This window comes from Flavobacterium sp. N2038 (genome assembly GCF_025947185.1).
Classification (GTDB): domain Bacteria; phylum Bacteroidota; class Bacteroidia; order Flavobacteriales; family Flavobacteriaceae; genus Flavobacterium.
In genome coordinates, this window is the sequence record NZ_CP110001.1 from 1,038,086 (window position 1) to 1,268,771 (window position 230,686).

192 protein-coding genes, 8 tRNA genes, 6 rRNA genes and 1 pseudogene (2 of these 207 cut by a window edge) are annotated in these 230,686 nt (G+C 33.6%); 115 read left to right on the plus strand and 92 right to left on the minus strand.

Features of this window, described 5'->3' with window-relative positions; all coding sequences use genetic code 11:
* Both OLM51_RS04600 and OLM51_RS04605 read left to right on the plus strand, forming a co-directional pair.
* On the plus strand, positions 1-324 hold the final stretch of the coding sequence (locus OLM51_RS04600) for a LytR/AlgR family response regulator transcription factor (RefSeq protein ID WP_264553222.1). It extends 396 nt beyond the left edge of the window; the window shows 324 of its 720 coding nt (coding positions 397-720); the start codon falls outside the window, past its left edge; it ends in the stop codon at positions 322-324.
* 113 nt (positions 325-437) lie between these two features.
* Complete coding sequence (locus OLM51_RS04605; protein ID WP_264553223.1) at positions 438-2,708, plus strand: cation:proton antiporter; 2,271 nt, start codon at positions 438-440, stop codon at positions 2,706-2,708.
* Positions 2,709-2,807: 99 nt separating this feature from the next.
* Here the strand turns inward: OLM51_RS04605 and OLM51_RS04610 are convergent, their stop codons facing one another.
* The 3 genes from OLM51_RS04610 to pyrH all read right to left on the minus strand — a co-directional run bounded on the left by OLM51_RS04610 (position 2,808) and on the right by pyrH (position 6,841).
* Positions 2,808-5,303: a DUF5686 and carboxypeptidase regulatory-like domain-containing protein gene (locus OLM51_RS04610; protein ID WP_264553224.1), complete on the minus strand. Its 2,496-nt coding sequence runs from the start codon at positions 5,301-5,303 to the stop codon at positions 2,808-2,810.
* Positions 5,304-5,421: 118 nt separating this feature from the next.
* Positions 5,422-5,985, minus strand: coding sequence for a ribosome recycling factor (frr, locus tag OLM51_RS04615; protein ID WP_264553225.1), 564 nt, complete (start codon positions 5,983-5,985; stop codon positions 5,422-5,424).
* A gap of 148 nt (positions 5,986-6,133) precedes the next feature.
* Positions 6,134-6,841 (minus strand): UMP kinase, encoded by a 708-nt coding sequence (gene pyrH, locus OLM51_RS04620; protein WP_264553226.1) that lies wholly within the window; start codon positions 6,839-6,841, stop codon positions 6,134-6,136.
* A gap of 190 nt (positions 6,842-7,031) precedes the next feature.
* On the opposite strand from pyrH, the gene OLM51_RS04625 reads away from it, so the two are divergent.
* Entirely contained in the window at positions 7,032-7,649 is a 618-nt protein-coding gene (locus OLM51_RS04625) for a thioredoxin family protein (RefSeq protein ID WP_264553227.1), read from the plus strand.
* Positions 7,650-8,010: 361 nt separating this feature from the next.
* On the opposite strand, the gene truB is transcribed toward OLM51_RS04625, so the two are convergent.
* The 5 genes from truB to OLM51_RS04650 form a co-directional block, all read right to left on the minus strand.
* Positions 8,011-8,700: a tRNA pseudouridine(55) synthase TruB gene (truB, locus tag OLM51_RS04630; RefSeq protein WP_264553228.1), complete on the minus strand. Its 690-nt coding sequence runs from the start codon at positions 8,698-8,700 to the stop codon at positions 8,011-8,013.
* Positions 8,700-9,497, minus strand: coding sequence for an undecaprenyl-diphosphate phosphatase (locus OLM51_RS04635; RefSeq protein ID WP_264553229.1), 798 nt, complete (start codon positions 9,495-9,497; stop codon positions 8,700-8,702). The genes truB and OLM51_RS04635 overlap by 1 nt, the downstream gene beginning before the upstream one ends.
* Before the next feature lie 103 nt (positions 9,498-9,600).
* On the minus strand, positions 9,601-9,846 hold the full coding sequence (locus OLM51_RS04640) for a DUF3098 domain-containing protein (protein ID WP_264553230.1): 246 nt from the start codon (positions 9,844-9,846) through the stop codon (positions 9,601-9,603).
* 98 nt (positions 9,847-9,944) lie between these two features.
* On the minus strand, positions 9,945-10,820 hold the full coding sequence (locus tag OLM51_RS04645; protein WP_264553231.1) for a cell division protein FtsX: 876 nt from the start codon (positions 10,818-10,820) through the stop codon (positions 9,945-9,947).
* Positions 10,821-11,349: 529 nt separating this feature from the next.
* A complete protein-coding gene (locus OLM51_RS04650; protein ID WP_264553232.1) occupies positions 11,350-11,946 on the minus strand; it encodes a hypothetical protein in 597 nt (198 codons plus the stop codon).
* A 559-nt stretch (positions 11,947-12,505) separates the two neighbouring features.
* On the opposite strand from OLM51_RS04650, the pseudogene leuS reads away from it, so the two are divergent.
* The 5 genes and pseudogenes from leuS (at position 12,506) to OLM51_RS04685 (ending at position 18,502) form a co-directional block, all read left to right on the plus strand.
* A pseudogene (gene leuS, locus OLM51_RS20430) lies at positions 12,506-15,369 on the plus strand (leucine--tRNA ligase).
* Positions 15,370-15,735: 366 nt separating this feature from the next.
* Entirely contained in the window at positions 15,736-16,584 is an 849-nt protein-coding gene (locus OLM51_RS04670; RefSeq protein WP_264553234.1) for an alpha/beta fold hydrolase, read from the plus strand.
* Between the two features lie 2 nt (positions 16,585-16,586).
* Positions 16,587-17,060 carry an RNA polymerase sigma factor gene (locus OLM51_RS04675; RefSeq protein ID WP_264553235.1) on the plus strand — a complete coding sequence of 158 codons (474 nt, stop codon included), beginning with the start codon at positions 16,587-16,589 and terminating at the stop codon, positions 17,058-17,060.
* Entirely contained in the window at positions 17,047-17,640 is a 594-nt protein-coding gene (locus OLM51_RS04680; RefSeq protein ID WP_264553236.1) for a hypothetical protein, read from the plus strand. The genes OLM51_RS04675 and OLM51_RS04680 overlap by 14 nt, the downstream gene beginning before the upstream one ends.
* A 175-nt stretch (positions 17,641-17,815) precedes the next feature.
* Entirely contained in the window at positions 17,816-18,502 is a 687-nt protein-coding gene (locus OLM51_RS04685; RefSeq protein ID WP_264553237.1) for a zinc metallopeptidase, read from the plus strand.
* 693 nt (positions 18,503-19,195) lie between these two features.
* On the opposite strand, the gene OLM51_RS04690 is transcribed toward OLM51_RS04685, so the two are convergent.
* From OLM51_RS04690 to OLM51_RS04700, 3 genes are all read right to left on the minus strand, one after another.
* Positions 19,196-19,666, minus strand: coding sequence for an Lrp/AsnC family transcriptional regulator (locus OLM51_RS04690; RefSeq protein ID WP_264553238.1), 471 nt, complete (start codon positions 19,664-19,666; stop codon positions 19,196-19,198).
* A 277-nt stretch (positions 19,667-19,943) separates the two neighbouring features.
* Positions 19,944-20,693, minus strand: coding sequence for a uroporphyrinogen-III synthase (locus tag OLM51_RS04695; RefSeq protein ID WP_264553239.1), 750 nt, complete (start codon positions 20,691-20,693; stop codon positions 19,944-19,946).
* A 14-nt stretch (positions 20,694-20,707) separates the two neighbouring features.
* Complete coding sequence (locus OLM51_RS04700) at positions 20,708-21,376, minus strand: DUF4271 domain-containing protein (RefSeq protein ID WP_264553240.1); 669 nt, start codon at positions 21,374-21,376, stop codon at positions 20,708-20,710.
* A 105-nt stretch (positions 21,377-21,481) separates the two neighbouring features.
* Here OLM51_RS04700 and OLM51_RS04705 point away from each other — a divergent pair, with 105 nt between their 5' ends.
* From OLM51_RS04705 to OLM51_RS04715, 3 genes are read left to right on the plus strand one after another with little or no spacing between them, the layout of a single operon-like run.
* Positions 21,482-22,207, plus strand: coding sequence for a polyprenol monophosphomannose synthase (locus OLM51_RS04705; protein ID WP_264553241.1), 726 nt, complete (start codon positions 21,482-21,484; stop codon positions 22,205-22,207).
* A 10-nt stretch (positions 22,208-22,217) separates the two neighbouring features.
* Positions 22,218-23,558, plus strand: a complete 1,341-nt coding sequence (locus OLM51_RS04710) for a dihydroorotase (RefSeq protein WP_264553242.1) — start codon at positions 22,218-22,220, stop codon at positions 23,556-23,558.
* Between the two features lie 9 nt (positions 23,559-23,567).
* Positions 23,568-24,041: a DUF4296 domain-containing protein gene (locus OLM51_RS04715; RefSeq protein ID WP_264553243.1), complete on the plus strand. Its 474-nt coding sequence runs from the start codon at positions 23,568-23,570 to the stop codon at positions 24,039-24,041.
* A 2-nt stretch (positions 24,042-24,043) separates the two neighbouring features.
* On the opposite strand, the gene OLM51_RS04720 is transcribed toward OLM51_RS04715, so the two are convergent.
* A complete protein-coding gene (locus tag OLM51_RS04720; protein ID WP_264553244.1) occupies positions 24,044-25,045 on the minus strand; it encodes an NAD-dependent epimerase/dehydratase family protein in 1,002 nt (333 codons plus the stop codon).
* A 194-nt stretch (positions 25,046-25,239) separates the two neighbouring features.
* Between OLM51_RS04720 and tyrS the strand changes: the two genes are divergently transcribed.
* The gene (tyrS, locus tag OLM51_RS04725; RefSeq protein WP_264553245.1) at positions 25,240-26,535 is read left to right on the plus strand and encodes a tyrosine--tRNA ligase; all 1,296 of its coding nucleotides are present in this window, start codon (positions 25,240-25,242) and stop codon (positions 26,533-26,535) included.
* 164 nt (positions 26,536-26,699) lie between these two features.
* Here the strand turns inward: tyrS and OLM51_RS04730 are convergent, their stop codons facing one another.
* The 4 genes from OLM51_RS04730 to OLM51_RS04745 all read right to left on the minus strand — a co-directional run bounded on the left by OLM51_RS04730 (position 26,700) and on the right by OLM51_RS04745 (position 32,516).
* Positions 26,700-27,680, minus strand: a complete 981-nt coding sequence (locus tag OLM51_RS04730; RefSeq protein ID WP_264554274.1) for an acyl transferase — start codon at positions 27,678-27,680, stop codon at positions 26,700-26,702.
* A 156-nt stretch (positions 27,681-27,836) separates the two neighbouring features.
* Complete coding sequence (locus OLM51_RS04735) at positions 27,837-28,175, minus strand: T9SS type A sorting domain-containing protein (protein ID WP_264553246.1); 339 nt, start codon at positions 28,173-28,175, stop codon at positions 27,837-27,839.
* 229 nt (positions 28,176-28,404) lie between these two features.
* On the minus strand, positions 28,405-29,535 hold the full coding sequence (locus OLM51_RS04740) for a hypothetical protein (RefSeq protein WP_264553247.1): 1,131 nt from the start codon (positions 29,533-29,535) through the stop codon (positions 28,405-28,407).
* 206 nt (positions 29,536-29,741) lie between these two features.
* The gene (locus OLM51_RS04745; RefSeq protein ID WP_264553248.1) at positions 29,742-32,516 is read right to left on the minus strand and encodes a TonB-dependent receptor; all 2,775 of its coding nucleotides are present in this window, start codon (positions 32,514-32,516) and stop codon (positions 29,742-29,744) included.
* Between the two features lie 233 nt (positions 32,517-32,749).
* Here OLM51_RS04745 and OLM51_RS04750 point away from each other — a divergent pair, with 233 nt between their 5' ends.
* The 3 genes from OLM51_RS04750 to OLM51_RS04760 all read left to right on the plus strand — a co-directional run bounded on the left by OLM51_RS04750 (position 32,750) and on the right by OLM51_RS04760 (position 36,197).
* The gene (locus OLM51_RS04750; RefSeq protein ID WP_264553249.1) at positions 32,750-33,433 is read left to right on the plus strand and encodes a response regulator transcription factor; all 684 of its coding nucleotides are present in this window, start codon (positions 32,750-32,752) and stop codon (positions 33,431-33,433) included.
* A gap of 223 nt (positions 33,434-33,656) precedes the next feature.
* Positions 33,657-34,742, plus strand: coding sequence for a sensor histidine kinase (locus OLM51_RS04755; protein ID WP_264553250.1), 1,086 nt, complete (start codon positions 33,657-33,659; stop codon positions 34,740-34,742).
* A 159-nt stretch (positions 34,743-34,901) separates the two neighbouring features.
* Positions 34,902-36,197, plus strand: a complete 1,296-nt coding sequence (locus tag OLM51_RS04760) for a porin (protein ID WP_319799971.1) — start codon at positions 34,902-34,904, stop codon at positions 36,195-36,197.
* Between the two features lie 3 nt (positions 36,198-36,200).
* Here OLM51_RS04760 and OLM51_RS04765 read toward each other — a convergent pair whose 3' ends face one another.
* The 4 genes from OLM51_RS04765 to OLM51_RS04780 all read right to left on the minus strand — a co-directional run bounded on the left by OLM51_RS04765 (position 36,201) and on the right by OLM51_RS04780 (position 41,983).
* A complete protein-coding gene (locus tag OLM51_RS04765) occupies positions 36,201-37,271 on the minus strand; it encodes a glycosyltransferase (RefSeq protein WP_264553252.1) in 1,071 nt (356 codons plus the stop codon).
* A gap of 254 nt (positions 37,272-37,525) precedes the next feature.
* Positions 37,526-38,158, minus strand: coding sequence for a hypothetical protein (locus OLM51_RS04770; RefSeq protein ID WP_264553253.1), 633 nt, complete (start codon positions 38,156-38,158; stop codon positions 37,526-37,528).
* 63 nt (positions 38,159-38,221) lie between these two features.
* Positions 38,222-41,653, minus strand: a complete 3,432-nt coding sequence (locus OLM51_RS04775) for a hypothetical protein (RefSeq protein ID WP_264553254.1) — start codon at positions 41,651-41,653, stop codon at positions 38,222-38,224.
* A 96-nt stretch (positions 41,654-41,749) separates the two neighbouring features.
* A complete protein-coding gene (locus OLM51_RS04780) occupies positions 41,750-41,983 on the minus strand; it encodes a hypothetical protein (RefSeq protein WP_264553255.1) in 234 nt (77 codons plus the stop codon).
* 205 nt (positions 41,984-42,188) lie between these two features.
* Between OLM51_RS04780 and OLM51_RS04785 the strand changes: the two genes are divergently transcribed.
* On the plus strand, positions 42,189-43,250 hold the full coding sequence (locus tag OLM51_RS04785) for a helix-turn-helix domain-containing protein (RefSeq protein ID WP_264553256.1): 1,062 nt from the start codon (positions 42,189-42,191) through the stop codon (positions 43,248-43,250).
* A gap of 114 nt (positions 43,251-43,364) precedes the next feature.
* Positions 43,365-45,755 carry a TonB-dependent receptor domain-containing protein gene (locus OLM51_RS04790; protein ID WP_264553257.1) on the plus strand — a complete coding sequence of 797 codons (2,391 nt, stop codon included), beginning with the start codon at positions 43,365-43,367 and terminating at the stop codon, positions 45,753-45,755.
* Positions 45,756-45,797: 42 nt separating this feature from the next.
* Here OLM51_RS04790 and OLM51_RS04795 read toward each other — a convergent pair whose 3' ends face one another.
* The 7 genes from OLM51_RS04795 to OLM51_RS04825 all read right to left on the minus strand — a co-directional run bounded on the left by OLM51_RS04795 (position 45,798) and on the right by OLM51_RS04825 (position 51,335).
* Positions 45,798-46,034 carry a DUF2007 domain-containing protein gene (locus tag OLM51_RS04795; protein ID WP_264553258.1) on the minus strand — a complete coding sequence of 79 codons (237 nt, stop codon included), beginning with the start codon at positions 46,032-46,034 and terminating at the stop codon, positions 45,798-45,800.
* Between the two features lie 189 nt (positions 46,035-46,223).
* Complete coding sequence (locus OLM51_RS04800; protein WP_264553259.1) at positions 46,224-47,078, minus strand: carboxypeptidase-like regulatory domain-containing protein; 855 nt, start codon at positions 47,076-47,078, stop codon at positions 46,224-46,226.
* 108 nt (positions 47,079-47,186) lie between these two features.
* Positions 47,187-49,349 carry a peptidase domain-containing ABC transporter gene (locus OLM51_RS04805; RefSeq protein WP_264553260.1) on the minus strand — a complete coding sequence of 721 codons (2,163 nt, stop codon included), beginning with the start codon at positions 49,347-49,349 and terminating at the stop codon, positions 47,187-47,189.
* Positions 49,350-49,871 (minus strand): TlpA family protein disulfide reductase, encoded by a 522-nt coding sequence (locus tag OLM51_RS04810; RefSeq protein ID WP_264553261.1) that lies wholly within the window; start codon positions 49,869-49,871, stop codon positions 49,350-49,352.
* A gap of 165 nt (positions 49,872-50,036) precedes the next feature.
* Complete coding sequence (locus OLM51_RS04815; protein ID WP_264553262.1) at positions 50,037-50,678, minus strand: hypothetical protein; 642 nt, start codon at positions 50,676-50,678, stop codon at positions 50,037-50,039.
* Between the two features lie 142 nt (positions 50,679-50,820).
* Positions 50,821-51,027 carry a hypothetical protein gene (locus tag OLM51_RS04820; protein ID WP_264553263.1) on the minus strand — a complete coding sequence of 69 codons (207 nt, stop codon included), beginning with the start codon at positions 51,025-51,027 and terminating at the stop codon, positions 50,821-50,823.
* A gap of 80 nt (positions 51,028-51,107) precedes the next feature.
* Positions 51,108-51,335 carry a hypothetical protein gene (locus tag OLM51_RS04825; protein ID WP_264553264.1) on the minus strand — a complete coding sequence of 76 codons (228 nt, stop codon included), beginning with the start codon at positions 51,333-51,335 and terminating at the stop codon, positions 51,108-51,110.
* A 444-nt stretch (positions 51,336-51,779) separates the two neighbouring features.
* On the opposite strand from OLM51_RS04825, the gene OLM51_RS04830 reads away from it, so the two are divergent.
* Complete coding sequence (locus OLM51_RS04830; protein ID WP_264553265.1) at positions 51,780-52,133, plus strand: helix-turn-helix domain-containing protein; 354 nt, start codon at positions 51,780-51,782, stop codon at positions 52,131-52,133.
* 70 nt (positions 52,134-52,203) lie between these two features.
* Here OLM51_RS04830 and OLM51_RS04835 read toward each other — a convergent pair whose 3' ends face one another.
* Positions 52,204-53,463: an aspartate kinase gene (locus OLM51_RS04835; protein WP_264553266.1), complete on the minus strand. Its 1,260-nt coding sequence runs from the start codon at positions 53,461-53,463 to the stop codon at positions 52,204-52,206.
* A 238-nt stretch (positions 53,464-53,701) separates the two neighbouring features.
* Complete coding sequence (locus OLM51_RS04840) at positions 53,702-54,187, minus strand: GNAT family N-acetyltransferase (protein WP_264553267.1); 486 nt, start codon at positions 54,185-54,187, stop codon at positions 53,702-53,704.
* A gap of 171 nt (positions 54,188-54,358) precedes the next feature.
* Here OLM51_RS04840 and fbp point away from each other — a divergent pair, with 171 nt between their 5' ends.
* The gene (fbp, locus tag OLM51_RS04845) at positions 54,359-55,363 is read left to right on the plus strand and encodes a class 1 fructose-bisphosphatase (protein ID WP_264553268.1); all 1,005 of its coding nucleotides are present in this window, start codon (positions 54,359-54,361) and stop codon (positions 55,361-55,363) included.
* Between the two features lie 125 nt (positions 55,364-55,488).
* Here the strand turns inward: fbp and OLM51_RS04850 are convergent, their stop codons facing one another.
* Positions 55,489-55,920, minus strand: a complete 432-nt coding sequence (locus tag OLM51_RS04850) for a TerB family tellurite resistance protein (RefSeq protein WP_264553269.1) — start codon at positions 55,918-55,920, stop codon at positions 55,489-55,491.
* Positions 55,921-56,090: 170 nt separating this feature from the next.
* On the opposite strand from OLM51_RS04850, the gene OLM51_RS04855 reads away from it, so the two are divergent.
* From OLM51_RS04855 to OLM51_RS04875, 5 genes are all read left to right on the plus strand, one after another.
* Positions 56,091-56,684: a HupE/UreJ family protein gene (locus tag OLM51_RS04855; RefSeq protein ID WP_264553270.1), complete on the plus strand. Its 594-nt coding sequence runs from the start codon at positions 56,091-56,093 to the stop codon at positions 56,682-56,684.
* Positions 56,685-56,689: 5 nt separating this feature from the next.
* Positions 56,690-57,121, plus strand: coding sequence for a deoxycytidylate deaminase (locus OLM51_RS04860; protein ID WP_264553271.1), 432 nt, complete (start codon positions 56,690-56,692; stop codon positions 57,119-57,121).
* A complete protein-coding gene (locus tag OLM51_RS04865; RefSeq protein ID WP_264553272.1) occupies positions 57,122-58,699 on the plus strand; it encodes a S41 family peptidase in 1,578 nt (525 codons plus the stop codon). It begins immediately after the preceding gene.
* 16 nt (positions 58,700-58,715) lie between these two features.
* Complete coding sequence (locus tag OLM51_RS04870) at positions 58,716-59,081, plus strand: nuclear transport factor 2 family protein (RefSeq protein WP_264553273.1); 366 nt, start codon at positions 58,716-58,718, stop codon at positions 59,079-59,081.
* A gap of 87 nt (positions 59,082-59,168) precedes the next feature.
* On the plus strand, positions 59,169-59,483 hold the full coding sequence (locus tag OLM51_RS04875) for a hypothetical protein (RefSeq protein WP_264553274.1): 315 nt from the start codon (positions 59,169-59,171) through the stop codon (positions 59,481-59,483).
* Between the two features lie 115 nt (positions 59,484-59,598).
* Here the strand turns inward: OLM51_RS04875 and OLM51_RS04880 are convergent, their stop codons facing one another.
* The 3 genes from OLM51_RS04880 to OLM51_RS04890 all read right to left on the minus strand — a co-directional run bounded on the left by OLM51_RS04880 (position 59,599) and on the right by OLM51_RS04890 (position 61,089).
* The gene (locus tag OLM51_RS04880; RefSeq protein ID WP_264553275.1) at positions 59,599-60,204 is read right to left on the minus strand and encodes an FAD-dependent oxidoreductase; all 606 of its coding nucleotides are present in this window, start codon (positions 60,202-60,204) and stop codon (positions 59,599-59,601) included.
* Positions 60,205-60,405 (minus strand): hypothetical protein, encoded by a 201-nt coding sequence (locus tag OLM51_RS04885; protein ID WP_035653375.1) that lies wholly within the window; start codon positions 60,403-60,405, stop codon positions 60,205-60,207.
* Positions 60,406-60,510: 105 nt separating this feature from the next.
* Positions 60,511-61,089: a MarC family protein gene (locus OLM51_RS04890; protein WP_264553276.1), complete on the minus strand. Its 579-nt coding sequence runs from the start codon at positions 61,087-61,089 to the stop codon at positions 60,511-60,513.
* Positions 61,090-61,376: 287 nt separating this feature from the next.
* On the opposite strand from OLM51_RS04890, the gene OLM51_RS04895 reads away from it, so the two are divergent.
* The 19 genes from OLM51_RS04895 to OLM51_RS04985 all read left to right on the plus strand — a co-directional run bounded on the left by OLM51_RS04895 (position 61,377) and on the right by OLM51_RS04985 (position 83,792).
* Complete coding sequence (locus OLM51_RS04895) at positions 61,377-62,165, plus strand: DUF4412 domain-containing protein (protein ID WP_264553277.1); 789 nt, start codon at positions 61,377-61,379, stop codon at positions 62,163-62,165.
* Positions 62,166-62,255: 90 nt separating this feature from the next.
* Positions 62,256-62,825, plus strand: coding sequence for a DUF3109 family protein (locus tag OLM51_RS04900; protein WP_264553278.1), 570 nt, complete (start codon positions 62,256-62,258; stop codon positions 62,823-62,825).
* 337 nt (positions 62,826-63,162) lie between these two features.
* On the plus strand, positions 63,163-64,140 hold the full coding sequence (locus OLM51_RS04905) for a ribonucleotide-diphosphate reductase subunit beta (RefSeq protein WP_089054274.1): 978 nt from the start codon (positions 63,163-63,165) through the stop codon (positions 64,138-64,140).
* A 263-nt stretch (positions 64,141-64,403) separates the two neighbouring features.
* A complete protein-coding gene (locus OLM51_RS04910) occupies positions 64,404-66,797 on the plus strand; it encodes a ribonucleoside-diphosphate reductase subunit alpha (RefSeq protein ID WP_264553279.1) in 2,394 nt (797 codons plus the stop codon).
* Positions 66,798-67,073: 276 nt separating this feature from the next.
* Positions 67,074-67,280 carry an addiction module protein gene (locus tag OLM51_RS04915; RefSeq protein WP_264553280.1) on the plus strand — a complete coding sequence of 69 codons (207 nt, stop codon included), beginning with the start codon at positions 67,074-67,076 and terminating at the stop codon, positions 67,278-67,280.
* Complete coding sequence (locus OLM51_RS04920) at positions 67,280-67,450, plus strand: hypothetical protein (protein WP_264553281.1); 171 nt, start codon at positions 67,280-67,282, stop codon at positions 67,448-67,450. Before OLM51_RS04915 ends, OLM51_RS04920 begins: the two co-directional genes overlap by 1 nt.
* Before the next feature lie 490 nt (positions 67,451-67,940).
* Positions 67,941-68,768 (plus strand): prephenate dehydratase, encoded by an 828-nt coding sequence (locus OLM51_RS04925; protein WP_264553282.1) that lies wholly within the window; start codon positions 67,941-67,943, stop codon positions 68,766-68,768.
* Between the two features lie 185 nt (positions 68,769-68,953).
* Positions 68,954-70,099 (plus strand): pyridoxal phosphate-dependent aminotransferase, encoded by a 1,146-nt coding sequence (locus tag OLM51_RS04930; protein ID WP_264553283.1) that lies wholly within the window; start codon positions 68,954-68,956, stop codon positions 70,097-70,099.
* Positions 70,100-70,218: 119 nt separating this feature from the next.
* Entirely contained in the window at positions 70,219-71,076 is an 858-nt protein-coding gene (locus OLM51_RS04935; RefSeq protein ID WP_264553284.1) for a prephenate dehydrogenase, read from the plus strand.
* A 12-nt stretch (positions 71,077-71,088) separates the two neighbouring features.
* Positions 71,089-72,171, plus strand: a complete 1,083-nt coding sequence (locus OLM51_RS04940; protein ID WP_264553285.1) for a bifunctional 3-deoxy-7-phosphoheptulonate synthase/chorismate mutase type II — start codon at positions 71,089-71,091, stop codon at positions 72,169-72,171.
* A 262-nt stretch (positions 72,172-72,433) separates the two neighbouring features.
* Complete coding sequence (rsgA, locus tag OLM51_RS04945; protein ID WP_264553286.1) at positions 72,434-73,411, plus strand: ribosome small subunit-dependent GTPase A; 978 nt, start codon at positions 72,434-72,436, stop codon at positions 73,409-73,411.
* Between the two features lie 159 nt (positions 73,412-73,570).
* Entirely contained in the window at positions 73,571-74,023 is a 453-nt protein-coding gene (dtd, locus tag OLM51_RS04950) for a D-aminoacyl-tRNA deacylase (protein WP_264553287.1), read from the plus strand.
* Between the two features lie 63 nt (positions 74,024-74,086).
* Positions 74,087-75,997 (plus strand): DUF3857 domain-containing protein, encoded by a 1,911-nt coding sequence (locus tag OLM51_RS04955; protein WP_264553288.1) that lies wholly within the window; start codon positions 74,087-74,089, stop codon positions 75,995-75,997.
* A gap of 12 nt (positions 75,998-76,009) precedes the next feature.
* The gene (locus OLM51_RS04960) at positions 76,010-78,025 is read left to right on the plus strand and encodes a DUF3857 domain-containing protein (protein ID WP_264553289.1); all 2,016 of its coding nucleotides are present in this window, start codon (positions 76,010-76,012) and stop codon (positions 78,023-78,025) included.
* A 42-nt stretch (positions 78,026-78,067) separates the two neighbouring features.
* The gene (locus tag OLM51_RS04965; protein WP_012022600.1) at positions 78,068-78,394 is read left to right on the plus strand and encodes a nucleotide pyrophosphohydrolase; all 327 of its coding nucleotides are present in this window, start codon (positions 78,068-78,070) and stop codon (positions 78,392-78,394) included.
* A 98-nt stretch (positions 78,395-78,492) separates the two neighbouring features.
* Positions 78,493-79,722 carry a 3-phosphoshikimate 1-carboxyvinyltransferase gene (locus OLM51_RS04970; protein WP_264553290.1) on the plus strand — a complete coding sequence of 410 codons (1,230 nt, stop codon included), beginning with the start codon at positions 78,493-78,495 and terminating at the stop codon, positions 79,720-79,722.
* Positions 79,723-80,131: 409 nt separating this feature from the next.
* A complete protein-coding gene (gene queA, locus OLM51_RS04975) occupies positions 80,132-81,181 on the plus strand; it encodes a tRNA preQ1(34) S-adenosylmethionine ribosyltransferase-isomerase QueA (protein ID WP_264553291.1) in 1,050 nt (349 codons plus the stop codon).
* A 333-nt stretch (positions 81,182-81,514) separates the two neighbouring features.
* Positions 81,515-82,792: a kynureninase gene (kynU, locus tag OLM51_RS04980; protein ID WP_264553292.1), complete on the plus strand. Its 1,278-nt coding sequence runs from the start codon at positions 81,515-81,517 to the stop codon at positions 82,790-82,792.
* 571 nt (positions 82,793-83,363) lie between these two features.
* Positions 83,364-83,792 (plus strand): YMGG-like glycine zipper-containing protein, encoded by a 429-nt coding sequence (locus tag OLM51_RS04985; RefSeq protein ID WP_264553293.1) that lies wholly within the window; start codon positions 83,364-83,366, stop codon positions 83,790-83,792.
* Between the two features lie 54 nt (positions 83,793-83,846).
* On the opposite strand, the gene OLM51_RS04990 is transcribed toward OLM51_RS04985, so the two are convergent.
* Together OLM51_RS04990 and OLM51_RS04995 are read right to left on the minus strand one after the other, a co-directional pair.
* Positions 83,847-85,658: a hypothetical protein gene (locus tag OLM51_RS04990; protein WP_264553294.1), complete on the minus strand. Its 1,812-nt coding sequence runs from the start codon at positions 85,656-85,658 to the stop codon at positions 83,847-83,849.
* Positions 85,659-85,993: 335 nt separating this feature from the next.
* Positions 85,994-87,550, minus strand: coding sequence for a hypothetical protein (locus tag OLM51_RS04995; protein ID WP_264553295.1), 1,557 nt, complete (start codon positions 87,548-87,550; stop codon positions 85,994-85,996).
* Between the two features lie 118 nt (positions 87,551-87,668).
* Here OLM51_RS04995 and OLM51_RS05000 point away from each other — a divergent pair, with 118 nt between their 5' ends.
* Positions 87,669-90,056, plus strand: coding sequence for a penicillin acylase family protein (locus OLM51_RS05000; protein WP_264553296.1), 2,388 nt, complete (start codon positions 87,669-87,671; stop codon positions 90,054-90,056).
* Positions 90,057-90,181: 125 nt separating this feature from the next.
* On the opposite strand, the gene OLM51_RS05005 is transcribed toward OLM51_RS05000, so the two are convergent.
* The 4 genes from OLM51_RS05005 to OLM51_RS05020 form a co-directional block, all read right to left on the minus strand.
* A complete protein-coding gene (locus OLM51_RS05005; protein ID WP_264553297.1) occupies positions 90,182-90,628 on the minus strand; it encodes a hypothetical protein in 447 nt (148 codons plus the stop codon).
* A 148-nt stretch (positions 90,629-90,776) separates the two neighbouring features.
* Positions 90,777-92,228 (minus strand): serine hydrolase, encoded by a 1,452-nt coding sequence (locus OLM51_RS05010; protein ID WP_264553298.1) that lies wholly within the window; start codon positions 92,226-92,228, stop codon positions 90,777-90,779.
* A gap of 134 nt (positions 92,229-92,362) precedes the next feature.
* On the minus strand, positions 92,363-93,898 hold the full coding sequence (locus OLM51_RS05015) for a class A beta-lactamase-related serine hydrolase (protein WP_264553299.1): 1,536 nt from the start codon (positions 93,896-93,898) through the stop codon (positions 92,363-92,365).
* Between the two features lie 77 nt (positions 93,899-93,975).
* The gene (locus OLM51_RS05020) at positions 93,976-94,770 is read right to left on the minus strand and encodes a helix-turn-helix domain-containing protein (protein ID WP_264553300.1); all 795 of its coding nucleotides are present in this window, start codon (positions 94,768-94,770) and stop codon (positions 93,976-93,978) included.
* Positions 94,771-94,979: 209 nt separating this feature from the next.
* Between OLM51_RS05020 and OLM51_RS05025 the strand changes: the two genes are divergently transcribed.
* Together OLM51_RS05025 and OLM51_RS05030 are read left to right on the plus strand one after the other, a co-directional pair.
* A complete protein-coding gene (locus OLM51_RS05025) occupies positions 94,980-95,504 on the plus strand; it encodes a DUF1254 domain-containing protein (protein ID WP_264553301.1) in 525 nt (174 codons plus the stop codon).
* Complete coding sequence (locus OLM51_RS05030; protein WP_264553302.1) at positions 95,504-96,427, plus strand: DUF1214 domain-containing protein; 924 nt, start codon at positions 95,504-95,506, stop codon at positions 96,425-96,427. The genes OLM51_RS05025 and OLM51_RS05030 overlap by 1 nt, the downstream gene beginning before the upstream one ends.
* Positions 96,428-96,672: 245 nt before the next feature.
* On the opposite strand, the gene OLM51_RS05035 is transcribed toward OLM51_RS05030, so the two are convergent.
* Together OLM51_RS05035 and OLM51_RS05040 are read right to left on the minus strand one after the other, a co-directional pair.
* Positions 96,673-97,212 carry a hypothetical protein gene (locus OLM51_RS05035; RefSeq protein WP_264553303.1) on the minus strand — a complete coding sequence of 180 codons (540 nt, stop codon included), beginning with the start codon at positions 97,210-97,212 and terminating at the stop codon, positions 96,673-96,675.
* 61 nt (positions 97,213-97,273) lie between these two features.
* Positions 97,274-97,867, minus strand: coding sequence for a GNAT family N-acetyltransferase (locus tag OLM51_RS05040; protein ID WP_264553304.1), 594 nt, complete (start codon positions 97,865-97,867; stop codon positions 97,274-97,276).
* Between the two features lie 222 nt (positions 97,868-98,089).
* Here OLM51_RS05040 and OLM51_RS05045 point away from each other — a divergent pair, with 222 nt between their 5' ends.
* Entirely contained in the window at positions 98,090-99,433 is a 1,344-nt protein-coding gene (locus OLM51_RS05045; RefSeq protein WP_264553305.1) for an FAD-dependent oxidoreductase, read from the plus strand.
* A gap of 155 nt (positions 99,434-99,588) precedes the next feature.
* On the opposite strand, the gene OLM51_RS05050 is transcribed toward OLM51_RS05045, so the two are convergent.
* On the minus strand, positions 99,589-101,106 hold the full coding sequence (locus tag OLM51_RS05050; RefSeq protein WP_264553306.1) for a DUF853 domain-containing protein: 1,518 nt from the start codon (positions 101,104-101,106) through the stop codon (positions 99,589-99,591).
* A 380-nt stretch (positions 101,107-101,486) separates the two neighbouring features.
* Between OLM51_RS05050 and OLM51_RS05055 the strand changes: the two genes are divergently transcribed.
* The 8 genes from OLM51_RS05055 (at position 101,487) to OLM51_RS05090 (ending at position 107,984) form a co-directional block, all read left to right on the plus strand.
* The gene (locus OLM51_RS05055; protein ID WP_264553307.1) at positions 101,487-102,311 is read left to right on the plus strand and encodes a MotA/TolQ/ExbB proton channel family protein; all 825 of its coding nucleotides are present in this window, start codon (positions 101,487-101,489) and stop codon (positions 102,309-102,311) included.
* 57 nt (positions 102,312-102,368) lie between these two features.
* Positions 102,369-102,995 carry an ExbD/TolR family protein gene (locus OLM51_RS05060; protein WP_264553308.1) on the plus strand — a complete coding sequence of 209 codons (627 nt, stop codon included), beginning with the start codon at positions 102,369-102,371 and terminating at the stop codon, positions 102,993-102,995.
* A gap of 19 nt (positions 102,996-103,014) precedes the next feature.
* Positions 103,015-103,575: an ExbD/TolR family protein gene (locus tag OLM51_RS05065; RefSeq protein ID WP_264553309.1), complete on the plus strand. Its 561-nt coding sequence runs from the start codon at positions 103,015-103,017 to the stop codon at positions 103,573-103,575.
* 39 nt (positions 103,576-103,614) lie between these two features.
* Positions 103,615-104,415: an energy transducer TonB gene (locus OLM51_RS05070; RefSeq protein ID WP_264553310.1), complete on the plus strand. Its 801-nt coding sequence runs from the start codon at positions 103,615-103,617 to the stop codon at positions 104,413-104,415.
* Positions 104,415-104,645: a hypothetical protein gene (locus OLM51_RS05075; protein WP_246522463.1), complete on the plus strand. Its 231-nt coding sequence runs from the start codon at positions 104,415-104,417 to the stop codon at positions 104,643-104,645. The genes OLM51_RS05070 and OLM51_RS05075 overlap by 1 nt, the downstream gene beginning before the upstream one ends.
* Positions 104,646-104,648: 3 nt before the next feature.
* Positions 104,649-105,569: a PstS family phosphate ABC transporter substrate-binding protein gene (locus tag OLM51_RS05080; protein WP_264553311.1), complete on the plus strand. Its 921-nt coding sequence runs from the start codon at positions 104,649-104,651 to the stop codon at positions 105,567-105,569.
* Positions 105,570-105,585: 16 nt separating this feature from the next.
* Positions 105,586-107,253 carry a tetratricopeptide repeat protein gene (locus tag OLM51_RS05085; protein WP_264553312.1) on the plus strand — a complete coding sequence of 556 codons (1,668 nt, stop codon included), beginning with the start codon at positions 105,586-105,588 and terminating at the stop codon, positions 107,251-107,253.
* Between the two features lie 98 nt (positions 107,254-107,351).
* Complete coding sequence (locus OLM51_RS05090; RefSeq protein ID WP_264553313.1) at positions 107,352-107,984, plus strand: 7-carboxy-7-deazaguanine synthase QueE; 633 nt, start codon at positions 107,352-107,354, stop codon at positions 107,982-107,984.
* A gap of 57 nt (positions 107,985-108,041) precedes the next feature.
* Here the strand turns inward: OLM51_RS05090 and OLM51_RS05095 are convergent, their stop codons facing one another.
* Positions 108,042-108,587 (minus strand): YfiT family bacillithiol transferase, encoded by a 546-nt coding sequence (locus OLM51_RS05095; RefSeq protein ID WP_264553314.1) that lies wholly within the window; start codon positions 108,585-108,587, stop codon positions 108,042-108,044.
* 10 nt (positions 108,588-108,597) lie between these two features.
* Positions 108,598-109,311, minus strand: a complete 714-nt coding sequence (locus OLM51_RS05100; RefSeq protein ID WP_264553315.1) for a class I SAM-dependent methyltransferase — start codon at positions 109,309-109,311, stop codon at positions 108,598-108,600.
* A 74-nt stretch (positions 109,312-109,385) separates the two neighbouring features.
* On the opposite strand from OLM51_RS05100, the gene OLM51_RS05105 reads away from it, so the two are divergent.
* From OLM51_RS05105 to lpxA, 16 genes are all read left to right on the plus strand, one after another.
* A complete protein-coding gene (locus tag OLM51_RS05105) occupies positions 109,386-109,880 on the plus strand; it encodes a YkgJ family cysteine cluster protein (protein ID WP_264553316.1) in 495 nt (164 codons plus the stop codon).
* 106 nt (positions 109,881-109,986) lie between these two features.
* On the plus strand, positions 109,987-111,222 hold the full coding sequence (locus OLM51_RS05110) for an ABC transporter permease (RefSeq protein WP_264553317.1): 1,236 nt from the start codon (positions 109,987-109,989) through the stop codon (positions 111,220-111,222).
* Positions 111,223-112,126: 904 nt separating this feature from the next.
* Positions 112,127-113,640 (plus strand): 16S ribosomal RNA (locus OLM51_RS05115).
* Between the two features lie 125 nt (positions 113,641-113,765).
* Positions 113,766-113,839 (plus strand) — tRNA-Ile (locus tag OLM51_RS05120).
* A 92-nt stretch (positions 113,840-113,931) separates the two neighbouring features.
* Positions 113,932-114,005 (plus strand) — tRNA-Ala (locus OLM51_RS05125).
* A gap of 203 nt (positions 114,006-114,208) precedes the next feature.
* A 23S ribosomal RNA gene (locus OLM51_RS05130) occupies positions 114,209-117,089 on the plus strand.
* A gap of 169 nt (positions 117,090-117,258) precedes the next feature.
* Positions 117,259-117,368 (plus strand): 5S ribosomal RNA (gene rrf / locus OLM51_RS05135).
* The 16S, 23S and 5S rRNA genes sit together here with 2 tRNA genes alongside, the layout of an rRNA operon.
* Before the next feature lie 2,105 nt (positions 117,369-119,473).
* Positions 119,474-120,987 (plus strand): 16S ribosomal RNA (locus OLM51_RS05140).
* A 125-nt stretch (positions 120,988-121,112) separates the two neighbouring features.
* Positions 121,113-121,186 (plus strand) — tRNA-Ile (locus tag OLM51_RS05145).
* Between the two features lie 92 nt (positions 121,187-121,278).
* A tRNA-Ala gene (locus OLM51_RS05150) sits at positions 121,279-121,352 on the plus strand.
* 203 nt (positions 121,353-121,555) lie between these two features.
* Positions 121,556-124,436: ribosomal RNA gene (locus tag OLM51_RS05155) — 23S ribosomal RNA — on the plus strand.
* A gap of 169 nt (positions 124,437-124,605) precedes the next feature.
* Positions 124,606-124,715 (plus strand): 5S ribosomal RNA (gene rrf / locus OLM51_RS05160).
* A gap of 74 nt (positions 124,716-124,789) precedes the next feature.
* Positions 124,790-124,862, plus strand: a tRNA-Phe gene (locus OLM51_RS05165).
* A gap of 6 nt (positions 124,863-124,868) precedes the next feature.
* Positions 124,869-124,954: transfer RNA gene (locus OLM51_RS05170), tRNA-Leu, on the plus strand.
* A gap of 188 nt (positions 124,955-125,142) precedes the next feature.
* Positions 125,143-125,706, plus strand: coding sequence for a Crp/Fnr family transcriptional regulator (locus OLM51_RS05175; protein WP_264553318.1), 564 nt, complete (start codon positions 125,143-125,145; stop codon positions 125,704-125,706).
* 64 nt (positions 125,707-125,770) lie between these two features.
* Positions 125,771-126,538, plus strand: coding sequence for an acyl-ACP--UDP-N-acetylglucosamine O-acyltransferase (lpxA, locus tag OLM51_RS05180; RefSeq protein WP_264553319.1), 768 nt, complete (start codon positions 125,771-125,773; stop codon positions 126,536-126,538).
* 87 nt (positions 126,539-126,625) lie between these two features.
* Here lpxA and OLM51_RS05185 read toward each other — a convergent pair whose 3' ends face one another.
* The 4 genes from OLM51_RS05185 to OLM51_RS05200 are packed head-to-tail and all read right to left on the minus strand — an operon-like array spanning position 126,626 to position 134,596.
* The gene (locus OLM51_RS05185) at positions 126,626-129,049 is read right to left on the minus strand and encodes an ABC transporter permease (RefSeq protein WP_264553320.1); all 2,424 of its coding nucleotides are present in this window, start codon (positions 129,047-129,049) and stop codon (positions 126,626-126,628) included.
* Between the two features lies 1 nt (position 129,050).
* Positions 129,051-131,468 (minus strand): ABC transporter permease, encoded by a 2,418-nt coding sequence (locus tag OLM51_RS05190; protein ID WP_264553321.1) that lies wholly within the window; start codon positions 131,466-131,468, stop codon positions 129,051-129,053.
* Position 131,469: 1 nt separating this feature from the next.
* Complete coding sequence (locus OLM51_RS05195; protein ID WP_264553322.1) at positions 131,470-133,881, minus strand: ABC transporter permease; 2,412 nt, start codon at positions 133,879-133,881, stop codon at positions 131,470-131,472.
* Positions 133,882-133,885: 4 nt separating this feature from the next.
* The gene (locus tag OLM51_RS05200; protein WP_264553323.1) at positions 133,886-134,596 is read right to left on the minus strand and encodes an ABC transporter ATP-binding protein; all 711 of its coding nucleotides are present in this window, start codon (positions 134,594-134,596) and stop codon (positions 133,886-133,888) included.
* 273 nt (positions 134,597-134,869) lie between these two features.
* Here OLM51_RS05200 and OLM51_RS05205 point away from each other — a divergent pair, with 273 nt between their 5' ends.
* From OLM51_RS05205 to OLM51_RS05250, 10 genes are all read left to right on the plus strand, one after another.
* Entirely contained in the window at positions 134,870-136,216 is a 1,347-nt protein-coding gene (locus tag OLM51_RS05205) for a sigma-54-dependent transcriptional regulator (RefSeq protein WP_264553324.1), read from the plus strand.
* A gap of 1 nt (position 136,217) precedes the next feature.
* Positions 136,218-137,546, plus strand: coding sequence for a sensor histidine kinase (locus tag OLM51_RS05210; protein WP_264553325.1), 1,329 nt, complete (start codon positions 136,218-136,220; stop codon positions 137,544-137,546).
* A gap of 66 nt (positions 137,547-137,612) precedes the next feature.
* Complete coding sequence (locus OLM51_RS05215; RefSeq protein ID WP_264553326.1) at positions 137,613-138,671, plus strand: hypothetical protein; 1,059 nt, start codon at positions 137,613-137,615, stop codon at positions 138,669-138,671.
* A 32-nt stretch (positions 138,672-138,703) separates the two neighbouring features.
* Positions 138,704-139,207 carry an endonuclease V gene (locus tag OLM51_RS05220; RefSeq protein WP_264553327.1) on the plus strand — a complete coding sequence of 168 codons (504 nt, stop codon included), beginning with the start codon at positions 138,704-138,706 and terminating at the stop codon, positions 139,205-139,207.
* Between the two features lie 7 nt (positions 139,208-139,214).
* Positions 139,215-140,597: a DUF1399 domain-containing protein gene (locus OLM51_RS05225; RefSeq protein WP_264553328.1), complete on the plus strand. Its 1,383-nt coding sequence runs from the start codon at positions 139,215-139,217 to the stop codon at positions 140,595-140,597.
* 23 nt (positions 140,598-140,620) lie between these two features.
* On the plus strand, positions 140,621-141,388 hold the full coding sequence (locus tag OLM51_RS05230; protein ID WP_264553329.1) for a helix-turn-helix domain-containing protein: 768 nt from the start codon (positions 140,621-140,623) through the stop codon (positions 141,386-141,388).
* A 63-nt stretch (positions 141,389-141,451) separates the two neighbouring features.
* Positions 141,452-142,582, plus strand: a complete 1,131-nt coding sequence (locus OLM51_RS05235) for an FAD-dependent oxidoreductase (RefSeq protein ID WP_264553330.1) — start codon at positions 141,452-141,454, stop codon at positions 142,580-142,582.
* A gap of 94 nt (positions 142,583-142,676) precedes the next feature.
* Positions 142,677-144,053, plus strand: a complete 1,377-nt coding sequence (locus OLM51_RS05240; RefSeq protein WP_264553331.1) for a hypothetical protein — start codon at positions 142,677-142,679, stop codon at positions 144,051-144,053.
* A gap of 80 nt (positions 144,054-144,133) precedes the next feature.
* On the plus strand, positions 144,134-145,075 hold the full coding sequence (locus OLM51_RS05245; protein WP_264553332.1) for an AraC family transcriptional regulator: 942 nt from the start codon (positions 144,134-144,136) through the stop codon (positions 145,073-145,075).
* A gap of 260 nt (positions 145,076-145,335) precedes the next feature.
* On the plus strand, positions 145,336-146,754 hold the full coding sequence (locus OLM51_RS05250; protein WP_264554275.1) for an FAD-dependent oxidoreductase: 1,419 nt from the start codon (positions 145,336-145,338) through the stop codon (positions 146,752-146,754).
* Positions 146,755-146,808: 54 nt separating this feature from the next.
* Here OLM51_RS05250 and OLM51_RS05255 read toward each other — a convergent pair whose 3' ends face one another.
* On the minus strand, positions 146,809-147,213 hold the full coding sequence (locus OLM51_RS05255) for a helix-turn-helix domain-containing protein (RefSeq protein WP_264553333.1): 405 nt from the start codon (positions 147,211-147,213) through the stop codon (positions 146,809-146,811).
* 355 nt (positions 147,214-147,568) lie between these two features.
* On the opposite strand from OLM51_RS05255, the gene OLM51_RS05260 reads away from it, so the two are divergent.
* The 5 genes from OLM51_RS05260 (at position 147,569) to OLM51_RS05280 (ending at position 152,948) form a co-directional block, all read left to right on the plus strand.
* Complete coding sequence (locus OLM51_RS05260) at positions 147,569-148,627, plus strand: serine hydrolase domain-containing protein (protein WP_264553334.1); 1,059 nt, start codon at positions 147,569-147,571, stop codon at positions 148,625-148,627.
* 225 nt (positions 148,628-148,852) lie between these two features.
* Positions 148,853-149,416: a Crp/Fnr family transcriptional regulator gene (locus OLM51_RS05265; protein ID WP_264553335.1), complete on the plus strand. Its 564-nt coding sequence runs from the start codon at positions 148,853-148,855 to the stop codon at positions 149,414-149,416.
* Between the two features lie 74 nt (positions 149,417-149,490).
* Entirely contained in the window at positions 149,491-150,291 is an 801-nt protein-coding gene (locus OLM51_RS05270; protein ID WP_264553336.1) for an MBL fold metallo-hydrolase, read from the plus strand.
* Between the two features lie 211 nt (positions 150,292-150,502).
* The gene (locus OLM51_RS05275; RefSeq protein ID WP_264553337.1) at positions 150,503-152,365 is read left to right on the plus strand and encodes a hypothetical protein; all 1,863 of its coding nucleotides are present in this window, start codon (positions 150,503-150,505) and stop codon (positions 152,363-152,365) included.
* A 223-nt stretch (positions 152,366-152,588) separates the two neighbouring features.
* A complete protein-coding gene (locus OLM51_RS05280) occupies positions 152,589-152,948 on the plus strand; it encodes a MerR family transcriptional regulator (RefSeq protein WP_264553338.1) in 360 nt (119 codons plus the stop codon).
* Positions 152,949-153,086: 138 nt separating this feature from the next.
* On the opposite strand, the gene OLM51_RS05285 is transcribed toward OLM51_RS05280, so the two are convergent.
* Positions 153,087-153,665 (minus strand): HD domain-containing protein, encoded by a 579-nt coding sequence (locus OLM51_RS05285; RefSeq protein WP_264553339.1) that lies wholly within the window; start codon positions 153,663-153,665, stop codon positions 153,087-153,089.
* A gap of 177 nt (positions 153,666-153,842) precedes the next feature.
* Here OLM51_RS05285 and OLM51_RS05290 point away from each other — a divergent pair, with 177 nt between their 5' ends.
* Complete coding sequence (locus tag OLM51_RS05290) at positions 153,843-154,394, plus strand: hypothetical protein (protein ID WP_264553340.1); 552 nt, start codon at positions 153,843-153,845, stop codon at positions 154,392-154,394.
* A gap of 196 nt (positions 154,395-154,590) precedes the next feature.
* Here OLM51_RS05290 and OLM51_RS05295 read toward each other — a convergent pair whose 3' ends face one another.
* The 5 genes from OLM51_RS05295 to OLM51_RS05315 all read right to left on the minus strand — a co-directional run bounded on the left by OLM51_RS05295 (position 154,591) and on the right by OLM51_RS05315 (position 157,861).
* Positions 154,591-154,992 carry a DUF5958 family protein gene (locus OLM51_RS05295; protein ID WP_264553341.1) on the minus strand — a complete coding sequence of 134 codons (402 nt, stop codon included), beginning with the start codon at positions 154,990-154,992 and terminating at the stop codon, positions 154,591-154,593.
* 331 nt (positions 154,993-155,323) lie between these two features.
* Positions 155,324-155,404 (minus strand) — tRNA-Tyr (locus OLM51_RS05300).
* Between the two features lie 81 nt (positions 155,405-155,485).
* Positions 155,486-155,560, minus strand: a tRNA-Val gene (locus OLM51_RS05305).
* Positions 155,561-155,720: 160 nt separating this feature from the next.
* A complete protein-coding gene (locus OLM51_RS05310) occupies positions 155,721-156,518 on the minus strand; it encodes a hypothetical protein (protein ID WP_264553342.1) in 798 nt (265 codons plus the stop codon).
* A gap of 107 nt (positions 156,519-156,625) precedes the next feature.
* Positions 156,626-157,861, minus strand: coding sequence for a bifunctional folylpolyglutamate synthase/dihydrofolate synthase (locus OLM51_RS05315; RefSeq protein ID WP_264553343.1), 1,236 nt, complete (start codon positions 157,859-157,861; stop codon positions 156,626-156,628).
* Between the two features lie 130 nt (positions 157,862-157,991).
* On the opposite strand from OLM51_RS05315, the gene OLM51_RS05320 reads away from it, so the two are divergent.
* Positions 157,992-158,687: a MotA/TolQ/ExbB proton channel family protein gene (locus tag OLM51_RS05320; protein WP_264553344.1), complete on the plus strand. Its 696-nt coding sequence runs from the start codon at positions 157,992-157,994 to the stop codon at positions 158,685-158,687.
* Between the two features lie 3 nt (positions 158,688-158,690).
* Positions 158,691-159,086: an ExbD/TolR family protein gene (locus tag OLM51_RS05325; RefSeq protein ID WP_026728937.1), complete on the plus strand. Its 396-nt coding sequence runs from the start codon at positions 158,691-158,693 to the stop codon at positions 159,084-159,086.
* A gap of 406 nt (positions 159,087-159,492) precedes the next feature.
* On the opposite strand, the gene OLM51_RS05330 is transcribed toward OLM51_RS05325, so the two are convergent.
* The 3 genes from OLM51_RS05330 to OLM51_RS05340 all read right to left on the minus strand — a co-directional run bounded on the left by OLM51_RS05330 (position 159,493) and on the right by OLM51_RS05340 (position 162,660).
* On the minus strand, positions 159,493-160,395 hold the full coding sequence (locus OLM51_RS05330) for an energy transducer TonB (protein ID WP_264553345.1): 903 nt from the start codon (positions 160,393-160,395) through the stop codon (positions 159,493-159,495).
* A gap of 311 nt (positions 160,396-160,706) precedes the next feature.
* Complete coding sequence (locus tag OLM51_RS05335) at positions 160,707-161,933, minus strand: Glu/Leu/Phe/Val dehydrogenase dimerization domain-containing protein (protein WP_264553346.1); 1,227 nt, start codon at positions 161,931-161,933, stop codon at positions 160,707-160,709.
* Positions 161,934-162,084: 151 nt separating this feature from the next.
* Entirely contained in the window at positions 162,085-162,660 is a 576-nt protein-coding gene (locus OLM51_RS05340; protein WP_264553347.1) for a chalcone isomerase family protein, read from the minus strand.
* Between the two features lie 480 nt (positions 162,661-163,140).
* Here OLM51_RS05340 and OLM51_RS05345 point away from each other — a divergent pair, with 480 nt between their 5' ends.
* The 5 genes from OLM51_RS05345 to OLM51_RS05365 all read left to right on the plus strand — a co-directional run bounded on the left by OLM51_RS05345 (position 163,141) and on the right by OLM51_RS05365 (position 167,121).
* A complete protein-coding gene (locus tag OLM51_RS05345; RefSeq protein ID WP_213258801.1) occupies positions 163,141-164,283 on the plus strand; it encodes an acyl-CoA dehydrogenase in 1,143 nt (380 codons plus the stop codon).
* A gap of 141 nt (positions 164,284-164,424) precedes the next feature.
* A complete protein-coding gene (locus OLM51_RS05350) occupies positions 164,425-165,402 on the plus strand; it encodes a M20/M25/M40 family metallo-hydrolase (RefSeq protein WP_264553348.1) in 978 nt (325 codons plus the stop codon).
* A 36-nt stretch (positions 165,403-165,438) separates the two neighbouring features.
* A complete protein-coding gene (locus OLM51_RS05355) occupies positions 165,439-166,116 on the plus strand; it encodes an SDR family NAD(P)-dependent oxidoreductase (RefSeq protein WP_264553349.1) in 678 nt (225 codons plus the stop codon).
* 27 nt (positions 166,117-166,143) lie between these two features.
* Complete coding sequence (locus OLM51_RS05360) at positions 166,144-166,497, plus strand: four helix bundle protein (protein ID WP_264553350.1); 354 nt, start codon at positions 166,144-166,146, stop codon at positions 166,495-166,497.
* Between the two features lie 12 nt (positions 166,498-166,509).
* Entirely contained in the window at positions 166,510-167,121 is a 612-nt protein-coding gene (locus OLM51_RS05365; RefSeq protein ID WP_264553351.1) for a SprT-like domain-containing protein, read from the plus strand.
* Positions 167,122-167,264: 143 nt separating this feature from the next.
* Here OLM51_RS05365 and OLM51_RS05370 read toward each other — a convergent pair whose 3' ends face one another.
* From OLM51_RS05370 to gcvP, 8 genes are all read right to left on the minus strand, one after another.
* A complete protein-coding gene (locus OLM51_RS05370; RefSeq protein ID WP_264553352.1) occupies positions 167,265-168,026 on the minus strand; it encodes an ABC transporter ATP-binding protein in 762 nt (253 codons plus the stop codon).
* A complete protein-coding gene (locus tag OLM51_RS05375; protein ID WP_264553353.1) occupies positions 168,026-168,772 on the minus strand; it encodes an MlaE family ABC transporter permease in 747 nt (248 codons plus the stop codon). The genes OLM51_RS05370 and OLM51_RS05375 overlap by 1 nt, the downstream gene beginning before the upstream one ends.
* An 81-nt stretch (positions 168,773-168,853) precedes the next feature.
* Positions 168,854-169,702, minus strand: a complete 849-nt coding sequence (locus tag OLM51_RS05380) for a glycosyltransferase family 2 protein (protein WP_264553354.1) — start codon at positions 169,700-169,702, stop codon at positions 168,854-168,856.
* 102 nt (positions 169,703-169,804) lie between these two features.
* Positions 169,805-170,326 (minus strand): methyltransferase, encoded by a 522-nt coding sequence (locus tag OLM51_RS05385; protein ID WP_264553355.1) that lies wholly within the window; start codon positions 170,324-170,326, stop codon positions 169,805-169,807.
* 139 nt (positions 170,327-170,465) lie between these two features.
* On the minus strand, positions 170,466-171,524 hold the full coding sequence (locus OLM51_RS05390) for a 3-oxoacyl-ACP synthase III family protein (protein WP_264553356.1): 1,059 nt from the start codon (positions 171,522-171,524) through the stop codon (positions 170,466-170,468).
* A 230-nt stretch (positions 171,525-171,754) separates the two neighbouring features.
* Positions 171,755-173,284 (minus strand): DUF6770 family protein, encoded by a 1,530-nt coding sequence (locus tag OLM51_RS05395; protein ID WP_264553357.1) that lies wholly within the window; start codon positions 173,282-173,284, stop codon positions 171,755-171,757.
* Between the two features lie 13 nt (positions 173,285-173,297).
* A complete protein-coding gene (locus tag OLM51_RS05400; RefSeq protein WP_264553358.1) occupies positions 173,298-174,641 on the minus strand; it encodes a M48 family metallopeptidase in 1,344 nt (447 codons plus the stop codon).
* A 92-nt stretch (positions 174,642-174,733) separates the two neighbouring features.
* Positions 174,734-177,583 carry an aminomethyl-transferring glycine dehydrogenase gene (gene gcvP / locus OLM51_RS05405; RefSeq protein WP_264553359.1) on the minus strand — a complete coding sequence of 950 codons (2,850 nt, stop codon included), beginning with the start codon at positions 177,581-177,583 and terminating at the stop codon, positions 174,734-174,736.
* A gap of 135 nt (positions 177,584-177,718) precedes the next feature.
* Here gcvP and OLM51_RS05410 point away from each other — a divergent pair, with 135 nt between their 5' ends.
* On the plus strand, positions 177,719-178,531 hold the full coding sequence (locus tag OLM51_RS05410) for a hypothetical protein (RefSeq protein WP_264553360.1): 813 nt from the start codon (positions 177,719-177,721) through the stop codon (positions 178,529-178,531).
* Between the two features lie 376 nt (positions 178,532-178,907).
* Here OLM51_RS05410 and OLM51_RS05415 read toward each other — a convergent pair whose 3' ends face one another.
* Positions 178,908-179,306, minus strand: coding sequence for a DUF1090 domain-containing protein (locus OLM51_RS05415; protein ID WP_264553361.1), 399 nt, complete (start codon positions 179,304-179,306; stop codon positions 178,908-178,910).
* A gap of 156 nt (positions 179,307-179,462) precedes the next feature.
* Between OLM51_RS05415 and OLM51_RS05420 the strand changes: the two genes are divergently transcribed.
* Complete coding sequence (locus OLM51_RS05420) at positions 179,463-179,897, plus strand: hypothetical protein (protein WP_264553362.1); 435 nt, start codon at positions 179,463-179,465, stop codon at positions 179,895-179,897.
* On the opposite strand, the gene OLM51_RS05425 is transcribed toward OLM51_RS05420, so the two are convergent.
* Genes OLM51_RS05425 through OLM51_RS05455 form a run of 7 tightly spaced genes read right to left on the minus strand, consistent with a single transcriptional unit; the run spans position 179,849 to position 183,724 of the window.
* Entirely contained in the window at positions 179,849-180,358 is a 510-nt protein-coding gene (locus OLM51_RS05425) for an SRPBCC family protein (protein WP_264553363.1), read from the minus strand. The two genes, OLM51_RS05420 and OLM51_RS05425, sit on opposite strands and share 49 nt — an antisense overlap.
* Positions 180,359-180,407: 49 nt before the next feature.
* Complete coding sequence (locus tag OLM51_RS05430) at positions 180,408-181,316, minus strand: TIGR01777 family oxidoreductase (protein ID WP_264553364.1); 909 nt, start codon at positions 181,314-181,316, stop codon at positions 180,408-180,410.
* A gap of 60 nt (positions 181,317-181,376) precedes the next feature.
* Positions 181,377-181,763, minus strand: a complete 387-nt coding sequence (locus OLM51_RS05435; RefSeq protein WP_008464224.1) for a hypothetical protein — start codon at positions 181,761-181,763, stop codon at positions 181,377-181,379.
* Between the two features lie 12 nt (positions 181,764-181,775).
* On the minus strand, positions 181,776-182,129 hold the full coding sequence (locus OLM51_RS05440; protein WP_264553365.1) for a hypothetical protein: 354 nt from the start codon (positions 182,127-182,129) through the stop codon (positions 181,776-181,778).
* Positions 182,130-182,148: 19 nt separating this feature from the next.
* Positions 182,149-182,886, minus strand: a complete 738-nt coding sequence (locus OLM51_RS05445; RefSeq protein ID WP_264553366.1) for a YqjF family protein — start codon at positions 182,884-182,886, stop codon at positions 182,149-182,151.
* Complete coding sequence (locus tag OLM51_RS05450) at positions 182,883-183,164, minus strand: hypothetical protein (protein WP_264553367.1); 282 nt, start codon at positions 183,162-183,164, stop codon at positions 182,883-182,885. The genes OLM51_RS05445 and OLM51_RS05450 overlap by 4 nt, the downstream gene beginning before the upstream one ends.
* Positions 183,165-183,220: 56 nt before the next feature.
* On the minus strand, positions 183,221-183,724 hold the full coding sequence (locus OLM51_RS05455) for a GbsR/MarR family transcriptional regulator (RefSeq protein ID WP_264553368.1): 504 nt from the start codon (positions 183,722-183,724) through the stop codon (positions 183,221-183,223).
* Positions 183,725-183,862: 138 nt separating this feature from the next.
* Between OLM51_RS05455 and OLM51_RS05460 the strand changes: the two genes are divergently transcribed.
* The 3 genes from OLM51_RS05460 to OLM51_RS05470 all read left to right on the plus strand — a co-directional run bounded on the left by OLM51_RS05460 (position 183,863) and on the right by OLM51_RS05470 (position 185,941).
* The gene (locus OLM51_RS05460; protein WP_264553369.1) at positions 183,863-185,125 is read left to right on the plus strand and encodes a cation:proton antiporter; all 1,263 of its coding nucleotides are present in this window, start codon (positions 183,863-183,865) and stop codon (positions 185,123-185,125) included.
* A gap of 221 nt (positions 185,126-185,346) precedes the next feature.
* Positions 185,347-185,589: a type II toxin-antitoxin system HicA family toxin gene (locus tag OLM51_RS05465; RefSeq protein WP_264553370.1), complete on the plus strand. Its 243-nt coding sequence runs from the start codon at positions 185,347-185,349 to the stop codon at positions 185,587-185,589.
* A 1-nt stretch (position 185,590) separates the two neighbouring features.
* Complete coding sequence (locus OLM51_RS05470) at positions 185,591-185,941, plus strand: type II toxin-antitoxin system HicB family antitoxin (protein WP_264553371.1); 351 nt, start codon at positions 185,591-185,593, stop codon at positions 185,939-185,941.
* A gap of 32 nt (positions 185,942-185,973) precedes the next feature.
* Here OLM51_RS05470 and OLM51_RS05475 read toward each other — a convergent pair whose 3' ends face one another.
* From OLM51_RS05475 to OLM51_RS05495, 5 genes are all read right to left on the minus strand, one after another.
* Entirely contained in the window at positions 185,974-186,633 is a 660-nt protein-coding gene (locus tag OLM51_RS05475) for a vancomycin high temperature exclusion protein (RefSeq protein WP_264553372.1), read from the minus strand.
* Positions 186,634-186,789: 156 nt separating this feature from the next.
* Complete coding sequence (locus OLM51_RS05480) at positions 186,790-188,817, minus strand: M3 family metallopeptidase (protein ID WP_264553373.1); 2,028 nt, start codon at positions 188,815-188,817, stop codon at positions 186,790-186,792.
* Positions 188,818-188,938: 121 nt separating this feature from the next.
* Positions 188,939-189,424 (minus strand): 5-(carboxyamino)imidazole ribonucleotide mutase, encoded by a 486-nt coding sequence (purE, locus tag OLM51_RS05485; protein ID WP_012022518.1) that lies wholly within the window; start codon positions 189,422-189,424, stop codon positions 188,939-188,941.
* A gap of 392 nt (positions 189,425-189,816) precedes the next feature.
* Entirely contained in the window at positions 189,817-190,971 is a 1,155-nt protein-coding gene (locus OLM51_RS05490) for a 5-(carboxyamino)imidazole ribonucleotide synthase (RefSeq protein ID WP_264553374.1), read from the minus strand.
* Between the two features lie 181 nt (positions 190,972-191,152).
* Positions 191,153-191,707, minus strand: a complete 555-nt coding sequence (locus OLM51_RS05495; protein ID WP_264553375.1) for a hypothetical protein — start codon at positions 191,705-191,707, stop codon at positions 191,153-191,155.
* Positions 191,708-191,805: 98 nt separating this feature from the next.
* Between OLM51_RS05495 and hpt the strand changes: the two genes are divergently transcribed.
* The 4 genes from hpt (at position 191,806) to obgE (ending at position 195,573) form a co-directional block, all read left to right on the plus strand.
* Positions 191,806-192,336: a hypoxanthine phosphoribosyltransferase gene (hpt, locus tag OLM51_RS05500; protein ID WP_264553376.1), complete on the plus strand. Its 531-nt coding sequence runs from the start codon at positions 191,806-191,808 to the stop codon at positions 192,334-192,336.
* A 74-nt stretch (positions 192,337-192,410) separates the two neighbouring features.
* The gene (locus OLM51_RS05505; protein ID WP_264553377.1) at positions 192,411-192,983 is read left to right on the plus strand and encodes an adenylate kinase; all 573 of its coding nucleotides are present in this window, start codon (positions 192,411-192,413) and stop codon (positions 192,981-192,983) included.
* Between the two features lie 257 nt (positions 192,984-193,240).
* Positions 193,241-194,464 (plus strand): hemolysin family protein, encoded by a 1,224-nt coding sequence (locus OLM51_RS05510; protein ID WP_264553378.1) that lies wholly within the window; start codon positions 193,241-193,243, stop codon positions 194,462-194,464.
* Between the two features lie 107 nt (positions 194,465-194,571).
* On the plus strand, positions 194,572-195,573 hold the full coding sequence (gene obgE, locus OLM51_RS05515) for a GTPase ObgE (RefSeq protein WP_264553379.1): 1,002 nt from the start codon (positions 194,572-194,574) through the stop codon (positions 195,571-195,573).
* A gap of 123 nt (positions 195,574-195,696) precedes the next feature.
* Here obgE and OLM51_RS05520 read toward each other — a convergent pair whose 3' ends face one another.
* Positions 195,697-196,200, minus strand: coding sequence for a porin family protein (locus OLM51_RS05520; RefSeq protein WP_264553380.1), 504 nt, complete (start codon positions 196,198-196,200; stop codon positions 195,697-195,699).
* 314 nt (positions 196,201-196,514) lie between these two features.
* Here OLM51_RS05520 and OLM51_RS05525 point away from each other — a divergent pair, with 314 nt between their 5' ends.
* Positions 196,515-198,659, plus strand: coding sequence for a S46 family peptidase (locus OLM51_RS05525; RefSeq protein WP_264553381.1), 2,145 nt, complete (start codon positions 196,515-196,517; stop codon positions 198,657-198,659).
* 167 nt (positions 198,660-198,826) lie between these two features.
* On the opposite strand, the gene OLM51_RS05530 is transcribed toward OLM51_RS05525, so the two are convergent.
* Together OLM51_RS05530 and OLM51_RS05535 are read right to left on the minus strand one after the other, a co-directional pair.
* Positions 198,827-203,992, minus strand: a complete 5,166-nt coding sequence (locus tag OLM51_RS05530; protein WP_264553382.1) for an alpha-2-macroglobulin family protein — start codon at positions 203,990-203,992, stop codon at positions 198,827-198,829.
* A 415-nt stretch (positions 203,993-204,407) separates the two neighbouring features.
* A complete protein-coding gene (locus tag OLM51_RS05535; protein ID WP_264553383.1) occupies positions 204,408-205,247 on the minus strand; it encodes a hypothetical protein in 840 nt (279 codons plus the stop codon).
* Positions 205,248-205,378: 131 nt separating this feature from the next.
* Here OLM51_RS05535 and OLM51_RS05540 point away from each other — a divergent pair, with 131 nt between their 5' ends.
* From OLM51_RS05540 to OLM51_RS05560, 5 genes are all read left to right on the plus strand, one after another.
* Positions 205,379-206,065 carry a tetratricopeptide repeat protein gene (locus OLM51_RS05540; protein ID WP_264553384.1) on the plus strand — a complete coding sequence of 229 codons (687 nt, stop codon included), beginning with the start codon at positions 205,379-205,381 and terminating at the stop codon, positions 206,063-206,065.
* A gap of 67 nt (positions 206,066-206,132) precedes the next feature.
* Complete coding sequence (locus OLM51_RS05545) at positions 206,133-207,488, plus strand: UDP-N-acetylmuramate--L-alanine ligase (protein WP_264553385.1); 1,356 nt, start codon at positions 206,133-206,135, stop codon at positions 207,486-207,488.
* Between the two features lie 138 nt (positions 207,489-207,626).
* Positions 207,627-208,316 (plus strand): RadC family protein, encoded by a 690-nt coding sequence (radC, locus tag OLM51_RS05550; RefSeq protein WP_264553386.1) that lies wholly within the window; start codon positions 207,627-207,629, stop codon positions 208,314-208,316.
* Positions 208,317-208,319: 3 nt separating this feature from the next.
* On the plus strand, positions 208,320-209,006 hold the full coding sequence (locus tag OLM51_RS05555; protein WP_264553387.1) for a YjjG family noncanonical pyrimidine nucleotidase: 687 nt from the start codon (positions 208,320-208,322) through the stop codon (positions 209,004-209,006).
* Positions 209,007-209,008: 2 nt separating this feature from the next.
* The gene (locus OLM51_RS05560) at positions 209,009-209,758 is read left to right on the plus strand and encodes a hypothetical protein (RefSeq protein ID WP_264553388.1); all 750 of its coding nucleotides are present in this window, start codon (positions 209,009-209,011) and stop codon (positions 209,756-209,758) included.
* Between the two features lie 15 nt (positions 209,759-209,773).
* Here OLM51_RS05560 and OLM51_RS05565 read toward each other — a convergent pair whose 3' ends face one another.
* Positions 209,774-211,051 (minus strand): replication-associated recombination protein A, encoded by a 1,278-nt coding sequence (locus tag OLM51_RS05565; protein ID WP_264553389.1) that lies wholly within the window; start codon positions 211,049-211,051, stop codon positions 209,774-209,776.
* 128 nt (positions 211,052-211,179) lie between these two features.
* Between OLM51_RS05565 and OLM51_RS05570 the strand changes: the two genes are divergently transcribed.
* Both OLM51_RS05570 and OLM51_RS05575 read left to right on the plus strand, forming a co-directional pair.
* Positions 211,180-211,947: a rhomboid family intramembrane serine protease gene (locus OLM51_RS05570; protein WP_264553390.1), complete on the plus strand. Its 768-nt coding sequence runs from the start codon at positions 211,180-211,182 to the stop codon at positions 211,945-211,947.
* A 69-nt stretch (positions 211,948-212,016) separates the two neighbouring features.
* Positions 212,017-212,523, plus strand: coding sequence for a hypothetical protein (locus OLM51_RS05575; protein ID WP_264553391.1), 507 nt, complete (start codon positions 212,017-212,019; stop codon positions 212,521-212,523).
* 3 nt (positions 212,524-212,526) lie between these two features.
* On the opposite strand, the gene OLM51_RS05580 is transcribed toward OLM51_RS05575, so the two are convergent.
* The 9 genes from OLM51_RS05580 to OLM51_RS05620 all read right to left on the minus strand — a co-directional run bounded on the left by OLM51_RS05580 (position 212,527) and on the right by OLM51_RS05620 (position 227,202).
* Positions 212,527-213,327: a DUF2490 domain-containing protein gene (locus OLM51_RS05580; protein ID WP_264553392.1), complete on the minus strand. Its 801-nt coding sequence runs from the start codon at positions 213,325-213,327 to the stop codon at positions 212,527-212,529.
* A 37-nt stretch (positions 213,328-213,364) separates the two neighbouring features.
* Entirely contained in the window at positions 213,365-214,099 is a 735-nt protein-coding gene (gene rlmB, locus OLM51_RS05585) for a 23S rRNA (guanosine(2251)-2'-O)-methyltransferase RlmB (protein ID WP_264553393.1), read from the minus strand.
* A gap of 87 nt (positions 214,100-214,186) precedes the next feature.
* Positions 214,187-214,723, minus strand: coding sequence for a lipid-binding protein (locus tag OLM51_RS05590; protein WP_264553394.1), 537 nt, complete (start codon positions 214,721-214,723; stop codon positions 214,187-214,189).
* 15 nt (positions 214,724-214,738) lie between these two features.
* A complete protein-coding gene (locus tag OLM51_RS05595; RefSeq protein WP_264553395.1) occupies positions 214,739-215,377 on the minus strand; it encodes a DUF5011 domain-containing protein in 639 nt (212 codons plus the stop codon).
* A gap of 12 nt (positions 215,378-215,389) precedes the next feature.
* On the minus strand, positions 215,390-216,874 hold the full coding sequence (locus OLM51_RS05600; RefSeq protein WP_264553396.1) for a SusD/RagB family nutrient-binding outer membrane lipoprotein: 1,485 nt from the start codon (positions 216,872-216,874) through the stop codon (positions 215,390-215,392).
* 16 nt (positions 216,875-216,890) lie between these two features.
* On the minus strand, positions 216,891-220,088 hold the full coding sequence (locus OLM51_RS05605; RefSeq protein WP_264553397.1) for a SusC/RagA family TonB-linked outer membrane protein: 3,198 nt from the start codon (positions 220,086-220,088) through the stop codon (positions 216,891-216,893).
* Positions 220,089-220,660: 572 nt separating this feature from the next.
* The gene (locus OLM51_RS05610) at positions 220,661-222,121 is read right to left on the minus strand and encodes a SusD/RagB family nutrient-binding outer membrane lipoprotein (RefSeq protein ID WP_264553398.1); all 1,461 of its coding nucleotides are present in this window, start codon (positions 222,119-222,121) and stop codon (positions 220,661-220,663) included.
* 11 nt (positions 222,122-222,132) lie between these two features.
* A complete protein-coding gene (locus tag OLM51_RS05615; RefSeq protein WP_264553399.1) occupies positions 222,133-225,411 on the minus strand; it encodes a SusC/RagA family TonB-linked outer membrane protein in 3,279 nt (1,092 codons plus the stop codon).
* An 87-nt stretch (positions 225,412-225,498) separates the two neighbouring features.
* Positions 225,499-227,202 (minus strand): ShlB/FhaC/HecB family hemolysin secretion/activation protein, encoded by a 1,704-nt coding sequence (locus tag OLM51_RS05620; protein WP_319799973.1) that lies wholly within the window; start codon positions 227,200-227,202, stop codon positions 225,499-225,501.
* Between the two features lie 182 nt (positions 227,203-227,384).
* Here OLM51_RS05620 and rpsL point away from each other — a divergent pair, with 182 nt between their 5' ends.
* The 4 genes in view from rpsL to rpsJ are tightly spaced (at most 24 nt apart) and all read left to right on the plus strand, a layout consistent with a single transcriptional unit that may run on beyond the window.
* Positions 227,385-227,768, plus strand: a complete 384-nt coding sequence (rpsL, locus tag OLM51_RS05625) for a 30S ribosomal protein S12 (protein WP_007136570.1) — start codon at positions 227,385-227,387, stop codon at positions 227,766-227,768.
* A gap of 24 nt (positions 227,769-227,792) precedes the next feature.
* Complete coding sequence (gene rpsG / locus OLM51_RS05630) at positions 227,793-228,269, plus strand: 30S ribosomal protein S7 (protein ID WP_017495022.1); 477 nt, start codon at positions 227,793-227,795, stop codon at positions 228,267-228,269.
* 10 nt (positions 228,270-228,279) lie between these two features.
* Complete coding sequence (fusA, locus tag OLM51_RS05635) at positions 228,280-230,436, plus strand: elongation factor G (protein ID WP_035650464.1); 2,157 nt, start codon at positions 228,280-228,282, stop codon at positions 230,434-230,436.
* 11 nt (positions 230,437-230,447) lie between these two features.
* Positions 230,448-230,686: the 5' portion of a 30S ribosomal protein S10 gene (gene rpsJ / locus OLM51_RS05640; protein ID WP_007803605.1), read on the plus strand. It continues 67 nt past the right edge of the window; only the first 239 of its 306 coding nucleotides appear in the window; it begins with the start codon at positions 230,448-230,450; the stop codon falls past the right edge of the window.

The window sequence follows — 230,686 nt, forward strand, 5'->3', positions numbered from 1 at the left end:
ACAGATAAAGGCAAAACGTTATTGTATTTTAATAAGATTCAATACATAAAAACGGCTATAAGTGACAGTCGCGATAAGTCTGTTTTGCTTGTAGACGGGAGTTTCCTAAACTTGAAAAACGTTAAGTTTGATACCCTTTTAAAAGAACTTCCGGAAGCTGATTTTTGTCGTATAAATAAAAAAGAAATCATTTCGGTAAAAGCAATTAAGTTCTTTAATCACAACGAAATTGTATTGCATCATACAGAAGAAAATGCCAAAAATGTGACTTTAATTTTAAGTGAAACCTATCGTTCTGACTTTTTGAAAAAGGTGAAATTATAACTTATTACAAAGTTTTTCCGACTTGTTACATAGATTGAAAATTAGCAGGAAATTTACTTTTTCACTTAAATCTCAGTTCTGATATTTGTGCCAATAAATCAAAAGAACGAGTTATGAATAATCTTAAAAACTCTTTATTTTACGTAACAATTATTGGTGGCTTTACGGCGCTGATATATTGGGTAATTTCAAAAGGTGCTGCATTAGAAGTAGGACGTAATATTGTTAAGAAACAAATAGAAACCAATCATTGGAATGATTTTCTTCATTCGATGGTTGAAAATTTACAGCATCCGTTGGCTATTTTATTAGCGCAAATTGTGACTATTATTCTGGTAGCTCGTTTGTTTGGATGGTTTTTTAGAAAGATAGGACAACCATCTGTAATTGGTGAAATGATTGCCGGTATTGTTTTAGGGCCTTCTTTAGTGGGGATGTATTTTCCGGAATTCTCTGCGGCTTTATTTCCAAAAGAATCTTTAGGGAATTTGCAATTTTTAAGTCAGATTGGTTTGATTCTTTTCATGTTTGTGATTGGAATGGAGCTGGATCTGAAAGTGCTAAAAAATAAAGCGCACGATGCCGTTGTTATTAGTCACGCCAGTATAGTTATTCCGTTTGCTTTGGGATTAACATTGGCTTATTTCATTTATCATACTTTCGCACCAATTGGTGTAGAATTTTCTTCTTTCGGTTTGTTTATGGGAATTGCCATGAGTATAACTGCATTTCCGGTTTTGGCCAGAATTGTTCAGGAAAGAGGAATGCAAAAAACAAAATTGGGAACTATTGCCATAACTTGTGCGGCGGCAGATGATATTACTGCATGGTGTATTCTGGCGGTTGTAATTGCAATTGTAAAAGCAGGATCGTTTACAAGTTCGTTGTATGTTATTGGTCTGGCCATTTTGTATGTAATCATCATGCTAAAAATTGTTCGTCCGTTCCTGAAACGTGTCGGAGATTTAAATTCTACAAGAGAAAGTTTAAATAAACCCGTAGTAGCCATTTTCTTTATTACACTTTTGGTTTCGGCATATGCAGCTGAATTAATCGGTATTCACGCTTTGTTTGGTGCTTTCTTAGCAGGAGCAATTATGCCGGAAAACAATAAATTCAGAAATATATTTATCGAAAAAGTTGAAGATGTTTCTATAATTGTATTGCTTCCTTTATTCTTTGTTTTTACTGGTTTGCGTACACAAATTGGTTTACTGAATGATCCTTATTTATGGAAAATTACAGGATTAATAATTGCTGTTGCAGTTGCAGGTAAATTCTTTGGTAGTGCACTGGCAGCTAAATTTGTTGGTCAAAGCTGGAAAGATAGCTTGGCGATTGGAGCTTTGATGAATACAAGAGGCTTAATGGAGCTTGTTGTCTTGAATATTGGGTATGATCTGGGTGTTTTGTCTACAGAGATTTTTACTATGATGGTAATTATGGCTCTAATTACTACGTTTATGACAGGTCCGGCTTTAGATTTTATTGGTTATATTTTTAAAGATAAAGTAACAGAAGTACCACAGGAAATAGGGAATAAAAGCAAATTTAAAATTCTGCTTTCGTTTGCTACTCCTGAGCGAGGAAAAAAACTGCTTAAAATCGCCAATAGCCTGGTTAAAAAGCAAGGAGATAACTCGATTGTAACAGCGATGCATTTATCTTTAAGTACAGAAATACATTCATTTGATGTAAAAGATCACGAACGTAAAATGTTAGTGCCGGTAATTGAGGAATCGCATCGTTTAAATCAAAACATGTTAAGTATTTTTAAGGTTACAACTGATATTGATACAGAAATTATTGATTCGGCAAATCAGGGAGAATATGATCTGTTATTAGTTGGTTTAGGGCAATCTATTTTTGACGGAACGTTACTTGGAAAGATTCTGGGATTTACCACCCGAATCGTTAATCCGGATCGTTTAATTGATAAGTTTACGGGGAAAGAAGGTTTGTTTGAGAATTCCCCTTTTGATGAAAGAACACGTCATATTATAGCAAAAGCAAAAATGCCGGTTGGGATTTTTATCGATAAAGACTTAGAAGAAGTAAATCAGATTTTCATGCCTGTTTTTAGTAAAGAAGATGCTTTTTTAATTGAATATGCCAAGAAGTTAATTAATAATAATGGTTCGCAGATTACAGTTCTGGATGCAAGCGGAGAAGTGAAGAATACACGTGATATTCAGGAAACTATTCGCTCAATTGAGCAGATTGCACCAAATCATATTATGATTATGCATGACAGAACAATTAAAAAAGAATTCTTAGAAAACCAGAATCTTATGATTATTAGTTTGGAGAGCTGGAAGAAACTAATAGAATCTCAAAGTACATGGCTGAATAATACGCCATCGGTTTTGATTTTGAAACCATAGTTTTTTAGAAATCTCAATATTTTAAATTCCAAATTCCAATTTTCTAATGATTGGAGTTTGGGATTTTTTTATTGGAATTTAATTTATGGAATTTAAATTTTAAAGCCCCAAATCCAGAACATAAGAGATTTTAACAGCAATGTTATCTTCAAATTTCATTAACTGATTGGGTCCATAACGATAAAATCCGCCCAGACCAAAACCTTTAAAGATCTTATTTAGTTCAACTCCCGATTCAAAAAAACCTTTGTCTAAGGTTTTATAATCCGGACCAACATGTTGTTCGGGATTTTCCATATTTCCCCAGGCCATTCTGGTAACTAGAACCAATGATGGACGTACCTTTCTCATGATTTTAATTCGGTCAAATCCATGTTTAATCTGGAAAAATACATATTGACTAGAGAAGAACTCATTAAAAAACATGGTTTCAAAACTGTTTCTTCCGGCAAAAGTAATACGCTGAATAACGGTTTCTTTATTTAAGTTATTTGGCATAGTGTTATACAAATGGGTAATTGGTACATCGCCCATTGCGTAACCACCCTGCAATAGTAAACTTGTTTTTTGACCGTTTAGATATTTTTTTTCATATTCAGTTTTGAAATCTATTTTGCTGAAGGTGAAGTCATTTCCTAAAACATTGGGCAGCGATTGTGTATATTGAAAAGTAAATCTTGGAAATCTTTTATCTGTTTCAGTTCTTCCGGTCGGTGTTTGCATAAAATTGCTAAATGGCGCCCAAACAATTGAAGCCATTGCTGTTGTCATAACATAACTCGAATACAATTGCCCGTTGTAATTAAAAAGATAATCAAATTTTGGTTCTACATATGTCCTTGCCAGTTCGAATACAGCTTCGGTTTTCGGAATAATTTTAGTCTGCACATTCGCTTTCCAGCCAATATATTTATAGAATGTACTAATGTTGATTGGGCGCGGATCATAAATTTTAAAAACACGTTTGTCAACCGCAAATAAAGTACTTGCAATCTCCCGAACATCATCTGTATAAGAAGCGTTCAGCCAGGTGTTGGAGTTTTTATTTAGTAAAACCCCGGAGCCAAAATTGTATTTAAATGCACCGTCTTTTGTTCCGTAAGCTCCATACCCTTCCAGACGGAAGTATTTGGAAAAGCGGTCATTTGTAATGCCACCAAGACCTAATCGAAAACCTTCGTAATTATTATAACTGATTATTTTTTTTAGATCTAGATCAACCGGCCCAAGCGGAAGGTATCCGTTTATAATTTTTCGGCCCAAACCTAAACGTTTTTCAATTCTTTTGCTCAAAGACAAGCTGTCTATTAATTGATATGTTTTTTGACCTTTAAGGTCTAAACTGTCTTTTCTGTACTGATTCCAGAAGCTCTCCGGTTTTTTACTGGCATCGTCTTTAATTTCAATATAAAGCGATGGGTTTTTTATAATTGGATTTGTGTTGTAATGAATGTCAAAATTATTACTCTCTGAAAGTAAATAGGTGAAATCTGAAGCTACTTTTTTTCTGGGTTCATAATCTGCTTCTACATCTCCATCAAACTGAATCGTTCCACCTAAAATTTTTATATCATCATCATTTTTTCCTTTTACAATTTTAAAAGTAGTATTGCTTTGAAACCATATTTTTTCTTCGGGAACATAATTAAATTCATGAATACCACTGATGTCCAAAACACCTTTGATACGCATGACAGCTTTGGCAACTGCAAAGTTTTCCTGATCGATATACAAAACACCTTCAAGACCATTTGATTTTCTTCTGTTTTTGTTTTTAAAGTAAATCATATAAGTATCGCGGCCTTTGATCGATACAGTGTCAAGAAGTTTATAACTGTAATCGGCTGGGGCATTATTGGCAATAGGGCTTTGGTGTTTGGTTTCCAGCAGTTCGTATTTTGCATCATAAACCGAGATAGATTGCAGGTTAAACGCAATAATTTCATAGACGGGTTGTTTGAATCCCGCCATTTTGGTGCCCAGAATGGTTTCTTTTAGTTTGTTGTTTCCAAATTGGTATTGAGAAACTTTTTCGGTTTGAAATAAATGCTGTTTACTGATTATTTCTTTAAACTTATAATCAGATGAATCAATATTGATTTGTCTTTTGTTGAAGTCTTTATAAGCTGCAGATGAGTCAATTCTGCCATCGATTGAGTCAGGATTGGCGGTTACAATAAGTTTATTGTACGTTTTGTATTCAAAACTATTTAGTTTTTTTTGCGGATTGTTTTTGTTTTTAGCTGCTATAACTTTTTTTATAATCGTTAATGCCGGATTTTCATTAGAAACAACAACCTCTTTAAGGTCGTCTGTTTTTTGAGAAAGAGAAATAGCGTAAAATTTTTTATTCTCAGTTGTTGTAATGATTTTGGTTTGAAACCCAATATAAGAAACGGCAAAAGTTATGGCTTTTGATGACGCTTGGAAAACGAATTTTCCATCTACATCAGTAATAGTATTATTACTGTCTGAAGTAGTTATGGTAGCAAAAGGCAGTGGTTTGTTATTTGGATCGGTCACGATTCCGTTTATTTGAAATTGCGCCTGAATACTAAGCGTAAAAAACAAAGTCAATAAACAAAATAGCTTCATACAGAAAGATATAATTTCAAAACGAAAAGTACATGATTTTCGTATGGCAAAAATAAGAATAAAAAAATCCGTCTGGTACAATTTAACCAAACGGATTGTTATTTTATGTTACAAATAATTATACTTTCATGATTTCGGCTTCTTTTGCAGCCAATAATTCATCAATTTTTTTGATATAAGCATTTGTAAGGTTCTGAACTTCTTCTTCTGCAGATTTGCAAATGTCTTCAGAAGTTCCTTCTTTTTCTAGTTTCTTAATATCAGTATTAGCGTCTTTACGTGAGTTACGAATACCGATTTTAGCATCTTCAGCTTCAGATTTTGCTTGTTTTGCCAAATCACGACGACGCTCTTCTGTTAATGGTGGCACGCTAATGATAATAACGTCTCCGTTGTTCATTGGGTTAAAACCAATATTGGCAACCATAATTGCTTTTTCGATTACAGACAACATGTTTTTTTCAAACGGTTGCAAAGTAATTGTTCTGGCATCAGGTACACTAATTTTAGAAACCTGAGAAAGAGGTGTTGCAGATCCGTAGTAATCAACAAAAACACTTCCAAGCATTGCTGGAGAAGCTTTTCCTGCACGAATATTTAGAAATTCTTTCTCTAAATGCGCAATCGAACCATTCATTGATTCTTCAGTACTTTCTAATATGAAATCTATTTCTTCAGTCATTTTGTTTAGATTTTTAGATTTTTAGAAGATTGATTTTTTAAATTTTAAAAAGGGAATCTTCTAATTTACTAACTAATATAATTTTATTTTTTAAGATTATTGAAATTTAGAGCGTCTAATTGTCTAAGAGTCTAATAATCTACGCAGTCTAGATATTTACGACAGTTCCAATGTTTTCGCCATCACAAATTTTCAAAAGATTTCCGATTTTATTCATATCAAAAACTACGATTGGTAATTTGTTTTCCTGACTCAATGTAAAAGCAGTTGTATCCATAACATTTAATCCTTTTTTTAGAACATCATCAAAAGAGATGAAATCGAATTTTACTGCCGAAGCATTTTTTTCAGGATCAGAATCATAAACACCATCAACTCTTGTTCCTTTCAGGATAACATCAGCATTGATTTCGATTCCTCTTAAAACTGCTGCAGTGTCAGTTGTAAAATATGGATTTCCGGTTCCGGCACCAAAAATTACAATTCTTCCTTTTTCAAGATGACGATCTGCTCTTCTTTTAATATAAGGTTCTGCAATAGATTCCATTTTTAGCGCTGTTTGAAGACGTGTTTTCATTCCTTTATCTTCAAGAGCGCCCTGTAATGCCATTCCGTTAATTACAGTTGCAAGCATTCCCATATAATCACCCTGAACTCTGTCCATTCCGGCACTTGCACCAGCAACGCCTCTAAATATATTTCCTCCTCCAATTACAATGGCAATTTCTACTCCTTTACTGTGAATTTGCTTAATTTCATCTGCATATTCGGCTAATCTCTTTGGGTCAATACCATATTGTAAATCACCCATTAGGGCTTCGCCACTAAGTTTTAGAAGAATTCTTTTATATTTCATGTGTGTGTTGCGTTAATTTGTGCAAATATAGACATATTCTGATTTTTTAAAATAGTGTTTACGAAAAATTAATTTGACATTGAAATTAATTTTCGACAGAATTTTAGCAGGTTTTCATTCAAATGTGATAAAAGTCATAATCACGTCATCTAAAAATGATTAAATTTGATAGTACCAAAAAGTAACAAATATGAAAAGCATCGTAGCCAAAGCATTGTTTAATAGTCATTCTTATACTGAATATAGAAAATTAGTAACCGATTTATTGTTAGAAGGAAAATCTACCGGAAATGAACAATCGGAAAGCCTGACAAATTATTCGAAATTAAACGAAACCCGAATGAATCGTTTAGAAAAAACGATAACCATTTCTGAAACTGTAATTTCAAAACTTCAAAATTTAGACAATCATTATATTTGGCTGGTTATTTCTGAAGGCTGGTGCGGAGATGCTGCGCAAATTCTTCCAATTTTAAATAAAATGGCTTTGGCTTCTGATAAAAAAGTTGATCTTCGAATTGTACTTCGTGATGAAAATGAGGAGTTAATGAGTCATTATCTGACTAATGGCGGAAGAGCAATTCCAAAAGTAATTGTAATTTGTAAAGAAGCCGGAATCGTGCGGGCAGATTGGGGACCAAGACCTAAAGGTGCAACCGAATTAATGGAAAAGCATAAAAGAGAAATTGGTCCTATCGATGAAAAAATCAAAACCGATTTGCAATTATGGTATCTTGCTGATAAAGGAATTTCGGTTCAGGAAGAGTTAGTTGAGATAATGGAAAATATTCAATACAACAGATTATAGTGCCATTTTTGTACTAAATGTCTGAAATGAGTTGTTGATAACGTGTTGATAATTAGTAAAATGATGTCTTAAAAAATAGGGCTAAAATTTTTTGCTATAACAAAATTTTGTATCTTAGTAAAAGAATCCCACTTCTATTATTAACTTTCTGATTTACTCTTTTTATTGGTGTCTATTTAATGTTTAACAATTAAAAAATACACTATTATGAAAAAGTTATTCGAAAGATTCTATGATTTCTTTTCTACATTTTTATTTGGAGGGAAAAATGTGCCTCACTACTAACTCAGGATAAGTATGGAATAATTCTACTTTGATTTACGAGCCAGGCACATTACTTTCATTTGTAATGTGCTTTTTTTTATTTTAAACTTTCTTCAAATAAAGTAATATCAATTGCATTTTTAACATCATATTCGCCAATCTTAGTTCGGCGTAAAACGGTTAAATGTGAGCCGGTATTCATTGCTTTTCCAAAATCAAAAGCAAGGGAACGAATGTATGTTCCTTTAGAACAAACTACTCTAAAATCGACCTCAGGTAATGCTATTCGGGTAATTTCAAATTCGTGAATGGTTGTTTTTCTGCTTGCAATTTCTACAGTTTCTCCTGCACGGGCATGCTCATACAAACGAACACCATCTTTTTTGATTGCAGAGAAAATAGGTGGTTTTTGATCGATTTCGCCTAAAAATTGTTTCACAGTTTCGTGAATCAGAGCTTCGTTGATATGTTCTGTTGGGAATGTTTGATCGATTTCGGTTTCCAGATCATACGATGGAGTAGTAGCTCCAATATAAAATGTTCCGGTATATTCTTTTGCCTGTCCCTGAAGTTCAGAAATTCTTTTAGTAAATTTCCCTGTGCAGATTAATAATAGACCAGTTGCTAAAGGATCTAAAGTTCCTGCATGACCAATTTTGAACTTTTTTGGAAGCCCAACTTTATTAATTAAAAGGTATTTTAATTTATTGACAGCCTGAAACGAACTCCATTTTAAAGGTTTGTCAATCAGTAAAACTTGTCCGTTTAAATATTCTTCGGGAGTCATTATATAATGGTAAGCGGGTGAATGAAAAAGTGGATCAACAATAAGATGATTCCGGCAAGAATTCGGTAATAGCCAAAAACTTTAAAACCATTTTTAGTTAAAAAGCCAATAAAAGTTTTGATAGCCAAAAGTGCTACAATAAAAGCTACTATATTTCCAATAATTAATATATTAACTTGATCGTGAGATAGCTCAAATCCTGCTTTATAATAATCATAACATTTTTTTACGGTAGCGCCAAGCATAGTTGGAACTGCAAGAAAAAATGAGAACTCTGCGGCGGTTGTTCTTGATAGTTTTTGAGACATTCCTCCCACAATACTTGCCCCGCTTCGTGAAACTCCGGGAATCATGGCGATACATTGAAATAAACCAATTTTAAAAGCTTGTAAATAGGTGATTTCCTGAGAGTTTTCGGTTGTATTTGGATTGTTGAACCATTCATCAACTTTTAATAAAATCAAACCTCCAATTAAAAGTGAAACAGCAACAGTAACTGGGTTTTCTAATAAACCATCGATAAAATCGCTCAATAATAATCCTAAAACTACAGCTGGAATAAAGGCAACTAGAAGTTTAAAGTAAAAATCAAGCGTTTGAAAGAAACGTTTAAAATATAAAACAACAACCGAAAGTATCGCACCAAGCTGAATAACAATGGTGAAAAGTTTGGTAAAATCTTCGTGCGCAATTCCGAAGAATGAAGAGGCAATGATCATGTGTCCAGTTGAAGAAACAGGTAAAAATTCTGTGATTCCTTCAATAATGGCAAGAACGATAGCTTGTAATGTATTCATTAAATTTAGATTGTTAGATTATTAGACTTCTTAGATGTCAGACTTTTTAAAGCGATTAATCTAATAATCTAAAGATCTAAGTTGTCTAAGCAGTCTAAAGAATTTACTTAGATTTTTTAAAAATAGAATAAATCGTAATTCCAAAACCAATTAAAACAGTGGTAGGAGCTAAACGAATACGTCTAAAACTAAAAACATCTTCATTAAATACATTTGGATCATTACTTCCTCCGCCAGACATTAAAATAAATCCTAATGCAATAACAACAATACCAATCAATAAGATTTTGTAATTGATGCTGTCAAAAAGAAATTCGTGTTTGTCTTGTAGTTCGTTATTATTTTTCATTGTTATTTTTTTATCTTCCTGATAAAGATCAAGTGTTGTTTTTATTTGTGTGCCTGAGCGAAGTCAAAGCTTTTTAGTCTAAAATCAGCAATCTGAAATTAATACAAATCGTCTGTTCTTAAATTAAGGAAACGTTGTGTTGCAAAATGTGTGCTTACCCAGGTAATTAAAACTCCTAATGCAAAAACAGCTAATAAAACCAATCCAATCAAGACTTTGTCTTCCAGGATTCCTAAGCCAGGGAAATTAGTTTCTACATAAAGTAAAAGTGCAATTAATGCAATAATTGCTAATACGGCACCTAACATTCCAAGTTTTATACTACGAGTAACAAAAGGTTTACGAATAAACGATTTTGTAGCACCAACCATTTGCATGGTTTTGATGATAAAACGATTGGAGTGAATTGATAAACGTAGTGAACTATTAATTAATAAAACTGCAATTACAGCCAGAAAACCACTGATGATTAAAATCCACATACTTACTTTTTTGATGTTGTCGTTTACCAGATTTACCAATTGTTTGTCATAAACAATATCTTCAATCATAGTATTCTGACGTAAGTTGCTTTCAATTTTAGAAATACTGTCTCTTTCAACATAATCAGCCTTTAAGTGTATGTCGTACGAATTCAGTAATGGGTTTTCACCAAGAAAAGTCAGGAAATCTTCACCAATGATATCAGTGTGTTCTTTTGCTGCTCTTTCTTTAGAAACATAAACATAAGATTTTGCAAAAGGCGCCCTTTTTAATTCGGTATTAAACGCTTTGATAACACTATCATTAGCCTCATTTTTAAAGAAAACCGTCATTGCGATTTTTTCTTTAAAATCGTTAGCTAGTTTTTTAGAATTAATAATGAATAATCCTAGTACTCCCAATAGGAATAAAACCAGGAAAACACTTAATACTACCGAAAAATAAGAGGAAATTAACCTGCGCTTTTGAAATTTATCAAAGTTAGAACTCATAGTCTGCTTAAATTATGTGGTAAAAATAATAAAGAATTTCTTTATTTAAAGTTATTAACGAACTTTTATAGCATAAAAGTACAATTCCGTATTGAATATAAGATTTTTTTAAGCGTAAAGTATGTAAGGTTTTAAATAAAGTACATCGAGTAAAAAAAATTGCCACAGATTAAAGGATTAAGATGATTTTAAATCGGTGCAAATCCTTTAATTTGTGGCAAAAAACACAAAACTTTGCGTTTTGTACGTTTTGTATTTTAAATATAGCCCATGGTTTCAACCAAGGGTACACAATCATTGTCATACATTATCGCAATCCATATTCCTGTAATTCAATCGTAGGATGCAAAATATATTAATACGTTTCCCGTGGTTGAAACCACGGGCTATGCTCAACAAGAAAATAAAACTATATTGTAAGTTTTAAAATAGATTGAAGAAAAACTTTGCGACTCTGCGACTTTGCGAGCAAAATAAAAGCTGCAAAGACTTTGAATCTTTGCAGCTTTGTTCCTTTGAACCTTAAAAGTTATTTCACCTTATAAACTTCAATACTTTTTAACCAATAAACATGTCTTGGCCCGGTTCTGATATCATTTTTACAAATGGCAATCATTTCGCCATTTTTTAAGGGTACTCCATTTTCTTCAAATAAAACATACGCATTATCTCCTGTTGGATTATTGAAAATTTCTGCCCACGAGAAAGTCGCTTTATAACCATCTGAAGCTCTTTCTACGATATAAAAATTTCTATCTTTATGATCTTCTTGCCTGATTTTAGCTTTTTCCAGAATATCTTTCAAAAGAACAGCTTTGCAAGTTCTGATTTCTCTTTTGATTTCTCCATTTTTACCGGTGATTTTCAGGTTATCGATAGTAATTACTTTCATTTTTTTGAGCGAATCGACTGTTAGTTGCAACGGAAATTCGACCTCACCTTTTACTTCGATTTGGTGATTGACTAATTTTAGACTATCGTTGCCTGAAAGAGTTTCATGTTGATGTTTTTCTGTTTTTGATGTCTTTTCTTTCGGGACAATTTCTTCTTTGTCTTTCTTAGAAGAGTTGCACATTGTAGATGAAAATGCAATCAATAAAATGAGGATGTAATTTTGTGTTTTCATATAAAGAGAATTAAAGAGATTTTTTAATTGTCGATTAAATTTTACCGGTTTCCCAAACCAGCGAAAAATAATACAATCCGCCAATTGATGTTCCCCTCAGGATTGAAATATCAAGGGTTGTTTAAAATATTTGTTCCTCTTAGTTTGGCCGAAGTTCCTTTTTTTGAAACGCTAATTTACCTGAGTATTCATTGAGTAACAAGCAGGAACAGTTCCGCTGACAAAGAAAGAAACATAATCAAAGTTATTTTGATAACGAGTTGTAACACTGGTGTCAATGTTTTTCTAATTCCCGGAAAAGCGCTTTAGGTTTCTTCAATCCAAACGCGTACTTCAATATTATATTTCTTATTTTCTGCCATTTATCTTCGGATAAATAAGTATTAGAGTCTTGCAATAATACGTATTTTTACTTAATTGTAAATACGTAAAATGTTATTTTATTTGTTTGTCAGTGAAATAGCTTTGGTACAATGCGCAATAAATGTAAATTTGCGTCCATAATTAATTTAGTGAAAAGCCTTAGAACCTTAGTCACTTAGAATCTTAGTCACTTAAAATGAAATACAATCCAAACGAAATAGACGCCAAATGGCAGAAATATTGGGCAGAGAATCAAACTTTTGCTGCAAAAAACAATTCTGAAAAACCAAAGCATTATGTTTTAGACATGTTTCCTTATCCGTCTGGAGCAGGACTGCATGTTGGGCATCCGCTAGGGTATATTGCTTCAGATGTTTATTCTCGTTTCAAGAGACATCAGGGATTCAATGTTTTGCACCCAATGGGTTATGATAGTTTTGGATTGCCAGCTGAGCAATATGCAATTCAGACAGGGCAACGTCCGGAAGATACAACGCGTGTAAATATTGACGGTGGAGTAGATAAAGAAGGAAAGCAAATTGCAGGATACAGAAAACAATTAGATAAAATTGGATTTTCATTTGACTGGGCGCGTGAAGTGCGTACGTCAAATCCTGATTATTATAAGCATACACAATGGATTTTTATCCAATTATTTAATTCCTGGTACAATAAAAACACAGACAGAGCTGAAGATGTTTCGACTTTGACTGCCATTTTTGAGAAAGAAGGAAATGCAAACGTAAATGCAGTTTCTGATGATAATATTATTGCTTTTTCGTCAAGTGAATGGAATTCTTTTTCGTCAGATCAACAACAAAAAATCCTTTTGCAATACAGATTGACGTATTTAGCAGAAACCGAGGTAAACTGGTGTCCAGGTTTAGGAACTGTTTTGGCAAATGACGAAATTGTAAACGGAGTTTCTGAGCGTGGAGGCTTTCCTGTTATAAGAAAAAAAATGACACAATGGAGTATGCGAATTTCTGCTTATGCCGAACGCTTGCTTCAAGGTTTAAATGACATTGACTGGAGTGAGTCTATAAAAGAATCTCAAAGAAACTGGATTGGAAAATCAGTTGGTGCAATGGTTACTTTTAATGTGAAAAACCATGACGAAGTAATTGATGTATTTACAACAAGACCTGATACAATCTTTGGAGTTACTTTTATGACTTTGGCGCCAGAACATGATTTGGTGGCTAAAATTACAACTCCAGAGCAAAAAGAAGCTGTTGAAGCTTATATCGAAAAAACGTCAAAACGTTCTGAACGTGAGCGTATGGCCGATGTAAAAACTATATCTGGTGTATTTACAGGAGCTTATGCTGAACATCCTTTTACAAAAGAAGCTATTCCGGTTTGGATTGGAGATTATGTTTTAGCAGGTTATGGTACAGGAGCGGTTATGGCAGTTCCTTGCGGAGACGAAAGAGATTATGCTTTTGCTAATTTCTTTAAAGGTCAGAACGGAATGCAGGAAATAAAAAATATTTTCGCAAATGTCGATATTTCTGAAGCGGCTTATGGATCAAAAGACAATGTTGAAATTGCAAATTCTGATTTCTTAAACGGATTAAATTATAAAGAAGCGACTAAAAAAGCAATTGCTGAATTAGAAAAATTAGGTCAGGGAAAAGGAAGAACAAATTATCGTTTACGTGATGCTGTTTTCTCCCGTCAACGTTATTGGGGTGAACCATTTCCTGTTTATTATGTGAATGGACTTCCTAAAATGATTGATGCACAACACTTGCCAATTATTTTGCCAGAAGTAGAGAAATATTTACCAACAGAAGACGGTCTTCCACCATTAGGAAACGCAGCTGTTTGGGCCTGGGATACAAAACAAAATAAAGTTGTTAATACTGATTTGGTAGACAATGTTTCGATTTTTCCGCTTGAATTGAATACGATGCCAGGATGGGCGGGAAGTTCATGGTATTGGATGCGTTATATGGATGCGCACAATGAAAATGAAATGGCCAGCACAGAGGCGTTGAAATATTGGGAAAGTGTAGATTTATATATTGGAGGAAGCGAACATGCAACAGGACATTTATTGTATTCTCGTTTCTGGAATAAATTCTTAAAAGACAAAGGTTTTGCTCCAACCGAAGAACCATTCAAAAAACTGATTAATCAGGGAATGATTTTAGGAACAACGGCTTATGTTTACAGATTGGAAGGAACAAACACTTTTGTGTCTAAAAATAAATTGAAGGTCAAAATGTACAGCCAATTCGCGTAGATGTTCATTTTGTTAATTCATCGGATGAATTAAATATCGAAAAGTTCAAAGCCTGGAGAGAAGATTTCAATACAGCAGAGTTTATTTTTGATGAAAACGGAAAATACATTGTTGGCCGTGAAGTTGAAAAAATGTCCAAATCATATTACAATGTGGTAACGCCGGATGATATTTGTAATGAATTTGGTGCTGATACATTACGTTTGTATGAAATGTTTTTAGGGCCATTAGAGCAGGCAAAACCTTGGAATACTGCCGGAATTTCGGGAGTTTTTGGTTTCTTGAAAAAATTATGGAGATTGTATTTTGATGACAATGGTTTAATCGTAAACAACGACGAACCAACAAAAGACAACTTAAAATCATTGCATAAAACCATCAAAAAAGTAGCAGAAGATATCGAGAATTTCTCTTTCAATACTTCGGTTTCTCAGTTTATGATTTGTGTTAATGAATTGTCTTCTCAAAATTGTCATTCAAGAGCAATTTTAGAACCGTTAGCAATTTTAGTTTCACCATATGCACCTCATATTGCAGAAGAATTATGGTCGCAGTTAGGACACACAACTTCTATTTCAGAAGTGGCTTTCCCAATTTTTGAGGCAAGTCATTTAGTAGAGACTAATAAAGAATATCCAGTCTCGTTTAATGGAAAAATGCGTTTCACAATCGAATTGCCTTTGGATTTAACCAAAGAACAAATTGAGGAAATTATTATGAAAGACGAAAGAACACAAAAACAATTAGATGGCAGAACGCCAAATAAAGTGATTATTGTTCCTGGGAAAATCATCAACCTTGTAGGGTAATAATTTTAAAATTTCAATATAAAAATTCCAAATTCCAATTTTACGATTGGGGTTTGGGATTTTTTTTGCAGTTTTTTCCGCCACGAATTCACGAATTATTTTTGACAATCTTTGAGAATAAAAATTCGTGAATTGCTTCGCCTGTTCGCTATCGCTCGAGTCGTGGCAGAAAATTACCCGAATCAGTTTGGAATTTGGAATTTTTATATTGGAATTTCCCAAGTAAACATTGGAATTTGGAATTTTTTTATTGAAATTTTCATTTTCGTTGTAACATTTTAATAGTTGCCGTATCAAAAGCATGGATCCGATTTAATTAACAAAATTTATTGCTATTAGAATTTTAACAACTTAAAACTATTAAAAATGAAAAAGTATATCATCTTAATTATCGCATTCTTATTCTCGGCATTATGTTTAAATGTTTTTGCACAAACAAAATCATATCCTTTCGAAGTACTTAAAACCGGAAAAGGAAAACAGTCCATAATTTTTATTCCCGGATTTGCTTCTTCCGGAGAGGTCTGGAATGAAACAAAAACCGCATTCGAAAAAGATTATAGTTGTTACACTCTTACAATGGCAGGTTTCGCCGGAGTAAAGCCACAACCAAATCCATCATTTGAAAATTGGAAAACAGAAATCGCCAATTATATCAAAGAAAATAAAATAGAAAAGCCAATTCTTATCGGTCACAGTATGGGTGGGGGATTGGCGCTTGCTATTGCGGCCGATTATCCGGAATTAATTAAGAAAATTGTGGTGGTAGATGCACTTCCATGCCTGGCTGCGTTAATGGATCCGTCTTTCAAGTCAAAAGAAAATAATGACTGTACTGCAATGACGGATCAGATGACTGGTATGACAGATGCTCAGTTTCTTGAAATGCAGAAAAAAACAATGCCAAGACTTTTAGCAGATGTCTCAAAAATGGATATGGTTGTTGATTGGAGTGTAAAATCAGATAGAAAGACATTTGGTGAAATGTATTGTGATTTTTCAAATACAGATTTGAGAAATAAAATTACAGGTATAAAATGCCCATCATTAATTTTATTAGAATCTTATTTTATAAATTTAAAACCATCAATCGAAGGACAATATAAGAATCTGAAAACAGCAAATTTTCAATATGCAGATAAAGGATTACATTTTATAATGTACGACGATACAGCTTGGTATTTGGCACAGTTAAACACTTTTGTAAAATCGTAAGAATGGAATTTGAAGAAATCTATAAGACTTATTGGGACAGAATATTCAGGCTTTGCATGGGATTTGTAAACGATTATGATGCCGCACAGGATTTGGCTCAGGAAACTTTTATAATTGTATGGCAAAAGCTGGAAACTTTTAGAAACGAATCGGCTATTGGAACCTGGATTTTTAGAATTGCCTCCAATAACTGTCTGAGGCAGATTGAAAAGCAAAAACGCTTTCCAAAATCAGATTTACCAATTCATCTTTTTGAAGAAAAACAACAATCAATAGAGCCACAGATTCAGTTTTTGTATAAATGCATTGCAGAATTGCCTGAAACAGAGCGTATCATTATTTCATTAGAATTAGAAGATGTAAAGCAGGCAGAAATAGCCAGGATTATTGGGCTTTCTGAAGCGAATGTAAGGGTAAAAATTCACAGAATTAAAGAAAAACTGACTCAAAAATTTAAAGAAAATGGACAACGATAACAATATAGATTTTAAAGATTTATGGAAAAGACAATCTGTAAGTCAGCCAGACATGAAAGATTTATTATCAAGAGTAAGTGCGTTTAAAAAAGCAAGTTTAAGAAGTTTGTGGACAGCCAATATTTTACTGTTTTTTACAAGCGTATTTATTATTTTTATTTGGATATACTATCAACCAGAATTTGTTTCGACTAAAATTGGAATTGTATTAACGATTCTGGCAATGGTAATTTATTTGTTTGTTTATAATAAATTATTGATTCCTTACAAAAATATTGATGCAACACAAACCAATCAGGAATATTTGCAGAAACTGATTTTAATTAAAAAGAAACAGCAGCTTATGCAGACCAAAATGATGAGTTTGTATTTTCTGCTACTTGCAACTGGAATTTGTTTGTATATGTATGAATATGCAAGTAGAATGAGTGCTTTGGGAGCAAGTTTGTGTTACGGAATAACATTGACGTGGATGGCTTTTAATTGGTTTTATATCCGCCCAAAGCAAATCAAAAAACAGCAATCTAAACTAGATGCATTAATTGGGAAGTTTAAAGAAGTAAACGATCAATTGTTGTAGAAAACTTTGTTAAGTATTTAGACAGGCGCACTTTGATGCGTCTTTTTTATTTTGAACGGATTCTGTTTTGCTGTCTTAATTGCTGTTTTTGGTGTCAAAATGTCATTTTTTGAGTTTGGTTCAGAAATTGCGGTTTGTTTTGTGAATTTAAAAATCAATCTAAAAACATTTAAATATGGGAAGTGGATATTTAATAATTGCCGGAGCTATAATGTTGTTTAGCTGGCTGGTAAGTTCAAAACTAAAAAGTAAATTCGAATTATATTCTAAACTGCAATTACGAAACGGAATGAGCGGTGCAGAAATCGCTGAAAAAATGCTTGCAGATAATGGTATTACAGATGTTCGTGTAATCTCGACTCCGGGACAGTTAACAGATCATTATAATCCGTCTGATAAAACGGTGAATTTAAGTGAAGCGGTTTACAATCATCGTAATGCAGCGGCAGCTGCAGTAGCGGCTCATGAATGCGGACATGCTGTACAACATGCAATTGGTTATGAATGGCTGACAATGCGTTCAAAATTGGTTCCAATTGTAAGCGTTGCGTCAAATTATGTACAATGGATTTTGATTGCCGGAATTCTAATGATTAAAACTTTTCCTCAGTTATTATTAATAGGAATTGTAATTTTTGCTGCAACAACTTTGTTTTCGATTATTACTTTGCCGGTAGAATACGATGCGAGCAACAGAGCCTTGGCTTGGCTTGAAAATAAACATATGCTGACACAACAGGAGCAAGCAGGAGCAAAAGACGCTTTAAAATGGGCTGCACGAACTTATGTTGTGGCTGCGATTGGCTCTATAGCAACGTTGTTGTACTATATCTCGATTTATTCGGGGAACAGGAGAAACTAATTTGATAATTAGAAAATTAGCCAATTAGATAATTTATAGCAAACCCGACAGGTTTTTAAAACCTGTCGGGTTTTTGGCTTTTTATAAGTTAGTGTATTTTGAAATAATAAATAACAAAATCCATATTGCTATTACAATAAAAATACTGTTTTGGTACTGCCTCTCCTCTGATTTGTAAAGTTTGAAAATAAGGATTAAAACATAAATTATACTGATAGGAATTGAAAGTAGCAGCAATAATCCTCCCACACCGGGTGTGCAAGGTCCGCCTCGATCAATTTTATTCAGAATGAATGTCGCTGTAAAATATATTATGAAAAATAGTATTGTTTTTAATTCAGTCCGAATATTTGTCATGCGTTATTGGTTTTTTAATCGAGTATGTATTTTAATAAAATATAAAATATGACCCATATTGCAGTTACCATAAATAATGCATTTACATAATTTCTATTTCCAGATTTAAAAAATTTATAAAGTAAAAACATGCTGTAAATTATGCTCGCCGGAATTGACAATAAGAAAAATATATCACTAAGATTTGGGCCATGTGGACTACCAGTTGGCTGAAATGTTCTTATAAGGATATAAAATATATAAAAGGCAATAAACAACAGTATTGTTTTAATTTCAGGTCTAATGTTTTTCATTAAATGGAATTATCTAATTATCAAATTGACACATTCTCTAATTCTAAAGTTGAATTTGTCTGTCAATCTGCTGATCCAACGATATAAAAGTTTCGGTTCTCGAAACGCCTTCTATGGCTTGAATTTTGGTATTTAAAAGTTGCATTAGATGTTCGTTGTCGCGACAGATGATTTTGATCAGTACAGACCAGTTTCCGGTTGTGTAATGGCATTCCAGAACTTCGGGTATTTTTCTAAGATCTTTTACGGCTTCAGAGTTTCGGGAAGCTTTGTCCAGATAAACGCCAACAAACGCCATAGTGTTGTAGCCAAGAACTTTTGGATTTACAGTAAACTTAGAACCGGAAATAACGCCAGATTGTTCCAGTTTTTTTAAACGCTGGTGAATTGCGGCTCCCGATATTCCAATTTTATTGGCTATTTGCAGAATTGGTTTTCGGGCATCTTCCATTAAGTAACGTAGAATTTCTTTGTCGATGCCGTCAATTTCAATTATTAGAGAATTGATTTTCATAACTTGTAATTTGAAACTGTTTTGAGCGATTTGGGTTTAGAATAGAAATCAAATGTAGTTAAAATGGAATGAAAATGAAAATTTCAATATTGAAATTCCAAATTCCAATTTTTATTGGATTTGTTAATTAGAGGAAATTCTGAAAAAAAAGTATAGCCCATGGTTTCAACCATGGGAAACGGAAAGAGGAAAGAAATGATTAAAAACAAAAAATCCAAATCCCAAGTGATTAGTTTGGAATTTGGATTTTTAAAAATTGTATATTTTTTTCTTAGGTTTATTTTCCTTTGTTTGCTTCGGCTATGTATTTTTCAAGCGCCATTGTCATAGAAGGTGTTTCTGGTGTTGGAGCAAGAATATCAATTCTTAAACCATGATCTAATGCTTCTTTTTGAGTTGTGCTTCCAAATACTGCTATTCGGGTATTGTTTTGTTTAAAATCAGGGAAATTTTTAAACAATGATTTAATTCCAGTTGGGCTAAAGAACGCTAATACATCATAATACACATCAGCCAAGTCAGACAGGTCGCTCATTACAGTTTTGTAAAAAACAGCTTGTGCCCAATCTACTTTTAAGTTGTTCAGTGTTATCGGTGCGTCTGCGTTTAATTGATCAGATGCTGGTAACAAGAACTTCTCGTCTTTGTATTTTTTAATAAGAGGTGATAAGTCTGCAAAATCTTTTGCTCCTACATAGATTTTACGTTTTCTGTACACTACATATTTTTGCAGGTAAAACGCAACTGCTTCAGATTGACAAAAATATTTCAATCCTTCAGGAACTTTGTAACGCATTTCATCAGCCACTCTAAAAAAATGATCTACAGCATTTCGACTTGTTAAAATGATCGCAGTATAATGATTAAGATCGATTTTTTGTAATCGAATCTCTTTTGCGCTAACCCCTTCCACATGAATAAATGGTCTGAAATCAATTTTTATTTTGTGTTTTTGTTGGAGCTCAAAGTAAGGAGAATTCTCCACTTTAGGTTCAGGCTGTGACACCAAAATTGTTTTCACTTTCATATTATAAATATTTTCTAAGCACTCCCTTTTGTTATCCAGTAATAAAGAAAATAATAAGGGGCTATTTCAAGAGCGCAAAGATATAAAATAAAATAAAACAACTTACTGATTATTGCATTTTGATACGTTTTAATTGAAATAAAATATGAGTATACGCTGATACACAGTGAAATGGCTATAATTGCAAGCGGTATACTTTTTGGAATTCCATCATAATAAAACAAAACTGCATTGATAGGCAGGATTAAAACACCAATATAAGTTCTGTAAGTAACTTTTTGTAAGTTAAAAAGGTCAACAAACTCATCAATGTTGAATGAAGTTGCGACAATTTTTTCTACTAGATATTTTGCTAAAATAAAGTATAACAGTATTGTTGCGATCTGAATAAATAAAACCCAGTCGGTTTTGGAGGCATATCCAAAAACACTCATGCTTAACTGAATGAAAAAAGCAAATGAAACAATCTGCACAAAAAACAAACCAACAGTAAAACTGCTTTTCATGTGGTTGTTATCGCGATAGATTTTGGCATATTTATCTGAAAAAATAAGTTTGCTGAATTCGCTAAATCGAGTTTCATAGGCTGATTTTGTCATTGCGACAACAGCAAAAGTGATCACAAATAAAAGTGTGGCCCAATCTTTATTTTCTAGTATTCTGGGGGTAAGTTGTTCAATCATAACGATACAAAATTAGTAATTTTTTGTCTCAATACTTTTATTATACATTTATTATGAGTCAAATGCTATAAAAAGTTTACTTTTGCGTTGAAATTACCCTTAAAAATGAATGATAGTATTGTAATAATACCAACTTACAACGAAATCGAGAATATTGAAAGTATTGTAAGAGCTGTGCTTTCGCAACATAAACCTTTCCATCTTTTAATTATCGACGACAATTCGCCCGATCACACAGCAAATAAAGTGATTGCCCTGCAGGAAGAATATCCGGGAAGATTATTTTTGGAAAAAAGAGCCAAAAAAGCCGGTTTAGGAACCGCTTATGTTCACGGTTTTAAGTGGGCATTGGAACGCAAGTACGATTTTGTTTTTGAAATGGATGCTGACTTTTCGCACAATCCCAATGATTTAGAAAAATTATATGACGCCTGTCATTTTGGAGGTGCTGATCTGGCTGTTGGGTCTCGCTATGTAACAGGAGTAAATGTGGTAAACTGGCCATTAAGCCGTGTTTTGATGTCTTATTTTGCTTCGGTTTATGTAAAGTTTATTACCGGAATGAAAATTCATGATGCTACAGCTGGCTTTGTTTGTTACAAAAGAGAGGTTTTGGAGAAGATAAATCTGAATAAAATCAAATTTGTTGGATATGCATTTCAAATTGAAATGAAATATAGAACTTATTGTGGTAAATTTGAGATATCTGAAGTCCCAATTATTTTTACAGACAGGACAAAAGGAGTTTCTAAAATGAGCAATGCTATTATTAAAGAAGCTATACTTGGAGTGATTTCTCTTCGATTAAAAAAATTATTCAATACACTATAAATAAAAGGCGATGAACAGGATTTTAATAAAAAATGCTAAAATTGTAAACGAAGGATCTATTTTTGAGGGTGACGTTCTGATAGAAAATGATTTGATTGTTGAGGTTGCAGACAGCATAAGCTTAAAGACATCCGATTGTATTGTTATAGATGCTGAAGGAAATTATTTAATGCCGGGTGCTATTGATGATCAGGTGCATTTTAGAGAACCGGGTTTAACACATAAAGGAGATATAGAATCGGAATCGAGAGCGGCTGTTGCCGGGGGAATTACCTCTTTTATCGAGCAGCCTAATACAGTGCCTAATGCTGTAACTCAGGAAATACTTGAAGATAAATATCAGATTGCTGCAGAAAAATCTTTTGCTAACTATTCTTTTATGATGGGGGCAACAAATGATAATCTGGAAGAGGTTCTAAAAACAAATCCAAAAAATGTTGCAGGAATTAAGATTTTTCTAGGTTCTTCAACTGGAAATATGCTGGTTGATAATGAAGCGACTTTAGAACGAATCTTTTCAAGTACACCAATGTTGATTGCAGTTCATTGCGAAGATGAAACTACAATTCAAAATAATTTAGCAGAGTTTAAAGAACAGTATGGAGAAGATATTCCGGTAACGGCACATAACTTGATCAGAAGTGCTGAGGCTTGTTATATTTCGTCATCTAAAGCGGTAGCGTTGGCAAAAAAAACGGGAGCGAGACTTCATATATTTCATCTTTCGACTGCAAAAGAAATGGAGTTGTTTACCAATAAAATTCCATTAGAAGATAAAAAGATTACAGCAGAGGTTTGCGTACACCATCTTTGGTTTACAGACGAAGATTATAAAACAAAAGGCAATTTTATTAAATGGAATCCGGCTGTAAAAACTGCTGCAGACCGAAAAGCACTTTGGGAAGCTTTAAATGACGGACGTATTGATGTTATTGCAACAGATCATGCGCCACATACTAAAGAAGAAAAATTACAATCTTATTTGAAAGCACCTTCTGGAGGGCCGCTTGTACAGCATGCTGTTGTGGCAATGTTCGAAGCGCATCATCAGGGGAAAATTAGTGTAGAAAAAATTGTGGAGAAAATGTGCCACAATCCGGCTAAGATTTTCAAAATCGAAAAAAGAGGTTTCATTAAAGAAGGTTATTTTGCCGATTTAGTAATTGTAAATCCAAGCCTTCCATGGAGTGTAAACCAGGATAATATTTTATACAAATGCGGATGGTCTCCATTTGAAAATATGGCTTTCAAATCCAGAATTACACATACTTTTGTAAATGGCGAAATGGTGTATAATAACTTTAAAGTAAAAGATGTTCGTGCTGGAAAAAGATTATTGTTTGATAGATAAAAAGCTAGAATGAAGAATTTTGTATTTGTAATATTGGTTTTAATGCTTTCTGTAAGCTGCAAAAAAGATTTGGTAAAAGAGCCAAAAGGACTTATTGAACGCAAGAAAATGATTGATATTATGTATGACTTATCGATTCTGGAAGCGATGAAGTATCAAAATCCGCTTTCGTTAGATTCGATAGACTCAGATCCAAAAAAGTTTGTCTTAAAGAAATATAAAGTAGATAGTTTGCAGTTTGCTCAAAGTAATATTTACTATGCTTCGGATTATAATACTTATAAAGATATGTTTGATGAAGTTGGAAAGCGAATTGCTGTAGAGCAGCGTGCAGCAGATTCTCTTGTTAAAATTGATGAGAAGAAAGCGGCAAAAGCTAATAAAAATAAAAAAGTCGATCCTGCTCTAAAACGTGAAGAGATTAAGAAAGCAAAAATATTAAATGTAGATTCTCTGCAAAGAGCAATGCATTCCAGAAGATAGTTTTATAGTTTTGAAACTTCTTTTATATATAAATGTACATCCTGAAAAACCGCTCCAAGAGCGGTTTTTATTTTTTCGTTTGAATATAAGCTCTTAGAATAAGAAGCTTTTGCAGTAGCTTTAGTAAGGCTTCTTTTTTGAAAAAAGAAAGTGGAGTAAATTCCATCAATCATCCAAAGCAGATTCATAAACATTGGTTTTGCATGTATATGAGGTCTTTTTACTTTTAAAGTGTCTGCAATAGTATTGAGAATATCCTGAAAGATTATATTTTCGGAAATTAATGTAAAACGTTCGTTTTTGATTTCGCTTTTCATTAATTTAAAAGCTGTTTTTACAACATCATTTACAGAAATAAATCCAGTGCTTCCTAAAGTGTAGAACGAAAGCCCGTTGGCTACTTTTGTGTACAGCTCTGCGCTTCCTTGTTGTAGATTTTTTGTTTTAAAGAAAGGGCCTAAAATAACCCCGGGATTTATAATAATAATATCCAGACCTTCTTGTACAGCGCGCCAAACTTCCATTTCGGCGCCATATTTAGAAATAGCATAATCGCTGTGTGGCTTTTCAGGATTCCAGTCTGTTTCTTCGGTAATGTAAGTTTCATGCGGAGCTAAATCTCCCAAAGCAGCGATTGAGCTTACAAAACAGAATTTCTTGACATTTTTGGCAATCGAAAAATTAACCATGTTTGCTGTTCCTTCAATATTGGTTTTTCGTAGTGCATCTTCATCTTTGGGATCAAATGAAATTAAAGCGGCACAGTGATAGACAAAGTCAATTCCGATAAAGGCAGTCTCTAATGAAGGGACGTCTAAAATATCGGCTTCAAGCCAATCTATTTTTTCAAATAGATCTCCTTTTTTATACAGTTCAAAAACCGATTTTGTTTTTTCAATGTTGCTTTGGTTTCTGTAAATAGCCCGAACATTTTCCCCATTTTCAATTAAATGAAGTAATAAATGCGAACCCACTAAACCTGTTCCTCCAGTTACTAATACCATTTTGTAAAGATAAGTTTTTGCTTGAAAGGAGCAAAGGCACATAGACTCAAAGTTGAAAAGGTTTTTTATTGAGGTTCAAAGTTCTGAAGAGACAAAGTTTTTGTGCATTGATATTGCTTTTTGTTATTGATATTGTCATTGCTTTTTGATATTGCCATTGTCATTAATTATATTTGCACAAAATATTTATAAAAATGAAGAATCTAGTTGAAGAATTAAAGTGGCGCGGTTTGTACCATGATAGCATGCCAGGAACGGAAGAACAATTGCTAAAAGAGGTAACTGCGGCTTATATTGGTTTTGATCCAACAGCAGATTCGCTGCATATTGGCAGTATGGTTCAGATTATTTTATTGGTTCATTTGAAGAATTTTGGTCATCAGCCAGTTGCTCTTGTGGGCGGCGCGACCGGAATGATTGGTGATCCTTCTGGGAAATCTGACGAAAGAAATTTGTTGAACGAAGAAACTTTGGCTAAAAACGTTGCAGGAATTAAAAGCGTTCTGTCTCGTTTCTTAGACTTTAATTCAAATGAACCAAACGCTCCAATTATGGTAAATAACTATGATTGGATGAAAGAATTCTCGTTTATTGATTTTGCCCGTGAGGTTGGAAAACGTATTACGGTAAATTATATGATGGCGAAGGATTCTGTTAAAAAGAGAATTAACGGAGAAGGTGAAGGAATGTCTTTTACAGAATTTACTTATCAACTAATTCAGGGATACGATTTTTATCATTTATATAAAAACAATAACTGCCTTTTGCAAATGGGAGGTTCTGATCAATGGGGAAATATTACCACCGGGACGGAATTAGTGCGCAGAATGGGAGGAGAGAATGCAAAAGCTTTTGCATTAACAACACCATTAATTACAAAAGCTGACGGATCTAAATTTGGAAAATCTGAAGGTGGAAATGTTTGGCTGGATGCTGATAAAACTTCTGTTTACAAATTTTACCAGTTTTGGGTAAATGCTACAGATGCTGATGCAGAAAAATATATCAAAATCTTTACCTTTTTAGATAAAGAGACTATTGAAGCTTTAATTGAAGAGCATAAAACAGCTGCACATTTAAGAGTTTTACAAAGAAAACTTGCTGAAGAAATTACAATTTTTGTTCACAGTAAAGAGGAGTTAGAAAAAGCAATTCAGGCATCAAATATCTTGTTTGGAAATTCTACTGCTGAAGATTTGAAGCAATTAGATGAGAAAACTTTTTTAGAAGTTTTTGACGGAGTTCCGCAAGCTGAAATCACAAAAGCTGATTTAGAAAACGGTTTGGATATCATTTCGGTTTTAAACGAAAAAACAGGTTTCTTTAAATCTAACGGAGAGGCGAGAAGAGCTTTAACGGCAAATTCTATTTCGGTTAACAGAGAAAAAATCAAAGAAGATTTTGTTCTGACTGCAAATGATTTGATTAATAATCAGTTTGTACTATTGCAAAGCGGTAAGAAGAATTATTTTGTTATTAGAACGGTTTAATTGTTTAATCGATTTTTGCATAGTTAAACTTAAATATATGAAATCCCAATACCTCGAAGAGCTATTGGGATTTTTTTTAAATTTCTAATGTTGAAAATGTAATAGTTTTTTTATCTGATTGATTTTGTACAATTAAACGATTAACCAAATTAACGGTTAAACCTTTAAAGCACCATCAAATTACAGCCACGAATATCAGAATTATCAAAACGTCCCAATACCTCAAATGAGTTGTTGGAATATTTTTTGCCTAGATCCTGTGTTGCAATAAAAGAACAAGAGTTGATGTTGGCGAGGTCAATAACATTTATTCCGCCTGTTTTTCCGTCGTTTACATAAGTGAGTGCATCTTCCGGATCACGTACTAAAATGCTCATCCAGGACGGGCATTCAAAAATACCATCGCCTAATGAGTAGGCTTGTGCCAAAAGTTCGGTCATTCCGTATTCTGAGTGTATAGAAGAAACGCCAAAGCCTTTGCAAAGCAATTCGTGTAATTCTTCGCGAATCATTTCTTTGCGTTTACCTTTCATTCCTCCGGTTTCCATTATAATGGTATTTTGAAGTTGAAACTGATGTTTTTCGATTAAATCTAGTAAAGCATAAGTAACGCCAATTAAAATCACATTCTGACCAGATTCATCTAATTCGGTTAGTTTTTTAATTAAGTCGTCGTGATTATGTAAATAAAACCCGCTCTCAGGCTGATTGGATAGTTTTATTAGATCTTCGACCATGTAGATTAACGAAGAGCCATCTCGTTCAAGATAGGACGGTAAAAGGGCCAAAACAACATAATCTTCGATGTTGCCATAAAATTGAGAAAATCCATTGCGGTAACTTTCCTCATATAGGGAAATATCGGTCACTAAATGTCTGCTTGTAACCATTCCGGTGGTACCGCTGCTGGTAAAAGTTACCTGAGGAAAATCTGAATTAGAAACTACTTCATGACTTTTAAAAAACTGGATGGGTAAAAAAGGAATCTGCTTAAGTGATTTTATCTGCTGCGGATTGACTTTCAGGAAATTACAGAAATCACGATATACTTTGTTGTTTTCGTGCTGAAAACGAAACACTTTTAGTGCTATTTTCTCAAATTGTTTCTGACTTGAAATGGTAAATATATCGCTGGCTGTAATCAAAACTTTTTTGTGCAAAGATATTTATTTTTTAGTTTTCAGTCTCGATTTTTCAGATACAGTTTTCAGAGGGATATTTCAATAAGTTTATAAGCTGAAAACTGTGACAAGAGCACTGTAAATAGAAAAAAGCCCCATATTTGGAGCTTTTTTTATGTTTTATCGAATGATAAGCTTTCGTGTTGCTGAAGCATTTTCTTCGCTTATTTTAATGATATAAACGCCGGGAGCTAAATCTGCAACGTTTAATTCTCTTGTGCTTAAATGTGCCTGAAGTACTTTTTTGCCCAGTAAATCAAATATAATGATTTCTTTTTCTAAGTCATTTTTAGACGAGATGTATACTTTTCCGTTAGTAACTGGATTAGGGTACAAGCTTAGTCCCTCAATAGAAGTAGTTTCCTGAGTTTTTGGTAATTGCTTACTGTCTTGTGCCGAGACACTTACAGTAAAGAAAAAAGCCAATAAGAAAGTAATATAAAAGTAATTTTTTGCCATCGCATTTATTTGGATAAGTAAATATACAAAAAAAATTACAAAAATTACGCCAAAAAAAAACATCCTAATATTTTAGGATGTTTTTAACATTATGTATTCGAAGTTATTAGATGTATTCTATATCTGTTGGGCATTTTTTTTTTTTTAATTATATAAATTAATTGAAAAAGAAAAAGCTGCCTGAAATATTTTCAGACAGCTTCTTTTTTATTTTGTATCAGAACTTTAATTATTTAGTCCAGTTAGCCCAAGTTGGTAACTCAGCACCATTACCAGCACCAAGGTTTCCAGTGCTTGTTCCAGATAATTTAGCACCATCAAAAGAAGTTACAGAAGCTCCAAAAGTATAGTTTGTGATAGTAAAGTTACCAGCAGCGATATTTGCAACTGCACCTGCATCTGTAGATAATTTAGTAAGAGCAGCAGGCATTCCGTCAGCAACATATAAGTTTGTGTAAGCTTGTTTTCCACCACCTTCTTTGTAGTTGATTGCTTTTTCATCAGCTAAGAAAGTAGCACCACCTTTAATGATAGAGATGTTTGTAACTTTAGCGTTAGTCATTGGAGTAGCTCCACTTGGATCTTTAGCGTTAGTAGATCCTTCAACACCTGCTTTAGAAACACCTTTAATGTATACGTTTGTAGCAGTACCTTGCCATCCGTCAGCGAAATCTAATGAATCATCATAAGAGTTAATGATTGTTAAGTTAGAAGCATTTACAGCTCCTCCAAAGAATTCAATTCCGTCATCACCACTTTCGAAAGTGTAGATATCAGATACTACAGTTCCAGAACCTACTCCAAAGAAAGAAACTCCATTGTATTCTTTTTCAGAAGTATATTTAGAACCTGTATAAGAGATTTTTAAGAAGTTAATGTTTCCAGAAGAATCTGCATTATCATTACCTCCGTAGCTTAAACCACCTACTTCAGAAGTACCATTGTCTCCAGTGTTTACTTTACCGTTACCAGCAATGATCAATCCACCCCAGTCACTTTGAGCAGGAGTTGCTTTTCCAGAAGTCATAACAACTGGTTTAGTAGCAGTACCATTGATGTTAATTTTAGCGTTTCTTTCTACAGCGATATATAAAGAAGTTGCTTCTGCAGTAGGAGAGCTTTTAATTACTGTTCCAGCAGGAATTACTAAAGTAGCTCCGCCTTTAACTACTAAACCTCCAGTTAAAGTATAAGTTTGAGTAGGATCTAAAGTTACAGTACCGTCTTTAATCTCCCCTTTTAAATCGTCAACTTTTAAAACAAAAGAACTGTTGTTAGTGTCTTTGTTATTGTCATCAGAACTACAGCTTGTTAAAGCAAGTCCTAATATTGCAGCCATTGCAAATAAACTTTTTTTCATTTTTGTTGTGTTTTATTGTTTTATTTATTCAAGGCAAAGTAAATGAACATATGTTTTTGTTGAGTTAAGACGATATTAACAATCTATTAAGTATAATGGGGTAAAAACACATCGTCTTAATGTAAAATTTACATTGCAGTTTCGAATAAAAAAAAAGGTGATTGGAATAACCAATCACCTCTTGTAATTTGTTGAAAATCTTTTTCTTAGAAAGTATAGTTTAAAGTAAGTCTTAGATCAGAACCTGCTTTGTACGATGTAACTGTGATATCGCCAACACTTTCTTTTCCTGGTACTTCACCTTGCTCTTGTACACGTTTGAAAGTTGGATTCAGGATGTTGTTATAAATAAGGCCAATTTTTAAGTTTTTGGTTAAGCTTGAGTTTACAATAAAGTCTAGTTTGTTTACTGCTTTATCAACCATGTTTCCAACTCTTGAAGTTCCAATTACAGCTAACTTATCTGAAAAATAAGAGTAAGAAACTGTTGCCGAAATATCTGTGTTTTCTGAAAACTCATTTAAGAATGATAAGTTCGCATTGGCAAGGAAATTAGAAGCTCCTGTTAATTTACTTGATGTAAAAGTAAAGTTAGCTCCAAAATCATTTTCATTGTTTACTTTTTCGTTGCTTAGATCTTGTTTTGTGTACAAGTATGATCCGTTTGCGTCAAAAGAAAGTTTTGTCTTTAGGTTGTTACTTTTTTCAATTTCAAAAAGATCTTTTCTGTATTCTACTTCAACCCCAGCGACTGTTCCTTTGTCTCCTGTATTTGCATAAGAAATATCATTTGAAGAAGAATTCAAGAACATTTCGTTGATTGGGTTTTGAATGATTTTACCAAATGCAGTAACAGAAATTAGCTCACTTGCTTTCGGGAAAAATTCCCATCCTAAATCAAAATTGTAATTTGTTGAAGCGTATAATCTTGGGTTTCCTTCGTAAGCTTGTGCAACATCTTCATAAATAATTGGCACTTTTTCTTTAAACTGAGGAAGTGTATACGTTTTACTAGCAGAGAATTTTAAATTCTGTCTGTCATTTAATGTATATTTTGAAATTAAGCTTGGTAAAATATTGAATTTAGAATCATCAGAGTTTCCTCCAGATGGAACTGTTGTCGTGATATAGAAAACATTCTGATTCAATTGTTCTAATCTAGCTCCTAATATCACGCTTAATCTTTCAGTTAAAGAATATTGAACATTAGCAAAAGCAGCATTAATATCTAAATTTCCATTATATGTCTGGTGAATTCTGTTTGAGTAAGATGAACCCCAGTGTGCAGGATCTAAATAATTGTCTACATGGTGAATGTCTTCTTTAGGAAAAGAAATTGTAGTTCGGTCCGGGAAGAACGAATACTGTTGCATTTCGTAATCCACATTTTTGAATTTTCCTGAATAACCAACAGTTACTTTTCCTTTGTAAGTATCATCACTACCTTTTTTGAAGTTGTAAGAAAGAGCAATATTTGCAGCGATTTCATTTTCTTTTAAGTCGTGAAAGAATCTGTGGTTATTAATATTTGAATTGGTAAAAAATGTATAGTCGATAGCATTAGGAGCATACACGAAAGAGTTTTGCATACGATCCGGGATTGCGCTGTCAGACATACTGTAACCTACTCCCCAATTTAAATTCCACTGATCGTTGAATTTATTTTTACCTGTTAATTGGTTTACCACTAATTGAGTTCTTTCAAAAGTTCCACGTTTGATAAAACCGCTAATTTGCTGTTGAGCATCTCCACCACCATCAAAGTTTACGTTTGTTCCTTCATATTCACTATAATCTTGTTCACTAGAGTTTAAGAATAAAGAAGTAAAGAAGATTGAGTTTTTGTTGTTGATTTTATAATCAGCAGTACCCATAACCGTTGTTGTAGTGTTATGCTTATAAGCTGTTCTGATAAAATCAGAATAAATATCTCCGTCAGAAGTGATTCCTCCTCTGCTGTAACCTTGAGTAAATTTGTTTTTTGCGCTAAAAGATCCTGTAACAAAAGCACCAATTGAGCTTTCGTCATTTATTGTAAATCTTTTTCCTCCAGATAAAGTGTAGAAAGCATTTAATACATTTTTACTTTCTTGTCTATCCCAGCTTGTTGCATAGCTGTATGGCAATAATGGAGATTCTGGAACTCCTACTTTTTTAAATCCTGTATAAGTAGGTCCGTCTTGCAGGTAAAAATGATCTTGTCCTAAAACATTTGTGTTTGCACCTGTACCAATTGAAAAACTGATAAAAGGTTTTCCGCTGAATTTCTTTGCGCTAATATCGATATTAGCTCCTCCAAAATCGGCATAGTTTTGAGATTCGAAAGTTTTACTGATTCCGATGTTATCTACAATGTTTGTAGAGAAGATCTCTAAAAGAATGTTTTTGTTTGCTGGGTTGTTTGATGGTAACGGAAGACCATTTAAAGTAGTTACATTATAACGGTCGCCTAATCCGCGCACGAAAACATTTCCAGAATCGTCTTGCTTAGAAACACCACTTACTTTCGCAACAGCGTTAGCTACGTCATTAACTCCTTTTCTCGCAATTTCCTCAGCACCAATAGCCGCTTTAAATTGAACTGCATTTTTTTGATCTAATAATAACGCTGATTCTTTTTGTTTGTTTACTGCTGCAGATTTTACAACAACATCTTTAAGAGTGAAACTGCCTGATGATAATACTTGGTTAATAGTAATGGTTTCACCTGCCTTAACAGTTACTGGTTTTTCTACAGATTCATATCCTACGAAACTAAAAATAATTGTATAATTTCCTGGATTTACACTTAACGAATATTTTCCGTCAATATCAGTGTTGGTATTAATTTTTGTTCCTTTTAATAAAACATTTGCAAAAGGAAGTACTTCATTATTAGTTTCTTTATCGGTTAATACACCAGAAATCGTACCTTTGTTTTGCGCGATCGAAATCGAACAGATAAATAATGTGATTAATAGAAATTTTAAATTGAATTTCATTGTCAGTGTTGTGTTTAATTTATTTTTGTGCAAAGAAAGAACCGTATTGTAAAGTTCATGTTAGGGACTTGTTATGTTTTTGTGTTGCCAAGATTATCAAATTGTTACCAAATTAAATTACCGTTAACCGCAATTTTTAACGGTCGTTTTATTACTATATTTACGCTGTGAAATAAAAAACATCGAATATATAATGAAGAAAATTTGATGTAAAAATCTCAATTTTGCTATTTATGAAAAAAACACAAACCAAGATTTTATTAGTTGACGATGAACCAGATATCTTAGAAATCGTTGGCTATAACCTTGCGCAGGAAGGCTACCAGATTGTAACTGCTTCAAACGGAAAAGAAGCGATTGCAAAAGCCCAGAAAGAATTGCCGGAATTAATCATTATGGATGTTATGATGGCCGAAATGGATGGGATGGAAGCTTGTGAACACATTAGAAAAATTCCGGAACTAAATAATGTTATCATAACATTCCTTACAGCAAGAAGCGAAGATTATTCGCAAGTTGCTGGATTTGATGCTGGTGCTGATGACTATATTACCAAACCAATAAAACCAAAATTGTTGGTGAGTAAAGTAAAGGCTTTGTTAAGAAGGTTAAAAGAACAAGAAATAGTTAGTGATACTATAAATGTTGGTGGTATTGAGATTAACCGTGAAGAATATAAAATAATCAAAGGCAATGTTGAAATTGCTTTGCCAAGAAAAGAATTCGAATTGTTTTATCTATTAGCTTCAAAACCAGGAAAAGTTTTTAAAAGAGATGAAATCCTTGATAAAGTATGGGGTAATGAAGTAGTTGTTGGAGGAAGAACTATCGACGTTCATATCAGAAAACTTCGTGAAAAAATAGGAGAAGACCTTTTTAAAACAATAAAAGGGGTTGGTTACAAATTTGAAGTCTAGTATTTCTATAAAAAAGGGAACCATATAAGTAATATAAGTTCATTTAAATTATAGTTTGCTTTCAAAATAAAAAAGCTCATTTTTGTCAAAGTCTGACTTTGATAAAGATGGGCTTTTCAAAATTATTATTTGTTCCCAAAAAAAAGTTATTTTTAAATGAACTTATATTACTTATATGGTGAAAAAATAACCTTTAATTAGTTTTAATATTTTAACTATTTCAATGAAAATTAATTTTAAAAAAACATACAAATTTGCTATTAAATCGGCATTATATATAAGTCTGTTTTCAACAGGATTTGTGATGATCCTAATGTCTTTATTCTATAAGAACCAATTGAAATATCAAATTGCATTTGGAACAATTTTTATCATTTCAATTTATATTTTCTCTTTTTTGGTTTTGCAATACCGTGTAGAACGTTTTATATATAGACGAGTTAAGAAAATTTATGATGAGGTTTCGCTGTTAGAATCTACACCACTAATTAATCAACCGATAACGACCGATATGGAAACGCTTTCGCGTGAAGTAAAAAAGTTTGCTACGGATAAAAAACTTGAAATCGAAATGCTCGAAATTCGGGAGCAATACCGAAGAGAATTTTTGGGTAATGTCTCTCACGAACTTAAGACGCCTTTATTTACAGTACAAGGTTATGTGTCGACCTTGCTGGATGGAGCGATGGATGATAAAAATATTCGCAAGAAATATTTAAAACGTGCCGAAAAAGGTGTTGAGCGATTGATTTATATTGTCGAAGATCTTGATATGATTACCAAACTTGAATCTGGTGATTTAAATTTGGTAATGACTGATTTTGATATTGTTGAACTAATTCAGAATGTGTTTGATTTACTGGAGATGAAAGCCGATAAAAAGAAAATCAAATTGGCTTTTGAAAGTAAAAATGTACAGTCAGTTATCATTCGCGGTGATCAGGACAGAATTCAGCAGGTTTTAGAAAATCTGATTGTCAACTCAATAAAATACGGAAAAGAAGGCGGTTTGACCGAGGTTGGTGTAGTAAATCTTACCAAGAAAAAGGTTTTAATCCGAATTAGTGATAACGGAGAAGGTGTTGAAAAACAGAATATTTCAAGACTTTTTGAACGTTTTTACAGAGTTGATAAAAGCGGAACACGTTCTGAAGGTGGGTCCGGTTTAGGTTTAGCAATCGTAAAACATATTATTGAAGCTCATAAAGAGAAAGTTTACGTAGAAAGTGAGTTTGGAATTGGTTCTGAATTTTCTTTTACACTCGAAAAAGCACATAAAATACAAAAACCGGAAGTTAAAAAATTGTAATTAAGGTTTCGTTAGAAGCTGTAAAATGCAGGTTTTAACATTAAATCAACATACGGTTTCAGGTCGTAACATTAAATTTTTATTATAGTAACATCTTGTTAATGATTTCTTAACATAGGTGAGTCATCTTTGCATCCTGAAATTAAGGGTAATAGAAAAATGATGAAAAAAATAATTGCAGCAGTTTTATTTCTGCTTACTTACGGTGCTAATGCGCAGGAATTAAATAAGCAGGATGTAAAAAACGAGGTAATGCGTATTTTAGATTCGATTAACAAAGCAAAACTTCCGGAAACTAAATCCGGAGGAGGAGTTGAAGCGCATTGGTACGATCGAATTTCTTTAAGAGGTTATGCACAAGTAAGATACAATGGTTTGTTCTCTACAAACGACAAAATTACCTGCGACCAATGTGACAGATCCTGGGGAACAACTTCAACAGCTCCGGATGCAAAAGCCAACAACGGACTTTTTATTCGTCGTGCGCGTTTAGTGTTTTCTGGTCAGGTTCATCCAAATGTATTTTTCTATTTCCAGCCTGATTTTGCCAGTTCACCAGTAACTGGGATTCAAAATTTCGTTCAGATTCGTGATTTGTATTTTGATCTTTCTTTTGATAAAAAAAGAGAATACCGAGTTCGTGTGGGGCAAAGTAAAATTCCGTATGGATTCACAAACATGCAGTCCAGTTCACAACGTTTAACATTGGATCGTGCAGATGCCATTAACAGTTCGATAGCAAATGAACGTGATTTAGGGTTGATTTTTTATTGGGCACCAGCCGAAATCAGAGAACGTTTTGAAATGTTGGTTAAAGATGGTTACAAAGGTTCGGGAGATTATGGAGTGTTTGCATTTGGAGTTTATAATGGACAGATTGCTAATAAAATTGATGCAAACAGAGATTTGAATGTAGTAGCCAGAATATCGTATCCTTTTGTAATTGGCAGCCAGATTATAGAACCTGGAATTCAGGCCTATGATGGGAAATGGGCTTTTACAGATGAAATTTCTACCGGTGTTATTGTGAATGATCCTAAATATGTGAAAGATGAAAGAATAGGTGCAACTTTTGTTTTGTACCCAAAACCTTTCGGTATTCAAACGGAATATAATATTGGTAAAGGGCCTCGCTATAACCCTTTAACAAACACTGTTGATCAAACCAGTTTAAATGGAGGGTATGTTTTGCTAAACTATAAATTGGATATCAAAAAACAGCGTATATATCCTTTCGCTCAATTTCAATATTATGACGGAGGTAAGAAATATGAAAAAGACGCCAGAAGCTATGTTGTCAGGGATTACGAATTTGGTATCGAATGGCAACCAATCAAAGCATTAGAATTAACAGCCGAATATGTTGTAGCCGATAGATCTTATGTAGATAGTGCCCGCCCGATTAATAGACAAGAAGGTAATCTGTTGCGTTTACAAGCGCAGTTTAATTTCTAGAAATTAGTCTTCAAAAACAGAAAATAACGAGTCCCAGTCAATTTCATTTTTAAATTGGGACAATCCTTTAAACGACTTTACTTTTGATAGATCTTCAATCGTAAAGTCGTCTTGCATTGCATAGGGTACAAGATTTTCTTCCTGAAGTTTTATCGCCAGATATTCCTGCTCATATTGTCCGGGAGTTGGGATAAAAAAAGCTTTTTTGCCTAGTTTAGCCAAATCCATTACAGTTGTATAACCAGAGCGGCACAATACAAATTCACTTTCGTTAAAAGTTTGCTCGAGTTGTTTAGAGTTCATGAAATTATAATAAGTAACATTTCCTGCCTGCCACTTACTCTGCACTTTTTCAACGAGACCTTGTACAAAAACAACTTTGCCTTTATAATTAGCAACTTCCTTTTGAAGTTTTTCGTCTAAGAATGTGCGTTGAGGTTCTGGTCCGGATAAAATAATCATTAAGTCATAAACTTTGTCGATTTCCTTTTGGCGCATCCGACTCAACGGACCAATATATTTTAAATTGAGATGATTGGTTTTTAAATGACCTAAATCACCCGTAAGATTCGTTTTCTCATTAGAATCAGGAACCCAGCATTCTGTATATTTTTTTATAAAATACTGGTGACATTTACTAGTAAACCAGGTAGTATTTCCGGTCATAACATTCAATTGATGCGTCATAAAAACCGATGGGACTTTTTTACTGAAGACTCCCAGTCGATTATCAGATATAATGCCGTCAATTCCGTGTTTTTTGATCCACGAATTCACCACTTTTTTTTCGTCCAAAATGGCAGTGATCATTTTGGGTAAATTTTTAATTAGTTTCCATTTAAAATTTTTGCCATTTTTAGCATATTCAATATGGTAGGAGGGCAACTCCAGAGTTTGTATATATGGAAATTCTTTTCTTAATAGAGCCAAAGCAACACCATCAGAAGCGATAATCGGAATGAATTTATTTTCCTGAAGCGCTTTGATAATCGGGATGCATCGGGTGGCATGGCCTAATCCCCAGTTTAACGGAGCAACTAATATAGTTTTGTTAGCAGAATAGTCAATGCTCATAATTTAACGCTTTTTGAAAACGAAGATAAAGAAATATGTTTTTTATGGTATTTCGCACACATTACTAAATTATTAATTTAAGATTCTGAGGCTCTAAGGTTCTAAGATGCTAAGATATTATGGGTCTGAGGTTCTGGATATAGTTTTAATGATCTAAGATTTTAACAAAAAAAGCCGAACGTAAGTTCGGCTTTTTAAATTTTCGTATTTCAATAACTTGGCACCTTAGTATCTCAGTACCTCAGAACCTTTCCCTAATCCTGAATATAAGTTTTGTTTCCGTTTTTGTTAATGTAGTATTTACCACCTCTTGGTCCTGTGTAAACTTTTTTTCCGTTGTATTCTCCGGTAACTTTATCAGCTACTTTTGGAGCTTTTTCGTTCGTTTCTTTTAAAGTTTTAGTGGTTGTTTTTGAAGCAGTTTTTTTTGCTGTTTTTTTTGCTGTTTCAGCATCCTTTTTTACAGATTTGCTGGCAGCATCAGCTTTGTCTGCTGTTTTTTTTGCGTCTGCTTTTGTGCTTTCTGCTTTGTCAGCGGCTTTTGTCGCTTTTGTCGCTTCACTTTTAGCTTTTGTTGCTTCTTTGTTTGCTGTTTTTTTGGCAGCAGTTGCTGATTCTTTTGCTTTGGCAGTTTCTTTATCGGCTGTTTTTTTAGCAGCGCTTGCAGATTCTTTCTTCGCTTTTGTAGATGCATCTGTTGCTTTGTCAGCAGATTTTTTAGCTTTATCAGCTTCTTTTTTAGCATCAGACTTAGCTTTAGCAGCATCAGATTTTGCTTTTTTAGCAGATGCTTCGGTTTTACTCTTAGTTGTTTTTGCGGCAGTCTCCTGAGCGTAAAAATTAGAAGAGAAAACGACTATAAAACAAAGTAATAATAATTTTTTCATAAGGTTAAGAGTTTAAATTTCAATTAAAATTAATCAATTTATTCTTAGCTTTTTTGCAAATTATTAAAAATAAGCACGAAGCTGAACATTTCCTGTATGAACGGTTGTTCCGGTTTCGCTTTTTCGTCCCTGGTAATTTAAATTAACGTCTAAAAAGGAGGTGATGTTTTTTTGCAAAAGTAATTTCCAGACTAAATTTTGCCCTGCCTGAAGACCTTCGAGCATTTGAAATCCTACAGATGAAAATTCATTTCCGTTGAATTTGTTTTCATAAAAAGAAAACTCCCCGTTTAATGTTATTTTCTTTTCCCCGGCAAACGAAAAAGAAGTTCCAAGTCGGTTTTGAACTAAAGTCTCAAAATTTCCAATCTGATTTTCTTTGTTCTGAAATTCGTAAAAGAAATCCAGACTTGTGTTTTTAGAAAATAAATAACTGATTTTTGGGGCAATTTGATACCCTTTCAGATCATAGTTTTTCTCGGTAAAATCTTTAGAAATCAGATCTGTTTTTATTGTTTTGGTAAAAAAATTAAACAGCCAGCTTTTTTGTAACAAGTGTGTATATTGTAATTGGTGTGAATTGTTTTTGACATTTTGTGAACCAACCGACAGTAGATTTTTTCCTTTATTAACCAAGTAAGAATACGTTACAGAATGTTTCTGTTTACCTCTATTATAGAATAAACTGTTTCTAAAACTCGAATTCAATCCCAGAATATTTTCTTCAGAAGAATCAAAAGGATTTAGTTCCAGACTACCGCCTTCGCTTTTTACTTTTCGATCCATAATAAAGGAAGTCTGATTATAGAAATAAGAAATAATTTTTTTGAGGCCTTTTTCATTTTGCCATTGCAACGGGTTCAAAGTCACAGATTGAGAAAATTTGTTTTGGTTTGTTTTAATATAAACCTGATTAGGCAAAAAGATTCTAATGTATCTCGCTTGATCTGCATAAGCTGCGACTTCAAATTCTTCTAATTCCTGTATTCCGTTTCCGTTATAATCATTCCACGTATAGACACCTTGACCGGTTGGAACTTCGATATAAGTAAATTCCTGTTGTGCAATTGTTCCGGAACTGGTTTCGTACGCAGTTCCAATTTGCATAAACTGATTGAAAAAGCGATCATTGTATAAAATTCGCGAATTTAATGATGGTTCATTTTTTCTTGTTTTATCAGTAAAATCTAAGTTTCTGTAACTGGCATAAACGGCCAGATCGGTCTTTTTGTTTTGGATTAATTTTGACTTTAAATAATAAGTTTGAGAATTGTTTACATGTTGTAATAATCCGTTTTGCAAACTATCATTTCGACGTTGTAAAAAACCTAATTCAACAAAAACTTTTGTACTGTCTCCACGACCAATAAAAGTGCCGAATTCAGAAAATCTTTGGCTTAAAGCCGAAAACTGATTGGTGATTTTGTCTTTTTCCTGATTGTCCTCAAGCTGCATACTTGCACCAACCCAGTTTTTGCCAAAATGATATTTTGTTCGGGTTTGATTTCTAATGAATTTTGAAGTCGAAGCTGTGGCATCTGAATTTAAAAAACTGCCTTGATTTTCTACAGTCCAGTTTTTCAGCTTAAAGAATGCTGTTGTAGTATGCCGCGCTCCCGAGTAGCTTTCGGTAAAATCAAGTTTCTCAAACTGATAGCTGAAAAGACCAATGTTTGAGGTTTCTTTTTTTGAAAACAAATCAAAATTTAATCCCGTAACGAGTAAACTTTGATTCCCCGATAAGGTTGTGTTTAAATTCCAGTCGCGATTAAATTCGATATTATACAAACGCTCAACCGATTTAAAATTTTCCTGCACAAACTGATAATTAACAAAAGCATCCAATGTCCAGCTTCTGGTAAAAAGACGCTTTTTGATGTTGGTTTTAAAAGCGATTCCTTCGTTGTTGCCATCATCAAGAGTAGAGAATAAATTTTTATCATTATTACTTATGGCAATTTCAAAATCGGCAAGAGTTTTTTCATTAGGATTGTATTTTCCAAGAAAAGTGGCAACCTGAAGTTTTATGGGCGCAATCAATTGTACAATGGGTTCGTAATTTCCTTGGGGAATACCGTTTTGAGGGGATACATATTCGTAAATTCTCTCGACCGAAGTATTATTTTGAATGATATAATTACCAAGATTATTGCCCACCAGACTAAATTTTACATTGTATAAAACCTCTGTGGCGTCTTTAGAATATTCATAAACTTCGACTGAATTGATTAAAGTTTTTTTATACAAAATTTTGTTGTCAGCATAAGTATCTTCATATGCAGAAGGTGCTTTCATTAAATTTGGATCATCTCCGGCCTGACTTAAAATCTGAACCTGATCTGTGGAAAGATTTTGCTGTAAAGGCTGATTTTTTAAATCGCTTTCAGAATATAAATAACCTCCAAAACTCCAGTTTTTATTTTCATGTGTTCCTCCAGCATAAGTTACCAGACGATTGTAGTTTCGTTCAGAATATTGGTATTCAACATTAATTCGCATTTCAGATGTGATTGTGAATAGCGAAGTAAAAACAATTTCACCTGCATTGTAATCAATCACATAGTCATTGTTTTCTCCACGCTTTAGTAAAACGCCGTTTACATAAACACGCTCAGAACCAGAAATAACTAAAACGTATAATTCGCCATTTTGACCTTTCAGTTTGTAGGGACCCTGATTTCCTTCCTGACCTGTAAAGGTACTTTTTGCATATTGACCCTTTACAAATGAAACTGATGCAAAAACATTGGTTTTACTTTTGCCGGTATCAAAATCAAAATTGGCAGATAGCCCCTGAACTTTTTTATTGAAATTTAAAAATTGGGTTTTTCGGTTTTCTAAAAAGATATCTCCTGCACGAATGTTCCAGTCATCGCTAAAAAGTTCCATAAAAATATTGTCAAACTGATCTAGTTTTTGCGAATATCCGCCATCCTGTAGCGGAATATTGTTATCCTGTAGCGAGGCCCGTAAACTCACTTTGTCGGATAATTTTCCGGTAATTTGTAAATCAAGATTAGAGTTTAAAACTGTATTTTGATTATTCCCGACAGTAAGGCCTCTGGTAATACTACCCGAAGTATTTAAACCATCAAAAGGAGTGACTTTTTTATCATTTGCATTCTCAATTCGGTATAGTTTTTCGGTGCCAACATCATTGGTTACGATCTGATCAGATTTATAAAGGCTATATTCTTTAGTAATAAAATCAGGATAGGTAAGATAATTGATAATTAAAGTGTCAGAAACAGCATTATATTTTTCGTTTAAAAGAAGTGTACCTTTTTGGAAATCAATTTTATAAAAAGTAGCGTCGACAGCTTCATTTTTAGTATTTAAAAGTTCAAAGAAGTCAGGGTTAATACTGAATTTCTCCAAATGAATAGTGTCGCGTGTTGCAATTACTTTTTTGGTTTTGTACGCTGATTCGGTATCCTGAGCCTGAAGCGCAGAAAACCAGATGAAAACCGTAAAAAACAGTAATTTTTTCAACATAAATACTTTAACTCTAAAAAGCCAAAAGTAGTATTTATAATTGGGAATTGTTGGTTGGAAATTTTAGTTTGTTAAGGAACAAAATAGGTGTTACACTTATCTTTTGAGATATAGTATTACGAAAATTAAAATAACCGAAAGTAATAACAAAAGTATAATAACAGAATCAGGATGGGCATAATTAGTATGCCATCCAAGCTCTCTTGTTTTTTTAGGAAAATATAATCGTTTATCTTTTGGATTATAATAAAACATTCCCCAAATCCAATTTTTAGGATCATTTTCCCACTCATTTCTATCCTTTTTATTGGGTTCGTCGTAATTTTTCATATTTATAAAGGATCAGGATTCTCGTTTTTTTAATTATAGTAAATTTAGTTAAACATTAATAATTAAAGAGTTATCTTAAGTTTTAAATGTAAAAAATGAATCTTTTATGAATTGGGTATCAATCATGATTTGAGAATATTTTTAAAATTATTCTAACAGGAATCAATTTTTTTTAGCTTTGTTCAGGATATAATAAACTTATTTTATGGATACTGGTAAAGAGATTTTATTCTTTTTTAGTGCTTTGGGGGTTTTCAACGGAATTATTTTGGGTTTTTATTTTTTCTTTTTTACCAAGAAAAAATACCTTACCAATTATTTCCTTGGAGCACTTTTATTTGCATTAAGCATCCGAATTGGGAAATCTGTTTTTATTTATTTTGATCCCGAACTACCAAAAATGTATTTGCAGTTGGGACTTACAGCTTGTTTTTTTATTGGGCCATGTTTGTATTATTTTCTAAGATCGGCGGTGGAAGAAATCAACATAATGCCAAAATCGTGGAAAATGATATTGCTGTTTTGGGGAATTCTAATTCTTGGTGTCGGATTCTGGTATCCGTATCAAACTTATCCAGTGCTTTGGAGTTTTTATTTTATTAGAATCATTTACTTTCAATGGTTTGTATATATCATTTTTTCAGGGTTCACGAGTAAAGATATTTTAAAGAAAATTTTCAATAAAAAAGAGAAAAGTAGTCCTTCTGAAATATGGTTTGGAACACTTTTTTTGGGGAACATTTTATTGTTTCTCTTTTATTTTTTAGCCATTATGGGCGCTCCAGGTGCAATTTACATAAGCGGTGCAGTAGTTTTTTCTCTTATTTTGTATCTGATAATTTCTATCCTTTTATACCGAAAGAAAACAGACGACTTATTTTTATTGAATGGTTCTAAGAATTCAGGTAAGAAGATCGATTCAGCTGAAGCAATTCTGATAGCCGAAAAACTTGAAAATATTATGATTGAAAGAAACCTGTATAAGAATCCAAATTTGAACTTACAGGATTTGTCACGAGAGATTAATATTTCGAGCCATCAATTATCACAGTTTTTGAATAACAATCTGGGAAAAAATTTTACCAGTTTTGTTAATGAATTTAGAATAAATGAAGCCTGCAAAATTATAACATCCAATAATAAACTGACTCTGGAATCTGTTGGCTATGATGTTGGTTTTAATTCGAAGTCAACATTTTTTGCTGCTTTTAAAAAACATACAGGAACTACGCCCTTAAGCTATCAAAATCAGGCTTTGCAGGCATAAACAGAGTATTAATTTATAAAATCGTACTCCTGATTTCGCTTTCGATTACCTCATTTCGTGCTTTTAAACTGACTTTTGTTCTCACAAAAAGTCAAATTTTAAAGGCAAAAAATCATGAGATTTTTAATTCTAATAGTCGTTTACATTTATTGTTTTTTTTTAAATGTAACACGATCAAATGCACAATCTATTCAGAGAATATCCGGAAAAGTAGTTAACTCAAATAACGAATTGATGATGGGTGCTGCAAGTATTCTGTACATTCAGGATTCTACAATTATTAAACATCAAAATTTTTTAGATGGTGTTTTTCAATTATCAGACATTAACCAAAAAGAAATTATTCTAAAACTAACTTCAGAAGAATTTGAGGATCGTTATTTGAATGTGAAATATGAAGGAAAAGAAGATCTTGATTTAGGTTCTATTAGTATTACGGAGCATCAGAAATTAAATGAAGTTGTTATAAAAAGTCAGCCGTCATTACTTAAATATGGCGCAAATGGAAATATTGATGTTAACGTAAACGGAACGGTTTTGGCAACGAGCAGTTCTGTAAATGAACTATTGAGCCGTGTACCGAGTGTAGTAGTTGCGGAAGGGCAAATCAGTGTGCTCGGAAAAGGCGAAGCGATTATTTATCTAAATGGAGTTTTGATTAATTACGAACGTTTTGCTGCGATTCCGGTTTCTCAAATTGCCAGGATTGAAGTTATTTCGAATCCTTCTTCCAGATATGATGCCGAAGGAAAAGCGGTAATCAATATTACGATGAAGCAAAACATTGAAAGTGGTATAATGGGAACCGCAAACCAGCATGTAACAGTTTCAAAATTTGGAGGAACTAGTACCAATACACTTTTTGATTTTAGTTATTCTAAAGGGAAATTCTCTTTCATAAGTAATTACGGTTTGCAATTAGGCAGAAATCGTGAATTGTTGTACACTACTAGAACACGCCCAAACCCTGATGATTATATGAAATCTGAATTGACAACAGATTGGAAAAGACGGTTTAATAATTATTCTAATTTTGGTTTCGGACTTCAATACAATTTTTCGGCAAAAGGTTATATTTCATTAGCATACAGTGGCAATGTAAACGATTTGGGAGGTATTACAGAAAGCAGAAATTTGATAACGAATAATTCAGGAAATAGTTTTTATGCCACAGATGTAGACAGAAATGATGTTTTGTTAAATCAGTTTGTCAATTTGAATTATAATTTGACAACCCAAAAAGGGGCTACACTTTTTGTTGGATCACAATTCTCTAATTACAATCAGACCATAGGGGATTTTATCGAAGAAAACAGTTTTGTTAAAGAAACAAATTCAGACAGATATTTAAAGAATAATGTAGGAAGCAGGATAAATATCTTTGCAGTTCAGGCAGATTACACAAAAAAAATAGATGAAAAAATAAAGCTGGAAACAGGAGCAAAGTTTAGTTATACCACTATAAAATCAGGAACTGATTTTTTGGTCTCTGATGATAATTTGGATTTCGAATTAGACGAGGACCTTTCAAGTGATTTTGAATATAATGAAAAAATTGCTGCAGCTTATTTCAACTATGTCAGAACATGGAATGATAAAATCAATTTTTCACTTGGAGTAAGAGCAGAAAAAACAAGCTATAATTTATTTACAAATGCAAACAAAGTTCAGGAATTTGAAAAAAGTTATGGCAACCTCTTTCCAAACTTACTTTTAAATTTTGATTTTTCAGAAGATTGGAAAGGACATTTTTCTTATGCTGCAAGAATAACAAGACCAAGATATCAAGCTTTAAATCCATATGTTATTTATCAGGATCCATTTACTACAATTGAAGGAAATCCAAATTTACTCCCGGAAAAAACACATGCTTTTGAAATTGGTACGATGTATAAAAAGTTCGATTTTAAAATAGGATATACTTATAAAATCGACCCGATTTCCGCTGCGGCATTACGTGGTGATACACCCAATAGTTATGTTTTAAGAGCTTTAAATCTAGAAAAAGGACATACTTTTTTTGGTTCGCTTTCGCGTTCTTTCAATTTCAGGTGGTGGAATTCTACTAATACAGTCAGTGTTACCTGGCAGAAATCTGTAGATAATTTTTACGGATTTGTTTTCAGTCCTGTAGAACCTCAGTTTTATTTATATTCCAATAACACCTTTACAATTCCAAAGTTTTTCAAACTACAGCTTTTAGCTTGGTATTTAAGCGACAGAAGTTATGGATTGGGAACTGAAAACAGCCGTTCGACAGTAACTTTAGGAATCGAAAGAAATTTTCTTAAAGAGGCGCTAAAACTCAATTTCTCCGCAAATGACATTTTTCATAAGTTCATGATTTCTGGTGATTATAATGTTGGAGAAACTCAAATTTATTACCATAGAACCTATACAAGTAATTATTTTAAACTTGTCGCTACATATACTTTTGGAAACTCCAAAAAGACCACTTACAAGAAATCTGAAATTGAGCAGACGGAGAATAATAGGGCGAGGTAAAGTTTATTTGATGTGCCTTATAGTGTATTAGAAAAAGAGAAGCTATTTTATATCCAAATCATATTTTCCGGTATTGTAATCATCTATTATCTTCTTAGTACTTTCTAAGTCTTCTTCTCGTATGTTTAGAATTACGGGAGCATTACCTCCGGCAGAAACAGACCATGGCTGAATGCTGGACATGTATTCATTAACAGTAAAAACTGGAATATCATTATTTTCTAATAAATTTTTAATATTTATTGCTTCAATATGGGAGCCTCTGAAAATTTCTATCATGATTATTTGCCATTGAGATTAATTATTTTTCTTTCCAGTAATCGCTATAAAAATTATTGGTTTCCATTAGTTTTTTATGATTTCCTGATTCTGAGAGAGTTTTTTTTGGGGAATAATTCTATATTGGAACTGTTGGGTTTATTGCCTAGAGAATCTATTAAAAAATCATTTCAGAATCGTATTAATATTTTATTGTTTATAAGTTAGTAACATTGCAGATGATATCATTTTATATTTTCTCCATTGTGATTGTGCACTTTGTTTATAATAATGAATGGAATTGAAAGATGGTATAAGAAGAGGGAAGCTTAATTTATCTCCTGTTTTGGATGCTTCGATCCATTCGACAGTCACGATTACATCATCTTTTGTTACGATGTTGTAGTCAGCCAAACTTACATTTATCCAACCTTTTGTATTTTGTACTTCTGAATAAATGTCAATTTTGTTAATTCTATTTGAAGGGATTTCGTTGCTTATACCATAAATATTGATTCTAAACTTAATTTTTTCATAGTTGTTCTCTTTAATGTAAAATTTAAATCCTTCTATTATACTTGGTTTTTTTGAACCAAGTATAAATTTTCTGCCTATTTCGGATCCTAAATTTATATTTTTAATTTCTGGATTAGCAAAAAAAACTTGATTTTTACTTTTAGTTTTTTCTTTACCTTCTGTGTAGCTTTTTAGATTATCAAAAGATATTAAGACTTCTTCAAGTTCTTCAACGTGGCTTTCTAAATAAATATCGGATATCTTATTATCCAATAAGTCTTTAATTATAAATTCCTTGCTTTTAAAGCCAAGTGACGAAATTTTTAATGTATCTAAAATATGTGAATCATTTATCTTTAGTATAAACTCGCCCTCATTATTAGTAACTGTTCCTATTGGTTTGCTTAAAACTCCAATATTAGCATATTGAATTGGTTTTTTTAGATCATCTAAAACTGAGCCTTTAATTATTCTCTCTTGAGAAAAAACATTACTCAAACTAAATAATAATATAATGCTAATTGCTCTTATCATTGTTGTTGTTTTCATAAATCAAATTTGTAGAGTTAACAAGGATATGTCCATTGAGTAGGTGTATTTATATATTTTATGCTTCAAAATTTTATACGCATCCTGAATGACATTTAGTTATTGATATTATTTATCTTTCCAGTAATCGCTATAAAAATTATTGGTTTCCATCAATTGTTGATGATTGCCAAATTTAGATATCGTTTTATTTTCCAGTATATAAATAGTATCTGCTATATTTTTAAGTTTGTTCAGACGATGAGAAATGAATAATACAGCGCAATTTGATTTTATTTTTTGAAGCAGTTGGATTGTAAAGTTTTCAGTATTTCTGTCCATTGCAGAAGTTGCTTCATCGAGAATTAAAAACTGCGGTTTTTTGTACAACGCCCTTGCGAATGCAATAATTTGTTTTTGTCCGCCACTTAGATTAATTCCCTCTTCACCTACAATTGTCATTAAACTTTGAGGTAATTGATTGAAATAAATATCAAAACTGTATTCAGTAATAAAGGTTAAAATGTTTTCAGCTGTGTCGATTTCTCCAAGTAGAATATTGTCAATTACGTTTCCATTAAAAATCGTAATTTCTTGAGGAACTACACCTAATAAATCTCTATAGTTTTTAAGCTCAATTTCATGAAGTTCATGTTTATTATCTACAATTATTTTTCCATTTTCAAATGAATAAAAACGTTGTAATATCTGCCCTAGAGTACTTTTCCCACTTCCGCTTTCACCAACAACGGCAGTAAGTTTTCCTTTTTCAAGTGTAATATTGACATCATGAAAAAGCTCACTTCTTCCTGCAAATCTAAATGAGAGTTTTTGAATCGAAATTTTATTGATTTCCTGAATTTTAAAACCTTCTTCATTTTCTTTTTCAATTGATGCAAACTCATACATTCTATTAAAGGCAATTCTAGCCTCATTTATAGGAATGGATATTAAAGCTAAATTGGCAATTGAAGGAAGCAAAGAACCAGAAATGCCTAATATTGCCATTAGTTCTCCGATTTTAATTTCGTTATTAAAAACCTGCATAGAAGTATAAATCAAAATTCCGATAATGAACGCGACATTTGCCAAGCCAGATTGCCAAGATAAGGTTATATTGATTTTTCCGAGATTAAATATCTGATCTTGATATTGGGCAAAAATATGCCGATTGAGTTCGTTAAAAATAGATTGTTTATTATCTGTTTTTATAGTTGAAATTCCTTGAATTGTATTTATAAAATTGCTTTCATTAACGGCAGAACTTTGCATTACTTTTTTTTGAGACTCTAGAATTTTTTTATTCTTGCGATAAATTATGAAAAAGTAAACGGGGATACTTAAAATGCAGATTAATCCCATTTTCCATGAATAGAGAAATAAAAATACGGTTGAAATTATCGATACCAATATGTCTATTATTAAGGAACTTGTTAGAAGCTTAATTACATTTTGTATACGTTGTGTATCATTTAATCTGGAAACTAGTTCACCTGTTTTTCTGTTGTCAAAAAAAGATTTAGGAAGTTGTAATAGTTCACTAAAAAAAGAATTGTTTATTCGATTATTAAAATCTTTTGACTGCCTAAGAAGAAAATATTGTCTTAAAATAGATATTCCTACTCTGGCTGATAAGAGAACGGCAAGAAGAATAATACCTGAAATTAATTTTGTGACATTATTAGATGGGAGAATATCATCTACAAGTTTTTGAGAAAATAAAGCCATTGCTAATCCAAGGCCTGCAACGAAAACACCAAGTAAAGTAGAAATCCATATTAGTTTGTAATCTTCTTTTAGAAGATTTAAGAACCATTCTTTTTTATTGTCTTGTTCCATTTTTTGAGTGATAAAAGAATCATTTGGTTCAAGAGTTAAACAGGTTTTGGAAACCCAAAAATTCCCTAACAGTTCTATAGGCATATTGTAAATACCTACTGCTGGATCACCAATCAAAAATCCATCTTTTTCAGAGTATTGATAGCAAATGACATAATGTTCTAATTGATTTTCTATTAATAAGTGTAGAATAACAGGTTTATTATGTTTTATTAGAGAGTTAATATCTGCTTCACATCCTTCAGCATTAAAACCTAATTTATTTGCTGCTTGATATAAACCTAGCATAGTAGTGCCTTGCTTTGTTGTACCACTTAATTCTCTAATTTTTTCTAAAGAACTATTTCCATTGTATAATTTTATTATAGATAATAAACAAGAGGGACCACAATCAGATTGATCTAATTGTAAGGTATGCGTTTTTGTAATCTGTTTTACATTTATTGTAGGCACTTATTCTTTCTTTAACTTTTGGATTATGTTTTCAGGTTTTGTTTGTCCTTTTATCTTTTCTATTAGTTTTTGATTTTTGTCATAAAGTACAATGCAAGGCAGTGAGGTTACGTCAAATGTAGAAGTAAAAGTAGCTTTACTGTCATGCAGAAAATGAATATTATCATAATTAATCAGTTGATGGTTTTGAGCGAAATTTTTAATTTGTTCGATGTTCTCAAATGATACAAAGATGATTTGAACACTCTCAAATTTCTTTATATTTTTATGTATCATTTGAGCTTCTTCGTTGCAATATTCACATTCTGTATTGAAGTAAATAAAAATAGTTGGAGTTTCTGTCTTTAAATTTTCATTGGTAAAAATTCCTCCTTTTATATTTTGATAAGAAAATTTAGGAATCGTTTTAATGTTTTGCTGAACTTCTTTTTTATAATTTATTTTGGAGAGTATTTGATAGCCTAGAAAAAGAAAAGTGCTTACAAATAATAAGATAAAAATGCTTTTAAGTGATTTTCTCATTTTTCTTGATTTTCCTTTAATAAGGTTATAATAATTAGTAAGATCATTGAAACGATCCCTGATAAGGCATGAAGTAAATTAGTGTCATAAAAAAAGTATCTGATTATGTAAATTATAATCATGATGCAGGATAATACGAAAAGAACTTTTTTAAGTTTTGACATTTTAACTATAATTAAGTGTAAAAAACATTACTGTTGCTACCCATAAAAACAAAGCAGGGACATAACTTATTCCAACTATTTTTAGACCATAATCAGCATTTGTATTGGTTAATTTGCCAATTTGAAAACTTAAGTAAATGATGTAGAAAAACTCAAAAAAATTTAAGACTTGAAATGGATAAATAAACCATGTTTCTAAATCTTTATAACCCGTAATATTAAGGGCTGAGAGTGGATAGAAATATTGAATATCATTTAAATCATAATTCGTTTGGAAGAAGTAAAACCATATAATTTTAAAAACGGGTACTAACAAAAAAATAAATTCTGCTTTTATAGTTGCATCCCATAATTGATTATACTTTGTTTCTTTTGATAATAAAAACAGTCCAGCATATAAAATTAGAGAAATTGCAGAAGTCTTAATTAAGATTAATAAAGGAATGTATAAATAAGTTAACCAATACCATTTATCTTGAAATTCTATAAAGTTATTTACTTCTCTTTGTGTTAAAAGATCAGACATAAAATGTTGAAGTAGTTGGTTTATATTTAATAGATCGTTTGTTATTTTATTAATAAGTACAAATGCTACAGCTAGAATTATAAACTTAAAAAGGGACCTGTATTTTTTTTTTTGCATTAGAGATTTTGAAATTATGGGTATTTTTTACTGACATAAAAATAAACGTTAAGTATATTTTTTTGTAGAGAGCATTATCTTTTAAAGGATAATGCTCTTCTATTTGCTATCATTAGATTAGTTTTTGTTTCTAACTCTTTGTTTATAACTTTTCTTTGTTTTTTTTAAGAGCATTTATGTATCCTATAAAAATTGCGATTGAGGATAAAAATGGCCCTATCGAATATCTGAAATCTGAAAATTTTAAATCATCAAAATTTTTTCTTTCAAATAACCAACTTAAGGTTAAGCCTAAATAAAATAAGGAAATCACAAGTAAAATGAACAGTACACCTTTGTTAATTTTCATGATTTTTGAAGTTTAATTGAAATTACTTTTTTTTAGTAATTTATTTTTGCTTTTCGTGTTTTTAACGGTTAGTTTGATTTTTAACGACAACTTGCCCCCCACTGAGCAGAAGCATATATGAAGCCAGCTGCACCAATTCCTGCTCCTACAACAGAAGCACCACCAGCTACTAGACCTGCAAATCCTATTAATAGACCAACAGATGCCCCTGCACAGCTTGTTAAAAAGCTACCACCACCTTCATGTGTCGCATCGTATTGATTTGCATCTTTTAATTGCACATTAGCTCCCCCTATCAAAGTTTCCATTTGATTTAATTCTAATTTTTTCATAGCTAAAAATTTAAAGGTTATAAAATTTTGTTTTTTATTATAGTTAATGATGGCTCCTCCTTAACTCAATTATTCTCTTGTTTCTTAAATTTGAAATTGACCCGATGCAGAGTAGGATTGCAGATACAACTCTAATGCAGACATATAGAAGGTTTTTCGTTGATTCATTGTTAAAAAGAGTTTCAATTAAGGAATTGATACATAAGATTAAAATTATTATAGTAGTAAAGGCAAATACACTCCTAAAATCAAGTTTGAATAATCTGTCGTTTTTCATTGATATAAAAATTTAATGATTAATACTTTTCAAAAGTATAGAAGGTTTAAAAAATGTCTTAGTCGAAAATCGGTTATTTAAAGTCTAAATCCGAATAATTGTAAAACAATTCTTATATTTATATTTGTTTTAAAATGTTAATTATGAATAAGATTGTAGGTAATAACTTAAAAATATTGCGAAAATCTAAAAACATGTCGCAGGAAGAGGTTGCAGATCGTTTAAATATTTCGCAGTCTGCTTATGCAAGAATGGAGCGTGGTGAAAGCAGTTCATGGGCAAGCCATTTTAATAAAATTTGCCAGGTATTTGAAATAACTCCTGAAGAATTAGTTAAAAAAGAATTAGGAGATGCTGTGTTTGAAAGTTTAATGAATACAGAACTTCAAACTGAAATTGCAATGTTAAGCGTATACCGGAAAATAATAAGACAATATGAATTACAAATTGAAGATCTAAAAATAATTATTAGAAATCTTAATAAGAGGAAAAACTAAAAAAGCTTCGCCAGAAGCGAAGCTTTTTTTAATATAGTCGAATTGAATAATTACCTTTTATAAAGCAATATTAATTTAAATCTTTAGTCACAATCTGCATAGTTTCACGGCTCACTTGTTTTAGTAAAACTTCTTTGTTGGTTTCAACAGTTTGTGCAGCTTCTTCGGTAAAGTGACGAATAGTATATAAAGTTACATTTTCGCTGAACTCTACTTTGAATTTTTTCGAAAGAATAGCATTCAGTTCAGGGAAATTTCCAAATTTATCTTCCACACAAACAGAGAAACTAATAGCAGAATTCTGAATTAAGTTTACTTTGATTTTGAATTCATGAAACAAACCAAAAATTTCACTGATGTTTTCTTCCATAATAAAAGAGAAATCAATTGAAGAAAGCGAAATTAAAAGTTGCTCTCTTTTTACAATGAAACATGGATATTGAGGCTCCAAATCAACTCCTTTAGAAACACATGTTCCTTTTAATAATGGGTTGATAAATGATTTTACGTACAACGGAATTTCTTTTTTCTGTAGCGGCTGCAATGTTTTTGGGTGAATTACAGTTGCTCCGTAAAAAGCCAGTTCGATCGCTTCACGATAAGAAATCTGATTCAGTAAACTTGCATTTTCAAAATAACGCGGATCGGCATTCATAACTCCGGGTACGTCTTTCCAGATTGTTACACTTTCGGCATTTAAGCAATATGCAAAAATTCCGGCAGTATAATCAGAACCTTCACGACCAAGAGTTGTAGTGAAGTTATTTTCATCGGCACCAAGGAAACCCTGCGTAATGTTTAGCATCTTGCGTGGTACATTTTTACTGATGTTTTGTTGAGTAGTTTCCCAATCTACTTCGGCATCTCTATAGGTTGTGTCTGTTTTGATAAAATTACGAACGTCAAGCCATTTGGTCTGAATTCCTCTAAAATTCATATAATGACTTAAGATCGTTGTAGAGATTAATTCTCCAAAACTTACTACCTGATCGTAAACAAAGTTATAGTTTGGCGATTTATTGTGTGCCAGGAAATATTCTAATTCAGAAAACTGAGCAGTTACAGCTGTAAAAACTTCATTTTTTTCATCCTCAAATAGATCTAATAATATTTGATTGTGATACTTTTTTATTTCCTGAACAGATGCGTTTAACTCTGTCGATTTTTCAAAATAATTCTTGATTACAACTTCAAGAGCATTTGTGGTTTTTCCCATTGCCGAAACAACCAAAATCACATCTTCGTAACCTACTTTTTGCAAAACGTCATAAACGTTTTTAATTCCATCTGCATCTTTTACAGACGCTCCTCCAAATTTAAATACTCTCATTTTTATATATGCTGTTTTTTTATAAAATTCCAATTTTTTAAAACTCAAATTCCAATTGAATTGTAGAGACGCACTGCTGTGTGTCTTTTTTCTGCCACGAATTTCACGAATTGGCACGAATTAATTAGTGAAAATCAGTGGAATTGCTTCGCCTGTTCGCTATCGCTCGGGTCGTGGCGAACCGACACAGATTGTAAAATCTTTTTAATCCTTTTAATCTGTGGCAGAAAAATCTTTTTTATTTTTCTAAGAACGAATTAATCCCTGCTTCATCCATTTGAACCACTCTCCATTCTTCGAGAATTTTTGCGCCTGAGTTCTCGTAGAATTTAACTGCCGGAGTATTCCAATCCAGAACATTCCAGTCTATTCTTCGAACGTTGTCTCTTTTGCCTTGTTTCATGATTTCAGCATAAAGCGCCGATCCTAAACCGGTACCTCGCATTTTTTCTTTTACAATTAAATCTTCAAGGTGTATTGTCTTTCCTTTCCAGGTCGAATACCGATAATAATATAAGGCTATTCCAACTATTTCTTTTTGGTTTTCATCATTTTCAATTTCTGCTACAAAAACATTAAACAATGGTTTTTCGCCAAAACCATCACGTATTAAATCCTCTTCTGTAATTACTACAGCCTCGGGTTCTTTTTCGAATATTGCCAGCTCTTGTATTAATCCTAAAACCGATTTCATGTCTTGAGGATTTCCTTTTCTAATATTCATATATTCGTATTATTAGATGTTTATTAGCTAAAAAAGCATTGTTTTGAAAGGTGCTTTTTGCTGATTATTAGCAAATATACAATAGTAGCAAACTAACAAAATAATTTTTAAATCATTCTCACAAAAAAAACGATATTTGTGACTTAAAATTAAATCTACAACGATATAGCAATGGAAGAACGCAATAAAACACTGGGAGAGTTTATTATTGAGAACCAAAAAGCATTTCAGTATTCGTCGGGGGAGCTTTCCCGAATCATTAACTCTATACGTTTGGCGGCAAAAGTCGTAAACTATAAAGTAAACAAAGCCGGACTAGTGGACATTATTGGTGCCGCAGGCGAACAGAATGTTCAGGGAGAAGACCAGCAAAAATTAGATGTCTATGCAAACGAAGTATTTATCCAGACGTTAATAAACCGTGAGATTGTCTGTGGTATTGCTTCTGAAGAAAACGACGATTTTATTACTGTTCAGGGGAGCGACAACAGTCATAATAATAAGTACGTGATCTTAATGGATCCGCTTGACGGATCTTCAAACATTGATGTGAATGTTTCTGTGGGAACTATTTTTTCTGTTTTCAGAAGAATTACACCAATAGGAACTCCGGTAACAAGCGAGGATTTTTTACAACCGGGAATCAATCAGGTGGCAGCAGGCTATGTAATTTATGGAACTTCGACTATGTTGGTTTATACTACAGGACATGGTGTAAATGGTTTTACACTGAATCCTGCAATTGGTACATTTTACCTTTCACACCCGAATATGAAATTTCCGGAAAAGGGAAATATTTATTCGGTTAACGAGGGCAATTATGTTCATTTTCCGCAAGGAGTAAAAAATTACATCAAGTATTGTCAGCGTGAAGAAGAGGACAGACCTTATACTTCAAGATATATTGGAAGTTTAGTTGCCGATTTTCATAGAAATATGATCAAAGGAGGAATTTACATTTATCCTACAAGTTCAAAAGCGCCAAAAGGAAAATTACGTTTATTATATGAATGTAATCCAATGGCTTTTATTGCAGAACAAGCTGGAGGAAAAGCTACAGATGGTTTTGGAAGAATTATGGAAATCCAGCCAACTGAACTTCATCAGAGAGTTCCGTTTTTCTGCGGAAGTCACAGTATGGTAGAAAAAGCAGAAGAGTTTATGGCTGCTGAATAAGTATTCAGTGTTCAGTTAGATATAAATAGCAAAACCCGACAGATTTCTAAAATCTGTCGGGTTTATAATTAAGTTTAGTTTCAATTTCAGAATCTGTATAAAACAGAGCTCTAAAAAACTGAAAATTATTTATTCATATTTTCCATTTCGAAAAGGAAAGTATCTAAATCTACTTTTTTGTCAATTAGAGACAATGCTTTTCTGATGATATGATTTACGTTTCCAGGCGTAAAACCTAATGCTAATCCCATACGGGTTAACATTACTTCCTGCTGATCTCCTAAATGGTGATCTATGTGAACCATTCTGGCCAAATCGTATAAACGCTCCAGACGTTGCGCATATAGATATGGTGGATTGATATCATGACTCCATGGATCTTTAAGGATTTCTTTGTATTCTTGTTCCGAAATTTCTAATCTTGAAGCTAGTTTGTCCAAAAACGCTTTTTCTTCGTCATTAATTTTTCCGTCAGCATAAGCTACACGCACAATAGCAGAGAAATGTCCTCTGTTTCTTTGTTTGAACTCGTTGTCAAATAATTCTGAAAATGGCATAATTAATAAGGTTTTTATTAAACAAAGATAAAAGTTATTTTAATTTAATGTTTTTAAATTTCTCATAAAATTTAACTTATTTTTCTGCGTTGTTTTAAATAGAGACTTTACGAAATTTTCAAAATAAATCGTAAGTTTACATCCCCTAATCATTTAATATTATTGCCCCTATGTCAGAATTTTGGATTTATTTTCAAATAGGATTAAAACATGTTTTAGATATAAACGCCTACGATCATGTTCTTTTTTTAATTGCCCTAACAGTTCCTTACACATTTAAAGACTGGAAGCGTATTTTGCTTTTGGTTTCTGTTTTTACAATTGGTCATACCGTTGCATTGATACTTTCTGTTTTTGGAATTATAGCAGTAAAAGTTAATCTTGTTGAATTTTTAATTCCGATAACGATTTTGATTACAGCTTTATATCACTTATTTACTGCTGGTAAAGCAACAAAAAACGATGGTGTAAATCTGATCTTTTTCGTAACATTGTTTTTTGGAATCATACACGGACTTGGATTCTCAAACTATTTTAAAACTATTTTAGGAGGATCTGCAAGTTCAAAATTAATACCTTTAGGCGAATTTGCTTTAGGAATCGAAGCTGCACAGCTTGTTGTTGTTTTCGTTGTTTTGGTATTATCATATATAGTTCAGACTGTATTTCGTTTTTCAAAGCGCGACTGGGTACTTGTAATGTCTGCTTTTATTGTTGGAGTTGTAATTCCGATGATTATTGAAAGCCCAATATGGAACAGATAAAATAAATGGAAGTAAAAAAATTAAATAAGTACGATAAAGCCTATTTGAGAATTGCCAAAGAGTGGAGTCTTTTATCGTATTGCAAACGTAAACAAGTTGGAGCTATTATAGTTAAAGACAGAATGATTATTTCTGATGGCTATAACGGAACGCCAACTGGTTTTGAAAATTGCTGTGAAGATGAAGAAGGATTAACACGCTGGGATGTATTGCACGCTGAGGCAAATGCAATTTTAAAAGTAGCAAGATCAACACAATCCTGTGAAGGAGCCACTTTATATATTACACTTTCTCCATGCAAAGAATGCAGCAAATTAATACATCAGTCAGGAATAAAAAGAGTGGTGTATAAAGATGGATATCGAGATGATTCCGGAATTCAATTTTTAATAAAAGCAGGGATTGAAGTAGAACATATTCCTGTTCTGGAAGAGTAAATGAAATTTAATTCAAAATATTTGCCAATCGTTATCGGAGCGACTCTTGCTCTTGGTATAGTTCTCGGAAGCGTGATGAATGCTCCCGCAGATGATCAGTTTTTGGCTAAAAATTACTCTAAAACCAAACTTAATAAACTGATCGATTTTATTAACAACGAATATGTCGACAGTATCAATACAGATTCTATTGTAAACCTTACAGTAGATAATATCTTGTCAAAATTAGATCCGCACTCTGTTTATATTCCGCCAAGTGAGCAAGCTGAAGTAGCCGAAAGTATGAAAGGTGATTTCGTGGGAATCGGGATCAATTTTTATATGTACAAAGATTCTGTAGCCATAATTAAACCGGTAGAAAATGGTCCGTCGGCAAGAGCAGGTTTAAAATCTGGTGACCGAATTTTATTTGCAGGAAAAACAAAATTATATGGGCGTAAACTTCCTTCAGATAGTTTGTTTTCCAAATTAAAAGGGTTGCAAGGTTCTGAAATTGAGTTAACCGTCTTTAGGAAATCAGAACAAAAAAAGCTTAAGTTCAAGGTAAAAAGAGATGTTATTCCGATAAAAAGTGTCGATGCATCTTTAATGGTTGGAAGTAATACAGGTTATATCAAAATCAATCGTTTTGCCGAAACCACTTTTAATGAATTCAAAACCGGTCTAACAAACTTAAAACAAAAAGGGATTCAATCTTTGGTTATTGATCTACGCGATAATGGCGGAGGTTATATGGAAGAAGCTATAGCTATCGCCGATGAATTTTTGAAAGACAAACAGTTAATTGTTTTTACTAAAAATAAAAATGGCACTACAGAGAAAACCTATGCTACAAAAGCAGGAAGCTTTGAGACTGGAAAAGTATATGTTTTAATTAATGAAAATAGCGCTTCTGCGAGCGAAATTTTGGCAGGAGCTATTCAGGATAATGATCGCGGAACCATTGTTGGACGTCGTTCTTTTGGTAAAGGTTTAGTGCAAAGAGAAATGGATTTCAATGACGGGTCGGCAGTTAGGTTAACCGTAGCACGATATTATACACCAACCGGAAGATCTATTCAGAAACCGTATAAAAAAGGGAACGAAGATTATTTTAAAGAATCAGAATCACGTGTTAAATCTGGTGAGCTTTATGCAAAAGACAGTATAAAAGTGGCCGATTCTTTAAAATTTAAAACCCCAAAAGGTAAAATCGTTTATGGAGGCGGTGGAATTGTTCCGGATGTTTTTGTTCCGCTGGAAGCAGAGCACGGAAATGAAAACGTTGCCTATTTATTACAGACCGGAATTGTGGGGCATTTTGTTTTTGAAGAACTGGATAAAAACAGAGATGCTTTTTCCGGATTAAAATTTGCTGCCTTTTTAGAGAAAATGAAAACGACTGATGTTTACTTCAAGAAATTCAAAAACTACATTTTTATGACGGGTCTGGATTTAAAATTAGATAAAACAAGAGCATTGGTAGATCGTTATATCACAGCAGAATTTGCACGACAATTGTACGGCGAAATGTATTACTACGATGTGGTTTTGAAAGAAGATGCGATGATTAAAAAGATTCTGAATCCGAAAAAATAACTTCAAATTTTTTGTCATGAGAATAGAAACAGTTACAAATGCTGAAATAGAACTTTTAACCGCTATCAAAAATGCCGATGTTTTGACTTTAGAAAGAATACTGCATGATGATTTGCTTTTTAACTTACCAGATGGGAATACAATCACCAAAGAGTTTGATCTCAATTCTTATCGTTCTGGCAAAATGAAAATTGAAGCATTGGAAGCTACCGATCAGGTAATAAATATTATCGGTGATTCGGCTGTGGTTACCGTTGTTGTTTCGCTAAAAGGGACATATGATAATAATCGAATTGACGGTGTTTTAAAATATATAAGGGTTTGGAAACAATTTGATGAAGAGTTAAAAGTTATTGCCGGAAGTTGTATTGTTCTGACATAAATTTTGAATAAACTAATAATAGCTTAAAGCATAAATTAATTGATTTAAGGCAGCTCTAAGCTTACTTTGCAGTTTAAATACATAAACATGAAAAATATTAAAAGAATAAGTTTTCTGGCCATTTTAATGACTTTTTTAATCTCTTGTGCAGGAATGAAAGATACGACTAAAGCAGTTTCTGGAAAAGTTGAATCCATTGAAGGCGGTAAAGATGGTTATACTGCAAAAATTAATACCGATACAAAAGAGGTTTACTTTGCAACAATCAGTATTGTAAATGTGGGTGGACCGCAAAACTATAAACAATTCAAAATAGGAGATGTTGTGTCAGTAAAGGGAGAATTCTGGAAAAGTGAAGACGAAAATCATATTAAGGTAACACAGATTATCTCGGTAAAATAAGAATCAAAACAAACAAAAAAATAAACCATATAAGTTATATAAGTTCATATTATACTTTACGTATAAAATTAAATGAACTTATATAACTTATATGGTTTAATAATTTTATATAATGTTATCGAATGCTATCGTGCGAATGAGTTTGCGTGCCGTTATTCCATAAAGTAAGAATGTCTGTGGCAACAGCAGCACCACTACCTGCAGCGATCGCTAATTGACTTCTCCAGCCTGCTAAAGTTCCAATTACATAAATGCCATCGCTAACCTTGTGATCTTCGTTTTTAAGCTGAATACGCTGTTTCTCAGGAAGTGCTTTTTTATGCGGTTCGATAAATTGCATCAATCCTTCTATGTCAAATGTATTGGCAGAACCAATTCCAACAACGATATTTTTTGTTTGGTACGAGTTTTTATTAGTTATGACAGTAAACAAAGGATAAGAGCCTTCGATTTTTATCACTTTTTCATTTGAAATCTGTTCAATATGAGGATAAGCAGTGGCTAGATCCTGTGTGCTTTCTGTGAGTAATTCGGAGCCTAGTTTACCTGGAGTTATGCCATAAGCATTGTAGAAAATAGCTTCTTGTAATGAAGAATTTTTTTGATGTGTAAAAATTCCGATTTTCTTATCGGATACAAAAGCTTTGTTTTTAGCAGATCCCAGAACAAGCGCACATGACATTCCGGATACACCTCCGCCAATAATTAAAACGTCAAACATTTATCTGCCGTTTGTTTTTTCTTCAATTCTTTTTGAAATTCTAAAAATCAAAAGAATCAAAACAGCGCAAAAAGAAGCGACGATTCCAATAAAAGCTACCATGCTGTCTCCTTGAAAAGGATTTTTGAAGTCTAATAGCGTAATATTAAAAACAATTAAAGCTAATGCTAAAAGCACTAAGATGGAAGTAAAGATTTTCATAAGGTTGTTTTTTGTCTAAAAGATTTAAAATATAGCTTTTAAGAGAAAAATGTCTTAAAATTATATTTTTATAAATTTTATGGGGTAAAAGTATAAAAATAAATGTTAGACAAACAAACCTTTAACATTAGCAGCGAATAATTTAACAGCAATAGCTAAAAGGATGACTCCAAATGTCTTGCGAACCACGCCAAGTCCGTTTTCTCCTAATAAAGTTTCTATTTTCTTAGACGATTTTAAAACAATATATACCAATATAATGTTCAGTACAATAGCAATAATAATGTTAATGGTGTGAAATTGAGAACGAAGCGATAACAAAGTGGTCATTGTCCCGGCTCCGGCAATCAACGGAAAAGCTAAGGGTACAATAGAAGCAGATCCGGGTTCTTCGTCGCGATAAATTCGAATTCCTAAAATCATTTCCAGAGCCAGAAAGAATAAAACAAACGAACCGGCAACGGCAAATGAGTGAACATCAATCCCGATAAGGTTAAGCAAACCTTCTCCAACAAAAAGAAAAACAATCATTATTAAACCGGCAACAATAGAAGCTTTTTCAGATTCGATATGGCCAACTTTTGCTCTTAAATTTACTATAATCGGAATTGATCCTACAATATCAATTACAGCAAAAAGCACCATTCCAACAGTGATAATTTCTTTAAAGTCGATTTCTAACATATAGTTCTGATTTTTAGCGATTAAAAATTTGTTGCAAAAGTAGGTAATAAAGTTAGGTGATTTTTTGATACATTGTACTTTTGTTATAAAAACATCTATTTCGTGTACAAAATGTGATATTTGTAACATTGTAATGTTTCTGTTGTTGATTTGGAGAAAAAAGGACCGTTTATTTTTGAACTTAATTATTTTGTTTTTGTATGATAAGTTGATGAAATCAAACGTTAAAAAATATAACTTACTGAAAATCAATTGTTAAATTTGTGGTAATCTAAAAAGAAACGGTTATGAAAAAGATGATGTTTGTTATAGTTTTCTTGTGTTTGTTGTTTTCATTCAATAGTTCACAAGCCCAAATCTGGCAGCAAATTAAAAAAGCAGCGCAACAAAAAGATCAAAAAGGTAATGGCACCACTGCTGATCAAAATGTAAGTATGGAAAATGCAGTTTTGGGTTATGGAAAGAATAAAGTTGATCCATCGGTTGTTCCAAATACGTATGTTTTTAACTGGAAGTATGTTATGGAGATTAAAGCCAATGAAGGTAAGGCAATGAATGCTGAATATTTTTTGGAACCAAATGCATCTTATTTTGGAATGAATATGTCACAGGGACAGGGACAAAATATGTTGATGATTATGGATGCGGGAAAAAATATTACGGTAACAGCTTTTGGAAATGGTAAAGAAAAAATGGCATCAGCATCAAAAATGCCTGATTATTCTGAAATGGCAAAGAAAGAAGGTGAGAAGTCAAAATTTACAATCAAAACATTGCCAAATAAAACTTTTCTGGGGTATAACTGCAAAGGGGTACAAATGACAAATGATGAATATGATATTGTCTGTTATTATACAAGCGAGGCCAAAGTAAGTTTTGGAGATATGTTTAAAAAACAGAAAAATTGGAAAATGCCCGATGAGCTGGCTAATTACTTTAAACCCGACGACCGCACCTTGCTGATGGATATGACCATGAAAGATTTGAAGGGTAAAGGAAAAGTAACAACCATGAAATGCATAAGTCTGGAAAAAAGTGCTTATACCTTTAATAAAGCGGACTATAAGTTTATGTAGATAAAATAGTAACATTCTAAATTAGTTTGCTTTAAGAACATATCTGTGAGAGTGATTTTTATTTCCTGAATCTTTAGTTACCTTTGCAAAATGTTTCAACTAGGAAAAACCATCGTATCCGAGGATATACTCGAAAAAGAATTTGTTTGTAATTTGTCAGCTTGCAAAGGAGCCTGTTGTGTCGACGGAGATGCCGGCGCGCCTTTGAATGAAGAAGAAACCAGAATTCTGGAAGAGATTTATCCAAAAGTTAAACCCTTTTTAAGAAAAGAGGGAATCGCCGCTATTGAAGCTCAGGGAACCTGGGTTAAAGGAACAGACGGCGATCTTGAGACAACCCTAATTGATAATAAGGATTGTGCTTATGTTATTTTTGATGGCAAAACTGCACTTTGCGGAATTGAGCAAGCCTATAATCAGGGAATCGTAGACTGGAAAAAACCAGTGTCTTGTCATTTATACCCAATCCGTGTGAAAGACTTTACAGAATTTGCTGCGGTAAATTATGATAAATGGGATATTTGCGATGATGCCTGTTCTTTAGGAAAAGAATTGGAAGTTCCGGTATATAAATTTGTGAAAGAAGCTTTAATCCGCCGCTTTGGTCAGGATTGGTATCTGGAACTTGAAAAAGTAGCAGAAGAGCTTAAAAATTCTTAAAAATCTGCGCCACTTAGTGGGCTGGCAAAAGAAGGCGTTTTTTTCTCAAAAAAATAAAAGTCCGGACTCGAAAAAACTTTTAAAAACAATTTAAAATTTCTTGCTTTTTATTTCAAAAAGTCTATATTTTACAGTCCTTGATGATGTAAATATGGGTTTTAAGTTGCTTATTTACAATTATTTAATTATTGTATGAAAAGTATTTCACTTTTTGGTGGTTGTTAAAAACTACATCGAATTGTGAATAAGTTTGACTTTCATTTTTGGTAGCAAATGACAATCTTTGTAGTCTACTGAATTAGTAAAATTTTCGGTAAAAAAATTAAATAAAACTGTCATGTCACAAGTCGAACCAATATTACAAGAAAACAAAAATCGTTTCGTTATTTTTCCTATCAAACACCATGATATTTGGGAATGGTATAAAAAAATGGAAGCTAGTTTCTGGACTGCTGAAGAAATTGATTTGCACCAGGATTTGACAGACTGGAATAATAAATTAAGTGACGACGAAAGATATTTCATTAAACATATTCTGGCATTCTTTGCGGCTTCTGATGGAATCGTAAACGAAAATCTTGCGGAGAATTTTGTTAACGAAGTTCAATATGCAGAAGCTAAATTTTTCTACGGTTTCCAGATCATGATGGAAAATATTCATAGTGAAACTTATTCTCTATTAATAGATACTTATGTTAAGGATGAAGCTGAAAAAGCAGAATTATTTAATGCTTTGGAAGTTTTTCCTGCAATTGGAAAAAAAGCAGAATGGGCTTTAAAATGGATCGAGTCAGATTCATTTGCTGAAAGACTTATTGCTTTTGCTGCAGTTGAAGGAATCTTTTTCTCAGGTGCTTTCTGTTCTATTTATTGGTTGAAAAAACGTGGATTAATGCCAGGTTTAACATTCTCTAATGAATTGATCTCTCGTGATGAAGGTGTACACTGTGATTTTGCAGTTCACTTACATAACCACCATTTGGTTAACAAAGTTCCAAAAGACAGAATTAAAGAAATCATCGTAGATGCTTTAAATATCGAAAGAGAGTTTGTAACAGAATCTCTTCCGGTAAGTTTAATCGGAATGAATGCGACTTTAATGACGCAATACTTAGAGTTTGTTGCAGACAGATTATTAGTAGAATTAGGTTGCGAGCGTGTGTATGGATCAGCGAATCCGTTTGATTTTATGGACATGATCTCTCTTCAGGGAAAAACTAATTTCTTTGAAAAACGTGTTGCCGAGTATCAAAAATCAGGTGTGATGAACACAGACAGCGATGCTCAGAAAATTTCATTTGATGCAGATTTTTAGACAACAAAAATACTTTTAGCGCCTGCTCTTCAAGAGGTGCTAAAAAAAGATTAACGGAATATTTTAAGGTTGAATCTCTATCCCCAAATCGCAGATTCAATAGCAATTTTTTACGAATTTAAATTCGGTTTTCGAATTTGAAACAAGTAACTATTGAGAATTTGGTAATTCTCAAAAAATAATTTTAAAACACGCAATGTTTAAGTGCCGGAAATCGTTTTTCCAGTGTCTTTCATTTTTTCAATAACTAAAATAGTAAGCTTATGTATGTAGTAAAAAGAGATGGCCACAGAGAGCCCGTAATGTTTGATAAGATTACAGAAAGAATCAAAAAATTGTGTTACGGCTTGAATGAGCTCGTAGATCCGGTTAAGGTAGCGATGAGAGTTATCGAAGGATTGTATGATGGGGTTTCAACTTCTGAATTAGATAATCTTGCGGCAGAAACGGCGGCTTCTATGACTATTGCGCATCCTGATTATGCTCAATTGGCAGCTCGTGTAGCAATTTCAAATCTACATTCAAATACTAAAAAGTCGTTTTCTGAAACGATGAAAGATATGTACCATTACGTGAATCCAAGAAACGGTCAGGATGCACCGTTGATTTCGGATGAAGTATTTAAGGTGATTCAGGAAAACTCTGCTTTCTTAGATTCTCATATCATTTATACAAGAGATTTTAATTACGATTACTTTGGTTTCAAGACTTTAGAACGTTCTTATCTTCTTAAAATAAACGGAAAAATCGTAGAGCGTCCGCAACATATGTTAATGCGTGTTTCTGTTGGTATTCACTTAGACGATTTAAAATCGGTAATTGAGACTTACGATTTAATGTCTAAAAAGTTCTTTACACATGCAACGCCAACGTTGTTTAATGCAGGAACTCCAAAACCTCAAATGTCTTCTTGTTTCCTTTTGGCTATGCAGGATGATAGTATTGATGGTATTTACGATACCTTGAAACAAACAGCAAAAATCTCGCAATCAGCGGGAGGAATTGGTCTTTCTATCCATAACGTTCGTGCAACGGGATCTTACATTCGTGGTACAAACGGAACTTCAAACGGAATTGTTCCGATGTTGAGAGTTTTCAACGATACAGCTCGTTACGTTGATCAGGGTGGTGGAAAACGTAAAGGAAGTTTTGCGATTTATATCGAAACCTGGCATGCTGACATCTTTGATTTCTTAGATTTAAAGAAAAATACAGGAAAAGAAGAAATGCGTGCAAGAGATTTATTCTTCGCTATGTGGACTTCAGATTTATTCATGAAACGTGTTCAGGAAGATACAACATGGACCTTAATGTGTCCAAACGAGTGTCCTGGATTATATGATGTTTATGGAGATGAATTTGAAGCATTATATACTGATTACGAATTTAGAGGAAAAGGAAGAAAAACGATCCGTGCTCGTGAATTATGGGAGAAAATCCTTGAATCACAAATCGAGACCGGAACACCATATATGTTGTACAAAGATGCGGCAAACCGTAAGTCAAACCACAAGAATTTAGGAACAATCCGTTCTTCTAATTTGTGTACAGAGATTATGGAATACACATCTAAAGATGAAATTGCCGTTTGTAATCTTGCTTCGCTTTCATTACCAATGTTTGTTGAAAACGGAAAATTTGATCACGAAGCGCTTTATAATGTTACAAAACGTGTAACGCGAAACCTGAACAAAGTAATCGACAGAAACTATTATCCTGTAAAAGAAGCTGAAAACTCAAACATGCGTCACCGTCCGGTTGGATTAGGAGTACAAGGTTTAGCAGATGCTTTCATTATGTTGCGTATGCCGTTTACAAGTGATGAAGCTAAAGCTTTAAACCAGGAAATTTTCGAAACATTGTACTTCGCTGCTGTAACTGCTTCTATGGAAATGGCAAAAGAAGAAGGACCATATTCTACATTTGAAGGTTCTCCGATGTCTAAAGGAGAATTCCAATATAATATGTGGGGAATGAAAGATGAAGAGTTATCCGGACGTTGGGACTGGGCTTCTTTAAGAAAAGAAGTTATGGAACATGGAGTTCGTAACTCATTATTAGTGGCGCCAATGCCAACAGCTTCGACTTCACAAATTCTTGGAAACAACGAGGCTTTCGAACCATATACATCAAACATTTACACACGTCGTGTATTGTCTGGAGAATTCATCGTAGTAAACAAACACTTACTGGAAGATTTAGTAAAACTTGGTTTATGGAACGAAGAATTGAAGCAAGAAATTATGCGTCATAACGGATCTGTTCAGAATATTGATATTATCCCACAAGACTTAAAAGATCTTTACAAAACAGTTTGGGAAATGTCGATGAAAGATATTATTGATATGTCTCGTCAAAGAGGGTATTTCATTGATCAATCACAATCATTGAACTTGTTCATGCAGGATGCAAACTATTCTAAACTTACGTCAATGCACTTCTACGCTTGGCAGTCAGGTTTAAAAACAGGTATGTATTACCTAAGAACAAAAGCGGCTGTTGATGCGATTAAATTCACATTAAACAACGATAAAAAAGAAGAAACAGCTCCGGCATTAGTTCAGGAAACTGAGGCAATCAGCGTTGAGGATTACAAAGCAATGTTGCTTAAAGCGCAAGCTGCAGGTCCTGAGGATTGTGAAATGTGTGGATCTTAATTTTTTTTAGAGGAAAGAAAATAGAGTAAGGAAGAAAGACTTATTCTTTAATTTATAGAAAGCAGTTATTGTAATGATAGCTGCTTTTTTTGTTTAAAGTCATTGCGAGGAACCAAACAATCATGGTAAAATAGGTTAGAGAATTTGATATGCAGTATGAAATTGCTTCGTCCTTATTGATTAATTGGAAGAAAGACGAGTGTTGGGATGATGTTTCATTTCATGGTAAAATTTGATTAAATTTGTAATATTAATAACAGTGGTAATACTAAAAATATGGAAATCAAAAATTTGTCTAAATATAGTAATGCTGAAAAAATTGTTTTAGCAGAGCAACTATGGGATAGTGTCTCTAAGAAAGATTTAGAGATTTTGGATGATGTTAAAAGAGAATTGGATAACCGTATTCAGAACTTAGAAGAAGGAAAAACAGAATTGTATACTTGGGATGAGGTTAAAGCTCATTTAAGATCGATTAGATAATGTATAGAATTCGTTTTGTAAAAGAAGCATTATTTGATATTGAAGATATTGTATTATGGTATGAAGAACAGAGAGTGGGACTTTCTTATGATTTTGAACTATGTTTGGAAGTAGGAGTCGATGAAATCTCAAGAAATCCAGATGCTTTTCAAAAAAGTATAAAAATATAAAGATTAGATTTATATCAAGATTTCCTTATGGAATTCACTATCGATTTGAGAAAGATGAAATTATAATCATCGGTATTTTTCATACCTCTCGTTCTCCAAAGAATTGGTCTAAAAGATTAAATTTATAAATAAATCTAAGAACCTTAGCAACTCAGTACCTTAGAATCTTAGAAAAACTCAATTATAAATATCTCATTTTAAGTCTATATTTTTATATTATCATACAAAACCTGCTAAATTTGTTAAGAAATCCTTTTTTGTTTCATAAAATGCAATCTTTTTTTTGGTGCGCTAAAAATAATTTATACATTCGCAGAGAATTTAAAACAAAACACAAACAAAATGGCAAGTAACCGTTTTTATTTTAGCAACTCTTTTTATTTCTTCTTTAGTAGAAGTGAGGATTGTGCTATGGTTATTTGAGATAAAATTTAAGACAAATAAAACTAATATACAATCCTGATGCAAATCAGGATTTTTTTTTGAATATATGACAACGAAAATTGCAATACAAGGTATAAAAGGATCATTTCATCATCAGGTAGTGAATGAGTATTTCGCTGAAAATGTGGAAATTGATGAATGTTTGTCTTTTGAAGAATTGGTTGATAGCCTGCTTTCCGGGAAATCAGATCAGGCGGTTATGGCAATCGAAAATTCAATTGCAGGGCCAATTATTCCGAATTATGCTTTGATTGATAAGAATAATTTGCACATCATTGGAGAACATTATTTAAGCATTCACCAAAATTTAATGGCTTTAAAAGGTCAGAAATTAGAAGACATAAAAGAAGTTCATTCGCACCCGATGGCCCTTTTACAATGTATGGATTATTTGAAACAGTTTCCGAATATCAAGCTGGTTGAAGATAAAGATACAGCCGAAACAGCAAGAAGAATTCAGGAAAAACAATTAACCGGAATTGCAGCAATAGGAAGTAAAGTAGCTTCAGAAATGTATGATTTGGAAATCATCGCGCCAGAAATTCAAACCATCAAAAACAATATGACTCGTTTTGTGATTATCAAAAAGCAAAATTCATTTTTGCCGGAAAATGAAATCAACAGAGCATCAATCAAATTTGAATTAGATCATAAAAGAGGAAGTTTAGCAGCGGTTTTGAATGTAATGAGCGATTGCAAACTGAATTTGACAAAAATTCAATCGCTTCCAAAAATAGAAACACCTTGGAAATATTCATTTTTCGTAGATGTGACATTTGATAAATACGAAGATTTTGCAAAAGCCAAAGCGTTATTAAACATTATGGCGGAGTATTTTAAAGTATTAGGAGAATATAAGAATACTAAACCTTAAAAAAGGAAATTCCAATTTTTTTGAAATTCCAAATTCCAAAGGTTTGAAACAATAAATTGTCAGGCTGAGCGAAGTCGAAGCCCACGTTCCAATTGGAAAGCCCTTTGACTTCGCTCAGGGTGACAAGTCAAAAAGAGAAAAGCATATAGCGTAAAGCTTAAAGCATATAGCAAAAATTAAAAAAAATGATTACAACAGCAAAAAGATTAGATAAAGTTGAAGAATACTACTTCTCATCAAAATTGAGGGAAGTTCGTCAATTGCAATCTGAAGGAAAACCGATCATCAGTATGGCAATTGGAAGCCCTGATTTGAGTCCGTCGAAAGCAGTAATTGAAGCAGTCGCTGCGGCAATTCAAGATGAAAATGGGCATGGTTATCAGAACTATCAGGGATTACCGGAATTGAGAAAAGGGATGGCAGATTTTTATCAGAATCAATTTGGTGTTGAATTAAATCCGAATAATGAGATTTTGCCTTTGATGGGTTCGAAAGAAGGAATTATGCACATTTCGTTAGCATTTTTAAATGAAGGTGATCACGTTTTAATTCCTAATCCGGGTTATCCAACATATACGTCGGTAACCAATTTGGTAGGAGCCGTTCCGGTTTATTATGATTTGAAAGAAGAAAATGCCTGGGAACCGGATTTTGAAGCTTTAGAAAAACTGGATCTTTCAAAGGTAAAAATTATGTGGCTGGGATATCCACACATGCCAACAGGAGCAAGAGGTAGTTTAGCGTTATTTGAAAAATTGGTTGCTTTTGCTAAAAAACACAGCATATTATTGATCAACGACAATCCGTATAGTTTTGTTTTGAATGATAACCCAATGAGTTTGTTACAGGTTGCAGGTGCAAAAGATGTGGCTTTAGAATTGAATTCACTTAGTAAAACCTTCAACATGGCTGGCTGGAGAGTTGGTATGGTTTTAGGAAATCCTGAAATTATCGATGCAGTCCTAAAAGTAAAAAGCAATATGGACAGCGGAATGTATTACGGAATCCAAAAAGGTGCAGTTGCGGCATTGAATTGCGATGAATCCTGGTTCGAAGATCAAAACAAGATCTACAGACGCCGCCGTGAACTAACAGAAAAATTAGCAGAAAAATTAGGCTGCAAAGTTTATAAGGAAGGAGTTGGGCTTTTTGTTTGGGCAAAACTTCCGGAAGGAATAGCATCAGCAGAGAAGTTCATTGACGAAATATTATATGAGAAACATATTTTCATTACACCGGGAACCATTTTTGGAAGTAACGGCGAAGGTTATATCAGATTCTCATTGTGTGTAAAAGAAGAAAAAGTACAGGAAGCGATAGACCGATTTTAGATTTTAGAATGTAGATTTTAGATTTCAGATTTTGCGAACCTTGCGTAAATTCTTTGCGGACTTTGCGGTTAAATTAAGGTTGGAATTTGGAATTTTAAAATTGGAAATTAAAGAGAAGTATGAAAGTATACGTAATAGGAATAGGATTAATAGGCGGTTCGATGGTGCTGGACATCAAAGAAAAACATCCAAACGCCACTATTTTTGGAATAGACAATAACGAAAAACATTTGCAGGAAGCAATTGATTTAGGTGTTGTTGAAAAAGCAGGAAGTTTTGAAAATTTGGCCGAGGCTGATTTTGTAATTGTTTCAGTTCCTGTTGATGTGGCGCTAGCGGTTTTGCCTAAAGTTCTGGATGCGGTTGGTGATAAAACAATTGTTTTTGAAGTTGGATCGACTAAAAAACCAATTTGTGATGCAGTGGCAAATCATCCGAAAAGAAGAAATTTTATTGCCACACATCCGATAGCAGGAACAGAATTCTCAGGACCTTCGGCGGCGATAAAAGGTTTATTTAAAGGAAAAACAAACATCATTTGCGAAGTGGAAAAAACCACTTTTAAATTGCAGGAAAAAGCATTGCAGCTTTTTAGCGAAATAGGAATGAGGATTCGATATATGGATCCAATTTCGCACGATAAACACATTGCTTACGTTTCGCATTTATCGCACATTAGTTCATTTATGCTGGGTAAAACGGTAATGAATAAAGAAAAAGACGAACAGGATATTTTTGATATGGCGGGAAGTGGATTTGAAAGTACGGTACGTTTAGCCAAAAGTTCGCCGGCAATGTGGACACCGATTTTTAAGCAAAACAAAGAACACGTTCTGGAAACATTAGAAGCATACATTTTAAACCTAAGTCGGTTTAGAGATTTGTTAAAAGAAGAAGATTATAATGCCATTTTTGAAGAAATGGAAAGCACAAATAAAATAAAGGAAATATTAAACGGATTAACTATAAAAAAGTAAACTATAAAAAAGATGGAAAATAAGAAAGAAATGAGAAAGTGGTTAGAAGATTTCAATTTAAATCACCCACTTGTGATAGCTGGACCTTGTAGTGCAGAAACTGAAGATCAGGTTTTAAAAATCGCTCATGAATTAAAAGATTCAAAAGTAAGTGTATTCAGAGCAGGAATCTGGAAACCAAGAACACGTCCGGGAGGATTTGAAGGTGTTGGAGAAATTGGATTAAAATGGTTGCAAAAAGCAAAAGCTGAAACTGGTTTGTTAATGGGAACTGAAGTTGCAACAGCAGCACATTGTAAATTGGCTTTAGAACACGATATCGACGTATTATGGGTTGGAGCACGTACAACTGCAAACCCATTTGCGGTTCAGGAAATTGCAGATACTTTAAAAGGAACTGATAAAATTGTTTTAGTGAAAAACCCTGTAAACCCGGATTTAGCTTTATGGTTAGGTGGTGTTGAACGTTTGCACATGGCTGGAATCGAGAAATTAGGAGTTATTCACAGAGGTTTCTCTACTTACGAAAAAACAAAATACAGAAACATTCCAGAATGGCAGATTGCTATCGAATTGCAAAATAAATTCCCTGATTTACCATTAATCATCGATCCATCTCACATTACCGGAGATCGTAAAATGATTTTCGAAGTAACGCAAGAGGCTTTAGATTTGAATTACGATGGTATGATTATCGAAACGCACATCGATCCGGACAATGCTTGGTCTGATGCTGCACAGCAAGTTACTCCAGATTCTTTGAAACAAATCATTAAAGATTTGACGATCAGAAAAACGGATGATACTACAGATGAGTACAGCCAAAAAATGAAAAAACTAAGAGCAAATATCGACGTTCTTGATGCTAACTTATTAGAATTGTTAGGGAAACGTATGAAAGTGGCTGACGAAATTGGTCAGGTGAAAAAAGATGCAAACGTTGCGATTCTTCAAAATAACCGTTGGAACGAAATCTTAGGAAAAATGATTTTAGAAGGTGAGAAAAAAGGTCTTACTGAGGAGTTTGTTTTAAGAATGTTTAAAGCAATTCACCAGGAAAGTATTGGTCACCAGGAGAAAGTTTTCAACGCATAATTTTCTTTAAACCATATAAGTGATATAAGTTAATTTTGGTTTAGTTTAAAAACTGTTGCTAGATTTTATTATATCACGCATTTAAAAATAGATTGTTTTTTTTTAAATCCCCATTGCTTTGAAAGAAGTAGTGGGGATTTTTGCATTATATAGTATAGTTCGTGGTTTCAACCGTGGGCTATGTTTAAAATTAATAATTTATCTTTGCAGAGATTTAGGGTTTGAATCTAAAATCTTAAAATCAGAAATCTAAAATTAAAGAATGACAGGAATCGTATATAAATCTACAGGAAGCTGGTACACCGTAAAATCTGAAAAAGGCGATTTTATAGAATGCCGTATGAAAGGGAAGTTCAGGATGAAGGGGATTAAAAGCACTAATCCAATTGCTGTAGGCGATATTGTCGATTATGAATTAGAAGAAACTTCAGATACCATAACGGGAACAATTCATAATATTCACGAAAGAAAAAACTATATCGTTCGTAAATCGGTTAATCTTTCCAAACAGATTCATATTATTGCATCCAATATTGATCAGGTTTTTTTACTGGTTACAATTGATAATCCGCCAACAACAACCAGTTTTATCGATCGTTTTTTGGTTACAGCCGAAGCATACGGAATCGAGGCAATCCTTATTTTTAATAAAATTGATACACTTAACGATCAGACTTTAGACGATCAGCTTTATCTGCAGCATATTTATCAGGAAATAGGATATAAATGTCTGCGAGTTTCTTCTACAGAAAATAAAGGTGTTGATAAGCTGAAAGAAATGATGATTGGTAAAGTAAGTATGTTTTCAGGACATTCCGGAGTTGGAAAATCAACTTTGGTCAATGCAATGGAGCCAAGCCTTCACTTAAAAACGACCGTAATTTCAGAACAAAGCAAGCAAGGACAACATACGACGACTTTTGCAGAAATGTATGATTTGTCTTTTGATGCCCGAATTATTGATACACCGGGAATTAAAGGTTTTGGAATTGTTGATATGGAACCAACAGAAATTAGTGGTTATTTTCCGGAATTCTTCAAGCTGAAAGATCAATGTAAGTTTAACAACTGTTTACATAAAGAAGAACCACATTGCGCTATAAAAGCTGCTTTAGAAAAAGACGAAATTGCCTGGTCACGTTATAATAGTTACCTTAAAATTCTGGAAGGCGACGAAGAACATTATCGTACAGATTCTTATGGTGAAGATCGTGCAGCTAGTGATGAAACGAGGAAATAAAAAAAGAGAAATTCCAATTAAAAAAATCCAAATTCCAATTGTATTGTAGAGATGCACTGCTGTGCATCTAAGGTTAGAATTTAAAATCTGTTTCATCCGTGTATCCCGATAGCTGTCGGGAGTGGCTAATAAACTATACTACATTAGATCAAAATAAAAATGAAAGTTGTAATACAAAGAGTTTCCGAAGCATCTGTAACCGTTGATGGTCAAAAAACAGCAGATATTCAAAAAGGTTTATTGGTTTTAGTTGGAATTGAAGATGCCGATACTCAGGAAGATATTGATTGGCTCGCAGGTAAAATCATAAAAATGAGAATTTTTGGAGACGAAAATGATGTGATGAACTGCTCGGTTCAGGATATTGACGGCGATATAATTGTGGTAAGCCAGTTTACACTTCATGCTTCTACAAAAAAAGGAAATCGTCCTTCTTATATAAAAGCGGCAAAACCAGACTTCGCAATTCCGATGTACGAAAAATTTGTAATGTCTTTGGAAAAAGAATTGGAGAAGAAGGTACAAACGGGAATTTTTGGTGCCGATATGAAAGTCAGTCTGTTAAATGACGGGCCAGTTACCATTACAATTGATAGTAAAAACAAAGAGTAAAAAATAATCAACAAATGTTAAGAATTTCTAAAAATAATATATATTTGGCGAAATTACTTACTAATGAAAACCTCTTTTTTCGCGTTGTTTTTTTGCTTATTTACGCTTGCCTCTTTAGCTCAAAAGAGTGAATATTCTTCCTTAACAATTTCCGATAGTCTTAAGCAAAATGCAGATGCAGTGGTGCGTTTAGACCAAATGGACATTGCGATTGCTTCACAACGAAGCATGAATATTAAAATCCAGAGAATAGTAACGGTTTTAAATGCACAAGGATTAAGCGATATAGAAGCTTATCAGCATTATGATAAGTCGACTACAATAAAAAATATCGAAGCAATTGTTTACGATGCATTTGGAAACGAAATCAAGAAGATTAAACGAAAAGATTTTAAAGATCAAAGTGCTGTAAGTGGTAGTACACTTTTTTCAGATAATCGTGTGATTTACTTAGAATATACACCAATTTCATATCCTTTTACAATTGTTTATACTAGCGAAATCGAAAATTCAAACACGGCATTTATACCAAGATGGTATTTTTTAGGTAGTTACAATTTAAGTGTAGAAAAAAGCGTCTTAAATGTATCTTACCCAAATAATCTCGGATTTAAAAAGAAAGAGTTTCAGTTTTCTGATTTTAAAATACAAAAAACGATTGACACAGATACCAAGTTAAGTTATGCAGCGGTTAATATTTTAGCAAGAAAAGCGGAAGATTACAGCCCATCATCAGATAATCTTTTTCCAAAGGTAATGATGGGTTTAGAAAAATTTCACTTAGAAGGTTATGACGGAACTGCGACAACCTGGGAAGCATTTGGTAAATGGTATGCCGATAATATACTTACAGAAACTACAGTTTTGCCAGAGGAAACCAAGACAAAAATAAAAGCACTTGTGGGTAATGAAAAAGATCCTATAAAGAAAGCAAAAATCATATATGATTATGTACAGAAAAAATCAAGATATGTAAATATTGCTGTGGGTATTGGAGGCTGGAAACCTATGTTGGCAAGTGATGTTGATCGCTTAGGATACGGAGATTGCAAAGCACTGTCAAATTATACCAAAGCACTTTTGCAAGTGGTAGATGTTCCTTCGTACAATACCATTTTATACGGAGATCGTAATAAATCGAATATTCAGTCAGATTTTGTTTCGATGCAGGGAAATCACATGATATTGGCAATTCCTACTGGAGATAATTACACCTGGCTGGAATGTACAAGTCAGGATGATCCTTTTGGTTATCAGGGAACTTTTACCGATGACAGGGATGTTTTGGTAGTAAAACCAGAAGGTGGAGCTATTGTAAGAACAAAAATTTACGAGGATAATGAAAATACGCAAAAAGATAAAGGAGCTTATTCTATCGATGAAAATGGAAATTTCTCAGGTTCAATATCGATAATCTCCGAAGGTTCTCAGTATAGTAAAAAGTACGGAATAGAGCATTTGCAACCTACAGAAAAAGAAAAACATTATAAAGACTACTGGGATAATATCAATAATCTTAAAATTAATAAAATATCCTTTGTCAACGATAAAGAAAATATTCGTTTTACCGAAGATGCTCAGGTTACAGCAGTAAATTATGCAACAATTTTATCCAATAAAATGATGTTTGTTGTAGACGCTTTTAATCAAAATACCGGAAGTGTCAAGCGTATTAGAAATAGAAAAAATCCATTTGAAATTCAGAGAGGTTATCTGGATTCTGATGAAATTGAAATTAATCTGCCGGCTGGTTTTACGATCGAATTTTTACCGTCAAACTTTGAATTGAAAGGAAAATTTGGCGAATATAAAACTGAGATTGTCAAAAAAGACAGTAATAAATTAACCTATAAAAGATCCATGTTTTTAAACAAAGGCAAATATTCTAATAAAGAGTATGATGAATATCGCCTTTTTATGGAACAAGTAGCAAAAAATGATAACGCCAAAATTATACTAACCAAAACCAACTAAGAATTAACCAAAATGAAATTAATTAAACTTTTTAGCCTGTCTGTGATTTTATTAATCGCTCCAAAAGTGATTTCACAGGATTTTAAATTAGGAAAAGTTTCTGTTGCAGAACTTGAACAGAAAATGCATCCTAAAGATTCTTCTGCGGTAGCAGCAATACTTTATAAAAGAGGTGAAGCGAGAATCGAATATGATCAGAATGATGGATTCATTACGGTAACCGATGTTGAAACCAGAATTAAGATTTATAAAAAAGAAGGTTATGATTGGGCAAATCAAAAAGTATGGTATTATAATACTAGTACTTTAAAAGAACGTGTGTTCTTTAATGATGCTGTTACCTATAATCTGGTTAATGGTAAAGTTGAAAAGACAAAGCTAAAAAGCGATGGTGTTTTTGACGAAGTATTAAATAAATACAGAGGGCAAAAAAAGATTACGATGCCAAATGTAAAAGAAGGATCGGTAATAGAATTTAGATATACTATTAAATGTCCAAGTTACAGTATGATCAGAGATTGGGATTTTCAGACCTCAATTCCGGTAAATTATTCGGAGTTTTCCACATATATTCCGGAGTATTATGTTTTTAATTCCAGACAAAAAGGATATATTTTTCCTAAAATAACAACACTTAAAAATCCTAAATCAGTAATTTTTACAAGTAAAGACAGGTCTGATCACGGAAATGTATCCAAAACTACTTTTTCGAACGATAAATTGGAATACCTGGAGAATCAGACTACTTATATAGCGATAGATTTTCCGGCAATGAAAGAGGAAGCTTATATAAATAATATAGATAATTATACCTCAAGTGTTCAACATGAATTATCATTGATAAAGTATCCAAACTCGCCAATGAAACAATATTCGGCAGATTGGAGTTCTGTTGTGAAAACAATATATGATTATGATGATTTTGGACCAGAATTAAATAAAACAGGATATTTTGAAGATGATTTAAAAGCTTTGTTAGCAGGAGTAAATACAACAGAGGAAAAAATTCAGCTGATTTTGAACCATGTAAAAACTAATGTAAAATGGAACGGCTATACAGGCTATGGCTGTGACAGCGGAGTTAAAAAAGCATATAAAGAGAAAACAGGAAATATTGCTGATATTAATTTAATGCTTACAGCAATGTTGCGTTATTCAGGATTGACAGCAAATCCCGTATTGTTAAGTACCCGTTCTAATGGTATTGCTTTGTTTCCTAACAGAACAGCTTTTAATTATGTTATTGCAGCAGTTGAGACTCCAAACGGAAATATTTTAATTGATGCTACAGATAAACTTTCAACTCCAAATGTATTGCCTTTGCGTGTTTTAAACTGGTCAGGAAGATTAATACGAAAAGATGGTACCTCTGATGAAATAGATTTAATGCCAAGTAAAATCTCAAATGATATAATTTTTATGAATTATAGTATTGATCCTGAGGGAAAAGTTACAGGTAAAACCAGAAGACAATGCACAGATTATAATGCTATGCTTGTGAGAGATGTGATTGATGGTGTAAAAGAAGAAGAATATTTAGAAAAACTGGAGAATAATAACAACAAAATTGAAATAAGCGAATACTCAAGATTAAACGAAAAAGAACTTCTAAAGCCAACAATAGAAACGTATTCATTTACAGGAAATAGTTTGACGGAAGTAATTGGGGGTAAAATTTATGTAAACCCGATGTTGTTTTTTACAAATGATAAAAATCCATTTAAACAAGAAGTTCGAGAATATCCCGTAGATTTTAGTTTTCCTTTTGCAGACAAATACAATATTTCAATTCAGATTCCAGATGGTTTTGCAGTTGAAACTTTGCCTGCACCTGTTGCTTATACAATGGAGAATAATTTAGGCAGTTTTAAATTTAATATCGTTGCAACCGGAAATTTACTTCAACTAAGTGTAGTACACCAAATTAACGAAGCTATTGTTTCTACAGAGAAATATGATATGCTTAAAGAATATTATAAAGGAATGGTAGCAAAAGAAACGGAGAAAATTGTTTTGAAGAGGATATAGTAAGATGGAAAGATTAAGTTAATTTTGCTCAAAAATATAATCATGGATTTGAAAAATGCACAACTAGACGTTGATACCTGGATAAAAGAGCATGGAGTTCGTTACTTCAATGAATTGACCAATATGGCACAGCTTACAGAAGAAGTAGGTGAAGTGGCTCGAATTATTGCGCGTCGTTACGGAGAACAGTCAGAAAAAGAGAGTGATAAAAACAAAGATTTAGGCGAAGAATTGGCCGATGTTGTTTTTGTTGTTTTATGTTTGGCCAACCAAACCGGAATCGATTTGCAAGCTGCCTTTGATAAAAAAATGGACTTAAAATCGGTAAGAGATAAAGATCGTCACAAAAACAATGATAAATTGAAATAATTGTGAAATTTCAGTGCGAATTTTGATTTACGGGCGAGGAGTGGTAAATTGCATGCCTGGATTATGTTACTCATAATTCGCAACTCATAACTAATATCATGAATTTAAAATTAAGCACGAATCCGCAATTCACAATTGATGATTCGCAACTAAATATCACAGGTTCTAAAAGCGAAACAAACCGTTTATTATTACTAAAAGCTTTATTTCCAAATATCACGTTAGCCAATACTTCAAACTCAGATGACAGCGAAGTAATGCAGAAAGCACTTCTTGGCAATGACGAAATTGTAGATATTCATCATGCAGGAACAGCAATGCGTTTCTTAACGGCTTATTTTGCTGTAAACGAAGGAAGAGAAGTCGTAATGACCGGATCAAGCAGAATGCAGGAACGCCCAATAAAAATTTTAGTAGAAGCTTTGGCTCAATTAGGAGTTGAAATCTCTTATGAAAAAGAAGAAGGTTATCCGCCAATAAGAATTAAAGGGAAAAAAGTTACCGCTTCAAAAGTTACTTTAGCAGCAAATGTGAGCAGTCAGTATATTTCGGCACTTTTATTAGTAGCTTCAAAACTAGAAAATGGTTTAGAACTTACTTTAGAGGGAGAAATTACTTCAATCCCATATATCAAAATGACTTTGGCTTTGTTGACAGATTTAGATATTAAAACGAGTTTTGACGGAAACGTAATTAAAGTTTATCCAAAAGAAGCGGTAGAATCTAAAGAAATGGTGGTAGAATCAGATTGGAGTTCAGCATCTTATTTCTTTAGTCTTGTGGCTTTGGCTGATGTTGCAAAAATTACTTTAAGCAGTTATAAAGAAAACAGTCTTCAGGGAGATTCTGAACTGGTTTCTCTTTATGAAAAAATGGGTGTGAAAACAACTTTCCAAAACAATAAAATGACTTTGGAAAAAGTGGCAGGTTTTAATTATCAGGATGTAAATTTTGAATTAAACAATACACCGGATATCGCCCAGACAATCGTGGTTACTTGTTTAGGTTTGGGAATCGGATGCTATTTAACAGGTCTTCATACTTTAAAAATTAAAGAAACAGACAGACTTGAAGCTTTAAGAATCGAGTTGACAAAATTAGGCGCAAATATTTCGGTTACAAACGATAGCTTAACTTTGGTGCGTTCTGAAAATATCAATCACAATATACACATTGCAACATACAACGATCACCGTATGGCAATGGCCTTTGCACCGCTGGCAATCAAAGTGCCAATTATTATTGATGATGCAGAAGTAGTTTCAAAATCATACCCGGATTTCTGGAATGATTTAAGAGCTTTAAACTTTCAAATCTCAGAATTATAGCAAATAAAAAATAGCCACAAATTCACGAATTTATATTTTAGAAATTAAGGTTGATAAAATTCGTGAATTCGTGGCGAAAAAATAATTAGTACACAGCCTCTGGTTTCAACCAGAGGTTTTTTTATGCTCATTATGGGAAAACCCGACAGGTTTTTATCCCGAGGCTTCGGGACTGTCGGGTTTAAATAGTTGGTTTGTAAAAATAAAAGCCCCAATTAAATGAACTTATATAACTTATATGGTGAAAAAAACATTTTTATGGTCATCAAACCACCACTAAATCAAGGACTTTTGAAAATAAACGTCAAAACACTTGACAACGCCTATCTCACAATCGTATATTTGCAAGCGATTTAAAATTTTAGATACATAAATCTAAAATTGATATTTTAAAATCTTATACTTCAATATGAAATTATCACACTTCAATTTCAATTTACCGAAAGAACTTTTAGCGGAATTTCCAGCAGAGAATAGAGATGAATCTCGTTTAATGGTAATTGACCGTCAAAAACAAACTATAGAGCATAAAATGTTTAAAGATGTTATCAACTATTTTGATGACGGAGACGTTTTAATTCTTAATAATACAAAAGTTTTCCCTGCACGTTTGTATGGAAACAAAGAAAAAACCGGAGCGAGAATTGAAGTTTTCTTATTAAGAGAATTAAATTCAGAGCAACGTCTTTGGGACGTTTTAGTAGATCCGGCCAGAAAAATCCGTATCGGTAATAAACTTTATTTTGGTGACGACGATTCGTTAGTTGCTGAGGTAATCGATAATACAACTTCTCGTGGTAGAACTTTACGTTTCTTATACGATGGTTCTTATGAAGAATTCAGAAACAAATTGACAGAACTTGGAGAAACTCCAATTCCTAAATACATCAATAGAGAAGTTACTGCTGAAGATGCTGAAAGATATCAAACTATTTATGCAAAAGAAGAAGGAGCTGTAGCTGCACCAACTGCAGGTTTACACTTCTCAAAACACCTTTTGAAAAAATTAGAAATCAAAGGAGTGAATTTTGCTGAAGTTACTTTACATGTAGGTTTGGGAACTTTTAACCCGGTTGAGGTTGAAGATTTGTCTAAGCACAAAATGGATTCTGAAGAATTAATCATCAGACAAGATGCTTGTGATATTGTAAACGATGCAAAAGCAAAGAAAAAACGTATTTGTGCAGTTGGAACAACTTCTATGCGTGCAATCGAAAGTTCTGTTTCTTCTGCAAATACTTTAAATCCTTACGAAGGCTGGACAAATAAATTTATTTTCCCTCCTCACGATTTTAGTATTGCAAACTGTATGATTACTAATTTCCATACACCAAAATCAACATTATTAATGATGATTTCTGCTTTCTGTGGTCACGACTTAATGAAAAGAGCTTACGACGAAGCGATCAAAGAAGAATACAAATTCTATTCTTACGGAGACGCAATGTTAATATTATAATCTGAGTTTATATCAGAATTTCAAAAACCTGTCAGTGATGACGGGTTTTTTGTTTTTTAATGGTTTCATGTTTCAGGTTTCACATTCGTTGAGAAATTTAAACGCAAGGTTCGCAAGGTTTTTTACTCTTGATAACGTTTACAAACGCTAAGTTCGCAAAGCTTTGCGTTCTTTTTTGCATTTTGTAAACACAAACTGAGTAAAAAAACTTTGCGCGCTTTGCGGTTAAACACACAAAGTATATCAACATGAAACATGAAACGCGAAACTTGAAACCTGAAACAAAACAAAACAAACAAAATTTGTTATTTTAGCATCCAAAACAAAAACACAATGACTTTTCAAAATACACGCGAATTTGCACGAGAGCTAGATTCGAAAGACACACTAAACCACTATCAGGAACAATTTATTTTTCCTAAAGTAAATGATAAACGAGTTATCTATTTTACAGGAAACTCGTTAGGATTACAACCTAAACGTACCAAAGCTTATATCGATGAAGTAATGAATGATTGGGCAGAATTGGCGGTAGAAGGTCACTTTTATGCAGAAAAACCTTGGTGGGATTATCAGGAAAGATTTGCAGAACCGTTAAGTAAAATTGTTGGAGCGCTTCCGTCAGAAGTTACAGTAATGAATACTTTGACAGTAAACCTTCATTTATTGATGGTTTCATTTTATCAGCCAAAAGGGAAACGATATAAAATCATCTGCGAAGAAAAAGCATTTCCATCTGATCAGTATATGTTTCAGAGTCAGGTTCATTTTCATGGATATAAACCAGAAGATGCGATTGTAGAAATTAAACGTCGTGAAGGAGAACATAATATTCGTCTTGAAGATGTTTTGGCCAAAATTGAAGAAGTTGGAGAGGAACTGGCTTTGGTTTTAATTGGTGGAGTAAATTATTATACCGGACAAGTTTTTGATATTAAAACCATAACTGAAGCAGGACAAAAAGCGGGAGCAAAAGTAGGCTGGGATTTAGCACACGCTGCGGGAAATATCAAATTAGAACTTCATGACTGGAATGTAGATTTTGCCGCTTGGTGCAGTTATAAATACATGAATTCAGGACCTGGAAATGCTTCAGGCTGTTTTGTTCACGAAAGACATCACAATAATCCTGATTTACCTCGTTTTGCAGGTTGGTGGGGACACAATAAAGAACGTCGTTTTAAAATGGAACCGACTTTTGATCCCGTTCATGGAGCAGGAGGATGGCAAATTAGTAATCTTCCGGTGCTTTCACTGGCGCCATATTTAGCTTCAGTAGAAATGTTTGCTGAGGTAGGAATGGATGCTTTGATAGCAAAACGAGATCATATTACTTCTTATTTAGAATTTATTTTGCATGAAATTGATAAAGAAGTAGAAAGCACTTTTGAAATCATTACCCCATCAAATCCAGAGGAGAGAGCTTCACAATTATCTGTTTTTCTTCATGGTGAAGGAAGAAGCTTATTTGATTATTTAATGAAAAACGGAGTAATTACAGATTGGCGTGAACCAAACGTAATACGTCTGGCCCCAGTTCCGTTATATTGCTCTTATGAAGATATGTACGACTTCGGACAGATTTTGAAAAAAGGAATTTTAGGGAAGTAAAGCTTTAAAAAGAATTAATCTCGCAATCCCGATAGCTATCGGGAGCAGAGACGCGAAATTTTTTATTTAAAGCCACAGATTAAAAGGATTAAAAAGATTTTTTTAATTGCCTCCAGTTTTAACTGGGGGTATTAAGAATGAAATTTGAAAGGCTTTAGCCAAACTATATTCGTTTGGCTAAAGCCTTTTTGTTTTGATCAAATTTTCATCCAGCTAGAGCTGGACACTATTGAACTTACTAAGATAAAATCGCATTTTTTTGTTTCATGCAGTCCCAATAGCTATCGGGAGCAGATTTAACAGATTTTTCGGCAAACTTTCTCAAAGATTAATCCGCTTAATCAGCAAAATCTGCGAGACAAATTTCAGCATATTTTGAAATCATTTTAATCCCTTTAATCTGTAGCAAAATAAAACTTTGTGCGAAATTAAAACATTAAGTCAGCTCCAAAATTACAAGCAAATAAAATTCAAAATCTTCTAATTTTATAAACTTTCTGAAAAATTCTGTAATAATTAATATAGCAGATATTCCGTATTTTGTAGTGTACAATTTTTAAAAACTACAATCATGAAAGGCTTATATATTTTATTAGCAGTAATTCTTTTCGCTTCTTGTCAAAATCAAAGCAAGGAAAATATAAATAAAGCCAAGCAAGCCAGCATTGACTCGATGAAAGTTGAAATTAGTAAACAACGTGTTATCGATTCGATGAAAACAGAAATGGCAAAAATTAAAGAAGAACAAAAAACAGAAGCTCAGAAAGTTGTTGTTGTACATCACAATGACGGAACATCAACTGCTGCAACTACAACTTCCAAAAAGAAAGGATGGAGTTCAACTGCTAAAGGCGCTGTAATTGGAGCCGGAGTTGGTGCTGCAACCGGAGCAATTGTGAGTAAGAAAAAAGGAGAGGGAGCTATTATTGGCGGATTGGCCGGAGCAGGTGTTGGGGCCGGAACAGGTGCAATTATAGACAGTAAGAAGAAAAAAGAATAGGTTTTAAGTATAAATAAAAATGCCGATTTAGGAATTCTAAATCGGCGTTTTGTTTTATGCTAATTCCAATTTTGGAATTTGAATTGCATTTAATTCTGATTTATAAAAACTGAATTGATTTTTCATTCTTTCCTCATCCGTTTTGAAATATAAAGTTGAGGAGAATAAATTTTGATAATATTCTATTCCTTCTAAAATATTCGTTTTAAAAGAATTCCACTTTTTAAGTTGATTGGCTGTAACCTCTCCGGAAATAGTTTCAATTTCATTTCTAAAATAATCAACATACATTTTTAATTCCTTTACAAAAAGGTTCGGACGATCAGTAGTTCTTAAAATCGATTGTCCCTGATATATGTGCAATAACATATCTTTTAGAGAAACTTCCTGATCAAAATAAGCCATGTTTGGTCCTGGGCAAATGACAACACCTTGTGACTGACCTTTTATTTTAATATTATTTTCTAAATAAGAAGCATTTGCTAAACCAACACAAAGACATGATTTTTCAGTTATTTTAATTTTACTGTTTTCAAATTCTTTGGCAGATAAATGGTCTTTACTTTTTTCTAATTCTTCCAGTTTTATATCCTGATATTTTTTTGAAGCGGTGCAAATTCCATGTGGGTCATATTCTTTGCTTAACGCCAGGAATTTCTTCGGACATGAACTTCCGGCTTTGTTTTCGTGAATACGTTTTTGTTTTAAGATTTCGTTTGTTGTTCCATGTAAAGTATTAAACGGAACTCCCAAAGGCGAAATATGACTTAAGTATAAATCGTCTTCTTTGGCATTTATCAATAAATTTCTCGTTTGCTGATCTAGAGAAGTAGCTTCCGGAACTAATAAAAAGGGAGATCCCCAGCCCACAGAGTCAACTTTATAATTGTCTAATAAAAACTCATGTTCTTCTGCAGTTCCAACGCCACCCTGAACCGTAATTTTTAATTCTAAAGGCGTTTCAGGAAAAACTTGATTTTTTAGCTGTAAAGCTTTAATCATTAAATCATGGGCCGATTGTACCAATTGTTCTTTTTTTTGCTTGAATTCTTCTAAAATGGTACCCAATAAGAGTCCATCGGTAGCAAAAGCATGTCCGCCGCAGTTCAATCCGGATTCAATTCGATATTCAGAAACCCAAAGCCCTTTTTTAGCCAGGAAATTTCCCTGAATCATAGCCGATCGAAAATCACTTACTTTTAGAATAATTTTCTTTTTAAGCTTGTTGTTTTCATTTGGAAAAAAATCCCTGAAGTTTTCAAAATAACTGTACAATCTCGGATTCATTCCGGCAGAAAGCACAACAGACGATTCTAAATTACTTTTAGCAAAACCTCTTAATGCTGCATGAGCATCATTGAACTCAATTGGAAGCTGTTCGTTTTTAACAAAATTATCTTTGTCCAGTTTTGTCATGATATTTACATCGATATCTCCGGGAAAAAGATGTGATTCGATATAGTTTTGAATGTTTTCTTTAAAAGCAATTCCGTCATCTAATAAATTTTGAAAGCCTTTTTTAATGTCAGAAGTATTTGGCAGCATCGACATAAAGTTTTCAAGAGCCGTTTTACTTTCTGATAATTCAGTTTTAAAATTTTCGAACTTTTCTTTTACGATTTTGTCAACCAGATTTAAGTAAGAGGTAATTCTTTCTGCCCGATAATCATGAAATTTCTGAGTAATTTCTTCGTAGGGAATATTGAATTTGGTGCTGTAAAAATTACGCATCTTTTCAATTAAGTCGTCATCAGCGATCGAAACAACTGACGAAATCCCATATTGCGCCACTCGAATAGGGCTGTCAATTGTATAGGCAAGACCCATTACCGGTATATGAAAAGTGTGTAAAGGCTTTTTTGTCATTTGTTTTCAAATTAAAATAGAGGCAAATATTGAAAAAAGGATTTTCTTAAAACCTGATAATTATCAGGTTTACGGATTGGTTGCCACGAATTACACGAATTTCCACTAATTTTTATTCGCAGGATTTTAAAAATTAATTCGTGAAAATTCGTGAATTGCTTCGCCAGTTCGCTATCGCTCGAGTCGTGGCGAAAAAAAAATACGAATCAAAAATAACATAGCCCACGGTTTCAACCGTGGGAAACGTATTATGAATATGTATTGTGAATATGTATTGTGAATATTATATTGCGTTCCCGCGGTTGAAACCGCAGGCTATATTGACGTAGATGCGTTTATATCAAAATCTTCTTCAAAGACGCGGCAATGCTTCTCCATAAAAAGTTGTAGAATGATTTTTCCTGAATCCTTTCAAGTTCTACATCGGCGGTTTTGGGTTTGTCTTTCGACTCATTTTTTACGAGTAAATTGATAATTGCTGACTTTAGTCTGGCTTCTTTTTCAGGATGTTTCTTTTGGTATAATTTTACTTTTAAATCGTCGTAATCCAGAGAAGCATTTCCTTTTGAAATAAGATCATTTCCGTAAAAATTGAATCGGTATTTATTAAAAACTCCAGTGAAAGAGGCATTCATATAAGGTTTGCTGAATTGTCCCATAGCTCTGATATCAAAATTTGAAATTAAGCCCTGAATATGAAAACTGTCTTTTTTGTCGAGAACATTAAAATTCCAATCGACATCAAGAGGTGAAGTTTTCATGAAAACACATTTGACTTTAATTTTTACATCATCGGTTTTTTTCAATCCAAAACCACTTTGCAGATTAGTTGCCTGCAAGTTAAATTTATCGAAATTTAAGACTCCGGGGCCTTTTGAAACATCAATTTCTTCTTCGTAAACCAATTTAGATTTCAAAACTTGTAAAGTGTCAATCTGAAGTGGAAATTTAATGTTTCGCAATAAATGATTGTAGAGATATTTTTTGCTCAAATCATCTTTTGGTGTTTTACTGCGATAAATATTGGCATCGAAGTGATTCATCACGACCGAATTTGCTTTGAAATAAAAACGATCATTTTTAAATCCCCAATCCATTTTTGAGATCTGTAACGAATCTAATTTTAGAGTATAAATATCTTTCTCTTTTTCTAATTTTTGAACAAAATCTTTACGGCTGAATTGTGGAAGTGCCGAAAAATTATTGATTTTCAGAAAATTTTTCTCGGTACTTATTTTTCCAATATTGATATGATAAAAAGCACTCGGTCTGTAAAATAAACTGTCGCAGATTAAAGTATACGTTTTATACCGCATCGGAATTTTTTCTTTTAAAGTGGCATCGGTTATTAAAATACCTTCCAGCTTTAAGATGATTTTTTTAATGCTAAATATTGGCTTTTCAGTATCTAGTGAAATAACATCGATAGTTCCGTCATTTAAGTAAATGTTAGAAACGGCAACAATTTTTCGAAAAGGTTCTATGATTTCGCTTTTAATGCTTTTGCTGTTATTTAAAAGTTTTTCACCTTTTTTATATAAAATGACACGTGGTTTATTGATGATGATGCTTTCGGCCTGAATGATATCACGAAAAGCCAGATCCCAAACATTAAAATGCTTTATGTTGATAGATTCAATTCTAGAAAACAATCCGTTTTTACTGTCTTTCGGCTCATTTTTAGGATGTATCAATAAAGTCTGAGCGTAGATATTTCGGGAGAAAAGAGAGACTTCAATTTTTTCATAGTGAATATTGTAAGCCGTTTTGTTTTTCTCATGAATGATAATCGGAAGTTGTTTTTTTATCCAGTAATTCAGGCCAATATTGACCAGAATCACTAAAAGAAACAGAGAAATTACTCCAATTGCTATTTTTTTATAGACAGACATTTATGCTATTAATTTTAAATACATAAATTTAGACTTTAAAAAAAGAATGATATTTACATTATTCTGCAATTTCGTTACATCATTTTAAAAACTTCATCATTTATACCTTTTGCGAAATATGAAAAAACTTAAAAAATTTCTGCTGGTTTTAATCGTTTTAATTGTTGTTTTAGGAATAGGTTTATGTGCCTATATTTTTCATTTGAAACCCAAATACGATGGGGAATTACAATTGAAAAATCTGCAAAAAGAAACCACAGTATATTTTGATGAATATGGAGTTCCACATATATATGCCGATTCTGAAAAAGATGCCATGACGGCCCTGGGGTATGTGCATGCGCAGGAAAGATTATGGCAAATGGAATTGCTTCGTAGAATTGCACCGGGACGTTTGTCTGAAATCTTCGGTTCAGTTGCGCTTAAAAATGATAAGTTTTTCTCTGGAATTGGTATTGAAGAAGCTTCTGCGAAAGCCATTGCTAAACTGGATAAAAATAGCGAAAGTTATAAATTGACACAGGCTTATCTGGACGGAATAAATCAGTATTTGGAAGAAGGAACCACACCAATTGAGTTTACATTGGTTGGTGTAAAAAAAGAGAAATTCACTATAAAAGATGTTTACAATATCTTCGGATATATGTCTTTTAGTTTTGCTATGGCTCAAAAAACAGATCCGTTATTAACTTATATTCGAAATAAATATGGTGCAGAGTATTTAAAAGATTTAGGAATAAATGGAGAATTTAATACAACGCAATTAAAAAGTTCAAAAGATAATATTGAAGAATACACTGCTATTTCAAAATCAATTACAGCTTTATTAGATAAATCGCCGATTCCGCCATTTATAGGAAGTAACAGCTGGGTTGCCGGGCCCCATAAAACTAAAAGTGGAAAGGTGATTTTTGCCAACGATCCGCATATTGGGTTTTCTCAGCCTGCAACTTGGTACGAAGCGCATATTACTACACCGGAACATGAATTGTACGGTTGTTATTTGGCAGGAACTCCGTTTCCGTTATTGGCTCACAATCGTGATTATGCATATGGTTTAACGATGTTTGAAAATGATGATATCGATTTTTATCAGGAGAAAAATAAAGCAGAAGATTCAAATCAGTATCAAACACCAACTGGTTTTGCTGCTTATGAAGTTAGAAAGAAAACAATTAAAGTAAAAGATACGTCAGATGTTGTAATGACTATTAAATCAAGTCGTCACGGACCAATTATGAACGATGTTTTAGATCATTTAGATAAAAAGAATCCAATAGCAATGTCATGGACGTATACCAGAGAGCCAATTCAGATTCTGGATGCAGTTTACGGACTTTCGCATGCAAAAGGCAGGGATGATTTTAGGAAAGCGGTACAGCTTGTTGCTGCGCCGGGACTTAATGTTATGTATGGTGATGCAAAAGGAAATGTGGCCTGGTGGGCGACGGGAAAATTGTATAAACACAATCAAGGTGTAAACACGCATTTAATTCTGGACGGTTCCAGCGGAAAAGAGGATATCGCAGAATATTTAGATTTCTCCAAAAATCCTTCGGCTGAAAATCCTGAATGGGGTTATGTATATTCGGCAAATAATCAACCCGAAGCGATTGATGGTTATTTATATCCGGGATATTATCTTCCTGAAGATCGTGCTAAAAGAATTTCAGGTCTAATGAATGCGAAATCAGATTGGGATAAAGAAGCGATTAGCAAAATGATTTATGATAATACTTCTGACGTTGCAGTTGGAACGGTTCAAAATCTAATTTCAAATATTGATCTTAATACTATTTCACCAGCAGAAAAAGAAGCTGTAACTATTTTAAAATCATGGAAAGGAACAACAAATCTTGAAGATGTTGGGCCAACGATTTATAATAAATGGGTTTACCTCTATTTAAAAAATACTTTTGAAGATGAAATGGGTGAAGATAATTTTGATTTGTTTTTAGGTATTTCTATTGGAAAACAGGTAATTGCGAATCAGGTTAAAAGCGAAAATTCGGTTTGGTGGGATAATGTCAAAACCAAAAATGTAAAAGAAACCAGAAAAGATATTGTTTCAAAATCATTTCATGAAGCCATTTCTGCACTTCAAAAACAATTAGGAACGACAATCACCGACTGGAAATGGGGAGAAGTACACACCGTTGAACACGAACATCCGTTAGGGAAAGTCGCAGCACTTCGTGGTCTGTTTAATGTTGGTCCTTTTGCTTCGCCAGGATCAAATGAAGTGATTAATAATTTATTCTTTGGTTTAAATAAGAAAGGAAAGTATTATGTAAAAGGAGGGCCTTCAACCAGAAGAATTGTAGATTTCTCAGATATCGAAAATAGTTGGAGTATTTTGCCAACAGGTCAGTCCGGAAATCCATTCAGCAAACATTACCAGGATCAGGCTGTAATGTACAACGAGGGTAAATTCAGAAAAATGAAATTGAATAAAGAGGAAATTATAAAGACATCGACGAAATTGGTTTTAAAACCTGTGAAGTAGTTTCAAGTTTCAGGTTTCAAGTTTCAAGTTTTAGCTTAACTCCAAAATAATAAAAGGTTCAAAGGTTTCTAATAAAAACCTTTGAACCTTTGTTGCTTCGTCTCTTTGAACCTTATGTAAAACCTTTACTTAGAAATATACTTCCCCAGAACAATATCATTTGCAAAAATGTTCAGATTATTAACAAGGGCTTTATTTGCAGTCATAACATTTTTAGTTTGATAGGCAGTATCTTGTTCATATGCTTTTAGAAGCGTTTCTAATTCTACTTCATCATAAAAAGCAAAAGAATTATAAATTGCGTCTCTAAAGTTTTTATAATTGATGCTTTCAGTAATTTCTATTGCTTTTTGTTCGTTCCAGCCTTCTTTGGCAGAAGCCTCATTAATTTTAGTTAAGCAAAAATCAATTACATAGGTTTTATAATGTGCAGCTTCGACAATTTTGTCTACGATAATTTTGTTTTGCTGTGTTGGCATTGCCGGTGGCGGATTGTTTTGCGATAGAGATTTTGAAGAAATAAACAGGCATAAAAGCGCACACAGAAAGCTGTGCTTTTTTAAATTTTTCATAGGTTATTCATTTGTTTTTGGGAACGGCTAAAGTAGTATTTTTTATGATAAATCTTCAGGTTTGAATGTTACAAGTTATAACAAAAAACTCCGATAAGACAGTTTTAAAGCTGCCTTATCGGAGTCTGTTGAACAAATTATAATTTGTTTATTTTTTCGAAAGTTCTGCTAAAACTTTTTTTCCGTTTTCATTTGATGGATCAAGTTCGACTGATTTTGAATAATTTTCTGTTGCCAGTTTTTTATCTCCATCGGCTAAATAAGCTTCACCAAGGCTATCATAAGCATTTCCTGATTTTGGGAATGCTGCTACGTTAATTTTAAAAATTTCAATTGCTTCTTTCTTTTTTCCATTGCCTAGTAATTGATAACCCGCACTGTTCATTTCGTTTTCTTTTATGCCGTATGTTGGGTCATTCTTCAGTTTTTTATAAAGTTCTGTACCAGCATTTACGCCTTTCTCTGAAAAGGAATCTAAAAGATCAAGTGCCAATGATTTTTTGGGCTGATTAAATGGCTGGTTGTATAAAATAGCTCGGATTGCATCATTCATTTCGCCCAAAACTGTTCCTCCGGTATTGTTTAATAAAACGACTAAATTTTTATCAGCAGGAATTCTAGAAATAATAGTATTAAAACCATTGATGCCACCACCATGCTCTACGATTTTTAGCTTGCCTTTATTTCCATTATCAGCTTCGCTTAAAAACCATCCATATCCATACGAATCGTCCCATGCCTTGATATAAGGTTTGAATAAAGATTCCATTGATTTTTCTGAAAGTAATTTAGTAGTATACAACGCCTGATCCCAAAGATATAAGTCTTCAACAGTAGAATATAATGATCCTGCTGCATATGGAATACTCATGTCAATGTAAGGGGCATTGATAATGTTTTTACCGCGTTTTTCATATCCAGCCGCTCTGTTTTTTAAGATAATATCACTATGATCAAAACCGGTGTTGACCATTTTTAGAGGTGTAAGGATAATTTCCTGTAAATACTGCTCATATGATTTGCCTGTAATTTTTTCGATAATATATCCCAATAAAAAATAGCCGGAATTACTGTAATTGAATTTTTCGCCTGGTGCAAATTCAAGTGGTAAACTAGAAAAAGTCTTTACAAAATTTTCGGGACTAGATGGGTTTCTGCTTTTTTCTTTTAAGAAATTAGGATCACTAGTGTAGTTTGGAATTCCTGACGTATGAGTCAATAAATGATGAATCGTGATTTTGTCCCCGTTTGCTTTTGGATAATCCGGTAAATAAGTAGTGATTGGAACATCAAGTTTAATTTTTCCTTCTTCGGCCAGCTTTACAATTAAGAATGCTGTAAATTGTTTTGTAATAGATCCTAATCTGAATTTGGTATCAGGCTCATTTGGGATATTCCATTCCATATTAGCAGAACCAAAAGCTTTTTTAAAGATGACTTTTCCATTTTCAGCTACCAGAGCCGAACCATTAAATTGACCATACTCAGTATATTTACTCAAAAGCTGTTCGATTTGCTTTGCTTTATCTTGAGCAAAAGTGGTTAGTGTAAAAAGTTGCAGCATTACGCACAGTGCGATTAGTCTGATTGGTTTTTTCATAATAATGGTTTAAGGATTAATGAAATAATTTGTTCTTGATTGATGATTGAAACTTTGTAACAAATAGACTTTTAGTATATTTTGTGTGAATTTCTAAATTGAATCTATAGGTTCTAAAGTATTAGACGATCGATTTACGATTTGGTTTCAATATCAAAGATTTTTTTTCCATTTTCTCCTAAATAATGCTCAAGTATCTTTTCATAAACTTTATATCCGCCGTCAACATTGGTAAAAATAATAATGCCCTGTTTTGTTTTTGGCAATATAAATACGATGGTTTGTACACCTTTGTCTGCGCCGCCATGCGATAGGGCATAATTTTCATTTCCTAAATCGTAAATTTCAAAACCTAAACCAAAATATTTGTTTTCTTTTGTTTTTATCTGGTGAGCGTTCATTTCGTCAAAAACTTTCTGGCTTAAACCATCACTATTCATAACACTGCATAAAAAAGTTCCATAATCCTGAATAGTAGTCAATAAATCGTCGGCAGCATTTGCTGTTTTGTTTTTAGTCGGTTCATATGCATTTCCTTTGTTATCATAGTTAATAGCGTATCTTGAAAGATCTACTTTATTATTCCAGATAAATTGAGTGTCATTCATTTTTAGCGGTTCAAAAACTAATTCTGATGCTAATTGATCCAGCGTTTTATGAAATTTCTTTTCCAAAGCTTTTCTTAGGTATTCTAAGCCTTCACCGGAATATTGATACTGAGTTCCCGGTTTAAATTTAAAATCCAGTTTACCTGATTCATTCATGAATCTCCAGTTTGGGAAACCAGTCTGATGGCTCAGAATAATTCGTGTAGTAAGTAATTTGTTATTAGAGTCATTTGCGATATCAGGATCTGTCCAGTATTTGTATAGAGGCTCGTCGAGATTCCATTTTCCCTGACTTACTAGTTTAAGTGCCACAATAGCTGTTACAAGTTTTGTCAATGAAGCAACATTCCAGATGGTATTATACGGCGCTGCAACCCCTTTTTTTAGTTCCCCATAAACATTAACTTCTTGTAGTTTTCCATTATTGATTATTCCAATTCCTAAAGTCGGGATGTTGTTTTCCTGAAGCCATTTCTCTATTTCTTTTTTATTCTCAAAAATGGAAGGCTGATCAGGAGTTGTATTGCTAGATTGATGATCGTAACTTAGAGATCTTTTTAGTTTCCATTCATTGTTTTCCAAAACCCAGACATGCGTAAATCGTGCAGTATCGCCCAATGTTTCATTTTTCTTTAACAGAGGTTCATTCTTTTTTGCTGAAATTTCATAAAAGCGATGAACTCCGGTTTGGATCGCAGCATACAAAACCCCTTTTTTATATAATGGATAAATTTGAGTACTTCCCGGAACTAATTCTCTTCGGGCTCTGTAAGTTTCGGGAGATTTACATAATCCATTTTTGAAATTATATAAAAATTCTGCTTTGTTGGAGATGCCATCACGATCATGAAAAAATTCAAATTGATCACTGTATAAGTTTTCAAACTGAGAAACATCACAGGTATTAAAGCCTACATTAAAAAGCAGGCTGTCTCTTGACATAATAGTTTTATACAATTCGGAGTTTTTTTCTTCCTGTGAAGAAACAGTTTGATTGCAGAATAATAAGATTCCAAGTAAAAGGATCTTTAGTGGAATAAAAATAAGATTGATGATTTTCATTTGATGACTGAATGATAATTAATGATTTTGCAATATTACTTCACTCAAAAATAGCAAAATTGTACAAATGCGAAATTTCATCTTTTTTGAGAAAGAAAATACAAATCGGGATTGAACGTTTTTGGAGTTGATTTAGTTACATCCTTGAATTTTCTGATAAAATGGGATTGATCAAAGTATTTATTATAAAGTGCCACATCAGTTAAACTGAGTTTCTCAAGATCGGCATTTACCATTTGATCTACAGATTTTCTGAATTTTAGAATCTGAATATATTTTTTGATTGTTAATCCGGTTGCCGATTTAAATTTAATTTGAAGTAAGCGCTGCGATAAATTTAAAATTTTTCCGAGTTCAGAAACCGAAATTTCTTCTTGCTGATTTCGAATTATTTCGCAGATTTTTTCAATTGTATTTTGATTAGGATTTAAATGATTAAGATCTTCAAAAAAACGATTTATTATAATTAATACTTTTTCAATATCAGAATTTGATTGTAATGTAAAAGGCAATTCTGCAGTATCTAAATTAATAATTGAATCTGTAAACTTACTTAGATCATATTTTGGAAACATTGAAAGTGTCCAGGCGTGCAGTTGAATTATAGTAACCTTAGTTCTGGGTTGAATATTAACCAGGACTTTATTGGTCATTTGCGAGCAAAAATAAATTCCTTCCGGCATTTGGTATTTATTTTTGCTTGTGTGAACTTCTATTGCATTCCCGTTTACTAAAGCCAGATTAAAACAACCGTTTGGTAAAACGAGTTTGTTTTCTATTAGACTTTCGCCAAAGCTGTTATCCAGACACCAAATTTTACAGACAAACCTTTCAGATTTTTCGTTTACATATTGTTCTGAATATAATTTCATTTAAACTGAATTTAACTTTAAAAATTAAGAGCTGTCGTTTTGTTTCAAATTTAGTCTAAAAAGATTAAACAAATTAACCTCGAAATAATATAAAAATGGTTTCATATTAGAAACTGAAACGTAATTAGAAGAATAAAGATCTTGGTTGTCTGATGATTATATAATTTTGAGTGGCTTTTTATTTATTATCAATTTCATATATAAATATCATGAAAAGAAAACTTCCATATCTGCTATTATTGTTGCTTTTTATTTCAGCTTGTAAAAAGGAAGAAAAAACAGAAACAGCAGTAAATCAAATTGCAACGAACTCTAAAACTAGTTTTCGGCCTGAAAATGTAAAAGAGAAAATACAATATCAAAGGGCTGTTGATGTTGCTATTTGGGGAATTCCCGCAGTTAATTTTCAACTTATGTACAAAGAGATGGAGAAAATTAACGGATCATATAATCAAATAGTGTATTGGCCGGGATTATTAACCTGGAAGAACCAGACACTCACCCCAAATCCGGATGTTATTTATCTGATGCCTTTTTTTAATACCGAAAAAGGACCTGTAGTGCTTGAAATTCCCCCTGCTGATAATGGTGTTTTTAACGGAAGTGTTATGAATTACTGGCAGGCAGCGATCGAAGATGTTGGGCCAGGTGGAATGGATAAAGGAAAAGGAGGGAAATATCTTATTCTTCCCCCGGATATGATAAAAGCAAAATTCCATCAGGTTATTTTGTAATGCAGTCTGATACGTATCGTGGTTACGCACTTTTGCGCTCTGTACTTAAAAGTGGCAGCCAGGCCGATGTAAAAACTGCTGTAGAGTATAGTAGAAGAGTTAAGTTATATCCATATTCGGAAGCCACCAAGTCGCCTAAAACTATATTTGTTGACGCGACTAAAGCAGAATATGATTCTACGATCAAATATGATGACAGTTTTTATCAGACCCTAAACGATATTGTACAGCAAGAACCTTTTTTAGAACGTGACAGGGTTATGATTGACGTTTTAAAAACGATAGGAATTGAAAGAGGAAAAAGCTATAATCCTGATGAAAAAACGAAAGAACTATTTAAAGCTGCTGTCAATGAGGCCAGAGATTGGCTATTATATAATTACGAAAAGACCAAACCTTTTTATGAAGGCAGTCAATGGTTTTTTCCTGCCAGTGAAGAAAATATAAAAAGTGTTAAAAGTTCTTTTCAGCTACGGGAAATTTACCCAATTGATAACAGGGCAGTATGTTATATGATTGCATTTTTTAGCGCAAAACATCTGGGTGAATCTCAATATTATTTAATGACCATCAAAGATAAAGATGGCGTTTTACTGAAAGGAAATGCTTCGTATCGTGTAACTGTTCCTGCAAATGTACCGGTAAAACAATATTGGTCAATGACTGTTTATGATCGTGAAACTCATGCTTTTGTGAAAAATATGAAATGGGCCGGGCGTTCTTCGCAAACTCCGGAATTGAAAAAGAATGAAGATGGAACTGTAACGTTATATTTTGGGCCAAAAGCACCACCGGAAGGCGAAAGTAACTGGATACCAACAGATCCTAATGGAGATTTTGAAATCCTTACAAGATTTTACGGACCAACAAAAGCTTTGTTTGATCAGTCCTGGAAATTGACCGATTTGGAAAAGATTAAATAGAGAAAGCAATGATAATTAAAAAACCGATTTTTGGCCGTACCGTGTGAACACAAATAGTATAGATTAATTTTGAACTCGAATTGCACGAATTTGCACAAATTTTAATAGGTTGACCTTGTTTGTGAAATTAGTTTCACAAACAAATTAGTGATAATTAGTGTTATTTTTTATGCTTGTGTCCACACGGTAGGTTTTTGACTGAGTTTTTATTTTTTTATAAATCTAGTGAAATGGATTTTAGGTATTTATTTATAGGTAACATTGGCTGCATTAATTTTTAATGAATTGACCAATTCTTTAAAAGAGGTAAGATATTTGTTGAATTCCGTACTATCCTTTGCAGAAAGAACAGCAGTAATAATTGTAGTTTTTGATTCAATAACAAGTAAAACTTCTTCTTTAGAATCTGGATATATATAGGAAACAGGTTTGTAACGTCCAGTCAAAAAATCCCCGGATTTTAAATTCTCAAATTTTAAATTTAACTCGCTAATCTTTATTTTGGGAATGTCATTTTTTAAGCCTGAATTATTTCCTTCAATCCATAAATCCATATCAGGAGGTGATTGGTAATCTAATCCGTAAACATACATATAGGTATTATCGCTAACATTTTTTTCGTCAGGTTTTATTAAAAAGGGGATTTGCTCATTCTCAACCTGAATCCAATTTTTTGGAATATTTAGCATTATTAAATGTTTATTACCAGTCAATAATTTTGATTGTGCATAAAAATTGAAAGAAACCAGAATAAAAAACAGGCCAAAAAAGGTTTTACGGTTCATGAGTTTTTGAAAATTATATCAAGCTAATGTATTACTTTTTTTGTTAAAGAATAAAATGCTCTTAAACAAGTTTCTCAAAATAATCTCGCTTAGTATTCTCCCATTCCTCCAAAATAATACTATAATAAACATCATCTTTACTGTTTCCTTCAGAGTCGATGTAATTATTTCGAAATAAACCTTCTTTTAGGGCACCCAATTTTTCAATAGCTCTTTGCGATTTTTCGTTCTCAAGATCAGCACTGAATTGTATTCTTTTGAACCCAATGTTTTCGAAACCAAATTTTAGCAACTCATATTTGCAGGCTTTATTTAATCCAGTTCCCTGAAATTCTTTTCCGTACCATGTCCAGCCAATTTCACATTTTTGACTCGCATGATTTAAATAGCCGTATCGGGTGCTTCCTGCAACTTTATTAGTGGCTTTATCAATAATTAGAAACGGGTAACAAATTCCGTCTGCTTTTTGTTTTAATGTATTTTGAATATAGTTTTCAAAGTCCTGATCGTTTCGAACGTACATTCCCATATATTTCCAGATTTCATCATCAAAAATGATTTCTTTGAGTTCAATGTTTCTTTGGTCTTCAAAAGGAATCAACAGTACCTTTTCGTTTTCCAGAGTAATTTTTGATTGTAGGATTTCGCTGTTCATGATTTGATATATATTAAAGTAAAACCAGAAGTAAAAGTAATTGTTTAATTTTTTTAAATAAATCAAATAATACAACATTTTGTTATGTTTTTAAAGCAGGTGCCAATCTTAAAAAGAATCATAAACTGTTGTGAGCCCGCTTAGAGTAAATAATTTGTTTATTTTAAAGCTCATGAATAATTATTACTTATTTTTACGACCCAATATTAGATTATTTCCTCGATGCAAACTTCTCTAAAAATTGCTGTTGTTGGTTCTGGACTTGTAGGATCGCTGCTGGCAATTTATCTTAAAAAAGCCGGTCACACCGTTCATGTTTATGATCGTAGCCCCGATATTAGAAAAATAAATTTCTCTGGTCGTTCTATTAACCTGGCAATGTCCAATCGTGGTTGGAAAGCACTTGATGCAGTTGGTGTTGGTGATTCGGTTCGTGAAATTGCAATTCCGATGGACAAACGTGCGATTCATTTGGTTGATAAACTCAATTTTCAGAATTACGGTCAGGAAGGCGAATCTATTTATTCTATTTCAAGAGGAATGCTGAACAGAAGAATGATTGATCTGGCCGAAAATGCCGGAGCCGAATTTCATTTTGAACAGAAAATTTGGGACGTCACACTAAACGATGCAACGTTGCATATTGGGGAAAGTGAAAGAGGCGAGTGGGAAGAAAGAAAATATGATATGGTTTTTGGTGCCGATGGAGCATTTTCCAGAATTCGTCACAGAATGCAACGCCAGAGCATGTTTAATTATTCACAGGAATTTTTGAATATGGGATATAAGGAATTAAACATTCCGGCAAATGCTAATGCAACTCATAAACTCGATAAAAACTCTTTTCATATTTGGCCAAGAGGAGAGTATATGTTAATTGCACTTCCTAATCTTGACGGAAGTTTTACTTGTACTTTATTTATGCCTTTTGAAGGAGAAAATTCTTTTGAATCCTTAACTGATAGAAAAATGGTGGAGGATTTCTTTGAGAAAAACTTCCCCGATTCGATTGAAGTGATTCCGGAACTGGCAAATGATTTCTTTAAAAACCCTACTAGTACATTGGTTACCATGAAATGTTTTCCATGGACTTTTGAAGATAAAATTGCTTTAATCGGTGATGCATGTCATGCTATTGTTCCGTTTTATGGACAAGGTATGAATGCCGGTTTTGAAGATATCACGGTTCTAAATGAAATGATTGAAAAGTATGGAGACGACTGGAAAAAGATTTTCTCAGAATATCAGATTTCCCGTAAACCAAATGCCGACGCAATTGCAGAACTTTCATATCGTAATTTCATGGAAATGAGTACAAAAACGGCAGATGAAAAATTCTTATTGCAAAAGAAAATAGAAAAAATCTTTTCAGATAAACATCCGGACAAATGGATTCCGCTTTATAGCCGCGTAACTTTTAGTGATCGTCCTTATGCAGAAGCTTTAGCAATTGGCGATTTCCAAAACGGAATTATGGAAGAAGTTCTAAAACTGGATAACATAGAAAGTATTTGGGATACACCAGTGGTTGAAAACAAAATTCTGGAACTCCTGCAGAAAGCATAAATATTTTAAACCATATAAGTCATATAAGTTAATATAAAGCTTTGCATATAGTAAACCCGACAGTTTTTTAAAACCTGTCGGGTTTGTTATTTAAGGACACAATATAATTCGATATATAAATTAACTTATATAACTTATATGGTTTGATTTTTTTACTATTTCTTAAATATTTTGGTTAAAACTCCAAAAACACCTCTTATAAAGGTAGCGCTTGTTACCACTTTAAGAACAGATTTACCAACCACACTTGCAGTGCTTGGTTCGGCTTTCGAAGATTTTGCAGGTGCTTGTTCTTCTTGTTGGGCTGCAGCCTGATTTGCATCTTCTATTTTTTTAGTTAAAATCTCATAAGCGCTTTCACGATCGATTTCTTCCGCATATTTTTTAACCAATTTAGATTTGCCATTAATATCTTCGATTTCATCAGAAGATAAAATATCCATTCGGCTTTGTGGAGCACGCATCATAGTCGCAACAAGTGGTGTTGGAACTCCTTTTTCATTTAAAGCAGTAACCAAAGCTTCACCTATTCCTAAACTTGTCAATAATTCGTCAGTCTTATAATATGCTGAAGTTGGATAATTGTCAGCAGTTTTTTTAATAGCCTGACGGTCATTAGCAGTAAACGCTCTAAGTGCATGTTGAATCTTCAATCCTAACTGAGCCAAAACTCCACTAGGAATATCCATTGGATTTTGAGTGACAAAATAAACACCAACACCTTTAGAGCGAATTAATTTCACAATAGTTTCAATCTGTTCCAATAAGGCTTTGCTTGCTTCGTTGAAAATTAAATGCGCTTCATCAATAAAGATGACCAGTTCGGGTTGTTCAGCATCTCCTTTTTCAGGCATTTTTTGATAAATTTCAGCCAAAAGGCTTAACATAAAGGTAGAAAACAATTTAGGCTTGTCCTGAATATCTGTCAATCGGATGATATTTACATAACCTTTTCCGTTTTCATCAATGCGCATTAAGTCATCCGTTTCAAAAGATAATTCGCCAAAAAAGATATCACCACCCTGTTGTTCCAGTTCAATTATCTTTCTTAGAATTGTTCCTGTTGTTGCGGTTGAAATTTTACCATAATTGGCTGCGATTTCATCTTTGCCTTCTTCTGTAATATAATTGATAACCTTTTTTATGTCTTTTAGATCTAATAAAGGCATTTGGTTATCATCACAATATTTAAATATAACAGCAACAACTCCCGCCTGCGTGTCATTAAGGTCTAATATTCTGGAGAACAGTACCGGACCAAATTCAGAAACCGTTGCACGTAAACGAACTCCATCTTGTTTAGACAGCGACATTAATTCAACAGGAAATGATGCTACATTAAAAGGTATGTTTATTTTGGCGTGACGTTCAGTAATAAAGCCTTCTTCTTTACCTTCTTTAGCAATACCACTAAAGTCACCTTTTATGTCCATCATTAAAACCGGAATTCCGGCGTTTGATAATTGCTCAGAAAACACCTGAATAGTTTTGGTTTTTCCTGTTCCGGTAGCGCCGGCGATTAATCCGTGACGATTGAGAGTCTTTAGAGGAATCTTAACGTGAGCCTCAGCAATTGCTTCACCATCTAAAATTGCACCACCAAGAATAATGGTGTCGCCTTTGGCAAGATATCCGTTATTTATATCCTGAATGAAATTATCTTTTTTATTCATGTTTTTATTTGTAATTTAGATGATTATAAGAGTTTTGCTTTGTAATTTAACAATTTGACTGTCTTTTTTTTAGTAAGAAAAAGCGTTTTTTCATTAAAAAATAGATAAAAAGTGATTTCGCAACTTTTTAAGAAGATTTCAATGGATTGTTTGAATATTTACTAAAACGTTGTAATTTTTTTATTATTAGGCCTTTTTTTTGTTTTATCACAAAAAAGACACCGCCAAATTAATGAGATATTTTTTAATTTGACGTTAAATTTCATTCAATAAAATTAAAAAAAGTTTTTTTATTTAAACTAAACGTATAAATTTGCTACCCTACAAGTTAAATATAACTAAAAAATAAAAATTATTTAAAACTATTAAAATTAAAAAAAATGGCAAACGTTAAAGTTAAAAAAGAAAGCACTTCAAATGGGGGAGGAATGATTTCAGGAATCATTATTGCAGCATGTGTTTTTGTAGGTTGGTTAATCTGGAAATTCGTTATGGGGGATTCAGCTAACTTTGAAGGAGGGAATCCAGAAACAGGTCACCCAATCAATACTTTAGGGATGGTGTACAAAGGAGGTTTTATTGTACCTGTATTATTAGGTATGCTTTTAATGGTTGTTGTTTTTTCTATTGAGAGATTTATCGTTATTGGTAAAGCTGCTGGTAAAGCTAACTTAGATGCATTTATGAAAAATGTACAAGGAAGTATTAAAGAAGGAAACATCGAAGGAGCTATCGCTTCATGTGACAAACAACAAGGTTCAGTTGCAAATGCAATTAAATCTGCTTTGATTAAATATCAAGACGTTAAAAAAGAAGGTTTCAATAGTGAAGAGGCTTCAGAAGTAATCCACAAAGAAATCGAAGAGGCTACTTCATTAGAAATGCCAATGTTAGAAAAAAATATGACTATTATCTCTACTTTAGTATCTTTAGGTACATTAGGAGGATTATTAGGAACAGTATCAGGTATGATTAAAGCGTTTGGTGCGTTAGCTTCTGCTGGTACTCCAGACCAGGCTGCACTTGCAACAGGTATCTCTGAAGCACTTATCAACACTGCAACAGGTATCTCTACTTCTATCTTTGCAATTGTTTCTTACAACTTCTTTACTGCTAAAATTGACGATTTAACTTACTCTATTGATGAGGCTGGTACTACAATCGTGAATACTTACAGAAAATTCAGAGGAAGTTTAAAACAATAATTAATTTTTGATATATAAATAATTAGATTTAATTATATCAAAATAAAATAAAAGATAATGGCTAAAATTAAAATGAAAAAGAAGTCGACATCGACAGATATGACTGCCATGTGTGATGTTGCGTTCCTTTTGCTTACGTTCTTTATCTTGACTGCTACTGCTAAAGTGCCTGAAGCGCTTCCTGTTGATATGCCTGCTTCTACTGTAGAACATAAATTACCAGATTCTAATTTGGCAATTATTACAATAGGAAAAGGAGCAGACGGGAAAAGTAAAGTGTTTTTCGATATCAAAGGAAGAGAGATTCGTAAAAGAACTCTTGAAGGTATGGGAGCAAAATTCGGTGTTACTTTTTCAGAAGATGATAAGGCTAAATTTGCATTAATGGATGACTTCGGTGTTCCAGTAGCTAGTTTAAAGCAAATCATTGATATGAAAGCAGCTGACAGAACTAAAGCAAATCAGCCAGGTATTCCAATCGATTCTTTAGATAATCAATTAAAAGAGTGGCTTTTAGTTTCAAGAAGAGCTACAATTGATCTTGAGGATAAAGAATTAGAGATTGCAATAAAAGGAGATGCTAAAGAACAATATCCACAAATCAAAAAGATTATGGATATTTTACAAGATCAGAAAATCAATTCCTTTAACTTAGTTACAGGTACGAGAGGAAAAGACTTTTAATTAAAAAAGATACACTAAAATGGCTGAATTAAATACCGGCGACGGTGGTGGCGGAAAAGGTGGCAAAGTAAGAAGTAAAAAGCAAAATTCGAAAGTCGATTTAACGGCAATGGTGGATTTGGCGTTCTTACTGATCACGTTCTTTATGTTAACCACATCGTTGTCAAAACCTAAAGCAATGGATTTGTCGTTGCCAGATAAAGACGATGATCCGAATAAACCAAAGGTTGATACGAAAGTAGATGAAAATCGTACTATGACAGTAATGTTGGGTGCAGATAATAAAGTGGTTTATTACATGGGGTTATTAGCTAGTCCTAAAGTAGGGCCAAAGGATATCGCTTATGGAAAAGATGGTATCCGAAGAGAATTATTAAAACAAAAACAAAATGTTTTAGCATATTCTACAGCTTTAGGAAAACCTAAGAATGGAATCATTGTAATTATCAAACCAACTAAGAAATCAAATTACCGTAATTTGGTTGATATCTTAGATGAAATGGCGATCACTGGAGTTGAAACGTATGCAATTGTTCCTGAGTTTACACCAGAAGAAACAAAAGTTATAGATAAACAATAAGAGTGATCTTAAGTTTTGTCAACTTAAAAATCTAGAAAAATGAAATTAGATATTATAAAAAATCAGTGGCTTGATATCGTATTCGAAGGACGTAATAAGATATATGGTGCATATGAGTTAAGAAAATCGAACAACAAGACTACGGTAAGAGCACTTATCATAGGTTCGATTATTTTTAGCTTTGCTGTTGCAGCTCCTCTTATTGCAAGTTATTTGCCAGATTCTGGTGAAGAAGATATGGATAAGGATATTAAGATCGCTACAGTTAAATTACCTCCTAAGAAAAAAGAAGAGGTAAAACCAAATGAACCACCACCACCGCCACCACCACCAAAAGTGGATCAGGTGAAGTTTGTGAAGCCGGTTGTTGCTAAAGCAGAAGAGGTTACTGAGGATCCACCAAAAATTGAAGATCTTAAAGATAAGAAAGTTGGTGCTGAAACTATCAAAGGAGATCCGGATGCAGTTTTAACTGTTGATGAACCAGTAGGTACTGGTACTGCTGCGGTAGTTGAAGAAGATACTCAGATTTATAACACAGCTGGTATCGAAGTAAAACCAGATTTCCCTGGAGGAATTGATAAATTCTACAAATTTGTAGGAAACAATTACAAAACTCCGGAAGAAGAAGGTTTAAAAGGTAAAGTTTACGTTACTTTTGTAGTTGAAAAAGACGGTTCATTAACCGACATTAAAGTTCTAAGGGATATCGGTTACGGTACAGGAGCAGAAGCAATTCGTGTTCTTAAGAAGTGTCCAAAATGGACTCCTGGTGAGCAAAATGGTAAAAAAGTTAGGGTATTGTACTCTCTTCCTATTACTATTCAATCTGCAGACTAATGTTAAAAGATATGCTTAATAATATTCTGAAGAAATCGCTCAAAGAGCGATTTCTTCTTGTTTTAGGAATACTGTTTTTTTTAATATATCTTGTGCTGGGTTTAATGATTATGTTTTGGGAAAAATTACCTTTAAACATGGAACCTAAATACAGATATGCTTTTGGAGGACTATTGATTGTGTATTCAGGAATACGTTTTCTCAGATTAATTAATTCAAATACAGAGTAAGTTATGTTAAAGTATAGTAAAATTGTTGGAATAGTTCTTCTTGTCTTTTTGTTTGCTATGTGTAACCAAAAAAGCAAGAATGATACTAAAGAAACGATTTTAAAAGGATCAATTGATATAACAGTTGATGAAACAGTAAAGCCAATTATTGATGATCAGGTAGCTGTTTTCGAAGGAACTTACTATGGCGCTAAGATTATAGTGAAGCCTAAATCTGAGGTAGAGCTTATAAATGATTTGTTGAATCAAAAAGCTAAGGTTGTTGTCACTGCTCGCAATCTGACAGCAGAGGAACTGTTAAGGTTTGAAAAAAGTAAAATTAAACCCAGAGTTACGCCGTTTGCTATTGATGCGATTGCTTTAATTTCAAACAAAAGCAATAATGATACGTTAATTGCGTTGAAAACTGTACTGGATTTTATGCAAGGTAAGAAAGACACTGGAATAAAAGGGCTTGTTTTTGATAATCCAAATTCTAGTACGGTGCATTATATGAAAGAGTTGGCAAAAGTAAAAGATATTCCTTCGGCTGGAGTTTTTTCTTTTAAAACAAATAACGAGGTTATTAAATTTGTTTCTGAAAATGAAGGAATGATTGGTGTAGTTGGAGTTAACTGGTTGTCACAGCCTTCAGCAGACATGGTTGATTTTATAAAAAAAGTCAATATCTTAGGTGTTAAAGGTTTAAAAGAGAATAAATATTACTATCCAAGTCAAAATGATCTTGCTGAGGAAAAGTATCCTTTGGCACGTGATTTGTTTATTATAAATTGTCAGGGTTATTCCGGATTGGGAATGGGGTTTTCTTCGTTTGTTGCCGGAGACATTGGTCAAAGAATAATATTAAAATCAAGTTTAATGCCGGTGAAAACACCAGGACGAAAACTTCAGATTAGAAGTCAAATTATAAACGATAAAGAATAAATTAATTACAATTAAGATGAATAAATTTAAAATTTTTAGTCTTGCCTTAGTTGCTACAACTTCTGTAGTAAAAGCGCAGGATATCAAAGAAGCTAGAAAAGCAATTGATGCGGAGCAATTTCAAAAAGCAAAATCTTTGCTTAAATCAATCATCAAAGCAAAACCTTCTGATGGAGAAGCTAATTTTGTATTAGGTAATATCTATTTAAATCAAACTGTAGTAGATTCTGCTAAAATCTATTATTTGAATGGAATTGAAGCATCAGATAAGAAAAATTTAAATTATATTGGTTTAGGTCAAATAGATTTAGATAATAAAAATACTGCTGCAGCTCAGGCAAACTTCGGTTTAGCAACTAAAGATATGAAGCGTAAAGATGTTGATGAGTATATTTACATCGGAAAAGCATATATGAATTCAGTTAATCCTGATTATAATAGTGCAATTACAAGTTTAAAACGTGCCTTGTTAATTGAGCCACAAAATGCAACTGCACTTTTGACAATTGGTGATGCTTATTATGGAGCAAACAACCAAAACGAAGCTTACAAAGCTTACCGTGATGCATTTACTGCAGATCCAACACTTTTAAGAGCTAAAATGCAATTAGGTGTTTTATTGAAAGGGGCTAAATCTTATGATGAAGCTATTAAAGCATTCAATGAAGTAATTGCGATCAACCCAAATTACGGTCCTGTATATAGAGAGTTAGCCGAAACATATTACAAATGGGGTAGAAATAAACCTTCTACTTCTAAAGTAAATATGCAAAATGCAATTACGAACTACGAAAAATATTTAAGTCTAACGGACTACTCTTTAGATTCAAAAATGCGTCATGCAGATTTCTTGATTTTAGTAAAAGATTACAAAAATTTAGAATCTGTTGCAAATAAAATGATTGCTGAAGATAAAGTTAACCCGAGAATTTACAGATATTTAGGATATTCTGCTTACGAAAACGGAAATATTGACGTTGCTCTAAAATCTTTAGAGGATTATGTTAAAGTTCCTTCTAACAAAGTAATCGCAAAAGATTACTTATACTTAGGTTTTGCAAAAATTAAAAAAGGTACAGCTGCTGACGGTACTGTAGAAGCTGGTGCTTTTGAAGCTGGATTAACAGATATTAAAAAAGCTGTTGCAATGGAGCCTTTAGCAGTAGAGGATTTAGGTGATTTTGGAAAAGAATTGTTTACTAAAAAACAATATAATCAGGCGGCTGCTATTTATGAATTGAGTACAAACAATACTGATCAGAAAAATTATTTGAATGATAATGTGTATTATGGTATCTCAATCTTTTATGCAAATGCAAACAAAGACAAAACAGCTATCGATGCTGCAGGATTAGCTAAAGCTGATGCTGCTTTTGACAGAGTTTTAGTGGCTTCGCCAACTTATGATGAGGCTTACTTGTATAAAGGAAGAATCAATAACTTGTTGGAAAAAGATGATTTAATCATTAAAAACTACGAAGAGTATGTAGCAAAAACTACTGCTAAAGGTGCAGAAGAACTTGCTAAACCGGCAACAGTTAAAAAAATAGTTGAAGCTTACAATGCTATTGGTGCTAGTTATGCAAATACAGATAAAGCTAAAGCAATTGAGTATTTCAATAAATCTTTAGTTTTAGATCCTGCTAATACTTATGCAGCTCAATCTGTAAAAGCTTTAAAATAATAAATTTACATTACAGAATAGTAAACCGATAGTTCAAAAAGCTATCGGTTTTTTTGTTCCGTAATTTATTGAGTATCTTTGCACTTTAAAATAAAGTAATGTTATCAAAAGAAATACAATTAGAAGTTAATAAAGGTGCGATGTTACCCCTAATGGAGGAATTTTATACTATTCAGGGGGAAGGTTTTCATACAGGAACTGCTGCCTACTTTATTAGAATTGGAGGGTGTGATGTTGGTTGTCACTGGTGCGATGTAAAAGAAAGCTGGAATGCAGAGTTACATCCGCCAACTAGTATTGACTTGATCGTGAAAAATGCTTCTGCGTATGCAGATACTGTAGTAGTAACGGGTGGAGAACCTTTATCCTGGGATATGACTTTGTTAACGCAAAAGTTAAAAGACGAAAATTTAAGAGTTCATATTGAGACTTCGGGGGCTTATCCTTTAAGCGGAACATGGGACTGGATTTGTCTTTCTCCTAAAAAAAATAAGCTTCCAACGCAAACTGTTTATGACAATGCGCACGAGTTAAAAGTGATTATTCATAATAAGCATGATTTTATTTTTGCAGAAGAACAGGCTGAGCTTGTAAATGACAAGGCTATTTTATTTCTTCAACCTGAATGGAGTAAAAAAGAAGAAATGACCCCATTGATTGTTGATTATGTTATGAATAATCCAAAATGGCGCGTTTCTCTTCAAACACATAAATATTTAAATATACCCTAAAATAAAAAATCTCTTCGATTGAAGAGATTTTTTATTTTAGTATCATTTTGGAAGTAATTATTCCCAATTTTTGTGTTTCTTTAGTGTTGTGATATGTGCTAAATGATGATTTCCGTGCCAGGCATACATTCCAATCATTCGTTTTATGGCGATTTCTGAATTATTTTCAGGGTGTATGAAAGATTTTTCTAAATCGGCTTCAGATAAATTTTTCAGAATATAGGCTATTCTAAAATGAAGTCCCTCTAATAAAGATAATGTTGGTTCAATTGGCATATGTAGATTATCATATAACTCAGACCATAATGTTTCGTCATATGCTTTGATGACAGGGTTGTTTTCTGTTAAGGCCCATTTAATTCTGATAAAACAGTTCATATGGCTTTCGGCACAATGATGAATTACCTGTCGAACAGTCCATCCATCAGGACGATAACGTGTGTTTAATTGTTCATTATTTAAATGAAGAGTTTCTTTTTTTAATTTCTCAGGAAAACTTGCTATTTCTTCAATTTTATTTGAAATATATGAAGCAGTGTATTCTAAAGGAGTTTCAAATTTTCCTATAGGATATTTTAGTTTTTCTAAATCAAATTCTTTCATTGCGTTTGTTTTAATGTTGAATAGAAAGTTTTGCTAAATAATCATAATGTGAGCCTTCTAAAATTAGTTCACATTTTAGACCATTTGCAATTGCAGCATTCTGAAGAGTATTATAGTCTAAATACAACCAGTCAAAAGTATCTTCTTTTTCTCCTTTATAAGAAATAGTAAAAGTTAGTTCTCCATAATAGTCAGTCGTTGACGGAATCCATTTTCCTCCATCTTCGTCTTCGTCAAACATGTAAATAATGTCTGAGCTATCTATTAAAATTTGACCTTCAGGATTTAAGAGTGATTTTAGTTTCGATAAATAAGTATTGCAGTTTTCTAGTTTACCAAAAATCCCGGTACCATTCATTAATAATAGAATGGTGTCAAATTTTTCACCTTCAAAATCTAATATATTTTGAACTATGGCATTTTTTGCGCCGCGCAATTTGCAAGTTTCAATTGCTTTTTCTGAGATATCAATTGAGGTGACTTCTATATTACGGTCGTTTTGCAAAGAAAGAGTATGGCTTCCTGCTCCGCATCCTACATCAAGAGTTTTTCCGGAAGTTAATTGCAATGCTTTTTGTTCCAGTTGTGGCATTTCGTTGTAAGAACGGAATAAGTATTCTACACTCATTTCATCTTCTTCAGATATTGAAGTTTCAGTTATGATGTTTTCTGGGTTATTATTGGTTTGGAAATCGAACATCGCTTTCCCAAAAAGATCTTTCATTGTATTTTAGTTCAAAGTTTAAGGTTTCAAGTTTAAAGTTGTTTAATTTTGCACGTCAACTTTAAATTTTAAACTTGAAACAAATTTTAAATAGCTTAAATAAGTTAGCCAAAGATAAGCATATCGAAAACAAAAAGTATTTTGATAAGCTTAAAAAGAAACAGCCTAAAAATTTAGATTACATTATGCAGGATTTGCATGATGCTGAATTTAAAAAAACAGATTGCCTGCAATGTGCCAATTGTTGTAAAACAACTGGGCCATTATTTACTTTGGCTGATATTGAGAGGATCTCAAAATCCTTCAGGCAAAAGCCACAGCAGTTTATTGATCAATATCTTCGAATTGATGAGGATAAGGATTATGTTTTAAAAAGCGTTCCTTGTACCTTTTTAGATAATGAAAATTATTGTATGATTTATGATGTTCGTCCGAAAGCTTGCAGAGAGTTTCCTCATACAGATCGTAAGAAGTTTTTTCAAATAGCAGATCTTACTTTAAAGAACGTTGCTATATGTCCGGCTGCATATAATATTGTAGAAGAAATGAAAAAGAAACTTCCGTTATAAGAATGCTAAAAGTTTTGTAATTGCTTAAAGGGGAAAAAGTTTTTTTTAGTTTTTTAAATGTATTTTTGGCTTAGAGAAGTATAAATATTAACGTAACATCAAAAAATTGAATTTAGAATATTTTATAGCCAGAAGACTTATTACTTCAAAAGATTATAAAAGTAGTATTTCGGCGCCTATTATAAAAATTGCCATTTCGGCCATTGCTATCGGTATTATTATGATGTTGGTTTCGGTTGCAACTGGAATTGGTTTGCAGAAGAAAATTCGTGAAAAAGTTTCGGCTTTCAATGGCCAAATCATAATTTCAAATTTTGATAATAATAATTCCGAAGTTACATTAGTGCCTATTTCTAAAAAGCAGGAGTTTTATCCTAATTTTAAATCAGTTCCCGAAGTTAGCCATATTCAGGCTATTGCTAGTAAAGCTGGAATTATCAGGACAGAAAACGCATTTGAAGGAATTATTTTTAAAGGAGTTGGGGCAGATTATAATTGGGGCAATATAAAGGAATATCTTGTTGAAGGGAATCTGCCTGATTTTTCAAAGGCGCTAAATGAGGATGTTATTATTTCGAGATTTCTGGCTGATCGTCTTAATTTGAAAGTTGGTGATGATTTTAATACATTTTTTATAAAAGAGGAGCAAGGGAAAATGCCCAATATCCGTCGGTTTAAAATTGCGGGTATTTTTAATTCAGGATTTCAGGATTTTGATGCTACATTTATAATTGGAGATATTAGACATATACAAAGAATTAATAAATGGTCTCCGGATCAAATAGGTGCTTTCGAAGTTTTTGTTAAGGATTTCAATACTATTAAGGCAACAGGTAATCAGATTTATGAACAAACTTCATCAAGTTTGGATACCAAGACGATAATAGAAAAGTATAGCTATATTTTTGACTGGTTGCAGCTTTTTGATTTTAATATTATAGTAATACTTGCGGTTATGATTTTAGTTGCTACTATTAATATGGTGGTGGCGTTGTTGGTTTTAATTTTAGAACGTACACAAATGATTGGAATATTGAAGTCATTAGGAGCTAATAACTGGACAGTTCGAAAAATATTTCTTTACAATGCGTTCTATCTAATTATGCGGGGATTGTTTTGGGGGAATTTAATAGGTATTTCTATTTTGTTAATTCAGCAACAGTTTGGAATAGTTCAGTTAAATCCTGAAAATTATTATGTGAACCAGGCACCAGTGTATCTAAATTGGGGATATGTAGTTTTATTGAACTTGCTGACCATTACAATTTGCTTTTTGGTTCTTTTAATTCCATCATATATTATAACGAAAATCTCACCAGTGAAAGCTATTCGTTTCGATTAGTCATTTTTATTCTATAATAGTATGTATACAACCCGATAGGTTTTCAGAACCTGTCGGGTTTGTTTTTGTAGATATATAAGTATAAAGTTCTACTATACTATATAAGGTAGAATCCTGTTGGGTTGATTGGAATCAAATAGTTTGTAATTTGGAATTTTCGGATTTGGAATTTAATAAGAAGCTGTTTCCACCACTATCGGGACTATTTGGATTGTTTTGAGAATGGATTATAGGATTAGCTGGTATAAGAGAGAGATAAAAAGATAGAAAAAAGCGAGGATAAGGATTAAAAAACATGAAAACTCATCAAAAAGTAAAGGCTGAAACAGGCAAAAATTACCAAAACCACAGCTAAAACAAGAAAAACCTTACGTATAATAGAAAAAGTATGATTTGTAAAGTATGTGTTATCAGAGTATTAAGAAAAAGGATAAAAAAAGGGCGAAAAAAAGTGGTTAAAAAGTATTGTAAATGCGGATAAAGGTTCTACTTTTGCACCCGCAACAACGACAAACGTTCCCTGAAATACTGACAAGCTACTAAAACAAACGGAAAGAAATTTTCGAAAAAAAGATTAGAAAAAGCTTGTGAGATTTAAAAACGGATGTTACATTTGCACCCCGCAAAATACGGAAAGTTCATTGACAGATTGGTAAATTGGGAAGTATAAAATGGAAAGAAATTTTCAAAAAAAACTTCAAAAAACATTTGCCAGTTAGAAATAAGTTTTCTACTTTTGCACCCGCTTTGAGAGACAAGCGAAACAAAAAGAAATACACGTTCGTAGACATATTGAATTGACAGCCGTTCCGATGAAAATCGGAACAAAAGAATAAGAGTAATAGAATTGAGAGATTCGAAAAGAACCACTAGATAATACATCGCAATATAATATAAAAAATATACGATGAAGAGTTTGATCCTGGCTCAGGATGAACGCTAGCGGCAGGCTTAACACATGCAAGTCGAGGGGTATATGTCTTCGGATATAGAGACCGGCGCACGGGTGCGTAACGCGTATGCAATCTACCTTTTACAGAGGGATAGCCCAGAGAAATTTGGATTAATACCTCATAGCATAGCAACTTCGCATGAAGTCACTATTAAAGTCACAACGGTAAAAGATGAGCATGCGTCCCATTAGCTAGTTGGTAAGGTAACGGCTTACCAAGGCAACGATGGGTAGGGGTCCTGAGAGGGAGATCCCCCACACTGGTACTGAGACACGGACCAGACTCCTACGGGAGGCAGCAGTGAGGAATATTGGACAATGGGCGCAAGCCTGATCCAGCCATGCCGCGTGCAGGATGACGGTCCTATGGATTGTAAACTGCTTTTGTACGAGAAGAAACACTCCTACGTGTAGGAGCTTGACGGTATCGTAAGAATAAGGATCGGCTAACTCCGTGCCAGCAGCCGCGGTAATACGGAGGATCCAAGCGTTATCCGGAATCATTGGGTTTAAAGGGTCCGTAGGCGGTTTAGTAAGTCAGTGGTGAAAGCCCATCGCTCAACGGTGGAACGGCCATTGATACTGCTAAACTTGAATTATTAGGAAGTAACTAGAATATGTAGTGTAGCGGTGAAATGCTTAGAGATTACATGGAATACCAATTGCGAAGGCAGGTTACTACTAATGGATTGACGCTGATGGACGAAAGCGTGGGTAGCGAACAGGATTAGATACTCTGGTAGTCCACGCCGTAAACGATGGATACTAGCTGTTGGGAGCAATTTCAGTGGCTAAGCGAAAGTGATAAGTATCCCACCTGGGGAGTACGTTCGCAAGAATGAAACTCAAAGGAATTGACGGGGGCCCGCACAAGCGGTGGAGCATGTGGTTTAATTCGATGATACGCGAGGAACCTTACCAAGGCTTAAATGTAGATTGACCGGTTTGGAAACAGATCTTTCGCAAGACAATTTACAAGGTGCTGCATGGTTGTCGTCAGCTCGTGCCGTGAGGTGTCAGGTTAAGTCCTATAACGAGCGCAACCCCTGTTGTTAGTTGCCAGCGAGTCATGTCGGGAACTCTAACAAGACTGCCAGTGCAAACTGTGAGGAAGGTGGGGATGACGTCAAATCATCACGGCCCTTACGCCTTGGGCTACACACGTGCTACAATGGCCGGTACAGAGAGCAGCCACTGGGCGACCAGGAGCGAATCTATAAAACCGGTCACAGTTCGGATCGGAGTCTGCAACTCGACTCCGTGAAGCTGGAATCGCTAGTAATCGGATATCAGCCATGATCCGGTGAATACGTTCCCGGGCCTTGTACACACCGCCCGTCAAGCCATGGAAGCTGGGGGTGCCTGAAGTCGGTGACCGCAAGGAGCTGCCTAGGGTAAAACTGGTAACTAGGGCTAAGTCGTAACAAGGTAGCCGTACCGGAAGGTGCGGCTGGAACACCTCCTTTCTAGAGCCTCGAATGTTAGTGCTTGCACACGTTGAGGAAAAAAGATGTGAATCGAATGGATCTGAATATTAAAATTCAATTACTCTTGCTGTTAATTTAAAAATAATGAAAATTAAGTAAAACAGAGTCTCGTAGCTCAGCTGGTTAGAGTACTACACTGATAATGTAGGGGTCGGCAGTTCGAGTCTGCCCGGGACTACTATTTAACTTAAAACAAAGGAAATTTTAGAGGTTGAGACCTTATGAGCAATAATTCATAACTCATAACTAATAACTCATCACTAAGAAAATGGGGGATTAGCTCAGCTGGCTAGAGCGCCTGCCTTGCACGCAGGAGGTCAACGGTTCGACTCCGTTATTCTCCACGATTTTAGTCATAAAGATTAAAGTCATAAAGTCCAAAGTGATTCACTTGACGACTTTTGACTTTTGACCTTCGACTAAATAAAGTTCATTGACATATTGAGATAAGAAAATAATAAAAAGTAGAAAGCGTTTTTTGTTATTAGTAGTAATACAAATAATAAAAGACAAAAAAAAACGGTCATAATTAAATTTATGATTGGTACAATAAGCAAAATAAGGGCGTATGGGGGATGCCTAGGCTCTCAGAGGCGAAGAAGGACGTGATAAGCTGCGAAAAGCTGCGGGGACGAGCACACATCGATTGATCCGCAGATATCCGAATGGGGCAACCCACTATGTTGAAGACATAGTACACCGATAGGTGGGCAAACCCGCTGAACTGAAACATCTAAGTAGGCGGAGGAGAAGAAAACAAAAGTGATTCCGTAAGTAGTGGCGAGCGAACGCGGATTAGCCCAAACCAGTGCTGTTACGGCAGTGCTGGGGTTGTAGGACCACGACATTTCTTGCACAAAGAATTAGAATCTACTGGAAAGTAGAACCATAGAGGGTGATAGTCCCGTATAGGTAATGAGTGTAAAGGATAGTGGTATCCTGAGTAGGGCGGGGCACGTGAAACCCTGTCTGAATTTGGCGGGACCATCCGCTAAGGCTAAATACTCCTGAGAGACCGATAGTGAACCAGTACCGTGAGGGAAAGGTGAAAAGAACCGTGAATAACGGAGTGAAATAGATCCTGAAACCATACGCTTACAAGCGGTCGGAGCCCTTTCGTGGGGTGACGGCGTGCCTTTTGCATAATGAGCCTACGAGTTAACGTTGCTGGCAAGGATAAGTGATTAAGTCACGGATCCGTAGCGAAAGCGAGTCTGAATAGGGCGCTTTAGTCAGTAGTGTTAGACGCGAAACCGTGTGATCTACCCATGGGCAGGTTGAAGCTGTGGTAACACACAGTGGAGGACCGAACCGGTTGACGTTGAAAAGTCTTCGGATGACCTGTGGGTAGGGGTGAAAGGCCAATCAAACTCGGAAATAGCTCGTACTCCCCGAAATGCATTTAGGTGCAGCGCTGATGATAGTTATATAGAGGTAGAGCTACTGATTGGATGCGGGGGCTTCACCGCCTACCAATTCCTGACAAACTCCGAATGCTATATAATGTTTCACAGCAGTGAGGGCTTGGGTGCTAAGGTCCAAGTCCGAGAGGGAAAGAACCCAGACCATCAGCTAAGGTCCCCAAATATATGTTAAGTTGAAAGAACGAGGTTTGTCTGCCCAGACAGCTAGGATGTTGGCTTGGAAGCAGCCATTCATTTAAAGAGTGCGTAACAGCTCACTAGTCGAGCGGACGAGCATGGATAATAATCGGGCATAAACATATTACCGAAGCTATGGATTTACAGTCTGACTGTAAGTGGTAGGGGAGCATTCTAACAGGGTTGAAGGTGTATCGTAAGGTATGCTGGACTGGTTAGAAAAGAAAATGTAGGCATAAGTAACGATAATGCGGGCGAGAAACCCGCACACCGAAAAACTAAGGTTTCCACAGCTATGCTAATCAGCTGTGGGTTAGTCTGGTCCTAAGGCGAACCCGAAAGGGACAGTCGATGGCTAACGGGTTAATATTCCCGTACTACTAATTACTGTGATGGGGTGACGGAGTGATGAAAGCGCCGCGAACTGACGGAATAGTTCGTTGAAGTACCTACCTATAAGAGATGCAGGCAAATCCACATCTTTTGGGGAAATACGATAGTACTCGGAGTCTTCGGACAAAGAGATAGTGCGCCTAAGGGCTTCCAAGAAAAACCTCTAAACTTCAGGTAATTAGTACCAGTACCGTAAACCGACACAGGTAGTTGAGGAGAGAATCCTAAGGTGCTCGAGAGATTCATGGCTAAGGAATTAGGCAAAATAGACCTGTAACTTCGGGAGAAAGGTCGCCAGCGCAAGCTGGCCGCAGTGAAGAGGTCCAGGCGACTGTTTATCAAAAACACAGGGCTCTGCAAAATCGTAAGATGAAGTATAGGGCCTGACACCTGCCCGGTGCTGGAAGGTTAAGAGGAGATGTTATCTTCGGAGAAGCATTGAATTGAAGCCCCAGTAAACGGCGGCCGTAACTATAACGGTCCTAAGGTAGCGAAATTCCTTGTCGGGTAAGTTCCGACCTGCACGAATGGTGTAACGATCTGGACACTGTCTCAGCCATGAGCTCGGTGAAATTGTAGTAACGGTGAAGATGCCGTTTACCCGCAGTGGGACGAAAAGACCCTGTGCACCTTTACTATAGCTTAGTATTGACCTTGGATAAATGATGTGTAGGATAGGTTGGAGACTGTGAAGTGGCGTCGCCAGGCGTTGTGGAGTCATTGTTGAAATACAACCCTTTGTTTATCTGAGGCCTAACCCCGCGTTGTGGGGGACATTGCTTGGTGGGTAGTTTGACTGGGGTGGTCGCCTCCAAAAGAGTAACGGAGGCTTCTAAAGGTTCCCTCAGTACGCTTGGTAACCGTGCGTAGAGTGCAATGGCATAAGGGAGCTTGACTGAGAGACATACAGGTCGATCAGGTACGAAAGTAGAGCATAGTGATCCGGTGGTTCCGCATGGAAGGGCCATCGCTCAAAGGATAAAAGGTACGCCGGGGATAACAGGCTGATCTCCCCCAAGAGCTCATATCGACGGGGGGGTTTGGCACCTCGATGTCGGCTCGTCACATCCTGGGGCTGGAGAAGGTCCCAAGGGTTGGGCTGTTCGCCCATTAAAGTGGCACGCGAGCTGGGTTCAGAACGTCGTGAGACAGTTCGGTCTCTATCTACTGTGGGCGTTAGAAATTTGAGTGGATCTGATTCTAGTACGAGAGGACCGAATTGGACAAACCTCTAGTGTATCTGTTGTCCCGCCAGGGGCACCGCAGAGTAGCTACGTTTGGAAGGGATAAGCGCTGAAAGCATATAAGCGCGAAACCCACCACAAGATGAGATTTCTTTTAAGGATCGTGGAAGATGACCACGTTGATAGGCTATAGATGTAAAGGCAGTAATGTCATAGTCGAGTAGTACTAATAATCCGTAAGCTTATGTACACCCTTTTCCCGAGAGCGAAAGCTCTCGGGAGGAAACTTTCTAAATACTTTTATGTTTCTTTATCTCAGTATGTTAAGATATTTGCAGCGAAGCTGCAGTTGACAGTTGATGGTTGGTAGCCCGTGGAAACACCAACAACCATAAACCAACAACCGCCAACAATGACCTTAAGGTGGTTATTGCGGCGGGGCTCACCTCTTCCCATCCCGAACAGAGTAGTTAAGCCCGCCTGCGCAGATGGTACTGCAGTTATGTGGGAGAGTATGTCGTCGCCTTTCTTTTAAAAACCCTTTATCAATTGATAGAGGGTTTTTTGTTTTACAACATTTTTTAATGGTACTGCAATTATGTGGGAGCCCCGATAGCTATCGGGGGTCGTCGCCTTTGCTTCGCCAGTTCGGCCAAAAGGCCTCAAGTCTTTTGAAAAACCCTATCCAAATCGGATAGGGTTTTTTGTTTTGTAAAATTTATGATTGCTGTATTTTGTGGTAGCTTCGATAGCTATCAAGAAGCGTTGCCTTTCTTTTGAAAAAAAAACTATCCAAATTGTATAGGGGTATTTTGTGAAATTTTTTGATTGCTGTATTTTATGGGAACTCCGATTGCTACCGGAGAGTGTTGTCTTTCTTTTGAAAAACGCTATCCGGTTTGGATGGAGTTTTTGTTTTTAATGTTTTTTTGAATTATCCTTAAAACTGGATTTCAAAATGGATGGACGTTATGTCTTTTGATTTTGAAGAATTAGGCTTTTTCGGTCACAGTTTTTGTTAATAGGAATAAAGAGAACGACATGAATCAATTCGAGATACTGTTAGTTGAATAAATAGGATTAATATTTTGTTTTTAAGTTATGTGTTAATCGAAAGGAATTTCATTTTGGGTGATGCTTTAAAGTTTTCAAAAATCGTTATTACTAAAGAAAAACCAAATACTGAATTGAAAAGGCAATTTTTGATTTTTTAAAACAGAGTGAATGTGGTTTATCTTATGTAAAGCTGGCGGCAGATTGTTTATTAGTCTTAAACAAGGAAATGGTAGATTTGGAAACGAATAGTAAGAAGAAGAAATCTTTTAATGTTATAGAAGATTATCTTAATAACGATTAGAAAGAGGGATTAAGAAAAGAACCTCAAGAAAGTAAGGTAAGATTTTAGTAAAGATGATTGATTGCTAAATGGGAATCACGACCTATAGTTTAATGTGTGTTTTGAAAAAGGGTTTCATAGTGTTTGTCGCTAATGTTGCGGCTAATTTATTTATCATAAGCTTTAGGTGGAATATGTGTCTTATGAAGTAAATGGGGATGTTTGATTGGGGTAATTCTTTGGCAAGTATTCGAGTCTGGATATGTGGCAAATTAGAAGATAGTAAATCTATTAATTGTGATGATGTGATGGATTGGTGGGAAGAGAAGGTTAAGGCTGTGGGGAAAAAGTATTCTCAGCTATATATTAAGAGCAAATAGTAGTTATAACCCGACAGTTTTCTAAAACCTGTCGGGTTTGTTTTTTGGATGTGCATAGTAATATATAGACATAGAAAATTGGCTAACCAAATTCGGAATTATTATGTCTTGCAAATAGAGTCTGACGATTGAATTTAATAAGGAGTTTAATGCTGCTATCGGCGGCAATCTTTTATTTAGAACGCCAAAATAAAAGGATTTCCACTACTATCGGGGCTATGTGGATTGTTTTGAGAAGCGATTACAGGATTAGCTGGTATAAGAAGGAGATAAAAAGATAGAAAAAAGCGAGGATAAGGATTAAAAAACATGAAAACTCATCAAAAGGGGATGGGCAAAACAGGCAAAAATTACCAAAACCACAGCTAAAACAAGAAAAACCTTACACATAATAGAAAAAATACAATTTGTAAAGCATGTGTTATCAGAGCATTAAGAAAAAGGATTAAAAAAGGGCAAAAAAAGTGGTTAAAAAGTATTGTAAATGCGGATAAAGGTTCTACTTTTGCACCCGCAACAACGACAAACGTTCCCTGAAATACTGACAAGCTACTAAAACAAACGGAAAGAAATTTTCGAAAAAAAGATTAGAAAAAGCTTGTGAGATTTAAAAACGGATGTTACATTTGCACCCCGCAAAATACGGAAAGTTCATTGACAGATTGGTAAATTGGGAAGTATAAAATGGAAAGAAATTTTCAAAAAAAAACTTCAAAAAACATTTGCCAGTTAGAAATAAGTTTTCTACTTTTGCACCCGCTTTGAGAGACAAGCGAAACAAAAAGAAATACACGTTCGTAGACATATTGAATTGACAGCCGTTCCGATGAAAATCGGAACAAAAGAATAAGAGTAATAGAATTGAGAGATTCGAAAAGAACCACTAGATAATACATCGCAATATAATATAAAAAATATACGATGAAGAGTTTGATCCTGGCTCAGGATGAACGCTAGCGGCAGGCTTAACACATGCAAGTCGAGGGGTATATGTCTTCGGATATAGAGACCGGCGCACGGGTGCGTAACGCGTATGCAATCTACCTTTTACAGAGGGATAGCCCAGAGAAATTTGGATTAATACCTCATAGCATAGCAACTTCGCATGAAGTCACTATTAAAGTCACAACGGTAAAAGATGAGCATGCGTCCCATTAGCTAGTTGGTAAGGTAACGGCTTACCAAGGCAACGATGGGTAGGGGTCCTGAGAGGGAGATCCCCCACACTGGTACTGAGACACGGACCAGACTCCTACGGGAGGCAGCAGTGAGGAATATTGGACAATGGGCGCAAGCCTGATCCAGCCATGCCGCGTGCAGGATGACGGTCCTATGGATTGTAAACTGCTTTTGTACGAGAAGAAACACTCCTACGTGTAGGAGCTTGACGGTATCGTAAGAATAAGGATCGGCTAACTCCGTGCCAGCAGCCGCGGTAATACGGAGGATCCAAGCGTTATCCGGAATCATTGGGTTTAAAGGGTCCGTAGGCGGTTTAGTAAGTCAGTGGTGAAAGCCCATCGCTCAACGGTGGAACGGCCATTGATACTGCTAAACTTGAATTATTAGGAAGTAACTAGAATATGTAGTGTAGCGGTGAAATGCTTAGAGATTACATGGAATACCAATTGCGAAGGCAGGTTACTACTAATGGATTGACGCTGATGGACGAAAGCGTGGGTAGCGAACAGGATTAGATACCCTGGTAGTCCACGCCGTAAACGATGGATACTAGCTGTTGGGAGCAATTTCAGTGGCTAAGCGAAAGTGATAAGTATCCCACCTGGGGAGTACGTTCGCAAGAATGAAACTCAAAGGAATTGACGGGGGCCCGCACAAGCGGTGGAGCATGTGGTTTAATTCGATGATACGCGAGGAACCTTACCAAGGCTTAAATGTAGATTGACCGGTTTGGAAACAGATCTTTCGCAAGACAATTTACAAGGTGCTGCATGGTTGTCGTCAGCTCGTGCCGTGAGGTGTCAGGTTAAGTCCTATAACGAGCGCAACCCCTGTTGTTAGTTGCCAGCGAGTCATGTCGGGAACTCTAACAAGACTGCCAGTGCAAACTGTGAGGAAGGTGGGGATGACGTCAAATCATCACGGCCCTTACGCCTTGGGCTACACACGTGCTACAATGGCCGGTACAGAGAGCAGCCACTGGGCGACCAGGAGCGAATCTATAAAACCGGTCACAGTTCGGATCGGAGTCTGCAACTCGACTCCGTGAAGCTGGAATCGCTAGTAATCGGATATCAGCCATGATCCGGTGAATACGTTCCCGGGCCTTGTACACACCGCCCGTCAAGCCATGGAAGCTGGGGGTGCCTGAAGTCGGTGACCGCAAGGAGCTGCCTAGGGTAAAACTGGTAACTAGGGCTAAGTCGTAACAAGGTAGCCGTACCGGAAGGTGCGGCTGGAACACCTCCTTTCTAGAGCCTCGAATGTTAGTGCTTGCACACGTTGAGGAAAAAAGATGTGAATCGAATGGATCTGAATATTAAAATTCAATTACTCTTGCTGTTAATTTAAAAATAATGAAAATTAAGTAAAACAGAGTCTCGTAGCTCAGCTGGTTAGAGTACTACACTGATAATGTAGGGGTCGGCAGTTCGAGTCTGCCCGGGACTACTATTTAACTTAAAACAAAGGAAATTTTAGAGGTTGAGACCTTATGAGCAATAATTCATAACTCATAACTAATAACTCATCACTAAGAAAATGGGGGATTAGCTCAGCTGGCTAGAGCGCCTGCCTTGCACGCAGGAGGTCAACGGTTCGACTCCGTTATTCTCCACGATTTTAGTCATAAAGATTAAAGTCATAAAGTCCAAAGTGATTCACTTGACGACTTTTGACTTTTGACCTTCGACTAAATAAAGTTCATTGACATATTGAGATAAGAAAATAATAAAAAGTAGAAAGCGTTTTTTGTTATTAGTAGTAATACAAATAATAAAAGACAAAAAAAAACGGTCATAATTAAATTTATGATTGGTACAATAAGCAAAATAAGGGCGTATGGGGGATGCCTAGGCTCTCAGAGGCGAAGAAGGACGTGATAAGCTGCGAAAAGCTGCGGGGACGAGCACACATCGATTGATCCGCAGATATCCGAATGGGGCAACCCACTATGTTGAAGACATAGTACACCGATAGGTGGGCAAACCCGCTGAACTGAAACATCTAAGTAGGCGGAGGAGAAGAAAACAAAAGTGATTCCGTAAGTAGTGGCGAGCGAACGCGGATTAGCCCAAACCAGTGCTGTTACGGCAGTGCTGGGGTTGTAGGACCACGACATTTCTTGCACAAAGAATTAGAATCTACTGGAAAGTAGAACCATAGAGGGTGATAGTCCCGTATAGGTAATGAGTGTAAAGGATAGTGGTATCCTGAGTAGGGCGGGGCACGTGAAACCCTGTCTGAATTTGGCGGGACCATCCGCTAAGGCTAAATACTCCTGAGAGACCGATAGTGAACCAGTACCGTGAGGGAAAGGTGAAAAGAACCGTGAATAACGGAGTGAAATAGATCCTGAAACCATACGCTTACAAGCGGTCGGAGCCCTTTCGTGGGGTGACGGCGTGCCTTTTGCATAATGAGCCTACGAGTTAACGTTGCTGGCAAGGATAAGTGATTAAGTCACGGATCCGTAGCGAAAGCGAGTCTGAATAGGGCGCTTTAGTCAGTAGTGTTAGACGCGAAACCGTGTGATCTACCCATGGGCAGGTTGAAGCTGTGGTAACACACAGTGGAGGACCGAACCGGTTGACGTTGAAAAGTCTTCGGATGACCTGTGGGTAGGGGTGAAAGGCCAATCAAACTCGGAAATAGCTCGTACTCCCCGAAATGCATTTAGGTGCAGCGCTGATGATAGTTATATAGAGGTAGAGCTACTGATTGGATGCGGGGGCTTCACCGCCTACCAATTCCTGACAAACTCCGAATGCTATATAATGTTTCACAGCAGTGAGGGCTTGGGTGCTAAGGTCCAAGTCCGAGAGGGAAAGAACCCAGACCATCAGCTAAGGTCCCCAAATATATGTTAAGTTGAAAGAACGAGGTTTGTCTGCCCAGACAGCTAGGATGTTGGCTTGGAAGCAGCCATTCATTTAAAGAGTGCGTAACAGCTCACTAGTCGAGCGGACGAGCATGGATAATAATCGGGCATAAACATATTACCGAAGCTATGGATTTACAGTCTGACTGTAAGTGGTAGGGGAGCATTCTAACAGGGTTGAAGGTGTATCGTAAGGTATGCTGGACTGGTTAGAAAAGAAAATGTAGGCATAAGTAACGATAATGCGGGCGAGAAACCCGCACACCGAAAAACTAAGGTTTCCACAGCTATGCTAATCAGCTGTGGGTTAGTCTGGTCCTAAGGCGAACCCGAAAGGGACAGTCGATGGCTAACGGGTTAATATTCCCGTACTACTAATTACTGTGATGGGGTGACGGAGTGATGAAAGCGCCGCGAACTGACGGAATAGTTCGTTGAAGTACCTACCTATAAGAGATGCAGGCAAATCCACATCTTTTGGGGAAATACGATAGTACTCGGAGTCTTCGGACAAAGAGATAGTGCGCCTAAGGGCTTCCAAGAAAAACCTCTAAACTTCAGGTAATTAGTACCAGTACCGTAAACCGACACAGGTAGTTGAGGAGAGAATCCTAAGGTGCTCGAGAGATTCATGGCTAAGGAATTAGGCAAAATAGACCTGTAACTTCGGGAGAAAGGTCGCCAGCGCAAGCTGGCCGCAGTGAAGAGGTCCAGGCGACTGTTTATCAAAAACACAGGGCTCTGCAAAATCGTAAGATGAAGTATAGGGCCTGACACCTGCCCGGTGCTGGAAGGTTAAGAGGAGATGTTATCTTCGGAGAAGCATTGAATTGAAGCCCCAGTAAACGGCGGCCGTAACTATAACGGTCCTAAGGTAGCGAAATTCCTTGTCGGGTAAGTTCCGACCTGCACGAATGGTGTAACGATCTGGACACTGTCTCAGCCATGAGCTCGGTGAAATTGTAGTAACGGTGAAGATGCCGTTTACCCGCAGTGGGACGAAAAGACCCTGTGCACCTTTACTATAGCTTAGTATTGACCTTGGATAAATGATGTGTAGGATAGGTTGGAGACTGTGAAGTGGCGTCGCCAGGCGTTGTGGAGTCATTGTTGAAATACAACCCTTTGTTTATCTGAGGCCTAACCCCGCGTTGTGGGGGACATTGCTTGGTGGGTAGTTTGACTGGGGTGGTCGCCTCCAAAAGAGTAACGGAGGCTTCTAAAGGTTCCCTCAGTACGCTTGGTAACCGTGCGTAGAGTGCAATGGCATAAGGGAGCTTGACTGAGAGACATACAGGTCGATCAGGTACGAAAGTAGAGCATAGTGATCCGGTGGTTCCGCATGGAAGGGCCATCGCTCAAAGGATAAAAGGTACGCCGGGGATAACAGGCTGATCTCCCCCAAGAGCTCATATCGACGGGGGGGTTTGGCACCTCGATGTCGGCTCGTCACATCCTGGGGCTGGAGAAGGTCCCAAGGGTTGGGCTGTTCGCCCATTAAAGTGGCACGCGAGCTGGGTTCAGAACGTCGTGAGACAGTTCGGTCTCTATCTACTGTGGGCGTTAGAAATTTGAGTGGATCTGATTCTAGTACGAGAGGACCGAATTGGACAAACCTCTAGTGTATCTGTTGTCCCGCCAGGGGCACCGCAGAGTAGCTACGTTTGGAAGGGATAAGCGCTGAAAGCATATAAGCGCGAAACCCACCACAAGATGAGATTTCTTTTAAGGATCGTGGAAGATGACCACGTTGATAGGCTATAGATGTAAAGGCAGTAATGTCATAGTCGAGTAGTACTAATAATCCGTAAGCTTATGTACACCCTTTTCCCGAGAGCGAAAGCTCTCGGGAGGAAACTTTCTAAATACTTTTATGTTTCTTTATCTCAGTATGTTAAGATATTTGCAGCGAAGCTGCAGTTGACAGTTGATGGTTGGTAGCCCGTGGAAACACCAACAACCATAAACCAACAACCGCCAACAATGACCTTAAGGTGGTTATTGCGGCGGGGCTCACCTCTTCCCATCCCGAACAGAGTAGTTAAGCCCGCCTGCGCAGATGGTACTGCAGTTATGTGGGAGAGTATGTCGTCGCCTTTCTTTTAAAAAACCCTTTATCAATTGATAGAGGGTTTTTTATTAAAATTTTTGTATTTATAGTGATATAAATATTTGGTACCTTAGCTCAGATGGTAGAGCAATGGACTGAAAATCCATGTGTCCCTGGTTCGATCCCTGGAGGTACCACATCATGCTCGGATGGTGAAATTGGTAGACACGCTGGACTTAAAATCCAGTGAACAGCAATGTTCGTGCGGGTTCAAGTCCCGCTCTGAGTACTAAAAACTTCAATTGGCTTCGCTAATTGAAGTTTTTTTTTGCGGTAAAGTCAGTTGCTTATTAAACTTAAACTTTAAAAGCGTTTTTTAGAGGTTTTAAGAAGTTGTTTTTAATATTTGTGCCTCGAGTGTTTTTGTTGCGGTTCTTTTCTTTAAATTGGTGATTAATTTATTTTGATAGTAGTATTATGAAGAAGCTTATTGACGTTATAAATGGTTTTCAAAAGTTGGATAGTGAAACTGAAGCAGCTATTCAAAGATTTTTTATTGTGGAAAAATTTGAAAAAAACGAATTGATCATTGAAGAAGGCAAAATTTGTAAAAAGGTTTATTTTGTTAAATCTGGTGTTATTCGAAGATTTTGTTTTGAAAATGAAGAAGAAGTTACCAAGTGGATTTATACCGATAATCAATTTGTAACTTCTATGAGCAGCTTTTTTGAACAAAGACCTTCTTTTGAAATTTTTCAGGCCTGCGAGGAAACAGTTGTCTATTCGTTGTCTTACAATGATGAACAGCTTTTATTGGAATATCCTTTATTTTTAAAATTTCACCTGAAGCAGCTTCGACATTATCTTTCTAAAATAAATGAATTTCATCATTTATTTCGTGTAATGACGGCTGAGAAAAAGTATCTATTTCTATTAGAATCGTTTCCTCAAATTATTCAAAAGGCTAAGTTGAAACATATTGCTTCTTTAATTGGAGTAAGTCAGGAAACATTGAGTCGAATTCGGGCTAGTATTATTTGACATTAGGTCAAATAATAAATTTTTCTTTTTTTCAATATTTGTGTTATTATTAAATTAAGCACTATTGAAAAATTCTGTAATAGAAAAAAGGGCAATTATTGGAAAGAATGTTCATTTTGGAAATTTTTGCACAATCGAAGATGATGTGATCATTGGTGATAATTCCTGGTTGGGTAATAACGTAACAATTTTAAGCGGTTCGAGAGTAGGTAATAATTGCCAAATTCATTCCGGAACTGTAGTTGGGGGAATTCCTCAGGACTTAAAGTTTAATAATGAATATACTTTGGTCGAAATTGGTAATAATAACATCATCAGAGAAAATGTTACGATAAACCGTGGTACTTCTTCAAAAGGAATAACCCGCATAGGAAATTCTAATTTAATTATGGCAAATGCTCATATTGGGCACGATTGTACTATTGGTAATAATTGTATTATTGGTTTTAGTGTTGGTATGGCGGGTGAAGTAGTTACTGGCGATTTTGTTAATATAAGTGGGCTAACCGCTGTACATCAGTTTTCCCGAATTGGAAGTTATAGCATGATTAGTGGTTTAAGCAGAATTGTGAAAGATATTCCTCCTTTTGTAACTGTAGCTCATGAGCCTTTACGATTCGCCGGTTTAAATGTTGTGGGTCTTCGCAGAAGAGAATTTTCTTCTGATAAAATTGAAGAAATCAAATCAATTTACAGAATTATTTTTCAGGAAAAAAGAAATACTAAAACCGCTTTGGAATTAATAGAGCTAAATTTTGAGCCAACTTTTGAGCGTGATGAAATTTTGAATTTTATTAAATTATCAAAACGCGGAATTGTAAAAGGAATCTAGAATAAAAGAAGCCTCCAGTATTGTGTCTTGGAGGCTTTCTACTTTTGTGAATTAAAATTAAAGATGAAAATATCACCATATACTTTTCTATTCGTATTTCAGATATTTCAGAATATCGGTTTTGGTTGCCTTATAAGCTCTCGATAATACAATTAATAGAGTTAGAAATAATAAAACAATGAAGCCAGTAAGAAATGGATATATTGAGATGTCAATTCTAAAGGCAAAGTTTTCAAGCCATTTGGTTAAAAAATAGTAAACAGGAAATAATGCAATTAAAAATCCGATGATGCAATACAAAATATATTGTCCGGATAATTCTTTGAGTAAAGTATTGGTTTCTGCGCCCAACGTTCTTCTGATAGCAATTTCTTTCATGCGTCTTTGAATTGAATAAGAGGCTAATGCAAAAAGGCCAAAGAGAGCTATTAGAATTACAACGACATTCAATAAAGAAAATAAATTCTTTTGTTTTACATAAGACTCATACGTTCTTGCATATTGCTTATCTACAAAATCGTATTTAAAAGGATATTCTTTGTCTACATTTGTTTCCCAAAATTTCTCAATGTCTGATAAGGTTGTGTCAATATTTTTAGATTTTAATTTTGCATAAACTACATTCATGTTTTGTGCTAAATGTAAAGTTTCTAAGTGAAAGAAGGTCATTGGGGGAACTTTGACTTCAGGACTTAGTAGATTGAAATCTTTTACTACTCCAATAATTTTTAAATTTTGATTTCTAATTAGAATTTCTTCTCCAATTGGATTTTTCATGTTCATCAACTTTGCTGCTGTTTCATTTATCATAATTGAATTTATGGTATCAGAAGCAAATTTTTTATCTAGTCCTCTGCCTTTTTCTATTTTGATTTTTAACATTTCAAGCATTCCATAATCGATTCCAATATGTTTTGCTTTAAAAAGTATATCGTGATATAAAAGTGGTGATAACGAATTGTCTGCACCATCAAAAGATATAAGTCCGGTTGAAACATTTTCAACTCCTTCGATTTTATTTAATTCCTGTCTTATCGTATTGTATTTGTTGAAGATGTTTTTGTCAATGTTTTCTCCTTCATAATAAGAGGGTGGAAGATTTAAATCAATAGCAATCAATTGATCTCCTTTGAAACCAAGATCTTTATCGTTTAAAAATTTTACTTGCTGATATACAATGCTTGAACCAATAATGAAGAAAGCTGCAATTGCAAATTGAAAAATCAACATTCCGTTGCGTAGCCAAACACCACTTTTGCTTCTTGTAAAGTTACCTTTCAGGACCTTTAATGTTTCAAAATTAGAAACATAAATTGCCGGAAATATTCCTGCAACCAAAATTGTAATGACAAAAATTAGAATGAGTTGTAAATAGAATTGACCTCCAATAATCATTAAATTCTTGTTTAAAAAATTATTGTAATAAGGCAAAGTTAATTCTACTAGAACTAAGGCCAATAGGATTGAAAACAAACTAGTTAGAATCGTTTCAAACATAAATTGCAATATAATATTGCTTTTTGAAGCACCAACAATTTTGCGAATTCCTACTTCTTTAGCGCGTTTTATAGCATTAGCTGTAGCCAGATTTATATAATTAACGATAGATAAAAGGAGAATCAGAACCGATAATCCCGCCATAATTAGTAAAAACTGATAATTTCCACGGCCTTCCGGGTAACCATCTGCAATAGATTGTAATCTTGCTGTTGACAACGGCTCCATGAAAACGGTAAAGTGCCCCACTTTTTTTGTCATTTCTTCAGGCGTAAAACCAGCTTGTTTTGCCTCTCTCACAATCACATCGTCATAATATGCTTTTTCGAGCATTTTTCGTGTTTGTTCTACTTTTGACGGATCTTTTACTTTTAAAAGTATTTTTAAAGCAAACAGACTTCGGCTCTGAGCCGGATCGGCAAGATCTTTCATTCGATTTACTACAACATTTGGTGCAATCGAAGAATTACCGGGAATTTGATATACGGCGCGAACTACAAACAAATTGTCAAGACAATTAATTTGTTTGCCAATTGGGTTTTCATTGTCAAAAACGCGTTTTGCAAGATCTTCAGATATCGCAATACTTGCGCCGTCTTTTAATGCACCGCCACCATTTCCCTTGATGATTTTAAAAGGAAAAAGAGAAAAGAAATCAGGTTCAACGTTGACTATTTTATCAACGAATTCTTTCTTCCCTTTATAAATTATTTTGCTTTTTTGATACCAACTGTCTGCAAAAACAATGTTTTCGACATTGGGATCTTTTTCTAAATGCGCTTTTAATAACACTGTATTATCGGTACCGACAGGCGTGTCTGTCAACTGCACTAAAACCTGATAAACTTTGTCTTTTTCCGGATTCCAGGCATTATAACTCTGCTCGTCGTTCCAGTAAAGTAAAGCAAATATTAATCCTGCAATTCCAATCGATAATCCCAGAACATTCAGGGCGGTAAATAACTTGTTATTCTTAAGTTGGTAAATAAATATATTGGTCCAGTTTTTTAGCATCTTATTCGTATTTTAAATATTTTAAAATGTCTGTTTTTGTTGCAGTATAAGCTCTTGAAAGCACAATTATTAATGTTAGAATTAATAGAATGAAAAATCCTAAAACGAATGGTATTATGCTGATGTCTATTCTAAAAGCGAAATTTTCGAGCCATTTGTTCAATAAAAAATGAACAGGAAACAGTGCGATTAAAAAACCAATAATGCAGTAGAAGACATATTGTTTCGATAATTCTTTCAACAGCACATTTGTTTCAGCCCCAAGCGTTTTTCTAATGGCAATTTCTTTCATTCGTCGTTGTATAGAATAAGATGCTAAGGCAAATAAGCCAAAAAGAGCAATTAGAATTACAACAATATTAAGTAATGAAAACAAGCTTTTTTGTTTGGAGTAAGTTTCATAAGTTCTCGCATATTGTTTGTCTACAAAATCATATTTAAACGGGTATTCGGTATCGACTTTCGACCATAATTTTTCGATATTGGCGATCGTGTTTTCTAAATTGTCACCTTTTAGTTTTATGTAAACTTTATCTATATTATGCGCCATATCAAAGGTTTTAATATGATGAAAAGCAATTGGCGGCACTTTTACTTCTGGGCTCATTAAGTTGAAATCCCTGACAACGCCAATGATTTTTAATTTTTGCTCTCGTATCACAAGTTCTTTTCCAATCGGTGATTTAAGATTCATTAGTTTTGCAGCCGTTTCATTTATTATAACTGAATTAACGGTATCCGACGCTATTTTTTTATCAAAATCTCTGCCTTTTATAAATTTAATATTCAGCATTTCGAACATGCCATAATCTAAATTGATTACTTTTTCCTTAAAAAGTTCATCGTTATACAGAACCGCAGAAATAGAATTATCTGAACCATCAAAAGAAATAAGACCGGTCGAAACTTGTTGAACGCCTTTAATTTTATACAGTTGTTGTTTTATGATGCTGTATTTATTGTGAATAATTTGTTCTGCGTTTTCTGACTGATGTTCAATTGATGGAAAATTTAAGGAAACCGAAATTACCTGATCGCCTTTAAAACCAAGATCTTTGTTTTGTAAATATTTAATTTGCTGATATACAATATTAGATCCAATAATAAAAAAAGCAGCAATTGCAAATTGAAGAATAAGCATTCCGTTACGCAGCCAAATACCATTTTTGCTTCTTTCGAAATTTCCTTTCAAAACTTTAAAAGTCTTAAAATTGGAGATGTAGATTGCCGGTAATAATCCAGCAGCCAAAACCGTAATGATGAAAATCACAACCAATTGTATATAAAACTGACTGGCGAGAAGTATAATATTTTTGTTTAAAAAGTTGTTGTAATAAGGCAAAACAAGTTCTACAATTACCAACGCCAGTAAAATGGAGAAACTGGTTGTAAAAATAGTTTCAAAAAGAAACTGAATGATAATATCGCTTTTAGAAGCTCCCGAAATTTTACGCACTCCAACTTCTTTTGCTCGTTTTACTGCATTTGCAGTGGCGAGATTGATATAGTTAACAATCGACAAAATGAGAATCAAAAGAGATAAACCCATCATGATCATCAAAAACTGATAATTTCCTCGCGTTTCAGGATAACCATCTGTTACCGAATGTAATCTGGCTTTTGACAAAGGTTCAAGAATAACCGTAAAATGACCTACCTTTTTAGCCATAACTTCGGGTGTAAAACCTGCTTCTTTGGCAAGTCGCGTAATAAAATCGTGGTTGTAAAGTCTTTCGAGTTTCTGTCTTGTTAGATCAATTTTTGACGGGTCTTTTACTTTTAATAATAACTTTAAAATAAACGGATTCATCAATCCGGAAGTTGTTATTTCCTTCATTTTATTGATGATGACGTTTGGCGCAATCGAAGAATTTCCGGGAATATGATACACGGCCCTTACAGAAAACAGCTGGTCAAAGCATTTTATTTGTTTTCCAATGGGATTTTCATTTCCAAAAATCCTTTTAGCCGTAATATCTGAAATAGCAATGCTGGAATCATCTTTTATAGCTGAAATTGCATCGCCCTGAATAATTTCGAAAGGAAAAAAAGAAAAGAAATTTTGTTCGACATTGATAATTTTATCTACAAATTCCTTTTTTCCTTTGTAAATAATTTTATCCTTTTGGTACCAGTAATCAGCATATAGTGTAGATTCGATATTTGGATCTTTGTCTAAGGCTGGTTTCAGGAATAAGGCACAATCTGACCAGGCGGGCATATCGGTTACTTGAACCAAAACCTGGTATACTTTGTCTTTTTCAGGATTCCATGCATTATAATTTTGTTCGTCGTTCCAATAAAGCAGGGCAAAAATCAGCCCGGCAATTCCTATTGACAATCCTAAAATATTAAGGAAAGAGAAAAGTTTGTTGTGCTTTAAGCGGTAAATAAATATGTTGATATAGTTTTTTAGCATCTTATTCGTATTTTAAATATCGTAAAATCTCCACTTTTGTTACTTGGTATGCCTTTGCTAAAACGATTGTAAGTGTTAGAAACAATAAAGACGCAAAAGCAATTATAAAGGGTAAAACCGGAATGTCAATTCGGAACGCAAAATTCTCAAGCCATTTTTGTAATAAAAGATAAGCTGGAAGTATTCCGATTAAAAAGCCAATCACACAAAAAATAACATATTGTTTGGATAGATCTTTAAGCAAAATATTGGTTTCTGCACCAAGAGTTTTTCTTATAGCGATTTCTCGTAATCTTCTTTCCATAGAAAAAGAAGCTAGCGCAAACAATCCGAAAACAGCAATTAGGATTACGATGATATTCAGTAAGGCGAATAAGTTTCTTTGGTTTTCATATTTTTTAAAGTTTCGTGCGTAATTTTTATCTACAAAATTATATTCAAAAGGATATTCAGAATCTACTTTTTGTACCCAGAATTTATTAATACCAGCAATAGTTTCGGAGATGTTGTCGGGTTTGACTTTTATAAAAATATGTCTAAGGTCATCTTTTACTCCGTTTATTTTGGTTGCATAAAAGAAAACCATAGGTGAAATTTGGCTTTCAAGTCCGAAATAGTTAAAGTTTTTAACCACGCCAACAACCTTTACTTTTTCATCTCTCCAAAGAATAGTTTTATTTAGAATGTCTTTTTCTCCAATCAATTTGGCAGCTTTTTCGTTTAAAAGCACTGATGAAATAGTGTCCGAAGAAATAGCAGGATTTAATTTTCGCCCTTTTAATACTTTAATATCCAAGATATCCAACATATCTAAATCCATTGCCATTTCCTGAATTATAAATGGTTTGTTGTTTTGATAACTCGCACTTGACCATGAATTTTCCTGCGATCCCATTGCAAATAGAGCAGTCGAAACAGCTTCGACACCTTTTATTTTTGAGGCTTCTTGCTTGATGACTTTATATCTGTCAAATTGCGTTTTTCCTTTTTTAGGTTTAAAGGTGATATCTAAAACTTGTTTTCCTTTAAAACCTAAATCTTTTTCGGCCATAAAATTTACCTGTTTGTAAACGATGAAAGATCCGATGATAAAAAAAGCAGCAATTGCAAATTGTAAAACCAGCATTCCGTTTCGAAGCCAGATTCCTTTTTTACTTCGGGAAAAGTTCCCTTTCAGGACTTTTAATACTTCAAAATTCGAAACATAAATCGCCGGTAAAACTCCAGAAACCAGTATTACGAGCAACGTAATTATCAATAATTGAATGTAGAATTGCGATCCAACAAGAACCAGGTCTTTAGTTAGAAAAGAATTATAATAAGGCAATAAAATTTCAACCATTACCAATGCCAACAACGCTGAAAAAACTGTGATTAAGGCCGTTTCAAAAACAAATTGTATTATAATCTGACCTTTTGTGGCGCCGGTAATTTTTCTTACTCCGATTTCTTTAGCTCTTTTTATCGCATTTGCAGTTGCCAGATTAATATAATTTACAATCGAAAGCAGTAAAATCAATATTGACAAGCCCATTAAAATCTGAAGATATTGCAAATTTCCATTTGGTTCTGAAAATGGAGAACTTCCAGAATATAGTTTTGCTTCAGGCAATGGCAGTAAACTTGTTTTTACAGGATCACCGTACTTTTTCAAAAACTCATCAATCGTTAAGCCTTCCTGTTTTGCTTGCGCTTTAGAGCAATTTTCAAAGAAAAGTTTATCCATATTTTTTATGATGGCATCTGTCGCATTTGGATTTTTAATTTTCAGAATCAAGCCGTAATGGTAACTCCATTCGTCTTTTGTTCTTTTTAAATCGTCATCAATAACTGTTGTAACAGCTTCGGGCATTACAGATGATTTTTCAGAAAGTTGATAGACGCCGCGAACAGTAAAAACCTGACCATCGTATCGAACTAATTTTCCCATCGGATTTTCTGTACCAAAAAGGCGTTCGGCAGTTTCGTCAGATAATGCAATACTACTTCGGTCCTGAATTGCCGTTTTGCCATTTCCATGAATAAATTTGTACGGAAAGAAAGAAAAGAAATTACTTTGTGCCGTAAAAATCTTATTCAGCACTTCTTTTTTACCATTATATGAAATCACATCTTTGGCATATTCGGCATAAAAATAACAGTAACTGTCCAGATCAGGAGAAATTGCTTTTAGCATCGGTCCCGTGGTAGCCGCATTTGATGTCCAGACATTATTTTGGCCAATGTCGTTTAGAACCGAATAAATTTTGTCTTTCTCCGGGTTCCATTGGTTGTAAGCATGCTCATCATTCCAAAAAAGAATTGCAAAAATCAATGTTGCCATTCCTATTGAAAGTCCCAAAACATTTAAAATCGAAAACAGCTTATTGTTTTTGATGTGATAAAAAAATGTGTTGATCCAGTTTTTAAGCATGACTTTAGTTTTTAGAAGTTACCAGAACATCTACATTTCTGTGATTTACTTTTTCAGAAAGGATTACACCGTCTTTCATTAAAATAGTTTTTTGCGAGAAAGAGGCGTCATAATCAGAATGCGTTACCATCAAAATTGTTGATCCGCTGGCGTGAAGATCGGTTAGTAATTCCATAACCTCGTTTCCGTTTTTACTGTCCAGATTTCCTGTTGGTTCATCGGCCAGAATAATTTTTGGGTTATTAATTAAAGCTCTTGCAACCGCTACACGTTGTTGTTGCCCGCCCGAAAGTTGCTGTGGAAAATGTTTTAATCGATGTGTGATTCCTAATATTTTGGCCATCTCATTTACTCTTGATTTTCTTTCACCAGCGGGAACATTATTGTAAATCAATGGCAATTCGATATTGTCAAAAACAGATAATTCATCAATTAGATTAAAGTTCTGGAATATGAATCCGATATTTTCTTTTCGGGCTTTCGATTTTTCTTTTTCTTTTAAGCCAACCATTTCCTGATCAAGTAATACATAACTCCCATCTGATGCACTATCCAAAAGCCCGATGATATTTAATAAAGTTGATTTTCCGCTTCCGGATGGTCCCATAATAGAAACAAAATCGCCCTGGTTTATAGTTAATGATATTTCGCTTAATGCTCTGGTTTCTAATTCCTCAGTTCTAAATACTTTTGAAAGCTTGTTAATGGTAATCATAGTAGATTGTTTTTAGTTTTGATTGATTTTCCTTTGTAAATATTTTCCCTTTGGTAGTAAAAGAAACGCGTCTGAAAATTAAGATAATTAACAATGCGATTTTTTGTTATTTTTACTTTCGAAAGGGGTTAATAATTAATGATTTATCACAACAAATGTGATTTTCATGCCAAAAATTTAAACCTTGTAACTGCTTTGTTTTTAAGATTTTATTTTCTGGAAAAAAGCTTCACTGTCCATAAATGGACACCTTTCGTCCAAAAACGAACAAAAATGAAAAAGACCAACGCTTCAATTTTAATCATCGACGATCAGGAAGACATCCTTTTTGCATCAAAAGTCTATCTGAAAAAGTATTTTGAGAATATTTATACACTCAATAATCCGAAAAATATTGTCGAATTATTAGCAAAAAACACCATAGATGTTGTTTTGCTGGACATGAATTACAGAATAGGTTTTGAAGATGGGAGAGAAGGTCTGTATTTATTGAAAGAAATAAAAACACTTTCGCCAAAAACGGTTGTGATTTTAATGACGGCTTTTGGAAAAGTTGAAACAGCTGTCGAGGGTTTAAAATCGGGTGCTTTTGATTACATCTTAAAACCCTGGGAAAATATAAAACTATTAGAATCGGTAAAGCAAGCCGTGGAAAAAGCACGCAAAGAACAAAAGAAAATAAAAAATCCGGAAATTGCCGATGACTTTTTTATTGGCAATTCTGAGATTATAAAAAAAGCCTATTCTTTTGCTGATAAAGTAGCAAAAACAGATGCCAATGTTTTGATTCTTGGTGAAAATGGAACCGGAAAGTTTGTTCTGGCTCATCATATTTATTCACAGTCTGAAAGAAAAGATCAGCCTTTTATCAATGTTGATTTAGGGTCATTAAACTCAAATATTTTCGAAAGTGAATTATTCGGTTATGCAAAAGGTGCTTTTACTGATGCCAAAACCGATACACCCGGACGTTTTGAAATGGCGCAAAACGGCACTATTTTTCTGGATGAAATTGGAAATGTTCCGCTTCATTTACAGTCCAAATTATTGCAGGTTATTCAAACCAAAACCGTAACAAGATTAGGCGAAACAAAAGCACGACCTTTGAATGTGAGAATTATCACGGCGACCAATCTGAATTTAAAACTTGAAGTTGCTGATAAAAATTTCAGAGAAGATTTGTATTATCGAATCAATACAATGGAAATTATTTTGCCTCCGTTGCGCGAAAGAAACGAAGACAAAATTCCGCTGGCAGAATATCTATTAGAAAAAATCAGTGAAAAATACGGGCGAAGCCAAATTACTTTTGATAAAAAAGTATTGGAACAAATCGAGAAACACGCCTGGAACGGGAATATTCGCGAAATGGAGAATAAGATCGAGCGTGCTGTTATTCTCTGCGAAAACAATAAAATTACAGTTTCAGATTTAGATTTGGAGCAAATTACTGAATATGAAAACCCGGATGATATTCAGCTTTCTTCTGTTGAAAAAGCTACGGTAGAAAAAGCGCTTTTGAAACACAATAATAATATCAGTAAAACGGCCGAAGAACTAGGATTGTCAAGAGGTTCTTTGTATCGTCGCCTGGAGAAATATAACATCAGTACCAATTAGTATGCTTAAATCTTTAAAAACATATCAGCTTATTTTTCTGCGGTTAATTTTGATTTTGACAGTAATTGAGTTTTCTATTTATCTGCATAAAATCAAATTTGTTTTTGCGCCTGTTTTTGGTTTTCTGATCGTTTTTTTTCTAATTATCGAATTGTATAATTATGTAAAAAGCATCATTTTATTGTACGACAAAACCATTTCTTCTATCATACAAAATGATTTTAGTTCTGATTTTTCTAAACATAAATCCAATCAAAATGATTTATTTCAGTTGTATGATATTCTAAAAAACAAGCGGAATGAGCAAGTATCAAAAGATATTATTTACTCGTCAATTTTAAATAATATCGAAACCGGAATTATTATTCTGCAAAAACAGGAAAAGGACTGGAATGTGTTTTTGATGAATGATTATTTTTCGACTCATTTTAATGTTCCGAAATTTTCGAAATGGAAATACCTAAAAAGTCATTTGCCTTCGCTGTGCGAGATTATTGATAAAGATGATTTTCAGGAAATAAAAACTTCGATCGAAATTAGTATTAATCAACAAAATTCTCAAACTTTTGTTTTGCAGGCTTCGCGTACAGAAATTTTTGAAAATGATTATTTTATTGTTTTACTCGATTCCATTCAGAATGTGGTAGAGAAAAAAGAAAAGGATGCCTGGATTAATTTAATGAAAGTGATTTCGCATGAACTTTTAAATTCGATAACACCCATTCGTTCTATTTGTCAAAATCTTCAGGATTTGGTCGAGCAGGATTCTTTGTCCTCAGAAGATCTAGAAGATATTAAAAACAGTGTTGGTACCATGTTAAGACGAAGCGACCATTTGCAGAAGTTTGTTGAGGGTTATCGAAAATTAGCAATGTTGCCTTCTCCTAAAAAGCAAAAAACAGAGTTGCAGGATTTGGTATATACATGTCTTCAAATTATGGAACCTCTGTTTAAAAAAGAAAATATCGAAATTGTAAATACCATTTCTTCCAGATCTTCGATTAATGTTGATGCCCAGCAAATCGAACAGGTTTTGATAAATCTTTTAACCAATTCGATCAATGCACTTAAAAACACCAATCAGAAGCAGATTTTTATTTCGACGGAAGCCAAAGAACACCGAATTTTTATCAAAATTGCAGACAACGGAACAGGAATTGAAAAAGAAATAGAAAGTAAAATTTTCCTTCCGTTTTTTACCACCAGAAATGAAGGTGCCGGAATTGGTCTGACTTTATCCAAAAATATCATAGAAGCACATGGCGGATACATCAATTATAAAAATGAAAATGAAAAAACGGTTTTTGAAATTTGTTTGATTGAAAATTGATGATTTTTTATTCTGAGAATTTGAAAAGAAATATTAAATTCTAATCTTGACTTAAAACAAACAAACATGAATGGTAAAATAAAATCTTATATAAAGGTTTCAAATGACGGAATTGATAATGCTAAATATTTTAATGTTGAAGGAAAAATTATTAAAGAAGAAGATTACAGATTTTTCAAGGAGGTAAATGTTTACACTTATACTGATAATAGTATTTTACTTGAAACATTTGATTTTAAAGGAAATTTAAAGGGTAAAAACCTTAAAAAATTCAATAAAGAAAAAAATGTTGAAGAAGATTATGATTTAAACATCTATGGTGATTGTGTAAATAAATGTTTTTACAAATACGATCAAAATCAAAAGCTTTGTTCTCAAACTAGATTTGATTCAGATGATCAAATTATAAGTACATCTCTATATAATGTAAAGAATAACGAAGAGTATACTAAACATTACAATGGTTCAGGAATTCTGGAGTCAATGGAGATTATGAAATTCAATGACAAAAAACAACTTATTAGAGAAATCTATTTTGAAAAGCCAGTTGTTGTAAATAATAGTCTTCAGGGGATTCAGTTTTTTGAAGAATATTTCGAAATGATGGAAGCCTTTACTTTTGATGTTCATGAAAAAAAAGTTGATGTTTTATTATCAATGGAGTTTGTTACCAATGATATAAGGTATCAATATGATGAATTTGGAAATAAAATACTTGAGGAAGAATGTGAGTGTTTTATGGAAGGCCCGATAGTTCATTTGAATTTGATTCGTGGAGAATATTATGAATATAACGAGAAAAACATGGTCGTTAAAAATATATCTTGTGAGATACATACAGATTGGGATGCAAAGTATGAGATTGATTTTGGATATTTCTTTGATGAAAAAGATAATATGATTGAAAAAACAATGAACAATGGTATTAATAAAATAAGTGAGAAATTTAATTATAATAATCAAGGAAGTCTAATTAGCTATATTGAAGACAGGAATGATTCAGAAGAAGTAACCGAAATATTCTACGATGATTTTGGTAATGAAACTTTAAAAATTAGAAAAATGAATTATGAAGGTGAAGAGTACGAAGAAGAAACTACTAGATATGAAATTGAATATTATTAATTTATATTCGCATAAACTATCTTTTCAAACTTATGATATTAGCCTTCGATACGTATTATTACGACAATAAAGCCAAAACAATCTGCATTGAATTTACAGACTGGAATCAGGAAAAAGATTTCAAAATTCACACAGAAATTATTGATAATGTCTCAGAGTATATTCCGGGAGAATTTTATAAAAGAGAATTGCCTTGTATTCTTAGCTTATTAAATAATATTGATTTAAAGTTAGTCGATATTATAATTGTTGACGGTTTTGTATATTTAGATGACGATAAAAAATACGGTTTGGGCGGACATTTATATGAAAAACTGAACAAAGAAATTCCGATTATTGGTGTGGCCAAAACTAATTTTGCCAGTATCGAAAAAGATAAAAAACCATTGCTTAGAGGTGATAGTAAAAAACCGTTGTATATAACTTCCATTGGAATTGATTTGGAAGATGCTTTTGAGAAAGTTGAAAGTATGGCAGGTGAATTTCGAATTCCAACTTTACTGAAAGAAATGGATCGATTAACAAAGGAACCTTAAAATATTTATGGATAAAACTCTTTGGTCAGAAATTGAAAAATTCGATTTAGATAATGCGTTTGAAGAATATGGATTTTCAACCCGACTGGCATTTGAAAACAGCTGGACAATCTATTTTACAAAAACAGCAATTCTTGAATATAAAAAATTCATGTACTTAGCAGCAATTTCAAATGAAATGGTTTCGCCCTCTGAAATTGTTGACATTGTTTGGCACCAGCATTTGATCTTTACTAAATCATATTCAGATTTATGTACAATTTTGTCAAAGAAAATAGAACACATTCCTTCGACTCACAATAAAGCTGAGTTTGATAAATTTAAAAGAGCAAAAGAAGCAACCAAAAACATTTATGAGATGAATTTTGGAAGTCAGCCGAAAGAATTTTGGGAATATCAGGATCCGATGAATTCATTGAAATTAGATATTTCGAATCTGGATCTCACTATGCTGAAGATGATTTTTTTAGGAAGTTTTTTGCTTTTAATTTTTCCACTATCATTATTGCTTAAGCCGGTTTTAGTTCAAATAGGGAATCCAGATTTTGTTTGGTATTATATTTTTTTATTTGTGATTGGAACTATTTTATTGATGCGGTTTGTAAAAAGATCCTGTATGGAATTGATTCAAGATCTGAAAAATAAATTAATTATAAGTCATCTTACCCCTTTCGAATTGGTGTATTTGCAAAAGGACCGATTGGATTTCGTAATTCATGGCGTTGTAAATAATTTGGCCGAAACCAAAAAAGTAGAAGTTGTTGGAAACAAATTAAAGCTGATCAACGCAACTTTAACCAATAATCAATACGAAAACTGTGTTATCAAGATCATGGAAGAATATGATTTTATGCCCTATTCGCAACTCAGTCAAATCATCAAAAGCAAACCGTTGTATAGACAGCTCGAAAATGCTGTTGGAAAAATTCGGGATACTATTGTGAACTCAAAGCCCTTTTTAAATATCTTTAAAATAGTATTGCTTGTTTTTGGCTTACTCTTAAGTATAGGTTTCAGTAGGATTATTATTGGAGTTTCTAGAGGAAAAGCAGTTTGGATTCTTATTTCTATAATGATTATTATAGGAATAATTTCGAATCATTATTTTAAGAAAATGACTAATTATTTGTTTCTTGAAGCGGTTTATTTCAGTTTTAAACAAGAACGAGTTGCGACCAATGCTGGTTACGATTGGCAATGGAATTATTTTTTTCATGGGGCAATTGCGGTTTCCATTATTCCGCTCACGTCGTACACCAGTTCTATTTTTAATTCTAATGGTAATCGTTCCGACGGTGGTAGTTCTTGTGGTAGCTCATGTAGCAGCTCATCCAGTAGTTCTTGCGGAAGCTCTTGTGGCAGTTCATGCGGAGGCTGTGGCGGAGATTAATTTTTTTGCTTAATAATTTAATGATGAATCTAACCATCCAATCTCTTTTACCCGAAGATTCTATTTCGCATTTTGTTCACAGCTTTTGGATGGTGGAGAACAAAACGGGCGCTGCTATTCCCGGAACAATACTTCCGAACGGAATGGTGGATTTGACGCTCATGAAAATGAATTCTGAAAATTGGGAAATGTCAATTCGCGGATTGGACACAATGCCAAGTCAGGTGATAATTACTAAAGAGGCTAAAATATTTTCTGTTGGTTTTAAGCTTTTGGCAGTAGAATATTTATTTGGAGATTCTATTAAAGATGTTTTGAATGACGGAAAAGCAATTTTAAATGACGTTTGGCAATTTGAAAAAAGTGATACAGAAAGTTTAGAAAATTTCCGAAAAAAGGTAACACAGCAAATAAAATCAATTTCTTCAAAAGGTATTGATGAAAGGAAAAAGAAACTGTTTGAATTGATTTACTCTTCACATGGAACAATTACAGTAAAAGAGCTTTCTGAAAAAGTGTTTTGGAGCAGCCGCCAAATTAATAGATATTTTAATCAGCAATTCGGAATTTCACTAAAAGAATATTGTAAGATTTTGCGTTTTGGATCTTCATTTAAAGATTTAAGCGAAGGCAAACTTTTTCCGGAACTGAACTTTACCGATCAAAATCATTTCATCAAAGAAATTAAAAAATATTCGGGGGTTACGCCAAAAGAGCTGAGCAAAAATACCAATGATCGTTTTATGGATATTCTGGCCATTAAAAAATTGCCTCCTCAAAAAAACGACTGATTTTTACTATTTCGGCAATAAGCATCTTTGCAATTTTGTATCGTAATTAAACCATACAAAATCATGTTACTACATCATAAAAAAATAGCCATTATTGGAGCCGGACCTGTTGGTTTGACTATGGCAATATTACTTGAGCAAAAGGGAATAGACGTTACAGTTTACGAACGAGATAAAGATGCCCAAACCAGAATTTGGGGCGGAACACTAGATTTACATAAAGGTTCCGGGCAGGAAGCAATGAAAAAAGCGGGACTGTTAGAACGATATTATGAACAGGCAATCGCGATGGGAAGAACCATTGCTGATGAAAAAGGGAATATATTGAGGAGTCAGAAAATAACTCCCGAAGAAGCGCGGGATAATCCTGAAATTAACAGAAATGATTTAAGAACTTTGTTACTTGAAAGTTTAAAATCTAATACAGTCGCCTGGAATAGTAAAGTGACCAACCTGGAAGCAAAGGACGGAAAATGGATTTTGCATTTTGAAAAGAACCAAACCGCAACGACTGATTTTGTTATTGGGGCAAACGGAGGAATGTCGGCCATAAGAAAATATATTACCGATGCCGAAGTCGAAGAAACCGGAACATATATGATTCAGGGTGAAATTTCTCAGGCCGAAATGAAATGCAAAGAGTTCTTAAATTTATGTCAGGGAAATATATTAATGACGGCATACAATGGTAATCTATTAGTTGCAAATCCTAAAAACAAAGATTCATTGAGTTACAATGTGATTTTTAAAACACCTTTGGATTGGACTATAAAAAATAACCTGGATTTTAGAAACGCAGAAAGTATTAGTTCGTTTCTTGCAGATCGATTTTCAGATTGGAATGAAACCTACACCCAATTATTTCGTGTAACATCGGTTTTTATGGGACTGCCAACACGGAAAATCCCATTAAATAAATGGGAGAAAAACCGCCCTTTGCCTATTACACTTATAGGAGATGCGGCGCATTTAATGCCTCCTTTTGCAGGACAAGGCGCAAATATTGGTTTGGTAGATGCCATGATTTTGTCTGAGAATCTACTAAGCGGACAGTTTGAGACTATTGAAAGTGCAATTTTAGATTACGAAAAACAAATGTTTGTTTATGCAAACAAGGCACAGAAGGAAACCAGAGAAAATGAATTGATGATGCAGGATGCCGGATTTTCTTTTATGGGGTTTGTCGGCGGATAAATTACAATCAGATTTTAGGCTTAAATTTTAAAGTAATTTAAACTACGATATTTCTTATATTCGTTAAAAATGAATTTTATTCTTAATCAATATTATGAGAAATCGACTTTTGGTGTTTTTTGTATTTTTTACTGCTTTGATGTTCGGACAAAAACCTGTTTTTACTATTAGATATTCGGAGCAATTGGCGGTTTTTATCTTCATGCAGAACCTTTCTGAAAACTACCCTGAAAATGTATTCAAAAGTGAATTTCAAAAATCAAAATACTTTACCGAGAAGTACAAAAATATAGTTTCAAAGTTTGATCAGCTAAATATTTATTACAGTTATCGCTTTGAAGAGTTTCCATATGGATCTAAAAAAAACATGCAAACACAAGATTTTTTGATGAAGAACCTTATTGAAACAGAAAATTTAAGAGATTTTAAAATTCGATCTATAGGAATGATTCCAAATCAGACCTTAAATGATTTAGCACAAAGTATTTTGGAATTTACGCCTATTTATAATGAACTAATATATAATCCTAATAAAGAAAAATTTGAAGCACAACTTGGCAACATTCAGAAATACTCCAAAGAGAGCCAAATAGAGAATTATTTTGAAACGGGTTTATTATTTTATAATTCAAGTTGGGATAATTCCATTCCCTTTGTGGCAGCTTTTTATCCATTACCCAATTCCAAAGGATTTACAGCTCAGGCATTTTGTAATAATTTTATTAGTGCCGTACAAACTGATCTAAAATCCTATAAAGATTTGTTTAGTGTAATGCTGCACGAAACGTATCACATAATTTATGACGAGCAATCGCTTGAAGTAAAAACACAAATAGATACTTATTTTAAAGAAAATAAATCCAAATGTAGTAATTATGCCTATCAGCTTATGAATGAAGTTTTGGCAACTGCATTAGGAAATGGATATGTTTTTGAAAATTTAGATGGTAAAATCGACACCGGAGACTGGTATAATAAAAAATATATTAATCTGATGGCGAAACAAATCTACCCATTAGTAAAAGAATATATCAATCAAAAGAAACCAATCGATAAAAATTTTATTGATAGCTACATTAAGTGTTATGAACTTAATTTTCCGGACTGGATTAATGAACTTGACAATATAATGACATACAGATATGTGATTTCTGAGAATGAAGAGGATTTTAAAGCAATAGGGAAATTATTTCGCTACCGATCCAGAACAGAATATGATTCTGAGTTTACAGAAAATAGTATTGATAAAATGCAAAAAACACCGCTGACAAAAGTGATTATAGTTTCAAATAATAGTAACGAAAGTTTAAAACTGGTTAAAACTAAGTTTAAAGAATTAAAAAATTGGCATTTTAAAGCAGACAAAGAATTTGCCGATAAAATTCTGTTGAATGATAAGAGTCAGTTGATTATTTTGAATCAGAAAAAATCAACGATTGAAGCCCTTTTTAAAACTATAAAAACGTTGTAAATTTTAGTTTTGGCAAATTTTAAAATCTAAAAAAGTCTTAAGAATTATATGTTACCTGATAGAATTATAATACTATTAAAATGACCAGGGAAGAATCTATCAAAGAGTATTACTTTAGAATCAATAGAAGTATCGATTATATTAAGGAAAACCTTGGTGAAGAACTTTCTTTAGAAAAACTGGCTTCACTTTCCAGTTTTTCAAAGTTTCATTATCACAGAATTTTTAAATCTGTAACAGGGATAACGGTAAATGAATTTGTAAAGAATGCCAAAATAGAAAGAGCACTTTTTTTCTTAATGAACAACCAGTCCAAAACGATTAATGAAATTGCAGCCGATTCTGGTTTTTTAAGTATTTCATCTTTTTCAAGAAGTTTTCGTGAAGCAAGAGGCGTAACACCAACCGAATGGCGGGAGTCATTTAAAAAAAGCAATATTGGTATAACAGATAGCAATATTGGACAAATGCAGGATAAAATCCAGGATTACCTTGCACTCAAATTGAATAACTTAAAAAATAATCAAATGAGTGAAGAAGTAAAACTTGATTTTGAAATTAAAAAACTGGAAGAATTTAATGTTATCTATGTAAGAAATCTTAATATTCATCAACACGATAGTGAAGCATTTGGTCAGATGTTTGAAAAACTATTTAGTTGGGCAGCTCCAAGGAATTTAATTAATTTTCCTGATACCAAAGCGTTAACGGTTTACAGAAGTAATGCTAATTTATCGGGAATGCTTCAGGCAGATGTTTGTTTATCAGTTCCTGAAAAAATTTCTGGTGAAGGTTTAATAGGCAATACTGTGATAAGTGGGGGATTGTATGCCATTTTTCATAAAGAAGCTCCTATGTCGGATTGTTTTAAAACCTGGAATTACATTTATGATGTCTGGTTTGAAGAAAATGGTTACCAGCCCGATAACAGAAATTTCTTTTTAAGCCATTTAAATGATCCTAAAACGCATCCGCAAAATTTTCATATCATCGACATTTATATCCCGATTAAATTGCTTTGATCATTCGGAATTTTAGATCCTAATTATTAATTTAATTTTAGAATAAATGAAATTATCATTGGTATTCTTTTTTCCTTTTACAAAAATAGGTTTTGCTATTAAACTGAAATTATAATAGTTGTTTGTGATTTTTTTATAATTCCAAAGTAGTTTTGTACTGGTAATCTTTTGTTTTAATTTTGCAGCACTTTTGTAAGAGACAAAACGCTGATAATAAAGAGGAAGTAAAAAGAGTGAAAAAGGAAGAAACATGCTGGACGATGTGCGAGGAATGCCAGGGACTTGGTAAAAAAAGCCAAAGGCTGAGCAAGAAAATACGACTTCGTTATCAGTTAGAATTAGAGCAATTTGAAAAGTCAGACAAACAGGGAACTGCACCAGTTCGGCCAAAGGCTCATAAAATTGTGTGTCCGAATTGCTCAGGATCCGGATTGATTTCTGCTGTAAATTTTCCCATAGCAGATACAGAAAATTATCCTCATGTTGCCATTATTGGTGGCGGAATAGGTGGTGTGGCTCTGGCTGTAGCTTGTTTGCACCGCAAAATTCCCTTTACCTTATTTGAACGTGATCATAATTTTGAAGCCCGGTCTCAGGGTTATGGACTTACGCTGCAGCAAGCCAGTAAAGCAATCAACGGATTAGGAATTTTTACTTTAAAAGATGGTGTAGTTTCAACCAGACATTTGGTTCATACTACAGAAGGAAAAGTAATTGGTGAATGGGGAGTACGAAAATGGATTCCGTCTGATACAAAAACATTTCAGAAACGTTCCAATATACATATTGCACGACAATCATTGCGTTTGGCATTGCTTGAGCAGCTTGGCGGAAATGATGTCGTGAAGTGGGGGCATCAATTAATAGATTTTAAAGACAACAAAGACGAAAGTATCGAGTTGAGCTTTCAGGTAAATGGAGAACTAAAACACGTTAAAACAGATCTTGTAGTTGGTGCAGATGGTATTCGCAGTGCTGTACGCAGGTTGTTGTTTGGTGAAGATGTTTTTCCTTTGCGTTATTTGGGTTGTATTGTAATATTGGGTATTTGTCCTTTGAGTGCGCTTGAAGGTCTGGATAATTCTTTGTTAGATTCGGCAACGGTATTTCAGACTGCAAATGGCAATGAGCGCATTTATATTATGCCTTATAAATCAGATTCGGTAATGTGGCAATTAAGTTTCCCGATGCCGGAAGAAGAAGCAAAAGCATTAAGCGCCAAAGGAACTAAAGCACTAAAAGATGAAGCTTGCCAAAGAACACAATGGCATGATCCAATTCCTCAAATCTTAGAAGCAACTCACGAAGCTCAAATTTCAGGTTATCCGGTATACGACCGTGAATTACTTCATGCAGAAGTCTTGAAGAAAGCAGGAAAAGCGACCTTAATTGGAGATGCTGCGCACCCAATGAGTCCGTTTAAAGGGCAGGGAGCCAATCAGGCCTTGCTGGATGCGCTTTCGCTGGCCCGAACCATCACCAAAGAATGCAGACCTTTGTCTAAATGGAGAGAAGCCGGACTTAGAGAAAGTGTATTGAATGTGTTTGAAGCAGAAATGCTAAAACGTAGTGCTGTAAAAGTAAAAGATTCTGCAGCTGCTGCAGAATTTCTTCATTCTGATATTGTACTTCATGAGGGCGATGAGCCGAGAGGACGCTGCTTAAAGAAAAGAGAATAAATATAAAAAGAGACTCGAAAGTCTCTTTTTGCATTATGTATCTTTTATAAAAGGTTATTTTCCTTTTAATAATTTTTCTAAATATTCGATTTTGTCTTTTTCTGCTTGGATCAAACGTTCATAAAGTTTTTCCTTTTCTTCGTAAAGTTCTACTACTTTATCAAGCGGATTAAAATTAGGTTGAATATTGATTGCACTTATTGTTGAGTTATCATGACTGCTGATAACATTTAATATAGTTTCGTCGCTATAGTTTTTAATAGCTTCTGCAGTTACACCTAGTGCTTTTGCAATTTCAGCCAGTTTAGTATCATCTATAGTTTCGCTGTTTTCAATAGTAGAAATTGTTTGCTGGCTAGTGCCTAAAGCTTGTGCCAATGCTTCCTGTTTCATATCACGAAGTTCGCGAATACGACTTATATTTCTTCCGATATGTTTTGGTCTTGATAGTGTGCTCATAATTCAAAGATAATAATTAAGTATAATAAACCGGAACTGTAAAAAACATAATTTAAACTGTGAGTTACAGAAATTCAAAACAAGCGCGAAACAAAAATACAATTTTTCGCACAAACAATAAATAAGAAATTAAGATTGCTACTCAAAATTAATTAATAAAAAGAATGGGTTGACCGTTTTTTGTTGTTGCAAACAGTTGTAGAATAACGTTTTGTAATTATTCGTACTTGGTTTTTGAACAATTCGTACTTATTTTTTTAAACGAATGCGTTCGACTTTTTTTATTCGGTCGCACACGAACGGCCTCTTTCGCAAATTTGTATCGAAATAAATTTCTAACCTAAAACACGATACAATGAAAACTTCATTAAAATTTTTAGCAGCACTATTAGTAATAAGCCATTTTTCTTTTGGACAAGATATTACCAAAAAGATTGATTCTATAGTAAAGGCCAATTATCAAAAAAATCCTAATATAGGTATGAGCATCGGTTTTATCAAAAATGACCAGGAATTTTATACCTCATATGGTAATTTGAATTCTGATGGAATAAGTAAAATTGATAAAAATTCGTTATTTGAGATTGCATCGATTACCAAAATCCTGACTGCAGATTTAATGGCGCAGGCAATTGTAGATCACAAAATAAAAGCGGATGATTATATCGATGCTTTTCTGCCTAAACAATATGTACTACATGAAAATCTAAAAAACAAAATAAAAATTTCGGACCTGGCATCTCATCAATCCGGATTACCTGATATTGATTTTGGGAAATTAATAGAACTTAATCCGCAACAACCGGTAAGTAATGTAACCGAAAAAACATTGACAGATATAGTTAATAGTTGTACAGAATTAAAAGATTATGGTAAGTATCGTTATTCTACTATTGGCTATACTTTGCTGGGACAAATAATAGAGAAAGTGTACAACAAAAGTTATGACGAAATTATAAGAGAAAAAATAATAGTGCCATTAAAAATGAAAACTACATTAACGAAAGATTTTAATGTAAAAAACAAAACAGAAGGTCATAATCCGGATGGAGGAGTTCAGGAATTCTTTAACTGGAATGTTACTGCACCGGCAGGTTTAGTAAAATCTAACGCTTCGGATATGGTTAAGTATTTAAAAGCAGTTTTAAACAAAGAGACCAAAGTGGGTAAAGCAGCTTTAATTACAGAACAAATTTTCTATAAAGATGAAAAGCGCGAATTAGGATTAGGAGTCAACATTGTTACAGATGATAAAAACACATTGTATATGAAATCGGGTGATTCTATGGGACAATCTTCTATTGTATGTTACAACAGAACTAAAAATTGGGGAATCATCATTCTTCTAAACCAAAGAAACTCAAAGTTGAGACAAAACCTCTTAAATGAAATTTGCGATACAGTTTTGAAATAAATAAAGAACCATAAATATAAGGACCGTTATTATTGTCCGATTTAGAAATAAAAAAACTCCTCAAGAAAATTGAGGAGTTTTTTTATAAACTTGTTTGCGTGTATTTTTACATTATCTCAAAAGTTTTTCTATTTTTAAACTTTAATGTAATAAACTCTAACCTTGCTTAAGGTCTTAATGTACAGTAGCGTTTAGTAGTTAAAGCAATCGAATAAAATTTTTAGAATGGAATCATTAATAGAATATTTTGCAAAACTAGGTTTTTCAGAAGATGCTTTAACTGAATTTTTGAGTTGTATTAAAACACGAAAGTTTGCAGCAAATGAATCAATTCTTGTTCATGGGCAAATGGAAAATTTTTTATCTTTTGTTGATACAGGCGTAGTAAGATATTATGTAATTGCAAACGATAAAGAAATTACATTTGATTTTGCTTTCAAAGACTCCTTTTACTGTGCATATGATTCCTTTTATAATAGAACAAAAACTGAGGTTTATATTCAGGCATTAACAGAGTGTCAGCTATATTCTATATCGCACGAAAATTTACAGCGACTTTATGAAAAATGCGAAACAGCTAAAAAACTGGGCCGTATTGCTACCGAATATTTGCTGGATAAAAAAGTAAAAAGAGAATTAGATCTATTGACCAAAACACCTCAGGAGCGATACGAGAAGTTGTTGTTTGAGCAGCCTAAATACATTCGACAAATTCCATTAAAATACCTTGCTTCCTATATTGGCATAGTGCCGGAAACTCTAAGCAGAATCAGAAAACGCATTTCTTGACCAAAGTCAATTTCCGGACCATTTATTAAACTCAGCTTTGTATAATCATTTTAACAATTAAAATTGAAATACAAATGAAAGTTACAATTACACATATTGACACTGCCTGCGTGTTGATAAACATTAATGGATATAAAATTTTAACAGATCCTACCTTAGATAAAAAGGATGGTTTTTTTCCGCAGTATGTCAGCAGTCCTATGGCATTTTCAAAAAAGTATATTAGTCCTTTTTTATCAATCGAAGAAATAGGAAAAGTAGATTTGGTTTTATTAAGCCACGATCATCATAGTGATAATTTAGATAAAAAAGGCAGAGCTTTTATTAAAACTGTTCCAGTTGTTCTTTCAACAAAAGATGCGGTAAGACGTTTGAAAAATACCAATACAATTGGTCTTGATAACTGGCAGGAATATCAGGTTGAAACAGAAAAAGTAAAGAGTTTAAAAATTACTGCTATACCGGCTCAACATACCAATATCAAACGACTGGATAAAATTATGGGTAAGGTTATAGGTTTTACTTTAGAGTGGGGAGGACAAACAAACGGTTGTATGTATATTTCTGGAGATACAGTACTTTTTGACGGATTGTATGAACTGGAACAAAAGAAAAAAGTTGATATCGCAATTTTACATTTAGGAGCCGGCGCATTCCCATATTTAAAAAAGAATCTAAGAGTAACCATGAATGGTAAAGAAGCAATTGCAACCACTCAGCTTTTAAATCCAAGTATTGTAATTCCTATACATTATGAAGGATGGTGGCATTTTAAACAATCGGTAAAGTCATTAAAAAGCGAAATTGAAAGATCGGAACTAAATGAAAAATTTCTATGGCTTAAAAGCGGTACCGAAACCTTTCTTTCAGAATAATATCTTCAATACTACAAAAAAACTCCTTTAGAAATTAAGTAGTTTTTTAATGATACATACGATTCTGTTTTTTACAAGTGATGTTGTATTTTTTAGGGAAAGGATAATGGCTAATGAGGAACAATTATTTATCGGGAAAAAACTTATATTCGCGAATGTTTTTAAAAATTGAAAACGAAAGAAATATTTCAAATCTCAAATCTTAAAATAAATGAAAAAAGTAATTTGTTCTTTAATAGTAACAATGCTCACAATTTGTGCTTATTCGCAGGAAATTAAAATAAAGAATGACGAAGTTAAACTTGATGAAAAAATCGTTGCCTACATTACCGGTAAAAAACCAAGTTTACAAATTTTAAGTTTAGACAAACAGTACACAGTAAATGCCGAATTGAAATTTTTGGAGTCTACAGGAAAAAGATGGATGGTTTTGAAAAGTTTGAAAACTGAAAAAACAAATGAGGCTGATTATAAAAAGTTTAATCCGTTAAATCAACAAAAAAGTGTAATTGAAGCTTTTATTGATAAAGGGTTTTTAAGTGCAGACGGACTAAATACGGAAGCAATTGAAAGTTTTATAAACGGAGCATATTCAGGAATTTCTGACAACATAAAAGCTGAAGCCAATGCAGCTGCCGACAAGAAAAATAAAATTGCAAGCTATAAGATTTCGATTGATGATGCTGGTGCTGTTTTCAGCGGACAAAATAAAATTGGAACCGTAAAAATTGCCAGAACAAATAGTTCAGGAATACAAAGCTACGAGGTTCTTGATTTAGACGGGTTCGTTATCGCGACCTGGTACAATATGAGCAGCATGCATCCGGGTTATAATAAAGCGCTGTACGAAGAACTAATTACATTTGATGGAAAAGTGATGAAAGTAAAACCGGATACTTTTGGAACTCTTCAATATAAAATGAGTACAGATAAAACGGCTTTGAATATTGTTGGAGAATTGATAGGTAATGACTATGTTTTACAACATCAGGGAGCGGCTGCTAAAGATGTAGCGAAACAGGAAAAGTTGAAAGCTGATCAGGAAATAGCAGCAAAAGAAAAAGAAGCTGATAACAGAATCTACGAGCAAAAACCTTTTGCTATGGACGAGAAAAAGGCAATCAGAATTATTGAATACATGTTGGAAGCAAGATTTGCAGGAAGTAGTTTTAGCCCGGAAGCACAATATATTATGGAGAATAATAAAGTTGTCGGAAAAAAATATCCATCACACGGTAATTCAAATTACAGCTATTATGAAATTAGATTAAATTTTGAAAATAACCTGATTAAAAATGCCAGCTTCGTGACGCGCGACAGTAATAAACCTATTTTGTTGGAATTTCAAAATAATACTATTACTCGTGTTGTTTATAAGGATTATAATGTAGATTATAAATTGCAATATGAAGTTAATAAAGTAACTCTCTTCGGTAAAGAAAAAGAAGCTGAGAGGACTTTTGTTTTAGAATTGGATGGAGACAAAACAAAATCTATTGTTGAAACAGTAAAACTTGATAAGCCATTCACAAAACCTTATGTTAGCGAAACTTCGAAATTTACATTCGATGCGGATTCTTACACCAGAGATAATATCATTTATAAAAGAGAAAAAGCAGCTGAAGATAAAAACATTCTACAAAGATCTGTTGATAGATATTCTAAAGTAAGCAAGAATGTATATAAGACTGAAAATCTTGAAAATGGAATGAAAATGGATAAAAGTAGGGGCCTTGTAAAAATTTCTACATATGATGATTTGGACAGAATTTCAAAAGAAGAAGGCGCTTCTAATTATGGAAAATTTGTTAGAACCTATTTTTATTCGGATAACAAAACCTATGATTATGTGAAAGATATTTTGGTTAGTGAAAATGAAAAAGGCATTAAAGAAACCAGCATCTCAATTGTAAAAGATATGCCTAAAGTAAATGATACTGTAAAAGATTATGAATGGAGACATGGTTATTATACTCTTGATGCTAATAACGATTTGATTTCAGAGAACAGAGACGGAAAACACCGTACAAAAGTTAATGGTGTTTGGTCGGATTGGAAATATAATGAAATGTAAAATAACCCGTTTTTAAAGACTAGAAGAAACTCCATTAGTAATAATGGAGTTTTTTTATGCGAATAATTTGTAAGTCTGTGTATGTTTCCTAGGCTTGAAATGGTTTTTGTATCTCGTTTGCTGTATTTTAAAAACTTTAAAAGTAAAAAGAATTAGTATATTTGCAACTCAAAAGTATAGACTATACTCTATACTTTATTGTTTTTATAAAAAGAATAAAATTATGCTTATAAACGAATTATCAAAAAAAACGGGACTGTCAATTCATACTATTAGGTATTATGAAAACTTAGGAATGATCAAGGGGTTGACTAATGAAGAGGTGAAATCTAATAATTATAAATATTACGATGATAATGCTGTTGAGCGTTTGGAAATCATTATAGAAGCAAGAGAAGTCGGATTTACTTTGGCAGAAATAAAAAAGATATTGACTACCTGGTTTGAAAGCACTGATTCGAAACCGGAAACACTTGAACTTTTTCAGGAAAAAATAAAAGAGATCGATGATAAAATGAGATATTTCAAACAGACCAAGAAGCTTCTTGAAAAAGTATGTGAGAAATTACAAAATAATGATTAAGAGTAAGTAAATTATCGATCGACGAAATCTGAAAGTGTATAATGAAGAAAAACTCCATTTGAAAAATGGAGTTTTTATAGTTTGTTTCGTCTTGAGAAAGTTAGCAGTTTAAATTTTTAAACTAATATTAGTTCTTAACTAATTTACGGATGAACTAATAAAGCGATTATACTCTTTAATTTTGCTTTTTAATCTATCTGCTAAATAGGTGTTACCATCTTTAAGCTCATTCCATATAATTTCAGCTTCTTCAACATATTTTAGTTTTTTTTCATCATTCCAGTAATATGGAGGTTCGTACAAATTACAGATTCTATCTGCCATTTTTACGGCCCAGACTTCTATAGGTTGTTGTTTAATTCTGCTTAAACTGTCAAGCATTTTTTCAAGAGAATCCTTAATTTCATCATTCTTGGTTAATGCCAAAACTCCAGAAGCGACTTCACTTCCAAATAGATTATCTACTTTTTTATAATTAAATGCCGTGTCTTCTATAGTGTCATGAAGCATTGCACATTTAACGGCCAAATCTGTGTTCATGTTTTCTGTTAAAAGGCTGGCATTTAAAACCTCAAAAACAACACTTCCGATATGATTGATGTATTCAACCCTTTCTCCTTCATTTCTTCCGCCATATTTTTGTCCGTCATGAAGTTTTGAAACCAATTGCCATGCATTCTGAATTTCGTCTATTGACCAGTCTTTCTGTTGTTTCATATTATAGTAATGGTTTTTTTGATTGATTGTAATTTATGGCTTTTTTTAAATATTTGCAACATTCCAATCTTTATCCTGCAGCATATATTGCTATATTAGCTAAATAAACATCAGGATGTTATTAGAATAGCCTGATAAAGAATAATAGAAGTAATACCAATAAGTTAGATTTTTACAATGCAGGAAATTTTAGAAATTAAAGAATTAAATACAGAAGATATAAAATTTCTTAAAGGAGAATTGAAAAAAACATATGTATTCTTATTTTGTTTATCACTGTTTTCTATTGTATTGCCGGGATATCTTATTTATCTGATTTTTACTAATCCTGATATCGAAGATGGAGGATTTGCAGTCCTGATGGTAATAATAGTTTTTGGTTTTTGGACTTATGTCGGCATCAATGGAATGATAAAGAGCAGAGAGGAAAAACAGGGTTTGTTATTGCAGAAAAAGATAGAAGGAAATGTAAAAGTTGTGAAAAAAGAGATAGTAACCAATGAAGGCCATGACTCGGATACACTTTCTCATGAAATAACAATTTATTCTCAGATTGAAGAGAAATACAGGAATATTTCAATTTATAAAAAAGATTATGATAAAATCGAGGTTGGAGATTTTATGAGGATTACGTACTTTACAGACAATACTTCTATAAAAGCATTAATTTTTAAGGAGCAAAATTTAAAGTACAAGTCTTTTACCAGCACAAAAGCTTTTGATAAATAATAATCAATTCTCTCTTGGTGTGAGCGACCTACTCGCACAAGCTAGAGGAGGTTTGTAAAAAGTTAAATGTTTTTTCGAATAAAAATCAGAATAACTTTAAAGGGGTAATTCAATTCTAAATTGGTGGCTACTACTTTTCTTTAAGTATAGATTGTATTGATCTGCTAATTTTAATTAAAATTTTACCAGAGTTTTTTTAAGCAATGTTATGCCAATAATGTTCGCATCCATTTTTACACACAGTTTCACGTCTATCGGTGTCTGTAATTTTGAAAATCCAGAGAAGCGAGATAATTATTTTATCATATTCGCTTTCGGGTAATTCGCTTAATTTCGTAAAGGCAATTTTAGTTGAAAATTTGTTAAGTATAATAATCGGAGTAAAAGTTTGTTTGATAGGAATAGTGATAATTGCTTTTTGATAGGAGTCAGAATTATAATTGGATTTATCCAGAATAGAATTAAAAATGAAATTTTTTAGGGTTTTAAATGTTTCTTTAAAATCGAATTCAGAACTGTTTAAGATTAATTTTAGACCATCGTTAAATTCTATTTTGTCCTGAGCTATTAAATTTATTTGTTTTTCTATTGCAGTCATTTTAGGTAAGGATCAAGTTCTATGGGAAACACCCCAATAGTGCTGATTTGAAATTCGCACTCATAAAAATAAGTAAAAAGTATAAGATAAAAAAAACTCCTTAATTTCTCAAAGAGTTTTTTGTGGGGGATGAGGGGTTCGAACCCCTGACCCCATCTGATGAAAAATCGGAATGCTCTGAATCAGCTGAGCTAATTTTTAAATTGTGAAATTCATAAATGTATATAAATTAAAAAGCCTGCTAATCTTAGGATTTAGAGATTTTATCGCGTTTTTACATCTTTCCGAATAAGCATAAAAAAAAGTCCTAATTTTCATTAGGACTTTTTTGTGGGGAGAGCAGGATTCGAACCTGCGAAGTTCACACAGCAGATTTACAGTCTGCCCTCGTTGGCCGCTTGAGTATCTCCCCAAGTTTGAGTGTGGATCTATAAATCCGTGGACACTTGGAAAAGTGTAAAAAAAAACTCCTTAATTTCTCAAGGAGTTTTTGTGGGCGATGAGGGGTTCGAACCCCCGACCCCCTCGGTGTAAACGAGGTGCTCTGAACCAGCTGAGCTAATCGCCCTATTTTACTAGGTTGCTATCATTTTGTGATTGCGAGTGCAAATATACGCTAGTTTTTGAGTTCTGCAAAGAAAACACATAAAAAAATTAAAGTTTTTTTAATGTGTTTTCTATCTTATTGATGCAGAATTTGTTATAAAAGTATATTTTTTGGTTATTTTTTATTTTGAGACCGATGGAATGTTTCTATAAATGTAATCGGCGTGTTTTCCGGTGAAAGATTTCTCCAGTTCATCAAAAAAAGCATCTGCATCTTTCTCATTTGGCCAGGTCGATTTGATTAATTCGTCTATTTTATCATTTGATTTTTCCATATCCGATAAAGAATCATAAAAAAACGCTTCCATAAAATCGGTACTGTTAGATCCCCATGCATGACGGAATGGATAATAGGCTTTTATATACGGATCTTTGAAAGTGATTTTGTCATTAAATTCTTTTGCATTTTTTCCGTCACCTTTCATGCTCATCTGAGATCTCCGAATGTAAACAATCATTGGTTTTTTGGTTTCGTCCTTATAAGGTTTTTCGCCAACAGAGGTAATGCTTTGATAAATTTCATCAGAATGTTGTGGTGTAAAAAATGAGTTGTACTTATCAAAAAAAGCTTTTCTGGTTTTTTCGTCCGGCCATGCTTTTTTAGCGAGTTCATCACTTAATGCATTTGCTTTCTCTATATCTTCCCAGGATTTGTAAACACTTACCTGAACAATTTCGGTATTGTCGTCTGTATAGTAATGAGTCAGAATTTCCGAACCAATAATAAGATCATTTTTGCTGGTCACTTTGTCAAAGTATTCCTGCTCTGTCGCTTTCCAGTCTTTAGCCTTTGCATCGAGACTGCGATGCAGTGTAGTCATGGTGATAAAGACTGGTTTTTCTTTTTCCTGTGCATTTCCGGGAATGCACGCCAGAGTTATCCATAGGACAAGCCCCAGAAGTTTTCTTCTTTTTTTCATGATATAAATTTGTTTGGTTATTAAAAAAACTATACAAATTTAAAACATTAAAAATCAAGCTTTTATGGTTTTTGAGTAAAGTTTTACTCCCGGTTTTATGTCAAATTTTAATTGTCTTTATTTAACGGGAGTTCCGCTACTACAAACGTACTTCCGCCTACATAAATGAAATCATTTCTTGTAGCTTTTTTCTTTGCATCCAGAAATGCTTTTTCGACCGAATCGTATTTTTCTCCAATTAAATCATGCTTTTTAGCAGTATCCTGCAATATTTCGGTGCTTAATCCCCTTGAAGAATCGGGTCTGCAGAAATAATAATGCGCTTTTTTGGGGAAGAGTGGTAAAATTGAATCAAGGTCTTTATCATTTACAACACCAAGAACAATATGTAAATTATCAAAAGTTTCTTTCTGAATTTGATTCATAACAACAGCCAATCCGTGTTTGTTGTGTGCTGTATCGCAAATGATTTTTGGGTTTTCGCCAAGTTGTTGCCATCTGCCTTGCAAACCGGTGTTTTTTACTACATGTAATAATCCTGATTTTAAACTTTCATCAGCAACTTTAAAGTTTGTTGTTTCGTTTAAAATCTGAATGGTTTGTTGAACTGTTTTTTTATTATGAAACTGGTAGTCTCCAATTAAGTCCGAAGGAAAAACTTCAGAAATTAAATCAGTAGCAAAGTAAATCGGGGCTTTATTTTCTTCGGCTTTTGCTAAAAAAACGGGTTGTGTTTCGTTGGTATATTCACCAATAACAACAGGAGTATTTGATTTAATAATTCCGGCTTTTTCACCCGCAATTAAGGCAGGTGTATTTCCTAAAAACTGAGTATGGTCTAAATCTATATTAGTAATTACAGAAACCAAAGGAGTTATAATGTTTGTAGCATCAAGTCTTCCGCCAAGACCAACTTCGATAATGGCAATATCAACTTTTTCTGAAGCGAAATAATCAAAAGCCAGACCAACAGACATTTCGAAGAAACTCATATCATTGGCTTCAAAAAAGTTTTTGTGTTTGCCAATAAATTCAATAACAAAATCCTCCGAAATCTCTTCACCATTTATCCTGATTCGTTCTCTAAAATCCTTTAAATGTGGTGAAGTGTATAATCCCACTTTATATCCTGCTTCCTGTAATACAGAGGCCAACATGTGCGAAGTTGAACCTTTTCCGTTTGTTCCCGCAACGTGAATGCATTTTAAATGGTTTTCAGGATTACCAAGATGTGCTGCCAGTAACTTAATATTGGTTAAATCTTCTTTATATGCCGAAGCGCCTTGCAGCTGGTACATTGGGAGTTGATTAAACATCCAATTGGTAGTCTCTTGATAGTTCATTTAATTTGGATAAAATGGTTGTTGATTGAAATAATTTTCGATTTTTGTAGTTTAATATTACAGCGAAAATTATCTTTAGTGCAAATTTCAAATAATTTTTAGAATTAATCATAAAAACCAGAATTAAAATATGTTTAGCTACATTCAATTACAAACAGATACAATTGCAAACGCTGCATCTAACGTAGTTATCGAAAAAATCGCTCCAAATAACGAAATCTCAGTATTAGGTTTTATCCTAAAAGGAGGTGTCTTCCTGATTCCAATTGCTATTTTATTGTTTTACACTATATATGTCATCTTTGAGCGCTATATGTATATTAGTAAAGCTTCCAGAATTGACAGTCGATTAATGCAGGATGTTGGGGATAAATTGAATGCAGGAAATATCGAGTTGGCAAGAACAATTGTAGAAAGAAGTAATACTGCAGCTGGAAATATTCTGAAAGAAGGCGTTCTTGTAATTGGAAGACCAATTGCAGAAATAGAATCAAATATGGACCGCGCCGCCGATATTGAAATTGGTGAAATGGAAAAGCATTTGGGGCATCTGGGACTTATAGCTGGTATTGCGCCAACCTTGGGATTTATTGGAACTATTTCGGGAGTTATTAAGATTTTCTACAGTATCTCGGTTACAGAGAATATTAGTATCGGAAATATTTCGGGAGGTTTATATGAGAAAATGATTAGTTCCGGGTCCGGACTAATTGTGGGTATTATTGCGTACAGTGCGTACCACTTGCTGAACGGAAAAATTGATAATTTTGCTTTAAAGATTCAGAAACAAATATTAGAGTTTGTCAATATAATTCAAAGAGCATAAGCTATGTCGATTAAGAGAAAAAGAAGATTTCACGCTGAGGTTGCCACTTCGTCTTTAAGTGATATTATGTTTTTCCTGTTGTTGTTTTTTCTTATTATTTCAACACTGGCAAATCCTAATGTTATTAAAATGACATTGCCGAAAGCCAAAGCGAATGAAAAAACCAATAAACAGTTAATTAGTTTATCGGTTACAGAAGATAAAAAGTTTTACATTGACAAAGAACCGGTTGATTTCGAGAATCTGGAAACCAGCTTAATGTCAAAAATAGGAACGGATAAAGAACAAACGGTTGTAGTTAGAATTCCGTTTAATTTGCAGGTTCAGGATTTAGTAGATGTTTTACAAATAGGAGTGAAGAACAATTTGAAGTTTGTAATTGCTACAAGTCCGAAGTAAATTAATCAGTAGGGCGTGACCACAATAAAAAAATGGGCTAATCAGCATAACGTTGATTCGCCCATTTTTTTATTGCGGTCGGGCTATCAGCGCTAATTCGGTAGCTTGCTTCTATCCCTCACGCAAACTCGTTGTTAATTTAGACCTGACAGGTTTTTAAAATCTGTCAGGTCTAAGTGAAGAAATAAACAACACAATCTTGTCATTTCGACCTAAGGGACAAATCTCATTCGTTGATCGATGTTGATTGGAGATTTGCTTTGCGGAATTACTTGTGTGTCCTTCGACTTTGCTCAGGATGACAACTAATCGTAAATTAGTAAAGACAATAAAAAAAGGCTTTCAGATTTTCTGAAAGCCTTTTTTTATGATAACAGATTTAGTGTAAATCTGTGAACTTCGTGTTTTAATTCAAACTAAAATTATAAATAATTTTCCCAACTTGCTTAACAGGAGCATCATTGTCAGATTCCCATTTAGTATTCATAGCGGCAATTCTTGCCTGATCTAATAAACAACTTGCTGTATTTGTAGTTCCTTTTATTCCTGCGGTTGCGCTTATTGTTTTTCCGTTTTGATCTACTGTTACTTCAACCACCACTTTTCCTTCTTCGTTGCAATTGTATTTTGGTGCCGGTTTCGATAATGCTTTTCGATTTCCTAAAGAGTATCCAGATCCACCACCAGAACCTCCGCCGCTTCCGGCTCCGTAACCGCTTCCGGTTCCAATTCCATGTCCTGTTCCGTTGCCGCCTCCGGTTCCTCCGCCAGAACCGCCACTTCCATAATAGCCATTAGAGCCTAGACTTCCGTTTGCTTTTCCTTTATTTCCGGCAACTTTATCATCTCCATCACCACCTTTATTAGAACCTTTCATAATACTTGCTAAAGCATCATTTGTTGAGTTAGAAACTTTTGGTTTTTCAGGAACAGGTTTTGCTTCCGGTTTTACAACGGGTGTTGGTTTCTTTGGTTTTTCTTTAGTGGGAATTACTACATCATTCTCAGCTGTTGTATTTTCCTGAGTTATAATTGCTTCTTCCGGTGCTGATTTTGCCGGAGTTTGTTTCGCGTTATTTTTTACATCCAGAACTTCACTTTTGTAATTAGCTCCCGAGCCCAGATCGCTGTCACCAAAATTTACGGTAACACCGCCACCGCCACCACCGCCATCAGCAAGTGCGACATTGTTTTCCGGATTGTAAGGAGGCCAAAAACGGATAAAAAACAACAATACAAGTATCACTGCATATATTGCTGTTGTGAAGAGTAATGATTTCTTTTGATCTGAAGAAATAGAGGAACTCATTTAATTCTGAATTTTGAAATGTATAATTTTAAAAACGTTTAAAAGTAGTAAAAATTGTTTAGAATGAAAGAGAGAATTTAACCGCAAAGAGCGCTAAGGTTAACGCAAAGTTCGCAAAGTTTTTTTCACGCAGATTTTACAGATTTAAGCAGATTTTTATTTTAAAATAAATCTGCGCTAATTTGCTTAAATCTATTTTAAATCTGCGTGAAACTAAAATCACAAAGTTTAAAATCCAAATAATCCTTTAATCTGTGGCAAAAGAAAGCGAGCTAAATTTTAGCTCGCTTAGAAATAAAGTATAAAAAAAATTACACTAATTGTTTCAATGCTATTTCAAAAGCCGTTGCACTAATATTAGTTTTTGATGCGCTTAAAGCATGTGCTTTTACAATCGCATTTTTTATAGTTTCAGAAGTATCATTAAAGATTGCCTCGTCTGTCATTTGAACTTTTTTCTCCATGAAATAAGCAAAAACTCTTGCCATTCCGCAGTTTGAGATAAAATCCGGAATCAAACTTACTTTATGATCCACTTCTTCCATAATAGATCCGAAGAAAATTTCTTTGTCAGCAAAAGGAACATTGGCTCCGCATGAAATAACTTCTAAACCATTTGAAATCAAGTTGTCAATTTGGTTTTGAGTAACCAATCTTGATGCTGCACAAGGGGTGAAAATTTCAGCACCAATAGTCCAGATTTTAGAATTGATTTCTTCAAAAGGAATCATATTTTCGGCTACTAATTTGTTACCGTCTTTATTTAAAAACAAAGTTCTTATTTCTTCAAAAGAAAACCCTTCTTCTTTAATTAATCCACCATCGCGATCAATAATTCCGATAACTTTTGCTCCCATTTCAGCAAGATAAAAAGCAGCTGCAGAACCAACGTTTCCAAAACCTTGTACGATTGCTTTTTTACCTTTTATTTCTCCTCCATAAGTTGCGTAGAAATGACGAACAGCTTCAGCTACGCCATAACCAGTTATCATATCAGCAACAGTATATTTTCTGGTAACATCCGGAGAGAATTTTGGATTTTCAATTACTTTAATAACACCTTGACGTAATTGACCAATTCTATTGATTTTGTCTGCTTCAGTAGGTTTAAAATGCCCGTTGAAAACTCCTTCCTGCGGATGCCAAACACCACATTCTTCTGTCATTGGGATAACTTCGTGAATCTCGTCAACATTCAAATCACCACCAGTTCCGTAGTAACTTTTTAATAGAGGAGAAACTGCTTTGTACCAACGTTGTAAAACTCCTTTTTTGCGAGGATCATTAGGATCAAAATTTATTCCAGATTTAGCGCCCCCAATTGCAGGTCCGGAAACTGAAAACTTAACTTCCATTGTCTTAGCCAGAGATAAAACTTCGTTCATATCTAAGCCCTTTCTCATTCTTGTTCCTCCGCCGGCAGCTCCTCCACGAAGTGAATTAATCACAGTCCATCCTTCGGCTTCTGTTTCAGAATCTTTCCAGTTAAACACAATTTCAGGTTCCTTATTTTCAAATTGTTGTAATAAATCTTTCATTTTGTTGAGATATGTTTATTTTGCGTAAATATATAAAATAGAATAATGCGAATAATGTATTTTGTTTCAATTTTGATGAAGAAAAAAAAGAAAGCCGAAAACTATAAGGTTTTCGGCTTTCGAATTTCGAAATTTTTTAAGAATTTCTAAGTTATATTCCCAATAAATGTTTTTTCAAAGCTTCGTCTACTGGTTTGTCTGAAAGCCAGATTCCGAACAAGGCCTGTTTGAAATCAAACCCAGGTACTTTTCCTTTTACAACATCGTTTTTAATAACATTTGTTGTTTGATCAAGTGGATTATACCATAATATAAAAACATCTTTTTCTGTAATAGCATCGTTTAAGTAACTTTTAAACTGCTCAATTCTTGGACGTAAAGACTCAAGATTGCTTCCTGCAGATTTTTCAAAACCAGTATTCATTGCTTTTGTCAGTTTGCCAGAAGATACCATAGATGAGGTAATTTCAATTCGGACTGCCATTTCGGTATCACTGTCGATAATGAATTTTGGATCCTGACTTAGTTGAGATAAATAAAGCGCCTGAACATAAACTTCCAACCACATTTTTGATCTTCCGCCGGCACCATTTAGCTGCATTGTTTTGTTTTGTATTTCAATTTTTCTTGGAACTGTAACGCCGTTTACTTCTAGTTGAGTTTGTGCAGAAACGGTCGAAAATTGTAAACTAAAAACGAATGTAAGTAGTAGTAAAGTCTTTTTCATATTCTATACGAGGTTATTTTTTTTAGGCAAAAATACTTTTATTTTCTAAATTCTGAACTCTAAAAATACATGTTTTTTACATAAATGTAACATTTTTGTAATTTGTATTTATTTAGTAATCAAATTAGTAAGAGTTGTTTTACGTACATTTACGGGATTAGATTGTTGTTGCTTTTTTTGTCGAATTTATTTTACTAAAACTTTAGAAACATGCGTTTTTATGCACAATTAAATTCTTAAATTTTAAAGAAAACCTTGCGGTATTAATGCAAGTTATTGAAAATTTCAGAATAATCACGAAAACGTTATCGTAATTATTGCTGATCTATTAATTTTATATGCATGCATTGTTAATTTGAGTTATAAAAATTATCTTTGGGAGCCTTTTTTAAAAAGAATAATTAAAAAAACAACCAAAAACATCTCTGATAACAAAGTTTTCGATTTTGGTTATCAAAAAACAATAAAACTAAGAAGACTATGGATTTTAATCTAACTGAAGAGCATTTAATGATTCAACAAGCCGCTAGAGATTTTGCTCAAAACGAATTGTTACCTGGAGTTATTGAACGCGACGAGAAACAAATTTTTCCAACCGAACAAATAAAAAAAATGGGGCAATTAGGCTTCATGGGAATGATGGTTGATCCTAAATATGGAGGAAGTGGACTGGATGCAATTTCATACGTAATTGCAATGGAAGAAATTTCTAAAGTTGATGCATCAGCTTCTGTAGTAATGTCTGTTAATAATTCATTAGTTTGTTGGGGTCTACAGGAATTTGGTACTGAAGAACAGAAACAAAAATATTTACCGGGATTAGCTTCAGGTGAAATTCATGGTGCATTTTGTTTAAGCGAGCCGGAAGCCGGAAGTGATGCAACTTCTCAAAAAACGACTGCAGTTGATATGGGAGATCATTATCTGGTAAACGGAACAAAAAACTGGATTACCAACGGAAATACAGCTTCAGTTTATTTAGTGATTGCACAAACGCATCCTGAATTAAAACATAAAGGAATCAATGCTTTGATTATGACCAAAGATATGCCAGGTTTTTCTATCGGTCCAAAAGAGCAAAAAATGGGGATTCGTGGTTCTGATACACACTCTTTAATGTTTAGTGATGTAAAAGTTCCAAAAGAAAATAGAATTGGAGAAGACGGTTTCGGATTTAAGTTTGCAATGAAAACACTTGCCGGAGGACGTATCGGAATTGCTTCTCAGGCTTTAGGAATTGCTTCAGGAGCTTATGAATTGGCATTGAAATATTCAAAAGAGCGTAAAGCTTTTGGAACTGAAATCTGCAATCATCAGGCAATTGCTTTTAAATTGGCAGATATGGCAGTTAATATCGAAGCAGCTCGTCACTTGTGTATGAAAGCAGCTTGGGATAAAGACCAACATAAAAACTATGATGTGAGTGGTGCAATGGCAAAATTATTTGCTTCGCAAGTGGCAATGGACACAGCTGTAGAAGCGGTTCAGATTCACGGAGGAAATGGTTATGTAAAAGAGTATCATGTAGAGCGTTTTATGCGTGATGCAAAAATTACTCAGATTTATGAAGGAACTTCAGAAATTCAAAAAATTGTAATTTCAAGATCAGTTATTGCGGGATAAACATTGCCCTTTATTAAAATACAGAGAAAACCCTTTCAGCTTTTTTAGCTTCGAAAGGGTTTTTTAATTTTTTTTTGTTACTTTTCAGACAGATAATTATATAAATCAATATTCAATTTTATAAAATCAAGCTTTCATTTTATGAGAAAACTATACTTTCTTCTTCCTTTTGTAATGTTCGGTTGTAAATCCAATAATTCGACAGTAGCTGAAAAAACATCGAATACAAGTGAACAATCTACTAAGATTACTTATCAGGTCTCGCAAACAGATGTTTCAGATTTCTTAAAATACCTTTCGTCAGATGAATTAGAAGGGCGTGAAACCGGAACAAAAGGAATTGAAAAAGCCGCCGTGTTTTTAGAAAATTTCTTAAAGAAGAATAATGTAAAGCCTTATTTTAAAACGTACCGTGATACTTTGACCAATTTTGAACCGTCTGCGTTCAATATTGTTGGAGTAATAGAAGGAACAGATCCGGTACTTAAAAATGAATATGTTGTTTTGAGTGCTCACTATGATCACATTGGTTTAGAAAAAAAGCAACAAGCAGATGTTATTAATAACGGAGCAAACGACGATGCATCCGGAGTAACTGCAGTTGCTCAAATGGCTAAATATTTTGCAGAAACAAAATCAAATAAACGAAGTATTCTGGTTGTGTTTTTTGCCGGAGAAGAAAAAGGACTGTTAGGGTCTAAGAGTCTGGTGGAGAAACTTAAAAAGAAAAATTTTAATTTATATACTCAGTTGAATATCGAAATGATAGGAGTTCCTATGAAACGCGATTATCTTGCATATATAACCGGATTTGATAAATCTAATATGGCTGCGAAAATAAATGAATATACGGGTAAAAATACGATCGGGTTTTTGCCAAAAGAAGCAGAATATGAATTGTTTTACAGATCTGATAATTACTCTTTTTTTGAAGCTTTCAGAAAACCGTGTCAATCTATAAGTACATTTGATTTTGAGAATTTTGATTTTTATCACCATGTTTCGGATGAATTTAAGCTAATGGATACTGCACATATTACTTCATTTACTCAGGAGTTACTTCCGGCTGTAACACGTATTGCGAGTTCGCCGACACAAGAAATTACAATGAAGAAATAATAGAGCTATAATTTTGGTTTTGCTTATTTTTGCTGCATGAAAAATATTATTGTTACAGGATCGAGTAGAGGAATTGGTTATGAACTGGCCTTGCAATTTGCAAATGCCGGAAATCAGGTTTTAGCTATTTCCAGAAAAACACCAAAAGCACTTTTAGAACATCAAAATATAACCTGTCTGTCTATTGATTTGGCAGATGAAAAATCTTTGGAAGAAGTAGATCATTTTCTTTCTTCAACCTGGAAAAAAGTTGATGCGGTTGTGCATAACGCCGGAGCTTTATTATTGAAGCCTTTTGCAGAAACAACGCAAGCTGATTTTGAAAGTATTTATAAGGTGAATGTATTTGCAGTTGCAAATCTTACCAGAATTTGTCTTCCGTATTTACAAAAGGGGAGTCACGTTGTAACCATTAGTTCAATCGGCGGGGTAAGAGGAAGTTTGAAATTTGCAGGTTTAGCAGCTTATAGTTCAAGTAAAGGTGCGGTAATTACTTTGACAGAATTGCTTGCAGAGGAATATAAGGAACGAGGTATTTCGTTTAATGTTTTAGCCTTAGGTTCTGTACAAACCGAAATGCTAAATGAAGCTTTCCCAGGTTATCAGGCACCAATTTCTGCAGAAGGAATGGCAACTTACATTTATGATTTTACTCTTAACGGAAATAAATATTTTAATGGAAAAGTATTGGAGGTTTCTTCAACGAATCCTTAGTTAGTTATAAATTATGAGTTATGAATTATGAGTGAGAGTATTGTAAAAACCAAAAGTTTTGAATTAGCTATTAGAGGTGTTAATTTTTATAAATGGTTAGTTGCTGAAAAGAAAGAATTTATAATGAGTAAGCAATTTTTGCGTTCTGTTACTTCTGTAGGTGCAAATGTTCGTGAAGCTGTAAACGCACAAAGTAGAGCTGATTTTATTCATAAATTATCCATTTCTCAAAAAGAATGTGATGAGTCAATGTATTGGTTGGAAATTCTAAACGGAACAAATTTTATTTCTAAGAATGAGTTTGAATCAATGCATCAACAATGCAATGAGGTTTTAAAAATTATCAAGAGTATTATAATCACATCAAAAAGTAACTCATAATTCATAATTATTTTGAGCGATACATTAGCCAAATATATTCCGGAGCATGCTGTAAAGCCTGTTTTTGATTTGATTGTTGCCAATCAGGTTCATCTTAAAATCGTAAATGAGCGCCAAACGCGTCATGGCGATTACAGACGTGGGCATACTGGTAAACATGAAATAACGGTTAATGCAAGTTTGAATAAGTACAGGTTCCTGATTACACTGATTCATGAGATTGCACATTTGGTTGCTTTTGAAAAATTTGGACGAAATATTAAACCGCACGGAAATGAATGGAAGTATTCTTTTCAGCGTTTAATGGTGCCTTTTATTAGGCCAGAGATATTTCCTAGTCAATTATTACCATTGTTGGCAAGACATTTTAAAAACCCTTCTGCAAGCAGTGATACAGATACAACTTTATCATTGGCTCTGAAACAGTTTGATAAGGAAAATGATAAAAATTATATTTTTGAAATTCCGTATGGAAGTGTTTTCAGAATTAACAATGGGAAGATTTTTAAGAAACTGGCTGTTAGAACCAAACGTTTTGAATGCATCGAAATAAGTTCTGGAAAAACGTATCTTTTTAATCCAAACGCTGAGGTAGAATTGGTAAATACAAATAAAGTACAATAAAGAATCCCGGATTCTGGAATGAAATTTCAATAAAAAAAATCCCAAATTCCAATCCCATACAAAAAAACTCAATAAAAAAAATCCAAATTCCAACTGCATTAGTATTGGAATTTGGATTTTTATATTTTTGGATTTTAAGACTTTTAGCCCTTCAAATACGCTTCTCTTACTTTTTTGAATAAGTTTGAAGAGTAAACAAATTTAACAATGTCTTTGTTATCTGTTCTGAAGATTTCTTCTTTGGTTCCCTGCCAGGCTTTCAATCCTTTTTTTAAGAATACGATATTCTCTCCAATTTCCATCACAGAGTTCATATCGTGAGTATTAATTACAGTTGTAATGTTGTATTCTTCTGTGATCTCCTGAATCAAATTATCAATCAGGGTTGAGGTATTTGGATCCAGACCTGAATTAGGTTCGTCACAAAATAAATATTTTGGATTATTTACAATCGCACGGGCAATCGCAACACGTTTTTGCATTCCTCCTGAAATTTCAGAAGGCAGTTTTTTATGTGCGTCTACCAGATTTACTCTCTCTAAAACAAAATCAACACGTTCTTTAATTATTGCTTTGTTGTTGTTGGTGAACATTTTTAAAGGAAAAGCAACATTCTCTTCAACGGTCATAGAATCAAATAAAGCACTTCCTTGAAAAACCATTCCGATTTCAGTTCTTAATTCTCTTTTTTCTTCCGGAGTCAAATCAGAATAAACTCTTCCGTCAAATTCAATTGTTCCTGAATCCGGCGTGTGAATTCCCAATAACGTTTTTAATAAAACCGTTTTTCCAGATCCACTTTGTCCAATAATCAAGTTGGTTTTTCCAGTTTCAAAAACGGTTGAAACCCCCTTTAAAACTTTACTGTCACCAAATGATTTTTCTATGTTTTTTACTTCGATCATTATCCTAATAATAATTGAGTTAATATATAATTAAAAAGAATGATACAAACCGATGTCCATACAAACGATACCGTACTTGCTTTACCAACTTCTAGTGCACCACCTTTCATGTAATATCCGTGAAATGACGGAATTGTAGCTAATAGCATTGCAAAAATTAAAGTTTTAATAAAAGCATATGTAATATGAAAAGGAATAAATTCCATTTGAGCACCCTGAATAAAGTCCTGACTAGTTGAAAATCCGCCATATGCGCAAGCAAGCCATCCTCCAAAAATACCTAAGAACATACTAATTCCAATTACAAAAGGATACATTAGTAAAGCTATTATTTTTGGAAAAACAAGATAGTTTAATGAGTTAACCCCCATAACTTCTAGAGCATCAATTTGTTCTGTAACACGCATTGTCCCGATACTTGAAGTAATGTAAGACCCCATTTTTCCGGCCATAATTACCGAAATAAAAGTAGGAGCAAACTCCAGGATTACAGATTGACGTGTAGCAAAACCAATTAAGTATTTTGGGATTAAAGGATTAGTTAAGTTTAATGCAGTCTGGATGGCAACAACTCCTCCAATAAAGAAAGATATAAAGCAAACAATTCCAAGAGAGTCAATAATAAGGTCATCAATTTCTTTGAAAATTAAATTTTTCATGACAGGCCATTTGGTCTGTTTATTGAAAATTTCTTTCAGCATTAAAAAATATCTCCCTATTTGGGATAAATAACGAATTAGCATCATAAGTTTTACAAATATTGGCTAAGGTAAAAATAAGTTATGAGTTTTGGGTTATGGGTTCCCGTTTTTCGGCTTTTTTACCAATCAAATTAATTTTTGTTTCATTTTTTGAAAGCGGTACTTTCTTATAAATTTAGCTTGCTCAGGAGTAACTAATAAAGGTGTTTTTGCTTTTTTTGCTTTCAAAAATCCTTTGATATAGTCAAAAAATAAGAAAGGTTTTTTCTTCATCATCGCTAGTTTTGCCGAAGCAATCGACGTAATCCAAAAACCATATCCTAAAGTATAAAAAGCCTCGCCTTGTTTATAACGAGCTGTTTTGTTGTAATTAGCGCCAGTTGGTTTCAGGTGTTTTACATGTAAAGATTGGTCTGTAACTACTTTCCAGTCATAAAATTTGCAAAGCAGTTCATCTACAGTATCCCATCCCATTGCAGGTTTTAACCCTCCGATTTGTTGAAATGTTTCTTTGCGATACGCTTTTAAAGCACCGCGAATATGATCTTTATCGGTTAGGTTTTCCAGAATCCATTCGCCATTTTTATCAATATAGCAGAATCCACCAACCATTCCAACTCTAGAGTCTGATTTGAAATGTTTGATTATGGTTTCGAAATAATCAGTTGGAAAAATTAAATCGCCATCTATTTTTACAATAATATCATATTCTGAATCTAAAGTTTCAAAACCTTTTTGAAAGGCTTGAATAACTTTACTTCCCGGCATATGAATGGCATCTGAAGTTTTGTTTACAATAGATATAAACGGATTTTCTTTTGCAAATCCCAAAACGACTTCTTCTGTTTTATCTGTAGAATTATCATTTACAACGACAATTTTTGCAGGTAAAACAGTTTGCGAAACCAAAGATTGCAAAGTCAGACCTATAAGATCTTGCTCGTTGTGTGCGGGAATGACGATGTAATATCTCATGTTAAATTACAATGCTTAAATTCCAAATTCCAATTTTAAAAATAGACTTAAATTGGAATTTGGAATTTTATTTTTGAGTTTTCTGTTTTTGGGAATTGGCTCTTAGGCTCTTTCCGCATAAACGATATAATATCTGTTTGTAAAGCGGCGTAAAAATGGTCTTAAACCAAATTTTTTAACCGGGTTTGTCCATTTTTGTCTGTCGATGATTTTCCAGCCTGTTTTTTCTAAAAGCCAGTCCAGTTGCCAGTCTTCAAATTCATGATAATGTCTGTCCCACATATCTGTTTTTGAACGATAAGCAGGAGAAAACCATAAACGCATCGGAATTGAAATTAAAAGTTTATCTGATTTAATTTCGTTTAGAATTGTAAACGGATTTAATAAATGTTCGAAAATTTCAAAAGCAGTTACAACCTCAGAATTTGTATTTTTTAAACTGTCTTGATTTAAATCTAAATCCTCGCCAGTAGTGTTTTTTACTGAATATCCTGCTTCCTTCATGATTTTTGAAAACGGATTTTCAACTCCTAAATCAAGGATAGTTTCAGATGTTTTGATATGTTTTTGTAAAAATTCTAGAGTAAGTTTGAATCTTTTATTCGGAAACGTTTTTTCGTACATTATATATGTTTTAAACAGCAAAGGCGCAAATATACTAAAAAGTCCGCATTTTTAAGATGCGGACCTTTTTTAGTTTTCGGGTAATAGTCACAGTTTTCAGTTCTCAAACTGTTGGTTGAGCTAAATATAGCAACTTTAATTAGTATCTGTAAACAAATGCATTAACGTTCATTCCTGCTCCAACAGAAGCAAAAATAATTACATCGCCTTTGTTGATTTCGTGATTTTCAATTTTGCCTTGCAGAATCAAATCATATAAAGTAGGTACCGTTGCAACACTGCTGTTTCCTAGATCATGAATACTCATTGGCATAATGTCTTTTGGAGGAGTTTTGTCGTATAGTTTGTAAAAACGGGCAATAATGGCTTCATCCATTTTTTCGTTTGCCTGATGAATAAGAATCTTTTTTACTTCATCAATTGAAATTCCACTGTTGTCTAAACAGCTTTTCATTGCACATGGGACATTGCTTAAAGCAAATTCGTAAATCTTACGTCCATACATTTTGATGTATTTAATATCCGGATCTAAATCTGGATTGTACGATTTTCCAAAATAAAGGAAATTAGCTTCTTCATTTGCAAAAGTAGCACTTTCGTAAGATAGCAAGCCAGATTCATCAGTTGATGCATCTAAGATTGAAACTCCGGCTCCATCAGAATAAATCATAGAATCACGGTCGTGATCATCTACAACTCTTGATAAAGTTTCAGCTCCAATTACCATCACTCTTTTTGCCATTCCGGATTTAATGAAAGCATTTGCCTGAAGTACTCCTTCAATCCAGCCCGGACATCCAAAGAGAATATCATAAGCCACACATTTTGGGTTTTTAATACCCAATTTGTTTTTAACTCTTGTTGCTAAACTTGGTAAAATATCAGTTTGATGCGTTCCGGTTTTTACGTCACCAAAATTATGGGCAAAAATAATGTAGTCTAAAGTTTCGGCATCGATTCCGGCATTTACAATTGCTTTTTGAGCAGCAAAAAAAGCTAAATCTGATGCTGTATATTGAGGTTCGGCATAACGGCGATTTTCAATTCCCGTAATACCTTTAAATTTTTTTATTACGACTTCATTCGGATAACCAAAAGGGGTTCCATCTTCATTCAAAAAAATATGCTTGTCAAAATCTGTGTTTTTTACTTCTAAATTAGGAATGTAGCTCCCAATGCCAATAATTTTTATTTTCATTTTGCCCTTAATTATCCAATATATTTCATGCTAAAGTATAAATAAAAATATGATAACCACTATAAAAAATACTATGCGCGCATATAATTGTGGAATAACGATTTTTTAAATGATATATTGTTTATTTTTTAATGATTTTTTAATTTAACTGAGATTTCAAACGATTTAGAATGTGTCAGGATTGTTTTTTTTCTAAAAAAAAGAGCCACTTTTAAAGTGGCTCTTTCAAATTATTTAATGTTTAGCTTCTCCAGATGAAGATTTATGCTTTTTAATTTTTTGTCGTATTCTAATAATAATACGTTACCAATTTTTGCTGGTAATACTCTAAAATCTTTACTCTCATTTTCTAGATAGATTTTATCTTCAGACAATTTACCTTCATCATAAATAATAGTCTTGAAAGCATTTTTGTTTTTCTCTCCTTTAGTTCTTTCATAATCTATAAAGCATGCGTAAAAACGATTATTCTTTTTGTCAATTTGTGTATATTCATAATCAAATGCTCCGTAAGATTTTAGTGCATGGGCATTTAATTGCGGACTTCCAAAATCTGTTAAACTAGGAGCTCTTGATTTTCCTTTTTCAAATTCCTGAATTCCAAGTAATTTAAAATCTGAATTAAATTTAAACACGACAGAATTAGTAATTGTAAGTTGCGTTACACTATTTCCTCCACCTAAAGCAGCCATAGCAATTCCGCTCGCACTTGCAGTTCTTTTGTAGAATTCACCAATAGCATAATATTCATTGCTTTGGGTTCTAACTATATTATGAAAATAGATATATCCTTTATCTTGGACATAGTTACCATCAGTTTTTGTGATTTTTGCGACATCATCTTTCCAGCTTATAAAGTTTTCAGCCAAAGTTTTTCCTGTTACATCTATTACTTCTGTTGATAAACCCAAACTTTTGTCATCAAAAATATTATCACCTTCTTTGAAATATTCTCCCATTAAAAGAAGATTGCTGTCTTTGTCCAAGAAAGCATTTGTGATTAATTTCGGTTTACTATTTTTACTATATTCTTTTTCAAATAATAATGTACCGGTATTAATGTCTAAAACCTTAGTTCTAATTGTTGTTTTTCTAGAAAGTGCACTAGCTCTTGCCATTTCTATTGCAACAACATATTTGTCGTTTGCTTCGATAGGGTTTATCATTACAATTTCTTTCGAATCTTCAGGAGAGTTGTACTCCCAAGCTTTTCCTCCGTCAGTTGGATAATATTTTAAAGAGTATCCAATTTTTTTATTGTCTTCTAATTTATTAAAAAGGAATCCTTTGTTTTCGACCGGTAAAATAATATTAAAATCACCAGTTTGTTGCAAATATTGTAAATAACGAACTTCTTTACTTTCTAATGGAATGTCGATAGCAGGCATTTGTTCTGCTTTTTTATCAAACATTAATAAGTTGATTTTTTTCTCCTTGTAGTTAGCAAGGGCAAACATCATTTGCTGGTTGTTAAAACTACTTTTCATTAGAAAAGTATTTTTCTTATCAACGTAAGTTTTTTGAGCAACTTCAGTTAAATTCTTATCCAGAATTTTAATAGCAAACTCACGGTCGCCATTTTTTAGTTTATCCAGTTGGTAGAAAAAGTAATATCCGTCAACATCATTTTCTTTGTTCATGATGGCACCAGAATTCTTTACTACAAAAGTATTAACTTCGTCGATCTTTTTGGTTTGAGCAAATGAAAGGACTGTTAAGAAACAGACTATTGCCAGTGTAATAACTTTGTTTTTTTTCATGTTTTGATAAGGATTAATTTTGGTTTAATTTTTTGAAAAAGGTATAATTGTCTTGAAATTCTATATTTCCTCCGAGAAGAGATTCGTTTTTAACGCAAAAATAATAACCAATTTTGCGGATGTTTTTTAGTTCAATATTGTTCAGGAAAAGTCTTACTTCATTGAGATTTTTTTCTTCAGAAAACACATTTACTGGCTCTACATATTTGCCGAAATTGTGATTTTCTTTTAACTGATAAACTTTTTTAAGTAATGAAGTGATGGTGACATTAAAGGTTTGACTGTCCAATTTTCCACTTACATTTAAAGACAACAACTGATATAATAGAATATCAAGTTTATGATTATCGGAGTAGATTATCAGACTGTTTTCGTCTATTAACTTCTTAATTAATTGTAATTCATCTTTAGTTACCGCTGTTGAGGTTAATTTATGATGCTGTAAAATGTTTTCTATTCGTAAAGGGATATCAGGATGTGTTTTTGTAGAATCCTTATTGAGTGCAAAGTCATTTACACTTTCTTTTGTGTCAAATATTTTATCTTCTTGCTCAATCCATACATCTTTAAAAGGATATTCTGTAAATGTGAAATTTTCTTTTAAGTTCGTTGGGTTTTTAAAAAACATTTCGTCAGATAAATCAAGTTTTTTTAGCATATTGACAGATGCTTCTTTATTGTACTTTGTTTTATTGAATAATTCAAAACCAAGAGAATCTGCCTGAATTTCAGCAGTTCTACTATGTTTCATGAAGTTGAATTTTAAATCCTTTAGTAATTCAGCAACAGCAGCTCGTCTTCCATATTTTAAATTGGTTGCTGTGTTGATTTTTTGTTTAACTTCTTTAGAATTTATTGTTTTAAGATAATTCTGTAGCGAATTGTCATTATGTTTTAAAATGTAATGGGATAATTCATGACAAATTACAAAGGCAATTTCATCATCACTTTCTGCAAGATTGAACAATCCTAAGTTTACAGTAAAGATACCATTTCCATAACAAGCAGCATTCGGAATCAATGATTTATTAATCAAAAAATAAAAATCATTATGATCAATTTGGGAATTTGCTTTGTAGATTTCAGCTAAAATACTTTGAAGATATTTATTAATTTTTTTCTCAAAAATAAAAGTGCTGTCTTTTATGTTTTTTAGAAAAGCTTCTTTTCTTTCGAGAAGTATTTCTTTTGCTTTTTTTTGATTTACAGCATCAAAAGCTTTTATCTTGTTGTTTGTGATTTTTGAGATATAAGTTTCAAGTGAGTCCTTATTGTCGGGAATATATTTGAAATTTTTATTTTGTGAATTAATAAAGCCTACATACAATAAAAGTATGAAGCAGAATATTTTTTTCATTTTGGGGCTATTGTAAGAATTGGTTTGTTATACAATAGTAATAAAAATGTCCCGACGAATCGAGACATTTTTAAGTTTTTTTTAATATTTTTTTAGTTTTCCATGTAAGCTTCAATAGGAGCACAGCTACAAACTAAGTTTCTGTCACCGTATGCATCATCTACACGACGAACTGATGGCCAGAATTTATTGTCAGCGATGTATTCTAATGGGTAAGCTGCTTTTTCTCTGGTATAAGGGAAATCCCAAGAATCTGTAGTTAACATTGCCAATGTGTGCGGTGCATTTTTCAATACATTGTTTTTATCATCGGCAGTTGAAGCTTCAATTTCTTTTCTGATTGAGATAAGAGCATCACAAAAACGATCTAATTCTGCTAAATCTTCAGATTCTGTTGGTTCGATCATTAAAGTTCCTGCTACAGGGAAAGAAACCGTAGGAGCGTGGAAACCGTAATCCATCAAACGTTTTGCGATATCACCCACTTCAATTCCGTTTTCTTTAAACGAACGACAATCTAAAATCATTTCGTGAGCAGCTCTTCCACATTCTCCAGTATAAAGAATTGGGTAGTGTCCTTCGAAACGAGATTTCATATAGTTAGCATTCAAAATAGCATGTTCTGTAGCACTTTTTAATCCGTCGGCACCCATCATCGTGATGTATCCGTAAGAAATTAAACATACTAAAGCTGATCCGTAAGGTGCAGATGAAATTGCTGTAATAGCTTGTTCGCCACCTACTTTTAAGATTGGGTTTGTTGGTAAAAATGGAACCAGTTTTTCGTTCACACAAATTGGTCCAACTCCAGGTCCACCACCACCGTGAGGAATAGCGAATGTTTTGTGTAAGTTTAAGTGACAAACGTCAGCGCCAATTGTAGCAGGATTTGTTAATCCAACTTGTGCGTTCATGTTTGCACCATCCATATATACTAATCCGCCATTTTCGTGGATTAATTTTGTGATTTCAATAATAGAAGATTCGAAAACTCCGTGAGTAGATGGATAAGTAACCATTAAACAAGATAAATCATCTTTATGTTCAATAGCTTTTTCTCTTAAATCTTCTACATCAATGTTTCCTTCCGGAGTAGTTTTAGTAACGATGATTTTCATTCCGGCCATAGCTGCAGAAGCAGGGTTTGTTCCGTGGGCTGATGAAGGAATTAAACATACATTACGGTGACCTTCGTTTCTTGACATATGGTAAGCACGAATCGCCATTAAACCAGCATATTCTCCTTGAGCTCCTGAATTAGGCTGTAATGTTGTTCCGGCAAATCCGGTAATTACATTTAATTGCTCCTCTAATTTTTTAAGCATCGTGATATAACCTTCAGCTTGCTCTACTGGTGCAAACGGGTGAATGCTGTTCCAGTTTGGCATTGATAAAGGCAACATTTCTGAAGCTGCGTTTAATTTCATCGTACAAGAACCTAATGAAATCATTGAATGATTCAATGATAAATCTTTACGCTCTAATTTTTTGATGTAACGCATTAACTGACTTTCTGAATGATGGTTGTTGAATACATCATGTGTTAAGAAAGAAGATGTTCTTTCTAATGAAGCAGGTAATTGACTTGCAGTTGCTAATTCAGAAATCGTAAAAGTTTCTTTTCCTAAAGCCTCAGCAAAAATCGCAATAATTTGGTTGATGTCGGCAATTGAAGTTGTTTCGTTGAACGAAATAGAAATCGTATCAGCATCAACATAGAAGAAGTTTACTTCGTTTTTCTCCGCTACAGCTTTTACTTTTTGAGCATCTGCTTTTACCAAAATAGTATCGAAGTAAGCTGTGTTAGTTTGGAAAACTCCTAATTTATTTAAAGCTTCAGCAGTAGTAACCGCCGATGCGTGAACTTTGTTAGCAATGTATTGTAATCCTTTTGGTCCGTGGTAAACTGCATACATTCCGGCCATAACAGCCAATAAAACCTGAGCTGTACAAATATTAGAAGTTGCTTTTTCACGTTTAATGTGTTGCTCACGGGTTCCTAATGCCATACGTAAAGCACGGTTTCCATTTACGTCGATAGAAACACCAATAATACGACCTGGCATAGATCGTTTGTATTCTTCTTTAGTTGCAAAAAAAGCAGCGTGAGGACCACCGTAACCCATTGGTACACCAAAACGTTGTGAAGTTCCAACAACTACTGCTGCTCCCATTTCTCCCGGAGAAGTTAAGGCAGCTAATGATAAAATATCTGCAGCAAAGGCAACTTTGATTTCGTTTTCTTTTGCTTTAGCAACAAAAGCACTGTAATCGTTTACCTGACCATATTTTCCTGGATATTGTAAAATAGCTCCAAAAAATTCATTTGAAAAATCAAATGTTTCGTGGTTTCCAACAACTAATTCAATTCCAATTGGAGTCGAACGTGTTTGTAAAACTGATAAAGTTTGAGGTAAAATTTCTTCAGAAACGAAGAATTTGTGTGTATTGTTTTTCTTTTGATCTCTTGTACGAACGTCAAATAATAACGCCATAGCTTCTGCAGCAGCAGTACCTTCATCAAGTAAAGAAGCGTTTGCAATTTCCATTCCTGTTAATTCGATAACAGTAGTCTGGAAATTTAAAATTGCTTCAAGACGACCTTGAGCAATTTCTGCCTGATAAGGTGTGTAAGCTGTATACCATCCTGGGTTTTCAAAGATATTTCTCTGAATTGGAGCCGGAACGATAGTTGGATGATAACCCAAACCAATATATGATTTGAATACTTTATTTTTCTTTCCTAATTCCTGAATATGATTTGCAAATTCATACTCCGTCATCGCTGGATCTAAGTTTAAAGGTGCTTTTAAACGGATGTCATCTGGAAGGGTTTCGTAAACAAGTTGTTCGATCGATTCAACTCCAATTGTCTGTAACATGTGTTGAAGATCTGTTTCTCTTGGACCAATGTGTCTTAAAGCAAAAGCATCTGTTTTCATATAGTTGTAATAGTGTTGTTTTTTTGTGGCGCAAAATTAAGTATTAATAATAATTTATTACACATTTTTAACTTCAATTTTTATGAAATTTACAACTAAAGAGTTGATTTGTTAATAATTGATTAGATTTGAGGTATGATAGTATCAAAACGCATCTTAGATTTTTATCTGAATAGCAGTATTCATGTGGCTTTATCGTGTTACGCTCTTGTGCGAATCACGTTTCATGTGTTTCATATTCAGTACGATGAGCCAATGGCACTATTTGTTTTTTTTGGAACAATTGTGGGGTATAATTTTGTTAAATACGATGCTTTGGTTCGGGTGAAGAAAAATCCGATTGGAATGCAGTTGAAAATTATTGCAGTTTTGAGTTTTATTTCGGTGATTCTGGCAGGTTATTATTTTTTCCATTTAAAACGAATTACTCAAATCATCTCTGTTGGAATTTTTGTCATAACAACACTTTATACATTGCCTTTTTTTCCCAACAGAAGAAACGCAAGAAACTGGGCTGGAGTAAAAATTTATATTGTCGCACTTTGTTGGGTAGGAGCCACATTGGTTTTGCCTTTAATAAATGCCGAAATTTCGTTTACAAGTGACTTCTTTATAAAATGCATTCAGCGTTTTGTTTTGGTTTTTGTGCTGATTTTAGTTTTCGAAATTATTGATTTGGCTAATGACGATCCGCACTTACAAACCGTTCCGCAGACCATTGGCGTTAAGCGAACTAAAATCCTGGGGTTTTTATTATTAGTTCCATTTTGGGTTTTGGAGGTTTTTATATCTACTTTTAATTATCATGATGCTTTTATTAATCTGATAATGGTTATAATCTTAATGTTGTTCATTGTATTTGCAAACCCAAATCGCTCAAAATATTATACTTCTTTTTGGGTCGAAAGTGTTCCTATTTTTTGGTGGCTAATGATTGTTTTCTTATAAAAAGGCATCAAAGTTTCTAAATAATTTGGGCGTGTTTCGCCGCGGCGAACCGGGCTATCCGCTGCAAGTCCTCGCACTTCCTTCGTCAGGCTGTGGGCTATCCGCTTCTATCCCTCACGCAAATCGTAAAGCAAGAAATTTTATTTTCAAAAGAAGATTTATCAGCTATTTAATTTTTTTGTGAATAGCCTCCAGCTTCAGCTGGAGGTAAATGTAATAGAATGTTATTGGCTTTAGCCAAACTTTACCTTTCGGCTAAAGCCATATTGAAAACTCTTTATCACCTCCAGCTAAAGCTGGAGGCAATTCAAATTAATTTATAAAATCTGCTAAATCTGCGAGAAAAAAATAATCACTTTCTTTAAAAAAAAACGATCTATTTTGTTTTTTGTTCTGCAAGTGCTTTGTTCAAATCAGCTTTCGCTTCGGCTAGTTTCTTTTTTTTCTTGTCGATTTTTTCCTTGCTTTCCTGATCTTTAATTGCTTTGTTCAAATCAGCAGTTCTCTCGTTGACTTTTTGTTGTTTTTCTTTTACTTTTTTATCAAGATCATTATTGACAGTTTTTGTTGTGCAGTTCTTTTTGGTTTGAGAAATTGCATCTTCAACTCCTTTAATTTGGTTTTGATTACCAGCTTTTTTGGCTGCCGTTAATTTGATATTTAATTCACATAATTTTCTTTCACAGCCTTTTAAATCCTTGCAATTACTTTGTGCAAAACCTATAAAAGAAACGGCAAAGAATGCTATCGATAAAATTTTAGTCTTTATTGTCATGAGTTAAATTTTTTTAGAAGATTAATATAATGTTTCAAAATAGAGAAATTTTCTCACTTTTTATTTCTTTTTGATCAGTTTTAAGTTCAGTTTAACTTTTCAAAAAATCTTTTATTCTAAAACTATTTAAAACTATATTTGAAAATAAATAACCACATGGAAAAACAAATTTCTTTTTTTGGATTCAAATTCACGAACACACAGTTCATTGTATTCTTTATTTGTTGGATGATTTTTCTAGGTTTTGTCTGGCCACTAATTATAGGATCTCCAATTTTTTTTTCAATTTTGGTGTGTGGTATTGTTCTTATTGTAGTAGGTATTTTTAACAGACTGGTTGGATTATTAATCTTGCTGTTGTTTGTTTTAAATGAATCACTTCTTCGAATTTATCAGAACTTCATGTTTGTTATTGGGACTATTTTTATTACCTGGCTTTATAGTCTTCTAACACCAATGAATTTCTATGTATATGTCGCGCATCTTGCTATAAATATTTTTTCTGTTTTTCTGATGCATATGATGTTTGTTAAAAAAGGAACTCAGAGCGCAGGAGATGAACTTATAACTTTTGATGGATTAGAAGAGTAGAGTTGATGTAGGTTTTCTTGACATACTCCCTTTAGGATTTTATTCCGATGTAAAAGAAAATTGGTGAGATGTTTTTCTAATACTAGAATATCAAAAAGTTCTCCGAATATTCCAAAAGGAGTTTCGTATTGCAATTTATCCTTCATAATTGTTATTCCATTTTTTTCCTCAAAAAAGTGTTCATGTTTGAAAGTTTTGAATTTACCTCTTTCCATTTCATCCACAAAATAATCATGCAGCTTCATTGTCGTAATTCGGCTTTTGTGTGTGAGGTAGAATCCAAAATGTTTACCTCGCCAAGTTACCGTTTCATTTAAATTTATTAAACCAGATGTTACGCCGGCAATTGCCTTTTCTTTTGAAGGACTTGTAGATTGCTGATGAATATCGATATTTCTTGAAGCATCAAAAACGATTTGTTTTGGTGCTTTTATTTTTGTTGTAAGATTTATTGTTGTCATGATTTGGTGAGTTTAACTTTGTCAAAGTTTCAAACTTTGACAAAGTTGTTTAGCGTAATAAATTTTTAAAAGCCTCATCTATATCTCCAAATTTAAATTCAAAACCATTTTCTAAAAGTCTTTTCGGAATCACATTTCTACTTTTCAAGACTAATTCAGTTTCTGTTCGGATGAAAAAAGATCCAATTTCAAGAAGTAAAGTATTCATTGGAATTCCAAAAGGGAAACCAACTGCTTTTCGAAGTTTCGCCATAAAATCGACATTGCGAATTGGCTCCGGAGAAACAATATTAATAACGCCTGTAATTTCTTTTTGAATAATAAAATCAACCGCATTTGCAAAATCTTCTTCATGAATCCAACTAATAAATTGATTTCCTTTTCCTTGTTTTCCGCCAAAACCAGTTTTTGCCAAAGTTTTTAACGGAATAAAAGCACTACCATTTTTACCCAAAACAATTGAAGTGCGCAAAGCCGTTTTTAAAGTATTTGGAGTTTCTGTTTTAAAGAACGCTTTTTCCCAGGAAAGAGCGACATTTATAGAAAAATCATTTCCAATTTCGCCATCGATTTCATCCATTTGTTTGTCCAACGAAAATCTATAAATAGTAGAAGTTGATGAATTGAGCCAATGTTTAGGTGGAGTTGCACAGTTTAAAACAGCTTTATTTAAAATCTTTGTGCTTTCAATTCTTGATAATAAAATGGCCTTTTTGTTTTCTTTGGTATATCGACAATCAACAGATTTTCCGGCAAGATTAATTAAAACGGTTGCGTTTTCGAGTTCTTTTTCCCAACCCGAAAAAGTTCTGGCGTTCCAGTTTACATATTTGATTCCGTCAACGGTTTGAGATTTTCTTCTGGTTAGAATTACAATTTCTTCAAATTTATCTTTGAAATGATTAATTAAAACTTGTCCCAGAAAACCTGTTCCGGCTGCGATTATGAGTTTTTTCATTTGTTTTTCAAATATTAAACCCAACAGGTTTTTAAAACCTGTCGGGTTTCGTTAGGATATTTAAGCTTTAAAAACTAATCTTTCTTCTCGTTGAGCTTCTTTGGCTTTTCTTTTTCCTCTGAAGAAGAAATATAAGTTGAAGAATAACATAATGCCAAGGTAAATAGAAAATCCGCCAATTTTATAACTCAGTCTTTCAATTAATTCCTGATAACTGTCCTGGCTTAATTGCAGTTCTAGAATCATTAAGGCAAAACCAATATTTAAAAGATAGAATCCAGTTTCAAAAAGTTTGTTTGTTGCATCAGCGATTTCTTCACGGCCTTTAAATATATCAAGCATAAAGATTTTTCCATTTTTAAAAAGGGTTTTAGAAACATAATAAGTTAAAAATAAAGCAACTGGTAAATAAATTCCGTAACCGATTAAGATTTTTGTAGTTTCCATAATATTTGAATTTTAGTTGTTATGAATTAGTTTTTGAACGTATTTGGTTATAATTAAAATGTTGAAGTAATGCAGAATTGAAATAATAAAAATTATGATAGCGGTTTTGATGCAGATTATTTCGATCAATTGAGTCGAAGAAATAATTTTTTGCCAGGAAATTAAAGTCATCGCACAATACCCAATATTTAAAAGGTAATATCCTAAAAGTAAAACCTGATTGATTTTTTGACAAAGTTCGGCATGGTCTGGAATTAATTCTAAAACAAAAATATTTCCGTTTTTGTAGCAGATTTTTCCAACTTTTAGGATAATGAAAATAGTTATACTGAGGTAAACAAAATACCCAATGATATTAAAATTCATGATTTCCTGATTTATGAGGTTAGTACATTTCTTCCAAAACAGTAAGGATCTGCAATTTTCTTTTGTTCTTCACTGTAATGTTTGATCCTTGAGCTAAGAAAACTGAAGTTGGTTTTTGAGTTTGAAGAAATCCAAAATCGCGTCCGTAATTTTTTTCGAAATCAATATCAATTCGATGATTTAAAACTTCAAATTGTTCCCATCTCGGATGCGTCACTTCATATTCAAAAGTGGTTTCGTCATCGATTTTTGTATATCCAAAATAATGTTCAGTAATAAATTCGGCTTCAGAATCAATTTCGATTTTGCTTAGATCTTTTTTTGTTTCAACTTCAATTGTATTCCATTCCTTGTCATTCTTCCATTGATAAATAAAAGAATTGCTGTTTTCGTTTTCAATAATTTCATGACTCATTTTCTGAGTTTCATAATGTTCCTGATACAAAGTATTGGCAATAAAAGTGATGGCTTTTTTAGGGACAATTTCTTTAATAAAAACTACACCGCGTTTCCATTCGCCATTTTCAAAACGTTTTACGTAAAATCTCAAATTGACTTCTTCAAAGTTTATATGAAACGGAACTTTTAGCCCTAAAACTTTTGTGTTTTTAAACATGAACCCCACTAAGCTTACATAACATTTGTTGTTCCAGATATCAATTTCAGTTCCCGCAGGAATATATTGTTCTAAAATTTTAGGATTAACTTCATAATTGAAAAGTGCTAAGTTTTTCCATTCTGCTTTTAAGAAGTTCATAATTTCTTTTTTTGATTGTAAATAATAAACGTAAGAAAGAATATTAATGAAATTGGTAACAAGAAAAGCCAGTTAAATTCTCCATTCCAGATCAGGAAGAAAATAATTACCAAACCAAAATAAATATAGATCAGTTTGTTTCTCGGAAATATTAAAACAAATAAAATAGCAGCCAAAACTTGCAACGCTCCTGTAATTGCTATTCCGTATGCTCCAAGTAATAAGAATAATATCGCACAGATATTTATAATTTCTAAAACTTTGAAAGTTGTTTTCATAACTATTTATTGTTTTTAAACTTTCAGAAAAAAATGAAAGTTTTGATTAAATTTTTTTACTTCATCATTTTTATAACTAATTTCCCTAACCAGTTTTCATTGAATTCAGTCATTTTGTCCAGCATATTATCTGCCTTTAAAACGAAATCGTATAATTTAGTAGTTTGATCTACAAAGTGTTTTTCTTCTGCTGAATCTTTTGTTTCGATTGTAGAAACTTCTTTTAAGATTTTAAGTGCAGGTTTAATTTCTCGTTTGCTTCTTTCTCTGGAAATTTTTGCCGCTAATTCGTCTAAATCTTTTTCGGCAGTAAAGAACTCTCTTCTTTCTCCGGCTTTGTATTCTTTATAGACAATTCCCCAATCCATTAAAGCTCTTAGGTTCATGCTGGCGTTACCGCGTGAAATTTGTAATTCTTCCATAATGTCTTCCATCGAAACAGCTTCGTTTGAGACCATTAATAAAGCGTGGATTTGTGCCATCGTTTTATTAATTCCCCATTGAGAACCTAAAGCTCCCCATGTCTGAACGAATTTATTTTTTGCTTCTTTGAATTCCATGAGTCAAATGTAAGTAAAAGTTTTTAAACTTTCAAAAATAAATGAAAGTTATTTAACGAATTATAAAGTTATGTTAATTCAAGTCCCGAAATTTTCGATTAAATAATGAGAAGGATATTTTTGTAAAAATCACATTTTATGGAATTATACTACACTTTTTCAGTACTTATTGTACTGGCTTCTTTCTTCGCCTATTTAAACCTAAGATTTTTAAAACTTCCGGGTACCATCGGGATCATGATTATTGCCATGTTAGTTTCAGTAGGAATTCGTCTTTTAGGCGATTCTTATTTCCCTGCTACTACTAAGCATTTTTTTGAATTAATAAAGGAATTTGATTTTAATGAAATCTTAATGGGGGCAATGTTGAATTTTCTTTTGTTCGCAGGTGCTCTGCATGTAAATATGTCTGATCTGAAAGAACAGAAAGTTCCAATTATGATTTATTCTACTGTTAGTGTAGTATTGTCAGCCTTGATTATTTCGATGCTGCTTTATTATATAGCACCTCTTTTAGGAATTACAATTCCTTATATATTCTGTTTGGTATTCGGAACCTTGATTTCTCCAACCGATCCAATTGTAGTTTTGGGTGTTTTAAAGGAAGCGAAAGTTCCTAAAAGAATCGAAACTAAAATTGTTGGTGAATCTTTGTTTAATGATGGAGTAGCGGTAGTAATGTTTGCCGTTGTTTTAAAAATGGCAACCGACCCAACATTTGATGCCACTTTTGGTTCAATTTCGTGGTTATTTATTAAAGAAGGAGTTGGTGGACTTCTGTTAGGAGCTGTTTTTGGATTTACAGCATCTAAGGTTATGAAAAGAATTGACGATTACAAAGTTTCGGTTCTAATTACACTTTCTATCGTAATGGGAGGATTTCTAATAGCTCAAAGTTTGCACGTTTCAAGTCCGTTAGCGATGGTAGTTGCCGGATTAATTATTGGTAACTACGGAAAAAAAGTCGCAATGAGCGAAGTGACCAAGGATTATTTGGAAAAATTCTGGGAACTTATTGACGAAATATTAAACGCAATTCTATTCTTATTTATTGGTTTTGAATTGTTATTGCTGCCAAATTTAAACAAGCAATTACTGATTGGTTTTGTTGCTATTTTTATAGTGCTTTTTTCAAGATTAACCGCTATAGTTTTGCCTTGGAAATTCTTTGATATCTTTAAATTCTTCGGAATCAGATCGGCCTACAACAAAGGTTCTTTGATGGTTTTGGTTTGGGGAGGAATTCGAGGCGGAGTTTCTATCGCGCTGGTGCTTTCTATGCCTGAAGGAGAGTATAAAAATTTATTACTTGAGGTAACTTATATTGTCGTACTGTTTTCAATTGTTGTACAGGGATTGACTGTTGGGAAATTAGCTAAAAGAGTTTTGGAGAAAGAGTAGAGAGAATATAGAAAATAGAGTCAAGAATAAAGATTTTATTTTTAGACTATTTGGTAAAGAGATCTGCAAGAATATTTGCAGGTCTTTTTTTATGATTTGCCTTTGATTAGGTATTTTTAATGATTAAATTCTTTTTTTGAAAGATTTTTCTTAATTTTAAATCTCAATTTGTTTTGCGACTATAATTTAGTTGCAAATTGAAGATTTAATGATAAATTTGTATGAGTAAGATTGATAAGCTTATTGAAAAGTTAAAATCAAAACCAAAAGATTTTTCTTGGGATGAAATGCTGAAAATTCTAAATCATTTTGGCTATAAACAAATTTCACAAGGAAAAACTGGTGGTTCAAGAAGGAAATTTGTAAATGAAAATAAACAGATTATAAGCCTGCATGAACCACATCCACAAAAAGTTTTGAAAGGATATCAACTTGATATTATTATTGAATATTTAGAATTGTAAGATGAAAAACTATTTAGAATATAACGGATACATTGGGACACTGGAATTTTCTGCAGATGATAAAATATTCTTCGGGAAAATTCAAGGTATAAATGATTTAATAACTTTTGAAGGTTCTTCGGTTATAGAATTGGAAGAATCTTTTAAGGAAGCCGTTGAAGATTATTTAGAGACATGCAAATCATTGAATAAAGTTCCGGATAAAACATATAAAGGATCTTTTAATGTGAGAGTGTCACAGGAATTGCATCAAAAAATAGCTCTTTTAGCAACTAAAAAAGGATTAAACTTAAATGAGATTGTAAAGGAAGCATTATCATATGTTGTCAAACATGAAGAAATTTTAAATTAGAAAACCCGAAACATTTTTGTCTCGGGTTTTCTTTATCGTTTATCTTCTTTAGAATAATTAGATTCTCCATTAATATTAATTTCTCCGCCTAAAAAACGAGGTTCCCGATTTCTAATAACATCAAAAAAAGATTTAAAAATAGAGCCATATTCTCTAAACGTTACATATTTGTAACCTAGATATTCACCATGGTTTGCAGAATATCCAGCTGATTTAATTCCGAGTTTTTGCCCAATATAGATCGCACGATTTAAATGATATTCCTGCGAAACCAATGTTGCTCTTTTAATTTTGAAAATGTGTTTGGCGCGATACATGGTAGAATAGGTGTCAAAGCCAGCGTAGTCAATAAATATCTTAGTTGTATCAACACCGTGATTGTAGCAGTAATTTTTCATTACTGTTAATTCATCATACTCATCACGGCCATTATCACCAGAAAGTAAAATTTTATTGATCCGTTTTGCTTTCCAAAGCATAATTCCCGCATCAAGACGATCTTTTAAATATTTACTTGGCTGATTGCCGTTAATTCCTGCACCAAAAATAATTCCGACATCATTCTTAGGGAACCTTTTAATCGAATAATATATATTCTTTTTGGTCGAAGATTTTACATAATAATTTACAGAGACAATGGAAATCAATCCGATAATTGCAAGATAAAGCGTTATTTTAAAATATTTTTTCACGGCTTGTATTTGTAAGATTAAGATTTAAAAACACGAAGATAGTCAAAGTAAAACCAAATAAAAAACCGAAGCATTTCGGCTTCGGTTTAATTTAAAATTTATTAGTGATTGAGATTAAAAATCTAAAATCTATAATCTACAATCAGAAATCTGCAATTACAGTAATCCTGCTCTTTTCAATAAAGCTTCAGGTTTAGGTTCCTGACCTCTAAAACGTTTGTACAAAGTCATCGGATGTTCCGTCCCTCCTTTAGAAAGAACATTATCTTTAAATTTCTTCGCTATTTCTTCATTGAAAATTCCGTTTTCATGAAAATATTCAAAAGCATCCGCATCTAAAACTTCTGCCCATTTGTAGCTGTAATATCCAGAAGAGTATCCACCTTGAAAAATATGAGAAAAAGCAGTACTCATTGCATTTTCTTTTACATCAGGATACAATTGTGTGTTGGCAAATTGCTCTGTTTCGAAAGTTTTTAAGTCTGTAATATTTGTAGGATCTTGTCCATGCCAAGCCATATCTAATAATCCAAAACTTAACTGACGTAACGTTGCCAAACCTTCCTGGAAACTTGCACTTTCTTTGATTTTCTGTACATATTCAATCGGAATAATTTCTCCGGTTTCATAATGATTTGCAAACAAAGCTAAAGCTTCAGGTTCGTAACACCAGTTTTCCATAATCTGACTTGGCAATTCTACGAAATCCCAATAAACAGAAGTTCCAGATAAACTTGGGTAAACGGTGTCAGCCAACATTCCGTGTAAACCGTGACCAAATTCGTGGAATAAAGTTGTTACTTCATTAAAAGTTAATAATGACGGTTTTGTTTCTGTCGGTTTTGTAAAATTACAAACGTTCGAAATATGTGGTCTTTCGTTTACGCCATCTTTTACATATTGTGATTTGAATGAAGTCATCCACGCACCGTTTCTTTTTCCTTTTCTTGGGAAGAAATCAGCGTAGAAAATCGAAACCAAATTGTTTTCGGTATCTCTTACTTCATAAGTTGTAACTTCTTCGTGATATTTATCGATATCAAAAACTTCCGTAAAAGTTAAACCGTATAATTTTTTGGCAACTGTAAAAGCACCATCTAATACTTTTTCTAATTGAAAATAAGGTTTCAGTTTTTCATCATCTAAATTAAAAAGCTGTTGTTTTAATTTTTCAGAATAATAAGCACCGTCCCATTTTTCTAATTGTTCGATTCCATCTAATTCTTTTGCGAAGGCAGTTAATTCTGCAAATTCTTTTTGAGCTGCCGGTTTTGCTTTTGCCAGTAGATCATTTAAGAAAGAGAAAACTTTCTCGGGACTTTCGGCCATTCTTTCTTCGAGAACAAAATGTGCGTGCGTTTTATAGCCTAATAAATTAGCTCTTTCATGACGAAGTTTAGCAATTTTCAGAACGTTTTCCTTGTTGTTGAATTCGTTATTTTGAAATGCTTTTGCTCCAAAAGCAATTGCCATTTTTTTACGCAGTTCGCGATTGTCAGCATAAGTTAAAAACGGAACATAGCTTGGATGATCTAAAGTAAAAATCCAACCTTCTTTTTCTTGATTTTTTGCTAATAATCTTGCCGCTTCGATTGTCCCTTCCGGTAAACCAGATAAATCTTTTTCGTCAGTTAGATGCAATTCGAAATTGTTGGTTTCTGCCAAAACATTTTCGCCAAACTGTAAACTCAATTTCGATAATTCTTTGTCAATTTCTCTTAATTGATCTTTTTTGTCTTCGGGTAAGTTGGCTCCGTTTCTTGAAAAGCTTTTGTATTTTTTATCTAATAAAGTCGTTTGCTCTGGATTCAGATTTAAACTTTCTTTTTGATCGTAAACGGCTTTTACTTTTGCAAACAATTCAGCGTTTAAACGAATGTCATTTCCAAATTCTGAAAGTAAAGGTGAAACTTCTTGCGCAATTTTCTGCATTTCGTCATTGGTTTCAGCCGAATTCAAATTGAAGAAAATACTTGAAAGACGATCTAAAATATCACCTGAAAAATCCATTGCTACAATGGTATTTTCAAAAGTAGGGGCATCCGAATTATTTACAATTGCATCAATTTCGGCTTTAGCCAAAGCAATTCCTTCGTTGAAAGCAGGAACATAATCTTCGATTTTAATTTGCGAAAAAGGTGCTGTATTATGTTTGGTGTTGAAATACTGTGTTAAAACGCTCATATTGCATATTTTTATCCTGCAAGGTTTTCAAAATCTTGTAGGTATTTTTGAAGTATTATATTTTGATTGTGATAATCAGACCTGCAAGGTTTTGAAAACCTTGCAGGAATTTATAGGAGAATTATTTCTTCAAACCTTCAGCAGCTTTATTAACCGCAGCTTTCAATTCTTCTTTATAAGAAATAATAGTATCTAAAACTTTTTTATCGTGACTTCCGATGATTTGTGCAGCTAAAATTCCGGCATTTTTTGCTCCGTTTAAAGCTACAGTTGCAACTGGAACTCCGCCTGGCATTTGCAGAATCGATAATACCGAATCCCAGCCATCAATAGAATTGCTTGATTTTACCGGAACTCCAATTACAGGAAGCGGAGACATTGAAGCCACCATTCCTGGTAAATGTGCCGCTCCGCCCGCACCCGCAATAATCACCGAGATTCCGCGAGTATGTGCATTTTTACTGAAATCGAATAATTTTTCCGGTGTTCTGTGTGCCGAAACAATATCTACTTCAACTTCTACATTAAATTGTTTTAATATGTCGATTGCATCCTGCATAACTGGCATGTCTGAGATGCTTCCCATTATAATAGCTACTTTGCTCATGTTTTTTGTTGTATTTGTTTACTTCGTCTGTTCGGCTAAAGCCTCGGGTCAGGTTTAAAGTTTCAAGTTTTGTTGAGACTGAAAACTGTCATTAGTTTCATTGTTTTAAACTTTCCTACTTATAGGATTTTTTTAATCTGTTTTTGATTACGTTACCCAAAAAATAAACTACAAGTAAAATAATTGTAACTGTAATGAAATTTATAATCAAAAATTCTGGATAAAAATAGTCGCTAACGTAACATTCCGCATCAACTCTTCTATATGCCTGAAATGGAAAACCTATAGAAAAACCCCGGCCATGTTTAGTTATAGGTATAGTTATTAATTGTATTGCGAAATAAATTAAGATTGTTAATCCAGAGATTTTTAATGCTTTTTTCATTTCATTATTAAGCGCTAATCACTTTAATAGTTTCCTTAACTTCCTGTGCAATTCTTCTTGCTTCAGCCATATTTTCGTTTACGATTGTTACGTGACCCATTTTTCTGAAAGGGCGAGTTTGTTTTTTACCGTAAATATGTGGCGTAACACCATCCCATCCTAAAATGGTTTCGATGTTTTCATAAACTACGTCTCCAGAATGACCTTCGGCACCGACTAAATTTACCATAATTCCGGCAACTTTGCTGTCTGTGTTTCCTAACGGAAGATCTAAAATAGCGCGTAAATGATTTTCGAATTGTGAAGTATAACTTGCTTCTATTGAATAATGTCCAGAATTGTGTGGGCGAGGAGCAACTTCATTCACTAAGATTTCGTCGTCCTGAGTCTGGAACATTTCAACTGCTAAAAGACCAACGTGATTGAAATTCTCTGAAACTTTTAAGGCAACTGCTCTGGCTTTTTCAGCCACTTTATCGTCGATTCTTGCTGGGCAGATTACATATTCCACCTGGTTTGCTTCCGGATGAAATTCCATTTCTACAACTGGATACGTTTTCATTTCTCCTGATGGATTTCTTACCACAATTACGGCCAATTCATTTTTGAAAGGAACCATAGTTTCTGCAATGCATTCCACATTTGGAAGCGTATCTAAATCTGAAATTTGACGAACTATTTTTACACCATTTCCATCATAACCAAATTCAGTGCATTTCCAAACAAATGGCATCTCGACTTCGTTTGATGTAACGGCAGATTTTAGATTTTCTAAATTTTCAAATCTTTTATATGGCGCAGTTGGGATATTATTTTTAGCGTAAAAATCTTTTTGAACGCCTTTATTCTGAATTCCTTTTAGGGTTTTTGGCGAAGGATATATTTTTAAGCCTTCATTTTCTAGCTGAGTTAGTGCTTCAAGGTTTACCAGTTCGATTTCGAAAGTCAGAACATCGACTTGTTTTCCGAAATTGTAAACGGTTTCATAATCCATTAAATCGCCTTGAAAGAATTTATTACAGGCAATTTTACTCGGCGCTTCATCGCTTGGATCAAGAACATAAGTTTGTATATCAAATTTTCGGGTATCGAACAAAAGCATTTTGCCTAATTGTCCTCCACCTAATATTCCTAATTTAAAATCAGAAGAAAAATAATTCATTTTGTGTTGTGTTTTTGCAAAGATACCTTTTAATCTTTTTTTAGCCAAAATTTCGTTGACGACTAGTTTTCTGTTAGCCACGAATTCACGAATTATTTTTTTCTTTATCTGTAAATAAAATTAGCAGTTAGCAAAACTAAAGTCAGAAGTAAAAACAATCTGTGAATTCGTGGCTAAAAAATTATCTCTCGATTTTCTTCAAGACCTCTCGTGCAACGGCCTTGTAAGCTGCTGAATGATCTCCGTAATCTTTGTTCAGGATAATTTGAAGCTCGGGGTGAATCCAGTCGTAATGTTTTCCTAGTATATATAACGTTCTTATAGAATAAGCCTTTGTGGCCACTTTTACATCATTTATCAGCCAATCAAAACTTGCTTCAATACAATCCTGTAGATTTTCTTCAGACAAAGAAATGCTGTTTTGATCTTTTTTATAATGCGATTTTACCAGAAGCTGAGTCACCTTTGCAATAGGACGTATGGAGCTTTCGTCTTTTAAAATTTTTAAATTGGAACAGAAAAAATCAAGATGTGGCTGAAGCCAAAGTAATTCTTCATAAGATACAAATTCTAAAATCCAGCAAGCTTTATGATTGTTTTTGTCTTCTGGTGAAAAACAAATTAAAATTAATTCGTTAAAAAGTGACGGATTTTTGAGAATATCTTCTGCACATTTTAAGCGGTTTTCCCTATAAGCTTTAACATAATCCAGTTTTTCTTGTAGCTCAGAAGACATTTTTTTTGAATTTGATTAATAAACACAAATTTAAAACCATTTTTCGGTTCTCAAATTCCAATTCTGTATCTTTGTCCATTATTTTAAATTTAAAAATAATGATACAACTTCACGATAAACAATTTGTTCCGTTTATTTCGGCAAAAGAAATTGATTTTGCTTTAACAAAATTAGCGGCTCAGGTAGAAGATGATTTTGGAGATGATACTCCAATTTTTATTGGTGTTTTGAATGGTGCCTTTATGGTCGTAGCCGATTTTTTGAAAAAGTATAAAAAACATTGTGAGGTTTCATTCATCAAAATGGCATCTTACGAAGGAACAGAAAGTACTAATTCGGTTAAAGAATTAATCGGAATAAATCAGGACTTGACCGGAAGAACCGTGATTGTTATTGAAGATATTATCGACACAGGAAACACAATAGAAGAATTGAAGCATTTGTTTAAAGCACAAAATGTAAAGCATTTTAAAATTGCAACGTTGTTCTTTAAACCCGAAGCTTATAAAAAAGACATAAAAATAGATTATATTGGAATTAGAATTCCAAATAAATTTATTGTGGGTTACGGATTGGACTATGATGGTTTGGGACGAAACCTTACAGAGGTTTACAAATTAGCAGAATAATATTAAACAAAACACAACTATATATTCATTTTAAACTTCTTCAAAAATAAGAAGTCACACAACTCGCACATATTATGATTAACATTGTTTTATTTGGAAAGCCAGGAGCAGGAAAAGGAACTCAGGCAGAATTTTTAAAAGAAAAATACAATTTAACACATCTTTCTACGGGAGATATTTTTCGTTTCAATTTAAAAAATGATACTGAACTGGGTAAAAAAGCAAGAGTTTTTATGGACAATGGAGAATTGGTTCCTTGCGAAGTTACCACTGCAATGTTAATTGATGAGGTAAACAAGCATCCTGATACAGCAGGATTTTTGTTTGATGGTTACCCAAGAACAATCGATCAGGCTGAGGCTCTTGATAAATTTTTGCCAACAATTGGTTCAAATGTTACTGCAACAATTGCTTTAGAGGCCGATGATGAAATTTTGGTTGCCCGTTTACTTGAAAGAGGTAAAACAAGTGGAAGAGCAGATGATCAGGACGAAGAAAAAATTCGCGTGAGATATCAGGAGTATAATGAAAAGACTGCTCCATTAATTGGATATTATAAAGAGCAAAATAAATTTCATGCCGTAGATGGTATTGGAACAATTGAACAAATTACAGAAAGATTAACGTCAGTTATAAATAATTTGTAGAAGCTATCCAGCTTAACGTTACATCCTGATTGCCTAAGCCATCGGGACATTAAAAAACTATTTTTCCACACCATAAAAAGTAGCATCCGTTGGTTGCAGTTTTCTGGGAGGAAAAATTAGTTTTTTTAGCTCGGGGCTTTGCAGGGGCTAAAAAACAAATAATATTACAATACAACAAACCAAACGAATAACGAATCTACTAAACATTGGAAATACTAATAATATTTTTTCTAATACTATTAAACGGAGTTTTTTCTATGTCTGAAATTGCACTGATTTCGGCTAGAAAAAACAGACTTGAAACAGCAGCAAAAAAAGGAAACAAAGGAGCGAAAATTGCGCTGGACCTTGCTAATTCTCCTAATAAGTTTTTATCAACGGTACAAATTGGAATTACCTTGATCGGAATTTTGACAGGTATTTACAGTGGGGATAAAATTACAATAGATGTAGAGCAGTTTGTTGCAGGATTTGCTGTTTTAAAACCTTATGCACATTCAATCGCAGTAGGAATTGTGGTTGTGGTTTTAACATTTTTCTCTTTGGTTTTAGGTGAATTACTTCCAAAACGAATTGGTTTAAATTATCCTGAAGCAATTGCAAAAATGTTTGCGATGCCAATGAAGATTATTTCGATTGTTACAGCCCCATTTATTTGGCTTCTTACTTCTTCGACAGATTTTTTATTGAATGTTTTGCAAATAAAACCAACAGCTGATGGAAAAGTTACCGAAGAAGAAATTAAAGCGATAATAAAAGAAGGGACAGAAGTTGGTGAAGTTCAGGAAATAGAGCAAGACATTGTTGAGCGCGTTTTTCATATTGGAGACAGAAAAGTAAGTTCGTTAATGACGCACAGAAAGTCTGTAGATATGCTGCCATTAAATGCAGATAAAATCAAAATAAAAGAATTGGTAGTTCAGGACTTACATACTGTTTATCCTGTTTTTAAGGATGTTTATGATGATATTGTAGGGGTTGTAACCTTAAAAAATATTTTTGCTCATATCGAAAATGATAATTTTGATTTGAGTTCAATTTTATCTGAGGCGCCTTTTTTAATGGAGCAGACCACTGCTTACAAAGCTTTGGAAAATTTTAAAAAAACGGGTGTTCATTATGCTTTAGTTTCAGATGAGTATGGTGTTTTTCAGGGAATGATTACTTTGAATGACATTTTAGAAGCTTTGGTTGGTGATGCATCAGAATTTTATAAAGACGAATTTCAGCTTATTGAAAGAGAAGATGGATCCTGGCTGGTTGACGGACATTATTCGTTGCATGATTTCTTAACTTATTTTGAGTTGGATGAATTGACAAATGATTACGAAGTGAATACGGTAAGCGGTATGATTATGACGGAGCTTTCACATATTCCAAAAGAAGGAGAGAAGCTTGTTTGGCAAAAATTTGTCTTAGAAGTTATCGATATGGACGGTGTTAAGATTGATAAAGTGCTTGTGAAAGCATTGAAAGAGTAGAGAAAATTTGTTTCAAGTTTTTTATGTTTCAAGTTTCAAGTTACGTGTATTGTGCCGACTTGAAACCTGAAACTTTAAACTTTAAACTATACATAAACAAAAAGAAAATGACAGAAGGAAATTTTGTAGATTACGTTAAGATATACGTTTCGTCAGGAAAAGGAGGAAAAGGATCTACGCATTTACATAGAGAGAAATTTATTGAAAAAGGTGGCCCGGACGGTGGAGATGGTGGTCGTGGAGGACATGTTTATTTAGTTGGAAATAAAGGACTCTGGACATTATTTCATTTAAAATTTGCCCGCCACATCAAAGCCGGTCATGGTGGAGATGGTGGAGGAGACCGCAGTACCGGTGCAGATGGAGATGATAAGATAATTGAAGTACCATTAGGAACTGTAGTAAAAGACAAAGAAACCGGAGAAACACTTTTTGAAGTTACTGAACACGGAGAAAAAAGAGTTCTTGCAAAAGGAGGGAAAGGTGGTTTAGGAAACTGGCATTTTAGAAGTTCTACAAATCAAACTCCTCGTTATGCTCAGCCTGGTTTGCCAGGAATTGAAATGGATGTGATTCTGGAGCTTAAAGTTTTGGCAGATGTTGGTTTGGTAGGTTTTCCGAATGCAGGGAAATCAACATTATTATCTGTGCTAACTTCGGCGAAGCCAAAAATTGCAGATTATCCTTTTACAACTTTAAAACCTAATTTAGGAATTGTTGCTTATAGAGATTTTCAGTCTTTTGTAATTGCAGATATTCCTGGAATCATTGAAGGTGCTGCCGAAGGAAAAGGTTTAGGACATTATTTCCTGCGTCATATTGAGCGTAATTCAACATTGTTGTTTTTGGTTCCTGTAGATACTCCGGATATTAAAGCAGAATATGATATTTTGGTCAATGAGTTAACAAAATACAATCCTGAAATGCTGGATAAAGAACGTCTCTTAGTGATATCAAAATGCGATATGCTGGATGACGAACTTAAAGCAGAATTGAAAGCTGAGTTAGATGTCTCTTTTAAAGATGTACCTTATATGTTTATTTCATCTGTAGCGCAACAAGGACTTACAGATTTGAAAGATAAACTTTGGAAAATGCTAAACGAGTAAGATCGTTCATAAAAAAATAAACCCGACAATTTTACTTGTCGGGTTTTTTGCTTTTAACGAAAAAAACAAAGAAATTAAGATTTCTTAAATCTTAAAATTATAATCCAAAGTTTTTAGAAACTCCTATGCTAAAAGTTTTTCCAAAATTAAATCCAAAACGTTCTTGTCTTGGGTCATTTTTTCCATCAAGATTATCATAGTTAATTCCCCGATAGAGAAATTCAAACCAAATCCTCTCTTCATATTGATGAATAAAGCAGGAGTTAAACTAGCATAGATTCCTTTTGCATCGTTTAAAGATGTACTTTGATAACCAGCTCCTAAATCAGCAAAAACAGAGAATACTTCAGAAAGTGGTACAGAGTAACGCACAAAACCACCAATTTTGTATTTTTCAGTACTTTCTAATCCGGTAGTTTTTACATTCATAATTGAACCTTCAACTCCAGCGGTCCAGTTGTCAGTAAACTGATATCCAACTTTTGGAGCGAACTCAAAATTCTCAAGTTTTGATTCACCAATTTTTTCAGAAGAGAATCCAACATTTCCACCAACTAAAACTGAGTTTTTTTGTGCACTTACAATAGTTGTTGCAAAAAGAACAACTGCTACTAATAATTTTTTCATTTTTTATGATTTTATAATGAACTGGCAAATTTACAATAATATTTATTGTAAGAAATAGATTCTACAAAGTATTACAAAGGAGAGTTTATTTTTACAAAATGTCATACTCATTGTTTTATTATCTGACCAGATTGTTGATTTTTTGGGTTATTTTTTATGCTTAATTCAGCTTTTTTGGAATTATATGTTTGTTTAATTAAATTATGAATTTCGCAAAATGATGTTTGCTTTGGTTTGATATGTTTTGTTTTTGGCTAAAACACATATTTTTTTTGCGAAAATGAGTTATATTCGCAGTACTTAAACAAAATAACATGAAAAAAATAGTTTTATTCTTGACTATGTGTCTGATGGCGGTACCAGTGAGAGCCGATGAAGGAATGTGGTTCTTGATGTTTATCGAAAGGTTGAACCATAGAGATATGGAGAAAATGGGCTTGCAACTGACAGCCGAAGAAATTTACAGTATTAATCACCATAGCTTAAAAGATGCAATCGTGCAGTTTAATGGAGGTTGTACTGCTGAAATCGTTTCTAAAGACGGATTAGTTTTAACCAATCATCACTGTGGTTATAATGCTATCGCTGAACTTTCATCTGCAGAACAAAACTATTTGAAAGATGGTTTTTGGGCAAAAGAAAGAAGTGCCGAAATGAAGCCAAAATCTTTATACGTTCGTTTCTTTGTTCGTATGGATGATGTTTCTAAAAGAATTTTATCTAAAGTAAACGATAAAATGACAGAAACTGAAAGAAACAAAATCATTCAGCAGGAAATTGCTTTGATTGAAAAAGAAAACAACGAAGGCGGAAAGTATACCGTTTCTGTTCGTCCTTTCTTTCAAGGAAATGAATATTATTATTTCGTTTACCAGGATTATACAGATGTTCGTTTAGTTGGAACTCCTCCTGAAAGTGTTGGTAAATTTGGTGGAGATACAGACAACTGGGAGTGGCCTCGTCAAACAGGAGATTTCTCTATGTTTAGAGTTTATGCAGATAAAGCGGGAAATCCTGCAGTGTATTCTAAAGATAATGTGCCTTTGCAACCAAAACATTATTTGCCTGTAAGTCTTAAAGGGGTAAAAGAAAATGATTTTGCCATGATTTTAGGTTATCCGGGAAGAACAAACCGTTGGATGCCAGCTGGTGGAATTGAGCAAAACGTAAAATTTACTTATCCTGCATGGGTTGAAGGTGCAAAAACCGGAATGGACCAAATGAAAAAGTATATGGATAAAGATGCAACAGTTCGTTTACAGTACGCATCTAAATATGCTTCTACAGCAAATTACTGGAAAAACCGTCAAGGTATGATCGATGCTTTAACAAAAGCAGGAACAGCAGCTACAAAAAGTGCACAGGAAGATAAGTTTTATGAGTGGGCATCTAAACCTGCTAATAAAGAAAAATACGAAAATGTAATTCCAACAATCAATGATTATTACAGAGAGACTAATACAAAAGCGACTCACGATAATTATTTAATGCAGCTTTTGCGTACATCAAACTATGCAACCGGGCCAGCTAACTTAGGAAATGCATTAATTGCTTACTATAACGAGAATGATGCTAAAAAAGCCGAAATGTTACCAAAGATCAATGCAATGATTGATAACATTTATGGAGAGTTTTATGCGCCATTAGAAAAAGATGTTTTAACTGCACAATTAAATTTATATGCTGCTAAAGCTGCTGAATATGGACTTGCTCCGGAAATTGCAAAAATGAAAGCAGCAAATAATGGTGACTTTACTGCAGATGTAACTAAGGCTACAGAAATTAGTTATTTTACGACTAAGGATAAAGTATTGGCATTTATGGCTAATCCAAAACCATTGGCAATTGTGCATGATCCTTTGTACATTATTTCTAATGATCTTTTGACTAAATACCGTGCTAAAACAGATGATCAGGCAAAAGCTGATGATGGTTTTGCAATAGCTTATCGTAAATTAGTTGAAGGTTTAAGAGAGTCTAAATTAAATGCGATTCAATATCCTGATGCCAACTCAACTTTAAGATTGACTTACGGAAAAGTTCGTGCTTTACCTGCTGATCCTCGTAATGATGCTAAAATTAATAACTATACTACAATGGAAAGTATGGTAAAAAAATACAAAGCAGGAGATCAGGAATTTGATTTACCAAAACGTTTATTAGAATTAAACAAAGCAAAAGATTTTGGTCAATATGCAGATAAAGCAGGTTATATGCCAGTAAACTTCTTGACGGATAATGATATTACAGGAGGAAATTCTGGTTCTCCAGTTTTGAACGGAAAAGGTGAATTAATTGGAATTGCTTTTGACGGAAACATAGAAGCGATGGCAGGAGACGTTATTTTTGACCCTAAATTACAAAGAACTATCAACGTAGATATTCGTTATGTACTTTGGATTATAGATAAATACGCCGGAGCTAAAAATATTATTGACGAAATGACGATTATCAAATAATCGAAGTTTTGATTATAAATATCAAACCCGACAGGTTTTTAAAACCTGTCGGGTTTTTCATTTTTTTTCCGCCACGAATTCACGAATTTTTTAATTAATTCGTGAATTCGTGGCGGAAAATCTTTGCTGCATTGTTCTTGGAATTTGGAATTTTATTTTTGGAATTTTTATTGAACTTTTACCCGAATTCCTTTAGTATGACTTGAGAATTCCGGCGCGTAAATACTTTCAATTGTTGTAATTCCGTTAGAGAATTCCCCGCTGTTGTTTACCCGAATATCATATTCAATTACATAAGTTCCTTTGTTGATATGATCAAAAAAGAAATGTGTTGCAGCATCTTTCGTGCTCATATAATATCCTAAACGATCTTTGTACTGATATTCTGAAAGAACGTTTACAGGTTCAAAACAAGAAGCTCTCATATCTTTCAAATGAACAAATTCCATATCTTCTTTAGAATTGATAACTAACCGAACAGTTACTAAATCTCCCGGTTTTAATGGGTTTTTATCTGTGATTCTTTCCAATTGATCGCCTTTTAGAGAATTCTTCTTTAGATATAATTCTTTAGAAACTGATAAAACTGCTCCTGAATTTGTTTTGATTTTATCCAAATCTTCAAAATATTGCCAATACACGCCTCCAAATCCAGGAATTTTAGATTTGTTTTGGATGTTTATCGAAGCCATTTCTTTTTTAACTTCATTGGCTTTCCAATTGAGTTTCAAATATCCTGTTTCAGCTTCTTTTTCGTTTTCGGCTAATTTTTTAGTTAGAATTTTTTCATCTCCAATTTTAATAACCGTATTATCTTTTACAGACAGCCAATCGTTTCCTTGCATTAATAAAGCATAAATAGCTTCGGTAGTAGATTTTGTTGTTGGCCAGTTTTTTGTCTGTTTGTTTTTTAATAACCAAACTTTCATTGCATCTACAGATTTGGTATCGTGATTTACTTCGGCGAAAGCCTCAATCAATAAAGCCTGAGTTTCTATAGGCGCCTGATACCAATACCAACCAGCTTTATTCGCGATCCAGTACATTCCCCAATCTTCATTATTCGAAGCTGTTTCTTTTAGACTTTCAATGATTTTTTGGGCAGTATCTTTTTCTCCAAAACGATTTAAAGTTAGCGCTGCCAATCCTTTTTCGTAAAGAGAATAAGAAAGCCAATCTTTTTTAGCCGTTTCCAAATATAATTTGGTTGCTTTTTTCAAAGTATCTGAAAGTGGATATTTGTCTAAATAGAAACTTCTGGTATACAAATTATGCAAATCAGAATAAGGGTTAATCCAGATTAGTTTTTCTGTGGCTTTTAGATTTTTTGTCTGACTTTTATAATACTCTAAAAATTTATTGTCCAGAAATGGAATTCCGGTTTTGGCAATGGCATCAATTTTTGTGTTAGTTTCTTCTGTTTTATTCAGTTTAGATAAATGACCTAAACCAGCCAGAATATGTCTGGTAATGTATTCGCTTTCGTCACTTCCGTCAAACCATGAAAATCCTCCTGAAGGTTTTTGCTTTTGCTTTAATTTATCAAAAGTTGCTTCTTGCGAAGTTTTCATTTTTTCTAAATCAAACAGAAGAGCCAGATTCTTTTTCTTTTCATCTTCACTTTGAGCATCATTTAGCCATGGAGTTTCTGCCAGAATAATTGATTTTAATTCTTCATTTTCTTCCAGTTTAGAATTCAATTTTCCGTTCTTTCTCCAATCTTCAAAAACAGTTGCAATCTTCGGATTACTCGGAATAATTTCTGAAGCCAAAGCATTCGCATAAAAACGGGCAAAAGTTTGTTCGGCACATTCGTGTTCATATTCCATTAAATACGGCAAAGATTGAATCGCGATCCACGAAGGATTTGAAGTATATTCTAGCGTAAGCTGATGATTTTTTAAAGTTGTAGAATTATTGTTTTTTAAATTCTCAAACGTATATTCTTTTGTGGAATTTTCTCGAACCCAAATTGGGATACTTTCTGTAACCAACATGTTGTTAGTCAAAACAGGAAGAATGTTTTCTTCACCATCAGAGAAATCACCTGATTTTGCCAGAATTTTATATTGAACGCCTTGTAAACCTTCCGGAATAGAAATGGTCCAGGTGGCTGTTGTATTTCCAAAAGCACCAACATTGAAATTTCTAACATTTTTTGCGTTTAGCATTTTGACATCAATAGGCTGCATGGTTGTAGCATCAAAAAGTTGTAAAATCGCGATTCCTGTTTTGGCTTTATCGGTAATATTTGAAATTTTAGCCGAGATTACAATGGTATCTTTTTCCCTAAAGAAACGTGGGAAATTCGGTAAAACCATCAATTCTTTTTGAGTAACAACGCTTTTGTGTAAATACCCAGATACGGCATCTTTATTATGTGCAAACAATCGAAGTTTCCAAGCGGTTAAAGCTTCTGGAGACGTAAAGTTGAAACTTACTTTTCCAGTTGCATCGGTTTTTAAGTTTGGCAGAAAGAAAGCCGTTTCTGAAAGGTTTTTTCTTGCTTTTACTTGGATTAAGGCTTCTAGTGCTTTTTTTGTTGTAATGATGATTACGCCGTTTGCAGCTTTGCTTCCGTACATGCGGATTGCTTTATCTGAAGTCAAAAAATCAATGTCCAAAATATCTTCTGGATTTATTTTATTGAAATTGTCTTCTGATGAGATTTCTCCATCAATTACATATAGGGTTGATGCAGTGATAACCATGTTGGTTAGCCCACTGATAATCTTTTTACCTGGAATGAATTTTACTTTATTTGTTTGAAAGTATGGAGGATTCTCAGTCGTTTCCTGTGCAGACGCAATGACAGGTTTAACAAAACGGACTTCATCTACTTTCATATCTACTGCAGCAGTATTGTAAACCTGACTATCTTCTTCAACCACCACTTTTGCTGATCCCGCTCCAACTGGTTCGTCAACAGTCATTACAGCATCTGGATCTCCTTTTATTGTTTCGCTTCCCACTTTTTTATCTTTTAACTCCGTAATCGTAATGCCCAGCGAGTCACCATATCTACTGTCATAAAAATTAAAACCAAACCATTTTAATCTAGTTTCTACATTGCTGTAACTTAATTGTGGAAATCTTACATTAAGATTTTCGACAGATGCATAACTAATATCAAAACCCAAGCCTGTTTTAAAATTTGTGCCGTTGTGATAATTATCTTGAAATTTTAAAAGATCCCAATTTTTTACAGAAAACTGATCTAAGGAGGTATCATACATCGAAGCCAAAACTTCAGCTTCGTTTTTAGTATTAAGACCGTTCAGTTTAAAAGACCAGTTTTCATTTGTTCCGGGTTGTATTTTATTTCTAAAACTCTCAATTGTCCATTCTAATTTTTGCTCTTGGCTTTTAAGCGGAATAGTAATAGCTTCAGTAAAAGTATCATTATCGAATACACATTGAAAATCTATTAGTATTTGTGTTTCAAATTCTTTTTTTAGTGGAACTTTAACCGTGGTTTCATGATTTTGTAAATGTGCAAGATTTTCAAAATAGGTTTTATTTTGATAGTTGGCATTCGTTAAAACATACAGTTCCGGAATAATCGATGTAATTTTTACAAGAACAAAACCATCTTTTTTAGGATCACTGTTGAGTTGTTCTGCATTTAGCAATTTACTTGGATTGAATTTATCCTTGCTTTGTTTGATTATGAAGTTAGAGGTGGTTTCAATTGGGTTGTTAAAGGTGTCTTTCGCTGAAAAGACAATTTTGTAATTACCGGATTTATAATTCGAAATAAAATCCAATAGTACTTTTTTGTCTTTTTGAGTATCGATATTTTTCGTGAATAATAAAGTTTCTGATGGATTTTTGCTGGTGACATTTTCCGAAATTTCATAAGGAAATAATCTATCGAAATCTTCCGGAGAAATTGTTTCGATTTCTGGCTTATCAAATTTTCTTGTTTTGAATTTGTCAGAAAGCGGATTTAAATAATACAATTTTATCTCGCCTTTGACTGCCAGAAATTCTCCATTTAAATTAGTGCTACTTAAAGTAATTTCGTTTTTGTTTTTGGTTTCAATCGTATTGGGAATTTGAGCATTTAAGATTAAATCATGATAACCAATTTTTACAGTTGTGAGAGCAGAATGTGTTTCACCATTTATATCGGTAACAGTTGCTGAAATTTCATAATTGAAAATAGGTAAATTCTCTTTCGAATTGTTTTTAGGAGGGACGGCTGTAAAATTGATAATAAAGTCCCCAGAATTATCCGTTTTTGTTTCTCCGACTACTAAAATTTCGTTTTCCTCGCGTCCGTAATAATTCCTTAAATACGTAGTATATCTCGTTACGGTATATTTTACAGTAGCATCTGATATATTGCTTCCAGCGAAAGCTTTTGCATTACCTTTTACTTTAACAGGCTGATTAAGTCGAAAACTTTCTTTTTTAGCATCAAAAGTTGCTTCAAATTTAGGACGTTTATATTCTTCAACACGGAAATATATAGTGGCATTGCTATAATTTATGGATACTTTGTCCCAATAAGCCTGATCAGTATTTGATGAATTTTGTGGTTTTTGCGCACTAATAACATAGCTACCAGTTATCCCTGTTTTTGGTATTGTAAATTCACCAAAAAAAGAGCCATATTCATTTGTTGTAGCTTCAAATTCTTTTACAAGCTGACCGTTTTGATCGTTCACAGTGATTTTGAATGTAGCGTTAGCAGTAACATTTGTCTTATTATTGTTTTTTTGAATGGCGATTCCTTTATAAAAAACAGTTTGACCAGGTCTGTAAATGGCGCGATCCAGATAGAATTCAATTTTTCCTTCCAAACGATTATCTTCAGATAATTTGTAATCCTGCGTATACGGTAGATAGTTTTTATGTACTAAGATACTATCTCCGTTTTGTGTAAGTTTAATAGGTTTCTGCCTGTAATTATAATCATATTCGTTGGTTTCCGAACTAAATGTTGCGATTCCGTTTAAATCTGTTTTTGCTTTTTTTTCTCCAAATTCTACTGTGACATCTTTTAGCGGCTTTCCGGTTTTTCGATCTAAAGCCTGATAGTTTTCGATTTTGTCTTTTTTAGAAGCAAGAACTGAAATGTTCGAAATCGTAAGGGCTTCAAAACCAGATGCTTTTTGATCTTTTGAATCTGAATCGCTTTCAAAATAAGCTAAGTAGTTCCCTACCGGTAATTTTGGTAATAATACTTCTGTCGAGTATGTAAAATAATTTTCTTTATCAATCAAATTATAATTTTCGGTCTTTACTGTATTTTGATTTTTTACTATCGAATTTGCTAAAGAATCTCGATTAACTTCATACAATCTACTAAACTGGTCAACTTTCAAAAGATCAATTTTGTAAATGAAATCTTAAATTTATTGACATTTTTATAATTAATAAAAGCTCTGGTGTTTTCATTCTCGTAACTATTTTTTTGAAATTGAATTACTAACATTTTTGATAAAATATCGTATTTCTTAGAGACTGCCTGTTTTGCATAGTTTGAATTTTCATTAATTTTAATTACTTCATTCAATATCTCTAGAGCTTTATTGTTGTTGTTTGGATGCAATTCTTTTGATGCTTGATCTAATAGAATTTGCGCTTGTTCTAATTTTATATTCTGAATAAGATTTTTGTCCTGAGTTTCTTTTTCTATTTTATTTAAAAAAACACTAAAATCGTCATCCGATTTTAATAAATACTGCTGACAGAATTTTGCGCGTTCCAGTTGGTTTATTAAAGCTGAATTATCGGCTTCTAATTTTTGATAAAGCTCCAGAACTTTTTGACATTTGGCTCTTGTACAAAGTCAAGATTTAGTTTTAAAAATGCATTCGAATTTCCTAAGAGTTGCTCTTTATGAGCTAAAAAATCACTGTTTTGGATTTTCCAAGGTTGAATTTTTTCTGTAAAAAAAGTTATGTTTTCTTTCAATAAATAATTCCATAAGTTTTCTTCTTTAAACTTTTCTAAATCCGGAAAATCAAAAATGTCTTTATATTTCATTAGAGATGTCGCTTTTAATATTGCTTCATTCTCTAATGTTTTATTGAAAGTATTAATGACATCATATTCAGTTGTAAATTCCTGAGGGACATAATTTGAATGCGGAACTTCTATCGAATCGATTTCAGGAGTTTTAATTCCGGTAACAGAACCGGTATCGATCGTCGCGGCTACTTCGTCTATAAGAGCCGCAGCGCTATCTACCATTACGGCGACGCTATCTACTTCCACAACGGAATAACCATCATAATCGTTAGAAAAATCTTTTAGATATTTTGCATAAATTAAATTCAAAATCGCTTTTGAAGGGATGGATGCGCGATTAATGTCGGTTTTTAAATTGCCTACAATTTTGGCTTTTGCATTTTCATCTAAAACCTGTGTGTATTTCGATTGATAAAAAAAACATTTTATCATTTGTGGTTCATCTTTTCTGGCAATGGCTTTTTTATAAATTTTGGTTACAATTTCATTTGCCGATTTTATTTTGCCCTCGTTTTCAAAAGCTCTCACTTTTTCCCATTTTTTATCATTTTGTTGGCCAAAAACGACTGTTGAAATCAATAAGAGTACAAAAAATACATTTTTCATAAATTGGATTTTTATTTATAGAGTGCTGTTTATCTAAAAAGGTTGGAATCGTGTTTAAATAAATTTCGTACAAATTACTAATTTATCTCTAAAAGCAAATGATGCATTTTATATTTCCTTATTTTTGGAACATGAAAAAGCTACTACTCTTTTTTTTATTGATGCCCATTTTAGGATGGTCACAAACGAATTTTGAAAAAGGGGAAAAGTTGTTTCTGTCAAAAAAATATGACGAAGCACAAATTGTTTTTGAAGCCATTTTAAAAACAAAACCTTTAGATATCAAAACTCTCGAATATTTAGGAGAGATTGAAGCGCATCAAAAATCATGGGTAAAAGGTGCTGAATATTTTAAAAAACTGAAAGAATTAAAACCCACAGTTGCTGATTATTTTTTTAAATATGGAGGATGTCTGGCAATGCGGGCCGTTGAAGTAAATAAAATAAAAGCCTTTGGGATGGTTGGTGATATGAAAGAAGCTTTTGAAAAGGCAATTGAATTAAACCCGAAACATGTTCAGGCCAGATGGGCATTGATTGAAATCTATTTACAGTTGCCTGGTATTTTGGGAGGCAGCGAATCTAAAGCAATTTCGTATTCTAATGAGTTGGCGCAGTTTTCTCCTGTAGATGGTTATCTCTCGAGAGGAAGAATTGATGAGTATTTTGAGAGATACAATTCGGCAGAAAAAAATTATAAGAAAGCAGACGAAATTGGCAATTCAAAAGTCACATTTCAAAAATTATATAATTTATATTTGAATAAATTAAAAGACCCTAAAAAGGCACAAGAGTTGAAACGAAAATTTGACGCGTAGAGATAAAATCTCAGAATGAATTCCAAGTTATAATTGGAATTTGTAATTTTAAAAAATTGGAATTTAAATGAAAACACATTTCATCGCCATTGGCGGAAGTGCCATGCACAATTTAGCACTAGCATTGCATAACAAGGGATATCAGGTTACAGGAAGTGATGATGCTATTTTTGAACCATCAAAATCAAGATTAGAGAAAAAGGGAATTTTACCTGCTGAATTGGGTTGGTTTCCTGAAAAAATTACTGCTGATATTGATGCAATAATTTTAGGAATGCACGCTAAAGCGGATAATCCTGAGTTGTTAAAAGCACAGGAACTGGGACTGAAAATTTATTCGTATCCTGAATTTTTATACGAACAATCTAAAAATAAAACGCGTGTTGTAATAGGAGGTTCTCATGGAAAAACCACAATTACTTCGATGATTCTGCACGTAATGCATTATCACAATATTGCAGTTGATTATATGGTTGGTGCACAACTGGAAGGTTTTGATACGATGGTACATCTTACCGAAGAAAATGATTTTATGGTTCTGGAAGGAGATGAGTATTTATCTTCTCCTATAGACAGACGCCCAAAATTTCATTTGTATCAGCCTAATATTGCTTTGATTTCGGGTATTGCCTGGGATCATATTAATGTTTTTCCAACTTATGAAAATTATGTTGAGCAATTCGAAATTTTCATTGGAAAAATTACAAATGGTGGAATCTTGGTATATAATGAAAACGATCCGGAAGTAAAACGAGTTTCTGAGGCTGCAACAAATCCAATTCGTAAACTTGCATATCATACGCCGGAATATACCGTTAGTGATGGTGTGACTTTATTAAAAACTCCGGAAGGCGATATGCCAATTGAAGTTTTTGGAGCCCATAACTTAAATAATCTTGCCGGTGCAAAATGGATTTGCCAAAATATGGGTGTAGATGAAGCTGAGTTTTATGAAGCGATTGCAAGTTTTAAAGGAGCTTCTAAACGTTTGGAAAAAATTGCTGAAGGAAAAGGAAAAGTAGCTTACAAAGATTTCGCACATTCACCAAGTAAAGTTGCTGCGACTACAAAAGCAGTAAAAGAGCAATACCCAAGCAGAACTTTGGTAGCTTGTTTGGAATTACATACTTATAGTAGTTTAAATGCAGAGTTTTTAAAAGAATATGAAGGTGCTTTGGAATATGCAGATATTGCAGTTGTGTTTTATTCTCCAGATGCTGTAAAAATTAAGCAATTAGAAGAAGTGACTTATGAGCAAATAGCTAAAGCATTTAATCGTGAAGACCTTATCATTTATACTAATCCGGACGAATTTAAAGAGTATCTGTTTAATTTAAACTTGGATAATTCGGCACTTTTATTAATGAGTTCCGGAAATTATGGAGGTTTAAATTTTGACGAAGTAAAAGGGTTGATTAATTAGATAATTAGTCAATTTTGATAATGAGATAATATGCCAATTGCGATTTTGCAATTGGTATTTTTTTTAAGTTTATTTTTTGTTTGAGCGATTTTTCTTTCTTTTTTGAATATATTCGCTTTTTTGAAAATTACTTAACTTATGAAACAACCTCATTTTTCAATTAAAGACTGGTCGGATGATGACAGGCCTCGTGAAAAATTAATGCTTAAGGGAAAAGAAGCTTTAAGTGATGCTGAATTGATTGCTATTTTAATTGGATCGGGAAGTCGAAATGAATCTGCCGTAGATTTAAGCAAACGTATTTTAGCGGCAGTTGGCGGCTTAAATTCGTTAGCAAAATTATCTCTTTCTCAATTAATGAATTTTAAAGGGATAGGGGAGGCTAAGGCCGTTTCAATTATTGCAGCGCTTGAATTGTGCCGACGCAGAAGTTCGGAAAAAGCGGTCGAAATGGTAAAAATCACTTCAAGCAAAATGGTTTTTAATCTTATGCAGCCTATTATTGGCGAATTATCTCATGAAGAGTTTTGGGTACTTTTTCTTAATAATGGAAATAAAGTAGTTTCTAAGTCACAATTAAGTAAAGGAGGTATTGGAGGTACTGTTGTTGATGTTAGGTTAATTTTTAAATTGGCGCTTGAGAAAAGTGCTACAAGCCTGATTTTGTGTCATAATCACCCTTCGGGGAATTTAACGCCAAGTGATGCTGACAAGCAAATTACTAAAAAAATTCGCGACGCAGGGAGTAAGTTAGATGTTAAAGTTTTAGATCATTTGATTATAACTGAAACAAAATATTATAGTTTTGTAGATGAAGGAATTTTTTAAATTATGAATACCACAATTACCGATGTTTTTTTTGATTTAGATCATACACTTTGGGATTTTGATAAAAACTCCGAAATGGCTTTTGATCGTATTTTTAAAAGTAAGTATCCAAATATTAATACTTTGGATTTTATTGAAAAATATGCTCCAATAAATCAAGCTTGCTGGAAGTTATATCAAAATGATCAAATAAGTCATATTGAGCTCCGATACAATAGGTTAAAACTTTCATTTGATGCATTAGATTATCAAATTTCAGATGAAAATATTAATGAAATTGCAAATGATTATATCGAATTCTTAACTGATAATAATCATCTCTTTGATGGAGCCATTGAAGTATTGGAATACTTAAAACCTAAATATCGACTTCACATTATTACTAATGGTTTTGCGAGTGTTCAGGATAAAAAGATAAATAATGCTTCGCTTGACGGATATTTTAATACAATCACAAATTCAGAATTGGCTGGTGTAAAAAAACCAAATAGTATTATATTTGATTATGCAGTCAATTTGGCTCAGACTTCAAAAAACAATTGTATTATGATTGGAGATTGTCTGGATGCAGATGTTAATGGTGCATTGAATGCCGGATTGGACGCCATATTCTTTAATGAAAAAAATATTGAGGTTTCTCAGGATATAAAACAAATAAAACATTTACTAGAACTTAAAAAATATTTATAAAAATGAAAATAAAATTTCTATTTGCTGCATTAATTTGTTCCGTTATTGGGTTTGCACAATCTGTTAATGATTACAAAGCTGTAATCGTTCCGTTAAGATATGAGTTTACTAAAACAGATAATCAATATAGATTATCAACTATGAGTAAATCAAATTTGGTTAAAGCCGGTTTTGCTGCTTTTTATTCTAATGAGGTAATTCCTGCGGAATATAATGATCGTTGCCAGATTTTGTATATGGATGTAAAAAGAGACAATGGATTTTTGGTTACTAAACTTTTTGTAGAGTTTAAAGATTGTTACGGAAAAGTAATTTATACCTCTGAGATAGGAAAAAGTAAAGAGAAAGATTATGAAGCTGCGTACAAAGAAAGTCTTGACAATGCTTTTATTTCTATAAATGCATTACATTACAAATACAGCGGAAAAACAGTTCCAAGTGAATCGAGAGTGGTTACTGCAGCAGCAATTCCTGCTACTGTTGTAGTTGCGCAGAATACTACAGTTGCAACTCCTGTTGCTAATATAGCAGATCCTAATTTATTGTATGCACAACCAACTGAAAACGGATACCAGCTTATTGATAAAACGCCAAAAGTGGTAATGAAATTGTTAAAAACATCACGCCCGGATTCGTTTATTGCGATAAAAGATGGAGTTCAGGGATCTTTAAATGCAAAAGACAATCAATGGTATTTTGAATACTACCAAAATGATAAATTAATTTCTGAAAAAGTTTCAGTTAAATTTTAAATATAAAATAGGGTTTTAATAACTATATTTATCTTTCCAGCGGTTCTTTAGAAATTCGCGGTTGCTGTTCTCTCTTGAATTGCTTCCCGGATTGTAAAGAACCGTTTCTTTTATAGCATCAGGCAGAAATTCCTGCTCGGCAAAGTTATTTGCATAATCGTGCGAATATTTATAATCATCGCCATAACCTAATTCTTTCATAAGTTTGGTCGGTGCATTTCGTAAATGGATTGGAACAGGTAAATCTCCGGTTTGTTTTACCAACTGTTGTGCATTTCCAATTGCCATATATGATGCATTACTTTTTGGAGATGTTGCCAGATAAATTGCGCATTGACTCAGAATAATTCGACTTTCAGGATATCCAATAGTGGTTACGGCCTGAAAAGTATTATTTGCCATGATAAACGCAGTTGGATTTGCATTTCCAATATCTTCGCTGGACAGAATTAGCATTCTACGAGCAATAAATTTTACGTCTTCGCCACCTTCAATCATCCTTGCTAACCAATACACAGCTCCATTTGGATCGCTTCCTCGAATTGATTTTATAAAGGCGGAAACAATATCATAATGCTGTTCACCAGTTTTGTCATATAAAACGGTATTCTGCTGTACAAGCTCTAAAACACGAGCATTTGTGATTATAATTTTATCTTCTGCAGAAGCGTTAACAACAAGTTCAAAAATATTTAGAAGTTTTCTGCCATCACCGCCAGAAAGTCTTAATAAAGCCTCGGTTTCTTTTAATATAATATTTTTTGAAGCTAGATAAGAGTCCGTTTTCATTGCTCTGTGTAAAAGCGATTCCAGATCATCTTTTGTGAAAGCATTCAATATATAAACCTGACAGCGTGAAAGTAGCGCTGGAATAACTTCAAAGCTCGGATTTTCGGTAGTTGCCCCTATAAGTGTGATCCATCCTTTTTCGACAGCTGCCAAAAGAGAGTCTTGTTGTGATTTACTAAAACGGTGAATCTCGTCTATGAATAAAATGGGATTTTTGGCCGTAAATAAGCCACCGCTTTGTTTCGCTTTTTCGATTACATCACGAATGTCTTTTACACCCGAATTTATCGCACTCAGAACATAAAACGGACGTTTTGACTCTTGCGCAATAATTTGTGATAAAGTTGTTTTTCCGGTTCCTGGTGGTCCCCAAAATATTAAAGACGGAATTATACCCTTTGAAATTTGTTGTGTTAATGAACCGCTTGGTCCAACCAAATGACTCTGGCTAATATAATCTTCTAATGTTTGTGGGCGAATACGCTCGGCTAAAGGTGCTTCCATTTTGTAAAATTAGTATTTTCAGCTTTATTTTAATTGTTTTGATCGTTAATTACTTCATAAAGCTGACAAATTATCAGTAAATTGTATTTGGATAGTTTTTTGATGCTGTTCTGTAAATTTTAAGAAGTATGAATGATAATCACTTTAAATTTTCTTACACAGTAATTGGTCTTCCTGTTTTTTTTGTCCTTTTTTTGTGGATCGTTTATTGGTTCCAAATTCGTTTTGATTTTGATTTTTATCAGAATGGAATTTATCCCAGGGATTTTTCAGGTTTGCAAGGTGTGTTGTTTAGTCCGTTTATACATGAAAATTTAAGTCATTTATACAATAATTCTATTCCGCTTTTGGTTTTACTCGCTGCCTTGCAGTTTTTTTATCCTAAACAGACTATTGCAGTTATTGGCTATGGAATTCTTTTTTCGGGATTAATTACCTGGATTATTGGTCGTGAGAATTATCATATTGGTGCAAGTGGATTGATTTATGTTTTAGTAAGCTTTATTTTTTTTAAAGGAATTCAAACAGGATATTATCGGTTAGTTGCACTTTCGCTTTCGGTTATTTTACTTTACGGTGGTATGATTTGGTATGTGTTTCCTGATGTAGATGCTACAATTTCCTGGGAGGGGCATTTGGCAGGCTTTATAACAGGATTTGTTTTGAGCTTATTATATAAAACGCCGGAATATGCAAAACCAATAGTTTATGATTGGCAAAAACCTGATTTTAAACCGGAAGAAGATGCTTTTATGAAACACTTTGATGAAAACGGTAATTTTGTAAATACAAAAGCAGATGAAGTGGAGGAGGAGGAAGCTCTGTTTTCTTATTTTAGTTCTAATGTTCCTGTTTATTATGATATTACTAAAAAGGAATCTGAAGATAAGCTCTGAAGCTTTCTGCTTAATTGATTTAAATAGGTTAAATTTGTTAATATAATGGTTTGATTTTATCTGGAAACTATGAGGAATTTGATTTTTTTAGGTTTGATTTTCTTCGGACTTACAAGTTCAGAAGTTATTGCTCAGTGTGATATTAAAAATAGAGTGTCAGCTGATGGGAGCATGATGTACTATTTTGATCCGGCCGTTTTTTATACCACAAAATCCAAATCTTTAAAAATTAATGTTCTAACAGATAAAGAGCATTATTTTATTGCTTTACAGCCCACTCCGTTTCCTTCTAAAAAAGAGGGCAAGAAAATAAAGGGTGATTTAACAATTCATTTAGCAGATAATAAAGTGTATAAGTTATCTCATTATGATACACAATACATGAATAATGACTCTATTATGCAAATACTTTATCTTATTGATGATAAAGATCTGGAGTCATTTTCTAAATTTGAAGCTCTTGTAGCAGAAATTAGGATGGAAGGAACAGAATTTGTTCGAGATTATAATTTTAAGCTGCACAAAGATGCTATTCTGGAACAGCTTATTTGTTTTTTGAAAAAAGAAGAAAATTAGAGATTAATCTTCGACTGTTGTTTCTGGCTTTTGAAATAATTTTTTATGCAATTTTTTAAAAAGATTATTGAAAGTTACATTTAGAGATGCAGCGTTTATAATTTTGTTTTGGGTACTTCTGGGAAGGTATTCGTTTGCATAAGTTAATTCAACTTGTATATCATCAGTAAACAGGTATCCAGCTCCAATATTAAATCTGTTTCTGTCAAAAAAACTTTCTCCGGTAACTTCTGCCTGAGTTTTTATGTAAACTTCATCAGAAGCAACTGCGTAAACAACACCTTGTCTTAATATTTTGCTGTTAAGTGGTTGCATGTACTTAATCTGCTGGCGATATCGCAATACATTTTCATAATCATCTTCTTGGTTTTTAAGATGTCTAAATTCAAGTCGCATTCTGGTGCTTAATGTGTAACCAGTTTTATGAAAGAAGTAAGTTCCCTGAGTAGTAAATCTCCATTCGGGTGATTCAAACTGACCGATCTCCGGAACATCTTTATTATTGTGGTAACCCAAAGAAGCAGATAGTTTCCAACGTGGTGTTAAGTAATAATGTCCCCAGCCCCGGATAGCTCTTTGTATATTTTTATCAAAAAGATTTGACGAATAATCGGTGCTGCTATAGGTTCCTTCGAGATCGAGTTCGGCAGACCATTTTTTGTTTATCGTTCTGTTGAACTGAATTTCATTCCAAAACTGATTGTAGTGAATCGATTGAGAATAGCTAATACTTGTAACTAAAAGAAGTACAAGTATTAGGCTTATTTTTTTGAGTGATATGTGTTGAGCAGAACTTATAGGCATTCATAATTTTTTAAGTAGTACCTAGATTCTTAATCCTCTAATTTCTTTGACGAACAGTTTCGTATAAAAAGGCTCCACAAGCAACAGAAACATTTAACGATCCAATAGAACCAAACATTGGCAGTTTTGCTTTTTCATCTACAATTTTAAGAACAGATGGGTTTATTCCTCTGTCTTCAGATCCCATGATGATTGCCAAAGGTTCATTTAAAGATAAATCGTAAATGTTTTGATCTGTTTTTTCGGTTGCGGCTATGGTTTTAATACCTGAACCCTGAAGGTAAAAAATAGCATCTTTAATATGTTCAACTTTACAAATTGGCACATTAAATACTGCTCCGGCAGAGGTTTTTACGGTATCTCCATTTACCGGTGCCGAACCTGCTTTCTGAACTATAATTCCATTTACTCCGGTACATTCTGCAGTCCTGATAATGGCGCCAAAGTTTCTTGCATCAGAGATTTGATCTAATATTAAAAACAAAGGTTTTGCTCCTGATTCAATTGTAGATTCTACAAGATGTTCTAATTCGATAAAACCAATAGGAGATATTGTAGCGACTGCACCCTGGTGATTGTTTGGTGTAAGACGGTTTAATTTTTCAACAGGAACATAGGAGAAGTTAATGTTAGCACGTTTCATTACTTTCATTAAATCTTTCATTAATTCTCCGGAAATCTCTTTTTGTATAAATACTTTATCAACTTCTTTTCCAGCCTGAATTGCTTCTATGATGGCTCTAATGCCAAATATTTGATGTTCTTTTTCCATGAGACAAATATAGGTAATATGTTTATATAAAAAAACCACCCCAAATTAATGGGATGGTTTAAATAAAGTTCTTTATAGAGCTTAATCTTAGTGTTCGTCTTCAGCGAAACCGGTTCTTTTATAACCTTTTATTTCATAAATAACTCCTGGTTCATCAGAGAATTCAGCTTTAAAAGAGATGCCGTCAACAGTATGGCCTCCAGTAGATGTAGCACCATTTTTAACGATTTTACCATCTGTGATGTTTACGTTAACTGAATATGTTTCAATAATGTTAGGTGTTGAAGCAATGTCACGTACAATTTTACTTGCTAAATTATTTCCTGCAAATGACAATGAACTGATAGTTACGGGTGTCTTAACTTTAAAACCCCACATATTATTATGATCATCTATCCAGAAATCTTTTCCATCATTTGCTGATGTGTTGAAGGTAGAAAGAAGTCCATAGTCCTCTACCACCTCTCCGTCAGCCGCTAATAATTGTACATACCAATCACCGGCCATTGACTGAACAGAAGTTCCTCCAGCATCAATATCCCCAACTTCATCGCAAGATGAAAACGAAGTAAGAACAAGTACCGCTACTAGTATACGTGTTATATTTTGTTTAAATTTTTTCATTTTAATTTTTTTAAATTATCTTTTAAATACTCTCTCAGCTGTACCGAAAACTGCTGAAGCATAAATTACCCATTTCCAGTTGTTTTTATCTGTAATGGTACCAATGTTACTTTCTGCAGAAATTCCAGACGCAGAAGCGTTTTCAGTGTATGGTGCGTAAATTTGTTTGTCGTCTATATTATAAAATTCCATAGTCAACTTATCGGCAGCTATACTATATCCAGTTGCATTATCACATGTGTATTTTCTTCCACCGTATCCAGGTAGTGGGGTTACCACGTTAGGGTTTCCACTTCTTAGGAAAGTACCAGTTAAATCAATTGTAGATGGTTTGTTACTTAAAACAACAACAGTACGTGTTACAGAAGCAGGGAAACCATCACTATTTACTGCAGAGTATTTTAGTTTGTACATTGAAGGCTTACTTGTGTCTACAGCACCATCAGTTTTTACTTCAAGTGTTTTTCCATCAGCCTCAGCAGTAACACCTTCCTCAGTATATGTATCTCCTTGAGTTAGAATAACAAGATTTGGGCCATTCATCGTAAAGTTGGCGTAAGCTGTTACTTTCGAAACTCCATCAGTAGAGTCTCCTTCGCAAGAAGTTAATAATAGTCCTGAGACTATCATTAGAGATATAAAAATCTTTTTCATTTTTTTAATTTTTTAGTTAACATCCCACCAAACTGGATCTATAATTTTCTTTAAAGCTGGAGCATTAGGATTTCTTGATTTTACTGTATTTGGCAAAATAATTCTTCTTGGGAATTGATTTGCTCCAAGTACAGTTTCTACAGATGTAGCAAGTTGTCCAGGAATGTATGCTTCGTTAGATTGTTTAACAGCTGATTCTTTTGGGAATCCAGTTCTGTTTTGCTCTAAGAATGACTCGTAACCGTTTCCAGGGAAACTTGCGATCCATTTTTGAGTGATAATTGCTTCAATTTGAGCAGCAGTTCCAGTTGCAGGGAATTCATATTTTCCACCAGCAGCTAAGATATTATTTGCATTGCCAACAGCTGGAACAGTAGAAGTTGTACCATCTGGATTGACAACTTTAGTTTCAGTGTTGTATTTAGCAAAATTTGCTTGTACTCCTAAATCATATTTTTCTTTAGCACCAGCACCAGCATAATATCTAGTAAGAGCTTCTGCTTGTAAGAAATAGCTTTCCTCAGCACTTATTAAATATACCGGAGTCTTAGGGAATAATGTTACTAATGAAAGACCAGTCGCAGTGTTTAAGAAATCACCTTGGTTGTTTGGTTGTCCTACTCCGTAATATTTGTCTTTACGCGGATCTGCGTTAATAGCCAAATAACTGTACAATGTTTTACTAGCTCTAAGATTTAAAGTAGTGTTTAATTGTCTTCTGTCTGATTCGTACAAAGGGTTACTTCTGTCAGCAGCATCTTCAAATTGAGTCATAGCAGCATCAACATCTAAGAATTGTGCACCAGAATTAATTAAAGCTGTAATTCCTGATTGAGCAAGAGTAGGGTTAACCTGAGTTAATCTCATATGAAGTTTTAACAATAAAGTATTACCATATTTAGTCCAGTTTTCCATGTTTCCATTAAAAATGAAATCATCTTTCCCTGGTACATCACCTACAGAAGCAGATTGATCTTTTGCTAAAGCTGATTTTAAATCAGCGATCATTAAATCGTAAGCCTCTTTTCCAGTATTAAATTTTGGTTGTAAAAATAATGGATTGTTAGCCTCTGTGTAAGGGATATCATCGTATAAATCTGTCATTACCTGAGAAGCTTGTACTTCAAGTACTGTAGCAATCAAGTAATAGTTGTTATTACCTTCTTTTAATGCTTTTGCTTTAACCACTCTAATGTCGTTTAAAGCATCGTACATTGCTGTCCAGCCAACTTGGTAATCATTTGTTCCAATACTGTATTGGTCAATATTTTTATATTGGTTTGAAGTATTGTTTTGAGTCCAAAATTGAGACCAGAACCCACCAATTAAAGCATAGTAAGACCCTTGTGCTCCTACAACTCCAGCAATACCAGCCGGTAAAATTGTAGCATATGCTTGCCCAGGAGGCAATAGATCCGGATCTCTATTAATGTCAAATGTATCATCACATGACACTAATAAGAAAAGAGCTGTTATTAATGTTGCTATTTTTTTCATTTTTCTATATTTATTATTAGAATGATAATTTTAAAACTCCTCCAATAGATCTTTGAGAAGGGTTAGCTGCAAATTCTCCTACATCAGAAAGTACACCTGTTCCGTAAGTTCCAGTTTCTGGATCTGTGTAAGGGTTGCTTCCTGGAGTCCATAAGAAAAGGTTTCTTCCGTAGATTCCAAGAGTGATTTTGTTTAATCCCATGTTTTTACTTACTGAAGATGGGAAATCATAGTTGAAATTAATCTCTCTTAATCTAACAAAAGTTTTGTCAATTACGTGAGTAGATTCAATTCCTGGGTTGTTTGTAGTGTTGTAGAATGATGATACGTTAGCGAAAGTAACCGGAGTTGTGTTTTCAGTATAAGTAACAGCACCTGCAGCATCTACGTGCTCATTAACAGAGTTAGGGATGATGAATGTGTTTCTGTCATTGTAAACAGTTTCTGCACCATTTCCTGTAAAGTGTGATAATCTCTTAGTGTAAGAGTAGAATTCTCCACCTTGTTTCCAGTCAAATGAAAGACCTAAGTTGAAGTTTTTGTATTTGAAAGTATTTTGTAAACCCATTACGAAATCACGTTGTGAGTTCCCAATGCGTTGGATGTCAGCACTTGTTTCGTACATACCTGTGTTAGCATTAACAATATATTGCCCTGCATCATTTGTTTTTGGTACAAGAGAATAGAATGTTCCGATTGGTTGTCCTTTTGTAGCTCTATAAGTTACACCATAAACAGGCGCTAAGTCGATATCGTTAAATCCGTCAGCTAACTTAGTAACTTCATTAAGGTTTTTAGTGAACGTGTAAGTTAAGTTCCAAGAAAAGTCTTTGTTTTTAATTGGACTACCTGAAAGAGAAAGCTCGATACCTTTGTTTACTACTTCAGCAGCATTAATATATTTACTTGTAAATCCTGTTGAAGGATCTAACGGTAAGTTAACGATCAAATCAGAAGTTGTTTTATGATATAATGCAATATCATAGCTAATTCTGTTTTTCAAGAATGATCCCTCAGCTCCAACTTCGTACTCAATTGTAGATTCTGGTTTCAATTCTGGATTTGCTAGTCTACTTGAAGCTTCGTAGTAACTTACGCCTCCCATTGGAGATGCAATGATACCAAAGTTTGCAGCAGCAGAACCTGGAATGTATGAGTTTTCAGTTACATAAGGCTGAGTGTCATTTGCAATTTTAGAAGCAGCACCTCTTAATTTTAAGAAAGTACTTCCGTTATCAATTACAATAGCACCAAGAGATAATGCTGGGTAGAAATAAGCATTGTTTCCAATTGGTAATGTAGATGTAGCATCTTCTCTACCAGTAAGTGTAGCAAAATATCTGTTTTTGAAAGCAAATTCAGCAGAAGCATATACAGCAGCATTTCTTCTTAATGAGTTTGTTTGTGTAATAGTTGGTCTGTTTGGTGAGTTAGATAATTCGTAGTAATTAGCTATACCAAGATTTGTAATTGTGTTAAACAATTCATCAGACTCTCTTTTGTTGTAGTTTAAACCACCTAAAAGGTTTAATGTCCAGTCTTCACTCAAGTTTGTGTTATAGTTAATGTTGAAGAAAGTATCAAATTCACTGTATTCAGATCTTCCTTCTGTAACACCACCCACAACTTTGTTTGCTCCTGCAATTGCTTGAGCAGAACCTGGAGCGTAATCAACAATAGCTCCGTAACTTTTAAATCTTTCAGATCTAATGTTACCACCCACTTGCCATGAAGCAACAATTTTATCAGTAATTTTGTAGCTTAAGTTTACGTTTCCAAAAACGTTGTTTCCGTAAACTTTAGTACTGTTCTCGTTAATTGAGAAGTAAGGATTTGCAGCGTAAGGAGTAAAGTAGTAATCTGGAGTATTGAATGGATTACCTTTGTAATCTGCTAAATCTACGATACTAACGTCTCTAGGGATTTGTAATAAATCTTGTTGTAATGTAGAACCTTGTCCTGCATCATCACCTTGTCCTGTATTAACAACACTTTGGTTTTTGTATACATAGTTTAATGCAGTTCTTAAAGTAAATTTTTTACCTTTTAAACCTCCATTGAAACCTAAAGATTGTTTTTTGTATAAATCAGCATCAGATGGTACAACACCATCACTGTTTACATTTGAGAATACTAAAGAGAAATCTGAAGTATCTCCACCACCACTTAAGTTTACAGATTGAGTAGCTAAAGATCCTGTGTTGTAGAAGTCTCTAACGTTATCTTTTAGACCTACATAAGATTTTAATTGTTGAGTATTCTTGTAAATACTACCCCATGGTCTAACTTCTCCATTGAATGCAGGTCCCCAAGAACCATTTTCATTACTGAAAGTGTTAGATCCTGAATATCCAACACCATTCCATCCTTGTCCGAATGAATTTTGTAAGTGAGGAACTCTAGCAACCTCACTGAATTCAGTTGAAGCTAAAACGTCAACTTTAATTCCAGTGTTTGATTTTCCTTTTTTAGTTGTAATAAGGATTACACCACCCCCAGCTCTTGAACCATATAAAGCAGATGCAGCAGCTCCTTTAAGAACTGTCATACTTTCAATGTTGTTAGGGTCAAGGTCACTGATACCGTTACCTGTATCATATGATCTAGTTGAAGAAGCAGTACCATTATTACTAGTACCTGTTGCAGTATTGTTAATTGGAGAACCATCAACAATGTAAAGCGGTCCTGCATTACCAGTAATAGTGTTCAAACCACGGATAACAACTTTAGTAGAAGCTCCTGGTTGAGACGGTGCTGTAATATCAACTCCGGCAATTTTACCAGAAAGTGTTTCAAATGGGTTTGTGTTAACTACTGCAGTAATTGCTTCTGCTTTCAAAGTTGTTGTTGCGTAACCAAGAGATTTTTTCTCTCTTTTAATACCAAAGGCAGTTACAACAACACCTTCTAGTTCTTGTGCGCCAGCGTCAGCTAATTTTACATTAACTGTTGCAGAAGTAGCTGCTACTTCTTGGGTTTTCATCCCAATGTAGCTAAATACCAAAATTTGGCTTGAAGATGCTTTAATAGAAAATTTACCATCAAAGTCTGATTGTGTTCCCGTTTTAGTTCCTTTAACTAATACACTAACACCTGGTAGAGGCATTCCTGCATTGTCAGAAACTGTTCCAGAAACAGCTCTTTCTTGCGCAAAAGAAAGTTGCGCGACTAGTACCAATAACAGTACTAAGAATCCATTGAACTTTAGTTTCATTTTTAAATATTTTGAATTAGTCCGACAAAAATCTTAATAATTTGTTAATCTACCTAATATAAAAAGCTTTTTTTTTAGTTAAATAATGATTTTGAGGTGAGATTTTGCTGTTTTATCGATTAAAATTAGCTTAAAATTACAAATCCGTAATTTTTAGTGTTAAAATTGACAATAATTAAAAATTTTATCAACCCCTTAAATGTTAAATTTATAGATGAAGGGTATTTAAATGTTTTTTTTATAACTTTTATCTTAGAAAAAATGAATGGACTAACTGCTAAATTTTGTTAAAAAGGTCGTGAATCTTTAATAGTCAGTGTTAATGGTTGTGTAAAGTATTTTATGTTGTGAAATTGCTTTGAAAATTAAGCAAAGACTTTTGTCTGTTTAATAGATTGAAAATTTTGCTTTCTTTTTAATTTTTTTAATAGTTTTTTGTTTTGGTATTTCTATTATGATAATAGTGCAATTTAGTCTAATGTAAAATTAAAGTTAATAGAGTTTTTAAAAATAAAAAGCGGTTACAGGTAATTTGTAACCGCTTTCTTTTTGTTGTAATGAAGTGATATGAGTTAGAATTTATCCCAAAATAGTTTAGTTTCTACTGCGTCGCCACCAATTGCTGCACTTGCTTCTGTGTAGCTTGCTTTGTTTAGCGATTGTTCAATAATTGGATAAGTGTAGCGCATCGGAAAACCGGAAACAGCATCTGGTGGCGCAACTAAAACAGGGAAGTCTAATCTTCTGTAAAATGACCAGCCTTCAAATGAATTGTTGTAAAAAGCGATCCAGCTTTGTGTTCCTATTTTTTGCTTCCATGTTCCTGCAGCGGTGGTGTAAGCAACATCAGGATTTGCTAAGTACGTTGTAGCCTCAGCTTCTGTTCCTCCCCAGTCTAAAATGGAAGCTGTTATTGCTGCATTATAATGTGCTTCTGCATCTGCAGGTGTTCCGTATAAGGATCTTTCAGCTGCTTCTGCTAGTAGAAATTCAGCTTCGGCATAGTCTAAAATTGTTCCTGGAAAGTCTGGAACTTGAATTGTTGGCGTTATATGTGTTTTTTGTGCAAATGAATTGCTTGCTCCATTTTCTCCTCCAATATATTCTATTTCTGGGGTAGATGGGTCATCCATGTTATCGTCAAAATATTTTGAACGTCTTGGGTCATTCAAATGGTTCATCTCGTCTATTATTGTACTAGTCGGAACAAAATCAGAACGACCGCTGGCAACAAGATCTACATATAATGGATTAGTATTTGGTGTGGCTGTAAGGTATTTTAGATCTGCATTGTCGAGATTTGATGTAAATACTAAAGGGGCTGCACTTGATACAGTTGCTTTTGCTAATGCACTTTCGGCTGGAATGTCAGAGATAGTTATACCCATTCGTAATTTTAGAGTGTTGGCAAATTTGATCCATTTTGGTATGTCCCCTCCGTACATTCTGTCGCTGCCTCCGAAACTTTTACCGCCGGTATTTAGTTTGGTTATCGCATTGTTTAATCTGTTGATTAAATCTTTGTAGATAGTTAAGCCATCATCGTACTTTGGTGTTTTGTAGTCAAGATTTATGGCTTGAGTATATGGAATATTGCCAAATGTTTCTACTAATATTGCATAGGTATAAACATTTAAAACTTCTATAATTGCAAGTTTGTTTTGCTTATCCAAAGGATTTTCCGTTAGACCAAGTGGAGTGTTGGTGATGTTTTTTGCACTTTGGTCTAAGTCTTTTAATACGTCTTTATATAAGAATTGCCAGTGTTGTTCTGGGATTGTTCTTGTAACTAAATCGTAATTACTTTCGTCTGTATAAACGGTCTCTGTAAAATATTGATTAATTAATCTGATAATGTTATTGTTAACATTTGTGTTTGTCATTTGATCTACCAAACTTTTTTGGGCACTTGTAAATAAAGCTTCTCCCGGTACGTTTGACGGGTCTTTCACGTTCACGTTTAATTTTTCTATATCATCAGAGCAGGAAGAAAATGTTACTGCGGTGAGTATGATTATAAATATTTTTTTCATGATTTCTTGATTTAAAATTGGATTTTAATGTTGAAGCTAATATCTCTCGTAGAAGGTAAAGATCCTGTTGAGTAGCCTTGTAAATTACCAGCTCCTAATCCTGATTCCGGATCTGCATCTGGTAAGTTTTTGTGTATAATCCAAAGATTTGTTCCAACAACACTAAAAGTCATTCCGTTCATGAAAGTGTTTTTTAGTATTTTTTCTGGCAAAGAATATGTAATTGCAGTTTGTCTTAGTTTAATGTAACTTGCATCATATACGAATGCTTCGTCTGGTAGGCCTCTTCTATAACCTTGTGCTCCAAATCGGCTTGCTTCAATTCTTGTCGTGTTTACTTTTCCGTCAGGATTTACTCCTTGATTTATAAAACCACCACTATCAGGTCCTGAAGTCAATGGATTTCTGATAGGATTCCCTAGTTCATTTATAAATGCAGTATCATCCGGCAGACCTGTTGCTAAGCCATAATAACGGTCTAGTGAGAATATTTGTCCGCCTTTTTGCATGTCGATTAAGAATTCAAATGAAAAGTTTTTGTAAGTGAATTTATTGTTTAAACCACCTGTGTAATCTGGATTTGCATTACCAATTGGATTGTCGGATGTTGAAGTTTTGATGTATTGGCCGTTAGTTGGGTCAACAACAGGTTGTCCGTTTAAGTAAGTGTATTTTGTTCCATATATTACACCGTATGGTTGTCCAATAGCTGCATTTATTGTTACCCCGCCTTGAAAAGATCCTAATTGCAGGTTATCAATACCTTCTAATAGGTTTAAAACTTTGTTTCTATTTCTGGCAAAGTTAAAATTAACTTCCCATGAAAAAGTGTCTGTTTTTATTGGTGTACCATTTAAAGATATTTCAATCCCTTTATTTTCGATTTCACCAGCATTGATTAATTCGTATAGATATCCAGTAGATGCAGTAAGTCTTAATGGGATTATCTGGTCGATTGAATTAGATTTGTAGTAAGAGAAATCAAATCCTAGTCTCTTTTTAAAGAAAGAAAGTTCTAAACCAGCTTCGTAACTTTTTGTGCGTTCTGGTTTTAGGTTAGGGTTGTTCTTTGTGTCTTTTACAGATGCTGATGCTGCACCAAATGCTGTATTAACAGCATAAGTGTCCAAAACTCTGTCAAATCCTGGGCTATTTCCAACTTCGGCATAATTAAGTCTTACTTTTCCAAAGGATAGCCAGTCTGCGTCTATGAATTTAGAAAACACAAAACTTGAAGAAACAGAAGGGTAGTAATAAGTGCTATTTGCTTCTGGTAGAGTTGATGAGTGGTCTCTTCTAATTGTTCCTTCTAAAAATAGGTAATCTTCATATCCAAAGGATGCGCTTCCGTAAATACCGTCAACACCTATGGCTTCGTCCCTTTCAATAGGTGCTAATAATGGACTTGCTGTATTTTGTAATGCATATAATTTTGGTATGGCAAGTCCGCCATTTGTTGCTGCAAATATTGAATTGTAATAACTTCTTCTAATGTTCACACCAACTACACCTTTTAAGTTTAATTTTTGTGTAATGTCTGTGTTATAGTTTAGCATAAAGTCATAATTGTATTCGCTAAAACCTATGTTTTTTCTTGAGTAGCCTGATGGTGCGGGATTTCTGTTAGTAGAACCATCACCGCCTCCGGTTCCAATTCCGAAATCAGCAGGTACACTTCCAATAGCTCTTCTTTCTTCTTGAAGTTCATCATAGGTGTCTACTGACATTCTTCCGAAAGCATCTAGCCAACTTGCAATTTTATAGTTTAAAGAAACGTTTCCAATAAATCTGCTTCTGCTGTCTGATTCATAATTTTCATAACGTTGAAAATAAGGGTTGTCCCAGAATATTGGTGTTGGATTAGTGTAGGAATTAGGGTTCCATGTTACATTGCGTCCAGTAAGTTGATAGGCTTGTTTTAAGCTTTTAAGATCAACGTTGGTTTGCCACCATTGTCTGAAGTTACCGGCAATGTTGTCATTGTATCCTGTACTGTTTCTGCCGACAGTGTTTGTTTTGGTGAAATTTCCGTATCCTGCAACAGTTAATCTGTCATTAATCAGTGTGGATGTGTTCAGTGTGAAGGTGTTTCTTTTTAAAGAGCTATTTGGCATTAAACCAGTTTGATCCAGATTGTTAGCTCCTAATCTTAAATAACCATTTTCTAATCCTTTATCTATCGATATGGAATTAGTAAGTGCTACTGGTTTTTCGAAAAAAGTAATTGGGCCATTTTTTGCTGCTGTCCAAGGTGTAGCTTTCATGTAATTTGGAGATTCAGGATAAAAAGCATCCCATTGATAAACCATTAAATTTGGGTCAAAAGCTTGTCCGTAAGAAGCATCTTCTGTTAGTGGAGTTACATTGTCTAGAATTCCATCTCCATTTATGTCGATATGGTCTAAGTAGGAGTCTTCGTCTGGACCATAATAAGGTCCGTAGCCGCCACCATATTGTTTTTGATATTTTATAAAAGTGCTTTTGTCAACAGAGCCAATAGTTACACCTGAATTAACAGTAACAGAGTAGCCTTTTGCTTTTTTGTTTCCTTTTTTAGTTGTTATTACAACAACACCATTTGCAGCTCTTGATCCGTAAAGTGCACTTGCAGCAGAGCCTTTAAGTACGTTGATGGATTCGATGTCTTCAGGGTTAATGTCTGATGCGGCACTTCCGTAGTCATAGCCTGCTCCAGATTGTTCCTGATCTCTTGTGTTCGAATTGTTGTTACTTACCGGAACCCCGTCAATAACAAATAAAGCTTGATTGTTTCCTGTTAAAGATGAATTTCCTCTAATTACAATATTAGTGGATCCTCCAAAATTTGTTGTTCTTTTTACTTGCACCCCGGAAACTTTTCCTGAAATAGCATTTACGAAGTTGTCGCTTTTAACTGCGGCTAGGTTTTCTCCTTTAACTTCTTGAGTTGCGTAACCAAGAGACTTTTTCTCTCTTGATAATCCTAGAGCGGTAACAACAACTCCTTCTAGTTGTTGTGCATCACTGGATAATTTAGCGTTAACTTTTGTTGAGCTGGCTGGAAATTCTTGAGATTTCATTCCAATGTAGCTAAAAACTAAAATTTGACTTGGTGTTGCTTTGATAGAGTATTTTCCATCAAAATCGGTTTGTGTTCCAGTTTTTGTTCCCTTTACTAATACACTTACACCTGGTAAAGGCATACTTGCATCATCGGTAACAATACCTGAAACAGTTCTTTCTTGCGCAAAGGTTAGTTGCGCGATTAGTGCTAACAAAAGCACTAAGGATCTGTTTAACTTTGGTTTCATATTATCAAATATTTTGGATTAGTTATGTAATATTCGTAATTACTTACTAAAATTCCTAATATTTTGTTAACAGATTTTGGTAATGGGTTAAAATTTAACATTGTAACATATCGATAGGATACTGTTATAAAATTTTATTTCGGCTTCATTTGTGCTTCCGTTGGCTAGTATTATCTTTAATAATCCATTTTTTGTTAGTAGTCCAAAACCTATGCCGGCACTGATTAAACTGTTGAATTTTTTGCTGTTTTTTATAGAAGTTTGGTCTTGGTAAATTCCATAGTCAAGAATAGTATGCATGTATAAATTTGAACTAAGTAAATATCTGTATTCGGTAATGAATAGATTTGCAGAGTTTCCTTGTAAGCTATTTTCTGAGAAGCCTCGAATTGAGTTTAGTCCTCCAAATCTAAAAAGTTCATTTGTTATATAATTGTCGCTTTTTAAATATAGATTTTGGGAATTTATATATATGTAGTTTTTTTTGTTTAGTTCGAAGTTGTAGAAAAGGTTTAGATTGGTGTAGAATTGATTGATTGTTTCTGTAGTTTCGGGAGTGCTGTTTGTGGTCCTTTTTCCGTAACCAAATATGAGGTTTAGGTATGATTTTCTTGGAAACAGGTAATTAGAGTGATTATTTTTTTTGTATTCTAGAGAGGAGGTGATGTATGAGTTTTTAAAGTCAGTGATTGTTGTGCTGTTTGTGTTTTGAATATCACTTGATTCTGTTGATTGGTAGCCAACATATATTTTAGAATTGTAGTTTAAGTAATAGCCTAAATCTATTGCTGTTTTTGTGTTTTGAAATGTACTGTCTTGTTTAAATATATTTAGTTGCGCTTTTATTCCTAAAGCAGTTTTGAAAATGTAAGGGATTTCTAGTTTTGTATTAAATGTTGTTTGTTTGTTGCCGTCGCTTTTCCAGTATAGAGAGAATTGTTCGCCTGCATGAAGTGTATTTATTAAGGAAATGTCTAAGTATCCATTTAGTTTTATTTTTTTGCTTTCATCATTTGAGAATCCAACGTAACCATCAAAAGTATTGGCTTTTCTTTTTTCTATATAAGTATAGATTTTAGTTGAGTCGTTAGTGAATAAAATTTCCGGATATTTTACCTGATTTACAAATTCGTAGTTATTGATGTCCTGATAAAGTTCTTTTGTGATTTCCTGATTAAAAGTTTTGTTTAAATATTTTTTGCGAAGTTGTTTTAGATGGCCATCTGGGAAAAAGTTTTTCTCATTTTGATTTGCATAGTTTAGAATAATGGAATTTATGCTGCGTTTTTTTTCAGCTTTAAAGCTTAGGTCAGCATAGATTATTGTATTCTTTTTTTGAATGTTTTCTAGTTTGATTTTGCTAAGCGCAAAACCAGATTTTTCGGCATCTAGTATTTTTTGATTTAAGTAATTTTCTACTTCGTTATAAGGAATTATTATACTGTCGTTTTTTGTTGTCTCGGTTTTAAAGAGAGGGTTATTTGCTCCTATATATATATGTATATATTTTGTTTTTTCGTTTAATGATATAATAGTCGTGTAAGAGCTGTCATTTACTTTGTTGGTTTTTAGTATTTTGCTGTTAATGTATCCGATTCTGGAAAGTTTTTTAGTGGTATTTTTTGTTTCGTTTAATAGTGATTTTAAATTTAAGTGAAGATGATTGTAGTTTAGTGAATCGATAATTTTGTTTTCGGTATCGTTGGTTCCGTTTATTTTTAAGTGAAAGTTTTGTGCATAGCCAGAAATGCTTAAAGATAGAAAAAGGAATATTTGTATTAAGTGTTTCAATGGCAACTGTTTCATTTATTAAAAGTATTGCAAATATCTATTGTTTGTTTGTAAAATCATAAGCTTAAATAATCTTATTGAAAATTAATGATTTAACGTTTGTATAGTGAAAAATATTTTATACATTTGCAACCCCGTAAAAAGCGGGAATTTAATAAACATAATAATTTTTAGTATTAATTATGCCAACAATTCAACAATTAGTAAGAACAGGAAGAACTCAGATCACTAAGAAGAGTAAATCGGTTGCTTTAGATTCTTGTCCTCAAAGAAGAGGGGTTTGTACGCGTGTTTACACTACTACACCAAAAAAACCAAACTCTGCAATGCGTAAAGTTGCGCGTGTACGTTTGACAAATGGTAATGAGGTGAATGCTTACATCCCTGGAGAAGGACATAATCTACAAGAGCACTCGATAGTATTAGTGCGAGGTGGAAGGGTAAAAGATTTACCAGGTGTTAGATATCATATCGTTCGTGGAGCGCTTGACACGTCAGGAGTTGCAGGAAGAACGCAAAGAAGATCTAAGTACGGTGCTAAACGCCCAAAAGAAGCAAAAAAGTAATTTAAAAACTTTTAAGAAAAAGACATGAGAAAAAGAGCGGCAAAGAAAAGACCACTTTTACCGGATCCAAGGTTTAACGACCAATTAGTAACACGTTTTGTGAATAACTTAATGTGGGATGGTAAGAAATCTACAGCTTTCAAAGTATTTTATGATGCAATTGATATCATTGAATCTAAAAAGCAAAATGATGAGAAGACTTCATTAGAGATCTGGAAAGATGCTTTAACAAACGTTATGCCTCACGTAGAAGTACGTAGCCGTAGAGTTGGTGGAGCTACATTCCAAATCCCAATGCAAATTCGTCCAGACAGAAAAATTTCTATGGCAATGAAGTGGTTAATACTTTATTCAAGAAGAAGAAATGAAAAATCTATGGCACAACGTTTAGCGTCAGAATGTTTAGCTGCTGCTAAAGAAGAAGGTGCTGCGGTTAAGAAAAGAATGGATACTCACAAAATGGCAGAAGCTAATAAAGCATTCTCTCACTTTAGATTTTAATTCGTAAGAAATGGCTAGAGATTTAAAATATACAAGAAATATCGGGATTGCTGCTCACATTGATGCTGGTAAAACAACAACAACTGAGCGTATTCTTTTTTATACTGGAAAGTCACATAAAATTGGTGAAGTACACGATGGTGCTGCAACAATGGACTGGATGGCGCAAGAGCAAGAAAGAGGTATTACAATTACTTCTGCTGCTACAACTTGTACTTGGAATTTCCCAACTGAGCAAGGTAAGACTCTTCCGGAATCATTGCCTTATCACTTTAATATTATTGATACTCCTGGACACGTTGATTTTACTGTAGAGGTAAACCGTTCTTTACGTGTACTTGATGGTTTAGTTTTCTTGTTTAGTGCTGTTGATGGTGTTGAGCCTCAATCAGAAACTAACTGGAGACTTGCGGATCAATATAGAGTTCCTCGTATGGGATTCGTAAATAAAATGGACCGTCAAGGTGCTAACTTTTTAGGAGTATGTGGGCAGGTTAAAGATATGTTGAAATCGAATGCGGTTGCAATTACTTTACCTATTGGTGACGAAGCAGATTTTAAAGGTATTGTTGACTTAGTTAAGAATCAAGCTATCGTATGGCATGATGAAACTCAAGGAGCTACTTTTGATATCGTTGATATTCCTGCTGATATGGTAGACGAGGTAAGACAATATCGTTCTATTCTTATCGAAGAGATTGCTACTTATGATGAGAATCTTTTGGATAAATACATGGAAGATGAAAACTCTATTACAGAGGAAGAAATTAACAATGCATTAAGAGCTGCTACTATTGATATGGCAATTATCCCAATGCTTGCTGGTTCATCTTTCAAAAACAAAGGTGTTCAATTTATGTTGGATGCAGTTTGTAAGTATTTACCATCTCCATTAGATAAAGAAGGTATTGAAGGAATTCACCCTGATGATGCTGATTTATTAGAAGAAGATCAAACTAAAATCTTGCGTAAGCCAGATGTTAAGGAGCCATTTGCTGCTTTAGCATTTAAAATTGCTACTGACCCATTCGTTGGTCGTTTAGCTTTCTTCCGTGCTTACTCTGGACGTTTAGATGCTGGTTCTTATGTTTTGAATACTCGTTCTGGTAACAAAGAAAGAATTTCTCGTATTTACCAAATGCACGCTAATAAACAAAATCCAATCGAATTTATTGAAGCTGGAGATATTGGTGCTGCTGTTGGATTTAAAGATATTAAAACAGGGGATACTCTTTGTGATGAAAAGAATCCAATTATCTTGGAATCTATGAAATTCCCGGATCCTGTAATTGGTATTGCTATTGAGCCAAAAACAAAAGCTGACGTTGATAAAATGGGTATGGCTTTAGCTAAATTAGCTGAAGAAGATCCAACATTTACAGTTAGAACTGATGAGGCTTCTGGTCAAACTATTATTTCAGGTATGGGTGAGCTTCACTTAGATATCTTAGTTGATCGTATGAAACGTGAATTTAAAGTTGAAGTGAACCAAGGTGAGCCTCAAGTTGAGTACAAAGAAGCGTTTACAAGATCTGCAACACATAGAGAGACTTACAAGAAACAATCTGGAGGTCGTGGTAAATTCGGTGATATCGTATTTACAATTGAGCCTGCTGATGAAGTTGATGGTAAAGTTCCAGTTGGATTACAATTTATCAATGCTGTAAAAGGTGGTAACGTTCCTAAAGAATATATCCCTGCCGTTGAAAAAGGATTTAGAGAAGCTATGAAAACTGGTCCATTGGCAGGATATGCTGTGGATAGTTTGAAAGTGACTTTAACTGATGGATCTTTCCACCCTGTGGATTCTGATGCATTATCTTTTGAGTTAGCTGCAAGAATGGGTTATAAAGAATCTGGACGTGCTGCTGGTGCTGTTATTCTTGAGCCTATCATGAAAATCGAAGTTATTACTCCAGAAGAAAATATGGGTGATATCGTTGGTGATTTGAACCGTCGTAGAGGTCAGGTTAATGATATGGGTGATAGAAATGGGGCTAAAACTATCAAGGCTGATGTGCCTTTGTCAGAAATGTTTGGTTACGTAACAACGTTAAGAACATTGTCTTCTGGTAGAGCTACTTCGACAATGGAGTTTTCTCACTATGCAGAAACACCTTCTAATATTTCAGAAGCGGTAATTAAAAAAGCAAAAGGTAACGCTTAATTCTTAAGAAAATGAGTCAAAAAATCAGAATAAAACTAAAATCTTACGATCACATGTTGGTAGATAAATCTGCTGAAAAGATCGTAAAAACAGTAAAAACTACTGGAGCAGTTGTAACAGGTCCAATTCCGTTACCAACTCACAAAAAACTTTTCACTGTGTTACGTTCTCCGCACGTTAACAAAAAAGCGAGAGAGCAATTTGAAGTAATGTCATACAAGAGATTGATTGATATTTATTCATCTTCATC

Excerpts from the sequence above, each read along its gene's own strand:
- OLM51_RS04780 (WP_264553255.1), bottom strand. The coding sequence starts at position 41,983 with ATGAAAAATTACGACGAACCCAATAAAAAGGATAGAAATGAGTGGGAA.
- OLM51_RS05320 (WP_264553344.1), top strand. The coding sequence starts at position 157,992 with ATGTTTAGCTACATTCAATTACAAACAGATACAATTGCAAACGCTGCA.
- OLM51_RS04695 (WP_264553239.1), bottom strand. The coding sequence starts at position 20,693 with ATGAAAGTGAAAACAATTTTGGTGTCACAGCCTGAACCTAAAGTGGAG.
- tyrS (WP_264553245.1), top strand. The coding sequence starts at position 25,240 with ATGAAGAATCTAGTTGAAGAATTAAAGTGGCGCGGTTTGTACCATGAT.
- OLM51_RS05560 (WP_264553388.1), top strand. The coding sequence starts at position 209,009 with ATGAAAATAAAATTTCTATTTGCTGCATTAATTTGTTCCGTTATTGGG.
- OLM51_RS05005 (WP_264553297.1), bottom strand. The coding sequence starts at position 90,628 with ATGAAAAATTTAAAAAAGCACAGCTTTCTGTGTGCGCTTTTATGCCTG.
- OLM51_RS05435 (WP_008464224.1), bottom strand. The coding sequence starts at position 181,763 with ATGGAAACTACAAAAATCTTAATCGGTTACGGAATTTATTTACCAGTT.
- OLM51_RS04995 (WP_264553295.1), bottom strand. The coding sequence starts at position 87,550 with ATGTCTGTCTATAAAAAAATAGCAATTGGAGTAATTTCTCTGTTTCTT.
- OLM51_RS05020 (WP_264553300.1), bottom strand. The coding sequence starts at position 94,770 with ATGAAATTATATTCAGAACAATATGTAAACGAAAAATCTGAAAGGTTT.
- OLM51_RS04640 (WP_264553230.1), bottom strand. The coding sequence starts at position 9,846 with ATGAAAAATAATAACGAACTACAAGACAAACACGAATTTCTTTTTGAC.
- OLM51_RS05505 (WP_264553377.1), top strand. The coding sequence starts at position 192,411 with ATGATTAACATTGTTTTATTTGGAAAGCCAGGAGCAGGAAAAGGAACT.
- OLM51_RS04625 (WP_264553227.1), top strand. The coding sequence starts at position 7,032 with ATGAAAAGCATCGTAGCCAAAGCATTGTTTAATAGTCATTCTTATACT.
- OLM51_RS04690 (WP_264553238.1), bottom strand. The coding sequence starts at position 19,666 with ATGAAAATCAATTCTCTAATAATTGAAATTGACGGCATCGACAAAGAA.
- OLM51_RS04610 (WP_264553224.1), bottom strand. The coding sequence starts at position 5,303 with ATGAAGCTATTTTGTTTATTGACTTTGTTTTTTACGCTTAGTATTCAG.
- OLM51_RS04925 (WP_264553282.1), top strand. The coding sequence starts at position 67,941 with ATGACAACGAAAATTGCAATACAAGGTATAAAAGGATCATTTCATCAT.
- OLM51_RS05385 (WP_264553355.1), bottom strand. The coding sequence starts at position 170,326 with ATGTACGAAAAAACGTTTCCGAATAAAAGATTCAAACTTACTCTAGAA.
- OLM51_RS05275 (WP_264553337.1), top strand. The coding sequence starts at position 150,503 with ATGAAAAAAGTAATTTGTTCTTTAATAGTAACAATGCTCACAATTTGT.
- OLM51_RS05490 (WP_264553374.1), bottom strand. The coding sequence starts at position 190,971 with ATGAATTATTTTTCTTCTGATTTTAAATTAGGAATATTAGGTGGAGGA.
- OLM51_RS05025 (WP_264553301.1), top strand. The coding sequence starts at position 94,980 with ATGAAAAGAAAACTTCCATATCTGCTATTATTGTTGCTTTTTATTTCA.
- OLM51_RS04790 (WP_264553257.1), top strand. The coding sequence starts at position 43,365 with ATGAGATTTTTAATTCTAATAGTCGTTTACATTTATTGTTTTTTTTTA.
- OLM51_RS05230 (WP_264553329.1), top strand. The coding sequence starts at position 140,621 with ATGAATCTAACCATCCAATCTCTTTTACCCGAAGATTCTATTTCGCAT.
- OLM51_RS04705 (WP_264553241.1), top strand. The coding sequence starts at position 21,482 with ATGAATGATAGTATTGTAATAATACCAACTTACAACGAAATCGAGAAT.
- OLM51_RS05015 (WP_264553299.1), bottom strand. The coding sequence starts at position 93,898 with ATGAAAATCATCAATCTTATTTTTATTCCACTAAAGATCCTTTTACTT.
- OLM51_RS05360 (WP_264553350.1), top strand. The coding sequence starts at position 166,144 with ATGAGTGAGAGTATTGTAAAAACCAAAAGTTTTGAATTAGCTATTAGA.
- OLM51_RS05570 (WP_264553390.1), top strand. The coding sequence starts at position 211,180 with ATGAATGATAATCACTTTAAATTTTCTTACACAGTAATTGGTCTTCCT.
- OLM51_RS05210 (WP_264553325.1), top strand. The coding sequence starts at position 136,218 with ATGCTTAAATCTTTAAAAACATATCAGCTTATTTTTCTGCGGTTAATT.
- OLM51_RS05470 (WP_264553371.1), top strand. The coding sequence starts at position 185,591 with ATGAAAAACTATTTAGAATATAACGGATACATTGGGACACTGGAATTT.
- dtd (WP_264553287.1), top strand. The coding sequence starts at position 73,571 with ATGAAAGTTGTAATACAAAGAGTTTCCGAAGCATCTGTAACCGTTGAT.
- OLM51_RS05205 (WP_264553324.1), top strand. The coding sequence starts at position 134,870 with ATGAAAAAGACCAACGCTTCAATTTTAATCATCGACGATCAGGAAGAC.
- OLM51_RS05415 (WP_264553361.1), bottom strand. The coding sequence starts at position 179,306 with ATGACAATAAAGACTAAAATTTTATCGATAGCATTCTTTGCCGTTTCT.
- OLM51_RS04750 (WP_264553249.1), top strand. The coding sequence starts at position 32,750 with ATGAAAAAAACACAAACCAAGATTTTATTAGTTGACGATGAACCAGAT.
- OLM51_RS04875 (WP_264553274.1), top strand. The coding sequence starts at position 59,169 with ATGAAAAATATTAAAAGAATAAGTTTTCTGGCCATTTTAATGACTTTT.
- OLM51_RS04710 (WP_264553242.1), top strand. The coding sequence starts at position 22,218 with ATGAACAGGATTTTAATAAAAAATGCTAAAATTGTAAACGAAGGATCT.
- OLM51_RS05450 (WP_264553367.1), bottom strand. The coding sequence starts at position 183,164 with ATGAAAACAACTTTCAAAGTTTTAGAAATTATAAATATCTGTGCGATA.
- OLM51_RS05285 (WP_264553339.1), bottom strand. The coding sequence starts at position 153,665 with ATGAAACAACAGAAAGACTGGTCAATAGACGAAATTCAGAATGCATGG.
- OLM51_RS05195 (WP_264553322.1), bottom strand. The coding sequence starts at position 133,881 with ATGCTTAAAAACTGGATCAACACATTTTTTTATCACATCAAAAACAAT.
- OLM51_RS05430 (WP_264553364.1), bottom strand. The coding sequence starts at position 181,316 with ATGAAAAAACTCATAATCGCAGCCGGAACAGGTTTTCTGGGACAAGTT.
- OLM51_RS05595 (WP_264553395.1), bottom strand. The coding sequence starts at position 215,377 with ATGAAAAAGATTTTTATATCTCTAATGATAGTCTCAGGACTATTATTA.
- OLM51_RS05070 (WP_264553310.1), top strand. The coding sequence starts at position 103,615 with ATGAAATTAGATATTATAAAAAATCAGTGGCTTGATATCGTATTCGAA.
- OLM51_RS05055 (WP_264553307.1), top strand. The coding sequence starts at position 101,487 with ATGGCAAACGTTAAAGTTAAAAAAGAAAGCACTTCAAATGGGGGAGGA.
- OLM51_RS05095 (WP_264553314.1), bottom strand. The coding sequence starts at position 108,587 with ATGAAAGAATTTGATTTAGAAAAACTAAAATATCCTATAGGAAAATTT.
- OLM51_RS05510 (WP_264553378.1), top strand. The coding sequence starts at position 193,241 with ATGTCTGAAATTGCACTGATTTCGGCTAGAAAAAACAGACTTGAAACA.
- OLM51_RS05330 (WP_264553345.1), bottom strand. The coding sequence starts at position 160,395 with ATGAGTTCCTCTATTTCTTCAGATCAAAAGAAATCATTACTCTTCACA.
- frr (WP_264553225.1), bottom strand. The coding sequence starts at position 5,985 with ATGACTGAAGAAATAGATTTCATATTAGAAAGTACTGAAGAATCAATG.
- OLM51_RS05295 (WP_264553341.1), bottom strand. The coding sequence starts at position 154,992 with ATGACTGCAATAGAAAAACAAATAAATTTAATAGCTCAGGACAAAATA.
- rlmB (WP_264553393.1), bottom strand. The coding sequence starts at position 214,099 with ATGGAAAAAGAACATCAAATATTTGGCATTAGAGCCATCATAGAAGCA.
- OLM51_RS04815 (WP_264553262.1), bottom strand. The coding sequence starts at position 50,678 with ATGCAAAAAAAAAAATACAGGTCCCTTTTTAAGTTTATAATTCTAGCT.
- OLM51_RS05085 (WP_264553312.1), top strand. The coding sequence starts at position 105,586 with ATGAATAAATTTAAAATTTTTAGTCTTGCCTTAGTTGCTACAACTTCT.
- pyrH (WP_264553226.1), bottom strand. The coding sequence starts at position 6,841 with ATGAAATATAAAAGAATTCTTCTAAAACTTAGTGGCGAAGCCCTAATG.
- OLM51_RS04645 (WP_264553231.1), bottom strand. The coding sequence starts at position 10,820 with ATGAGTTCTAACTTTGATAAATTTCAAAAGCGCAGGTTAATTTCCTCT.
- OLM51_RS04820 (WP_264553263.1), bottom strand. The coding sequence starts at position 51,027 with ATGAAAATTAACAAAGGTGTACTGTTCATTTTACTTGTGATTTCCTTA.
- OLM51_RS04765 (WP_264553252.1), bottom strand. The coding sequence starts at position 37,271 with ATGAGCATTGACTATTCTGCTAACAAAACTATATTAGTTGCTCCGTTA.
- OLM51_RS05375 (WP_264553353.1), bottom strand. The coding sequence starts at position 168,772 with ATGATGCTAATTCGTTATTTATCCCAAATAGGGAGATATTTTTTAATG.
- OLM51_RS04795 (WP_264553258.1), bottom strand. The coding sequence starts at position 46,034 with ATGATAGAAATTTTCAGAGGCTCCCATATTGAAGCAATAAATATTAAA.
- hpt (WP_264553376.1), top strand. The coding sequence starts at position 191,806 with ATGATACAACTTCACGATAAACAATTTGTTCCGTTTATTTCGGCAAAA.
- rpsL (WP_007136570.1), top strand. The coding sequence starts at position 227,385 with ATGCCAACAATTCAACAATTAGTAAGAACAGGAAGAACTCAGATCACT.
- OLM51_RS05200 (WP_264553323.1), bottom strand. The coding sequence starts at position 134,596 with ATGATTACCATTAACAAGCTTTCAAAAGTATTTAGAACTGAGGAATTA.
- OLM51_RS05075 (WP_246522463.1), top strand. The coding sequence starts at position 104,415 with ATGTTAAAAGATATGCTTAATAATATTCTGAAGAAATCGCTCAAAGAG.
- OLM51_RS05370 (WP_264553352.1), bottom strand. The coding sequence starts at position 168,026 with ATGATCGAAGTAAAAAACATAGAAAAATCATTTGGTGACAGTAAAGTT.
- OLM51_RS05525 (WP_264553381.1), top strand. The coding sequence starts at position 196,515 with ATGAAAAAAATAGTTTTATTCTTGACTATGTGTCTGATGGCGGTACCA.
- OLM51_RS05315 (WP_264553343.1), bottom strand. The coding sequence starts at position 157,861 with ATGAACTATCAAGAGACTACCAATTGGATGTTTAATCAACTCCCAATG.
- OLM51_RS05555 (WP_264553387.1), top strand. The coding sequence starts at position 208,320 with ATGAATACCACAATTACCGATGTTTTTTTTGATTTAGATCATACACTT.
- truB (WP_264553228.1), bottom strand. The coding sequence starts at position 8,700 with ATGACTCCCGAAGAATATTTAAACGGACAAGTTTTACTGATTGACAAA.
- OLM51_RS05445 (WP_264553366.1), bottom strand. The coding sequence starts at position 182,886 with ATGAACTTCTTAAAAGCAGAATGGAAAAACTTAGCACTTTTCAATTAT.
- OLM51_RS04685 (WP_264553237.1), top strand. The coding sequence starts at position 17,816 with ATGGGAAGTGGATATTTAATAATTGCCGGAGCTATAATGTTGTTTAGC.
- OLM51_RS05480 (WP_264553373.1), bottom strand. The coding sequence starts at position 188,817 with ATGAGCGTTTTAACACAGTATTTCAACACCAAACATAATACAGCACCT.
- OLM51_RS05520 (WP_264553380.1), bottom strand. The coding sequence starts at position 196,200 with ATGAAAAAATTATTAGTAGCAGTTGTTCTTTTTGCAACAACTATTGTA.
- OLM51_RS05045 (WP_264553305.1), top strand. The coding sequence starts at position 98,090 with ATGCAAACTTCTCTAAAAATTGCTGTTGTTGGTTCTGGACTTGTAGGA.
- OLM51_RS05350 (WP_264553348.1), top strand. The coding sequence starts at position 164,425 with ATGAGAAAACTATACTTTCTTCTTCCTTTTGTAATGTTCGGTTGTAAA.
- radC (WP_264553386.1), top strand. The coding sequence starts at position 207,627 with ATGAAACAACCTCATTTTTCAATTAAAGACTGGTCGGATGATGACAGG.
- OLM51_RS05590 (WP_264553394.1), bottom strand. The coding sequence starts at position 214,723 with ATGAAAAAATTTAAACAAAATATAACACGTATACTAGTAGCGGTACTT.
- OLM51_RS04880 (WP_264553275.1), bottom strand. The coding sequence starts at position 60,204 with ATGTTTGACGTTTTAATTATTGGCGGAGGTGTATCCGGAATGTCATGT.
- kynU (WP_264553292.1), top strand. The coding sequence starts at position 81,515 with ATGACTTTTCAAAATACACGCGAATTTGCACGAGAGCTAGATTCGAAA.
- OLM51_RS05395 (WP_264553357.1), bottom strand. The coding sequence starts at position 173,284 with ATGAAAAAAAACAAAGTTATTACACTGGCAATAGTCTGTTTCTTAACA.
- OLM51_RS04900 (WP_264553278.1), top strand. The coding sequence starts at position 62,256 with ATGTTTCAACTAGGAAAAACCATCGTATCCGAGGATATACTCGAAAAA.
- OLM51_RS04865 (WP_264553272.1), top strand. The coding sequence starts at position 57,122 with ATGAAATTTAATTCAAAATATTTGCCAATCGTTATCGGAGCGACTCTT.
- OLM51_RS04745 (WP_264553248.1), bottom strand. The coding sequence starts at position 32,516 with ATGAAATTCAATTTAAAATTTCTATTAATCACATTATTTATCTGTTCG.
- OLM51_RS05250 (WP_264554275.1), top strand. The coding sequence starts at position 145,336 with ATGTGCGAGGAATGCCAGGGACTTGGTAAAAAAAGCCAAAGGCTGAGC.
- OLM51_RS05495 (WP_264553375.1), bottom strand. The coding sequence starts at position 191,707 with ATGTCTTCTGAGCTACAAGAAAAACTGGATTATGTTAAAGCTTATAGG.
- OLM51_RS04895 (WP_264553277.1), top strand. The coding sequence starts at position 61,377 with ATGAAAAAGATGATGTTTGTTATAGTTTTCTTGTGTTTGTTGTTTTCA.
- OLM51_RS05185 (WP_264553320.1), bottom strand. The coding sequence starts at position 129,049 with ATGCTAAAAAACTGGACCAATATATTTATTTACCAACTTAAGAATAAC.
- OLM51_RS05335 (WP_264553346.1), bottom strand. The coding sequence starts at position 161,933 with ATGAAAGATTTATTACAACAATTTGAAAATAAGGAACCTGAAATTGTG.
- OLM51_RS04680 (WP_264553236.1), top strand. The coding sequence starts at position 17,047 with ATGGACAACGATAACAATATAGATTTTAAAGATTTATGGAAAAGACAA.
- OLM51_RS05060 (WP_264553308.1), top strand. The coding sequence starts at position 102,369 with ATGGCTAAAATTAAAATGAAAAAGAAGTCGACATCGACAGATATGACT.
- OLM51_RS04910 (WP_264553279.1), top strand. The coding sequence starts at position 64,404 with ATGTATGTAGTAAAAAGAGATGGCCACAGAGAGCCCGTAATGTTTGAT.
- OLM51_RS04635 (WP_264553229.1), bottom strand. The coding sequence starts at position 9,497 with ATGAATACATTACAAGCTATCGTTCTTGCCATTATTGAAGGAATCACA.
- OLM51_RS05000 (WP_264553296.1), top strand. The coding sequence starts at position 87,669 with ATGAAAAAACTTAAAAAATTTCTGCTGGTTTTAATCGTTTTAATTGTT.
- OLM51_RS05455 (WP_264553368.1), bottom strand. The coding sequence starts at position 183,724 with ATGGAATTCAAAGAAGCAAAAAATAAATTCGTTCAGACATGGGGAGCT.
- OLM51_RS05535 (WP_264553383.1), bottom strand. The coding sequence starts at position 205,247 with ATGAAAAATGTATTTTTTGTACTCTTATTGATTTCAACAGTCGTTTTT.
- OLM51_RS05340 (WP_264553347.1), bottom strand. The coding sequence starts at position 162,660 with ATGAAAAAGACTTTACTACTACTTACATTCGTTTTTAGTTTACAATTT.
- fbp (WP_264553268.1), top strand. The coding sequence starts at position 54,359 with ATGGAAGAACGCAATAAAACACTGGGAGAGTTTATTATTGAGAACCAA.
- queA (WP_264553291.1), top strand. The coding sequence starts at position 80,132 with ATGAAATTATCACACTTCAATTTCAATTTACCGAAAGAACTTTTAGCG.
- obgE (WP_264553379.1), top strand. The coding sequence starts at position 194,572 with ATGACAGAAGGAAATTTTGTAGATTACGTTAAGATATACGTTTCGTCA.
- OLM51_RS05215 (WP_264553326.1), top strand. The coding sequence starts at position 137,613 with ATGAATGGTAAAATAAAATCTTATATAAAGGTTTCAAATGACGGAATT.
- OLM51_RS04715 (WP_264553243.1), top strand. The coding sequence starts at position 23,568 with ATGAAGAATTTTGTATTTGTAATATTGGTTTTAATGCTTTCTGTAAGC.
- OLM51_RS05080 (WP_264553311.1), top strand. The coding sequence starts at position 104,649 with ATGTTAAAGTATAGTAAAATTGTTGGAATAGTTCTTCTTGTCTTTTTG.
- OLM51_RS04965 (WP_012022600.1), top strand. The coding sequence starts at position 78,068 with ATGGATTTGAAAAATGCACAACTAGACGTTGATACCTGGATAAAAGAG.
- OLM51_RS05035 (WP_264553303.1), bottom strand. The coding sequence starts at position 97,212 with ATGAACCGTAAAACCTTTTTTGGCCTGTTTTTTATTCTGGTTTCTTTC.
- OLM51_RS05010 (WP_264553298.1), bottom strand. The coding sequence starts at position 92,228 with ATGAAAAAACCAATCAGACTAATCGCACTGTGCGTAATGCTGCAACTT.
- fusA (WP_035650464.1), top strand. The coding sequence starts at position 228,280 with ATGGCTAGAGATTTAAAATATACAAGAAATATCGGGATTGCTGCTCAC.
- OLM51_RS04940 (WP_264553285.1), top strand. The coding sequence starts at position 71,089 with ATGGAAAATAAGAAAGAAATGAGAAAGTGGTTAGAAGATTTCAATTTA.
- OLM51_RS04990 (WP_264553294.1), bottom strand. The coding sequence starts at position 85,658 with ATGACAAAAAAGCCTTTACACACTTTTCATATACCGGTAATGGGTCTT.
- OLM51_RS05465 (WP_264553370.1), top strand. The coding sequence starts at position 185,347 with ATGAGTAAGATTGATAAGCTTATTGAAAAGTTAAAATCAAAACCAAAA.
- OLM51_RS04860 (WP_264553271.1), top strand. The coding sequence starts at position 56,690 with ATGGAAGTAAAAAAATTAAATAAGTACGATAAAGCCTATTTGAGAATT.
- OLM51_RS04810 (WP_264553261.1), bottom strand. The coding sequence starts at position 49,871 with ATGAGAAAATCACTTAAAAGCATTTTTATCTTATTATTTGTAAGCACT.
- OLM51_RS04955 (WP_264553288.1), top strand. The coding sequence starts at position 74,087 with ATGAAAACCTCTTTTTTCGCGTTGTTTTTTTGCTTATTTACGCTTGCC.
- OLM51_RS04870 (WP_264553273.1), top strand. The coding sequence starts at position 58,716 with ATGAGAATAGAAACAGTTACAAATGCTGAAATAGAACTTTTAACCGCT.
- OLM51_RS05390 (WP_264553356.1), bottom strand. The coding sequence starts at position 171,524 with ATGAAAATAAAAATTATTGGCATTGGGAGCTACATTCCTAATTTAGAA.
- OLM51_RS04825 (WP_264553264.1), bottom strand. The coding sequence starts at position 51,335 with ATGGAAACTTTGATAGGGGGAGCTAATGTGCAATTAAAAGATGCAAAT.
- OLM51_RS04850 (WP_264553269.1), bottom strand. The coding sequence starts at position 55,920 with ATGCCATTTTCAGAATTATTTGACAACGAGTTCAAACAAAGAAACAGA.
- OLM51_RS05610 (WP_264553398.1), bottom strand. The coding sequence starts at position 222,121 with ATGAAAAAAATATTTATAATCATACTCACCGCAGTAACATTTTCTTCC.
- OLM51_RS04700 (WP_264553240.1), bottom strand. The coding sequence starts at position 21,376 with ATGATTGAACAACTTACCCCCAGAATACTAGAAAATAAAGATTGGGCC.
- OLM51_RS05260 (WP_264553334.1), top strand. The coding sequence starts at position 147,569 with ATGAAAACTTCATTAAAATTTTTAGCAGCACTATTAGTAATAAGCCAT.
- OLM51_RS04930 (WP_264553283.1), top strand. The coding sequence starts at position 68,954 with ATGATTACAACAGCAAAAAGATTAGATAAAGTTGAAGAATACTACTTC.
- OLM51_RS05615 (WP_264553399.1), bottom strand. The coding sequence starts at position 225,411 with ATGAAACCAAAGTTAAACAGATCCTTAGTGCTTTTGTTAGCACTAATC.
- rpsG (WP_017495022.1), top strand. The coding sequence starts at position 227,793 with ATGAGAAAAAGAGCGGCAAAGAAAAGACCACTTTTACCGGATCCAAGG.
- OLM51_RS05265 (WP_264553335.1), top strand. The coding sequence starts at position 148,853 with ATGGAATCATTAATAGAATATTTTGCAAAACTAGGTTTTTCAGAAGAT.
- OLM51_RS04915 (WP_264553280.1), top strand. The coding sequence starts at position 67,074 with ATGGAAATCAAAAATTTGTCTAAATATAGTAATGCTGAAAAAATTGTT.
- OLM51_RS04760 (WP_319799971.1), top strand. The coding sequence starts at position 34,902 with ATGATGAAAAAAATAATTGCAGCAGTTTTATTTCTGCTTACTTACGGT.
- OLM51_RS04670 (WP_264553234.1), top strand. The coding sequence starts at position 15,736 with ATGAAAAAGTATATCATCTTAATTATCGCATTCTTATTCTCGGCATTA.
- OLM51_RS04800 (WP_264553259.1), bottom strand. The coding sequence starts at position 47,078 with ATGAAAACAACAACAATGATAAGAGCAATTAGCATTATATTATTATTT.
- OLM51_RS04905 (WP_089054274.1), top strand. The coding sequence starts at position 63,163 with ATGTCACAAGTCGAACCAATATTACAAGAAAACAAAAATCGTTTCGTT.
- OLM51_RS05175 (WP_264553318.1), top strand. The coding sequence starts at position 125,143 with ATGAAGAAGCTTATTGACGTTATAAATGGTTTTCAAAAGTTGGATAGT.
- OLM51_RS05290 (WP_264553340.1), top strand. The coding sequence starts at position 153,843 with ATGCAGGAAATTTTAGAAATTAAAGAATTAAATACAGAAGATATAAAA.
- OLM51_RS04675 (WP_264553235.1), top strand. The coding sequence starts at position 16,587 with ATGGAATTTGAAGAAATCTATAAGACTTATTGGGACAGAATATTCAGG.
- OLM51_RS05605 (WP_264553397.1), bottom strand. The coding sequence starts at position 220,088 with ATGAAACTAAAGTTCAATGGATTCTTAGTACTGTTATTGGTACTAGTC.
- OLM51_RS05220 (WP_264553327.1), top strand. The coding sequence starts at position 138,704 with ATGATATTAGCCTTCGATACGTATTATTACGACAATAAAGCCAAAACA.
- OLM51_RS05240 (WP_264553331.1), top strand. The coding sequence starts at position 142,677 with ATGAGAAATCGACTTTTGGTGTTTTTTGTATTTTTTACTGCTTTGATG.
- OLM51_RS05280 (WP_264553338.1), top strand. The coding sequence starts at position 152,589 with ATGCTTATAAACGAATTATCAAAAAAAACGGGACTGTCAATTCATACT.
- OLM51_RS04960 (WP_264553289.1), top strand. The coding sequence starts at position 76,010 with ATGAAATTAATTAAACTTTTTAGCCTGTCTGTGATTTTATTAATCGCT.
- OLM51_RS05425 (WP_264553363.1), bottom strand. The coding sequence starts at position 180,358 with ATGACAACAATAAATCTTACAACAAAAATAAAAGCACCAAAACAAATC.
- OLM51_RS04775 (WP_264553254.1), bottom strand. The coding sequence starts at position 41,653 with ATGTTGAAAAAATTACTGTTTTTTACGGTTTTCATCTGGTTTTCTGCG.
- OLM51_RS04920 (WP_264553281.1), top strand. The coding sequence starts at position 67,280 with ATGTATAGAATTCGTTTTGTAAAAGAAGCATTATTTGATATTGAAGAT.
- OLM51_RS05355 (WP_264553349.1), top strand. The coding sequence starts at position 165,439 with ATGAAAAATATTATTGTTACAGGATCGAGTAGAGGAATTGGTTATGAA.
- rsgA (WP_264553286.1), top strand. The coding sequence starts at position 72,434 with ATGACAGGAATCGTATATAAATCTACAGGAAGCTGGTACACCGTAAAA.
- OLM51_RS05100 (WP_264553315.1), bottom strand. The coding sequence starts at position 109,311 with ATGAAAGATCTTTTTGGGAAAGCGATGTTCGATTTCCAAACCAATAAT.
- OLM51_RS05440 (WP_264553365.1), bottom strand. The coding sequence starts at position 182,129 with ATGAATTTTAATATCATTGGGTATTTTGTTTACCTCAGTATAACTATT.
- OLM51_RS05090 (WP_264553313.1), top strand. The coding sequence starts at position 107,352 with ATGTTATCAAAAGAAATACAATTAGAAGTTAATAAAGGTGCGATGTTA.
- OLM51_RS05245 (WP_264553332.1), top strand. The coding sequence starts at position 144,134 with ATGACCAGGGAAGAATCTATCAAAGAGTATTACTTTAGAATCAATAGA.
- OLM51_RS05030 (WP_264553302.1), top strand. The coding sequence starts at position 95,504 with ATGCAGTCTGATACGTATCGTGGTTACGCACTTTTGCGCTCTGTACTT.
- OLM51_RS04885 (WP_035653375.1), bottom strand. The coding sequence starts at position 60,405 with ATGAAAATCTTTACTTCCATCTTAGTGCTTTTAGCATTAGCTTTAATT.
- OLM51_RS04835 (WP_264553266.1), bottom strand. The coding sequence starts at position 53,463 with ATGAGAGTATTTAAATTTGGAGGAGCGTCTGTAAAAGATGCAGATGGA.
- OLM51_RS05410 (WP_264553360.1), top strand. The coding sequence starts at position 177,719 with ATGATAGTATCAAAACGCATCTTAGATTTTTATCTGAATAGCAGTATT.
- OLM51_RS05540 (WP_264553384.1), top strand. The coding sequence starts at position 205,379 with ATGAAAAAGCTACTACTCTTTTTTTTATTGATGCCCATTTTAGGATGG.
- OLM51_RS05460 (WP_264553369.1), top strand. The coding sequence starts at position 183,863 with ATGGAATTATACTACACTTTTTCAGTACTTATTGTACTGGCTTCTTTC.
- OLM51_RS05345 (WP_213258801.1), top strand. The coding sequence starts at position 163,141 with ATGGATTTTAATCTAACTGAAGAGCATTTAATGATTCAACAAGCCGCT.
- OLM51_RS05235 (WP_264553330.1), top strand. The coding sequence starts at position 141,452 with ATGTTACTACATCATAAAAAAATAGCCATTATTGGAGCCGGACCTGTT.
- OLM51_RS05545 (WP_264553385.1), top strand. The coding sequence starts at position 206,133 with ATGAAAACACATTTCATCGCCATTGGCGGAAGTGCCATGCACAATTTA.
- OLM51_RS05565 (WP_264553389.1), bottom strand. The coding sequence starts at position 211,051 with ATGGAAGCACCTTTAGCCGAGCGTATTCGCCCACAAACATTAGAAGAT.
- OLM51_RS05190 (WP_264553321.1), bottom strand. The coding sequence starts at position 131,468 with ATGCTAAAAAACTATATCAACATATTTATTTACCGCTTAAAGCACAAC.
- gcvP (WP_264553359.1), bottom strand. The coding sequence starts at position 177,583 with ATGAAAACAGATGCTTTTGCTTTAAGACACATTGGTCCAAGAGAAACA.
- OLM51_RS05600 (WP_264553396.1), bottom strand. The coding sequence starts at position 216,874 with ATGAAAAAAATAGCAACATTAATAACAGCTCTTTTCTTATTAGTGTCA.
- OLM51_RS04605 (WP_264553223.1), top strand. The coding sequence starts at position 438 with ATGAATAATCTTAAAAACTCTTTATTTTACGTAACAATTATTGGTGGC.
- OLM51_RS05420 (WP_264553362.1), top strand. The coding sequence starts at position 179,463 with ATGGAAAAACAAATTTCTTTTTTTGGATTCAAATTCACGAACACACAG.
- OLM51_RS05040 (WP_264553304.1), bottom strand. The coding sequence starts at position 97,867 with ATGAACAGCGAAATCCTACAATCAAAAATTACTCTGGAAAACGAAAAG.
- OLM51_RS04830 (WP_264553265.1), top strand. The coding sequence starts at position 51,780 with ATGAATAAGATTGTAGGTAATAACTTAAAAATATTGCGAAAATCTAAA.
- OLM51_RS05065 (WP_264553309.1), top strand. The coding sequence starts at position 103,015 with ATGGCTGAATTAAATACCGGCGACGGTGGTGGCGGAAAAGGTGGCAAA.
- OLM51_RS04935 (WP_264553284.1), top strand. The coding sequence starts at position 70,219 with ATGAAAGTATACGTAATAGGAATAGGATTAATAGGCGGTTCGATGGTG.
- OLM51_RS04755 (WP_264553250.1), top strand. The coding sequence starts at position 33,657 with ATGAAAATTAATTTTAAAAAAACATACAAATTTGCTATTAAATCGGCA.
- OLM51_RS04970 (WP_264553290.1), top strand. The coding sequence starts at position 78,493 with ATGAATTTAAAATTAAGCACGAATCCGCAATTCACAATTGATGATTCG.
- OLM51_RS04720 (WP_264553244.1), bottom strand. The coding sequence starts at position 25,045 with ATGGTATTAGTAACTGGAGGAACAGGTTTAGTGGGTTCGCATTTATTA.
- OLM51_RS04785 (WP_264553256.1), top strand. The coding sequence starts at position 42,189 with ATGGATACTGGTAAAGAGATTTTATTCTTTTTTAGTGCTTTGGGGGTT.
- OLM51_RS04890 (WP_264553276.1), bottom strand. The coding sequence starts at position 61,089 with ATGTTAGAAATCGACTTTAAAGAAATTATCACTGTTGGAATGGTGCTT.
- OLM51_RS05575 (WP_264553391.1), top strand. The coding sequence starts at position 212,017 with ATGAGGAATTTGATTTTTTTAGGTTTGATTTTCTTCGGACTTACAAGT.
- OLM51_RS05325 (WP_026728937.1), top strand. The coding sequence starts at position 158,691 with ATGTCGATTAAGAGAAAAAGAAGATTTCACGCTGAGGTTGCCACTTCG.
- OLM51_RS04855 (WP_264553270.1), top strand. The coding sequence starts at position 56,091 with ATGTCAGAATTTTGGATTTATTTTCAAATAGGATTAAAACATGTTTTA.
- OLM51_RS04770 (WP_264553253.1), bottom strand. The coding sequence starts at position 38,158 with ATGAAAAAATTATTATTACTTTGTTTTATAGTCGTTTTCTCTTCTAAT.
- OLM51_RS05310 (WP_264553342.1), bottom strand. The coding sequence starts at position 156,518 with ATGAAAAAAAGAAGAAAACTTCTGGGGCTTGTCCTATGGATAACTCTG.
- OLM51_RS04740 (WP_264553247.1), bottom strand. The coding sequence starts at position 29,535 with ATGAAAAAAAGTTTATTTGCAATGGCTGCAATATTAGGACTTGCTTTA.
- OLM51_RS04985 (WP_264553293.1), top strand. The coding sequence starts at position 83,364 with ATGAAAGGCTTATATATTTTATTAGCAGTAATTCTTTTCGCTTCTTGT.
- OLM51_RS05270 (WP_264553336.1), top strand. The coding sequence starts at position 149,491 with ATGAAAGTTACAATTACACATATTGACACTGCCTGCGTGTTGATAAAC.
- OLM51_RS05050 (WP_264553306.1), bottom strand. The coding sequence starts at position 101,106 with ATGAATAAAAAAGATAATTTCATTCAGGATATAAATAACGGATATCTT.
- OLM51_RS04840 (WP_264553267.1), bottom strand. The coding sequence starts at position 54,187 with ATGAATATTAGAAAAGGAAATCCTCAAGACATGAAATCGGTTTTAGGA.
- OLM51_RS05380 (WP_264553354.1), bottom strand. The coding sequence starts at position 169,702 with ATGAGATATTACATCGTCATTCCCGCACACAACGAGCAAGATCTTATA.
- OLM51_RS05580 (WP_264553392.1), bottom strand. The coding sequence starts at position 213,327 with ATGCCTATAAGTTCTGCTCAACACATATCACTCAAAAAAATAAGCCTA.
- OLM51_RS04650 (WP_264553232.1), bottom strand. The coding sequence starts at position 11,946 with ATGAAAACACAAAATTACATCCTCATTTTATTGATTGCATTTTCATCT.
- OLM51_RS05400 (WP_264553358.1), bottom strand. The coding sequence starts at position 174,641 with ATGAAAAAAATATTCTGCTTCATACTTTTATTGTATGTAGGCTTTATT.
- purE (WP_012022518.1), bottom strand. The coding sequence starts at position 189,424 with ATGAGCAAAGTAGCTATTATAATGGGAAGCATCTCAGACATGCCAGTT.
- OLM51_RS04735 (WP_264553246.1), bottom strand. The coding sequence starts at position 28,175 with ATGGCAAAAAATTACTTTTATATTACTTTCTTATTGGCTTTTTTCTTT.
- OLM51_RS05255 (WP_264553333.1), bottom strand. The coding sequence starts at position 147,213 with ATGAGCACACTATCAAGACCAAAACATATCGGAAGAAATATAAGTCGT.
- OLM51_RS05225 (WP_264553328.1), top strand. The coding sequence starts at position 139,215 with ATGGATAAAACTCTTTGGTCAGAAATTGAAAAATTCGATTTAGATAAT.